This is a genomic window from Corynebacterium sp. LK14, assembly GCF_008042215.1.
Classification (GTDB): domain Bacteria; phylum Actinomycetota; class Actinomycetes; order Mycobacteriales; family Mycobacteriaceae; genus Corynebacterium; species Corynebacterium striatum.
Map to the genome: position 1 here is coordinate 1 of NZ_NOVQ01000019.1, position 185,534 is coordinate 185,534.

Annotated in this window: 155 protein-coding genes, 7 tRNA genes, 1 other RNA gene and 4 pseudogenes; 70 read left to right on the forward strand and 97 right to left on the reverse strand. The window is 58.6% G+C overall.

Annotated features, from left to right (window positions below; translation table 11 throughout):
- Positions 1-76: 76 nt before the first annotated feature.
- Positions 77-436 (forward strand): hypothetical protein, encoded by a 360-nt coding sequence (locus CHU71_RS12895; protein ID WP_187272087.1) that lies wholly within the window; start codon positions 77-79, stop codon positions 434-436.
- 340 nt (positions 437-776) lie between these two features.
- Here CHU71_RS12895 and CHU71_RS11730 read toward each other — a convergent pair whose 3' ends face one another.
- Positions 777-1,673, reverse strand: a complete 897-nt coding sequence (locus CHU71_RS11730; protein ID WP_086892162.1) for a LysR family transcriptional regulator — start codon at positions 1,671-1,673, stop codon at positions 777-779.
- Positions 1,674-1,743: 70 nt separating this feature from the next.
- On the opposite strand from CHU71_RS11730, the gene CHU71_RS11735 reads away from it, so the two are divergent.
- Positions 1,744-2,778, forward strand: a complete 1,035-nt coding sequence (locus tag CHU71_RS11735; RefSeq protein WP_086892163.1) for a YeiH family protein — start codon at positions 1,744-1,746, stop codon at positions 2,776-2,778.
- A gap of 369 nt (positions 2,779-3,147) precedes the next feature.
- Here the strand turns inward: CHU71_RS11735 and CHU71_RS11740 are convergent, their stop codons facing one another.
- Positions 3,148-3,741, reverse strand: a complete 594-nt coding sequence (locus CHU71_RS11740; RefSeq protein WP_147761167.1) for a recombinase family protein — start codon at positions 3,739-3,741, stop codon at positions 3,148-3,150.
- 501 nt (positions 3,742-4,242) lie between these two features.
- On the opposite strand from CHU71_RS11740, the gene CHU71_RS11750 reads away from it, so the two are divergent.
- From CHU71_RS11750 to CHU71_RS11760, 3 genes are all read left to right on the forward strand, one after another.
- A complete protein-coding gene (locus CHU71_RS11750; RefSeq protein ID WP_049062757.1) occupies positions 4,243-4,482 on the forward strand; it encodes a hypothetical protein in 240 nt (79 codons plus the stop codon).
- A 338-nt stretch (positions 4,483-4,820) separates the two neighbouring features.
- On the forward strand, positions 4,821-5,918 hold the full coding sequence (locus CHU71_RS11755) for a serine/threonine-protein kinase (protein WP_147761168.1): 1,098 nt from the start codon (positions 4,821-4,823) through the stop codon (positions 5,916-5,918).
- 180 nt (positions 5,919-6,098) lie between these two features.
- On the forward strand, positions 6,099-7,376 hold the full coding sequence (locus CHU71_RS11760) for an MFS transporter (RefSeq protein ID WP_147761169.1): 1,278 nt from the start codon (positions 6,099-6,101) through the stop codon (positions 7,374-7,376).
- 105 nt (positions 7,377-7,481) lie between these two features.
- Here CHU71_RS11760 and CHU71_RS11765 read toward each other — a convergent pair whose 3' ends face one another.
- A complete protein-coding gene (locus tag CHU71_RS11765) occupies positions 7,482-8,402 on the reverse strand; it encodes a hypothetical protein (protein ID WP_222709854.1) in 921 nt (306 codons plus the stop codon).
- 240 nt (positions 8,403-8,642) lie between these two features.
- Complete coding sequence (locus CHU71_RS11770) at positions 8,643-10,508, reverse strand: hypothetical protein (protein WP_147761171.1); 1,866 nt, start codon at positions 10,506-10,508, stop codon at positions 8,643-8,645.
- Positions 10,509-10,694: 186 nt separating this feature from the next.
- Between CHU71_RS11770 and CHU71_RS11775 the strand changes: the two genes are divergently transcribed.
- A complete protein-coding gene (locus CHU71_RS11775) occupies positions 10,695-11,531 on the forward strand; it encodes a serine protease (RefSeq protein ID WP_187272088.1) in 837 nt (278 codons plus the stop codon).
- A 415-nt stretch (positions 11,532-11,946) separates the two neighbouring features.
- Here CHU71_RS11775 and CHU71_RS13110 read toward each other — a convergent pair whose 3' ends face one another.
- The 3 genes and pseudogenes from CHU71_RS13110 to CHU71_RS11790 form a co-directional block, all read right to left on the reverse strand.
- Complete coding sequence (locus CHU71_RS13110) at positions 11,947-12,288, reverse strand: hypothetical protein (protein ID WP_239298785.1); 342 nt, start codon at positions 12,286-12,288, stop codon at positions 11,947-11,949.
- 208 nt (positions 12,289-12,496) lie between these two features.
- A protein-coding gene (locus CHU71_RS11785; protein ID WP_147761173.1) for an IS3 family transposase occupies positions 12,497-13,731 on the reverse strand; the annotation gives its coding sequence in 2 pieces (ribosomal slippage) (positions 12,497-13,443 and positions 13,443-13,731; 1,236 coding nt in all).
- Positions 13,732-13,797: 66 nt separating this feature from the next.
- Positions 13,798-14,192, reverse strand: a pseudogene (locus CHU71_RS11790) (transposase); the annotation flags it as partial.
- An 802-nt stretch (positions 14,193-14,994) separates the two neighbouring features.
- On the opposite strand from CHU71_RS11790, the gene CHU71_RS12900 reads away from it, so the two are divergent.
- A complete protein-coding gene (locus CHU71_RS12900) occupies positions 14,995-16,272 on the forward strand; it encodes a Fic family protein (RefSeq protein ID WP_187272089.1) in 1,278 nt (425 codons plus the stop codon).
- Positions 16,273-16,412: 140 nt separating this feature from the next.
- Here the strand turns inward: CHU71_RS12900 and CHU71_RS11820 are convergent, their stop codons facing one another.
- Complete coding sequence (locus tag CHU71_RS11820) at positions 16,413-17,573, reverse strand: RtcB family protein (RefSeq protein WP_147761175.1); 1,161 nt, start codon at positions 17,571-17,573, stop codon at positions 16,413-16,415.
- 591 nt (positions 17,574-18,164) lie between these two features.
- Positions 18,165-19,391 (reverse strand): annotated as a pseudogene (locus CHU71_RS11825) (IS3 family transposase).
- A gap of 576 nt (positions 19,392-19,967) precedes the next feature.
- Here CHU71_RS11825 and CHU71_RS11830 point away from each other — a divergent pair.
- From CHU71_RS11830 to CHU71_RS11860, 5 genes and pseudogenes are all read left to right on the forward strand, one after another.
- The gene (locus CHU71_RS11830) at positions 19,968-20,903 is read left to right on the forward strand and encodes a ThiF family adenylyltransferase (protein WP_161798068.1); all 936 of its coding nucleotides are present in this window, start codon (positions 19,968-19,970) and stop codon (positions 20,901-20,903) included.
- A 21-nt stretch (positions 20,904-20,924) separates the two neighbouring features.
- Positions 20,925-22,160: an MFS transporter gene (locus CHU71_RS11835; RefSeq protein ID WP_049166652.1), complete on the forward strand. Its 1,236-nt coding sequence runs from the start codon at positions 20,925-20,927 to the stop codon at positions 22,158-22,160.
- Between the two features lie 89 nt (positions 22,161-22,249).
- A pseudogene (locus CHU71_RS11845) lies at positions 22,250-23,486 on the forward strand (IS3 family transposase).
- A gap of 172 nt (positions 23,487-23,658) precedes the next feature.
- Positions 23,659-24,120 (forward strand): hypothetical protein, encoded by a 462-nt coding sequence (locus CHU71_RS12905; protein ID WP_166683710.1) that lies wholly within the window; start codon positions 23,659-23,661, stop codon positions 24,118-24,120.
- Positions 24,121-24,157: 37 nt separating this feature from the next.
- Positions 24,158-24,472, forward strand: coding sequence for a hypothetical protein (locus tag CHU71_RS11860; protein WP_147761177.1), 315 nt, complete (start codon positions 24,158-24,160; stop codon positions 24,470-24,472).
- Positions 24,473-24,885: 413 nt separating this feature from the next.
- Here CHU71_RS11860 and CHU71_RS11865 read toward each other — a convergent pair whose 3' ends face one another.
- A complete protein-coding gene (locus CHU71_RS11865; protein ID WP_147761257.1) occupies positions 24,886-25,194 on the reverse strand; it encodes an SDR family oxidoreductase in 309 nt (102 codons plus the stop codon).
- A 74-nt stretch (positions 25,195-25,268) separates the two neighbouring features.
- Between CHU71_RS11865 and CHU71_RS11870 the strand changes: the two genes are divergently transcribed.
- Both CHU71_RS11870 and CHU71_RS11875 read left to right on the forward strand, forming a co-directional pair.
- On the forward strand, positions 25,269-25,655 hold the full coding sequence (locus tag CHU71_RS11870) for a hypothetical protein (protein ID WP_046645680.1): 387 nt from the start codon (positions 25,269-25,271) through the stop codon (positions 25,653-25,655).
- Positions 25,656-25,710: 55 nt separating this feature from the next.
- Positions 25,711-28,965, forward strand: coding sequence for a DEAD/DEAH box helicase (locus CHU71_RS11875; RefSeq protein WP_187272090.1), 3,255 nt, complete (start codon positions 25,711-25,713; stop codon positions 28,963-28,965).
- Here CHU71_RS11875 and CHU71_RS11880 read toward each other — a convergent pair.
- Entirely contained in the window at positions 28,962-30,176 is a 1,215-nt protein-coding gene (locus CHU71_RS11880) for an ATP-binding protein (RefSeq protein ID WP_147761179.1), read from the reverse strand. The genes CHU71_RS11875 and CHU71_RS11880 overlap by 4 nt on opposite strands.
- Positions 30,177-30,331: 155 nt before the next feature.
- Here CHU71_RS11880 and CHU71_RS11885 point away from each other — a divergent pair, with 155 nt between their 5' ends.
- Positions 30,332-31,414, forward strand: a complete 1,083-nt coding sequence (locus CHU71_RS11885) for an alpha/beta hydrolase family protein (RefSeq protein ID WP_147761180.1) — start codon at positions 30,332-30,334, stop codon at positions 31,412-31,414.
- 38 nt (positions 31,415-31,452) lie between these two features.
- A complete protein-coding gene (locus CHU71_RS11890) occupies positions 31,453-31,911 on the forward strand; it encodes an S-ribosylhomocysteine lyase (protein ID WP_147761181.1) in 459 nt (152 codons plus the stop codon).
- 16 nt (positions 31,912-31,927) lie between these two features.
- Here CHU71_RS11890 and CHU71_RS11895 read toward each other — a convergent pair whose 3' ends face one another.
- The 3 genes from CHU71_RS11895 to CHU71_RS11905 form a co-directional block, all read right to left on the reverse strand.
- On the reverse strand, positions 31,928-32,839 hold the full coding sequence (locus CHU71_RS11895; RefSeq protein WP_239298795.1) for an aldo/keto reductase: 912 nt from the start codon (positions 32,837-32,839) through the stop codon (positions 31,928-31,930).
- A 120-nt stretch (positions 32,840-32,959) separates the two neighbouring features.
- Positions 32,960-33,805: a hypothetical protein gene (locus CHU71_RS11900; protein WP_147761183.1), complete on the reverse strand. Its 846-nt coding sequence runs from the start codon at positions 33,803-33,805 to the stop codon at positions 32,960-32,962.
- Between the two features lie 112 nt (positions 33,806-33,917).
- The gene (locus tag CHU71_RS11905) at positions 33,918-35,021 is read right to left on the reverse strand and encodes a UDP-N-acetylmuramate dehydrogenase (protein WP_147761184.1); all 1,104 of its coding nucleotides are present in this window, start codon (positions 35,019-35,021) and stop codon (positions 33,918-33,920) included.
- Positions 35,022-35,045: 24 nt separating this feature from the next.
- On the opposite strand from CHU71_RS11905, the gene CHU71_RS11910 reads away from it, so the two are divergent.
- Genes CHU71_RS11910 through CHU71_RS11920 form a run of 3 tightly spaced genes read left to right on the forward strand, consistent with a single transcriptional unit; the run spans position 35,046 to position 37,214 of the window.
- On the forward strand, positions 35,046-35,537 hold the full coding sequence (locus tag CHU71_RS11910) for a DUF2505 domain-containing protein (RefSeq protein ID WP_005531167.1): 492 nt from the start codon (positions 35,046-35,048) through the stop codon (positions 35,535-35,537).
- 18 nt (positions 35,538-35,555) lie between these two features.
- Entirely contained in the window at positions 35,556-36,368 is an 813-nt protein-coding gene (locus tag CHU71_RS11915; RefSeq protein ID WP_049146117.1) for a class I SAM-dependent methyltransferase, read from the forward strand.
- A gap of 51 nt (positions 36,369-36,419) precedes the next feature.
- Complete coding sequence (locus CHU71_RS11920; protein ID WP_147761185.1) at positions 36,420-37,214, forward strand: DUF2993 domain-containing protein; 795 nt, start codon at positions 36,420-36,422, stop codon at positions 37,212-37,214.
- 40 nt (positions 37,215-37,254) lie between these two features.
- Here CHU71_RS11920 and CHU71_RS11925 read toward each other — a convergent pair whose 3' ends face one another.
- The 8 genes from CHU71_RS11925 to CHU71_RS11960 form a co-directional block, all read right to left on the reverse strand.
- The gene (locus CHU71_RS11925; protein ID WP_110092688.1) at positions 37,255-37,725 is read right to left on the reverse strand and encodes a deoxyribose-phosphate aldolase; all 471 of its coding nucleotides are present in this window, start codon (positions 37,723-37,725) and stop codon (positions 37,255-37,257) included.
- Between the two features lie 2 nt (positions 37,726-37,727).
- On the reverse strand, positions 37,728-38,018 hold the full coding sequence (locus CHU71_RS11930; RefSeq protein ID WP_100088000.1) for a DUF2516 family protein: 291 nt from the start codon (positions 38,016-38,018) through the stop codon (positions 37,728-37,730).
- Between the two features lie 13 nt (positions 38,019-38,031).
- Positions 38,032-38,493, reverse strand: coding sequence for a hypothetical protein (locus tag CHU71_RS11935; RefSeq protein ID WP_100087999.1), 462 nt, complete (start codon positions 38,491-38,493; stop codon positions 38,032-38,034).
- A 21-nt stretch (positions 38,494-38,514) separates the two neighbouring features.
- On the reverse strand, positions 38,515-39,801 hold the full coding sequence (locus CHU71_RS11940) for a DUF445 domain-containing protein (protein WP_100087998.1): 1,287 nt from the start codon (positions 39,799-39,801) through the stop codon (positions 38,515-38,517).
- A gap of 102 nt (positions 39,802-39,903) precedes the next feature.
- On the reverse strand, positions 39,904-40,275 hold the full coding sequence (locus tag CHU71_RS11945; protein WP_147761186.1) for a hypothetical protein: 372 nt from the start codon (positions 40,273-40,275) through the stop codon (positions 39,904-39,906).
- A gap of 47 nt (positions 40,276-40,322) precedes the next feature.
- On the reverse strand, positions 40,323-41,072 hold the full coding sequence (locus CHU71_RS11950; RefSeq protein ID WP_046645690.1) for a succinate dehydrogenase/fumarate reductase iron-sulfur subunit: 750 nt from the start codon (positions 41,070-41,072) through the stop codon (positions 40,323-40,325).
- On the reverse strand, positions 41,072-43,087 hold the full coding sequence (locus CHU71_RS11955; protein WP_034657443.1) for a fumarate reductase/succinate dehydrogenase flavoprotein subunit: 2,016 nt from the start codon (positions 43,085-43,087) through the stop codon (positions 41,072-41,074). The genes CHU71_RS11950 and CHU71_RS11955 overlap by 1 nt, the downstream gene beginning before the upstream one ends.
- Positions 43,088-43,101: 14 nt before the next feature.
- Positions 43,102-43,857, reverse strand: coding sequence for a succinate dehydrogenase cytochrome b subunit (locus tag CHU71_RS11960; RefSeq protein WP_100087997.1), 756 nt, complete (start codon positions 43,855-43,857; stop codon positions 43,102-43,104).
- A gap of 391 nt (positions 43,858-44,248) precedes the next feature.
- On the opposite strand from CHU71_RS11960, the gene ramB reads away from it, so the two are divergent.
- Positions 44,249-45,655: an acetate metabolism transcriptional regulator RamB gene (gene ramB / locus CHU71_RS11965; protein WP_046645691.1), complete on the forward strand. Its 1,407-nt coding sequence runs from the start codon at positions 44,249-44,251 to the stop codon at positions 45,653-45,655.
- A gap of 203 nt (positions 45,656-45,858) precedes the next feature.
- Here the strand turns inward: ramB and lpdA are convergent, their stop codons facing one another.
- Positions 45,859-47,271 (reverse strand): dihydrolipoyl dehydrogenase, encoded by a 1,413-nt coding sequence (lpdA, locus tag CHU71_RS11970; protein ID WP_100087996.1) that lies wholly within the window; start codon positions 47,269-47,271, stop codon positions 45,859-45,861.
- 789 nt (positions 47,272-48,060) lie between these two features.
- Here lpdA and CHU71_RS11975 point away from each other — a divergent pair.
- From CHU71_RS11975 to rfbA, 6 genes are all read left to right on the forward strand, one after another.
- The gene (locus CHU71_RS11975) at positions 48,061-49,140 is read left to right on the forward strand and encodes an alpha/beta hydrolase family protein (RefSeq protein WP_147761187.1); all 1,080 of its coding nucleotides are present in this window, start codon (positions 48,061-48,063) and stop codon (positions 49,138-49,140) included.
- Positions 49,141-49,190: 50 nt separating this feature from the next.
- Positions 49,191-50,543, forward strand: a complete 1,353-nt coding sequence (locus tag CHU71_RS11980; RefSeq protein ID WP_147761188.1) for a M1 family metallopeptidase — start codon at positions 49,191-49,193, stop codon at positions 50,541-50,543.
- 276 nt (positions 50,544-50,819) lie between these two features.
- Positions 50,820-52,106 (forward strand): HNH endonuclease signature motif containing protein, encoded by a 1,287-nt coding sequence (locus CHU71_RS11985; protein ID WP_223197272.1) that lies wholly within the window; start codon positions 50,820-50,822, stop codon positions 52,104-52,106.
- 92 nt (positions 52,107-52,198) lie between these two features.
- A complete protein-coding gene (gene rfbB / locus CHU71_RS11990; RefSeq protein ID WP_147761190.1) occupies positions 52,199-53,206 on the forward strand; it encodes a dTDP-glucose 4,6-dehydratase in 1,008 nt (335 codons plus the stop codon).
- 9 nt (positions 53,207-53,215) lie between these two features.
- Entirely contained in the window at positions 53,216-54,559 is a 1,344-nt protein-coding gene (rfbD, locus tag CHU71_RS11995; RefSeq protein ID WP_070421005.1) for a dTDP-4-dehydrorhamnose reductase, read from the forward strand.
- Positions 54,560-54,569: 10 nt separating this feature from the next.
- On the forward strand, positions 54,570-55,436 hold the full coding sequence (gene rfbA, locus CHU71_RS12000; protein ID WP_147761191.1) for a glucose-1-phosphate thymidylyltransferase RfbA: 867 nt from the start codon (positions 54,570-54,572) through the stop codon (positions 55,434-55,436).
- On the opposite strand, the gene CHU71_RS12005 is transcribed toward rfbA, so the two are convergent.
- The 3 genes from CHU71_RS12005 to CHU71_RS12015 are packed head-to-tail and all read right to left on the reverse strand — an operon-like array spanning position 55,437 to position 58,076.
- The gene (locus tag CHU71_RS12005; RefSeq protein WP_147761192.1) at positions 55,437-56,057 is read right to left on the reverse strand and encodes an MBL fold metallo-hydrolase; all 621 of its coding nucleotides are present in this window, start codon (positions 56,055-56,057) and stop codon (positions 55,437-55,439) included.
- Positions 56,058-56,088: 31 nt separating this feature from the next.
- A complete protein-coding gene (locus CHU71_RS12010; RefSeq protein ID WP_147761193.1) occupies positions 56,089-57,204 on the reverse strand; it encodes an S-(hydroxymethyl)mycothiol dehydrogenase in 1,116 nt (371 codons plus the stop codon).
- Between the two features lie 59 nt (positions 57,205-57,263).
- Positions 57,264-58,076 carry a GDSL-type esterase/lipase family protein gene (locus CHU71_RS12015; protein ID WP_147761194.1) on the reverse strand — a complete coding sequence of 271 codons (813 nt, stop codon included), beginning with the start codon at positions 58,074-58,076 and terminating at the stop codon, positions 57,264-57,266.
- Positions 58,077-58,311: 235 nt separating this feature from the next.
- Between CHU71_RS12015 and CHU71_RS12020 the strand changes: the two genes are divergently transcribed.
- Positions 58,312-59,955 carry an AMP-binding protein gene (locus CHU71_RS12020; RefSeq protein ID WP_147761195.1) on the forward strand — a complete coding sequence of 548 codons (1,644 nt, stop codon included), beginning with the start codon at positions 58,312-58,314 and terminating at the stop codon, positions 59,953-59,955.
- 270 nt (positions 59,956-60,225) lie between these two features.
- Here CHU71_RS12020 and CHU71_RS12025 read toward each other — a convergent pair whose 3' ends face one another.
- From CHU71_RS12025 to CHU71_RS12055, 7 genes and pseudogenes are all read right to left on the reverse strand, one after another.
- Positions 60,226-61,518, reverse strand: coding sequence for an IS256 family transposase (locus CHU71_RS12025; protein ID WP_370450521.1), 1,293 nt, complete (start codon positions 61,516-61,518; stop codon positions 60,226-60,228).
- Positions 61,519-61,756: 238 nt separating this feature from the next.
- Entirely contained in the window at positions 61,757-63,868 is a 2,112-nt protein-coding gene (locus CHU71_RS12030) for a SpaA isopeptide-forming pilin-related protein (RefSeq protein WP_147761197.1), read from the reverse strand.
- Between the two features lie 315 nt (positions 63,869-64,183).
- Positions 64,184-64,444 carry an integrase core domain-containing protein gene (locus CHU71_RS12035; RefSeq protein ID WP_255456446.1) on the reverse strand — a complete coding sequence of 87 codons (261 nt, stop codon included), beginning with the start codon at positions 64,442-64,444 and terminating at the stop codon, positions 64,184-64,186.
- Positions 64,366-65,106, reverse strand: coding sequence for an IS3 family transposase (locus tag CHU71_RS13210; protein ID WP_147761199.1), 741 nt, complete (start codon positions 65,104-65,106; stop codon positions 64,366-64,368). The genes CHU71_RS12035 and CHU71_RS13210 overlap by 79 nt, the downstream gene beginning before the upstream one ends.
- Before the next feature lie 120 nt (positions 65,107-65,226).
- A pseudogene (locus CHU71_RS12045) lies at positions 65,227-65,455 on the reverse strand (hypothetical protein).
- Between the two features lie 136 nt (positions 65,456-65,591).
- Positions 65,592-65,667, reverse strand: a tRNA-Thr gene (locus CHU71_RS12050).
- A gap of 85 nt (positions 65,668-65,752) precedes the next feature.
- A complete protein-coding gene (locus tag CHU71_RS12055) occupies positions 65,753-66,991 on the reverse strand; it encodes a DNA polymerase III subunit delta' (RefSeq protein ID WP_147761200.1) in 1,239 nt (412 codons plus the stop codon).
- On the opposite strand from CHU71_RS12055, the gene CHU71_RS12060 reads away from it, so the two are divergent.
- On the forward strand, positions 66,990-68,522 hold the full coding sequence (locus CHU71_RS12060) for an adenylate/guanylate cyclase domain-containing protein (protein ID WP_147761201.1): 1,533 nt from the start codon (positions 66,990-66,992) through the stop codon (positions 68,520-68,522). The two genes, CHU71_RS12055 and CHU71_RS12060, sit on opposite strands and share 2 nt — an antisense overlap.
- Positions 68,523-68,571: 49 nt before the next feature.
- Positions 68,572-69,840, forward strand: a complete 1,269-nt coding sequence (locus tag CHU71_RS12065) for a DUF418 domain-containing protein (RefSeq protein ID WP_240927124.1) — start codon at positions 68,572-68,574, stop codon at positions 69,838-69,840.
- Here the strand turns inward: CHU71_RS12065 and CHU71_RS12070 are convergent.
- Together CHU71_RS12070 and topA are read right to left on the reverse strand one after the other, a co-directional pair.
- Positions 69,788-70,447, reverse strand: a complete 660-nt coding sequence (locus CHU71_RS12070; RefSeq protein ID WP_147761202.1) for a hypothetical protein — start codon at positions 70,445-70,447, stop codon at positions 69,788-69,790. The genes CHU71_RS12065 and CHU71_RS12070 overlap by 53 nt on opposite strands.
- Positions 70,448-70,449: 2 nt before the next feature.
- Positions 70,450-73,392: a type I DNA topoisomerase gene (topA, locus tag CHU71_RS12075; protein ID WP_147761203.1), complete on the reverse strand. Its 2,943-nt coding sequence runs from the start codon at positions 73,390-73,392 to the stop codon at positions 70,450-70,452.
- A 279-nt stretch (positions 73,393-73,671) separates the two neighbouring features.
- On the opposite strand from topA, the gene CHU71_RS12080 reads away from it, so the two are divergent.
- On the forward strand, positions 73,672-74,301 hold the full coding sequence (locus tag CHU71_RS12080; RefSeq protein ID WP_034657454.1) for a DedA family protein: 630 nt from the start codon (positions 73,672-73,674) through the stop codon (positions 74,299-74,301).
- A gap of 36 nt (positions 74,302-74,337) precedes the next feature.
- On the opposite strand, the gene CHU71_RS12085 is transcribed toward CHU71_RS12080, so the two are convergent.
- Positions 74,338-74,541 carry a cold-shock protein gene (locus CHU71_RS12085; protein WP_147761204.1) on the reverse strand — a complete coding sequence of 68 codons (204 nt, stop codon included), beginning with the start codon at positions 74,539-74,541 and terminating at the stop codon, positions 74,338-74,340.
- 189 nt (positions 74,542-74,730) lie between these two features.
- Between CHU71_RS12085 and CHU71_RS12090 the strand changes: the two genes are divergently transcribed.
- The gene (locus tag CHU71_RS12090; protein WP_147761205.1) at positions 74,731-77,094 is read left to right on the forward strand and encodes a DEAD/DEAH box helicase; all 2,364 of its coding nucleotides are present in this window, start codon (positions 74,731-74,733) and stop codon (positions 77,092-77,094) included.
- Here CHU71_RS12090 and CHU71_RS12095 read toward each other — a convergent pair.
- The 7 genes from CHU71_RS12095 to ssd all read right to left on the reverse strand — a co-directional run bounded on the left by CHU71_RS12095 (position 77,091) and on the right by ssd (position 81,454).
- Positions 77,091-77,414: an Rv3654c family TadE-like protein gene (locus CHU71_RS12095; RefSeq protein WP_005531234.1), complete on the reverse strand. Its 324-nt coding sequence runs from the start codon at positions 77,412-77,414 to the stop codon at positions 77,091-77,093. The two genes, CHU71_RS12090 and CHU71_RS12095, sit on opposite strands and share 4 nt — an antisense overlap.
- Entirely contained in the window at positions 77,411-77,728 is a 318-nt protein-coding gene (locus CHU71_RS12100; protein ID WP_005531236.1) for a hypothetical protein, read from the reverse strand. The genes CHU71_RS12095 and CHU71_RS12100 overlap by 4 nt, the downstream gene beginning before the upstream one ends.
- 3 nt (positions 77,729-77,731) lie before the next feature.
- Positions 77,732-77,923 (reverse strand): DUF4244 domain-containing protein, encoded by a 192-nt coding sequence (locus CHU71_RS12105; RefSeq protein WP_005531238.1) that lies wholly within the window; start codon positions 77,921-77,923, stop codon positions 77,732-77,734.
- A gap of 66 nt (positions 77,924-77,989) precedes the next feature.
- Positions 77,990-78,520, reverse strand: coding sequence for a type II secretion system F family protein (locus CHU71_RS12110; protein ID WP_049147255.1), 531 nt, complete (start codon positions 78,518-78,520; stop codon positions 77,990-77,992).
- A complete protein-coding gene (locus tag CHU71_RS12115) occupies positions 78,517-79,290 on the reverse strand; it encodes a type II secretion system F family protein (RefSeq protein ID WP_147761206.1) in 774 nt (257 codons plus the stop codon). The genes CHU71_RS12110 and CHU71_RS12115 overlap by 4 nt, the downstream gene beginning before the upstream one ends.
- On the reverse strand, positions 79,287-80,432 hold the full coding sequence (locus CHU71_RS12120; protein WP_147761207.1) for a TadA family conjugal transfer-associated ATPase: 1,146 nt from the start codon (positions 80,430-80,432) through the stop codon (positions 79,287-79,289). Before CHU71_RS12120 ends, CHU71_RS12115 begins: the two co-directional genes overlap by 4 nt.
- Positions 80,429-81,454 carry a septum site-determining protein Ssd gene (gene ssd, locus CHU71_RS12125; protein WP_147761208.1) on the reverse strand — a complete coding sequence of 342 codons (1,026 nt, stop codon included), beginning with the start codon at positions 81,452-81,454 and terminating at the stop codon, positions 80,429-80,431. The genes CHU71_RS12120 and ssd overlap by 4 nt, the downstream gene beginning before the upstream one ends.
- A gap of 433 nt (positions 81,455-81,887) precedes the next feature.
- On the opposite strand from ssd, the gene CHU71_RS12130 reads away from it, so the two are divergent.
- Entirely contained in the window at positions 81,888-82,775 is an 888-nt protein-coding gene (locus CHU71_RS12130) for an HAD family phosphatase (RefSeq protein ID WP_147761209.1), read from the forward strand.
- Here the strand turns inward: CHU71_RS12130 and CHU71_RS12135 are convergent.
- The gene (locus CHU71_RS12135) at positions 82,772-83,485 is read right to left on the reverse strand and encodes an oxidoreductase (protein WP_147761210.1); all 714 of its coding nucleotides are present in this window, start codon (positions 83,483-83,485) and stop codon (positions 82,772-82,774) included. The two genes, CHU71_RS12130 and CHU71_RS12135, sit on opposite strands and share 4 nt — an antisense overlap.
- Positions 83,486-83,594: 109 nt before the next feature.
- On the opposite strand from CHU71_RS12135, the gene CHU71_RS12140 reads away from it, so the two are divergent.
- The 7 genes from CHU71_RS12140 (at position 83,595) to CHU71_RS12170 (ending at position 92,807) form a co-directional block, all read left to right on the forward strand.
- Positions 83,595-84,089 carry a phage holin family protein gene (locus CHU71_RS12140; protein ID WP_005531246.1) on the forward strand — a complete coding sequence of 165 codons (495 nt, stop codon included), beginning with the start codon at positions 83,595-83,597 and terminating at the stop codon, positions 84,087-84,089.
- Positions 84,090-84,232: 143 nt separating this feature from the next.
- On the forward strand, positions 84,233-85,168 hold the full coding sequence (locus tag CHU71_RS12145; RefSeq protein WP_147761211.1) for an alpha/beta fold hydrolase: 936 nt from the start codon (positions 84,233-84,235) through the stop codon (positions 85,166-85,168).
- A gap of 235 nt (positions 85,169-85,403) precedes the next feature.
- Positions 85,404-87,002 carry an ABC transporter substrate-binding protein gene (locus CHU71_RS12150; RefSeq protein ID WP_100086963.1) on the forward strand — a complete coding sequence of 533 codons (1,599 nt, stop codon included), beginning with the start codon at positions 85,404-85,406 and terminating at the stop codon, positions 87,000-87,002.
- 256 nt (positions 87,003-87,258) lie between these two features.
- On the forward strand, positions 87,259-88,833 hold the full coding sequence (locus CHU71_RS12155) for an ABC transporter substrate-binding protein (RefSeq protein WP_100619265.1): 1,575 nt from the start codon (positions 87,259-87,261) through the stop codon (positions 88,831-88,833).
- A gap of 395 nt (positions 88,834-89,228) precedes the next feature.
- A complete protein-coding gene (locus CHU71_RS12160; protein WP_005531255.1) occupies positions 89,229-90,155 on the forward strand; it encodes an ABC transporter permease in 927 nt (308 codons plus the stop codon).
- Positions 90,148-91,107 (forward strand): ABC transporter permease, encoded by a 960-nt coding sequence (locus CHU71_RS12165; RefSeq protein ID WP_005531257.1) that lies wholly within the window; start codon positions 90,148-90,150, stop codon positions 91,105-91,107. The genes CHU71_RS12160 and CHU71_RS12165 overlap by 8 nt, the downstream gene beginning before the upstream one ends.
- On the forward strand, positions 91,107-92,807 hold the full coding sequence (locus tag CHU71_RS12170) for an ABC transporter ATP-binding protein (protein WP_147761212.1): 1,701 nt from the start codon (positions 91,107-91,109) through the stop codon (positions 92,805-92,807). Before CHU71_RS12165 ends, CHU71_RS12170 begins: the two co-directional genes overlap by 1 nt.
- Positions 92,808-92,931: 124 nt before the next feature.
- Here the strand turns inward: CHU71_RS12170 and CHU71_RS12175 are convergent, their stop codons facing one another.
- From CHU71_RS12175 to nth, 4 genes are all read right to left on the reverse strand, one after another.
- Entirely contained in the window at positions 92,932-94,128 is a 1,197-nt protein-coding gene (locus CHU71_RS12175) for a MarP family serine protease (protein WP_005531261.1), read from the reverse strand.
- A 67-nt stretch (positions 94,129-94,195) separates the two neighbouring features.
- Positions 94,196-94,891, reverse strand: a complete 696-nt coding sequence (locus CHU71_RS12180; protein ID WP_147761213.1) for a CoA pyrophosphatase — start codon at positions 94,889-94,891, stop codon at positions 94,196-94,198.
- Positions 94,888-95,475, reverse strand: a complete 588-nt coding sequence (locus tag CHU71_RS12185) for a TlpA disulfide reductase family protein (protein ID WP_236593624.1) — start codon at positions 95,473-95,475, stop codon at positions 94,888-94,890. The genes CHU71_RS12180 and CHU71_RS12185 overlap by 4 nt, the downstream gene beginning before the upstream one ends.
- Positions 95,476-95,485: 10 nt before the next feature.
- Positions 95,486-96,166 (reverse strand): endonuclease III, encoded by a 681-nt coding sequence (gene nth, locus CHU71_RS12190; protein ID WP_147761215.1) that lies wholly within the window; start codon positions 96,164-96,166, stop codon positions 95,486-95,488.
- Positions 96,167-96,504: 338 nt separating this feature from the next.
- On the opposite strand from nth, the gene glxR reads away from it, so the two are divergent.
- Positions 96,505-97,188: a CRP-like cAMP-activated global transcriptional regulator GlxR gene (gene glxR / locus CHU71_RS12195; protein WP_046645713.1), complete on the forward strand. Its 684-nt coding sequence runs from the start codon at positions 96,505-96,507 to the stop codon at positions 97,186-97,188.
- Between the two features lie 66 nt (positions 97,189-97,254).
- Here glxR and CHU71_RS12200 read toward each other — a convergent pair whose 3' ends face one another.
- From CHU71_RS12200 to CHU71_RS12215, 4 genes are read right to left on the reverse strand one after another with little or no spacing between them, the layout of a single operon-like run.
- On the reverse strand, positions 97,255-98,067 hold the full coding sequence (locus CHU71_RS12200; RefSeq protein WP_046645714.1) for an MBL fold metallo-hydrolase: 813 nt from the start codon (positions 98,065-98,067) through the stop codon (positions 97,255-97,257).
- A 19-nt stretch (positions 98,068-98,086) separates the two neighbouring features.
- A complete protein-coding gene (locus tag CHU71_RS12205) occupies positions 98,087-98,545 on the reverse strand; it encodes a RidA family protein (RefSeq protein WP_147761216.1) in 459 nt (152 codons plus the stop codon).
- The gene (locus tag CHU71_RS12210) at positions 98,545-98,703 is read right to left on the reverse strand and encodes a DUF4177 domain-containing protein (protein ID WP_187272093.1); all 159 of its coding nucleotides are present in this window, start codon (positions 98,701-98,703) and stop codon (positions 98,545-98,547) included. The genes CHU71_RS12205 and CHU71_RS12210 overlap by 1 nt, the downstream gene beginning before the upstream one ends.
- Before the next feature lie 59 nt (positions 98,704-98,762).
- Positions 98,763-99,086: a WhiB family transcriptional regulator gene (locus CHU71_RS12215; protein WP_034657256.1), complete on the reverse strand. Its 324-nt coding sequence runs from the start codon at positions 99,084-99,086 to the stop codon at positions 98,763-98,765.
- Between the two features lie 225 nt (positions 99,087-99,311).
- On the opposite strand from CHU71_RS12215, the gene CHU71_RS12220 reads away from it, so the two are divergent.
- Positions 99,312-101,753: a transglycosylase domain-containing protein gene (locus CHU71_RS12220; protein WP_187272094.1), complete on the forward strand. Its 2,442-nt coding sequence runs from the start codon at positions 99,312-99,314 to the stop codon at positions 101,751-101,753.
- Between the two features lie 72 nt (positions 101,754-101,825).
- On the opposite strand, the gene CHU71_RS12225 is transcribed toward CHU71_RS12220, so the two are convergent.
- Positions 101,826-102,290 carry a GatB/YqeY domain-containing protein gene (locus CHU71_RS12225; RefSeq protein WP_147761219.1) on the reverse strand — a complete coding sequence of 155 codons (465 nt, stop codon included), beginning with the start codon at positions 102,288-102,290 and terminating at the stop codon, positions 101,826-101,828.
- A gap of 33 nt (positions 102,291-102,323) precedes the next feature.
- Here CHU71_RS12225 and CHU71_RS12230 point away from each other — a divergent pair, with 33 nt between their 5' ends.
- Entirely contained in the window at positions 102,324-103,211 is an 888-nt protein-coding gene (locus CHU71_RS12230) for a metallophosphoesterase (RefSeq protein WP_147761220.1), read from the forward strand.
- A 76-nt stretch (positions 103,212-103,287) separates the two neighbouring features.
- Positions 103,288-103,364: transfer RNA gene (locus CHU71_RS12235), tRNA-Pro, on the forward strand.
- A 433-nt stretch (positions 103,365-103,797) separates the two neighbouring features.
- Here the strand turns inward: CHU71_RS12235 and CHU71_RS12240 are convergent.
- Together CHU71_RS12240 and CHU71_RS12245 are read right to left on the reverse strand one after the other, a co-directional pair.
- Positions 103,798-105,225, reverse strand: coding sequence for a hypothetical protein (locus tag CHU71_RS12240; RefSeq protein ID WP_147761221.1), 1,428 nt, complete (start codon positions 105,223-105,225; stop codon positions 103,798-103,800).
- A 336-nt stretch (positions 105,226-105,561) separates the two neighbouring features.
- Positions 105,562-107,109 (reverse strand): catalase, encoded by a 1,548-nt coding sequence (locus tag CHU71_RS12245; RefSeq protein ID WP_147761222.1) that lies wholly within the window; start codon positions 107,107-107,109, stop codon positions 105,562-105,564.
- A 156-nt stretch (positions 107,110-107,265) separates the two neighbouring features.
- On the opposite strand from CHU71_RS12245, the gene CHU71_RS12250 reads away from it, so the two are divergent.
- The 3 genes from CHU71_RS12250 (at position 107,266) to CHU71_RS12260 (ending at position 111,084) form a co-directional block, all read left to right on the forward strand.
- Positions 107,266-107,832, forward strand: coding sequence for an RNA polymerase sigma factor (locus CHU71_RS12250; protein ID WP_049064492.1), 567 nt, complete (start codon positions 107,266-107,268; stop codon positions 107,830-107,832).
- Between the two features lie 376 nt (positions 107,833-108,208).
- Positions 108,209-109,531 carry a membrane protein gene (locus CHU71_RS12255; protein ID WP_046645721.1) on the forward strand — a complete coding sequence of 441 codons (1,323 nt, stop codon included), beginning with the start codon at positions 108,209-108,211 and terminating at the stop codon, positions 109,529-109,531.
- Between the two features lie 233 nt (positions 109,532-109,764).
- The gene (locus CHU71_RS12260; RefSeq protein ID WP_147761223.1) at positions 109,765-111,084 is read left to right on the forward strand and encodes a hypothetical protein; all 1,320 of its coding nucleotides are present in this window, start codon (positions 109,765-109,767) and stop codon (positions 111,082-111,084) included.
- 97 nt (positions 111,085-111,181) lie between these two features.
- Here the strand turns inward: CHU71_RS12260 and CHU71_RS12265 are convergent, their stop codons facing one another.
- Both CHU71_RS12265 and CHU71_RS12270 read right to left on the reverse strand, forming a co-directional pair.
- The gene (locus CHU71_RS12265) at positions 111,182-112,219 is read right to left on the reverse strand and encodes an aspartate-semialdehyde dehydrogenase (protein WP_147761224.1); all 1,038 of its coding nucleotides are present in this window, start codon (positions 112,217-112,219) and stop codon (positions 111,182-111,184) included.
- A gap of 29 nt (positions 112,220-112,248) precedes the next feature.
- Complete coding sequence (locus CHU71_RS12270) at positions 112,249-113,514, reverse strand: aspartate kinase (protein WP_100086956.1); 1,266 nt, start codon at positions 113,512-113,514, stop codon at positions 112,249-112,251.
- 301 nt (positions 113,515-113,815) lie between these two features.
- Here CHU71_RS12270 and CHU71_RS12275 point away from each other — a divergent pair, with 301 nt between their 5' ends.
- On the forward strand, positions 113,816-114,673 hold the full coding sequence (locus tag CHU71_RS12275; protein WP_147761225.1) for a DMT family transporter: 858 nt from the start codon (positions 113,816-113,818) through the stop codon (positions 114,671-114,673).
- Between the two features lie 42 nt (positions 114,674-114,715).
- On the opposite strand, the gene CHU71_RS12280 is transcribed toward CHU71_RS12275, so the two are convergent.
- A complete protein-coding gene (locus CHU71_RS12280; protein WP_147761226.1) occupies positions 114,716-115,882 on the reverse strand; it encodes a mannosyltransferase family protein in 1,167 nt (388 codons plus the stop codon).
- Positions 115,883-116,222: 340 nt separating this feature from the next.
- On the opposite strand from CHU71_RS12280, the gene leuA reads away from it, so the two are divergent.
- The 6 genes from leuA to CHU71_RS12310 all read left to right on the forward strand — a co-directional run bounded on the left by leuA (position 116,223) and on the right by CHU71_RS12310 (position 124,607).
- Positions 116,223-118,040: a 2-isopropylmalate synthase gene (leuA, locus tag CHU71_RS12285; RefSeq protein WP_046645726.1), complete on the forward strand. Its 1,818-nt coding sequence runs from the start codon at positions 116,223-116,225 to the stop codon at positions 118,038-118,040.
- A gap of 79 nt (positions 118,041-118,119) precedes the next feature.
- Positions 118,120-119,001: a hypothetical protein gene (locus tag CHU71_RS12290; protein WP_147761227.1), complete on the forward strand. Its 882-nt coding sequence runs from the start codon at positions 118,120-118,122 to the stop codon at positions 118,999-119,001.
- Between the two features lie 275 nt (positions 119,002-119,276).
- The gene (locus CHU71_RS12295; RefSeq protein ID WP_147761228.1) at positions 119,277-120,878 is read left to right on the forward strand and encodes a hypothetical protein; all 1,602 of its coding nucleotides are present in this window, start codon (positions 119,277-119,279) and stop codon (positions 120,876-120,878) included.
- A gap of 56 nt (positions 120,879-120,934) precedes the next feature.
- Positions 120,935-122,503, forward strand: coding sequence for an exonuclease domain-containing protein (locus tag CHU71_RS12300; RefSeq protein ID WP_147761229.1), 1,569 nt, complete (start codon positions 120,935-120,937; stop codon positions 122,501-122,503).
- A 45-nt stretch (positions 122,504-122,548) separates the two neighbouring features.
- On the forward strand, positions 122,549-123,835 hold the full coding sequence (locus CHU71_RS12305) for a MurT ligase domain-containing protein (RefSeq protein ID WP_086892256.1): 1,287 nt from the start codon (positions 122,549-122,551) through the stop codon (positions 123,833-123,835).
- Complete coding sequence (locus CHU71_RS12310; protein WP_005530354.1) at positions 123,828-124,607, forward strand: type 1 glutamine amidotransferase; 780 nt, start codon at positions 123,828-123,830, stop codon at positions 124,605-124,607. The genes CHU71_RS12305 and CHU71_RS12310 overlap by 8 nt, the downstream gene beginning before the upstream one ends.
- A 124-nt stretch (positions 124,608-124,731) precedes the next feature.
- Here CHU71_RS12310 and recR read toward each other — a convergent pair whose 3' ends face one another.
- From recR to ffs, 6 genes are all read right to left on the reverse strand, one after another.
- Positions 124,732-125,388 (reverse strand): recombination mediator RecR, encoded by a 657-nt coding sequence (recR, locus tag CHU71_RS12315; RefSeq protein WP_005530356.1) that lies wholly within the window; start codon positions 125,386-125,388, stop codon positions 124,732-124,734.
- 98 nt (positions 125,389-125,486) lie between these two features.
- On the reverse strand, positions 125,487-125,837 hold the full coding sequence (locus CHU71_RS12320) for a YbaB/EbfC family nucleoid-associated protein (RefSeq protein ID WP_147761230.1): 351 nt from the start codon (positions 125,835-125,837) through the stop codon (positions 125,487-125,489).
- A gap of 64 nt (positions 125,838-125,901) precedes the next feature.
- The gene (locus CHU71_RS12325; protein ID WP_147761231.1) at positions 125,902-128,508 is read right to left on the reverse strand and encodes a DNA polymerase III subunit gamma and tau; all 2,607 of its coding nucleotides are present in this window, start codon (positions 128,506-128,508) and stop codon (positions 125,902-125,904) included.
- A gap of 56 nt (positions 128,509-128,564) precedes the next feature.
- A complete protein-coding gene (locus CHU71_RS12330) occupies positions 128,565-128,927 on the reverse strand; it encodes a suppressor of fused domain protein (protein WP_220182252.1) in 363 nt (120 codons plus the stop codon).
- Between the two features lie 183 nt (positions 128,928-129,110).
- Complete coding sequence (locus CHU71_RS12335) at positions 129,111-130,382, reverse strand: aminotransferase class I/II-fold pyridoxal phosphate-dependent enzyme (RefSeq protein ID WP_147761233.1); 1,272 nt, start codon at positions 130,380-130,382, stop codon at positions 129,111-129,113.
- A 100-nt stretch (positions 130,383-130,482) separates the two neighbouring features.
- An RNA gene (gene ffs / locus CHU71_RS12340) (signal recognition particle sRNA small type) lies at positions 130,483-130,579 on the reverse strand.
- A 184-nt stretch (positions 130,580-130,763) separates the two neighbouring features.
- Between ffs and CHU71_RS12345 the strand changes: the two genes are divergently transcribed.
- From CHU71_RS12345 to CHU71_RS12350, 3 genes are all read left to right on the forward strand, one after another.
- Positions 130,764-130,852: transfer RNA gene (locus CHU71_RS12345), tRNA-Ser, on the forward strand.
- 158 nt (positions 130,853-131,010) lie between these two features.
- On the forward strand, positions 131,011-131,172 hold the full coding sequence (locus CHU71_RS12910; protein WP_187272095.1) for a hypothetical protein: 162 nt from the start codon (positions 131,011-131,013) through the stop codon (positions 131,170-131,172).
- A 24-nt stretch (positions 131,173-131,196) separates the two neighbouring features.
- Positions 131,197-131,285, forward strand: a tRNA-Ser gene (locus CHU71_RS12350).
- A gap of 83 nt (positions 131,286-131,368) precedes the next feature.
- On the opposite strand, the gene CHU71_RS12355 is transcribed toward CHU71_RS12350, so the two are convergent.
- The 3 genes from CHU71_RS12355 to CHU71_RS12365 are packed head-to-tail and all read right to left on the reverse strand — an operon-like array spanning position 131,369 to position 136,536.
- Complete coding sequence (locus CHU71_RS12355; protein WP_147761234.1) at positions 131,369-131,893, reverse strand: methylated-DNA--[protein]-cysteine S-methyltransferase; 525 nt, start codon at positions 131,891-131,893, stop codon at positions 131,369-131,371.
- 21 nt (positions 131,894-131,914) lie between these two features.
- Positions 131,915-133,963, reverse strand: a complete 2,049-nt coding sequence (locus CHU71_RS12360; RefSeq protein ID WP_147761235.1) for a YhgE/Pip domain-containing protein — start codon at positions 133,961-133,963, stop codon at positions 131,915-131,917.
- Positions 133,963-136,536 carry a YhgE/Pip domain-containing protein gene (locus tag CHU71_RS12365; RefSeq protein ID WP_347004678.1) on the reverse strand — a complete coding sequence of 858 codons (2,574 nt, stop codon included), beginning with the start codon at positions 136,534-136,536 and terminating at the stop codon, positions 133,963-133,965. The genes CHU71_RS12360 and CHU71_RS12365 overlap by 1 nt, the downstream gene beginning before the upstream one ends.
- Before the next feature lie 483 nt (positions 136,537-137,019).
- Here CHU71_RS12365 and CHU71_RS12370 point away from each other — a divergent pair, with 483 nt between their 5' ends.
- Positions 137,020-139,011, forward strand: coding sequence for an acyltransferase family protein (locus CHU71_RS12370; protein ID WP_147761237.1), 1,992 nt, complete (start codon positions 137,020-137,022; stop codon positions 139,009-139,011).
- A gap of 21 nt (positions 139,012-139,032) precedes the next feature.
- Here the strand turns inward: CHU71_RS12370 and CHU71_RS12375 are convergent, their stop codons facing one another.
- From CHU71_RS12375 to gluQRS, 3 genes are all read right to left on the reverse strand, one after another.
- Positions 139,033-139,365, reverse strand: a complete 333-nt coding sequence (locus tag CHU71_RS12375; RefSeq protein WP_110333662.1) for a hypothetical protein — start codon at positions 139,363-139,365, stop codon at positions 139,033-139,035.
- 44 nt (positions 139,366-139,409) lie between these two features.
- Positions 139,410-140,966: a sodium:proton antiporter gene (locus tag CHU71_RS12380; RefSeq protein WP_110333663.1), complete on the reverse strand. Its 1,557-nt coding sequence runs from the start codon at positions 140,964-140,966 to the stop codon at positions 139,410-139,412.
- A 62-nt stretch (positions 140,967-141,028) separates the two neighbouring features.
- Positions 141,029-141,961 (reverse strand): tRNA glutamyl-Q(34) synthetase GluQRS, encoded by a 933-nt coding sequence (gluQRS, locus tag CHU71_RS12385; RefSeq protein WP_147761238.1) that lies wholly within the window; start codon positions 141,959-141,961, stop codon positions 141,029-141,031.
- Between the two features lie 52 nt (positions 141,962-142,013).
- Between gluQRS and CHU71_RS12390 the strand changes: the two genes are divergently transcribed.
- The gene (locus tag CHU71_RS12390; RefSeq protein ID WP_110333664.1) at positions 142,014-143,450 is read left to right on the forward strand and encodes a hypothetical protein; all 1,437 of its coding nucleotides are present in this window, start codon (positions 142,014-142,016) and stop codon (positions 143,448-143,450) included.
- A 54-nt stretch (positions 143,451-143,504) separates the two neighbouring features.
- On the opposite strand, the gene CHU71_RS12395 is transcribed toward CHU71_RS12390, so the two are convergent.
- The 9 genes from CHU71_RS12395 to CHU71_RS13115 form a co-directional block, all read right to left on the reverse strand.
- The gene (locus CHU71_RS12395; RefSeq protein WP_005530374.1) at positions 143,505-144,032 is read right to left on the reverse strand and encodes a hypothetical protein; all 528 of its coding nucleotides are present in this window, start codon (positions 144,030-144,032) and stop codon (positions 143,505-143,507) included.
- Positions 144,029-145,042, reverse strand: coding sequence for a hypothetical protein (locus CHU71_RS12400; protein WP_147761239.1), 1,014 nt, complete (start codon positions 145,040-145,042; stop codon positions 144,029-144,031). Before CHU71_RS12400 ends, CHU71_RS12395 begins: the two co-directional genes overlap by 4 nt.
- Positions 145,042-146,001, reverse strand: a complete 960-nt coding sequence (locus CHU71_RS12405) for a hypothetical protein (protein ID WP_046645739.1) — start codon at positions 145,999-146,001, stop codon at positions 145,042-145,044. The genes CHU71_RS12400 and CHU71_RS12405 overlap by 1 nt, the downstream gene beginning before the upstream one ends.
- Positions 145,994-147,592: a hypothetical protein gene (locus tag CHU71_RS12410; RefSeq protein WP_147761240.1), complete on the reverse strand. Its 1,599-nt coding sequence runs from the start codon at positions 147,590-147,592 to the stop codon at positions 145,994-145,996. Before CHU71_RS12410 ends, CHU71_RS12405 begins: the two co-directional genes overlap by 8 nt.
- Complete coding sequence (locus CHU71_RS12415; RefSeq protein WP_046645740.1) at positions 147,592-149,832, reverse strand: hypothetical protein; 2,241 nt, start codon at positions 149,830-149,832, stop codon at positions 147,592-147,594. Before CHU71_RS12415 ends, CHU71_RS12410 begins: the two co-directional genes overlap by 1 nt.
- Positions 149,833-149,844: 12 nt before the next feature.
- On the reverse strand, positions 149,845-152,712 hold the full coding sequence (locus tag CHU71_RS12420; RefSeq protein ID WP_147761241.1) for a hypothetical protein: 2,868 nt from the start codon (positions 152,710-152,712) through the stop codon (positions 149,845-149,847).
- A complete protein-coding gene (locus CHU71_RS12425) occupies positions 152,712-156,392 on the reverse strand; it encodes a tubulin-like doman-containing protein (protein WP_147761242.1) in 3,681 nt (1,226 codons plus the stop codon). The genes CHU71_RS12420 and CHU71_RS12425 overlap by 1 nt, the downstream gene beginning before the upstream one ends.
- Positions 156,393-156,464: 72 nt before the next feature.
- Positions 156,465-159,287, reverse strand: a complete 2,823-nt coding sequence (locus CHU71_RS12430) for a vWA domain-containing protein (protein ID WP_147761243.1) — start codon at positions 159,285-159,287, stop codon at positions 156,465-156,467.
- Positions 159,287-159,880, reverse strand: coding sequence for a hypothetical protein (locus CHU71_RS13115; RefSeq protein WP_255456447.1), 594 nt, complete (start codon positions 159,878-159,880; stop codon positions 159,287-159,289). The genes CHU71_RS12430 and CHU71_RS13115 overlap by 1 nt, the downstream gene beginning before the upstream one ends.
- 295 nt (positions 159,881-160,175) lie before the next feature.
- Between CHU71_RS13115 and CHU71_RS12440 the strand changes: the two genes are divergently transcribed.
- Entirely contained in the window at positions 160,176-160,874 is a 699-nt protein-coding gene (locus CHU71_RS12440; protein WP_147761244.1) for a queuosine precursor transporter, read from the forward strand.
- Positions 160,875-161,054: 180 nt separating this feature from the next.
- Here CHU71_RS12440 and tgt read toward each other — a convergent pair whose 3' ends face one another.
- The 6 genes from tgt to CHU71_RS12470 form a co-directional block, all read right to left on the reverse strand.
- On the reverse strand, positions 161,055-162,347 hold the full coding sequence (tgt, locus tag CHU71_RS12445) for a tRNA guanosine(34) transglycosylase Tgt (protein ID WP_147761245.1): 1,293 nt from the start codon (positions 162,345-162,347) through the stop codon (positions 161,055-161,057).
- Positions 162,348-162,352: 5 nt separating this feature from the next.
- Positions 162,353-164,755, reverse strand: a complete 2,403-nt coding sequence (locus CHU71_RS12450; RefSeq protein WP_147761246.1) for an MMPL family transporter — start codon at positions 164,753-164,755, stop codon at positions 162,353-162,355.
- Positions 164,756-164,865: 110 nt separating this feature from the next.
- Positions 164,866-164,956 (reverse strand) — tRNA-Ser (locus CHU71_RS12455).
- Between the two features lie 48 nt (positions 164,957-165,004).
- Positions 165,005-165,205, reverse strand: coding sequence for a CsbD family protein (locus CHU71_RS12460; protein WP_005530396.1), 201 nt, complete (start codon positions 165,203-165,205; stop codon positions 165,005-165,007).
- 42 nt (positions 165,206-165,247) lie between these two features.
- On the reverse strand, positions 165,248-165,679 hold the full coding sequence (locus CHU71_RS12465) for a nucleoside deaminase (RefSeq protein WP_049145561.1): 432 nt from the start codon (positions 165,677-165,679) through the stop codon (positions 165,248-165,250).
- Between the two features lie 31 nt (positions 165,680-165,710).
- A complete protein-coding gene (locus CHU71_RS12470; RefSeq protein ID WP_005530399.1) occupies positions 165,711-166,190 on the reverse strand; it encodes a tRNA adenosine deaminase-associated protein in 480 nt (159 codons plus the stop codon).
- 39 nt (positions 166,191-166,229) lie between these two features.
- On the opposite strand from CHU71_RS12470, the gene CHU71_RS12475 reads away from it, so the two are divergent.
- Positions 166,230-167,258, forward strand: coding sequence for a prephenate dehydrogenase (locus CHU71_RS12475; protein WP_147761247.1), 1,029 nt, complete (start codon positions 166,230-166,232; stop codon positions 167,256-167,258).
- Positions 167,259-167,267: 9 nt separating this feature from the next.
- Here CHU71_RS12475 and CHU71_RS12480 read toward each other — a convergent pair whose 3' ends face one another.
- On the reverse strand, positions 167,268-167,456 hold the full coding sequence (locus tag CHU71_RS12480; protein WP_005530402.1) for a hypothetical protein: 189 nt from the start codon (positions 167,454-167,456) through the stop codon (positions 167,268-167,270).
- Between the two features lie 320 nt (positions 167,457-167,776).
- Here CHU71_RS12480 and CHU71_RS12485 point away from each other — a divergent pair, with 320 nt between their 5' ends.
- The gene (locus CHU71_RS12485; protein WP_255456448.1) at positions 167,777-168,538 is read left to right on the forward strand and encodes an endonuclease domain-containing protein; all 762 of its coding nucleotides are present in this window, start codon (positions 167,777-167,779) and stop codon (positions 168,536-168,538) included.
- A gap of 266 nt (positions 168,539-168,804) precedes the next feature.
- Here the strand turns inward: CHU71_RS12485 and CHU71_RS12490 are convergent.
- From CHU71_RS12490 to CHU71_RS12510, 5 genes are all read right to left on the reverse strand, one after another.
- Positions 168,805-168,877: transfer RNA gene (locus CHU71_RS12490), tRNA-Arg, on the reverse strand.
- Between the two features lie 141 nt (positions 168,878-169,018).
- The gene (locus CHU71_RS12495) at positions 169,019-170,593 is read right to left on the reverse strand and encodes a DASS family sodium-coupled anion symporter (RefSeq protein WP_147761249.1); all 1,575 of its coding nucleotides are present in this window, start codon (positions 170,591-170,593) and stop codon (positions 169,019-169,021) included.
- A gap of 197 nt (positions 170,594-170,790) precedes the next feature.
- On the reverse strand, positions 170,791-171,120 hold the full coding sequence (locus tag CHU71_RS12500) for a DUF202 domain-containing protein (RefSeq protein WP_147761250.1): 330 nt from the start codon (positions 171,118-171,120) through the stop codon (positions 170,791-170,793).
- Entirely contained in the window at positions 171,121-171,489 is a 369-nt protein-coding gene (locus CHU71_RS12505) for a YidH family protein (protein WP_147761251.1), read from the reverse strand.
- A gap of 16 nt (positions 171,490-171,505) precedes the next feature.
- Complete coding sequence (locus CHU71_RS12510) at positions 171,506-171,898, reverse strand: MmcQ/YjbR family DNA-binding protein (RefSeq protein WP_061920044.1); 393 nt, start codon at positions 171,896-171,898, stop codon at positions 171,506-171,508.
- A gap of 132 nt (positions 171,899-172,030) precedes the next feature.
- Here CHU71_RS12510 and CHU71_RS12515 point away from each other — a divergent pair, with 132 nt between their 5' ends.
- Genes CHU71_RS12515 through CHU71_RS12535 form a run of 5 tightly spaced genes read left to right on the forward strand, consistent with a single transcriptional unit; the run spans position 172,031 to position 175,477 of the window.
- Positions 172,031-172,642 carry a DUF4178 domain-containing protein gene (locus tag CHU71_RS12515; protein ID WP_061920042.1) on the forward strand — a complete coding sequence of 204 codons (612 nt, stop codon included), beginning with the start codon at positions 172,031-172,033 and terminating at the stop codon, positions 172,640-172,642.
- A 6-nt stretch (positions 172,643-172,648) separates the two neighbouring features.
- Positions 172,649-173,131, forward strand: coding sequence for a DUF2617 family protein (locus CHU71_RS12520; protein ID WP_061920040.1), 483 nt, complete (start codon positions 172,649-172,651; stop codon positions 173,129-173,131).
- Positions 173,128-173,517 carry a DUF4247 domain-containing protein gene (locus CHU71_RS12525; protein WP_005530417.1) on the forward strand — a complete coding sequence of 130 codons (390 nt, stop codon included), beginning with the start codon at positions 173,128-173,130 and terminating at the stop codon, positions 173,515-173,517. Before CHU71_RS12520 ends, CHU71_RS12525 begins: the two co-directional genes overlap by 4 nt.
- 14 nt (positions 173,518-173,531) lie before the next feature.
- On the forward strand, positions 173,532-173,930 hold the full coding sequence (locus CHU71_RS12530; protein ID WP_061920035.1) for a DUF350 domain-containing protein: 399 nt from the start codon (positions 173,532-173,534) through the stop codon (positions 173,928-173,930).
- Entirely contained in the window at positions 173,918-175,477 is a 1,560-nt protein-coding gene (locus CHU71_RS12535; protein WP_147761252.1) for a polyamine aminopropyltransferase, read from the forward strand. The genes CHU71_RS12530 and CHU71_RS12535 overlap by 13 nt, the downstream gene beginning before the upstream one ends.
- Before the next feature lie 5 nt (positions 175,478-175,482).
- Here CHU71_RS12535 and CHU71_RS12540 read toward each other — a convergent pair whose 3' ends face one another.
- A complete protein-coding gene (locus tag CHU71_RS12540) occupies positions 175,483-176,181 on the reverse strand; it encodes a TrkA family potassium uptake protein (protein ID WP_179294263.1) in 699 nt (232 codons plus the stop codon).
- The gene (locus tag CHU71_RS12545; RefSeq protein WP_244080949.1) at positions 176,174-177,475 is read right to left on the reverse strand and encodes a TrkH family potassium uptake protein; all 1,302 of its coding nucleotides are present in this window, start codon (positions 177,473-177,475) and stop codon (positions 176,174-176,176) included. The genes CHU71_RS12540 and CHU71_RS12545 overlap by 8 nt, the downstream gene beginning before the upstream one ends.
- A 175-nt stretch (positions 177,476-177,650) precedes the next feature.
- On the opposite strand from CHU71_RS12545, the gene CHU71_RS12550 reads away from it, so the two are divergent.
- Both CHU71_RS12550 and CHU71_RS12555 read left to right on the forward strand, forming a co-directional pair.
- Positions 177,651-179,057 carry an NAD-dependent succinate-semialdehyde dehydrogenase gene (locus CHU71_RS12550; RefSeq protein WP_147761253.1) on the forward strand — a complete coding sequence of 469 codons (1,407 nt, stop codon included), beginning with the start codon at positions 177,651-177,653 and terminating at the stop codon, positions 179,055-179,057.
- A 592-nt stretch (positions 179,058-179,649) separates the two neighbouring features.
- Positions 179,650-180,408 carry a response regulator transcription factor gene (locus CHU71_RS12555; protein WP_255456449.1) on the forward strand — a complete coding sequence of 253 codons (759 nt, stop codon included), beginning with the start codon at positions 179,650-179,652 and terminating at the stop codon, positions 180,406-180,408.
- A 23-nt stretch (positions 180,409-180,431) separates the two neighbouring features.
- Here CHU71_RS12555 and CHU71_RS12560 read toward each other — a convergent pair.
- Both CHU71_RS12560 and CHU71_RS12565 read right to left on the reverse strand, forming a co-directional pair.
- A tRNA-Ser gene (locus CHU71_RS12560) sits at positions 180,432-180,523 on the reverse strand.
- Between the two features lie 74 nt (positions 180,524-180,597).
- Positions 180,598-181,743: a CdaR family transcriptional regulator gene (locus CHU71_RS12565; protein WP_147761254.1), complete on the reverse strand. Its 1,146-nt coding sequence runs from the start codon at positions 181,741-181,743 to the stop codon at positions 180,598-180,600.
- A gap of 96 nt (positions 181,744-181,839) precedes the next feature.
- Here CHU71_RS12565 and CHU71_RS12570 point away from each other — a divergent pair, with 96 nt between their 5' ends.
- Both CHU71_RS12570 and hisC read left to right on the forward strand, forming a co-directional pair.
- The gene (locus tag CHU71_RS12570) at positions 181,840-183,531 is read left to right on the forward strand and encodes an alpha-keto acid decarboxylase family protein (protein ID WP_147761255.1); all 1,692 of its coding nucleotides are present in this window, start codon (positions 181,840-181,842) and stop codon (positions 183,529-183,531) included.
- A gap of 10 nt (positions 183,532-183,541) precedes the next feature.
- Positions 183,542-184,594 (forward strand): histidinol-phosphate transaminase, encoded by a 1,053-nt coding sequence (gene hisC / locus CHU71_RS12575; protein WP_070518313.1) that lies wholly within the window; start codon positions 183,542-183,544, stop codon positions 184,592-184,594.
- 102 nt (positions 184,595-184,696) lie between these two features.
- On the opposite strand, the gene CHU71_RS12580 is transcribed toward hisC, so the two are convergent.
- Positions 184,697-185,086, reverse strand: coding sequence for a hypothetical protein (locus CHU71_RS12580; RefSeq protein WP_062042731.1), 390 nt, complete (start codon positions 185,084-185,086; stop codon positions 184,697-184,699).
- Between the two features lie 95 nt (positions 185,087-185,181).
- Entirely contained in the window at positions 185,182-185,361 is a 180-nt protein-coding gene (locus tag CHU71_RS12585; protein WP_061920021.1) for a hypothetical protein, read from the reverse strand.
- Positions 185,362-185,534 lie beyond the last annotated feature (173 nt).

The following is a 185,534-nucleotide window of genomic DNA, read 5'->3' on the forward strand; positions in this document are numbered from 1 at the left end:
CAACCTTCTAGCCCCCAATGACTTCGAAGCACTCACATCAGCTACACTGACCCAAGCAGCATAGCTAACCCCCGACGTGTCTACTTTCCGGGGGTCAGGCCCCTTTGAAGATGACGACTTCACGATTTACGGTCTTGCCCTTGACGATCCGCTTACAGTTGATGAGGAACTACTGCGCTACCGCGTTTGCCTGCTATGTAGCGAGCTGTCCCTTGAACAAGAGAACCAGGGCGAGCTCGGGATGATGCGAATTCCATCACATCATGTTTTGATTGTAGAGGTGGACCACACGCGTGAGGCTATCGCGCAAATGTGGGAGAAGATGCCTTTGATACTTGCCGAGCAGGAAGTGTCTCAAACAGGTTTTGTCGCCGAGCGGTTTAAAAGGTCGAAAGTCGCTGCAGGGAAAAGTGAATTCCTTATACAGCTGCCTTAACCTCCATCGATTGGTAATCCTTTTCCTCTACGACATGCGGAAAGGTGCGAGTTAACGCGGCAAACTCGTGCTCAGACGAGAGTAAAGCACATGGCCGAGGAACCATGCGGATTCAAGAAGGTGCTGCCTTGCCGAATTCTCAGCCGGTCCGGGTTATTTACAACTCTCTACCCCGTATTTAATTCATGGCTTGCGGGTAAGAGGCCGACGATGTTGAGCCGGAAGGGTTGGCATGTCAGACCGCCCAAGGCACGGGCACTGCTTGGGGCTCGGGACTACAGGGGGAGCATCTTGTACGGATGCTGATGACTTCTTCGAAGACGGGACTTGCTGCCACCGGCTACGGTTTGGCAGCGGCCACAGCGACCAGTTCGGCCGCGACTCCTGTCAATCGTCGAGGTCCTGACCAGACGGCCGTCAGGGGGCGGCTGATCCCTTGACCCTCAAAGGGAACGCGCAACAGGTCCCCGCTCTCGAGCTGGCTACGAAGGGCGAGTTCGCTCAGGACAGCAGGACCCGCCCCGGAAGCAACAGCAACGCGCACCGCGGCGTTGCTGGCAAGCACCTGCATCGGCTCGACAGTGACGACCCCAGCCAACACCTCTTGCAACGCCTCGCGGGTACCTGAGCCAGGCTCCCTGACAACCAAGGGGGTTTCCGCCAGCTCTTGCAAACCGATCCTGCTCGTACGGTTCGCCCATTCATGGTTGGGAGCGACAACTACCAGCAACTCATCCTCTTGGACGACCCGGGCATTCAACCGCATGGGAACGTTCGGGGTCTCAACGAAACCCAGTTGAAGAATGCCCCTTTGCACTTCTTGGAGAACCTGCGCCGAATTCAGCACCTGCACCTCAATGCGGACCGGCGGCAATCGACGTTTCAACTCTGTCAGCCAGACCGGTAGCAGGGTTTCTGCGATGGTCATGCTGGCCCCCACACGAAGTTCCAACGTTTCGTTGCTGCGGCTGGACCGTGACCAATCGTTGAAGCGTTGCCCGGCATCAAGTAGTTCACGGGCTTGAACAGCCAGCAACAACCCCAGTGCCGTCGGTTCCGAACCGCGGGGGCTGCGCTCAAGCAAAGCCGTTTTCATCCCCGCCTCCAGCTCCGCGATGGCTCGGCTTGCGTTGGGCTGCGCCATCCCCACTTTCCGTGCGCCTGCCCCCACGCTGCCTTCGTCCACCACGGCAACGAAGAGTTCCAGTACTTGAAGGTTCGGCCAAGCTTCGCTCATATCAAAAGCATATACCTTGATGCGAAATTGCCGTCTAGCGGGCTGACGGGGATCAGTGAAGTATGGAAGTATGTCAACGCAAATACAACAGACAGATCCCATAACAACCCGCCGCGGCTCCTACGCACTGAAAAAATATTCCCCCGGGTTGCTTTTGTGTGCGGTCGCTGTGGCAATCGCGATGACCGTTAACGTCTTCCTTCCCGGTGTCAGCCCACTGATCGTCGCGATCGTGCTCGGCATCGCCCTGACCAACGTGGTTCGCCTACCCGAGTCCACGGCACCGGGACTGACGCTGGCTTCCAAGAAGCTGCTCCGATTGGGAATCGTCTTCCTGGGCCTGCAACTGGTGCTCTCAGACATTGTCTCCCTCGGTGCGCCCATGCTCGTGGTCATCGTGTGCATCGTGGCCGGAGGCATTTTCGGAACCATCCTGATCGGGCGGCTGATGAAGATGCGTTCCGCCCAGGTTCTGCTCATAGCATGTGGTTTCTCTATTTGCGGCGCCGCCGCTGTGGCCGGAGTCGAAGGGTCCACCGACTCAGACGAAGAGGACGTGGTCACCGCCGTGGCCTTGGTGGTCATCTTCGGCACACTCATGATTCCGGCGATTCCCTTGCTCGGCCAGCTGCTGGGCATGGAGCCTGAACTCAACGGCATGTGGGCCGGTGGCTCCATCCACGAGATCGCTCAGGTTGTCGCCGCCGGAGAAATAATCGGCGGCGGGGCGCTGGCTGTCGCCGTCATCGTCAAACTCGCCCGCGTCCTGCTGCTCGCCCCGATCGTCGCGATTTTGAGCATTCGCCAACGCCGGTCAGGAAACGTCAAACCCGATGAAAAGCGTCCTGCGATCGTCCCACTGTTCATCATTGGCTTCCTGGTCATGATCGTGCTCCGTTCCACACTGGACCTGCCCGAGGGCCTCATCCACGCAGGAAGCCTCGCGCAAACGGCTTTGTTGTCCGCCGCAATGTTTGGACTGGGATGTGGGGTGAAGATCCGCAACCTCATCCGGGTCGGAGCCCGACCCTTCATCCTGGCCGCAGCCTCAACCATTCTCGTCACAGGCATCGCACTTGCAGGCATCGAACTCGTCCACCTCTGATAGGGAACCACATCCTGCAGTCTCCGCCCAAGCTGATACCTCGTCCGCCCACCACATGACCTTTTAGGAAGGAACCTGACTTGACATTTCTCACCGGTCCAGCTCCGATTATCGTCGGCGTCGACAGCTCCGATTCTTCAAGGTGGGGGCGCCCTTTCTCTTTATTCGGTGAACGTTGCCCAGGCGGAGAAAGTGCAGGTAAAACCACACGCTAGCGAGACCTGGGGGCGTGCCTTCGCCAGCCCTTGTAAAAGCCGCCCACGAGGGGAAATGTGCGTAAGGCTACCTGTAGGCGTGCCTGGAACCGTAAATGTCCTGCCATGTGGCAAGCGCCGTGGGGTGTATATTCACCCGCCCCCATCGCCGCATCTATGCGTTCTTCAACGCCCGGTACACCGTAGGGCGGGTGACTCCGAATTCCCGTGCCAAGGCTGCTTTCGACTCCCCTGCCGAAACGCGCCGCTTAATCTCCGCTACCTGGCCCGGGGTAAGAGCGGGCTTGCGGCCTTTGTACTTGCCGGCCTTTTTCGCCAACGCAATCCCCTCCGCCTGGCGCTCACGAATAATGGCCCGCTCAAACTCCGCAAAGCTGCCGAGGATACCCAGCATTAAATCCGCACGCGGATCGGACGTGTCTTTCGCAAACGCGAGGTTCTCATGCAGGAAAGTAACAGTCACACCCTTGCCGGTGAGTTCATCAACAATGCCGCGCAGATCTGTAAGCGAACGGGCGAGACGGTCAATCGACGAGACAACTAACTCGTCACCGTCGCGCACATACGCCATACACTCGACAAGCCCAGGACGCGCAGTCTTAGTGCGGCCGGAAATCTTATCTTCAAAGAACCGGTCAATCCTGCCGGAAGCGTTGAGTAGTTCTTTCTGGCGCTGATTATTCCGCTCCACTGTCGAGACGCGGATATAGCCCACCCGCTGCCCGTGCGAACCGGAGTCATTGCCCATTAGTCTTCGCTCCGCGAAGGGTTAAAGGCGGCATTCTCTTGTTCTATGACCGCATCACGATACGACTCGATTGCATTCGAGAGAGCGTATAGCTGAATGCCGTCGAGACCATCAGCGTCAGCAAGCAAGGATTGTACAATCCTGCTCAACGCCTGCTGCCCCGACGACAACCCACCATGCAGATTTTTCACCCGCGCCAACGCGGGCACAGAGTCAATATGACTTTCAATATGGAAACCGTCAGACGATAACACCACACTCACCACTTTCTGTAAACATAAGGCCTAGACCCCACTAGACACGTGTAAAACAATACTTGGAACGGCCCTATTTTACAGGAAACATTCTGCCACACACCGGCGTAACAATAGGGTGTAATCAAATTTACAGAGCAAACTTTCATGCAAAACTATTGACAGCAGACACAGTCACCCCTAGTATGTGACGTACGTCGCAAATAGAGACGTACGGCACACCTTACAGCTTTCGAAAGGATCTACCATGCCTGCCGTTATGGACATTAAGTTTATTGAACGCATGAAGGGAGACATGTCACTCGTTTCCCAGTTCTACGACGACCCCGCTGCCACACTAGGAGAAGCCGGTGTCTCTGAAGAATTTTCAAACGCCGTACTTCGGCGTGATGGAAAGGCACTTCTAGCAATGGGATGGGGGTCCGAGGAGATGGAAGTGGCATTCTCTGGTCGACACACGAGCAATCAATTCTATTGCAGCAAGTAGATGCCATGCCAGACCTGAACTCCCTAGACTATTTCAACCAGTCGAACCCTATTAGGAATGAGGACATACCCCTTCCTATGCGGAAACACTGGGAGAAAATTTCAGGTCACGGCTTATCAGGCGCGGAACTTGATTCTGTATTTTGGGCTGAATTTTATGAATTCATAGCACTTGCATACAGAAATGAGTTCCGCCCACCCGTCTCTAAATGGGCAATGACTTTCAATGCACTTGGTTTTCGCAATCCAGGAACCCTGGCCACCACGTTTCACAATTGTTACTCCGTGCTAAAAGCAAACCAAAAGCTGGAAAAGTTATGAGGTTTAGGACGCGAGACGATGCAAACACTGAAAATTTCCGATAAGAATAGCGATGCCTGGGAACAACACTATTTCGCCCCAGAAGCAGACCCTGTCTGTGGGTACAAAATACATGTGAACCTAACAGAGCACCAATTTCAAGCCGGAAAGACCCTTCTAGTGGAGGAATACTCAAAAAGAAGGGTTGATTTCAAAGTCTGCAATACTCAAAGTTTTTGTGAACGACTAAATAGCGGCAACTATGGTGTCACTCAAATCGGGAAGGCGGCAACAGTTTACGTCGCCACACCCGAGAGACTCAGTAGCGAAGCGCAATTTCTTCAAGCTATGCTTGCCGAATTCAGCGGCCCTTGTCCCCCAACAGATCTCCGTATCCCCAACAGCGGCATTCTTAGCTATAGATGGGAGGCGAGGAATGAACCCCAAGCCCGCGAAATCTGCAGTGGTGTACCGCTTCCCGTCTTTGATCCGATTGGAGGCTTATCCGCCGTCGGAAATCCTTTCCTCGAACTCAAAAAGGCAGGGATAGACCTAATTATCACTCGGTGCCTTCGCCAGAGCTCCAAAGGTGCTGTTTACGAAGGGATCGCCAAGGGGGTTCGGGTGAAGTCCCCAGCAACCTTTCGACCAGTAATTCTAAAGGAATTTAGAAAATACGCATCCAAGTCACACTTAGGACACGATGCTTGGGACATAGGGCGAAGCGAAATAAAGTCATATAAGCAACTAAGACCGCTTCACGTAACACCGCAGCTCTTCTGGGAAGGAACGTCTAACGAGTCAATATATCTCCTATTAGAATCACCTGCCGGGTTTGTGCCTCTTCAAGAATTCGCTAAGAATCTAAGCACAGAATGCCTCGACATCATCTGTTCAAGGGTAGAGTCCCTTATCAAAACCATCGCAAACTCAGACGTACGGTGGATAGACGTATCTCCCTCGAACATTCTCATCAACAACAAACTAGAGATTAAAGCCATAGATTTCGAAATCATTAGTGATGAACGAGGGACCACCTATTATGGTCTCCATCCAGTTCTTAAAGAGCAAGCGCCTACCCCAAGAGAATTAGTATGCTTATTGCGGAGAAGTCTAGAGGCACTGATCCGAGATTAATGGCATAGTACCTGGAGCACATCATGTTCACATTACTGCATCAATAAATCCCATTTGACACACCGCAAGTTGCGGCGGGTCAAGAATTTGACCCGTGAGAATTGCCCATTTCGGAAATCCGATGCTGGGTTCATGCTGCGTGCATGAGCTTTCAGTCGCGGTTGTCAAACATTGAGAGACATGATGCAGGATCATAAGACTTCTGATCAAAAATTTTGGACCATCGTACGCAAGAATCATCCTGACTATCTACGTTGGTTCTTCGCCGATACAGCAAGCGCCTTGGGGGCATCCCTCGTGGCCATCCCTATTTCACTTGCGAGCTACCACGTCACTGGAAGCCTAAGTCAAGCGGGAGTGATTGGAGCCGCAAGTTCGGCCGGCTCGATGATCATGACGATCCCGGCCGGCATGATCATTGATCGTTTCAACAAAAAGAAGTTACTTCTCTTCTACGGGCTGAGCCAAATTGCTATTTGGTCAACCTTCTCGCTGCTACTTTACTTGAGCAAATTCACTTTCATACTTTTGTTCTTCTTTAGCCTGTTTTCAGGAATGATTACAGGCGCGTTCGGAGGTCTAACCAACGCCATTTTGAGATTCATCATTCCCGAGAATTTGCTTGTCCAAGCGCAAGGCCGTAACCAAACTCGCGACAACATTATCTGGATGGTCGGACTACCTTTAGGAGGCTTTCTCTACGGTCTAGCCCCGGTTATTCCCTTTGTTGTACAAACTTTGTCTGGGTTGGGTCCGCTTTATGCTTCAAGAACTTTCAGTATGGACCTGGGTAAGTCAAACAGCGAGCAACGGTATTCGTTTAAAGAGTTCTGGTCCGATAGCAAATATTCTTTGACTTGGATTTGGAAATATCCGATGCTTCGAACAATTTTCAGCATCGATATCTTCTCCAACTTCGCCAACTTTTTCCTCATCGCGTCCATTGACCTATGGCTGGCATACCTCAAAGTTGATGGTTGGATAATCGGCCTCACCTCAACCATGTTTACCATTGGAATGATTGTTGGAGGACTTCTTCAAGACCGCCTCATCAAGCAATTGCCAGGAAGAAACATCATCCGAGCAACTATGCTTTGGGAACTACTGTGGTATCTGTTGCTTCTCGTATTTTCCCAGTATTGGGCACTCATCGCAGTCGCAGCATTTTTCATCGTAGTTCCATCCATTGCGTGCAACTCATACTCCGGAGGACTACTTGCGTTATCAGCACCTCCCGAAAAAATAGGAAAATGCTCGGCAGGAGCGCGTCTGATGATGGGATTGCTACCAATCATCGCTTCCGCCAGCGCGGGTACATTTCTCGCCGCAATTGGTTTTCAGGCAAGCATGGCGCTATGCGCTCTGTGCTCGGTTATCTCCTGTTTGATAGCGACAAGTTCAGTCCTGCGCACACTACCTAAAGCATCCGAGTTCAATTTACTCCCCGTATGCGAGTAAGTCCCAAGGTCATCTACCAAAGACTCAAACACAGATGGGCCTAACCCCCGACGTGTCTACTTTCCGGGGGTCAGGCCCAGCCGAAGAATAAAGGTCTTCTAGACGTTATTCCGTCCGTTTATCGAAAGGGTAAATAGACATCGGAATTGTGTATGCGCCATGTACAGTACGATCTTGCATAAGCTGGCTAAGCTTCGCGATATGCGTGCCATCCTTATCCGCAACTGGGTCTTTGAATGAAAAAGAATGTACGCGAAGCTCCTCAGCACCGTCAATCGGCTGAGTCACGATATGTACATTTCCGCCGTCGATCGTTGCAGATACAGGACGGCGATCTGCGCCGATTAGCGGTTCAGTTTCTTTAACTTCCTGATGCTCGAGATCAACTGCCACAATCGTTCCTCGACTTGTAAAGTACGACACGCTTCCTTCTTCGTAGCGAGATGACCTATTTACGCCTGGTATCGGCAGCCCTTCGATCCTTCCTTCATGCTTCAAAATTGGTTTTTCATTCGGGCTGCCAACCGAGACAACATCCGCACCGCCAATATCGTCAGGCAATGAAATATATGATTTTTCTTTCCCACACCCAAGAGCAGAGAAGTATTCGGATGCGACTGTTCCGGCAGGCGTATCAAGGCGAGATTCAGACAACAACCCGTCGACTCCCATACGCACAAGCGTTAAACCGCTTCCGTCATCTTCATCACGTTCTATCCAGACAGCTTTTTCATCAGTACAAGCCCTTAACGCGACTGGTCTCCTATCGCGAGTTACCGTGCTTGTAGATTCCTTAGTTGCGAGCACTATGCGGCTCGCATACGGACTATCACTCGTGCTTTCATTAAAAACAAATACTGCTGTTTTATTGTCCACAGAACCAGCAGAAGTTGTTTGGGTTGGTAGGCCTAAACCTTCGAGTGGTTTCTCAGATTGCTTGCGAAAATCTGAATCGAAGACAACCAATTGATCCTTATCTGGAGCCACATACCCTTCACCAAGTCTTTCCATCGAAGGGTTATACACCGATGCAAGTTCAGCGAGAGAGCCTACCTCGTCAGTGCTCGTTCCAAAAACATGATTGTGATTGCTTGCGGAAGGAGTCGCAGAGACAGCTCTAGCGATCCCGCCCCATTCCCAGGTAGCAAAAGACTTCGATGTCTGTGAACGCTCTTGCGCACACGAAGAAACGACAAGTGCACAGACGCCTAGAGCACAAAACGCTACGAGTTTTCGAAGTAGTGTTATGAGCATTATGCTTTCTAATTAGTATTCGTAGGTATTGTGAGACTTCAGGATGTCAAAAGGCATAACAGCTGGCTGATAAGGCTCATAGGGGAATTCTTCACCGATATCAAGACCGCCACCAGAAGCTTTCTTATATGCAGCCCATATCAGTTGTGAGCAATTGTACGTATCTTGCTCTAGCGGCCCAATACGAGTTGCGAAAAACTTTTTATTGTAGCCTTTTCCTTCCCGAGCCTGTTTTTCGGCAAAGGCTACGGCAGCCGATCGAGTGTCATCATCAGTATTAACGCGCAAGAGTCGCGGAGCGCATACGCCTTCTCGGGTACTCCCCAAGAGCCTCTGAACGCCTTTTTCAGGATTAACAGCCTCTACCGTCTCAATTTCTTCCGCAGTGGCACCTTCCTTGACGAAAATGCCATTATGTCCATGGTTATAAGTATAAGTAGTAGCCACAGAGTAGAACACGTCTCCGGCGAGAGTATCCGAATTTCCAGGTGGAACATAGTTGCAACCTGCAGCTTCATTGTCACTGTTCGATTGCAGGGCAGGAGTGTCAATTAGCGCTGCAAGCAGATTGGATCGATTAAATTCAAGTGACTTAAGAGAATGCGTTAAAAGGTTTCCGAATCCTGTTTTACTATCGATCCCGTGATCTGCAAAGTCTTTCATTAGCACATCAAACATTGCTTGCGTCTCTTGGTCATCTAGCCCAAAGTTTTTCGCCAAACTAGCGATGGTCTCATTAAAGGATGCTATTTCGCCTCGCTCAAAGCGCTGACGTACATGCCACTCTCCATCGTTTTCCTGCTGCGCTACAGGATATCCATAGCTACTTCTTTCGTATCCAGCTTTAGCCCACTTAGACAAGATCGGCTCATAAACAGAATGCGCTCCTGTTTTTGGTGTCCAGTAGATCATTCCGTGTTCGAAGACGTTGTAGCGTCCGACGCCGTCTGGGGTGGTGAGTTCGTCGCTAATCGGGTAGCCGAGTTTACTGTTTTGGGCGCCCATGGATTGCCATTTGTCGTAGATGGCACCTTGGATGCTGGCCTGCGAAGGGCGAATTGGAGAGTTATGGGTATAGACGTGACCGCCTTGGAAGTCTTGTTTAAACCACTGGTTTCCTAAAGCCATATCGCTGGTAGTGGGGTACCCAAGGAAGCCCTTTTCCCAGCCATGGCGTTTCCAGACTTTTGCTGCTGGGAGACTAACTGTATGTGCTCCGGTTTTGGGGTGCCAGTAGATATATCCATTGACAAACTCAGAACGCTTTCCTATTCCGTCTGGATTGGTGAGCTCATTAGACTTTGGCAGAAGAAGGAAGCTGGTTGGGCCGCCTACCTTATCGTATTTTTCTTTAATTAAACCGCATACTTCAAAGGTGGAAGGCCAGTACACTTTACACCCTGGCCGGGCATTCAGCGTTGGGGTATCGGGGTTGGTAAGTTGTGCTTCTCGTATTTCTGCCTTGTCGGCTTCGTTCTTGTCGATACCGGCAGGAATTTCTTCTCTGTCGGAGCGCATTTGACCAGGAATAACTTCACTGTTGGGATTAGTAGTTGGATGCCATTCTTTCAGCCCTTGTGGGTTGAGCTCGTCATTTGTGGCTTGGTTGACTTCATATCCTTCTGCCCCTGGAGGGGTGGGGATTCCCCACTGAGCAAATGGACCATCGACTACTTGCGGCGAAGTCGTATCACGGTGATCAGAGGGGTAAAAATCGTTGTCGGCAGACGGCGTTTCAGATGCTTGAATTTTTGATTGTTGTTCATCGCGAATCGATGATCCCAGAAGTGACGATTGCGCGACTGCAATACCGGGAGTGGCACTGATTAATAAGCTTGCTGAGACGAAAGCAAGGAGTTTGCGTGAGAGAGCTTTCATGGCGGTCCTTAGATGAGAGTGAAACAAGGAGTTGTTCTACTAGGTCAGCTTATAGCCTGGTGGCAGGCTACGCTGGTTAAGTGAAAAAATTCTCCTTTCTAATCTCGTGGGGTACCGATGAAAATAGTTAAACTCGGTCTTTGTTCTCTAGCCTGCGCATTTACTGCGCTAGGGGCTTGCTCTTCGGTGGCTGTCGCTGCAGATAATGACTTCGCTTCATTGCAGGCAAGCAGTACTGTGCCGGTGAATGATAATCGTATTGCGGCTTTGTGGTCGGTAACTCCAAGTTTGGATGACTCACAGCAACAACGTGTTCGGCGTGATTGCACGGCAAGCTATGTAGGGGACAATTTCTGGTTGACCGCGCATCACTGTGTGTCTAATTCACCTTTTATGGATGGTTTTCTCCGCCAATCAGATGGTGAAGTAGCAGGTATCGCTGCTATCTATACCAAGTCTTCTACTGAAGATGTTGCGCTTATTAAAGTCGGTGACGGAATCAATGCCGATTCCTTTACCGTGGCCACAGAGCCGTTGAAGATCGGGGATCACGCCGTACTTACTGGTTATGGTCAACCCCATGACTATGCTTCTTCGGCGGCAACAGTCATTTCCGAAAAAGTAGACTCCTTGAACTTTGGAAACGTTACGTATACCGATCTGCTCAAAGGGAAATCGTCAACGCTTTCACGCTCCTGTGGTGGAGATTCGGGAGCACCTATCTACAAAAACAACACTCTCTACGCAGTACACACTGCCGGCGGATTTAACCCAGAATGCATCGATGGAAAAGATAGGCCCATGTGGCATACAAACCTCCCTCCGAGGGCCCACTGGGTGCATGAAACCATCCATTCTAACGTGGGACTTTCCCCTCAAGAAAAAGTTAAAGCAGAAAACGGTCTTAAGTATGCTCCTCCTGTAGCTCATCCGCCCGTTGAGCCCCATGTCCCAGATACTCATAAAGAAACACGAAAGAGCTCTTCTGCAATGTCCTCGCTATCAAGCTCGAGTCATTTTTAAAACATCAATGATCGTATATAGATTCCAAATTTCGGGCTTATTCCTGATTTTGTCATAGCCCAAGGCTATCCTCCCCCTGGTTGAGGGAGACCCAGAAAATAGGAAAGAGTCCCTAGGTACTCACCACGACACCTAGGGACTCTTACTGCACCAGAAAAGCGGTGCTTTTATCTATCTATAAGGCCCACCATAATTCGAAGAGATTTCGGTGGGGCGGTTGCGTCCCCTATCCCGGATTAGCTGCCGATGACAAAGTCGACATCGTAGAGTTCAAGCTCCAGTAACTCGAACGAGCTCAAAGCGTGCTTGCTTTCTGTAGAAGCAGTAAAAACTACCGCAAAAGGCTGGGGCAATCCATGGCGAACGGTGCAGATGGTGGCGCTTGGGTGTGCCCTAGAAATACAAACGGATGTGCTTAGAGATCCCAAACGTTTTCAGCGTGACGCAACTGGTGAATACTGGTGTACCTTTGCCTATTTACAAAGGCAGACCCTTTTCCCGCGCGGTCATTCTGGAGGGGTTTCTCGAGGGTTACATGATCGGGATCACCAGCCCGAGACAGGATAAATACTTGGTACTTACCCGGTGCCCATCCATTTTTGAGACCAGAAGCCATCACCTTGCCCAATTTTTTGTCTTCCTTTTTCTCACTTAGCTTAAGGCGATCCGCTTCTGCCTCATTCCAAAGGACATTGTCATAACGGGCCTTGATACATGGCACATCAACCCCAATTTCTCGCCCCTCATAGAAAGCCATGTGACTTACTTCTTGAAAAAAGCGTCCAGGCTGGCATATGTACGCGTTAAGCGGACCGTCATCAAGCTTTGCCTGTGCAGAGGGGACAACAACGGTATCCAACGGGGATATTGGTTTTTTAATACCCATGTCGCGCGTCCGGTCTACCGTTCTCATCCAGTCCGCGGCATCTTTGTTTATCATCTCTGAAGTGCCCCGGGTTTTGTTCCTAGGCTTGTGCCTTGTTTTCCATTATTTCTCGACTGGGGTGGTGTTCCCAAAAATCGGCTTCTACTTCAGCCGGCGTGCGGTAGCCCAGGCTCTGGTGGAGCCTTGACTCGTTCCACCAATTCACCCATTCAAACGTGGCAATCTCAACATCAACCACGTCGGTCCACAACCTGGTATGAATCAGCTCGTTTTTGTAGGAACCGTTGACGTTTTCAGCCAGTGCATTGTCATAAGAGTCACCAACAGTACCGGTCGACGCGATAATTCCATGCTCAGCAAGACGCTCATTGTAGATAATGCTCACATATTGCGAGCCGTGATCCGAGTGGTGAACTAGACCGGTGGTCTTCTTGGCGCACACAATGGCTTGATTGAGCGCTTGCAACGGCAACGCTTCGGTGCGCATCGAGTCAGACAACGCCCAGCCGACGATCCTCCGGGAGAACACATCAGTCACGAAGGCGGCGTACACAAACCCTTTTCTGGTGCGCACATAGGTAATGTCTGCCACCCATAGCCGATTAGGCCCACAGGCTTGAAACTCACGACCCACCAAGTCGGGGCGAGTGTCGGGTCCCTTGGGCTTATATGTCGTCACGGGAGACCGGCCTTTACCTTTGCCAGAAACCCCTGCAAGGCGCATCAAACGCGCGGTCTGTTCACGTCCAATGTCGATTCCTTCACGGCGCAGCGCGTGCCACATTTTGCGAATCCCGTAGACACCGTAGTTTTGTTTATGAACTTCGGTAATGCGCTCTACTAGGGCGGCGTCGCGAAGGCTACGGACACTTAATCCTCGAGCCTTAGATTGGCGGTACCCACGAAAGGTAAGGAAGCCGCCAACACGGTGTGTGTTTAACGTCGTGCAGATGAACTCGACGGTGAAATGATTCCGGTGTTTATCGATGAACTGGATCATTTCCGACGTTTTGGGTCGAGTTCCGATGCGAAAAAAGCCGACGCGGCCTTTAACAGCTCGTTGGTGTCGCGAAGTTCTTGATTCTCACGCCGAAGCTTGGCTACCTCTGCCACGAGGTCTTCGGGCAACGGCTCGGCAATACGACCGTCGCGGCGAGCAGCTTGTGTCCACTGCCGAGCAGTATGCCATGACACGCCCAGCTTCGGAGCCACTGCCTGGCACGCAGCCTGCATCGACATGTTCTCCGCCAGGATGCGATCCTCCACCAAGCGAACGACGCGGTCCTTCGCATCCTGATCAAATTTTCTTGGCATGTTCCAGATTTTCCCATCTACTCAAACGGAACAAAACCTGGGACACTTCATTTCGCGGGTGTTGACCCATTTGTAGAACGAGGAGCGATTGAGCTTTAACACGTGGCACATCCGCTTGACCGAGTACTCGGTTCGGTGGTCATAGACAAACTGGAAGCGGATCACCAGCGTGTCTCTTCGGCAAAATATTTGGCAGCCTTGCGCAGAATATCTCGTTCTTCGCGTAGTTTAGAGACTTCTTTTTCTAGCTGGCGGATTCGCTCAGAATCAGTCGTCGCCTGGGCCTTGTCGCGCATGGTCTTCGTGCGGGCACGTTTGCCGGTGCCGTACTGCTGAAGCCAGGAGAAAAGCGAGGAACGATTGACTCCAAGCTCTGTTGAAGCCGCGTGGAGTGAGAGGTCCTCATTGTTTTCGTAGAGGGCCACAGCATCACGTTTGAACTGTTCGGAGTACCTAGGCATGGTGGTAGATTACCTTTCTTCCCAACCCAACCGGGCTGGATATCAGGTGTCCACCAAACAGGGGTCAGGTCCGAGACCGTGCCGGTGGTTCAACACCGATATCCAACGTTAGCTGGGCATTTGTACCAAGGAAATCTTCGGCCTGGTCGACAAGATGATCCAACGACAAGTCATTGTGGGCGGTACCAAAGTGTTTGAGGACCTCGATCCTGCCGGCCCTATAACGCACGACCTGAACACTTACGCCCCCTGAGGCGGTCCGCGCGTATTTGATGTAGGCCACAGAAGAAGTCTACCACGGCCTTAGTCCGCGAAAACGCCCTTCCAGCACAACATAAACCCAGGCCACAGCGCTAGGGCTCAGAAAACACCGAATTTGTTGTGAAAGTCAGGATATTTGCAGCTCAACTGGGCAAGACCACGATCAAGGTCCACCACAGACAAACCTTGGATAAGCACAACAAGGCTTACTTGGCGTAAATGCCGGTTTCCTCTCTCCGGCCTCAAATTCCACTGCCTTTCACATCAGCAGCGCTTCGGCTTCTCGGAGCCCTCCTGTTCCAAGTCTCGTGCCGACCGCAAAGAAGAATATTCTTTAGCAATCGGTCGTCCCCGTTTTCGCCAGACTTCGAGGCTATATCCGGCTTCCGCCTCGTCTGCAAAGCAGTGACTCACGATAAGAGTTATCTGGCCCATTGCGCTCGCAGTCCACCGGGATAACGGCTATCCCGGTAAACTAAGATATCGATCTACCGGGATAAGCCTTATCCCCAATGCCCCAAGCGCATGAGAGGAGTCAGCTGTGGCAGAGACAGTCGAATTGGAATGGATCCCCGCTGATGGCAGCGGTCTTTCTCGACGCGCCAAGCAAGGCGGGAAGTATTATGCTTTCGTTCCCGATCCCCTCGCAGGCATGTCGTTGAAGCTGCCGTCCGAGCTCTCGCGACGTATCGTTCGCATCGAGCGGGAGATTCACAATCTCGGGATGAGAGACAATACCCACTCCCTTGAAGAAGTTGCGCGACTCCTGCTCCGATCTGAGGCCGTCGCCTCCTCCCGGATCGAAGGAATCGCTCCCAACTCCGACAAAGTGGCCATGGCGATCCTCGCGCGTGAATCAGATGCCGAAATTCGGGGGTTCAAAGAATCCGCAACAGCTGTCGCCCGCAATGTCGCCATCCTCGACACCATCAATGCAGACTTGGCTTACAAAGACGAGCTGGTCCTGGATGACATTGTTGCAATGCAGACAGCGCTCGTTGCAGAAAAGCCTTTGCAAGGAGTACGTACTACTCAAAACTGGATTGGTGGGTCTGACTATCACCCCATCGATGCGGCTTTTGTCCCCCCGCCTCCTGTACAAGTCCCAGGACTCCTCGACGATCTCATTGAATACTTCAACGGGGCAGACCACGCCGCGCTCGTTCAAGCAGCACTCGTTCATGCACAGTTCGAGACCATCCACCCATTCCCGGATGGGAATGGACGCGTGGGGCGAGCTATGATTCACGCGCTTTTGCAGCGCAGAGGGCTCACCGATGCTGCAGTTCTCCCCATCAGTATGGTTCTAGCAACGCTCGGTGACCGTTACGTCGACGGACTCACGAAATTCCGCGAGGGTGACGTGCTGGCATGGATCTCTTTCTTCGTCGAGGCAGCACAAGTCGCCACCACCAAAGCAGCTGAACTTGCGGATAGCGTCGCCGCCTTAGAAGCAGAATGGATGGACAAGGTCAATCACCACCGCACTGCGCAAGGAAGCAAGCGCGCATTGAAATCGAATTCGACGGAGTTCCAACTGCTCAAGAAGCTTCCTGCCATGCCTTTGGTCACGGTGTCCATCGTGAAGTCCGAGCTGGGGATTTCATCGACAAGCACGGCCCGAGATGCTCTCGATTCACTCACCGACGCTGGCATTCTGCGTAAGAAAGTCATCGGTGCGGGCGGGCTTCTCGGTTACTTCGCTGACGATGTTTTCATGTTGGTCGACGATGCTGAACGCCAACTCGCCTCGACGCAGTTTAATACTCGGCTTTCACCTCCGACCGGCCGAGCGGTTCCAGCCCTTCGCGATAAATAAGCAGTAACCAATAGTGGTCACGCACTTCGTTTCCTAACATAAGGCAAAGCGTCGTGCTGGTGCGACGCTGCAGGAGGAGGGGGCGTCGGAAAGCTCACAAGGGACCGTCACTAAAAGTGCCGGCCCCATCATGGCGCAGGTTAGGTGCCTTTAACGTTGAGTATCTGGCGCAGGGTGTGCTTGACCTCGACGAGCTGGGCGGCATCGGCCATCACGCGGTCGATGTCCTTGTAGGCGTCCGGAATCTCATCGACGAACTCGGCGCCGGGACGGTAGACGATGCCTTCCATGCGTGCGGCAAGGTCCGTCTCGGTGAAGCGGGCCTTGGCCTGGGTGCGAGACATAACGCGACCTGCGCCGTGCGGCGCGGACTTGAGTCCCGGCGCGTAGCCCTTGCCTTCCACGACGTAGCTGGCGGTGCCCATCGAGCCGGGGATGAGACCGCGGTCGCCCTCATCCGCCTTGATGGCGCCCTTGCGCGTGAGCCACACGTTCTTACCGTAGTGGTTCTCGCGCTGGGTGTAGTTGTGGTGGCAGTTGATGCGCTCGAGCTCGAGGTTCTCGCGATCCGCGCCGGCCCAGGTGGCGACGCAGTCGAGGAAGCGGTCCATCATCTCATCGCGATTGAGCAGCGCAAAGTGCTGTGCCCAGTGGAGATCCGCAATGTAGAAGTCGAACTCTTCCGTACCCTCGACGAGGTAGGCCAGGTCCTTGTCCGCGAGCTGGATCCAGTGCTTCTCGCAGTGGCGCTGCGCGGCCTTGATGTGCTTCTGCGCAATCTTGTTACCCACGCCGCGCGAGCCGGAGTGCAGGAACAGCCAGACGCGGTCTTCTTCGTCGAGGCAGAGCTCGATGAAGTGGTTGCCGCCGCCCAAGCTGCCCAGCTGCTGACGCCAGTGCTTCGAATGGCTGAGATCCACGCCGGTGTCCTGGGCCAGCTGCGCGAGCTCGCGCGTGCGGGCCTCAGTGCGCGGGTCCATGATCCAGCCGTTGTAGTTTCCGGGCGAGAGTGGAATGGAGTCTTCGACCGCGGTGCGCAGGTCCTCGAGAGCGAAGTCCTGGATATCCGCGCGTGTGAGGTGGGTCCGCACGGCAATCATGCCGCAACCGATGTCCACGCCGACGGCCGCCGGGATGACGGCACGCAGCGTGCCGAAGACGGTGCCGACCGAGGAGCCCTTGCCAAAGTGGGCATCAGGCATGAGCGCCACGTGTGGGTAGACGAAGGGCAGGTCAGCGACGAGTTGTGCCTGCGCCACCGTCTTGTTTTCAACAATGGAGGCGAAGTTGTGCAGGCGCATAAAAGAGCCTTTCTCTGCGTTTGCGTAACGCAGTTCGTGAGAAAGGGCCTGCTTTGGCGGCTGACTTATAGGTTTGCGCGCGGGTCGCGCGGCTGGCACCAACGTCCGGGATAAGCAGGGCCGCTTTCCCGGGAAATGGTCAAGTCAGCCTGTTAGAAGAGTTGCTTAAAGAAGCGTCCGAGCGGCTGATTGTTATAGGTCATCGTCGCGGTTCGCCTCCTTTGCGCTTTCTTGTTCTTCTTTCGGGCTGTTAGTGCTGCGTATGAGCCTACACGATGTACGCGATTTCTACATGCGATTGATGATGCAAGAAAATTCACCCAGCCACGAAAACCTGACACCGTCCATTCAACCGCATTCGCTGCCTGCTCATTTGTTCGTCCGTCTGGCGGGTGTCGTGCGCCGTGATAAGCTTCATTTAATCGTTCAGCCCGCCTCGACCTAGTCGAGAGTGGGCTGGATCTTTATCTGGGTTATGCAGCAAGATTGCGCTGGGTAAAACCGACGTCGTGGTCGCCGGCGGCATCGACGACGTGCAGGGCGAGTCCCTCCAAGGCGGGTTGAAGCGTCCTGGGTTTTGTTCCGTTTCTTTTACGGCCCTGTGTTGATGGGCTGGGTGAGATAGTACTCGGTTTCTACTTCCTGTGGGGTAGCGTAGTCCAAAGCTTCATGAAGCCGCTTGGTGTTCCACCAATGCACCCACCGCAAGGTGGCCAATTCGACTTCTCCGACCGACGTCCACGGGCCCCAGGCATGAATCAGTTCAGCCTTGTAGAGACCATTGACTGTTTCGGCTAGAGCATTGTCATAAGAATCGCCGACTGTTCCCACACTCGGACGGATTCCGGATTCCGCTAGCGCAGCGGAATACTTCAGTGACACATACTGGCTGCCCCGATCACTATGGTGAATTAACTGGTTTCCATGGATTCGCCCTGCAGTCGTTAACGCATGCTCCAAAGCCTCCATGGGCAGCGCATCGGTACACATCGTCGAGCGTGTAGCAACACCAACAATTTTTCGGCTGAATACATCCACGACAAACGCGGTATAGGCGAATCCTGACAGGGTGCGAACGTAGGTAATGTCGGCAACCCACAACCTGCCTGGTGCCTGCGCACGGAAGTTTCGGCACACAAGGTCCAGGCGATGATCCGGTGCCTTCGGGCTAATCGTTGTCACTGGGGTTCGCCCACGTCGGCGGCCGGAAACACCTGCGAGTTTCATCAGTCGTGCAGTCTTATCGCGACCAATATGAAAGCCTTCACGGTTCATCGCGTACCACATTTTGCGGATGCCGTAGACCGAGAAATTCTGCTCATGCACACGCTGTATCTCTGGGATAAGCAGGCTATCGCTTAAGGCCCTTGCGCTGGGAACACGAGTGGTCGCCTTGCGGTAGCCGCGTGAAGTAATGAATCCACGATCTGCTTGTTTAAGGACTCGGCAGATGGCCTCGACCCCAAACTGATCTTTATACGTGTCGATGTAGGAGATCATTTGGTCGTGGGTCGGTCGAGTTCCGCTGCGAAAAAAGCCGAAGCAGTCTTAAGAATCCCGTTTGCTCGTTTCAGTTCGCGGTTTTCACGACGCAGACGCCCCAAGCTCTTCTTCCATTGTTTCGCCGCCTGAAGCGTCAGAGTCATCACGTACTGAAGCGCTGTCACGGTACCAAGCCCGCAACGTGTGGTGAGATACTCCAAGGAGCTCACCGACCTCCGTATAGGCGCGTTGCAGTGAGCAAGACTCCAGGCGGACCATTTCGATGATCTGATGGACCGCCTTCTCCTTGAACTCGACGGAATACTTTCTAGGCATAGTTCAATCCTTCCTTAGCTGAGGTAGGAACTAAACCCAGGACGCTTCATTTTAACGTCATAACACTAACACCAAAACACCACTCAATCACCGCAATCATTGGGCAAGTTGGCCATAGTCAAAGCTGTGACCCTGGAAATTCGAAAGACGTCACAGCAACAAACCACCACCCCAGACAACCTTCACATGAGATGCCTTTTAAACATTATAAAATATGTCATACGTTCACCCCTTAGAGATTTAAATTATATTTTTCATTGACTATGCTTTGGATCACTGCTACCTTTTCTGTAACTTCACTCATGAAAGGAGGAGGCCAATGTCATTCGATTTTGAAGTGATTTCCACCCAGAATCTGATGGAAGCCCACCGCGTTGGACAGGCATAAAACATCAGACAACCACGGGGACCTGAATACATTCGGGCCCCCTTTTTACTTTAGGGAGAACAATGTCCTTGATATCATTCCGGACCGCCCATGAAGTTAGGCCTCTAGGGGATGGCAGGTCAGTTGTTGGATCAAACACGGCAGGAATCGGCCACTATGTCCAGGATCCAGACCACCATCTCCAAAAATTGAATAAAATTTTGAACGGCACCCTAAATCAGCAAGAAGCTACCGAACAGATCGCTAAGCAAACGGGAATTTCTCCCTTTAATGCACATACTCTGCTGGAGAAGCTAATCCAGCTAGGACACATTGAGGCCATTTCTCAACCCAACTTAACCCCAGAACAACAGACTCGTTTTTCTCGCAGTACTGCTCTCTACTCATGGCTAGGCGGATTTGGGAAATTTGATCGATGGGCTCCTCAAGAAATTATCTGCTCGTCGAGCATTTGCATTTTAGGGGCCGGAGGCATTGGATCTAGCATCGCGTTACAGATGGTCGCAAGTGGAATAGGAAAAATAACTCTCGTTGATTTTGACACTGTCGAGTTGTCCAACCTGAATCGACAAATTGCTTATTCGGAAAAATCTATCGGCAAATTAAAGACTGATGAACTCAAAAATAGGATTAGAGAGTTAAATAGCGATTGCTCAGTACGTACGATCGAGCGAAAAATTGAAGGAGTAGAGGAATTAATTCCCATTTTCAAGGAAGTAGATCTAGTTATAAGAGCAATCGACAACCCACCCGAATCGGCATATTGGGTATCAGAAGCCGCAATAGCCACCAAAAAGCCCTGGATTGACTGCAGCTACGCCGGGCCGATGGCGGTTTGTGCGACTTTTGTCCCCGGAACGACAGGGTGCTACCGATGCCTTCGAGAAAGTGAAAAACAACGGCTGCAACAGAATAATACTTCTGGACTCTACGAGGAAACCCCTGTTGGAATTAACGCTGCGATAGCACCTATCGTGTCAATAGCCAGTGCATTGGCTTCACTCGAAGCCTTAAGGTTCTTAGTCTCAAGAACCAACTTATCTATGGGCAAAGTTCTACATCAAAACCTTGCAGACTATTCAAATCAATATTCCATTGATTTCCCCTCGTCTTGCCAACATTAGCCTTCATGAAAGGACTAAGAAATGGCCACCTTAATGAGTATTCCTGGCTATCGCCGCTTAGTCGGAACAATGGCGTTCAACCAAACTGGTTATGCAATGGCTTCAGTAATAGTTCCACTATTGATTTTTGACATAAGCAAAAACGCCACACTGGCAGGATCAGTATCAGCTTTTGGAACAGGTTCGCTTATTCTTTTGAGCCTGTTTGCCGGTGCATTAACAGATAAGTTTCATCCCTCAGTAGTGCTAAAACGAGTTACTCTCGCTCAAACGATCATTTGGATCAGCATTGCTCTCATGCTCTCCTTTAGTGATCTTCCGTTACTCCCCATAGTTTTATGCATCGTTCTCGCTTCCGCGCTCTCTGCATTCGACGCACCAAGCGAACAAAGTCTCATCAAGCAGATGGTCCCTACAAGCGATCTAGGTACAGCAAATGCTATCGCGCATGGACGTGAATCCACTGCGGAAGTTTTCGGCGGACCGAGCGCCGGACTTCTTTACGGTTTAAACCCCCACTTAGCTCTTTTTGTCCAGGGAGCATTCCATGCCATCGCCTGCGCTCTCGTTCCTCGAAAGCCTAATTCAGCGTCAGCAAATCTGCTACCCGAAGAACACGACACAAATGTTTCTGTTCTAAAGTCCTCGACTGATGGGTTCCGTTTTGTATTTAGCCACACAGGGCTGCGCGCAATCACTCTCGTGGCAGCCGTTGCCAACATTCCAATGTCAGCTTTTATCTTGGTGCTGATTTTTTCATACCGCGCTACAGGAGAATCTGCATTCATTATCGGTTTGATTTCAGCATCTTTTGGATCCGGTGTCATCGTAGGTTCTTTTTTGGCCAGCAAGCTAGCAGAGGTTGTACCACTAGGAAAACTTGGCACTATAGCTTTACTTACCTTCACAATAAGCCTTATTGTGCTTACCACACTACATAGCAATACGGTCGCCACCATCATTGCTTTGTTTATCGCGGGTCTACCCCTAGCGTCTTTTAATACTGCAATTGGGGCTTTTACTGCCGCCATTACCCCTGACTACCGAATGGGCGCAGTAACCACAGCTTCTACCATTCCTGGAATATTTCTCATGCCATTCGGAGCATTTCTCGCTGGCTTTGGATTTGAGCACTGGGGGGCTTCAACAACACTCGGACTCATTTCAACAATCGCGCTCATTGCCACCATGATGACGCTAACCTCAGCGGTTCGCGGAATACCATTGCTATCTCAACTCGACGAAGTTCAATCCTGATAGTTCCACTCTGCACTGTAATGCTCTTAAAATAAGGATTGAAGTGTCCCAGGTTTTGTTCCGTTTGAGTAGATGGGAAAATCTGGAACATGCCAAGAAAATTTGATCAGGATGCGAAGGACCGCGTCGTTCGCTTGGTGGAGGATCGCATCCTGGCGGAGAGAATTTCGACGCAGGAAGCATGCAAGATCGTGGCACCAAAGCTGGGCGTCTCGTGGCACACAGCGAGGCAATGGACGCAGGCCGCTCGACGCGAGGGACGTGTTGTGGAATCAATGCCCGAGGACCTTGCTGCAGAGAACGCACGGTTACGTCGAGAAAATCACCAGCTGCGCGACACCAACGAGTTGTTGAAAGCCGCTTCGGCTTTTTTCGCATCCGAACTCGACTGAGAAACGTTAAGAAATGATCCGGTTCATTGATGAGTATCGGAATCGTTTCTCAGTCGAGTTCATCTGCCAGACGTTAAACACGCATCGCGAAGGCGGTTTTTTTAGCTCGCGTGGGTACCGCCAATCCAAGGCCCGGGGCTTAAGCGCCCGCGCTCTTCGCGACGCTGCCCTTGTAGAGCATATTCGCGACGTTCACGCTGAAAATTACGGTGTTTACGGGGTGCGGAAAATGTGGCATGCTCTTCGCCGTGAAGGAATTGATATCGGGCGTGAACAAACCGCTCGGTTGATGCGCCTGGCCGGTATTTCTGGCAAAGGCAAAGGCAGATCACCTATCACAACCCGAAGAGCTAACGTGCCTGATCTGCGCCCGGACTTGGTCGAGCGTGAATTCAAAGCTCAGGGTCCAAATAAGCTGTGGGTGGCCGACATTACGTATGTGCGCACGAAGAAAGGCTTTGTGTACGCCGCGTTTGTCACCGACGTTTACTCCCGCCGGATCGTTGGGTGGGCGTTATCAGACTCAATGCGGACTGAAGCACTGCCGCTGCAAGCTCTCAACCAAGCGATCGTGTGTGCTGAGGAAACAACAGGTCTCATTCACCATTCGGATCACGGGTCCCAGTACGTCAGCGTGGTCTACAACGAGCGACTAGCCCAGCACGGTATTGCCGCTTCCACTGGGACGGTTGGCGACTCCTACGACAATGCTCTTGCTGAAAACGTAAACGGCTCCTACAAGAACGAGCTAATCCATACTCGCAGGTGGGATGATGTTGTCGAGGTAGAAATCGCGACGTTCGAGTGGGTGTCATGGTGGAACGAGACAAGGCTCCACCAAAGCTTGGGATACCGAACCCCGGTTGAGGTGGAAACCGATTTTTGGAAGCAGACCCCGCCACAGGAAATAATAACGATCAAGGCAAATGCCTAGGAACAAAACTCGGGGCACTTCATATTCCACATTTGCCGATTTCTATCAGATAGGTATTACTGCGGCGAAAGGCTACCGACCGCGGTACAAGGCGAATGTTGAAAAGGCCGTGGATATTGCCCAGCAATGGTGCGTAGAATACCTCGACGACCAGTAGTTCTACAGTTTCGACATGCTCAATAAAGCACTCGAGGACCAAAGCGATTTCATCAACGATCGCCGTCCCTACCGCGGGCAGGATATCTCTCGTCGCCAGTTGTTTGAAGACCATGAGCAACAGCTGCTGCGCCCGTTGCCCGACCGGCGGTGGTCGTGGTCGCGGTGGAAGAAGTCCAAGGTCGCAATGAACTACCACATCCGGATCGCCAATCACTGGTATTCAGTGCCGTGGAAGCTAATGGAAACTGGTGCGGCCCAGGACACAGTGGTCCGGGTGCCCCAATCAATACTCTCGACTCTCTCTGCCAAAAGCATGATAAATGCTATGGTTCGCGAGGATACTTCGCTTGCTCATGCGACAGGGAGCTGGTTCAAGGAATTCGTAAAAACCGGGGCAAATTCAATGGAATCGGAGAAAACGCGATGGCCCTTGCTATTGCTACATATTTCAATTCCGCCCCGTGCAATCCATTAGCATAGTGGGTCCCCAACGGTCCAGGAAGGAGAAAGAAATGAACAGGCACAAAAGCAACAAGAGCCTAAAGTTAAGTAAACTTCTCTCAGCTTTACTCTCAACAACTGCGATTGCGTTCCCGTATCTTTTTCCTTCCATTTTTCCGGAAGGGACCATGCCGTACTTCATCATTACCGTACCCATAGGTGTAGCAGCTGGAGCCCTTGCATACAAAAGCCAATCGTGGTTGCTTGTTGCATTTTCTATTCTTGCCGGATTATCCCCTCTACTGTTCGCTTGGATAATTTGGGTTGTTATCAAGATCATATATTTTGTCACGGGCGGGCGCTTACCCAGCGCTGAATGGCTCTAAAGATTTCAGAGCCGCAGCACACCCTCGGCAAACAAAATATGCATGAAATTTCCAGATCCCGCGCCCCTACTGCGGTGCGGGCTTTCCGCAGCTTTAACCGTAAAGGTGTCAAAGTGAACTGCTCCCCATAATCCGGACTGAAAAATCAGAAACCAGATTGTGGGGAGTTTTTCTATGCATCCAGCAGCAAGTTGAGCCAGGCTCAGCGTGAACAAGCAGTGGAACTATTTGAGCAGGGCTATGGCGCTAGAGCGGTCTCTAATCCTCTCGTCTCATACGCTTCGCTAGGTCTATCCTCCCCGGACGCGGCTGCCCTACTTTCGCCCTCATCACCAAGCTCTGGCGAACAGCACATGTCATGTCAGCGCACCTAAGTTTTCCAACGATCATTTCACGGATAGTCGACCTGCGGTTTAGTGGAAGACCATGCCGCCGTCGACGATGATGGTCTGGCCGGTGATGTAGTCAGAGTCAGGACCAGCGAGGAATCCGATGCTCTTGGCGACGTCCTCGGATTCGAAGAGGCGCCCCAAGGAGATGTCCTTGGTGAACTGCTCCCAGCCCCACTCGGCGGGCTTGCCAGCGTTTTCTGCGAGCTCCTCGGCCAGTCCCTTCATGATCAGAGTACGCACGATGCCCGGCGCGATTCGGGCGGCGGCACGCGAGGGGGCATCGGCAGCGCTGACGGCGCATACGGAATGCTCGGATTCGGCGCAGCACACGCAACGTACGCGCAGATGAAGGTCCTCTTTCGAATCCCACAACGCCGCAGCAGGGGCGCCAGTATGATGAGAGAATGTCTGCTCTCACTTGCTCGGCACGGCTCGCCCAGGCCGCCGCCGCCTCATTCCTTGCCCTCGCGGCGCTCGCCCCGACTACGGCGTCCGCTCAAGAAGCTACACCGCTGCCTGCACTGTCCTCGACAAGCCTCACCGAGGTCATCGACTCCTATGCGGGCGCGTCCATGTTTATCAATATCAATGCCGGCTATCGGGTCATTCATCCCACGAGTCCCGCCGAGGAGCAGCTCATCCGCTGCATGGATTCGGTACCCAGCAGCTCGCGGGACCGCTGGAGCACGGCCGGCATGATGAGCAGTTATGCCGCGGGCTGGTGGTGCATTTTGAGCAACCCGCAGCTCTCTCTAGCGTTAGATAGGCACATCGCTCGCCCCATGAATTAGCAGCGCTTTCGCCGTCAGCGACCTCGTGTCGGCACCCTCCCGTAGCATGTGCGGTATGAGGACCGAGACACTCAATAACTTCGTAGACCCGCGGGTCGTCCAGCGCGGGGTTGCGCTGGCCACGCAGAATGCCGCGCGCATCGAGTCCGTCGAGGCTGCCCGAGGCGAGGGCGCCAAGGTGTCGGGCTATTGCACCGGGTCGCGTGGGGACGAGTACTTCGTCACGGTCGACTACACGCTGGGCACCGACGGTGTGGTCACGGCATTTAACTCGTGGTGCGCGTGCCCATATGGCGAGCGGTGCAAGCATGCGGTGGCGCTGGCGCTCAAGCACCACCTTGACTATCGCGAGATAGGCAAGCGCGAGCCGTTGGGCGCGTTCGGCGAGTTTGTTGACCACCTTGTGGAGCGCACGGACAGCTTCCGCGAAACACAGGAGGTGCTCAGCGAAGTACTGGGGTGGGAACGGCGCCGCCGGCCTGTACGACGCGAGCCGACGTGGCAGGAATTGTTAGAGGAATACCTGCCTGTGGAATCCGCAGAGTCCTCGGCCGCCACGCCAGTCGCGGTGGTCTTCGAGACCGACTTTGACGTTGTGGGGGATCATGCGGTGCTGCGCAACCTCAGCGTCACCGGCGGCCGACCGCGTAAAAACGGACGCGGGTGGGTGAGCTCTGACATGACGCTGACTAAGCTGCAGAACGGCACCGGTCATCCCGTCGCAGAACGAGACCGCGACCGACTCATTGAAATTCTTTCCGAGGCTGGTTCTTACGACATTCATAGCCAGCCTCAGTCATTGCGGAGTCTCCGCAGTCCCAAGTTCTTTGCGCTTCTCGACGAAGCCCAGGAGCACGGCATCGAGCTCACCACGGCAGACGGAGGGCTCGTCATCCTCCATGAAGAGCCGCTCACCCCAACCGTGTACGTCACCGAGAATGATGAGGGGCTGCGCATGGACGCCGCGATCGTAGAGTCCGGCGACCATCCCCCACTCATTCTGGGATATGAGGCGCGCGGTGCGGCATGGTTCGATGATGACGGGTACCTGAACCTGGGACGCTTCCGGCACCGCGCACCAGCGGAATGGCAGCGCCTACGGGAAGCCCGCCGCCCCATCACGGTGCCGCCGGAGGGCCGCGCCGAATTCGAAGAGAAGTTCCTGCCGCGACTGCGTGCAACCGGGTGGAGCAGTCCGGACGAGTCGTTTGTGCCCACGCCACCGGCACCGCCCGTGGTGCGGGCGTTTGTCACGGCCACGGCCCACCTGTTGCGCGGGGCCGTCGAGTTCCGCTTCGCCTACTCCAACGGGCGCACGTACGCGCTGGGGACGGAAGCGGACCCGACGCGCAACGGGGAATCGGAAAGCGAGCTGCTGGCGGGCCTGGAAGGCTTCAACCTCACGGACCGCGAGATGATCGGCGCAGAACTCATGGAATTCCTGCATGAGACGCTGCCGCAGCTGGAAGCCGCGGATGTCGATGCACGGTTGTCGCCCGGCGCGCGGGAGCTCCTCGGGCTGGAGGCGGCCGAGTCCATCGATCTCCACGCGGGACTCAAGGGCCAGGACAAGGACTGGCTCGACTTGTCGATGGAAGTCCGTGTCGACGGGCAGGGCGTGCCGCTCGCGGAGGTCATCCGAGCGCTGCGTTCGCAGGCGCGCATCCTCATCGTGAACGGGCACTACGCACACCTCGACTCCCCGCAGTTCGATAAGTTCGCGCAGCTCCTCGAGGACGCGCAGGGGCTTTCCGACGCCCGCCGCAACGCCGTCCGCGTGCCGAAGACGCGCGTGGACTGGTGGGAGCAGCTGGGCGAGCTCGACGCGCTCCAGGTCGATGAGCGCGCGTGGCTCGACAAGGTCGTGGCAGCAGCGCACACGGAGCTGCCCTCGTTCGACGTGCCGGCTGCGTTGGACGCGACGCTGCGCCCATACCAGGAAGACGGTTTCCGCTGGCTGGCAAGCCTGCGGCGGCGTGGATTCGGCGGCGTGTTGGCTGACGACATGGGCTTGGGCAAGACCATCCAGATTTTGTCGATGATCCTCGATTCTGGCGCCGGTCCCTGGTTGGTCGTGGCGCCGACGTCCGTGGTTTCCAACTGGAAGGCCGAGGCCGCGAAATTCGCGCCGTCACTGCGGGTGGCGGTGGTGGAAGCGACGGTGAAACGACGCCAGGATTCTCTGGCATCTCTGACGGAGTCTGCGGATGTGCTCGTCACCTCGTATACGCTTCTGCGTCTCGAGGCATCCGAGTACCAGGCATTGGGCGTGGCGGGCGTGGTTCTCGACGAGGCACAGAACGTGAAGAACCCGACATCCAAGATCTACGCAGCGGTGCGCGACCTGCAGGCGCCGGTGCTCTACGCGGTGACGGGTACACCGATTGAGAACTCGCTCAAAGACGCATGGAGCCAATTCTCCCTCGCCGCGCCCGGTTTGTTGGGGAGCTTCCAGCAGTTCCGTGAACGTTTCGAAAAGCCCATCGCAGGCAACGACACAGAGCTGTCCAAGACGCGCATGGCGGAGCTGCGCCGCCGCGTCGAGCCGTTCCTGCTGCGTCGGCGCAAAGCTGACGTCGCGCTCGACCTGCCGCCCATCCAAGAGCAGGTCGTGCCGGTGGAGCTCGCGCCCGCGCACCGCAACCTGTACGACGTGCACCTCGCCCGCGAGCGCCAGCGCGTGCTTCACCTGCTCACCGAGGATCCCGAGTCCAACCGCGTCGAGGTGCTCGCCGCGCTCACCCGTCTGCGCCAGCTCGCGATTTCGCCGACGCTCGTGGAACCCGAGTCCGGTGCACCCAGCTCCAAGCTCGACGCGATGACGGGGCTCCTGCGCGACATCCTAGCCGAGGAACACCGCGTACTCATCTTCAGTCAGTTCACGAGCTACCTCGCGGAGATTCGTGCCCGCCTCGAGGCCGAGGGAGTCTCCTTCTCCTACCTCGACGGCGGCACGCGCGACCGCGACGCCGCGATCCGCGCGTTCACGGAAGGTAACACGCAGGTCTTCCTCATTAGCTTGAAGGCCGGCGGCGTGGGCCTCAACCTCACGCAGGCGGACTACGTCATCGTCGCTGACCCATGGTGGAATCCGGCAGCGGAGGCCCAGGCCATCGACCGCGCCCACCGCATTGGCCAGACGCAGCCCGTCACGGTCTATCGGCTGGTCTCCGCGAACACCATCGAGGACAAGGTCGTCGCCCTCCAGGACACCAAGCGCGCGCTGTCCAGCGCCTTCCTCGAGCCCACCGGTTCCGCGACCGGCGGGGCAGCGCTCGATGCAGCGGCGATTAGGGACCTGCTGGCCTAACGCAACGGGGCGCCGTCGAGGAAATCAGCGGCATGGAGATGTACTACCTCTCCAGTGTTCAGAGGCATTGCATCGAATGTGAGGAGAATGCAATGGCTGCCAGCGGGCAGGCCACGGAAGGAAGACAGCTCCCGATGCAGCGTCTTATCATCCAAGGCCGTGAGCGCGACCTGCACATAATAGCGTTCCTTATCCCGCGTCACCACGAAGTCGACTTCTCCCTGCGGCGCATTTCCAACTGCAACCGAGAACCCCCGCCGAAGCAGCTCGAGATAGACCATATTTTCCAGATCGTGCCCGGCATTCGACGAGTTCGCTCCAAGTAACACGTCACGCAGTCCTGGGTCGACAAAATAATACTTGGCACCGCCTTTGAGATGTGCTTTCCCACGGACATCAAAGCGGTCACAGCGATAGAGCATGTGCGCATCGATCAAAAGACCGAGGTACCGCTCCACCGTTGGTTGCGTCGTTTTTGCGCCCGCAGATGTCAGGTAATTGGCAATCTTGTGTGCCGACAGCTGCGAGCCCACATTATCGAATACGAATCTCGCGACCCTCATGAAGATGTCAGGATCTTTAATTGCACCTCGCAGTGCAATGTCGCGCGCGAAAATAGAGTCGAAAATGGCGTTGTTGATCTCCGGTCGGATTTTCGGAGATCCTGCTTGCGCCGCGGCTGGCAACGTACCGCGCATCCATTCCGCGTAACGAGCCGAAGGCTGAGAAGGAGCTTCCGGAGCGAAAGAGGAGTACTCATGAAGCGAAAGAGGAAACATCTCCAGCTGTATATAACGCCCAGCTAGGTATGTAAGTCCCTCGCCCACGAACATGGAAGCATTCGAACCCGTCACCGTGATGGTGAGATTCTCGTGAAGCCGCAGCGAGTTAATAACCTGTGACCAATCGTCGAGCTCCTGAACCTCATCCACATGAAGATGCGTCGCCCCCGTTGCTGCAATTCGTGCCGTCATTTCCTCGTGAAACCGCTGGGCTTCACGAAGCCCCAGAGTGGAAAAATCCTCAAAGTTGACAGAAACGACCTTTTCAGAACCAACGTGTTGCTTATAAAGCTCCAGTAGAGACGACTTTCCCGAACGTCGCACACCACTTATTACTCTCACCATACCCTTAGTCGCCGGATCCGCGTCCCAATCCACCAATGTCTGCAGGTAGTCCTTGCGGGTGCGAAGTTCATGTGCGCGAGTCATGACTTAAAGTTTAGTTCAGATTTTCACCAATGGCGACAACAATTTAAAGTTAACTTTAGTTTTCTTCCCATTCCGGATGGAATTTAAAGTTAACTTTGGTAATGTTGCTATGCTGCCATTAGGAAAGAACCCCGCCACCGGCTACATTCGTTGCCATGCCTCTTACTTTCTCCCGCGCGGCTGCAGCCTGCGCTACTGTGCTCCTTGCTGCGTCGACCGCCGCCCCGGCGCTCGCACAGTCCTCGAACTTCGCGCCTTCGGAAGTCCTGTCTGGACTCGCCCCGGGATTTGAGCCTTCGCAATTCCCGCAAGGCTCCTCAACGGTGCTGCCCAAGGTGGACGGTACAAATGTCCCGACCACGGATGGCTCGGGCGCGCGCTTGGTCGAGACCCGACACATCGAAAAGAACGTCTACCAAATCGACATCTACTCGCCGTCGATGGACCGCGTCATCACGAATTACTACTTGAAGCCTTCTGTTGACGGACCGCGCCCGACGGTCTACCTCATGCAGGGCTCCGAGGGTGGCGAGTTCGGCTCCACCTGGTACACCCAGACCAACTATGAGGACTTCTTTGCGGACAAGCCGGTCAACGTTGTCTCCGCCGTCGGTGGCCGGGGCTCCCAGTTCGCGGACTGGCGCCGCACGGACAAGGAATTCGGCATGAACAAGTGGGTGACGTACTACTCGCAGGAGCTTCCCTACGTCATGGAGCATGAGTTCCACGGCGACGGACGCTCCGCCATCGCGGGCTTGTCCATGTCGGGCTCGGCGGCGCTCAACATCGCGGCAAAGTCGAACGGTAAATTCTCCGCCGCTCTGGGTTTCTCGCCGTACCCGGCGCCATCGTCCGTCATCGGCCGAGCGTTTAACACGGTCATGACCGCGCGCCTGGGCGGCGACCTCGTTAACGCCTTCGGCTGGTCGGATGACCCGGCGTGGGATGACAACGATCCGTCCGCGCACCCGGAGCGCCTGCGCGGCATCAAGGTGTGGGTGACCACCGGAAACGGCACGCCCATGACAAAGGATCCGTACGACGTCGACGACTTCCAGGAGATGCTCGCCGAGACAGTCTCGCGCCCCATGACGGATCAGTTCGTGGCCAAGGCCCGCGCCGCCGGCGTGGACATCACCTACGCACGCGAGAACTACGGCTCGCACTCTTATGAGTTCTTCGAGCATCAACTGCCGAAGGCGTGGTCGCAGGCCATCGCCCCGGGACTGGGACTTTAAATCGGGCTTCGCGGAAGTCGAACGATAGACTCGATCCCATGACAAAGAGCAACGTGGAATCCTTTGAACTCGACCACCGCCTGGTCAAGGCCCCGTACGTACGCGTGGCCAAACGCGAGCGCCTCAGCGACGACGTGGAGATCATCAAGTATGACCTGCGTTTTTGCCAGCCCAACGAGGAGCACCTAGAGATGCCTACGGTGCACTCCATTGAGCACATGATGGCCAACTTTATGCGTGACTACACGGATAAGCTCATCGGCTTCGCACCGATGGGCTGCCAGACCGGCTTCTACGCCATTACGTACAACATGGAGCAGGACGAGCTGCTCAACGCACTCGAGCACGGTCTCAACGATATCCTCAACGCCACCGAGGTTCCGGCCGCCAACGAACGCCAGTGCGGCTGGGGCGCCAGCCACTGTCTTGAGGGCGCACAGGCCGCTGCCCGCGAGTACCTCGCGCACAAGGACGAGTGGCTCGAGGCTATGGCTTAATCTTTATCCGCGGGCCTTATCTACGGCCCTTATCCACGAAGCCTTCGTGCAGTTGCGTCAACCGCGCGCCCTGCACGGGCTTTCGGCTTAGTACCTCGTCAATGGCCTCGCACTCCTGCGCGCTCAGCGCAGTGACTGCGAGGTTTTCTTTGATCCGTGCGAGGTTCGTCGAACCGGCAATCGGCACCACGTCCTTGGACAGCAACCAGCCCAGCGCTATCTCGGAAACGTTGCGGCCGGGCACTGCTGCCGCCACCTCCTGCGCCAGCTGCTTGTTGGCCGCGAAGTTCGCAGAGTGCAAACGCGGCGAGGAAGAATCATCATCTGGCTCGCTGCGGCCTGCCAAAAGCCCCTTCGCCAGCGGTGAATAGGCCATAAACTCCGCGCCCAACTCGCGGGCTAGCGGGATGATTTCTTCTTCTACGTCGCGGCTAAAGATGGAGTATTCATACTCCAGATACTTCACCGGGCAGACCTTGTGCGCGCGACGAATGGTCTCCGGGCTTGCCTCGCACAGCCCGAAAGCGGCCACGTCACCTGCATCGATAAGTTCTTTTACTGTGCCCGCTACGTCCTCAATGGGCACGTCTTGGTCCACGCGGTGCTGCATATACACGTCCAAGCGCTCCCGTTTTAGCCGGCGTAACGAACCATGGGCGCTCGCGCGAATAACCTCCGGGCGCGAGTTCAAAGCGCCGGTGGGCTTTCCTTCCTTAATCTCCCATCCGAACTTGGTGAGGACGCGGGCGCGGTTGCCCAGGGCGTCGCCAAGCATTTCTTCGCCCGTGAAGGGCCCCTGGATTTCAGAGGTGTCGAAAAGCTCTACGCCTGCCTCCGCCGCGCCACGCAGGACATCGACCATCTCGGCGCGACGCGGGGAATTGGGATAGGAGTGCGGAGTCATTGAGGTACAGCCAAGCGCGATCATGGACACCACCGTAGCTGCTTCCCTCGTGTGCGTGTACCTCCCTGTGTAAATAGCCCCCTTAAACCGGCCCGATTTCCTGCGCTAAATACACACAGAAGTACGGTGCCTAGAGCACAGCACTCACCACCGCGCGTTCTCGTAGCGGAAATAGTAATGCCACTTCCACGCTGGCGGCAGAAACTGCCCTCCCCCGCAGGCCACGGCGATAACCTGGTCGACGGCAACCTGCAGATGATGCTCAATCATCCCCGCCGTGAAATGCAGCGGCTTCCACCCGCGCTGCACCGCGTCGTTGAGCTTCTGGCGGTCCAGCTCGAAACGCTGGATGCGCTCACCTTTGTGGTACTCGTAACCATCTATCTCGATTGCGACCTTCTCCTTGGCCAGCACGATATCCCAGTAATACGGCCCGATGCGTTGGTTGTTGGCCACTGTGAGGCAGGCATCGGCAAGGGCTTGGGTGAGAAGACGCTCGTATTTGCTATCACTGCCGATGACGCTACGCTGCATAATCCGCCGCGTGCGCGCGGGAAAGCGCTGAAAATCCTCCTTATAAAAGGCCAGCCGTTGGTGGCCATCCTTGCCGTTACAGAAGCGCTCCAAGAACTCGATGGCTTTGTCTTCTTCCACAACCTCTAGCGCTTGCAGCGGATTGCACGCGTTTAGGCCGTTGACCATATATGGGCCCTTGGGGGTGGCGCGCCGCGTGGTGAAATACTCACAGGTGCGAGCGTGACGTGCCGCCATGAGCTGCAGCGGAAACTCCAGCTTGCGCTCGGTATAAGCGGCCATGGCCGAGCCTCCATCCAGCACGGTGCCGGGATAGCGCTCGTTCAAAATCCCCGCGAGTTCGCGCGGGGTGGGTTGGCGCGGCAACGCCAGGCCCGGCGTGATGCGCACGGCTTTGCCCTTCGCCACGAGGCGATCGATAGTGCGCGAGTGTTTCCCCCGAATTGGTTGCAGCATCCTCTACTCCCCCCAAGTGTGCGTGCTCCCCCAAGCATGCGGATACCTCTCAATGTAAATAGGCCCGTCAATTCGCGCAATTGGGAGGCCTATTTACACACAGCGGTACGTTCTAGATGGATACCCCAATCCAGACCGGCTCCGGCACGAGCTCCACGCCGAAGCGCTTGGCGACGCCCGCGCGGATCTCGCGGGCCAGCGCCACCACATCGGCAGCCGTCGCGGTCCCGCGGTTGGTCAGCGCGAGAGTGTGCTTCGTGGACAAGGTAGCTGGACCAGCACCTGGGTAGCCCTTTGCGAACCCGGCGCGCTCGATGAGCCAGGCGGCCGAGAGCTTTATTTCCTCGCCGTCCGAGCCTGCGTGGACTGCGTGGCGCGGCATGCGGTCTGCGTCCTCGGCGCCGCGTTCGGTGCGCACGATTTCCTGGATGCTATCGGCAACCGCAGAGTCCACGATGGGGTTGGTGAAGAAGGAGCCTGCGGACCAGGTGTCGTGGTCGGCGTCGTCAAGCACCATGCCCTTGGACCGACGCAGCGAAAGGACCTGCTCGCGGACCTCAGCCACGGGCCGGCGCTCGCCTGGGGTCTGCGTGAGCTGGCCAAAGCGCAACGGCTTGGACAGGCCATCGGTGGTCAGCTGCAGCTCGATGGCCAGCACCACGCCGCGGCCGGTGAACTTCAGGTTGGAGTAGCGATACGCCAGCTCCAGCGCCGCGGCGGGCACCCAGGAGGCCTCGCCGGTCGCGCGATCGTAGAGGTAGACCTGCGTGAGGACGTCGGAGGTCTCGGCACCATACGCGCCCACGTTCTGGACGGGAACGGCACCGGCGTCGCCCGGAATGCCGGACAGGCACTCGATGCCGCCCAGGCCGCATTCCACGGTCATCGAAACGACGTCGTCCCAAGTAGCGCCTGCATCCGCGCGGACCAAACCGCTGGCCACGGAGACGTCGATGTCATCGAAGTCGAGGCGCACCACAACCTGCTCAAGCTCGCCCTCTGCGACCACGAGGTTTGAGCCGCCCCCCACAACGAGGTACGGGACTTCCTCGAGCACGCGCAGCGCCGCCACTGCAGCCTCCGCGGTCTCGCAGTGCACCGTGGCCCGCGGCGAGCCGCCAATGCGCAGGGTGGTCAGGTCCTTGAAAGTGGTCTCATGTTCCACCGTCACGCCCGTGATCTCTTGCAGCTTCTGGGTCATAAATTCATCAAGCACGTCTACCAAGGTAGTCTGTAAAGCATGTCAACCCGTAGCGAAAACACCGTAACGATCAATCAGCCCATCGAAAAGGTTCACCAGGCGTTGCTCACGCAGGGTTACTGGGAGCACATTGTTGCTAACCTTTCTCCGGATCCGGGCCAGGTTCATGATTTCACCAACAACGTAGCCATCCTCTTCGAGGTGCTGCCAACCACCCTGCTGCCTGAAGCTGTCCGCGCCATGGTTTCCCAGGACCTCAAGGTCAAGCGCGTCGTCACCATCGGTGACCTCAACGGCAACGCTGCCGACGTCAAGTACACCGCTGACGTCAAGGGCACCCCTGTTGACTTCGGCGGCGACATCGCCCTGACCGGCGAGGGTGATACCACCACCCTGTCCTACGTCAACGAGATCTCCGTGAAGATCCCGATGATGGGCGCTGCCATCGAGCCGAAGGTTGCCGATGCCCTAGGTGAGCTCTTCAATAACGAGGGCAAGTTGACCGAGCAGTGGATCGCTGACAACCTCTAAACGCTACTTTTAACAGAAATGGCCGATCACGCACATAACCTGCGCGCAAGCGCGAGTGCGGGTCGGCCTTTCGGCGTTATTACCCGCGGCACCACCAATCAAAACAGGCTTCGTCGCTGCGACAGGTGGGTCGCCGCGCACCCCGCCATCACGGCTTTGCTGCGGTCCGTGGAGGAGCCGCTGGCTCTCGACGTCGGCTATGGCGCGTCCCATTTCACCACCGTGGAGTGGGCGGGCTGGCTGCGCCGGGTGAATCCGCGCGTGCAGGTGACCGGCCTGGAGATTGCGCCGGAGCGCGTGCTACCGCCGCGCGACGGCGTGACGTTCGAGCTGGGTGGATTCGAACTGGCGGGCTATCGTCCGCAGCTCGTTCGCGCGTTCAACGTGTTGCGCCAGTACGACGTCGCCCAGGTTCCGGAAGCCTGGCACGAGGTTACCTCGCGCTTGGCCCCGGGCGGATTCTTCATCGAGGGCACCTGCGATGAGCTGGGTCGGCTTTCTACCTGGATTCTGTTAAACGCGGACGGGCCGCAGTCTCTGACGCTCTCATGGGACCCGTTTGCTGTGGAGAAGCCTTCGGATTTGGCCGAGCGCCTGCCCAAGGCGCTCATCCACTGCAATGTGCCAGGCGAGCCCATCCACGACCTTCTCAAGGAGGCTGACCGCGCCTGGGAGTACTCGGCGGGCTGGGCGCCGCATGGACCACGCGTGCGATGGCGCATGGCGCACCAATCGCTTATCGACGCCGGGCTTCCCCTCCACCCGATCCGGCGCCGACTTCGCGACAATGTTTTGAGCGTTGACTGGGAAGTCGTTGCGCCGAAGCTGTGAAGGCCCCACCCGCATTGGCTATCTGCCGCCACATGAGTAACACTAGTAGGCATGGCTAAAAAGAAGACTTCACTAGCATGGAAAATCCTCATCGGGGTGCTCGTCACATTCCTCATTCTCGTGTTGGTGGCGGAATTCGGCCTGCGCTGGTTCATGGGAAACCAGATGAAAGACCAATTCGTGCAGGCAGCCAAGGACGAAGGCGTTGAGACTCAGGAGGAGCCGGACGTCAGCTTCGGCGCTACCCCGCTGGTGATTGGCATGCTGCGCGGCAAGCTTTCTGAGATGAACATGACCACGCCGTCCACGCTGAAGATCGAGGGCACCGAGATCAAGGGCCAGCCGGCCACCAATATCCACATCGAGGACATGACGCTCTCTGATGACCCGGTAGCCGGCTCGTTGCGTGCTTCGACCAAGGTTCCGGACGATTTCCTGCTGGCCACCTTCCAGAAGGCCATCGCGGAGAAGTCAGGTAGCGATCAGATAGCGAACCTAGCGGTCTCTGACATCACGGCTAACGACGCTGATAACGTCCTCAACGTCGAGTTCGCTAATGGCTTGGCCAACCTGGCGCTGGAGCCTGTCGCACGCGACGGAGGCCTGTCCATCGAAGCAAAGAACGCTTCCCTGCTCGGCTTTGAGTTGCCGCAGGAGGCTACCGGGGCCATCTCCTCCGCCTTGCAGGAGGGCATGAAGGACCAGTTCATTGGCGAGGGGCTTAGCGTCGAAGCAGTTGACGTGGCAGACGGTGAGCTGGAAATGACCATCGTGGGCAAAGACGTTCCGATGAGCAAGCTGGGCGCTGTGACCGCGGGCGGCCAGAGCGCCCCTGCGCGGGGATAGCGAATCCGCGGCCTAGGCGGTAGGCCACACGAGAGCCGGCCTAAGCGGTAGGCCACACGAGAGCCGGCAGTACACCTGCCGGCTCTCGTGCTATCTGGGTTTCGACTTCAGCGAGGTGTTCCTGCGTGGCATAGATGAGCTTGTCAAAGCCCGCCTGGGCTGCCGCGCGTGCCGCGGCGGCCGCATGCTCGCTAGATGGGACGATGAGCCCCAATGCGACTGGCTGCGGGCAGGCCTCGCGCACGGTGATGAGATCGGTGAGGAGGGCGGTGGCGTCGCCAAGCAATGCGTCAACCGCAACCCACACCTCCGCCGCACCGGATTGCACCGCAAGGCGCGCCTCGGAGGCCTTGATGAGGCTGTGGTGGCGGCCGGTGGGATAGCCCGCCACGGTGGCTACGTGCGGCGCCTGTGCAGCGGCGAGCACGTGCGTGGGCGAGACGAGAAGGGCGCTGTCATACTGCGCCGCTTCGCGTACGTCTGCGATTGTTGCTTCAAGCAGGTTGCGCATTTTTAATAGCTGTAGTCGCCATTGATAATGGCCTTGAGCTGGGGGCGGACATCAAACCAGTACACACCGGTCACCACGGCGCCGATCCACTCGATGAACGGCAAGTGCAGGTTCATCGCCACTGCGGAGCCCACCAGCAGGCCCACCCACGTCCACTTGCCCTGGCGGTCTCCGGCACGGAATGCGTCTTCGCGGGTCGTGGCGGCCAGGACGGCGCCCACGATCGCGAAGATTGAAACGGCCATGAAGATCCAGTGCTCCATGTTTGCGAGAATATAAAATGCAGTGTTCATACGTTAGGACAGTCTAGCTGGCGGAACCGAAGGGGTTGGAATTGTCGTCGTCGACGACCTCACCTTCGACGATGCTCTCATCCTGCGGGGCCTGCGGCGCAGTCTCGGCAGCCTTGTTTGGGGTGGCGCGCTTTTCCTTCGCATTGGAGATAGCCTCGGTCACGCCCTCGCGGCCTTCTTCAAAGGCGGCGGTGACGTCCTGACGGGCGCGCGCGAAGGACTCGGATTCGAAGGTCTCATTTGCGGCGCTAACGACGGTCTCGCCCAGCTCGCGGACGGTTTCGGTCACCTTGTCGATGAAAGACTTCTCCCCCTCTGCGGCCCCTGGGACGTCGGCTGCGCGGGCGACGCGCTCGGCTTTCGCTTGCTGTGCCTGCTGCTGGCGCTCCTCCTTGAACCGGTTGCCAAAGTTCTTTGCCACCTCAGCGCTGGAGGCACCGGCGGTTTTCAGTGATTCGAGGAATGAGTTGTCCATGGTGTTCTCCTTCTAAGGCCCTTAGGCTCCAAAAACTAGATGGTTGACGGTATAGATAACCAATCCTGCCAGCGTTCCCACGACCGTGCCATTGAGGCGGATGAATTGCAGGTCTTTTCCTACCAAAAGCTCAATGTTTTCGGAGGCTTCCGTGGCGTCCCAGCGCTTGATGGTCTCTGGGATGATGCTGATGATGTCGCCGGCGAAGTTCTCGGCGGCCCAGCGCGCGGCCTTGTCCACGATGTCATTGGCCTGCTGCAAAAACTTCGGGTCCGTTTGCACGCGCGTGCCGAAACGCTGGGCTTCGGTGGCGATCTTCGTGCGCAAGAAGGACTCGGGATCCGCCGCCTGCTTGGCGACGCCGCTCCTAAAGGCCTCCCACGCCGCCCCCGGCATGGCTTGGACCTGCTCGGAGTTCATCATCTCTTGCTTGATGCCTTCGACGCGAGCGACCATCTCGGGATCGTCTTGGAGCTTCTGCGCGAACAGAGCGAGGTTTCGGCGGATAGCTTGGCGCACATCGTGGTTCTTGTCGTACTTGACCTCGGAGGCCCACTCAACGATGGCCACATAGACCTTGTCGCCTGCCATGCCGCGGGCAAAACGAGGCAGCCAGGCGGGCATCTTTTCATCGACGAGCTCGATGACGGCATCCTCCATGGTCAGTACTTTGCCATGGGCCCAGTCGATGAGGTCGTCGACAAGCGGCTCTGCTTTGCCATCGGCGATGTAGCCCTCGAGCAAACGCCCGACCGGCGGACCCCATTCGGGCTCCATCATGCGGTCGAGGATCTGGGTGCGGATGAGTTCCTCGGCCTCGGCGTGGTCAAAGCTGTTGACGGCGCGGGAGGCCATTTCTGCGGCCTTGTGCGCGGCGAGCTCCGCATTGCGCGGCTGGGATAGCCAGGCGCCGGCCTTCTCAGGGATGTTGTTCTCCGAGATCTTCGCCGAGAGCGCATCCGGGGTGAGGAACTGTTCCTCTACGAAGGTACTCAGTGCCTCGCCTACCTGGTCCTTCTTCCTGGGAATCAGCGCGGTGTGCGGGATCGGGATGCCCATGGGGTAGCGGAAGATGGCGGTTACCGCGAACCAGTCCGCGAGACCGCCGACCATGCCAGCCTCGGCGCCCGCGCGCACATAGCCCACCCACGTCGGGGCGTCGGGGTTGTGGTGCTGCCACCAGGAGCACGCGAAGAAGATGACTGCGGCGAGGATAAGCAGGCCGGTGACGCCCCACTGGTACTTGCGCAGGGTGCGGCGGCGCTCGGCGACGTCGGCTGGGTTGGGGCCTGGGACGGCGATGGTCATTGGTACTCCTTGGTCGAACCTAGAGACTAACCCTGTTATGTCCCTAGAGACTAACGAAGCCCCCGCACCACGAGGGCTGCGGGGGCGTCCGATGCACAGAAACTAGTTGATACGACCGGTCTCAGAACGATACTGACGGTAGTAACGACGACCGTAGTGGATGAGACCAACGCAAGCGACAGCCATGACGACGAGCAGGACAGCACCGACGATGATGGACATCTTGGAGCTCTCCTGGCCCGCGCCGTACGGGAAGGCATCAGCGCCGAGGCCCCAAATCAGGGTGCCGGCTGCCGGCAGCAGAGAAAGGACCAGGCCCATGCCGACCCAGGTGGAGGTGCGCAGCAAAGAAGAGTGCGGTGCGCCGAAGGATACTGGGTCGTATCCCTCAATGTAAGAGTCCTGGATCTTGCCGGAGAACTCCGGGTAGGTCTCACTTGCGTGATCAGCAACTGCATGGGTGTTGTCGCTCATAGCTGAAACTTTCTCTCGTTCCTGTTATTCCTGTGAATAACTATATCTTAGTCGTCCTTGCCGCGGAAAGCAGCACGTGCACGTTCGCGGGTAACTGCGGACACGGCGGTCAGTGGGACGCCTGCCGGGCAGACGTCAGCGCACTCACCGTAAAGGGAGCAGTGACCGAAGTTCTGCTCAAGGTCGTCGACCATGTTGCGGGCGCGGCGGCCACGCTCTTCCTTGCCCAGCGGCATGAGGGAGAGGTGAACCAGCTTGGCACCCGTGAACAGGTGTGCTGCACCGTTCGGGCAGGATGCCACACAGGCACCGCAGCCGATGCAGGCAGCGTGGTCGAGGGAGTACTCAGCAGTCTCGTGGTTGAGGTGCAGAGTATCTGCGTCCGGTGCGGTACCGGCGTCCATGGATACGTAGCCACCCTGCTCCATGACGTGGTCCAGCTTGGAGCGGTCCACGATCATGTCCTTGATGACGGGGTATGCAGCGGAGCGGAATGGCTCCAGCTTGATGGTGTCGCCATCCTTGAACTGGAACAGGCGCTGCTGGCAGGCCGGGGTGTTCTGGCCAGGGCCGTGCGGACGGCCGTTAACCAGCAGGCCACAGGTACCACAGATGCCCTCACGGCAGTCAGAGGCGAATGCGAAAGGCTCGTTGCCGGCCTCGATCAGACCATCATTGACGTGGTCCAGCAGCTCCAGGATGGACATCTGCTCGGCGGCGTCAGCGACCTGAATGGTCTCGAACTTGCCTTCTTGCGTCGGTCCGGCTTGACGCCAGATCTCAAGTGTCAGTTTCATTACTTGTAGTTCCTTGTCATCAGCGGGATCGAATCAAAGTACAGAGGCTCTGCGTGGCGGATGAATTCGCCAGCGTTTGCACCCGGCTCCCAGGCGGAAACGAAGCACCAGTTCTCATCATCACGCTCAGCCTCGCCATCCTCAGAGAGGTGGTCGTCGCGGAAGTGCGCACCACAGGACTCATCGCGGTCCAGAGCGTCAACACACATGAGCTCGCCGAGGTCGATGTAGTCAGCAACGCGCAGACCGTACTCGAGAACCTGGTTCATGTCGTTGGCGTTGCCGGTGATGCGGACGTTTGCCCAGAACTCCTCGCGCAGCGCGCGAACCTTGTCGATAGCAACCTTAAGGTCCTCGACGTTACGGGAAACGCCGCAGCCCCAGTACAGAATCTCGCCAAGCTGGCGGTGGTAGTAAGCCGGGCCGTGCGGGTTCTCGCCGCGAACGCTCATGAGGCGGTCGATGCGGGACTGTGCGCGTGCAATAGCCTGTGCTGCCTCTGCGGAATCCTCAGCCAGCTTGGCCTCACCGAGGTGGTGGGCCAAGTAGTTCGGGATGGTGAACGGCAGGGTGAACCAGCCGTCGACGGATGCGGACAGCAAGGAGTTAGCGCCCAGGCGGTTCGCACCGTGGTAGGTCCAAGAGCACTCACCGGCGGCGAACAGGCCGTCGATAGCGGTCATCTCGTTGAAGTCGGTCCACAGGCCACCCATAGTGAAGTGGCAGGTCGGTGCGATACGCATTGGAGTCTCGTATGCGGACTCGCCGATTGCCTCTTCGTACATCTCGATGAGGTTGGAGTAACGCTCACGGATCTTGTCCTTGCCGAGGCGCTGGATAGCGTCACGGAAGTCCAGGTAAACGGAGTTGTGCAGCGGTCCGACGCCGAGGCCCTTGTTGATCTGCTGAGAGATCGCACGGGAAGCAACGTCACGCGGAACCAGGTTGCCGAAGGCCGGGTAGCGACGCTCCAAGAAGTAGTCGCGCTCCTCCTCCGGAATGTCGTTGGCGGGGCGGTCGTCGCCTTCCTTGATCGGGGACCAGATGCGGCCGTCGTTACGCAGGGACTCAGACATCAGAATGGTCTTGGACTGCCACTCAGAGTTGACCGGAAGACCCGTCGGGTGGAACTGGATGAATGCCGGGGAAGCAAGGTATGCACCCTGCTCGTAGGCACGCATCATGGCGCCAGCGTTGGAGTTCTTGGCCAGCGTAGACATGTGGTAGACGTTGCCGTAACCGCCGGTACCGAGGATAACTGCGTGGCCGGTGAAGGCCTTCAGCTCGCCGGTGATGAGGTTACGGGTGACGATGCCACCTGCCCGCTTCACACCATTGTCGTTGTAGGTGATGATGTCCTGCATGTCATGGTGAGCAAAGAGCTCCACGTTGCCCAGACCGATCTGGCGGTACAGCGCCGAGGTGGTGGACAGCTGCAGCTGCTGACCTGTTTGACCACGGGTGTAGTACGTACGGGAGACCTGCACACCACCGAAGGAGCGGGTAGCCAGGGTGCCGCCGTACTCACGGGCGAACGGCGCACCAATGGCGTTCATGTGGTCGATAACGCGGACGGACTCGTAAGCCAGGCGCCAGCAGTCGGACTCGCGGCAACGGTAGTCGCCGCCCTTCACGGTGTCCTTGGTGTGGCGGTAAGCGGAGTCGTTGTCCACCTTCTTGTGGCGGGAAGAGTTAACGCCACCCTGTGCAGCAATGGAGTGCGCACGACGTGGGGAGTCATGGTAGGTGAAGACCTTGACGTTGTAGCCCAGCTCGCCGAGGGCGGCAGCTGCGGAACCGGCCGCCAGACCGGTACCAACAACAACGATCTCGAACTTGCGGCGGTTCAGCGGGGAGACCAGCTCCATGTGGTCTTTCTGGTAGCTCCACATGTCCTTCATTGGGACGCCGTGTGGCTCGTGGGACTCCAGAATTCGGCCAGCGGTGACGCCAGGAACAATCGACGTCGGGTGCGAGAACGTTGGGTGTTCGCGCTTGAGTTCAGTGTTAGACATATTCAAAAGCTCCTTTAGCTGACCCAACCCAGGGCAATGGACAGCGGCATAACGATGTTTGCGATGCAAACGACTGCCGGAATGACATAGGCCAGGATCACGAAGACCTGACGCCACTTTGCACCGGTGATACCCAGGTCAGAAGCAGCCAGACGGATGCCGTGGGTCAGATGCAGGAACAGGCAGCACATTGCCAGCACGTAGAAGATGGTGACAGGCCAGCGGCTGAAGGTGGCAATCATGTTTGCCTTAACCTCACCGTGGACGAATGCCTCAGGGGCAACCGGCTGCACGCCCATCGTCAGATCCAGCAGGTGGAAGATGATGAACAGCAGCAGGACAGCGCCGGTGACCAGCATGGTCTTGGTGGCAAAGGAATCCAGGCCACCCATGAGATTGGTGCGCTTGAACTTACCGCGGGACTGCTTAGAACGGGCAGTCAGGGCAAATGCGCCGTAGATGTGGGCGATAACGCAGGCGAGAAGGACGATGCGGATGATCCACAGCATGTGGCCATGCGGAATCAGCGGCTCGCCGAGTCCACGCAGGAATTCGCCGTAGATGTCCAGCGCCTCATCGCCGTCGTGAGCCGGCAAGTAAAGCTTCAGGTTGCCGGCCATGTGGCCAACAACGAAGAGCGCAAAGAACAGGCCCGTAACGGCCATGGTGAGCTTCAGTGCCCAGGTGGGAACGGAAGGCTTGGTACGAATTGCTTCATTAGTGATACGGCCGTGAGCGAGCGCTTCACGGTCAGGATTTTTTACAGACATGACACCTCCATAGTCGCTTTTACCTTACGCAGCCTTATTCGCTGGCAACTAGTCAATTTGGGCCTTCTTTAGCCCGCCAAAGTGCCACTAAGCATTCCGTAGAAATTTCTTTAGGTAAGGATCGCCTAAAAACTAACTTTCGAAAAGCCGTTTACCTTGCATGCTGCCCTTTACGCAATACGGACGTTGCGAAATTCCCAGCAATTTATGAGGTTGATCACAGGCGACGATTCAAGTGACAGGGTTACCCCTTTAGGTGTCAAACTTTCGCAGGAGTCACACCACCCACACCCCACGCAAAATACCCCCAGTCGCAGGGTCGTTAAGAAGCTTCACACAAACTTTGCAAAAATCCTGTTACGACCGGGCCTGCGCCGGTAACCTTTCTCACATGAGCAAGACATACGTGGGTTCGCGCCTTCGCCAACTGCGGCGCGAAAGGGACCTTAGCCAAGCTTCCCTAGCAGCTACACTAGGCCTTTCGGCCAGCTACGTGAATCAAATCGAACACGATGTTCGCCCATTAACGGTACCTGTCTTACTCCGAATAACGGAAGTCTTCGGTGTCGACGCCACGTTCTTCTCACGCGACGACGATTCACGCCTCCTCGCGGAAATCCAAGACGTAATTCAAGACAAGGAGCTCTGCCCCTCCCCCGTTGAGCTCCAGGAGCTCTCTGAATTGGTCTATAACCACCCCACGGTGGCACGAACCCTCGTGGACATCCACCGTCGCTATCGCAATGTGCGCGACAAGCTCTCACTGGCTACCGATAGCCGGCGCACTGCTGGCACCCAAGCCTTATCCATGCCGCACGACGAAGTCCGCGACTTCTTCTACGCTCGCCAGAACTATCTTGACGAGCTTGATCTACACGCCGAGGCCCTTGCCTCCAAGCTCAACGTTTCCCAGTTCCGCATCCGTGACACAGAGGCCGCCCTAGCCGCGCGCCTCAACGAAAAGCACGGGGTGGAGATCCTCACCACACCCCAGATGGACGGAACGCTGCACCGCTTTGATTCCGAAGAGGGAACGTTCCGTCTCGCCAGCCGCCTTACTGAAGGCCAGCGTGCATTCCGTATGGCGGCGGAACTAGGGTTCCTAGAAGCCGGCTCGCTTATCGACGCCCTCGTCGACGAAGAGCCCTTCACCTCAGAGGCCTCACGTAACTTGGCTAAGCGCGGCATCGCCAGCTACTTCGCAGCGGCCACCATCCTGCCATACACGACTATCCATGCAGAGGCCGAGCAATCTGGATACGACCTTGAGTACTTGTGCCAGGTCTTCGGCGTGGGCTACGAGACGGTTGCGTCTCGTCTTTCCACCCTCCAGCGCCCAAACAAGCGAGGCATTCCTTTTACTTTTGTGCGCGTTGACCGTGCGGGAAACATGTCCAAGCGCCAATCGGCCACGGGCGTTCACTTTTCCAACTCTGGCGGCACCTGCCCGTTGTGGAATATTTACGAGACCTTCTCTAAACCCGGCGTAATCTCCCGCCAAGTGGCCCAGATGCCCGATGGCCGTAATTACTTGTGGATCTCTCGTTCGGTGCAGCATCACCAGGGCCGCTATGGCGATACGAATAAGCTCTTCGCTATTGGCTTAGGATGCGAAGCTCGCCACGCAGACCGCACGGTGTACGCCGAGGGGCTTGATTTAGGCGACCTCTCTGCAGCAACACCAATTGGCAATGGCTGCCGAACCTGCCCGCGTGCGAACTGCGCACAGCGCGCTTTCCCTGCTATCAACGAGACGCTAAATATCGACGCCCACCGCTCTTCCGTAGCCCCCTACTAAGCACGCGACATCCCGGGCTTGCGGCGCCGCGCTTCGCTGCCGGAACGCAAATACCCAGCCCTGAAAGACAAGACCCCGTGGTCGTACAAGCATCCCGTTTGTTCTCGCGGGATCGCCACCAGCAGGTCTGTGTTTCCAGGGCTGGGTATTTGCCAGAAGATGCAGAAAAGGCCCCCTCGCGGGGGCCTTAACGCAAAAAGCGCTTAGAGGTTAATCATGTGGCCGCCGATGCCCTCGGCAGCTTCCTTCATGGCCTCAGAAAGCGTCGGGTGGGTGTGGATGTTGCGTCCGATTTCCTCTGCGGTGAGGTCGAAACGCTGTGCCAGCGTGAGCTCCGGCAGGAGCTCGGAGACGTTGGAACCAACCATGTGGCCACCGATGAGTTCGCCGTACTCGCCATCAGCGATGAGCTTGACGAAGCCGGCGGTCTCGTTGAGACCAGCAGCCTTACCGTTTGCGGAGAACGGGAAGGTAGCGACCTTGATCTCGCGGTCAGCAAACTTCTCACGTGCCTGCTCCTCGGTGTAGCCGAAGGAAGCAACCTGCGGGTTGCAGAAGGTAGCACGTGGCATGTTCATGTAGTCACCCAGCAGCTGGGTCTCAGCACCCGCGATGACCTCAGCGGCAACAACGCCCTGTGCCTCAGCCACGTGTGCGAGCTGCAGCTTCGCGGTGACGTCGCCAATAGCGTAGATGCCCGGAACGTTGGTGCGCATGTAGTCGTCGATCGCGATTGCACCGCGCTCGGTGAGCTCAACACCGGTGTTCTCCAAGCCGAAGCCCTCCACGCGAGGTGCGAAACCGATGGAGACCATGCAGCGGTCAACGGTCAGGGTATCGGTCTTGGAGCCGTCCTTGGACTCGACCTCAACGGTGACGTTGTCACCGTTGTCCTTGATGGAGGTGGTCTTGAAGCCGGTCAGCAGCTTCACACCAAGCTTCTTGTACTGCTTAGCAATCTCCTTGGAGACGTCCTTGTCCTCGTTCGGCAGAACGCGGTCCATGAACTCGACGATGGTGACGTCCACGCCGTAGTTAGCCAGGACGTATGCGAACTCCATGCCGATTGCGCCGGCACCCACGATGACCATGGACTTCGGAGCGTCGTCCTTCAAGATCTGCTCCTCAAAGGAAACGATGTTGCCGCCGATTTCGACGCCCGGGAGGGAGCGAACGACGGAGCCGGTTGCGATGATGCAGTTGTCGAAGGTGACGGTCTTACCCTTGTCATCACCCTCTGTGATTTCAATGGTCTTTGCGTCCTTGAAGGAGCCAAGGCCGTTGATCTCGGTGATCTTGTTCTTCTTCATCAGGTAGTGGACACCTTTGACGATGCCCTCAGAGACCTTGCGGGAGCGCTTGTGAGCAACACCGAAGTCGAAGGAGACATCACCAGAGATGCCGAAAGCCTTAGCCTCATGGTTGAAGGTGTGTGCAACCTCGGCGTTCTTCAACAACGCCTTGGACGGGATGCAGCCAACGTTGAGGCAGACGCCTCCCCAGTACTGCTTCTCAATGACAGCAACCTTCTTACCGAGCTGGGCTGCGCGGATGGCGGACACGTAGCCGCCGGGGCCCGCGCCGAGTACTACAACGTCATAATGTTCATTAGTCACGCATATAAGAATACGTAACTTCGTGCGCTGTGTCTCTCTCCCCCCGCGATTGTGTGCATGGGCGAGAGATGGGGGCGTCGGCAAGCATGTGCTCCCCACCAACGATGAGCAAAAAAGAACCCGCCTTCGGACCTATATAGGCACCGTGGCGGGGGCAGCGTTGGCTAATTTAGAACAGACCCATGGCCAATGCCGCGTTGGAGGACATGGAGGAACCAGCGTGGATCCATCCACCGAGGACGTTGTTGATCATGACGAGAAGGGTATCAAAAGCGTTCATTGAGCTTCACTTTCTATTGTTTCTGGCTGATTTAGGTGCAGGCCACACGCCAAAGGGGTGGGCCGCAGACCGGGTTGCACATATATTAACGGGCTTTCATGCGACGTCGTTACGTGCCACATGGTTTCCGACGCAGAAGATTATGACACAAAAACCACCCCCACACCACTGCTAACTTCAATAACTTCACGAAAGTCCTATGATCATTGCCCACCATCATCGACAGGCAAACCCCGAAAGTCACTACAAGACACTGCCACCTAGCAATTTGTGCAGCTTAGCCAGCCTTGACCAACACGCTGCACAAAAGACATTCCCCCAAGCCGCCGTTTTGAAACAGTAAAATTCATCGGAAATTGTTAACGAATACGAAGCGGTCGCCGATATCCCAGTCACCGAATGGCTTACTGAACTGAGATTGTTTACCCCTACTGGCTCCGCACGGTAGACCAGACAGCATGAACACAGTAAGCTCTCCTTGTCACTCTTCAGATGTTGGAAAGAAGCCAATGAAGCGAATTAGCACTATCATCGCAGCAGCAGCCATCGCTGCTGGCGCTCTCACTGCACCTGCCGCAGGTGCTGCAACCCTCACCCCACAGCAGGTAGCTGGCGAGACCACCCTCTCGGAGGTCTCCGATCTACAGGTCACCCCAGAGGTAGAAGCAACCAAGTGGTTCCAGAAGTACAAGGACGATGCACGCGTCCTGAAGCTCCAGGCCACCTCCCCTGCTATGAACGGCCGCGTTGTTCCTTTGGCAGTGATCCGTGCGAAGGACGCTAACCGCCCAACCATCTACCTGCTCAATGGCGCAGGTTCCGCTGAGCAGGATTCTGACTGGCTAAACCTGTCCCAGGCCGTTGACTTCTACTCCCAGAAAAACGTCAACGTCGTCGTTCCGCAGGCCGGCGCTTTCTCCTACTACACCGACTGGGAGCAGGAGCCGAACGGCAGCTACCTCTCAGGCCCGCAGAAGTGGGAGACCTTCCTGACCAAGGAGCTGCCGACCGCCCTCGAGGGCCGCCTGCAGGCTTCCAACAAGCGCGCCGTTGCGGGTATGTCCATGTCCGCAACCTCCTCCCTCCTCTTCGCTCAGCACAACCAGGGCTTCTACGATGCAGTAGGCTCCTTCGCTGGCTGTGCCGCTACCTCCACCCCGCTGGAGCACCAGTTCCTGCGCCTTACCGTTAACCGTGGCGGCGCTGAGCCGGAGCAGATGTGGGGCCAAATGGGCTCCGAGAACAACCGTTACAACGATGCCCTGCTCAACTCCGAGAAGCTGCGCGGCACCACTCTCTACGTTTCCTCCGCAACCGGTCTCGCTGGTGAGACCGACACCTCTTCTTACTACACCGCGCAGGGTATGAACCCAGCCGTTGCACTCATGGGCTCTGCCCAGCTGCAGGTCGAGGGCGGCATCATTGAGGCTGCAGTCAACCACTGCACCCACAATCTGAAGGCAAAGCTGGACAAGCAGCAGATTCCTGCAACCTTCAACTTCCGCAACGTCGGCACCCACTCTTGGCCGGGCTGGCGCGAAGACATTGAGAAGTCCTGGCCGGTATTTGAGGCAGCACTTAACTCCTAGGCTTTCTCGAATAGGGCTTTAGACCTTAAGGGCGGTAGGATCGCAGCATTATGAAGCTGCTTTCCACCGCCCTTTCGCATGTCGCCTCAACCGCTGGTCAACTCTCCGAGTACCACGACGAGTACACCGGTATTGCGTTTAATTTAGGCTTCGAGGTGCTCCACTACGACTTGGACCTCACCTACCGCGTGGAGCCCAACATGCTACAGGGCGTGGCGGTGCTGCACATGCGTGCACTTGACGACGTCGACAAGCTCACGCTTGATCTTGGTGGCGCCATGGTGGCACGCCGTATCACGGCTAAAAATGCACCACGCGTAGCGAAGTTCCGGCAATCCACCAGCAAGTTGCGCATCAGCTTCGCGGAGACCGTGGAGGAAGGCAGCGAGTTTGAGCTCCACATCCGCTACGGCGGCTCCCCGCGCCCGATTCGCACCCCATGGGGCGAGCTGGGGTGGGAGGAGACCGAGTCAGGATCCCTGGTGGCTAGCCAGCCCAACGGCGCTCCCAGCTGGTTCCCGTGCGATGACACCCCGAGCGAGAAGGCCACCTACGATATTCGGATTACCGCAGACGATCCGTTCCGTGTTATTTCTAACGGCAAATTGGTCTCCCGCAAGCAGGCCAGCGGTTCCACAACGACCTGGCATTACCGCACCGAGCACCCCATGGCCACTTACCTCGCCACGGTGCAGGTCGGTGAATTCGTGGAGATTGATTTGGGCAAGCACGTTCGCGCATGGGCCCCGGCGCAGCTCAAAGAGGCGGTCAAGCGCGAATTCGCACAGCAACACGAAATGTTGAAGTTCTACGCCGATTGCTTTGGCAGTTACCCATTCGACGAATACCAGGTCGTCATTACCGAGGACGAGCTAGAGATTCCACTGGAGGCCCAGGGGCTTTCCATTTTCGGCTCGAACCATGTCTCGGCTACCTTTGAGCGCCTCATCGCTCACGAACTTTCCCATCAATGGTTTGGTAATTCGGTGGGGCTTAGGGAATGGAAAGACATTTGGCTTAATGAGGGCTTTGCCTGCTACTGCGAGTGGCTGTGGATGGAGCACGCGCACGACCAGCCTGCGCATGATTCGGCGCGTTCCCACTACAACGTCTTGGCACGCAAAAAGCAGGACCTTAAGCTTTCCAATCCCGGCACACGCGACATGTTCGATGACCGCGTATACAAACGTGGGGCCCTCACGGTTCACGCTTTACGCCGCCTGCTTGGCGACGTCGCCTTCTTCCGCGCCGTCCGCTCCTATGTAAAGGCCAGCCAGCATAACGTCGTTAGTCCAGCGAATCTCATTGAACGCCTACACGCAGAGAGCGAGGATCCGGCTGCCGTGGACGCGCTGCTTGAGCAGTGGCTGGATCACACGGCGCTACCCAAATTCCCCGCATAGCTCGTCACATAACTGTCTACCCTTACCGAGTGTTTAATTCGAAAAGTTTTTCTACTTCCCTATTGACACCCCTTTAGGATTCGATATAATAGAACATGTAATCGAATACGGGGATTCGAGAGGGGGACGGACACAATGCAAGACAAGCATGAGGCAATAATTTCCACAATCAATAGCATTACGAGCTCGCTAACTTCACTGCGAGAGCTCTTGAAGGATCCCTCTGATGTCTACTTTGGGCGCCCCCACCCTGCTTTTGAGCATCTCGAAACCGTAATGAGTAAGAAGACCACCGTGGATGCGGCATTCGCGTTCATTGCCGCGCGCGATGATGCTGGGCGCGTGGTGGGGTCGAGCAAGCCAGAAGACTACCTCACGGCGAGACTGGGGCTCACTTACGCCGAAGCTCAGTCACGGATAAAGACGGGGCAATCACTTTTTGCGCCGCTTGCTGAGGTCTCCCCTTCTGAATCTGCACCGTCTGAAACGCTGCCAGTGGGCGAGGAAGCTAGCGATGAAGAGCGCAAGCGAGAAGAGGCTGCTCGCGAGCGTGCTCGGCGGGAGCGCGCGGCAGCCGAAAAGCGGCGCCGGCAGATGCTCGAGGAAGATGCCGCGCGCGAAAAGACCATCGCGCTCATTGAGCGCGAATTGGAACACCTCACTGAGGGCGCGACGCCTGGGCCACAAGAATTGCGCCAACAAGCCTTGGAGAAGTCCCGCGAGCTTTCCCATACGGCGTTGCGGGATTGGCTGCGCAACGCTATCCGTCAGGCCAACAAATCGGTTTCGGATGTGGATGCGGTCTTTAAGAAGCGCCGCTTGCGCATTTCGCAGCCAGATGCCGACGGAGGCGTGTTCATCAGCGGCTATGTCGATGCTGCTACTGCGGCGATGCTCAAGGCTGCTTTCGCACCAGCCCGCCATCAGGGCGGACCAAATGTCCCCGCCGAGGAAGACTCGCGCACTTATTCGCAGCGCATGGCGGATCAGCTGGCGGCAATAGTGCACGACTACTTGGAGTCGAAGCAGCACACTAACGGCGGAGTAGGTTCCCTGCTCATCACCACCACGTTGAGCGAGTTGGAGGAGATGGATTCTTCCACGAGGTTCGCCACCAACACAGGAGTGGAGCTTTCCCCGCTCGACCTGTTGCGCATAGGAGCTGCATCGCATGACTTTATCTGCGCAGTAGATGACAAAGGTTTCCCGCTGGAACTTGGCCGCTGCAAGCGCAGCGCAAGCCTCTATCAACGGATTGCTTTGGCGGCATCAGAGCTGGTGTGCTCGCGGCCGGGATGTGATAAGCCCTGGGTCGAATGCGATGTCCACCATATTCATGCTTGGGCAGCCGGTGGGACCACGGACTTACGGAACTTAACGCTCCAATGCAGAGGTCATCATGTTGATAACAATGACCAACGGGACGGGGCCAGAAATATGGGTCATGCGGAACGATGCCCCAAAACAGGAAGAGTGGGTTATCGCCCCGCAGGTTCGGGGCAGATCTTTCTCAATGACAGTCCGGCTGCGCAAAAAGCTCCAGCGCGCAAACTCAGTGCCTAACCGCAGGACAAGTGTGCCTTGCGGGAGGGCCACGCTGGCGTTTTGCTCCGAAGCTGAGGAAGGATAAGTGCGGTGGCCTAAACTTGGTAGCCATGCACAGAATGCTCGTCACAGGTGGCGCCGGATTCATCGGCGCAAACTTCGTTCGTCTCGTAGCTAAGGAGCGGCCGGAGGTGGAAATCACGGTCCTCGACAAGCTCACTTACGCCGGCAATCGCGCGAACCTTGAGGGAGTCGAGGCACGGCTAGTGGTCGGTGATATCGCTGACGCCGTGTTGGTAGACGAGCTAGTGGCGCAGTCGGACGTAGTCGTTCACTTCGCCGCTGAGTCGCACAATGACAACTCGCTGCGGGACCCTTCCCCCTTCATTCAGACCAATGTGGTGGGAACGTTCACACTGATCGAGGCGTGCCGCAAGCATGACGTGCGATTCCACCACGTGTCCACCGATGAGGTTTTCGGCGACCTTGAAATCGGCGCCGACACGAAGTTCACGGAGTCCACTCCGTACAACCCTTCCTCACCGTACTCGGCCTCCAAGGCCGGCTCGGACCATCTCGTGCGTGCCTGGGTGCGCAGCTTCGGTCTGCGGGCGACCATCTCCAACTGCTCCAATAACTATGGCCCGTACCAGCACGTGGAGAAATTCATTCCGCGGCAGATCACCAACTTATTGGATGATCAGCCCGCAAAGCTTTATGGCACCGGCGAGCAAGTGCGCGATTGGATTCACGTCGATGATCACAACGCAGCAGTGCTGGCGATTTTGGATCGTGGCGAAATCGGTGAAACCTACAACATCGGTGCCGACCAGAAAGACATCAACAACAAAGAAGTCATCGAAGTGATCTGCCAGATCATGGGAGCTACCGACAAAACTGGTAAGGCCCACTACGAGCACGTGGCAGATAGGCCGGGTCACGACCAACGCTATGCCATGGACGCCTCGAAACTGCGCCGCGATCTCGGCTGGGTCCCGCGCTACACGGACCTCCGCGTGGGGCTTGAGCAAACAATCACGTGGTACCACGACAATGAGCAGTGGTGGCGTCCGGTGAAGGGCGACGTCGAGAAGCACTACGCACAGCAAGGACAATAAGAGGCAATCATGCAGATCAAGAAGACAGCCATTGAAGGCCTGCTCATCGTGGAGCTGGATGTGCACAGCGACAACCGTGGCTGGTTCAAAGAAAATTGGCAGCGCGCCAAGATGCTGGATGCCGGGCTGCCGGACTTTCAGCCGGTGCAGAACAACGTTTCTTTCAACGCCACGAGGGGTGTGACTCGCGGCCTCCACGCCGAACCATGGGACAAGCTGGTGAGCGTCGCCCATGGCAAAGTTTTTGGCGCGTGGTGCGACGTGCGCGAGGGTTCTCCGACCTACGGCGAGCTGGTCACCCACGAAATTGGGCCGGAGACCGCCGTCTTTGTGCCCTGGGGCGTGGCCAACGGTTTCCAGGCGCTGGAGGAAACCGCCTATTCCTACCTCGTCAATGACCACTGGTCACCGGATGCGGAGTACACGTTCGTGAATCTGGACATGGTGGATTGGCCGCTCGAACCCACGGAGATCTCTGACAAAGACCGGGCTCACCCACGCCTTGCCGACGTCACCCCCATGGCCCCGCGCAAAGTATTGGTCACCGGTGCAAACGGTCAACTGGGGCGCGCGCTGCGCCAAGTGTTGCCCCACGCTGAGTTCTGTGCACGCGAGGACTTCGACATCTGCAACCCACCTGAGCGCCATTGGCGGCACTACTCCACAATCATTAACTGCGCTGCCTACAACGACGTCAATGGGGCCGAGTCCGACCGCGCCCGCGCCTGGGAAGTCAACGCCCTAGCGCCCGCGAAGCTCGCGCGCATCGCCGTGGAGAACAACCTGACCTTGGTGCATGTCTCGAGCGACTACATCTTCGACGGTTCCCAGAAAATCCACACCGAGGAGGAAACACCCAGCCCGTTGAGCCTGTATGGGGCGTCGAAGGCGGCAGGTGAGGCGTCGGCAAGCGTGGCGCCAAAGCACTACATCGTGCGTACCTCCTGGGTCTTTGGGGACGGCAATAACTTCGTCAAGACCATGGCGCGGCTTGCCAAACAGGGCGTGGAACCGAAGGTGATCCATGACCAGCACGGGCGGCCGACCTTCGCCGAGGACCTAGCCAAGGGCATCGCTCACCTGCTCAAGGTGCAGGCACCCTACGGCATCTACAACATATCCTCCGGGGGCGACAGCGTAGGCCGCGACGAAATCGCGATGGCCACGTTCATCGGGCTCGGCCACGACCCTTCCGAGGTCCACCCGGTCAGCACCGAGGAATACGGCGATGAGCCCGCGCGGCGTCCGCTGGAGTCCACGCTGGATTTGTCCAAGATTGAGGCCACCGGCTTTAGCCCTATGAACTGGCGCGCGGCGATTGCGCTGTACCTCGCGCTCTACTCGCTGGATTAAGGTTGAATGCATGAAAGGCATCATCCTCGCTGGCGGTTCAGGCACGCGCCTCTACCCCATCACCAAGGGCATCTCGAAGCAGCTCATGCCGATCTACGACAAGCCCATGGTCTATTACCCGCTGAGCACTCTCATCCAGGCGGGCATTCGGGAGATCCTCATCATCACCACGCCGGAGGATTCGGCATCCTTTGAACGCCTGCTTGGCGACGGCTCCCAGCTCGGCCTCATGCTCTCCTACGCGGTACAGCCACGGCCCGAGGGCCTGGCGCAGGCTTTCCTCATCGCGGAGGACTTCATCGGGGATGACTCGGTGGCCTTGGTACTGGGCGATAACATCTTCGAAGGCCACGGCTTTGCCACCGCGCTGGGGCAGTGCCGCAATCCGGAGGGCGGCATCATCTTCGCCTACGAGGTTTCTGATCCGCAGCGCTATGGCGTGGTGGACTTCGACGCCGACGGCAATGCGCTCTCGATTGAGGAGAAGCCGGAAAGGCCCAAGTCCAACCATGCGGTGGTGGGCCTATATTTCTACGATAACTCCGTTGTTGAGATCGCCAGGTCTATCGAGCCCAGCGCCCGCGGGGAGCTAGAAATCACTGCGGTCAACGAGGAATACCTGCGGCGCGGGCAGCTGCGCGTGCAGCGCATGCAGCGCGGCGACGTGTGGCTGGATACCGGCACCGTGGACTCCATGAGCGAGGCCTCCGCCTACGTCGAGGTCATGCAAAAGCGCACCGGCACGGTGATTGGTTCACCCGAGGTGGCGGCCTACCACGAGGGTTTCATCTCCCGGCAGGCCTTGGCCGCGCTCGCCGATCCACTCATGAAATCAGGCTATGGCGCCTATCTGGTGGACGCAGCGAGCGAGGGCTAACTAATAGCCGCGGGCCACGTACTCGTCGATGCGGGCAGCCTCTGCCCCTACCGTGGTTTCATCGCCGTGACCTGGCAGGACACGAGTCTCCGGGGGCAGGTGGAACACGACGTTACGCAGCGACTCGATGATGACGTCGAAGTCGGAGTACTTGCGGCCGGTAGCACCGGGCCCGCCATTGAAGAGGGTGTCTCCGGAGAGTAGAACGCCGTCGGATGGCAGGTGTAAGACCACACAGCCCGGGGAGTGGCCTGGGGTGTGGAACACCGTGATGTCCTCGCCGCTGACCTGGAACTGCTGGTTATCCGCCAGCGGGGTGAAAGGCGCACCGCCGTTGGACTCCTCCCATAGCATCTCATCGTCGGGGTGGAGATAAACCTCGGCTCTAAAGCGCTCGGCGGCCGCGGGCGCGAGGTCACAGTGGTCATTGTGGGCGTGCGTGAGGAGGATGCCCTTGACGGGGCGGTCGCCAACAATGTCGGCCACTGCGTCGAGGTCGTGGGAAGGGTCCACCACGTAAACGCCGGAGGCGTCGCCGATGACGTAGACGTTATTATCCACGTCCCACTCCCCGCCGTCGAGGCGAAACTTACCCGAGGTCACTACCTTATCGATCTGCATCTTTGCTCCTTCTTGGTTGCACCCTAGCGGTTTACGCGAACTCTACGACAGAACGCAGAACCTTGCCGGACTTCATGGTGGTGAAGGCTTCCTCGACGTCGTCAAGCGCAATGCGCTCCGAAACGAACTTGTCCAGCGGGAACTGCCCATTGCGGTGCAAGGAGACGTAGGCCGGGAAGTCGCGCTCCGGGAGGCAATCACCGTACCACGCCGGCTTGATGGAACCCCCGCGGCCGTACAGGTCGATGGCTGGGATATCCACGTGATCGCTAAGGTTAGGAACGCCCACCATGACCATGCGGCCGGCGTGATCGCGGGAGTAGAAAGCCTGGCGCCAGGTCGGCTGAATGCCCACTGCATCGATGGTGACGTCGGTGCCGAAGCCCTCGGTGAGGTTGCGGACGGCCTCGACGACCTCGTCCTCGCTCAAATCCTTGGTGTTGATGGTGTCGGTGGCGCCGAACTCGCGGGCGGTTTCCAGCTTGGATTCGTCAATGTCCACCGCGATGATCTTCGCAGCACCTGCCAGCTTGGCTCCTGCGATGGCCGCAGTGCCCACGCCGCCGCAGCCGAATACGGCGACGGACTCGCCCAGCTGAATGTCGGCGGTATTAACCGCAGCGCCCAGGCCTGCCATGATGCCGCAGCCCAGCAGGCCAGCGGCGGCAGGATCCTCGTCTGGATCCACCTTGGTGCACTGACCCTCGTGAACCAGGGTCTTCTCCGCGAAGGACCCGATGCCGAGCGCTGGGGTCAGCTCCGTGCCGGCGTCCTGGTCGCCTTCGGCCAGACGCATCTTCGCGGAAGCATTATGGGTGTTAAAGCAGTACTTCGGCTCACCCTTCTTGCAGGCGCGGCACTCGCCGCACACGGCGCGCCAGTTCAGGATGACGAAGTCACCGACCTCCACGTGGGTTACGTCGGAGCCCACGCGCTCGACGACGCCCGCAGCCTCATGGCCAAGCAGGAACGGGAAGGCATCTTCGATGTCGCCGTCGCGGTAGGCCAGGTCGGTGTGACACACACCGCAGGCCTGAACTTTTACGATGACGTCGTTTGCGCCCGGCTCGGGCACGACGATGTCAACGGTCTCTACTGGTGCGCCCTTGGAACGGGCGATTACTGCTTTAACGGTTATTTCGCTCATGCGGCCGAGCCTACACAGATTTTCAACAAAACCGCACTAATGAAAATGTCTTTCAGAATCTAGGATGCGGCAATAACGTTTGCCGCATGCTCGTGACCGCGCTGGTTGATGTGCAGCGGCAGATTGCCGTCGCCGGCAGTAAAGTCCACAAGACCAGCCCACATGCGCTGATCCGCGTTCGCACACATGCCGTTATTACGGGAAGAAGGCTTCATGTCGAGAAATTCGACACCCGTACGGGACGCAAGGTCAACCTGCATCCACTGGGCTGCGTTCTCCCAGCCTTCCACCTGCGGAAGGTAGGTGCGATCCGCCGGAGTTGGGCCAACGTGCAGCAAGCAGTAGCTCCCCGCGGAACCAATGGTCGGATAGCCCACAATCTGAATACGCGCGTTCGGCGCAGCAGCACGAATGCGGTTAATCAAAGGTGCATTCGCATCAACAAAGCGGCGACGCAGCTCGCCCTGGCTCATTCCCGGGTTGTTGTAGGTGTCATTGAAACCGGTGGCGTAGAGAACTCGACGCGTCTCACCGCTGAGCGCTCCCGTCTGGATAGCGCGATCCACCTGGGAGAACATCTGCGGCCCAGGAGAGAAGGAAACGGCGCCGGAACAGGAGAAATCCGCGACCGGCAGGCCCAGCTTCGCACCAGTGCGCTTTGCAAAGTTATTGGACTGCGGGCAATTCACACCACCAGCACTTTGAGAGCTCAAACGCGCCTGCAGGTAGGCCCCCGCATCAGGGTCTGCCAAAACGGAGTCACCGAAAGCCACCAAGTTACGCTCAGCCGCAACCGCCTGCGGCACCTGGCCAACCCCAACTGCAACAAACATAGCGGCGGCGACAGCAGCCACTTTCTTCTTCAGCTTCATTAGATTCCTCTCGAAATTTGTCGCGCATTATCCTAGCGCAACCTGGACGCTCGTCCAGTTGACCGCCAGGAATCCGGATATTCAGAAAATGTGTTTAGAATCAAAAGTATCCTACGCTACTTTAGGGCAACTTCTGTAACACTAGCAACATTTGCCCCCTTCAGAGCAACGGTTAGCCTCGAAAATACGATAGAGAAGCGAATAGCTCTCCAAATTATTTTGAAAATAGGTTTATATGTCTTTCAATTTTTCCGATTTAGCTTTCAATGCTGCGGCGATCAGCCGCTTTGTCCCCGAACTCTTCAAGTCCGGAATCATTACCCACCACGACGGAATCACTCCCCTGATCAAGGCAGGACCAATCCTGACCCGCTACCGCTTCACCACGGCGCGCGAGCTCGAGCAGGGCTACATCACCTGTCCAGATCGCATTGCGCTTATCGATGACGACGGCGCCCTCACCTACCGCCAGCTGCGCAATAACGCGCAGACCCTCGCCAAGCACTTGCGCGCGCTCGACCTGCCGGAGATCCGCCTTGGCGTCATGGCTCGCAACGGCCGCGGCATCATTATCCCGCTCGGCGCCAAAGGCTACGCGGGTGCCCACATCTTCCTGCTCAACGTGGGTTCCTCTCCGGAACAGCTAGCCGGTTGCATCGAAGAAAACAACATCAACGTCCTCGCTATCGATGACGAATTCATCGACCGTCTCGATCCGGCCTATTACGAGAAGCTCGAGGTCATCATCAGCCACGACTCGGGCGCGGAACATTATGGATTGCGCACGCTAAGCGACGTCGTCAAGCACCCCGAGGCCGTCTCCCAGGTCCGCCTGGACAAGTACCCCAAGCATGGCCACATCGTGCTGATGTCTTCCGGCACCACCGGCATCCCGAAGGGCATCATGCGCCCAGAGCCGACCCTGCCGGTCGTGCTTGCCTCCATCGTGGGCAACATCCCGTGGCGCGCAAACCAGAAGGTGCAGATGACGGCGTCCATCTTCCACACTTGGGGTTGGGCCTGCGTCAACATCGCGCTGGGTCTGCGCAACACCATCGTGACCCGCCGCGACTTTGACCCGGAGCTCGCACTCGACGATATCGAACGCTACAAGCTCGACGGTCTACTCTCCTCGCCGGTCTTCTTCCGCCGCATGGTCGAGGTTGACCCGGAGAAGCGTTATGAAACTTCTTCGCTAAAGTTCATCGCTTCTGCAGGCCACGCGCTCACGCCGCAGATTGTGGAGGAAACTAACGAGCGCTTCGGACCCATTCTGTGCAACGTATACGGCTCCACGGAGCTCGCGCTCGCCTCCACGGCGACGATGGAAGAAGTGGCCAAGGACCCGACCACCGGCGGCAAGGTGGCTTCGGGCACGAAGCTGCGCATCCTCGACGAGGAGGGCATCGAGGTGCCGCGCGGCGAGGTCGGCGAGATTTACCTGACCAACTCCACCGCGTTGATTGGCTACACCAACCCGAAGATCAAGCTAAACAAGATTGACGGGCTGATTTCCATCGGCGACTTGGGCTACATCGACGAGCAGGGTTACCTGCACGTAGTAGGTCGCGCCGACGACATGATTATCGTCGGCGGCGAGAACGTTCACCCGCAGTCGGTCACTGAGATTCTGGAAGCGATGCCGGGCATCCACGAGGTGCACGCCGGCGGCGTGGAGGACGAGAAGACCTTCCAGCGCATCGCGGTGTGGGCTGTGACCACCAAGGATTCGCTGGGCAAGTCCGTGACGGCGGAAACCATCCGCGAATGGGTGCGCGAGAACCTGGCGGACCACTCCGTGCCGCGCGATGTCCACTTCCTGGACAAACTTCCGCGCAACGCTACGGGCAAGGTGGTGCCGCGCCTGCTGCAGAGCTAGGCCGCCCGTCTTCCGCATTTGCCCAGGCCTGGGCACCCAGACCTTGAGGTCGCGTTCGCACGCGCTTGACGAGAGACTGCGGGCCTTTTTGTGAGACCTCGTGTAGCGCGAGTCATATACTGGTTTGTAGGGCTAATTAGAATAAGGGGATACGGACATTTTTAGGAATGTTCAGAGTAGCAGTTCGCGTATGCGTTGATTGGTGCTTAATCCTTCGAACTCAAGCGTGATTATATGGAGGGTGTCAGTCCGTTTGTGTACGGGATTGATTTACAAGTATGCGGCGAACCTGTCGGGGTAGGCCACGGATAGCTGATTGATTGCCTGCTTCCAGTTGCTGGTCTTGCTGCCTTCGATAGGTTGCTTGGCTGAAGCAGAAGCTTTGGCTCCTTCTTTAGCGCGGCGGGCAGCACGACGGTCCTCGATGTTATAGATCATCAACCACAGCGTCTTCACTGCCGCTGAATCCGACGGGAATTGAACGCGGTTTCGTGTTGCTTTCCGCAGCTGACTGTTCATCGATTCGACGGAATTGGTGGTGTAGATAACCTTCTTTGCCGCTGGCGGGAACTGCAGGAACGGAATGAACCTGTCCCACGCTTCGCGCCAGACTTTCACTGATTGCGGATACTTCTGGCCAAGCTCGCTGGCCTCAAACTCATCGAGCGCACGTCGAGCTTCATTCTCGTTGACAGCGGTATAGATGCCTCGTAGATGCTTCGAGACCTCTTTCCGGTCGCCGTAGGCTACCGACCTGTTAGCGGCACGAATCAGATGCACCACGCAGGTTTGGACCATGGACTCCGGCCAGGTTGCCTGGATTGCTTCGGGAAAACCTTTCAGTCCGTCACAACAGACAATAGAAACATCGTTGACACCGCGGTTGGCGATTTCTGCGCACACCTGCGACCAGAATGCTGCACCTTCATTGGTAGCTACCCACAAGCCCAAGATGTGCTTGATGCCTTCCATGTCCACACCAACAGCCATGTAGACCGCCTTGATGACGACGCGTCCGTTGTCACGGACTTTTACACGTAGGGCATCAAAGAAGATGACTGGATAGAACTCGTCGAGTTGCCTGGTCTGCCACGCGGTGACTTCCTCTAAGACCGCATCGGTGACCGCGCTAATGGTATCTGGCGGCAAGTTCACGCCGATGGTGGTAGCCAGATGATGTTCGATGTCACGCACGGTCGTTCCGCCCGTATACAAACTAATGACCATGTCATCGAGGTCGGTAAGTCTGCGGCTGCCCTTGGGAACCATACGCGGCATATAGGTGCCTGCTCGATCTCGAGGGACACTGATATTAACTGGTCCGTATGCCGAGTCCACGGTTTTGGGATAGGAGCCGTTACGGCTGTTGGATTGGCCGGCAGCTTCTTTAGCAGCCCGGTCGCCATTGGCGTAGCCCAGGTGTACATCCATTTCCGCGCTGAGCCCACTGTTAATCGTGGCCTGCAGCAAGCCACGCACCAGCTTGTTGGCGTCGGCGGTTGATTCACCCAGCTCCTGGATCAGCTTGGCGGTTTCCGGGTTCTCCGTCAGCCGGCGGCTGATATTGGCGACGCGCTCAGCGTCACCATGTGTCTTCGGGGACTTAGGCAGTCATTGTTGCGCACTCTCCTTCGTGATTGAAGATTAAACCTCAGACACAAAGCTTCCGACACCCTCCATGTCTTTTGCTACTTAACCCCACGAAAAAGTGAAGTGCAGGGCAGTGACGCATATTTGCGCATCACTGACCTGCGCTTCAACAACTTGGACCGCTTTCAGTAAGCGAGCCAAGCTTTAGGGTTTAGCTCCTCTTACGGCGAGAAACTAGGACGACGCCACCAGCAATCAGCATACCGGCCAGCAGCGTAAGAGTGCCCACCTGAACGCCTGTTGTTGCCAAACCTTTCTTACCAGCCTGCGGCTTGGACGGCGCCGGAGCCTCAGAGGCAGAAGACGTAACCGGGTTCACAGGCGTGCCTGCAGTGGTTTCCTCGGTCTTCTTAGCCTCGGTGATAGCAGTCGACTTGCCACCATCAGCAGTACCGCCCTTCTTACCAGCCTTCGGCTTGGACGGCGCCGAAGCCCCAGAAGTAGGAGACGTGCCCGGGTCCACAGGCGTGCTTTCAGTGGTCTTCTCGGTCTTCTTAGCCTCGTCGATAACAGTCAGCTTGCCACCATCAGCAGTAGCAACCTTCTCACCATCAACCGTTTGCTGCACATCAGTCGTAGTCACCTTGCCATCAGCATCAACACTGAACGCGATATCAGAAACCACCTTAAAGCCCTCAGGCGCAACAGTTTCCTTAAACACATAGTCACCAGCAGCAAGCTGAATCGTCTTCGACTCACCCTCAACCGAAGTCCAGGACACTAGCTTCTTACCATCAGCACCAGCAGACCAAACCTCAATCTGAGCCCCAGCAATCTCCTTACCAGCAACATCAGTCTTAGAAATCACCACATCAGAAGACTTAGGAGCCACAGCCTCGTCGATAACAGTCAGCTTGCCACCATCAGCAGTAGCAACCTTCTCACCATCAACCGTTTGCTGCACATCAGTCGTAGTCACCTTGCCATCAGCATCAACACTGAACGCGATATCAGAAACCACCTTAAAGCCCTCAGGCGCAACAGTTTCCTTAAACACATAGTCACCAGCAGCAAGCTGAATCGTCTTCGACTCACCCTCAACCGAAGTCCAGGACACTAGCTTCTTACCATCAGCACCAGCAGACCAAACCTCAATCTGAGCCCCAGCAATCTCCTTACCAGCAACATCAGTCTTAGAAATCACCACATCAGAAGACTTAGGAGCCACAGCCTCGTTGAAGATCTTAACTGTGCCATCCTTGAAGACCACCGAATCGCCTTGAGTATTAACAGTTACGCTGCCGTCTTTGGCAACAACAACCTGCGCGATCGGGAAGCTCGGCTTGTTAATAGGCTTGTAGTTTTGGGGTGCTTGGAGTTCCTTCAGCAGATAGTCACCGGGCGACATCTTAATTTCCTTCGCCGCATCCTTACTACTAACCCAATCGAAATCCCCTGCTTTCCCATTAATAGTGGAGCTATTGAACTGGGGTTGCAACTTCAGCTTCGCTCCAGCAACAAACTCCTTCGTATCTTTATCTAACTTCTCAAAGTTAACTTTAAACTCGCCATCTCCTGGCTCGTTAGGATTATTCGGCTCCGGTGAGATCGGCTTATCGTTCTCGTCAAAAAACTGGCTGCTCAACAGGTTTTGCCACTGCGTATATCCGGCCGGCGGATTAACGTTGTCGGTAGGTACGTAAACATTTAGCTTAGAACCCTTAGGAACTTGCTTTAGCTCGAATTTCGTACCAAAAGTCAAGGTCTCGGACTGGCTTTGGCCAATCATAACCTTGTAAGCCTTGAGTGCGTCTCCACTCAATTGATGCGCAGCGTCGTAACCGTCAGTCAAATGCCAAATCGCATTCTGCGTAGCATCTCGCAACTGTTCTTTAGTCAGATCGCCCTTCTTAATGGCTCCCGTAGCGTCATTGGGATAACCAACCCACATCAAAGCCAAAAGCTTTTGCGTAAGCTCCTCACCTTGTTTTTCAGTGAAAGCTCCCAGATCGGATGGGTCATCAGACTTCTTGAACTGCGGAAGTCCGTCTGCTCCCTCTTTCCCCAGCGCCGTGGGATAAGCACGATGAAGGTTCATGCAATAGGCAGGCTCCCAGTCCTCTCCTTGCTGTGGCCGCACCTGAAAATGATTAGAGCCCGGCGCAGTCATTGAACCTTCAAAAACTTGCTTATCATCCTGCGCCCACGACACTACCGCAGTGCACAGCACCATGACTAAAACCACGAACAGCGCAAAAAATGCGCTACCGCTGTTCAGCCTTTTCAAAACGCTACCCTGCGGCAGCGTTCGATGGAAATCCATCTTTCCCCTTTCTTAAGTTATTAATCTAAGAACACCGAAGCTAATGCTTCCTCACAAAGAGAAAACAGGCGTATTAACTTGGACCCCGCTTAGGGGCGAAAACACCCAAACTCAGTCCTAATGCCAAGGATAGAAAGCCTCAATATTCAAAATAGTCTATCCCACTAAGCTATCTAACCTAACGCTTAGATTTATCTGTGTAACATCCCACATACCTGACCAGCAAACCCGCACTGTGCGATACCATGGTCCGCTCATTCACCCGACTCCGCCAAAGCGAAAACAGGAGATTTTGAAGTGTCCTGGGTTTTGTTCCTAGGCATGTGCCTTGATTTCGATTATTTCTTGACTGGGGTGGTGTTCCCAAAACTCGGCTTCAAATTCAACCGGCATGCGATAGTCCAAGCTCTGGTGGAGCCGTGATTCGGTCCACCAGTTGTCCCACTCGAACGTGGCGATTTCCACGTCGACGACATCGGCCCATGTTCGCCCATGAATCAGCTCATTTTTGTAGGAGCCGTTGACGTTCTCAGCCAAAGCATTGTCATAGGAAACACCAACAGTGGCGGTAAACACAGTACTTCCGTACTCAGCCAGGCGCTCGTTTTAGACCACGGTTCACATATTTCGAGCCGTGGTCTAAATGGTGAACCAAGCCCGTTGTTTCCTTGGCACACATGGTCGCCTGGTTGCGCGTCTGCAGCTGCAAAGGCTTCGGCGCGCATCGAAAGCCGACAGCGCCCACCCGACAATCTTCCAGGAGTACACATCAGTGACGAAAGCTGTTTACACGAACCCTTTCCTGGTGCGCACGTAGGTAATGTCCGCCACCCACAGCCGATGAGGGCAAGGGGCCTAAATTCCCGATTTACCAAGTCTGGGTGAAGATCCGGGCCTGTGGGCTTACGCGTCGTAATTGGTGCCCCACCTTTTCCCTTGCCGGACAGACCAGCGCTGCGCATCAGCCGGGCTGTGTGCTCGCGGCCAATGTCAACGCCCTGGCGGCGCAGCACGCGCCACATCTTCCGCACGCCGTAGACGCTGTGATTTTCAGCGTGAACGTCGCGAATATGCTCTACAAGGGCAGCGTCGCGAAGAGCGCGGGCGCTTAAGCCCCGGGCCTTGGATTGGCGGTGTCCACGCGAGCTAAGAAAACCGCCTTCGCGATGCGTGTTTAACGTCTGGCAGATGAACTCGACGCAGAAACGATTCCGATGCTCATCAACGAACCGGATCATTTCTTAACGTTTCTCAGTCGAGTTCGGATGCGAAAAAGCCGAAGCGGCCTTCAATAACTCATTGGTGTCCCGCAGCTGGCGATTTTCTCGACGCAACCGTGCGTTTCTGCAGCAAGGTCCTCAGGCATTGATTCCACAACACGCACTTCGCGTCGAGCGGGCTTGCGTCCATTGCCTCGCTGCGTGCCACAACGCGCCCAGCTTTGCTGCCACGATCTTGCATGCTTCCTGAGTCGAAATGCTCTCCACCAGAATGCGATCTTCTACCAAGCGGACGACTCGGTCCTTCGCCTCCTGGTCAAACTTCTTCGGCATGTTCCAAATTTTCCCATCTACTGAAACGGGACAAAACCTGGGGCGCTTCAGTCCCCGACGCCCCGATCCCCACCTGCAGTTCTGGGCATTCAGGCCTGGGTGTTTGCAGTATTCAAGAGCCGAAAACCGTCAAACCCACCGCCTGCTCACGGCAAGTGGTGGGGTTTTAGTGGAGCCGCTTGTGAGAATCGAACTCACGACCTTTTCATTACGAGTGAAATGCTCTACCGACTGAGCTAAAGCGGCGCACTGCATATGCAGCAAAAGGGATTCTATCGCAGTGCTGGCGGGTTCCGGAAATCGCGTACGGAGCGGCGTCGGAAAGCAGGCTCTAGCGGGCCAAACGCAACCGCCCCACCATGCCGTCGAAGGCCACTTGGGGGTTGGCGTTCTGCAGAAGTTGTTCACGGCAGGTGCGAATCGCGGACTGCGCCGCGAGCAGACCGTCCTCGCTCACGCGCTCGGCCAGTTCGCCTGCCAATCCAGCGAAATCCGGGTGCGTCATCTCCACTTGGGCACCGACCTTGAGCATGAGGGCATCGCGGTAGATTCCCGCTAGATCGATGAGCGCCATGTCCAAGCCGTCCGTAATCCGGCGCTTAGCGCGCTTCTTGTGCAAATCCTTGAGTTCCTTGAGTGCCGACTTGGCGTCGCGCTGCGCCCGGGCCGCACCTTTACCTTTGGCACCCACACCAAAGGACTGCTCCAGCTTGGCCAGCTCCGCCGCATCCTGCTCGGCGCGGGAATTCTTGGCGTCGGTCTCCACGAACTTCAGCAATGCCGTTACTGCTTGGAAAGCCTGCGACCCGCGGTAGACCTCCTCAGCCAGGTTGATGGCCATGGCGCGACGCTTCTGCACGCCGGGATCCTGCACCAAGTGACGCGCGCGGCCCACGTGGCGCAGGCTGGTCACGGCAGCCAGGCGGGCGTCGTGCTCGCTGGCGCCCTCGGCGGTGAGCTGCTTGACGATGCCGTCGACGCTCGGTGCCGAGATATAAAGGTGGCGGCAGCGTGATCGCAGGGTCTGGGAAAAGTCCTGCGGGTCCTCCGACGGGGCGACCATGATGATGACGGTGCGCTCCGGCGGCTCCTCAACAGTCTTGAGAAGCGCGTTGGCAGCCTCGTTGCGGAAGCGATCGGCCTTATTGAAGATGACCACGCGCCACGGCGCCACGCTGGGAAGGCTCGCGGCGCGGCCGATCACCTCGCGGGCCTCGCCCACGGTGATGAATTGTTCTTGGGGGTCCACGTAGACCAAGTCGGTGTGTTTTTGTTGCTCGAGTACGCCGCGGCAGGCCTCGCACTGGCCGCAGCCGGGGTCCCCATTTTCGTCAGCGCTAGTACACATCAACGCGGCCGCGAAGCAGAGCGCAGCCAGAGACCTTCCAGCACCCGGCGGGCCCGTGAACAGCCACGAGTGGCTCATGGCACGCGGGTCCCCCTCCCCGCGGGCTGCCCGCGCGGCGGCCAGGATTGTGTGGGCCACCGCCGGGGTATCTGCCAATCGTTGCGCAACGCTTCCGGTATTCACTCGCCCTAGCCTACTGGGATAACTAAAGTAATAAATCATGAACAGACTACTGCGTGGCGCCCGCTGGCTTATGGGCACCCAATGGCCGATGTACGCCACGCTCGTTCTGGGATCTAACATCGTCGGCGCCATCGCGATTATGACCTTCGTGGTCTTCTTCCTGCCGATGCCGGAAATCAAGGACTTCACCTCCGACGTGCCCCACCTCGAGCTCGTCGGCGCCCTATACGTGACCTTCGCTGTGGTGATCGGCATCGCGGTTACCCTGCTGCTTTTCCGTCCGGTGCTGGATTGGCAGCGCAATCCCGACGCCCATGATCCCAACATGGTGCGCAACCTCGTGCTACGCATCCCGGTTTACCAAGCCGCGGTGGCGGCCTTGGTGTGGGTCATCGGCATCATCCTCGCCGTAGTTATCGCCTCGCAGTCCTCGGGCCGTTTGGGTCTGGTGGTCGGTGTGTCCACCACCTTGGCGGGACTGCTGGTGGTCCTGCTGACCTACCTGCAAGCCGAGCGTCTGGTGCGCCCAGTAGCCGCACAGGCCGTGGCCCGCCGCTTCGAGGACTCCACGCTGGAGCCGCCCATCAAGTACCGCCTCATCTTCACCTGGGTGATGACGTCGGGCATTCCCTTGATCGGAATCGTGCTCGTTCTGCTGGGCCAGCGCGCGGGACTGTTTACCGATAACTCCACCGACATCATGCCCGCGGTAATCGCCCTTGCGCTGACCGCCCTGGGAACTGGTTTTACCGGTACCATCTTCGCGATGATGAGCGTGGTTGACCCCATCCTGGAGCTACAGGATGCCATCAACCGCGTGCGCCGCGGCGAAAATGATGTGCAGGTCGATATTTATGACGGATCCGAGTTGGGCGTGCTGCAGGCAGGTTTTAATGAGATGATGCGCGGCCTGCGCGAGCGTCAACGCCTGCGCGATATCTTTGGCCGCTACGTGGGCACGGAGGTGGCCCAGCGCGCGCTGGAGGAACGCCCCGAGCTGGGCGGCGAGGACCGCAAGGTAGCCGTTCTTTTCATCGACGTCATCGGCTCCACCACCTTCGCGGTCAACCACACCCCGGAGGAGGTCGTCGAAGAGCTCAACAAGTTCTTCGAGCACGTAGTCGAAGTGGTACACCGCAACAAGGGCATCATCAACAAGTTCCAGGGCGATGCCGCGCTGGCCATATTTGGTGCTCCGCTTAACGTCTACGACGCTAACTCCATGGCGCTGCAGGCGGCGCGCGAGCTGCGTCAGGAGCTGCGTGGCTTGGAGCTGCAGGCAGGCATCGGCGTCGCGGCGGGTCACGTGGTGGCCGGCCACATCGGCGGCGCAGATCGCTTCGAGTACACCGTCATCGGTGACGCAGTAAACGAGGCGGCGCGCCTGACCGAGCTGGCCAAGGACACCCCGGGCCAAGTGCTGACTAACTCCGCCACGCTGCGCGGTGCCAACGAGGCTGAACAGGCGCGTTGGACCATGATGAAGTCCATTGAGCTGCGCGGACGACGCCGCATGACGCGACTGGCACGCCCTATCCGCCCCACGCTTGCTGAGCGCGCGGAGCAATAGCAGCATAGTAACCGAGAAGAAATTTCATAAGACCTGTAACATGCGGCCCATGACCTCCGCAGTGTCTCAGTCTCGACCTCGCATGATCGTGCCCGACGTAGCTCGTGGCATGGCTCTTCTCGGCATCGCCCTAGCCAACGTCTGCACTGGGTGGATTACCACCGCCCATCCAGACGGCCAGTACTTCGGCGGCATCGATTCCGGCAACGTGTGGGATAAGGTAACCGTGCTCTTTACCGCGATGTTCGCGCATAACCGCGGCTTGCCGATGTTCTCCACGCTCCTGGGCTTCGGTATTGGGCTTATCACCCTGAGCCTTTGGCGCCGCGGCTTCCCGCTCGGCCAGGCGCGCATGGTCATCATCAAGCGCTACGGCTTCCTGGCCCTTTTCGGCATTATCCACCTGGTGTTCATCTTCAATGGCGACATCATGTTTTTCTACGGCTGCTGCGCTTTGGTCATCAGCATGTTTATTACCCTGCACGATAAAACCCTCAAGAAGATCGCTTATACCCTGCTGACCATCATTGCGGTTCTTGGAATCGGTGCGTTTGTGTTTACGCTTTTGGTTCCGGAATTAGGCATGAATTACGTCATCTTTTCCGAGCTTCCCCAATCCTATGGGAAGTGGGTGCTGGATGGATTATTGATGCTGTTGGGGCAGGCTGTTAGCGCCGGGCCGTTCATGCTCATGTACGGACCCATCATGTTGGTGGGCTTTACGTGGGCGCGCCAGGGCACGCTTGCCGACGTCGCGTCTCACCGCACCGAGCTGCGCATCTGGGCGGGCATTGCAGCAGTGATCATCTTGGGCGTGGGCCTGCCGTGGGGCCTTGCTGCTATCGGCGTGCTCCCCGCGGAAGCCGAGGGGGCCTTCTATCTTCTCAACACCTTCGTCGGCGTGATTACCGGCCCGGGCATCTTGGCGATGCTCGCGCTGGTGCTAGAGAAGGTGCAGACACTGCCCTGGTGGCTGTGGCCATTTAGTGCGCTGGGTAAGCGCTCGATGAGCGGCTACATCATGCAGTCGATCATCTTCTTCACGGTGATTTTCCCGTTCACCTTAAACATCGGCTCCCAGTTCTATGCCTCCGGCTTGGCCTTGTTGGCGGTGGGCAACTGGCTGCTCACTCTGCTGCTGGCCTGCCTTCTCGAATACTTTGGCAAGCCGGGCCCATTCGAGTGGCTGCATCGCCGAATTTCTTATGGCAAGACGATGCGGCCAGAACTAAAAAGGCAGCCGCCTAGCGGCATTGAATCACCCGTCAGTGGCGCTCCAGTGCATCAACCAGAAGGAAGTGGCCAAGCACGCGGCTAGCGGCCTCGGCGGCGCCCAGCAGGCGGCTATCACGCAGCGGGTTGACGGGCAGGGTGCGTGCGAGGGTAAGCCCCTCTGAGAAGAGGATGAGGTTGGCGCCGTGGCTCGCGCCCTTCGTGGCGTCTGCACGCAAGGCTGGATCCCCTGCGAGCGCCGAAGTGGCGGCGACAGCCGCACCAGCCACGGCGGTGGCCGCGCGGTAGCGGCCCTTAGATACGGCAAGGCCGCCAGCCCACACGCCGATGCGCAGGCCCCAGCCCAGCTTGTCGTTGCGCTGCGCACGCAAAAGATACAGATAAGCCCCGTGATGCAAGGCAATGGCGGCAATGCCCAGAGCATTCGGTTCGCCGCGCTTGCAGTACTGGCCCACCGAACCGGCGGCAAGGCCACCGCGCAGCACCGGGTTCGCCGTTTGGGTGCATAGAGTAGCTATTACTGTGGCGTCGAGAAGCCGGGGCTCAAACCCGAAGATGCGCGCCCAAGCGCTGGCCTCCCCGGCAGCTAGAAAACCAAGGCGCGCGGGGTGGCCGGCGGGATCGGTGATTGCGGGATATACCGCCCGCCACAGCGCGGCGGCGCCCTCCTCAGTGCGTTGTAGGAAGTCCATCGCTACTTGCGGCTGCCTGCCTTAACCACGTTCTTAGTGCCTGGCGAAGGCTTCTTCGCCGACTTCTTGGTTGCCTTCTTCGTGGATTTCTTGGTCGATTTTTTGGTCGACTTCTTCCCAGCCTTTTTGGTGGTCTTCTTACCGCCATCCGCGGCCTCCTTGGCACGGCGCTCGGACAACAGCTCGTTGGCGCGGGCGTCGGTAAGCGTTGCTGGATCGTCGCCGCGGCGCAGCGAAGCATTCGTGGTGCCGTCGGTGACGTACGGGCCGAAGCGGCCATCCTTGACGGACATCGGCTTGCCGGAGACGTCATTGTCACCCAGCTGCTTCAGCGGCGGCTGCGCGGCGGCGCGGCCACGGCGCTTCGGCTCCGCGTAGATGCGGCGCGCCTCGTCCAAGGTGATGGAGAAGATCTGCTCTTCGTTAGCCAGCGAGCGGGAATCACTGCCCTTCTTCAGGTACGGGCCGTAGCGGCCGTTCTGCGCGGTGATGACTTCGTTGTCGGAAGGATCCACGCCCACCTCACGCGGCAGGGACAGCAGCTTGAGCGCCTCTTCCAAGGTGACAGAAGATGGCTCCATCGAGCTAAACAGCGAAGCAGTGCCCGGCTTGAGCTTTTCGTCGATGTACTCGGCGATGCGCTTTTCCTTCTGCTTTTCCGCAGTCTTGGTCTCCCAGTTCTTGGCGCGCTTGCCTTCCTCGGCGCGCTGCTTGTCTTCGGCCTCGCGCTCCTGCTTGACTACCTCGAGGGCCTCGGCCTCGGCCTTTTCGCGCTCATCGTCGCGCACCTGCTCGGTCACGTAAGGACCAAAGCGGCCTTCCTTGGCCACGACCATGCGCCCATTAGCAGGGTTCTCACCCAGCTCGCGGCCACCCTGCGGGGTGGCAAAGAGCTTCTCAGCGAGCTCTTCACCTAGCTCATCCGGGGTGGTGGTCTCAGAAAGGTTGGCGCGCTGGTACTCAGGCGTGCCGTCCTCGTTGGTGCCCACGACGCGCTCGATGTACGGGCCATAGCGGCCCACGCGCACGAAGACGTCGCGGCCTTCCGAGTCGGTGTAAAGCTTCAGCGAGTTGACCTGGCGGGCGTCGATGGCCTCGAGGTTGATGTCGATGAGCGACTTCAGACCGCCGTGGCGGGCAATCGAGTCCGCCTTCTGGTCCTTGGCTGCGGCGTTGCCGAAGTAGAAGCCATTGAGCCAGTCGGTTCCGTTCTCGGTGCCGGCGGCAATGGCATCGAGCTCGTCCTCCATGGAGGAGGTGAAGTCGTAGTCCACCAGCTCGGTGAAGTTGTTTTCCATCAGGCCGATGACCGCGAAGGCAACCCAGGACGGAACCAGGGCGTTGCCGCGGGAAAGCACGTAGCCGCGGTCCTGGATGGTCTTGATGATGGAGGCGTACGTCGACGGTCGGCCGATGCCTAGGTCTTCCATCTTCTTAACCAAGCTGGCCTCGGTGTAGCGGGCCGGCGGGTTGGTGGAGTGGCCGTCTGCCGTCACCTTGGTGACGGCGAGGTCATCGCCCTCGTCCAGGTGCGGCAGGCGGGACTCGCCGTCGGAATTCTTGGCAGCCACATCTTCGTAAGCCTTGAGGAAGCCCGGGAAGGTGATGGTGCGGCCGGTGGCGGAGAACTCCACGTCCTGTGCGCCCTCGGAGGTGGTGGCGGTGGACGCCACGGTGACCTTCATGGAGGTGCCCTTGGCGTCAGCCATCTGAGAGGCCACGGTGCGCTTCCAGATGAGCTCGTAGAGCTTGAACTCCTCCGCGTCGAGCCTGCTGGAGAGCTCGCCTGGGGTGGCGAAATTCTCGCCGGCTGGGCGGATAGCCTCGTGGGCCTCCTGGGAGTTTTTCACCTTTCGGTCGTAGATGCGCGGCGACTCAGAGACGTACTCCGAACCAAAAATGGAACTTGCGGCCCCACGCGCGGCGTTGAGCCCCTGCTTGGACAGCGAGGTCGAGTCGGTACGCATATAGGTGATGTGACCGTTTTCGTAGAGACGCTGCGCGATACGCATGGTGCGCTCGGAGGTGTAGTGCAGGCGACGGCCTGCCTCCTGCTGCAGCGTCGAAGTCATGAACGGCGCATAAGGCTTGCGGGTATATGGCTTGTGCTCGACGCTGGAAACGTCGAAGGTGGCGCCCTGGAGGGCGTCGGCAAGCGCGTGCGCCTGCGACTGCTTGACGACGACCACCTCATCACTCTTGAGCTGGCCCCTATCGTCGAAGTCACGACCCAAGGCAACGCGCTTGCCGTCGATGGCGGTCAGGCGGGCGTCGAACTCCTCCTTAACATTGCCCTGCGTCTGCAGGGAAGCGGTCAGGTCCCAATACTCAGCAGAGATGAACGCCATGCGCTCACGCTCGCGCTCGACGATGACGCGGGTAGCAACGGACTGCACGCGGCCGGCGGACAGGCGCGGCATGACCTTCTTCCACAGAACCGGGGACACCTCGTAACCGTAGAGGCGGTCGAGGATGCGGCGGGTTTCCTGGGCATCAATGAGGTTCTCGTCGAGCTCACGGGTGTTTTCTGCCGCCTCCAAGATGGCGGACTTGGTGATCTCGTTGAAGACCATTCGGCGCACAGGGACCTTGGGCTTGAGAACCTCGAGCAGGTGCCAAGCAATGGCTTCGCCCTCGCGGTCCGGGTCTGTTGCGAGGTAGAGCTGATCGCACTGCTTCAGCTTGGCCTTGAGGTCTGCGACCTTCTTCTTTTTCTCCTGGCTGATGACGTACAGCGGGGTGAAGTTGTCCTCAGGGTTCACGCCGAGGCGGGCCCAGGATTCCTTCTTGTACTTCGCAGGGACGTCAGCAGCGCCGCGTGGAAGATCGCGGATGTGCCCCACGGAGGCTTCAACAATGTATTTGTCGCCTAGGTAGGGCTGGATCTTCTTAGCCTTGGTCGCTGACTCGACGATGACCAGGGTTTTCCCGGCTGCTTCTGCCACTCGACTTCATCCCTTTCGATGACGCGATATCATGTCGCTGTTTCAAACCCTTTTTAGCGCTTCAGGATCGCGCATAATAAAAGGCAATTGAGCAATAGCGTACACAGTTCTTTTTCTCTGTATTTATTAGGGCAGCTGCGCTGCCTTGTTTAAGCGCGGTTATACTGGTCGCTTTACAGCCAGCTGTAGCTTTGGGGGCCACGTTTCCTGACAGCGCCTCAGCACAGGGCACAGTAAAAGGCACACTAACACGAACAGCACGCCCGATGGGGAGGAATGATGGTTGCATCCGTCACCGCATGGATCGAAATGGTCATGCTCACCCAATGGGTATACCCGCTGGTGGGAAGCCTGATCTTCCTAGACTGTTTCTTCCCCGTCCTGCCCTCTGAAATCCCACTCAATATGGTGGGTGCTTGGTCCGCGTCGCAGGGGTACCCGCACGTCCCCACTATGTTCTTCGTCGCATTGGTGGCAGCCATTCTGGGCGATAATCTCTGTTTCCTTCTGGGAACCCGCTTAATGGCCTTGGTCAACCGCGTCCAAAAGGGCTCCAAAGCCTACGAGGGCCTAGCGTGGGTCAAGCGCAACATGCGCCGCGGCGGTGGCGCCGCAATCATCATTGCCCGCTTCATTCCCTCAGCGCGACTATTCATGACCATTCTGTTGGGTTCGATGCGCTATCCGTGGCCGCTGTTTTTCTTCTTCGACACCATAGGCGTCTCCATCTGGGCTGCCCAAGCGCTAGCCATTGGTTATGTGGGAGGTATGGCCTTCTCCGATTCGCCGGCGCTCGCGATGGTGGTCAGTATTATCGCCGCAATCATCATCGGCTTTGGCCTACAGAAGGTTCAAAACGCTCTGCTGGAGTGGTGGGATACCCGCCGCGGATACGCAGAAACCCCCTAGGAAAATCATTCCTAAGGGGTTGCGCGAATTAAAGTTTTAGAGAGCAGTCACGTTCTGTGCCTGCAGGCCCTTCTGCCCCTCAGCTACCTCGAAAGAGACATTCTGGTTCTCTTCGAGGGTACGGAAGCCGTTGCCCTGAATCTCGGAGTAGTGAACGAAGATGTCGCCGGAGCCATCTTCCATCTCGATGAAGCCGTAGCCCTTTTCTGCGTTGAAGAACTTGACGGTACCTTGTGCCATGGTGTTAAACCTTCTATGTGAGTGTCCACTCGGTGTGGACGAAAAATTGGATTGTGGAAAACAAATCTTCGCCAGCACTAACAAAAAGAAAAACACTGAGCCAAGAATTCATCGGCCTGCCTCCCAGTGTGGCACGTTTTTTCAGTAGGCGATAGTTTGACGCAAAAGATTTTCGGGAAAGGGGGTAGCGTGACCAACCCTCTTGGCGAAGAACTCGTCGAGCTCCTGCAGCGACGCTACGACGGATCCACATGCACTTTCACCACCACCCTGCCGGCGAAACCGGCCAGCTATGCGCCGTGGCCCGAATGGGTTCTCCCTGGGCTGCGCGCCTTCCTTGAGGGCCGTGACGTGCACAAGCTCTACTCCCATCAGGTCGCGGTAGCCGAGCACGCCTGGCAGGGAAATGACGTCGTGGTGGCCACAGGCACGTCTTCGGGCAAGTCCTTGGGATACCTGCTTCCCATCCTCACTGCGTTGGCAAGTGACCCTACTGCGTGCGCGTTGTATCTCACCCCCACAAAGGCGCTGGGCTCGGACCAGCTGCACTCCGTTTTGCAGATGTGCAGGGAGGTCGAGGAGCTGCGCGGGATGGTTGCCGCGCCTTACGACGGCGATACTCCCACCGAGGCGCGCGCCGGAATCAGGGATGACGCGCGGTTCATTTTCTCCAACCCAGACATGATTCATATGTCGATGCTGGCCTCCCACCAGCGCTGGGCACGCTTCCTGCGGCATCTGCGCTTCATTGTGATCGACGAGTGCCACTCCTACCGCGGGGTCTTCGGCGCGAACGTGGCGTTGGTGTTGCGCCGCCTATTAAGGCTGTGCGATCACTACGGAGCGCGCCCAGTGGTCATTTCTGCCTCCGCCACAATGAAGGACCCGGCCATCCATGCGCAGCGTTTGACGGGGCGTAAAACCCGCGAGGTGACCGAGGACGGTGCGCCGACGGGCGCGCGAACGGTGGCGTTGTGGGAGCCGGGCTTCATTGAAGGCGCTGAAGGCGAAAACGGCGCCCCGGTTCGCCGCGCCGCGACCACGGAAGCTGCCGGAATGATGGCGACCTTCGTGGCAGAGGGCGCGCGCACCTTGACTTTCGTGCGTTCCCGGCGCGCCGCGGAGGTAGTGGCGCTGCGCACGGCGGAAGACCTTTCGGGCGCGTTGGGCCGGCCGGATTTCGCCCGCCGCATCGCTGCGTATCGCGCGGGCTACCTGGCAGAAGACAGGCGCAAGTTGGAAAAGGCCCTCGATTCCGGTGAGTTGTTGGGCGTGGCGACGACTTCGGCGCTGGAGCTAGGTATCGATGTGGGCGGATTGGATGCCGTCATCACCGCGGGGTTTCCGGGCACGGTGGCAAGTTTTTGGCAGCAAGCAGGCCGCGCGGGCAGGCGCGGGCAAGGCTCCGTGGTGGTGTTGGTGGCACGCGACGAGCCGATGGATACCTACCTGGTGCACCACCCTGACGCGCTGCTGGGCAAGCCAGTTGAGACGAGCGTGTTCAACCCGGCGAATCCCTATATCCTGTTCGGGCACGTCTACTGCGCGGCCGTCGAGAAGCCGCTCCAGGATGCGGAAATCGAGCAGCTCGGGGCGCACGACGTGGTGCATGCTCTGGCGGAGCGGGGGCTGCTGCGCCGCCGCGACCGCGGATGGTTCGCCGCGCCGATTCCGGCTGGGGAGGAGCTCACGCCGGAGACTGCCCACGCGGCGGTGTCGCTGCGCGGTGGTTCGGGCGAAGAGGTCATGATCGTGGATGCTTCTGACGGGCGTTTGCTCGGCACAATCGACGCCACACGCGCCGCCAGCCAGGTCCATCCCGGCGCGGTGTATCTACACCAGGGCGAGAGCTACGTCATCGAGGAGCTGCACTTCGCCGACTACCTGGCGCTGGCTAAGCCGGACACCCCGGAGTACACCACGACCCCGCGCTCGACCACGGATATTCGAATCGTGCGCGAGGCCGACGAACTGGTGAACTACGCGCCGGGGCTGTGGGTAGCCAACGTCGAGGTAGAGGTCATCGACCAAGTGACGGGTTATCAGGTGCGTTTGCCTGATGGCACGGTGGGCGATGACATTGCCCTGGAGATGCCGCAACAGCGCCTGCATACCCGCGCGGTGGCGTACACCATCGATCCGCTGGTACTTGCAGCGATGGGCGTCACCGCAGCGGATACGCCTGGCACCTTGCACGCGGCGGAGCACGCCGCCATCGGTCTGCTGCCGCTGATTGCAACGTGTGACCGGTGGGATATCGGCGGCGTCTCTACCGCGCAGCATGCGGACACGGGCTTGCCCACGGTGTTTGTGTACGACGGTCACCCCGGCGGCGCCGGCTTTGCCGACGAGGGCTTCCGCCGCTTCCCCGAGTGGATAGCCACCACCTACGAGACGGTGGTCTCCTGCCCGTGCGAGTCGGGCTGCCCGTCCTGCGTGCAGTCACCGAAGTGCGGCAACGGCAACAACCCGCTGGACAAGGCAGGCGCCATCAAGCTGTTGGGCGCGCTGGTGACGATGACGCAATCAGGGCCCATGCCTGCCGACGCTTAGACAGGCCCGGCCCGCGCCACCGCCTCCACCCGCCGTACGGCAACGGTGACGATGACGTCGCGTTCGACCACTCGGCACTCCCGCAGCGTCGATTCGTTGTGCGCGGCCGTCTCCCGCGCCTGGGCGCACGCGTCCCTGCCCCGGGCGTGGTCCCAAGCAGCCGCCACGGCAGCCATGTCCGCCGCAACCTGCGCTTCGTGGCGCGCAGCCACCCGCCCCGCTACGGCGGTGACGCCGAGCAAGAGGGACACGATGGCCACGATGATACCCGCATTGGCCACGGTGGCATAGCCAGCATCGGAGTTATGCCAGCGGTTCATCGCGTGGACCCGATCTCAGCAGGGAACACAGCACGCGCCTTCATCGACCCGAGCGGGGCCGGCACCGTGGCTTGTGCGGTCACGAGCCCGCCATGCTCAGCAACGTCGACGCTTGCCCCGTCACTCGAGAAGGGCTCCCCGATGGCATGTGCACGGGCGGCTGCCCCAGCGGCGTCGACAGCCGCGAGGTGTGCCGCCATCGTTGCCACCCCGGCGACTGCGCCCGCGGCCACGATGACCAGCGAACTTAACCCCAGAGCCGCCTCGATGGTGACCGAGCCCGTGTCATTACGCAGGATGCGGATGAGTTGCATAGCCTAGCGCGGAGTATTGGAGAGCGCGTCGGTGATGATGGATTCGATGGCGTCGGGAACCTGTCCGCCATTGATGACTGCATAAAGTACCGCAGCCAGCGCCGCAGCAGCGAGTGAGCCCATGGCGTATTCGATCGTCGACATACCCTCGTCGTTGCCTAAGACGGCTTTCATGCGAGTAGCTAGAACTTTCATATTTTTCTCCTTTGTAGTGCTGGTTTCTGTAGTTGATGTGTGAGATTCGTATTAGTGGATAGGTTTCTAAAGCAGCTGGGTCCCCAGGCTGATAATCACGGGCACGAGCCCCAAGACGATGAACGCTGGCAGAAAGCACACGGCTAGCGGAACCGCGATGAATACCCCGGCGCGCTCAGCGCGTGCCACAGCATTCGCGGCGGCCTCCGCGCGCAGCGTCTCCACCAGGCGGTGACAGCCCGCGGCAATCGCGGCGCCGGATTCACCCGAGAGATCAAGCAGACCCGCCAGATCCGCCAACTGCGGTTGTTCACGCAGGACCGCGATGGCCGAAGACATCGGCGCACCAACCCCCAGCAGCGCGGCAGCTTCCTGCCACGCGGGGCAGGCGCTTGTCGACGCCACCCCAGCCAACGCATCGCGCACCGACAGGCCCGCCTCCACGCACACCGCGAAGAGCTCGAGGTCAGCCGCAACATCAAGAGGCGCTGGCTGCTGCCGCGGACCATCGCGTGGCGTCTTTGGCCGCACGAGACGACGCAGCGGCGGGGCCGTGGGAATAAGAAGCGCTAGGGCCAGACAAAGCAAGGTCATCATGCCGCAGCCCTCCGCAGGATGTAGCGCGACCAGGCAAAGCCTGCACAGGCAAGGGCCACACCGACGTCGAGAAGCAGGCCCCCTAATCCCCCGCCTAACAGGAACGATAATGAATCCGCTCCCATCGCCCCTCCCATCGCGATGCCGGCCAACGGCAAACAGGCCAGGATAAGCGCGGTGGCCTGCGGGCCCTGCAGCGAAGACTCCGTGGATTTGGCGTGGCGGCGCGCGGCATCGAGCTGGGCCTGGGCCTGCTCGATAAGTTCTGCGAGCGCGACCCCGTGCGCCGTCGACATGCGTATGACGTGGCCAAGGCGCACTACCGCTGGGTCCGTGGCCTCCACGAGCGGGGCGTGAATATGCCCACCGTGAGCAGCCAATCCAGCCGCAGTTTGAAGCGGCAGCCGCACCGCCGCGGGGCATTCTGCAGGTACCGAGTTCACACCGCGTTGCAGCGCACCCGCCGTGGTGGCACCCGCCCTGAGATCCGCGGCAACCGTGCCGAGGAAGGTAGCCAGATGTTCCCGACCGCGCCGGGCTTGGCGGGCTTGATTGACGTCGCGGATGTACCAGACCGCACAGGCCACAACGAACAACACGGCCACTGCGACACTGACACGCCCGAATACGTAGCAGCCGAGCACCCCGCAGAAGACCACCGGAACCACAAGTAGCCCGGCAGGGCGAGTCCGCGCGTTGCCTGGTTGCAGCCGGCGAGCTGCCGGAGGCTGCATCACAAGGGCCGCTCCCGCTAGGAGTAAAAAGGTCATGGCGCAACCCCCAAGCGCTCAGCGAAGTCCCCGTAACCGGGCCCCTTGCCGGTATCGATGCTCCAGATAAGCTCGGGCACCACGGGGTTTCCTTCGAGCAGCCCGATGTGCGCCAGGCACCGGCCCTCTGGCCGCCGTTCCATCGCAAGCACCACGTGTACCGCCGCCGCCAGCTGCGAGTGCAGTGCGTCGCGGTCCAGGCCGCCGAGCCCGGCGAGGGCCTCCATGCGCGCTGGTACCTCCCAAACCGAGTTCGCGTGTAGGGTCCCAGCACCGCCGTCGTGGCCGGTGTTGAGCGCGGCAAGCAAGTCCACAACTTCCGCTCCGCGAATTTCTCCCACCACGATGCGGTCGGGGCGCATGCGCAGCGATTGCTGCAGGAGCCGCGCCATCGTGATTTCACCGCGGCCTTCCGCGTTAGCGCGCCGCGCCACCAGCGTCACCACGTGCGGATGCAAAGGCGCAAGCTCCGCGGTGTCCTCAATCACGAGGATGCGCTCAGAGTCTGGCACCGTACCCAGCATCGCTGAGAGCAAGGTAGTCTTGCCCGCTCCCGTTCCGCCAATGACCAGGAAGGAAGCGTGGCGTTCCACAATCGCCCGCAGCAGGGGCTCGACCTCTGCTGCGATGCTGCCGCTTGCCACCAGTTGGTCAAGGCTCGTTTGTGCTTGGCGGAGCACGCGCAAGCTAATGCAGGTGCCGCCCGCAGAAGGCGGGGCAAGCAGCGCGTGCAGGCGCAGGGCTGTGCCATCGGGCCGCGCGAGCCTTCCATCGGCGAAAGGCTGTGCGTCATCGAGGCGCACACCCGCCACCGACGCGAGGCGGGTGGCAAGCTGGCGTACCTCGGCGTCGCTGGCAAAGCTGACGGGCACCGGCTCCAAGCCGCTGCCACGGTCGATGAAGCAACTGCGTGGACCGTTGACCACAACGTCGCTCAGCCCCGGCTGCGCCAGAATCGGTTCCAGCACCCCGAGCCCAAGCGAGTCATGGCGCAGGCGGCGCAAAAGGTCGAGAACATCACCATCACTGATGACGCCTGCCTCGGTGCGGATACGCCGCGCCAGTGCCGTGGTGTCGGCCACGAGCTCCGGCTCGGCAGCCACAATTCCGCGCAGCTTATCCAGGAGGCTGGTGTTACTCATGAAAGCACCTCGTCGATCACTCGCTGGGCAGCTGCGCGCAACGGGCGCGGTATGCTGCGCAAACCGCCTGTCTCCACGGCCTTGGTCAACCCGCGCACAGTGGGAATCTCCGCAATCGGGTCGCAGTGCACGATGTTCGCAATATCCTCCGGCTCAAGCCCCGACCACTGCCGATGCCGAACCACAACGCTGCACGCCATCTGCTGCGCACGCAGCCCCCCAACCAGCTGTGCACACGCCGCGGCAGAGCGCACCTCAGCAGCACAGACGATGATCACGTGTTCACAGACTTGCGGGATATCGCCCGGCGCGGCATCAAAGACAGCACCTTGTGGGTGCAACGCAGCTGCTTGGAAGATGGCCTCGCGCCGCGCTGGCTTGAGGGTCGCTACCTGCGCATGTGCGCTTCGCGACGCCGCCAGCACCCCCAGGTTTCCGTGCCGCGGCACCGCTCGATGCAGGTCCGTGGCGTTTACGGCGCCACTTCCCGATGCAAGATCCGGCCACCTTGCCCCTGGTTCCTCCTCGATACCAGCGAGAAGATCGAGCCCACCGGAGTAAGGAGCGGCGTCGACAAGCAGCCCTGCTCCCGCCTCCACCGCGAGCGCATAGGCAAAGGTAGATGTGCCCACTCCCCCGGCTGCGCCAACCACTGCGAGCGCGAAAGATCCGCCGCTTTGCTCACGTGGGCTCACCTGATCCGCAAGCGCACTCAAGAGCTGCTTCGACTCAGCAGGCACGATGAAGGCTTCGGCGCTGCGGCATTTCATCGCGGCCTCGTAGTCAATGGGGCCGGGGTCGGCCACAACGAAGAAAACCGGGGCAACGCTGTATTTGGCCACGAGAGCCGCGGTGAGCTTGTCTGCGATGACAACGCTGGCCTTGGGCAGGTGCCGCGGAAAGTCGCGTGGGTCTTCCACCGTGGTGACGTGCACGCTGGTAGCAGCGGCTGCTGCAAGAACCTCGGCGCGCAACGCGGAATCTCCCACGGCGATGGCGATGGTGACGTCTTGTGAACTCATGCCTTAAGCCTGCGGGTGACATAGCCGCTGTTTCTAGAGGCAATTTTCTCGCTGTGGATAACGCACCTATTGGAAACGCGTTGTAGCGATGCAGCGTGACGTGTCAGCAAATATGTGTGGAGAAACAGCCGTTTTGTACTTTCCTTTGCCTTGACCTTCGCGTGCACAAACAGGGCGGAAATAGATGATGACCCGCGCCTCGGGGGGGTGTGCGCGGGTCATCGGTAACCCGGCATCGGGGGGGGTGAGCCGGGGCAGGCCGCACAGTATATCGGGGCCTTGCACCGCTCATTATGGCATGGAAGCGGGCCATTGACAACAGCAACCACGGCGCAAGGCACCCAAGGCCCCAGACCAAATGCCGCACGAGAGAAATCACAAAGTTCCGCCAACCTTGCCGCCACCGCGTAACACCCTTAACATTGGTCACAGTATGATTCTCGATCCCCACCGTGCTGAAGCTATCGGCACGGAAGCCGCCCCCACCGCTGCCGATTCCCCCGTGCCCAGCGGTGATTCCCGCGTGGCTGCTTTCTTCGATCTGGATAAAACCATTATCGCCACTTCCTCCGCATTCGCCTTCGGCAAGGAGTTCATGCACAACGGACTCATCACGCCGTCGGAAGCCCTGCAAATGTCGATTGCAAAAGCGGGCTACATGTTTGCAGGCCAATCCAGCGAACAGATGGACGCCACCCGCGACCAGTTAGCAGCAATGGTCGCAGGTTGGTCGGTGGATGAGGTCCACAACATCGTGGCTGAGACGATGCACAACGTGGTCACCCCGGCCATTTATGCCGAGGCCCGCGAGCTCATCACGTTCCATCAATCGGCGGGCCACGAGGTGGTCATCATCTCAGCTTCCGCATCAGCGCTGGTGCGCCCCATCGCCAAGGAGCTCGGCATCACGCGCGTGGCAGCCACCGAGCTAGAAGAAAGCGACGGCCGCTTTACCGGGGAAATCCTCTTCTATTGCAAAGGGCCTGCCAAGGCGCAATCAATAAGTGACATCGCGGAGAAACTGGGCGTCGATCTCGGCGAGTCCTATGCATACTCCGATTCGGCCACAGACATCCCGATGCTCGCAATGGTGGGCCACCCCGTTGCGGTCAATCCTGACCGACACATGAAAAAGCACGCCTTGGAACAAGGCTGGGACATCCGCACTTTCAAGGACCCGGTCCCCCTCTTTACGATGCCCGGCGCGAAGGAGGTAGGCATCGGTTCCGCGGTGGTGGCCGGAATCGCAGCAGTTGTGGCGGCTGGCCTGTGGCTGTCACAGCGCCCCTCGGCCTTCTGGGAACCCAAGAACAGCGCCTAGGCCGACCGCGCGATGCCGTCCGCTTCTTCCCCGCCCGCAATCCACGCCTTAAGCAGAAACTCCAAGGTTTTGCCAGGCTGCTCCGGATAAGCGCTGATGGCTTCCCAATACTCATCGCGGTGGCGGTTGTAGTAGGTTTCGGGGACCGCAAAGCCACGCGGGTCGAAGCCACTGTAAATCGCCGCGATGCGGGCGACAACCATGCCGATGAGGTGACTGCGCGAGCCGAAGACGTCGTAAGCAGCGAGCTCCGCATGTAACACCACTGGGAGCAACCGGTCAAAAATCATTCCGCTACCACTGCTGATGAGACGCGCCAAGGCTTGGACACGCGCGGCGCCCGACGCCGCCGGAATGCCCGTTCCGCCCGCCGCAACGTCGAGTCGCGCGAGAACCTGGAGCGGCGAGCGCGCAAAGGTGCGCACAGTAGTCGATTGCACCTCGGGCGCCAGCACCGAGTAGGTACTAATAGCGTTTGCAAGGGGCCCGTCGGCCGCATCTTCGGGCTGCAAATTCGGGGAGATATTTAGGCCTTCGACGAACACCGCAGCCCGTGCACCGCGCATCGCGGACTCTGCGGAAATAACATCGAATTTCCGTAAACCCGCCGGGCGGCGATGTGCGCGAGAAATTTTCTGAACCGCTTGCGCAGCCGCATTTTCCACCCCAGGTAATGCAAAGAGCGGGGCCAACGGGTCATTTTCTGCCATATCCTCTAGGATAGACGTGTGCGGCCTCTGCGATTCCTCACACACGCAGTTGTCAGGTTTCACTACTATGGCCACTACAGATTTAGACAAACGCTAGGAGTTACTAACCGTGAGCAACGACGGACTATTCACTGACGGATCGGACCAATTCGCACCGAAGGTCAATGCTATCCCGCTCAGCGATGCAGATACCTCGAGGCCCGGTGAGGTATCCGTGGGACAGCTGGTCTCCAACGCTACCGAGCAGATGTCTCAGCTCGTCCGCTCCGAGGTTGAGCTCGCCAAGACCGAGCTTGCTCAATCCGCCAAGAAGGGCGGCATCGGTGCCGGCATGTTCGGCGTCGCTGGCACCATCGCGCTGTACAGCTCTTTCTTCTTTTTCTTCTTTCTTGCGGAGCTGCTCGACCTCTGGCTCGATCGCTGGGCAGCGTTCCTGATCGTCTTCCTCATCATGCTGGTTCTCGCAGCCATCGTGGGCTTTATCGGCTTCAAGAACATCAAGAAGGTTAAGGCACCTGAGAAGACCATCCAGTCCACCAAGGAACTCAAGAAGTTAGTCCCAGGCAAGGCAACCAAGTCCGTTGAACGCGGCCTGTACACCTAAAACCATTTAGCAGCACTTTCCAACTTCGCTTGTCTCCGCCCGAGGCTGATCTTCTCCGCCCGAGGCTGAATCTCTCCGCCCGAGCCCTCTAGCTCGGGCGGATTTAGCTTTTATAAGGCAAGGAAAGAAAGGAAACCGTTCCCATGGCCCAGACTCCTGCGCCATTGCCCCCTTCAGTAGTTGAGCTCGAAGGCCCCTTCACGCACGAGTTTGTGCACACCCGTGGCATCAGGCTGCATGCAGCGACCGCTGGGTCACCGAGCGATCCGCTCGTCCTCCTCCTGCATAGCTCCTTCGGCGGGTGGTTCGATTTCAAGGACGTCATCGCCCCCATTGCTGAGCAAGGCTTCCACGTCGCTGCCCTCGATATGCGCGGTTTCGGAATGTCGGACAAGCCCCCAGTGGAGGTAGGCCAGGACATTCGCGCGATGGTCGGTGACATCACGGGCGCCATCCAGGCATTGGGCCACGATTCCGCATACCTAGTCGGTGCAGATTCCGGTGGCGCGATTGCATGGGCCGTGGCCTGCGAACGCCCCGAACGTACTTTGGGACTAGTCTCTGTTTCCGCTTCCCACCCCGTCGATCTGCGCCGCGCCATGGCCGCCCGCCCATGGGACTTCGGGTGGCTGCTACTGCGCGCAGTCCTATGCCGCCTAGCAGGCCCCATCCGCCGGCATAACCCCTTAATGCGTCCCTCCACTTATGAAAAGGAGCTGACCCTCAACACGGATTCAAAGTTCCCAGCTGAGCGCCGGGGCGACGTCGCCAAGCTGCGCATTCAAGCCTCGCAGATAGGAAACGTCCGCCGTGGAATCCTGTGGAACCACCGCATGCGCACCGCCGTGCCACCGTTAAGTTGGATCGACTCGAAGGTCGAAGCGCCGGTTTTGTACCTGCATCCCAAGCAACAACTGTGGCGCCCACTCGTGCGCCGCGCTGAGAAACGCACGGCAAGCGCGTTCCGGAACGCCACCATCGCTCAGACCAAGAACCTGCCCCACATTGAGTCGCCCGAAGCCTTCGCAACGATGGTCAGCGAATGGCTCAACTCGCATGATTGGGAATGTGCGAAATAAGTAACAGTTAATCTATCCCGAGCGCCACCCCACACAGGGGGTGGCTTTTTCTTTATTATTAAGCCTAAAATCCCAGTTCACGGGATACTAACTAGCGACTTATAGTTTTTATCACATGTTTATAAATTACAAACTCTTGAATGTGTGCGTGAACACAAGGTAACTTCATTTCAAACCTAAAAGGTTCGCAAATGTTCATCCAATGCTCTACGCAATTCGGAGGTCTCTCCCCCTTATGACGATCAAAAAGACGCTTGCTGTCGTATCGGCAGCTTCCGTAGCCCTTACCCTCGCGGCATGTGGCAGCGACAGCAACGACAGCGCCGCAGGTGGATCCGCTAGCGGCGACAACCTAATCACCGCTTGGGGCAGCGAGCCACAAAACCCGCTGATTCCTGCAAACACCAATGAGACCGGCGGCGGCCGCATCGTTGACTCCATCTACTCCGGCCTCGTGTACTACGACTCTGAGGGCAAGGCTCAAAACGAAATCGCCGAGTCCATCGAGCCCAACGATGACAACACCGAGTTCACCATCAAGCTCAAGGAGACCAACTTCTCCGACGGCTCCCCGGTTACCTCAAAGAACTTCGTTGACGCTTGGAACTACGCCGTAGCAAACGACCAGCTCAACGCATCCTTCTTCGACAACATCAAGGGCTACAAGGAAGGCGTCAAGGAGCTCGAGGGCCTCAAGGTCGTCGACGATCTTACTTTCACTGTCACCCTAACCAACCCAGAGCAGGACTTCCCGGCTCAGCTCGGCTACTCCGCGTTCTACCCGCTGCACGAGTCTGCTTTCGAGGACATGGACGCCTTCGGCCAGAACCCAATCGGCAACGGCCCATACAAGCTCTCCGAGTGGAACCACAACCAGGACGCAACCGTCGTTCCTAACGAGGAATACAAGGGTGGCCAGAAGGTTGCCAACGACGGCGTGAAGTTCGTCTTCTACACCGACAACGACGCCGCTTACGCTGATCTACTCTCCGGCAACCTGGATCTCCTAGACTCCGTTCCGGACTCCGCTTTCGACGTCTACGAGGCTGACCTCGGCGACCGTGCAGTCAACCAGCCTTACGCTGGCTTCCAGTCCTTCACCATCGGCGAGAACCTCGAGCACTTCTCCGGTGAAGAGGGCAAGCTGCGCCGCCAGGCCATCTCCTACGCAATCAACCGCGAGGAGATCACCGAGACCATCTTCAAGGGCACTCGCACTCCTGCCAAGGACTTCACCTCCCCAGTTCTCCCGGGTTACTCCGAGGACATCAAGGGCAACGAAGTCGTGAAGTACGACCCAGAGAAGGCTAAGAAGCTGTGGGCTGAGGCTGACAAGATCAACAAGTGGGCTTCCCCATCCTTCGAGATTGCCTACAACTCTGACGGTGGCCACAAGAGCTGGGTTGATGCAGTGTCCAACTCCATCAAGAACACCCTGGGCATCGAGGCCGTTGGCGCTCCTTACCCAGACTTCAAGTCCCTGCGTGACGAGGTAACCAACCGCACCATCAAGACCGCTTTCCGTACCGGTTGGCAGGCAGACTACCCATCCCTGGGCAACTTCCTTGCTCCGCTGTACCAGACCGGCGGTTCCTCGAACGACGGTGACTACACCAACGAAGAGTTCGACAAGCTGCTCGTTGAGGCTGCAAAGTCCTCCTCCCAGGAAGAGGCCGCTAAGAAGTACAACGAGGCTCAGTCGCTGCTGTTCGAAGATCTCCCAGCCATCCCACTGTGGTACCCGAACGCCACTGGTGGCTTCTCCGAGGCTGTAAGCAACGCTTCCTTCAACTGGAAGGGCGTCCCGGTCTACTACGAGATCACCAAGAACTAAGTTCTGCGTTAAGCTTTAGACTCGCGCAACGCAAAGCTCCGTCTCCTGTCTGGGAGACGGAGCTTTTTGTTCGCTTGGCGACGCCCCCTTAGCTTCGCCATTTCCTGAGCCTTATTCATAAAATATGCACGGTTTTCCGCCGTTGCATGCTCGGAAGCAAGAATAACTTTCATCCCGCTAATTTTTGGATCTTCTATGCAGTGCTTCTAGTCTAAATGCGATGTTTCCCTACGCACCGCGTGAAAGGTACAACTGCATGAATCTCAAGAAGACTCTCGCTTTCCTAGCCGTAGCCACGGCCTCGGTTTCCCTGGCTGCTTGCGGCTCCTCCGACAACGGCGGTTCCTCTGACGGAATCGTCTTGGCCAACGGAGCGGAGCCGCAGAACCCGCTAATCCCGGCAAACACCAACGAAAATGGTGGCGGACGCCTAACCAAGCTGATCTATGCCGGCTTGGTCTACTACGACAACGCCGGCAAGACCCACATGGACGTCGCCGAGTCCATCGAGCCCAACAAGGACAACACTGTCTTCACAGTCAAGCTCAAGGACACCAAGTTCTCCGATGGCTCGCCGGTCACTTCGAAGGACTTCGTCGATACGTGGAACTACGCCGTTGAGAAGAACTTCAACAACGCGTACTTCTTCGAAATGATCAAGGGCTACAAAGAGGGCGCTAAGTCCATGGAGGGACTGAAGGTCATCGATGACTCCACCTTCACCATCGAGCTGGCCGCACCCGACGCCGACTTCGTCAGCCGCCTGGGCTACGACGCCTACTTCCCGATGCACGAGTCCGCCTTCGCCGACATCGATGGTTATGGCGAGAACCCAATCGGCAACGGCCCATACATGCTGGATTCCTGGAACCACAACGTTGACGCCACAGTGGTCAAGAACCCGGAGTACACCGGCGAGCGCACAGCTCAGAACGAAGGTGTGAAGTTCACCTTCTACGCCCAAGGCGACGCCGCCTACGCTGACCTGCTCTCCGGCAACCTCGACGTATTGGATGCCATCCCAGACTCCGCATTCTCCACTTACGAGCAGGAGCTCGCCGGCCGTTCTACTTCCGACGCCTCCGCCCGCCAGGTTGCTTTGACCCTTAACGAAAACCTCGACCATTTCTCTGGTGAAGAGGGCAAGCTGCGCCGCCAGGCCATCTCCCACGCCATCAACCGCGACGAGATCACCGAGGTCATCTACAAGGGCACCGCAACCGCAGCCAAGGACTTCACCTCGCCGGCGATTCCGAACTACAACGACTCCATCAAGGGCTCCGACGTGCTCAACTACGATCCCGCCAAGGCGAAGGAGCTGTGGGACAAGGCGGACAAGATCAGCAAGTTCGAAGGGACGCTGCCGATTTCCTACAACGCTGACGGCAACAACAAGGCTTGGGTCGACGCCGTGGCAAACTCCATCAAGAACGCTCTGGGCATCGAGTCCGTGGGTAATCCGTACCCTGACTTCAAGTCCTTCCGTGACGAAGTTAAGAACCGCACCGCTAAGGGCGCAACCCGATCCAGCTGGTCCGCCGACTACCCGGCCACCAGCGCCTTTATCGGCCCTCTGTACGGCACCGGCGCCGGCAACAACGATGCCGACTACTCCAACCCAGAGCTCGACTCCCTCATCGACAAGGCAGCGTCCAGCTCCCCCGAAGAGGCCGTAAAGGTTAACGAGCAAATCCAGCAGATCCTTTTCGAGGATCTGCCCGCCGTCCCGCTGTGGTACCCGAACACCACGATCGGTTGGTCCGAGTCCGTCAACAACGTCGCGGTCAGCTGGAACGGCACTATCCCGTTCTGGGAGATTTCTAAGGCCTAGCCTTTCCGTAGCAGCATCGCCCAATATAGGGTGAGCCTGCTCACCACTTAGAGCAAAGGGCACCCCCATCTGTCGTTTCAAGGACAGAGAGGGTGCCCCCTATTTTTACCCCCATGAATAAATTGAAAATGCCTGCATATTCCACATTTACGCGGCTACCAGCGGCTAAAATATACCAACCTGCCAACCACTAGAAACCACACTTTTCTGTGATGCGCACAGATTCAGAGATTACTCATTGAGCGAGATCACAAACTAGGATTCCCTGTAGCCACGACAGGCAAACTCTCAAGACACGCGTAGCAGCCTCTGCCACAACCCTTACCCAGGGTCGCGACCTTCTCGATCGCGCGGCGTCGGCAAGCGCATGCTCACAACTAGTAAAGGACAACACTATGTTGCGCTATATCGGGCGACGAGTGCTCCAGATGATTCCGGTGTTCTTCGGAGCCACCCTCCTCATCTACGCACTTGTCTTCTTGATGCCCGGCGATCCGGTCGAAGCCCTGGGCGGCGACCGCGGTCTCACCGAGGCAGCTCGCGCTAGGATCGAGGCCGAATACAACCTCGACAAGCCGTTTATTGTCCAGTACCTGCTCTACATCAAGGGCATTTTCATGCTGGACTTCGGAACCACCTTCTCCGGAATCCCCGTCACCGAAGTTATGGCCAATGCTTTCCCAGTTACGGTGAAGCTCACGCTCATGGCCATTGTCTTTGAAACAGTCTTCGGCATCCTGTTCGGCGTCATCGCCGGCATGCGCCGCGGAGGAATCTTCGATTCCACCGTCCTGGTCGCTTCCCTGCTCGTCATCGCAGTGCCTTCCTTCGTCATCGGCTTTGTCTTCCAGTACCTCGTGGGTATTAAATGGCAGCTCCTTCCGGTGACGGTGGGCGCGAAGGCCAGCTTTGAGTCGCTCCTCATGCCAGCAATGGTGCTGGGTGCGCTCTCCTTGGCATATGTCATCCGCCTGACCCGCCAGTCTGTTGCTGAGAACCTCCGCGCAGACTACGTGCGTACCGCCCGCGCAAAGGGCCTTTCCAGTGGTGCCGTCACCCGTCGCCACGTCCTGCGCAACTCCCTGATTCCAGTGGCTACCTTCATCGGTGCCGACATCGGCTCCCTGATGACCGGCGCCATCGTTACCGAGGGCATCTTCGGCATCAACGGCGTTGGCGGAACCATGTACCAGGCCATCCTGCGTGGTGAGCCGACCACCATCGTTTCCTTCACCACGGTCTTGGTGATCATCTACATCATCGCCAACCTGCTGGTTGACCTCCTCTACGCAGTACTCGACCCGAGGATCCGTTATGCCTAATTTCGAAAAGACTACTCAGTACCCTGGCCAAGAGCACTACGTCAACGAGGTCGACGAAACCGGTCTCGGCGCTGTCGACGCCGTCAAGGACGAGTCTGCTCCTTCTTCCCAATGGGGCGAGGCATGGCGCTACCTGCGCCGCCGCCCGCTCTTCTGGGTTGCGGCCACCATGATCGTTATCGCAGTCCTGCTGGCGCTGTTCCCAGGTCTGTTCACCAACACCGATCCACGCATGTGCGAGCTGTCTAAGTCGCTCGCTCCTGCCGAGTCCGGTCACCCCTTCGGATTTAACCGCCAGGGTTGCGACATCTATGCGCGCGTCATCTATGGCGCACGTGCCTCTGTAACCGTAGGCGTGCTGACCACGATTCTCGTGGTCATCATCGGCGCCCTAGTGGGCGCCGTAGCCGGCTTCTTCGGTGGATGGATTGACTCCGTTCTCTCCCGCATCACCGACATCTTCTTCGCTATTCCGCTGGTTCTGGCGGCAATCGTTGTTATGCAGATGTTCAAGGAGCACCGCACCATCATCACGGTGGTCTTGGTCCTTGGTCTGTTCGGCTGGGTCTCCATCGCCCGTATTACGCGTGGCGCCGTGGTCTCCATCAAGAACGAGGAATACGTGCAGTCCGCGCGCTCTATCGGCGCGTCGAACATCCACATCCTCTTCAGCCACATCCTGCCGAACGCTGCAGCGCCGATTATTTCCTACGCCACCGTGGCGCTGGGTACCTACATCGTCGCCGAGGCAACCCTGTCCTTCCTGGGCATCGGCCTGCCGTCCACGTTCGTCTCCTGGGGCGGAGACATCTCTGACGCACAGGCTTCCCTGCGTGTTAATCCGGCCGTCCTGTTCTACCCGGCAGGCGCCCTGGGCCTGACCGTTCTGAGCTTCATCATGATGGGTGACGTCGTTCGCGACGCCCTCGACCCGAAGGCAAGGAATCGCTAATGAATAAGCCGCTACTTGAAATGAAGGACGTCCACATCTCCTTCGAGACCTCCACCGGTACCGTCGAGGCAGTTCGTGGCGTCAACCTGAGCATCTACCCAGGCCAATCCGTGGCAATCGTGGGCGAGTCCGGCTCCGGTAAGTCCACCACCGCTATGTCCATCCTGGGCCTTCTACCGGGCACCGGCAAGGTCACCAAGGGTCAGATCCTCTTCGAGGGCGAGGACATCACCCACTACAACAACAAGCAGTTCGAGGCCCTCCGCGGCAACAAGATCGGCTTGGTCCCGCAAGATCCAATGTCCAACCTGAACCCAGTGTGGCGTATTGGCACCCAGGTTGAGGAATCCCTCAAGGCCAACAACGTGATTGAGGGCTCCGAGCGCGGGAAGCGCGTGGTGGAGATCCTTGAGGAAGCTGGGCTTCCCGACGCCGAGCGTCGCGCCAAGCAGTACCCGCACGAGTTCTCCGGTGGTATGCGCCAGCGCGCGCTCATCGGTATCGGCCTGGCCGCTCGCCCGAAGCTTCTTATCGCCGACGAGCCGACCTCGGCACTCGACGTGACCGTGCAGAAGACCATCCTGGACCACCTCGAGCACCTCACCGAGTCCCTCGGCAACGCGGTTCTGTTCATCACCCACGACTTGGGCCTCGCGGCAGAGCGTGCTGAGCACCTCATCGTTATGCACCGCGGCCGCATCGTGGAATCTGGCCCCTCGCGAGACATCCTGCGCGACCCTGAGCACCCCTACACCCGCCGTCTGGTCACCGCGGCTCCTTCCCTCGCTTCCTCCCGCATCCGTGCGGCCCAAGAAGCCGGAATCGAGACCGAGGAGCTCAAGGCCGGCACTGCAAGCCACGCTGCCAACATTGAGGAAGAAACCGTCATCTCCGTACGCAACCTGACCAAGGAATTTGATATTCGTGGTCAGCGCGGCGAGAAGAAGCTGCTTAAGGCAGTTGACGATGTATCCTTCGACATCCGCCGCGGCACCACCATGGCGCTCGTGGGCGAGTCCGGTTCGGGTAAGTCCACCGTGGCCAACATGGTCCTGGGCCTGCTGGAGCCAACCTCCGGCACCATCGAGTTCGAAGGCAAAGACACTTCCAAGCTCTCCAAGAAAGAACTGTTCAACCTGCGCCGCAAGATGCAGGTCGTCTTCCAGAACCCGTATGGCTCCCTGGACCCGATGTACTCCATCTTCAAGTGCATCGAAGAGCCGCTGGCTCTGCACAAGGTGGGAAGCCGTAAGGAGCGTGAGGCCCGCGTGGCTGAGCTGCTCGACATGGTGGCCATGCCGCGTTCTGCGATGCGCCGCTACCCGAACGAGCTCTCCGGCGGTCAGCGCCAGCGTATCGCCATCGCCCGCGCCTTGGCGCTGCGCCCAGAGGTCATCGTCCTCGACGAGGCAGTCTCCGCACTGGACGTTCTGGTGCAGAACCAGATCATCCAGCTGCTGGCCGAGCTGCAGTCTGAGCTAAAGCTGTCTTACCTCTTCATCACGCACGATCTGGCAGTTGTCCGCCAGACGGCCGATGACATTGTGGTTATGAAGAAGGGCCAAGTCATGGAGGCAGGCACCTCCGATTCCATCTTCAACAACCCACAAGAGGAATACACCCGCAACCTCATCAACTCGGTTCCGGGCATGCACCTCGAGATCGGCACTGGCTCCAACCTCGGATTGGCCAAGGAGTAACACCTCCCCCCCTCGGTGCACCACAGCACACCGCAGGCCGTCACAAAGGCCCTGCTTATTCTTCCCCCTCAGGAATGCGATAAGCAGGGTCTTTCTCTATGGCGCAGATTGGGGCTTAGGGCTTCTAGCCAGCCACGCAGTTGCCGGTATCTACGGGCCGACTCAGCTGGGTGATGTCGCCGATGTGCTTGTTTACCTCGTCAGCGGTCAGTGCGTAGCCGGTCTCCGAGTCTTCGACGGAAGCACCAAACACAACGCCGAGGACTTGGCCATCGGTATTGACCAGCGGCCCGCCCGAGTTGCCCTGGCGGATGCTGCCGCGGACCGTGTAAGCATCGCGCTCCACGCGACCCTTGGAATAAATATCAGGTCCGGCAATGGTGATGCGTTCGCGCACGCGTGCCATCCCTGCCTCGAAGGGGCCGGAGTGCGGGAAGCCCATGACCATAGTGTCGTCACCAGTATCAGCTGGAGTCGGCGCCCAATCGAGCGGGCTGATGCCCAGATTGTCGCTGTGCAAGACGGCGATATCCACATTGGGGTTGTAATAGACCACCTCTGCTTGGCGCAGGCCAAGGACCGTATCCAGATGGACCTTCTCGGTACCGGCAACTACGTGCGCGTTAGTGATCACGTAGTCATCGGCTGCTACGAAGCCGGAACCCATGAGGCGGCGGGAGCAGACCTCGGCGTCGCCAAGCACGTGAATGACCGAAGGTCGCAGGCGTTCCACCAGAGCAGGGTCATTAACGTCCTGTGCTGGGGCCGCCACCTCGACGGCCCTGCCGGAATCCTGCCACGGCGAAACCAGCGGCGGCAGTCCTGACTCGTTGAGTACGGCCGCAACGCCATTGGGCAACGACGCCAACTGCGTTGGTGCAGCCCCATTGAGCACGCTCAAAATATGTGATTCCCGCAAGGCACGGCCTGGCGCGCCGCCCACGTTCGAAGCCAAAGGCAAGGAGATCAGCCAAATAACGAAGACCGCGGCAACGGCCTGAAATCCCGCGCCGATGAAAGAATCCACCCGCTGTTTCTTGCGGGTGCGCATCCTATCGCGCAAACGGGCACCGATACTCGCACCGATTAGCTGACCAATGCCCACCATCATGATGAGCACACCGATGGCGAGTAGAAAACGCAAGGCAGCCTGGTCTGTCAGCCGTATGGCGAATTGCGCCAACACGGTACCCAACACAACGCCGGCTACGATGCCAACAAATGACAAGACAGCAGAAATCGCGCCCTGGCGCCAGCCCGCCCAGAGGGCAAGCAAAACTGCCACCACGATGAGGATGTCTAATACGAGGGTCAGGGTCACGGGGCAAAGGTTCTTTCTTCGGTAAACGCGCGGCCCACTTAGAGCACAAACGCGAAGGCCATTTTAGCTAGGTCATCTTCTCATTATTTCGCGAACGCTTGAGTGCGCCGTGCAGATCATGCACCGAATTGTTATCCCATTCGCTCTCCCAGCCGGCGTGCTCCAAGATGGCGGAGAGAATCCCCCCAGTAAAACCCCAGATCAAATAGTCGTTGGCGCGGAATGCGGGCCCCTTCCACAGGCCAAAGCCCACCATCAGGCGATTAGCGGGTTCCGCCAGTTCGCGCAGCGGAAAGGTGAATACATCGTCGGTTTCATCGGGGCTCGCCGCCCACACCTTTCCAGGAGTGTGCCAAAAGGCGGTCACGGGGCTTACCGGGTTGCCGGTGGCTCGAATCTGCAACTGGTCCCATTGCTCCAGCGGCGTGACCGTGGAGCTATCCAGGCCGGTTTCCTCCCACGCTTCGCGCAAGGCAACGTCGACAAGCGTGGCGTCCTCGGGATCGCGGCGCCCACCTGGGAAAGCGATTTGTCCGGAATGCGAGCGCAGCGACGGCGAACGGTGCGTCAGCAACACCTCGCCATCGTCGAAGGACGTGCCCTTAAACAGCACCAACACCGCAGCCTCCTTGCGCACCGGCGGCAGGTCCTTCACGAACTTCGTAGCGTGACGATTACCTATGCGCTCCTGCACCGCCGCTACATCCACCCCCATGGCAGGGCGTAGCCACTGCGGCGCCAAGTCTGGGTTCAGCCTACTCATGCCAGGGCCTCCTCCACTGCTTTCTCAATGTCTGCGGTGGACTCGAAGGGCTTTATGTACTGCTTCTTCACCTCGCCCTTGTACACAACGAGCGTAATGGGAATAACACCTGGGAGCCCAAGCTGGCCAGCAAATTTATTGGAATCATCTTGGTAACTCGGCAGGTCAATACCAATGTCCTGGAGGAAAGCGGCGCCATTCGCAGCGTTGCTATCCGCGTGGACTCCCACCACGTCCCAGTCGGGATGCACCGTGGCTACTTCCTGCATGTACGGCAGTTCCGCACGGCACGGCTCACACCACCAGGCCCAGACATTGACCACTTGCACGTCCTTAGCAGCACCTTGTGCCTGCGCGCCCAAACATTCGAGGTCCACGTCCACTACTGTGCCCTCCGGACACGCTGGGCGCTTGACGACGTCTCCCTCCCCCACCTGCGCAGACGCACTCGCCGGGGCATCGACGCCGCGTTCAGGCTCCTGCCCGCCACTGCCAAGCAGGTTGCGCGCACCAACGAAAGCCAGCACGGCGACGACGATGGCCGCGATGACTGAACCGACGATGTACGAGGTGAGCTTATTCATGCCGTTCAGCCTACTTCCCGCCTCGGACATCGGGCTTCCTCATGCCTTGAGCTGCTAAAACTCCGGTTGGGCACAGCTTCCGCACCACGCATACTTCACACTCCGGCTTGCGTGAATGGCACACGCGGCGCCCGTGGAAGATGATGCGATGGGAAAACATCGTCCATTCCTCTTCCGGCAGGAGTTCAGCGATGTCTTTTTCAATCTTGAGCGGAGTCTTGCTCTGGCTTAGCCCCATCCGCTGCATAAGCCGGCCGAAATGAGTGTCCACGGTCAAGCCTGGGAGCCCAAAGGCGTTACCGCGCACTACAAGTGCCGTCTTGCGTCCCACGCCAGGCAGCTCCGTGAGCTCCTTGATGCCCTGCGGAACCTCACCTCCATAATCGGCCATGAGTTTCTCCCCGATGCCAATAAGATGCCCAGCTTTAGCGCGCTGAAATCCCAACGGCCGGAGAATAGCCTCCAAGTCGCTTCGCGACGCCGCGGCATAGTGCGCCGCATCCGGGTACTTGGCAAAGAGCTCGGGAGTTACCTGATTGACGCGCGCATCAGTGCATTGCGCTGACAACACCGTGGCCACGAGAAGCTCAAGCGGGTTGGAGAAGTCCAGCTCGCACTCAGCATCCGGGTATTCTCGGGCGAGCAGCTCATTGATGCGCGGAGCTCGACTTACAGGCGATGAGTCAAACATTCTCTTGAGCTTAGTAGGATACTGATTATGGTTTCATTGATCGTCGTTGTGCCTCTAGCCCTCGCACTGTTTGCGATCCTCATGGAGAAGCTGGAGTCAAAGGTCTTCGGGGACTGATAATTTTCCCCGCATCCTTTACTGACCTCCATAGAAGTGTGACAATTTTTCACAGGGTTAGATAAAGTGACAAATTACACTGTAGGATGAGATTCGTTGCATAAGGGGCGCGCGCCTGTCTCGCTAGAAAACTTCTGGTTTTTCGATACACACGCGTCAGATGCTCGGAAAGACTCCGGGCATTTCTTCACCACTACCCCGCCAACTTCAAGGAGTAAAACGTGGAAGGCGTACAGGACATTCTTTCTCGGGCTGGTATTTTCCAAGGCGTTGATCCCGTCGCAGTACAGAACCTCATTGAGCAGATGGAAACCGTACGTTTCCCTCGTGGAACCACCATCTTTGATGAGGGCGAGCCAGGTGATCGTCTCTACATCATCACCTCGGGCAAGATTAAGCTTGCCCGCCACGCGCCGGACGGCCGCGAGAACCTCCTGACTGTGATGGGCCCGTCTGACATGTTCGGCGAGCTGTCCATCTTCGATCCGGGTCCTCGTACCTCTTCCGCAGTCTGTGTGACCGAGGTCCAGGCCGCAACCATGAACTCCGAGATGCTCAAGCAGTGGGTCTCTGATCACCCTGCTATTGCACAGCAGCTCCTGCGCGTTCTGGCCCGCCGTCTGCGCCGCACCAACGCTAACCTCGCGGACCTCATCTTCACCGATGTTCCGGGCCGCGTTGCCAAGACTCTGCTGCAGCTGGCTAACCGCTTCGGTGTTCAGGAGGGCGGCGCCCTCCGCGTGAACCACGACCTCACCCAAGAAGAAATCGCCCAGCTCGTTGGTGCTTCCCGTGAGACCGTAAACAAGGCGCTCGCCACCTTCGCACACCGTGGCTGGATTCGCCTCGAGGGCAAGTCCGTCCTCATCGTGGACACCGAGCACCTGGCAAAGCGCGCTCGCTAAAGCCTAAAGCCATAAATAAAGCTCCTGGGAATCACTTCCGATTCCCAGGAGCTTTACTCTTAATTCCTATTTCTGGTCAGCCAGATACTTCAGCGCAGTACGGGTGGACTGCTCTGCGGCATGGCGCAGAACTGGGTCAACGTCGTCATACATCTCATCCACCAGAGTCTTCAGGTCAACGTCCTCGCCCAAGCGTGCGTAGACTTCCTTAATCTGCTCAAGGCGGTGGTGGCGGCGGTCAATGTACTTGCGTGCGACCTGCGAAACATCGTCCAAATCAGGGCCGTGGCCCGGCATCAAAGTGATGTCCTTGCCGCGCTCTTCCAGCATGTCCAAAGTCTTAAGGTACTCCGCCAAGTCACCATCCGTCTCAGACAGCAGGACGGTGTGACGGCCAGCGATGGTATCGCCCGTGAGGATACCCTCGAGCTGGGAATCCTTAGCCACGCCAGACCAAACAAAGAACGAGGTCGAATCAGCGGTGTGGCCTGGGGTGTGGACAACCTCCAACTGCGGGGTGATGCCGTCAACGGTGATAATTTCGCCGTCGACAAGCGCTTCTGCCCCATTGCAGTAGTTCGGGTCAAAAGCTCGAATTGGCGCGCCGGTAAGCTGGCGCAAACGCTGCGCTCCAGACGCATGGTCGTCATGACGGTGAGTAACAAGAATCAACGCCACTTCACCCGCCTTCGCGGTGACGACGTTGAGGTGACCTTCGTCCTCCGGACCTGGGTCAACGACGATTGCCTTTGAATCTTCGTTAGCACGAACGATCCACGTATTAGTTCCCTCGAGAGCCGTGTAGCTAGGGTTGTCGCACAAGACAACGCCTACGGACGGGGTTACGGGACGCAATTGGCTGTATGCAGGATGCTCCATGATTATTAAGCCTATCCGATCACTTAGAAAGTTCCACGATAACTTCCACCTCAACGGGGGAATCCTTCGGAAGTACAGCCACGCCCACTGCAGAACGCGCGTGCGTGCCCGCCTCGCCGAAAACCTCCCTGATGAAATCGGAAGCACCATTAATAACTGCAGCCTGCTCAACAAAGCCGGGTGCAGAAGAAACGAAACCCACGACCTTAACTACGCGGGAGACACTATCGAGTCCAACAAGAGAGTCGATCGCTGCGAGAGCATTAAGAGCGGCGGTGCGTGCATAGCCCTGTGCGTCTTCGATCGAGACGTCCGCACCCACTTTGCCCGTGGCTGGCAGAACGCCCTCAACAACGGGCAGTTGCCCGGACGTCCATACTTGGTCGCCTACGCGAATAGCCGGAACATAAGATGCAAGTGGCTTCGCAACCTCCGGGAGAGAGTATCCAAGTTTGGCGAGTCGCGAAAGATGACTCATTACTGTTCCACCTCACGCTTGAAGTAAGCCACAAGGTTCTCTGGATTCATACCAGGAGTGATAGTGACAAGCTCCCAGCCGTCTTCACCCCAGGAATCCAGAATCTGCTTGGTCGCGTGAGTTAGTACTGGCGCGGTAGCGTATTCCCATTTAGTCATAGACCATATACTACCGGTTTAACAGCCAAAATGACGCGTAAATAACGCTCTAGGTTTCCCTAGATTCCGATGAGTTCGCCGCCCTCAGCCAAGTAGTGCGCCCAGCTGGTAATGTGCGGATTCTTGCGCAGGAGTGCACGGCGCTGACGCTCCGTCAGACCGCCCCACACCCCGAATTCAACACGGTTGTCTAGCGCATCTGCGCGGCATTCATTAAGCACTGGGCAGTGGCGACAAATGACCGCGGCCTTACGCTGCTCGGCACCACGCACGAAGAGTGCATCTGGGTCACCGTTGCGACACTTAGCTTGAGTTACCCATTCACCACGCTCGGTTGCACTTACTGACTTGGCTGGACCCGTCACCTTCAGGCTTACGGTCATGGCTGGGTAGCTCCTTCCTCTACTACCTATCCCGCTAATCTTGCGAACAATTTTGACGAAATACCATACGCGCGGCATATCGCTCGCAGTATGATGTTTCATCAGGCGGAATATTATGTAACAACGGTAAGTGTATTCACACGCGTTAGCACTTGTCTAACACGTCACACTTTAGGGGGGGTCTGCTATTCCCCGCTCACAGTTTCACCACGTAGGGTGTTCAACGTGACTGTCATCAAATCCTTGGCAAAAATTGCCCTCTCCACGGTCCTCGCGGGAGTTCTCATCGCCGTAGTGATTGCCCCCTTTGCGGGGCTTTCTGGCGTGGCGGTTGCCCGTACCAACGACACCATGCAGTCCGACTTACAGGATCTCACTGCTGGTGACGCCCCGGGCGTAACCAGCATTCTGGATGCCAAAGGCAACAGCCTCGCCTACCTTTTCGAGCAACGCCGTCACCCGGTGAGCTCCGACAAGATTTCCGATCCCATGAAGAAAGCCATCGTGGCCATCGAGGATCGTCGCTTCTACGAGCACGAAGGCGTGGACTTCCAGGGCAACTTTCGCGCGCTGTGGAGCAACCTAGCAGCAGGCGGAGTCTCCCAAGGCGCATCCACGCTTAACCAGCAGTACGTCAAGAACTATCTCTTGCTGGTCAACGCCAAGACCGATGAAGAGCGCACCGCGGCAACCGAGCAGTCCATTGCCCGTAAGCTGCGCGAGATGCGCATGGCGACCGACCTCGATGCGGAGTTGGACAAGGACGAGATCCTCACCAACTATCTAAACCTCGTCCCCTTTGGCAACCACTCCTACGGTGTAGAAGCCGCAGCACGCACATACTTTGGCAACCATGCCTCTGAGCTCACGGTGCCCCAAGCGGCGATGCTAGCCGGAATGGTCCAGTCCTCCGAGTATCTGAACCCTTATACCAACGAGCAGGAAGTCATTAACCGCCGCAACTTGGTCCTCCAGTCGATGGTGGATAATGGCGCTCTCGAACAGGCCGAAGCTGATGAGTACAGCAAGCAGGACTTGGGCGTGCTCGATAGCCCTTCCCTCCTCCCCAACGGCTGCATCAGCGCAGAAGACCGCGGCTTCTTCTGCGACTACGTCATCGAATATCTAGAGAGCAAGGGAATTTCCCGCGAGCAGCTCACACGCGGTGGATACACCATCAAGACCACTCTCGATCCTGATGTCCAAGACCAGGCTCTCAACGCAGTGCGATCCCAGACAGACCCTAAGACCCCGGGTGTCGCTGAGGTCATGAACGTAGTCAAGCCCAGCACGTCCACTCGCGAAGTGCTCGCTATGGTCTCTTCTCGCAAGTACGGTTTGAACCTCGACAACTACGAGACCATGCTCCCGCAGACCCACTCATTGGTGGGCAACGGTGCCGGCTCGGTCTTCAAGGTCTTCACCGCGGCAGCCGCGTTGGAATCTGGCTACGGCCTCAAGAACCAGCTCGACGTCCCCACTCGCTATGAAGCAGAGGGACTCGGCTCCGGCGGCGCGGCAGGCTGCCCGGCTAATCGCTACTGCGTTGAGAACGCAGGCAACTATGCCGCAACCATGACGATGCAAGATGCGCTGGCGTATTCACCGAATACCACCTTCATCAAGCTCATCGAACAGGTGGGCGTGGAGCACGTGGTGGATATGTCAGTTAAGCTCGGTCTGCGCTCTTACGACGATAAGGGCAGCTACGACGAAGAGACGTCGATCGCTCAGCACATCAAGGAATCCAACCTTGGCTCCTACACCCTCGGCCCTACCGCAGTGAATCCGCTTGAGCTTTCCAATGTGGGCGCTACGTTGGCCTCAGAAGGCATGTGGTGCGAGCCCAACCCCATCAAGCAGATCACGGACAAAGACGGCAATGAGGTCTACCTCAAGGTGCCGAATTGTGAGCGCGCGCTGAACAAGAACATCGCTAACGCATTGGCCAACAACATGACAGCGGACACCATCAAGGGCACGGCTTCTGCTTCCGCCAAGATGATGGGCTTTAGTGGCCAGGCAGCCGCCAAGACGGGAACCACCGAGTCCAACCAATCCTCCGCATTCTTGGGATTCAACTCCGGAATCGCTGCGGCTCCCTACATCTACAATGACGGAACCACCACGACTTCACTGTGCACCAGCCCAGTCCGCCAGTGTGGTTATGGCGACCTCTTCGGCGGCCTCGAGCCTGCCCGCACCTTCTATTCCATGGCTTCATCCGTCGCAGCCGCGGCCTCAGGCACGGTCCCCGATTACGACAAGGCCTATGACGACGGCAAAGTCAACTCCCTCCTCGATGGCCTCCGCGGCAAGTCTGAGAGCGAGGCTCGCTCCAAGCTCGAATCCGAGGGCTACCAAGTCAAGGTTTCGCAGGTCCAGGGCAACGGGGTTCCCTACCGCCGCGTGGTCCGCGCCATTACGGGTCCAGACGGGCTAAAGAAGGGCTCGGAAATCACGCTGCAGCTTTCCGACGGCACTTCTTCCGCACCACCGCCTTCCTCTAACGGTGGTGGCCGAGGCGCAGAGACCGATCAAACCAGTGGCGATCAGCATGCCCCGGATCCTTTCGGTAACCAGCGGCAAGGCAATCCCCCGCCGCTCATTCGCCAGGAGGACATCGACGCCATTGCCGACAGCGTGCGCGACCTCTTCGGCCTCTAGGCACACGCGCATTGAAAATCCCGCCGTCTCCTCTGCTTAGTGCAGGAAGACGGCGGGATTTCTTTTTGCGTCTTAGGCGAGCTTGGCCTTGACTGCGCTGGATAGGCGCTTGCCGTCGGCGCGGCCAGCAGCCTTGGCGGTGGCAACCTTCATGACGTTGCCCATCTGCTTGATGGTGACAGCCTCGCCGGAGTCTGCCTCGACCTCGGCGATGGCCTCGCTGACGAGGGCGTCGAGGGCGGCATCGTCAAGCTGCTCCGGCTGGTACGCCTCGAAGAAGGGGACCTCGACAAGCTCGGCGTCCGCCAGCTCCTGGCGGCCATTTTCTGCATAAACCTCGGCGGACTCGCGACGCTTCTTGATCTCGCGGGAGATTACCTTAAGTACGTCCTCGTCGGTGAGCTCGTGGCGGGAACCGTTGGTTTCCTCGGCCTGGATGGCGGCGAGGAGCGAACGGATGGCGCTGGTGCGCTCCTTCTCACGGGCCTTCATGGCGGTCTTCAGATCTGCACGAATGGTTTCTTTAAGCTGGCTCATGTTCTTCAATCTACGCCAGGTAGGCTGTGTGGGGTGAAGATACTCCCGATTATCGGTGGCATTGCTGCCGCCGGCCTAGGCACCCTGGCGTGGGGTTACACCGAACTGACCAAGTTTGAGCTGAAGGAATACACGCTCCCGCTACTCCCAAAGGGGACGCTGCGTGGGAAAGAAGAATTCCGCATCCTGCACATCTCGGATCTGCACATGATTCCGGGGCAAGAAAAGAAGATTGAATGGGTCTCAGGCCTTGATTCCTTGGACCCAGACCTGGTGGTGAACACAGGCGACAATCTCTCCGACCAAGGTGGCGTACCGGATACTCTCCGTGCGCTCGGCCCGCTGCTGAGCCGCCCGGGCTTGTTTGTCTTTGGTACTAACGACTACTGGGCACCGCGCCCGGTCAACCCGTTTAAGTACTTGTTTGGAAAGAAACGCGAGCCCTCCTATGTTGACTTGCCATGGAAGGGCATGCGTGCGGCGTTTATTGAGCACGGCTGGCACGACGCCAACCAGGCCCGCGTGGAGTTCAAGGTCGGCGATGTAAAGCTGGCGGTGGCTGGTGTTGATGATCCGCACCACGACCTGGATGATTACTCCGAGATTGCCGGCACACCGAACGAGGACGCTGACCTGGCATTGGCGCTGCTGCATGCTCCGGAGCCGCGCGTGCTGGAGAAGTTTGAGGCTGATGGCTACCAGCTTTCACTGTCTGGCCATACGCATGGCGGGCAGATTTGTTTGCCAGGTTCGCATGCTCTGGTAACCAACTGCGGCATTGACCGTGCACGCGTCCAGGGCCTCCACGACTTCGGCAGAATGAAAATGCACGTTTCCAACGGCCTGGGCACCTCGAAGTTTGCGCCAGTGCGGATATTCTGCCGCCCCTCGGCGACCCTGCTGCGTATCACCGAACGCTAGGTGGCGCTCAGCTGGCGTTTTGTGGTTGACGCTCAGGCTGCGTTAAAGTATTCGGGTACCGATTAAAGCGGTTTTCCGGGATATGGCGCAGCTTGGTAGCGCGCTTCGTTCGGGACGAAGAGGTCGCAGGTTCAAATCCTGTTATCCCGACCATCAGCCTGGCTAGGTTTCTAGCCGGGCTTTTTCTTTTGCGCTTGGACTGCGGGCTTGGACTCCCGGATCTGCATAACTGACAACGAAGCACGCCCGTAGGCAAGAAATGACACCCTCGTTGTCAACTACGCAGATCGGCCACAGATCCGAGTGGACGCAACCGCATCCCAGCGAACGAAAAGCCCTCAGAAAGCAATAAAACGGGAAACGACGCGGCGCCCCTACAGCAGCCGCGTCGCCCCTATTCCCTATCACTCACAACGGATTGGAGAAACCGTTTGCCTACCCCCTAAGTAGGCATTGTGAGCAATTTTACCCTAGCACTGATTCTTCATGGAACGTTAACCAAACCAAGACATTCACAGAAATCTCTGCACCAATACCTATTTGGACTACATTTTCATAGACCAAAAGGGTTCGACACCTGGGACTTTTAGATTTCAGAATTTTCAGTTGGGCGCTTCATAACACCTAATGAGAATGCCGAAGCTACACCAAGTACCCCCAACGCCGTCCACAGCAGCATGTGGTCACCACCGTTACCCGCCACGGTCAGAGCCGAGGTAGTCCAATGCAGCGGAAGCAGGCCCATAACAACCTTCCAGGCTCCTCCCACCACAGCTGCCGCCACAGCGGACTTCCAGAACCAGCCCACCGCAGCAATCTGTGCCAGACCAAGCACAACTGCCAGGCCCGCGCCCACCTTGCCAAAGTAGCGCAGCAGGGCCGTCGTCAGCCCCGCCGACGCAAGGCTCGTCACCACTGCGGCTAGGCCAACCCACAGCGCGGCCTCACCAGTCGGACCCGTAGCCAGCAGGAAGAACATTATCTCCGCTAAAACTGCCAACACCACTACTCCACCGAACAACGGCAACCACGGACTGCGACCCGAGCACACCACAAAAGCCCCCAGACAAGCGCCACCCAGCGTCAGCACTACCGCAATCAACATGGCCACCACGGGGCTTAGCAGCCGCGCGTCTTGGACTCCGCCCGTCGGCGCAGGCAGCGCGCGCTGCACCTCTTGTACTTTCGAGTGGTTCTGCTTTGCCATCCCGTCGACCTTTTTCGCGCCATCATCAAGCTGCTTTACGCCGCTCAGCGCCTCATCGACCTTGGCATCGAGCTGCTTCGTACCATCGTTGAGCTGCTTTGCGCCTTCGACAGCCTTGTATACACCGTCGTGGTAGCCATAGCCGTTTACAGCCAACTGGTTGGAAATCTCACGCGAGCCCTCCTTCAGCCTGGTCAGCTGATCCGTTAGATTCTGATCCAGCTGGAAGTTGTTTACTTGGACACGCAGGTCAGCCAGCTGCGACTTGATATTGCGCGCCTCTGCGGAGTTATTGCCTTCTAGATCCTTAACGGTGCCATCGATGGCCTGTAACAGCTGGCCTTGCACCACCTTTAGCCCCACAATCTGGTCCACCGCAGCACCCACACCGTTTGCCACTTCCGTCGCGCCGTTGCCAAGCTGTGCCGTGCCGGATTGCAATTGAACCAAGCCGTCGTAAAGCTCCTGCGAGCCGGAGCTCAGCTTGTCGACGCCCCCTCCAAGTCCGTCCGCCCCCTCCTTCAGCTTGCCAGTTCCTGTCGCGAGCTGGCCGGTACCGGACTTAAGGAAGCCGGCTTGGGCTTGGGCTTCGCTGGCGGCGCGGGCGGCGTCGCTAAGCGCTGCGGAATCAGCGTTAGCGACAGAGGGCGCCCCCGTGCCCTCACTCGACCAGGCACGGGCCGGATCCCAACCCGTGACGCCAGCAATAGCCGCGCCCGCCAGTAACGGCAGAATGAGGAGTATGCACAACAGGATTCCCCGCGTGCGGGAGGGGCGGGAAGTCGATTCAGCGAGACGCGAGTTCATCCTTTCAAAATATCGCCACCACCACGGCAAACAACGCAGGCGCGCCGTTTTAAGCCAGGGCAAAGATACAGAATTCCCAAAACTTCAGCCCACTGATTCTCCCACTAGCCGTACTTCTTCCTCTCACCGCTTGCTCCCCCAAAGACACTGCAGAAGGTGAGCCGCAGTTCGCTGCCGCCGAATCCAACACGGCCGCAAAAGAAACCGCCACTAGCGAGACCACTAGTAGCGGCATGCAGGGCCCCTGCTATGACGTCGAAGGCATGAAATCACGAGGCCTGAGCGACACTATGGCAGTGCACGCTCAGGCCTGTGATTAGGAGGTTGTATTACATGCTAGTTCTTCTCAGCGAAGAGCTCACGAACGCGCTTTTCTAGGCGTGGGGAAACTGCGCCCCAGTAGGCGTAGACGCGCTCCTCAGTCTCTGGGGAAACACCAGCCATTGCATTGGTGATGTTGTCCGCCAGGCGCTCCTTCTCGTCATCGTTGTAGACGTTCTCATACAAGTCAGTTGCCTGAACCGCATCGGAGTCTTCAGCGTGGTGCACGTACGGCGCACGGACAAGGTCCAAGCCAGCTGGGTCCGGGTTCACGTAGAGGTCCGGAGCGGTGACGGTCTCCTGCACCGAGCGGTCGTTGACGTCGCCATCCAGGTAGCCGCCGCCCTTTGCGTGGCGGTTCGGGGAATAGACAGGATCCTCAGGAGCGTTGAAGAGGAACTGCATGTTGCCCTCATGCTCGTAAGTGTTGACCTTGTCTGCGTTGAGCGGCTGGTTTACAGGCAGCTGCTTGTAGTTCGGCCCGATGCGGTAGCGCTGCTGGTCAGCGTAAGCAAAGACGCGAGCCTGCAGCATCTTGTCCGGCGAAAGGCCGATGCCGGGAACGAGGTTGGATGGATCCAGAGCAACCTGCTCGATTTGGGCGAAGAAGTTACGCGGGTTGCGGTTGAGCACGAAGTATCCAACGTCAACCAGCGGGTAATCCTTCTTGGACCAAACCTTGGTGAGGTCAAACGGATTGAAGCGGTATTCAACTGCCTCAGCGAGCGGCATGATCTGCACCTTAACGTCCCAGATTGGGTAGTCGCCTTTTTCGATAGCGTTGTAGAGATCCTCGCGGTGGTAGTCGGCGTTCTTGCCGGCCATCTCACCTGCCTCCGCGTCGGTGAAGTTTTCCACGCCCTGGCGGGTCTTGAAGTGGTATTTAACCCAGAAAGCGTCGCCTTCCTCGTTGACCCACTGGAAGGTGTGGGAACCGTAACCGTTCTGGTGGCGGGTGGTCTTCGGGGTACCACGGTCACCCATCAAGTAGGTGACCTGGTGGGTGGACTCTGGGTTGCGGGTCCAGAAGTCCCACTGCATATCCGCGTCACGCAGGCCGTTGACACCAAGGCGCTTCTGGGAGTGAATAAAGTCGGGGAACTTCATGCCATCGCGCAGGAAGAAGACCGGGGTGTTGTTACCGACGATGTCGTAGTTTCCATCCTCGGTGTAGAAGCGCAGGGCAAAGCCATGCACATCGCGCCAGGTATCCGGGGAGCCCTGCTCACCAGCAACGGTGGAGAAACGGCCCATCATCGGGGTGACGGTGCCAGGCTGGAAGAGCTTTGCCTTGGTGTACTTGGAAACATCGTTGGTGATATGCAACTCACCGAAGGCACCATGCCCCTTAGCATGCGGCGTGCGCTCTGGCACGCGCTCGCGGTTGAAGTGGGCGAGCTTTTCGATCAGATGGATGTCATTGAGAACAACAGGGCCATTCTGGCCGGCAGTAATGCTGGTGTTCTCGGTCGCAATCGGCTGACCGGAGGGGCTGGTGGTGTTTGGGCCGCCCGCTGGGCGCTGACCCTTGTTGAGCACCTTGTCAGCTTCGGAGTTAGTCATGGAAAGCCTCCTAAAAAAAATAGTTGATAATTGGGGTAGATTATCAATCACGGACAAGTAATAGTCTACCCCATTTAATAGGTTGATGCAACAGAAATGTCCAAATTGATAAGTATTGACAGCAAAGCCTGATTCAACTGCCATACTGGTAAGTTTATGGTGGTGAAACACCACTCCGAACATGACGACGCACGCGTCACCGACCTTGCCCTCAGGGCTGGTCGTGGCGACCGCGCCGCGCTAACGGAGTTCATCAAATCCACGCAGGACGACGTGTGGCGGCTACTCGCCCACCTAGGTGGCCCGGAAATCGCCGATGACCTCACACAAGAGACCTATTTGCGGGTCATTGGTGCCCTCCCCCGCTTTGCTGCGCGTTCGTCGGCACGCACCTGGCTCCTGTCCCTGGCACGGCGGGTCTGGGTGGACAACATCCGGCACGACATGGCTCGCCCGCGCAAGTCCGCCACGGAGTATGAGGACGCGGCGGCCCAGGCCCCAGCAATCGAGAATTCAGGCACGTGGAGCGATTGGATCGACGCACGTGCGCTTATCGACGCCCTCCCTGCCGACCGCCGCGAAGCCCTCATCCTCACCCAGGTCTTGGGCTACACCTACGAAGAAGCAGCCAAGATCGCCGGCGTGCGCGTCGGCACGATTCGCTCGCGCGTGGCTCGCGCTCGCAAGGACCTTATTGAAGGAACCGATCCTTCCACAGACTAATAGCCTGCGGTCACAAGGTGAACACACGTAGACGGTGGCCGCTGCCTACCACCTACGAGAAGGGCTGCACGCACAACGGTGCCTGTTACTTAACCACCGCTGGAGCTTCACAGGATTCCCAAGTGCAAGGAAATCGTTATCTACTAGTTATCAGCACCGCGATATAGCCATAAAGCCTGCGCTTTTGGGACTGAATACTGAACGGATTTCATAATTTTTCACGAAATGACCACTATTTGGCTGACAGTTCCCGGGCAAACGAAAGTACCCTGGTTAAAGACACACGTGACAAATCGACAGTCGACCCGACCCCGCGCGCGATAAGACGCGCGCATTTCTTTTGCTCGGCGCGTGTGGGAATGCGAGAAATCTCCTCATGCTGAAACGTGCATTGGCTATCTCCATGGCGTTTATCGGCGTCATTGTTGGCGCTGGCTTTGCATCCGGCCAGGAAGCGATGCAGTACTTCGTAGCCTTTGGAAACCAAGGATTCTGGGGCGTCGCCTTAGCCGCAGGTTTGATGCTCATCACGGGTATCGCCATTTTACAGTTGGGCTCCTATTTCCAAGCCTCAGAGCACACCGCAGTGTATGACAAAATCTCGGGACCGATTACATCCAAGATTCTCGACTGGTCCACCATTGCGACTCTTTTCTCCATCGGCTTCGTTATGTTTGCTGGTGGCGGCTCAACCATCAGTCAGCAGTTCCCCGAGGTCAAGCTGTGGATCGGCGCGACCATCATGTTGGTGCTGGTTCTTCTCGTGGGCTTACTTGACGTCGACCGAGTCACTACCGTCATCGGTACCATCACGCCGTTCGTCATCTTTTTCATTGTGTTGGCCACCGGCTACACCATCGCGACTGCTGACGTTGACTTCGCGCAGCTCAATGACTTTGCCGTCAACAACGTCGACACCAGCCTTTCTCACTGGTGGCTTTCTGCACTGAACTACACCGGCCTGAACGTTATGTGTGCTGTGTCCATGTCCATCGTCATTGGCGGCAACATCCTTGATAACCGCGCAGTAGGAATTGGCGGCTTTATTGGCGGCATCATCTACCTCATCCTGCTCACCCTTTTGGTTGTCTCCTTGTTCATGGTGGCGCCGCAGGTCAATGGTCAGGATCTACCGGTGCTTGCACTCATCAACACTCTTAATCCGTCGCTCGGTTACATCATGACGTTCGTTATTTACGGCATGGTATTCAACACCGCGATCGGAATGTTCTATGCGCTGGGCAAGCGACTGACCCGCAAGAAGCCAAAGCTCTTCTACCCTGTTTATGCCGCTTCCTGTGTAATCGGCTTTATTTTGTCTTTCATTGGTTTCCAGTCCCTGGTCAGCAATGTCTACCCAGTCCTGGGTTACTTGGGATTGCTCATGATCGCTGTGATGGTGTTCAAATGGATCACCAATCGTGACAAAATCACGTCGGAGAGCAAGCGCCGTCATCGTGCGCACATCTTGGTCCAGCGCAAGCTAGACCCGCGTCAACGATTCACCAAGAAGAATCAGAAGGAGCTCGCAAAGCTCGCGGCCGCTTCCAATATGAAGACCGACGAGTTTGAGGACGCCATCGCCGAAGAAATCCACGAGGAGCTCGAGGCAGATGAAGAGCTCGAATACGACCGTGAAGATCCTGATCCTTCAGTTGTCTTCGTCGAGCACACCAAGCCGGAAGTTCCACGAGACTAATACAAAGCTCTCTCCTCTTCCTGCTTAAGCAGACCTTTCCAAGGCGTATGAGTTGGCCTAACCCAGCTCATACGCCTAATGTTGTACAACGCACACGTGATAAATCGAACGTCGAATCGGTATTGCGCCACCATGGCAGCAAACGCCTCGCACACAAACTGCACGCCTGCAAAATGATGAGCGCGGACTTACCCTCCCGGCGCGTGTGAGATAGCGAGACTCCCCCACACCTTATGTTTAAACGCGCAGTGGCCATCTCTATGGCCTTCATTGGCGTTATGGTCGGCGCTGGTTTTGCCTCCGGCCAGGAAGCCATGCAATATTTTGTTTCCTTCGGCACGCTTGGATTGTGGGGGATGGCGCTGTCCGCCGCCCTCATGATCGTTGCTGGCATCGCCTTCCTACAGCTTGGATCCTATTTCCAGGCTTCGGAGCATACCGCCGTCTACTCCCAAATCACCGGGCCGATCACCTCGAAAATCCTTGACTGGGCCACCATTATCACGCTTTTTGCGGTGGGCTTTGTCATGTTCGCCGGCGGCGGCGCCAACCTCGCCCAACAATTCCCTTCCCTGGCAACGTGGGTGGGCGCCTTGATCATGCTGGTGTTGGTGCTCATCACGGGGCTTCTCGACGTCGATAAAGTCACCGCTGTCTTAGGCCTTATCACGCCTTTTATCATCGTCTTCATCGGCTTCGTCACTATCTACAGCTTGGTAACGAACCAGACGACCTTGGAAGAAGCAAACAACTACGCCATCCACAACGTAGATCCCGCAATTGCTAATCCGTGGATCGCCGCCCTTAATTACACCGGCCTAACCGCTATTTGCACCGTTTCGATGGCCATTGTGATTGGTGGAAACTTCCTAGACAACAAAACCGTCGGCCTAGGCGGTGTTATTGGTGGCGCTATTTTCCTGTTCATGCTGGCGTTGCTGGTCTGCGCCCTATTCTTTGCCGCACCGCAGGTAAATGGCCAGGCAATGCCTGTCCTAGCGTTGATTAACACCATCCACCCCGCTCTGGGTTACGCAATGACCTTTGTCATTTACGGCATGGTTTTCAACACCGCAGTGGGCATGTTCTACGCGCTGGCTAAACGCCTGACGCGCGGCCATGAGAAGCGCTTTTACCCCGTTTACCTCATTACCTGCCTCATTGGCTTTGCGCTGTCCTTCGCTGATTTCAAGGAGCTCGTCGGACTGATTTATCCAATTCTCGGCTACGGCGGCTTGGTGGTCATTGCCACCATGCTCTTTGGCTGGGTTAAAAACCGCGGCAAGATGGTAAAGGAATCAGACCGCCGCACGCGTGCTTGTACGCTGGTCCAGCGCCGCCTTGATCCGCGTGAGCACTTTACCAAGAAGAATGAAAAGGAACTGCGCACCTTGGCCACGGCCTCCAACATGGAAACTGCGGAGTTTGTCGATGCCGTCGAAGAAGAAATCCACGAAGATCTCGAGGCAGATGAAGAGCTCGAATACGACCGTGAAGATCCTGATCCTTCCGTGGTCTTCGTCGAGCACACCAAGCCGGAAGTCCCAAAGTAAGAATCCGAAGTAAATAACTAAAAAGGAGCTTGTACATCCGTTTATTGGATGTACAAGCTCCTTTCTGTGTTTTATGGCTTTGTTTTAGGTCCGCGCGCTAGACCAACAGCTCGGCAATCTGAATTGTGTTCAAAGCTGCGCCCTTGCGCAGATTATCGCCGGAGACAACCAGCACGAGGCCCTTGTTATCATCCACGGACTGATCCTGGCGGATGCGGCCCACCAGGGACTCATCGATACCTGCAGCAGCAAGCGGAGTCGGAACGTCGACGACCTTGACACCGGGGGCGTCGGCAAGCAGGCGGCGTGCCTCGTCCGGGGTGATTGCCTTGTCGAACTCCGCATGGATGGTCAGGGTGTGGCCGGTAAATACCGGGATGCGAACGCAGGTGCCAGCAACCTTGAGCTCAGGAATACCCAGGATCTTACGCGACTCGTTGCGCAGCTTCTGCTCCTCATCGGTTTCCTCAGAGCCATCATCAACCAAGTTGCCAGCAAAAGGCAGCGCGTTGAAGGCAATCGGAGCAACGTATGGGCCAAGCTCTTCCTCAGAGACCTCCAGAACAGAGCCATCATGGACGAGCTCTACGTTGCGATCTCCAATCTCGGCGGCCTGCTTGGCCAAGGCCTCAACGCCAGCCAAGCCAGAGCCAGAAACTGCCTGATAAGAAGACACGTGCAAACGGTTCAGGTCAGCAGCATCGTGCAAGACCTTAAGAACCGGCATTGCCGCCATGGTGGTGCAGTTCGGGTTAGCAATGATGCCCTTCGGCGGATTCTTTGCCTCCTCCGGGTTTACCTCAGACACGATGAGCGGGACCTCAGGATCCTTGCGGAATGCAGAAGAGTTATCCACCACAGTTGCACCAGCAGCGGCGAAGACCGGGGACCACTCGCGCGAGGTAGCGCCACCGGCGGAAAACAGAGCAATGTCTACGTCAGCAATGGAGGCCTCAGTGACCTGGGAGAGATCCTCAACCACGATCTTTTCACCACGGAACTCCAGCTCCTGGCCAGCAGAGCGCGGTGACGCGAAGAAGCGCACCTTATCCGCAGGGAAGTTTCGCTCTTCAAGGATGGAGCGCATTACGCGTCCTACCTGGCCGGTAGCTCCTACGACTGCAATGGTGGTCATGAAAATTTCCTTCTTTCCCTGAAATGTTTTTAGCGGCCCGTACCAGCGTAGACGGTAGCTTCTTCTTCGCCCCCCAGCTGGAACTTCTCGTGCAATGCCACAGCCGCCTTATTGAGGTCAGTCTCGCGGACGAGCACGGAGATGCGGATCTCGGATGTGGAGATAAGCTCCATGTTGACGTCGGCGTCACGCAGCGCTTCGGTGAAGTCTGCGGTAACACCCGGGTGAGACTTCATGCCTGCACCGACTAAGGAAACCTTGCCCACTTGGTCGTCGTAAAGCACGTTTGCCCAGTGACCCTCGTTCTTGAGCTTGGTCAAGATCTCCATCGCGCGCGGGCCATCGGCACGCGGGCAGGTGAAGGTGATGTCGGTGGTGCCGGACTCCAGGGAAGAGACATTCTGCAGGACCATGTCGATGTTGATCTCGGCCTCGGCGATGGCGCGGAACACCGTCGCTGCCTCACCCGGGCGGTCCGGGATGCCCAAGACGGTAACCTTGGCTTCAGAGTTATCGGTCGCGATGCCAGTGAGTACTGCTTCTTCCACAGGGATATCCTCCATTGAACCGGCGATCAAGGTGCCGGGGTCGTTTGAATAAGACGAGCGAACTCGCAGGGGTACGTTGAATGCACGGGCGTATTCCACGCTACGCAGGACAAGAATCTTGGAGCCGACGGCCGCCATCTCCAACATCTCTTCGAAGGAGAGCTTCTCCAGCTTCTGTGCATCCGGCACAATGCGTGGGTCCGCGGTATAGACACCATCGACGTCAGAGTAGATCTCACAGACATCGGCTTGCAGCGCCGCTGCGAGGGCCACGGCGGTGGTGTCGGAGCCGCCGCGACCCAAGGTGGTAACGTCGCGGCTTTCCTTATTAACGCCCTGGAAACCAGCGACGATACAAATCTTGCCTTGATCCAGAGCCTCAGTAATGCGGCCCGGCGTGACGTCCACGATGCGCGCGTTGCCGTGGCGCTCAGTGGTAAGCACGCCGGCTTGGGAGCCTGTAAAGGACTGGGCCTCCGCGCCAAAGGACTCTACGGCCATGGCCACCAAAGCGTTGGAAATGCGCTCACCCGCAGTCAGGAGCATGTCCATCTCGCGCTGCGGCGGCACTGGGTTTACTTGGGCTGCCAGATCCAGCAGCTCATCGGTGGTGTCCCCCATGGCGGAGCAGACAACAACCACGTCGTTGCCCGCCTTCTTGGTAGCCACAATGCGCTCGGCGACAGCACGGATGCGCTCCGCGGTTTCGAGGGATGAGCCTCCGTATTTTTGAACGATCAGGGCCACGTTGGGATATCCACCTTTCACTGTGCGTTTCCCGCGACAGGCTATAGCCACAGGGCCGATAAGCCCTGCTATACCTGTCGTGCATTAGTCAGTTGTCCATGCTACCCCGGCGAGGTACTTTCTTTCACAATATGTGAAGGGGATCAAAGTGTTTTTATTCACCAATCATGCATTGCGCCGTATTTTTAGCGCCGCTCCGCCACCATAACGCAGCAACCCCGCAGCTGCCCGCAAATACGGAAATCACTGCACACGCCTGAATCATTCGTTATATTCACGGCGCCTTGAGTACGGTGGTGGGGTGTTAAGCAATCTCTTGGCGGTCTTGTTCGCCCTCGCCTCGGCCCTCACCGTGGCGTGGGGAACCGTCATCCGCCACCGGATCGCTCTCGAAGCGTCAAGTTCCGTCATGCGCACAGCCATGGGCAACCCCTTATGGTGGGTCGGCACCCTAGCAGCAGTGGTGGCCTATGGTCTGCAAATCATCGCCCTAGGATTCGGAACCCTGCTGGTGGTCCAGCCCATTTTGGTGCTTTCCCTCATGTTCACGCTCCCCCTTTCCGCCTGGTACTCCAAGCGTGCGCTGTCATTTCACGAGACCTTCTGGTGTGCGGCGCTGACAATCGCTGTGGGCGTCTTGGTGGTCTACGGCCGCCCCACTGCCGGCAATCCCCGTCCCTCCCTCAATGAATGGTGGCCGCCGCTTGTGTGTGGTGCCGCTGGTTTGGCCCTTTTAGGCCTGTTCGCCTGGCGCTACCGTGCCCGGCGTGCGCTCGCCCTGGGAACAGCCTGCGGCGCGCTCTATGGCTACGTCGCACTCTTGTCCAAGTCCGTGGTGGACATTTTCACCAACGATGGGCTGTGGCAGCTCGCGCAATCGTGGCAGCTATACGGCCTCGTCTTTCTGGCTGGAACAGGCACGGTATTACAACAGTATTCTTTCCATGCCGGCCCGCTCGCGCAGTCGCTTCCTGCCATGACCATCATGGAGCCCATCATCGCCTTCAGCTTGGGTTATGTAGTGCTCGGCGAGGAATTCCAAGTAGATTCCATCACGGGCTGGTCCGTGATGGCCGCCGCCTTGGCCGTCATGATTCTAGCAACGTTCGTCCTCTCTCGGCGGCCAGTGGGACGTGCCCAAGTGCAGGCCGATAATTAGCTCGGCCCGGCCAGCGCGTTATAAATCGCCCCTTCAAAACTGCTAAATCGCCCAGTCAAAAACAGCCAGCATGTGCGCCGAGAACCAGGCGCCACCAAGCACCACTGCGCCCATTACAAAAGCCATCTGACGGGAGCTTTCCCACTTACTCATTTCGATTGTCCACGGAATAAAGAGCACGGCAGCCGGAAGCAGAAGGCGTGGGCGCGAGTGCATGATTCCGTCCGAGAGCAGCACGTTAGCTATGAGCGCTGCCGAAAAGAGCCACACCGGCAGCGGAAGCTTGCGCCAGGCAAGCACCAACAGAATGGGAGCGCCAACGATGACCGAGGTAGATAGCAGAAATCCTGCGTGATCCGCGGTCATCAGCGTGGATTTAACCCATTCAAAGGTGGCCACGCCGAAGTCGAACTGTGAATTCCAGTGTTCTTTCTGAATTCCAAAATATCCACCGGCGGCAGCTAGGTAGTGGTTGGCCATCGTGAGATAACCCAGCAGCGGCAACGCCGAGGCCACCAGCGCCACCCACGCCTTCCATTCCCGTGCGCCCCACAACAGCACAATCACGCCGAAGACCAAGATCACGTCCGCCGAGGTCAGACGAACGGCAGACAGCGCAAAAACCAAAAGTCCCGCGAGCAGCCATTTCCGGTCAATGAGCGCAACGAGCGCCCACATTGTCAGCGCGCCAAACAGCGCCTCCGTGTACGGCATCGCGAAGACGATGGACATCGGCGCTGAGGTCACCGCGATTGCTGCGGCCACGCGTGCCTTGAAGTCCGCACCCATGCGCTGCGCGATTGCCATAACACCTGCGGCCATAACCACGGTAAACACAAAATTCAGGAGGATAGCGGCGATGGGTTCCGAAAATCCCAGGAAACTGACGAGCTTAATGAGTAAAGGAAAACCCGGAAAGAAGGCCATCGTCGTTTCATAAACGTTGCCCTCGGTCGCAATATCGGCGTTGAAGTAGCCGGCGCGTGCAATTTCTGTGTAATATACGGCGTCCCATTTATTGAGCAGGCCCCACAAATTATCATCGTTGGCCTTGGCAAACATAGCGAGCACAGCAATGCGCAGGATGTTTCCTAGGACGCCCACGCCCAGGGCCGCGATCCAATCGCGCTGACGCTCGTGCTTGACGACGTCGCCAAGCGCATTGCTTTCCGCTTCCTCACCGAGACCTGTTTTGCTCGCGTTCTCCACAATGGATAATGCTATAGGTTAAGCGCCCGCCGCCGGCAATATGCTGCATTAGGCTGGACGAATCTTCCAGATTTCGCATTCTCCTCCCCCAAGCCACACCCTCATTTGTCTCACCCCATGGGAACACTTGCCACGGAATGGGAAGCACGTTAGTGTGATCCACATGACTACGCGGCTGATCCTCCTCCTTATTTGCCGCGGCGGGAATTAGGCCTTGATAATCTTGCGGCCAGCGTCCCGTCGCGGTGTTCAGTGATGCGCATTCAGCCGCCATTGCCACAGCTGGCCGTGAGACACAGCTTCCACAAACCTTTCAAAACCTTCAAGGACCTTATAAAACATGTCTCCCAACGATTCCTTCATTTCTGCACCTCGCGAGATCAGCACTCCCAACGGCCCATTCGGTAAGAACCAGCCCGCATGGAACAAGCAGCGCGGCTCCTCGATGCCGGTTAACCGTTACCTGAGCTTCGCCGAAGAGGTCGAGGATATCCAGCTGCCGGATCGCACCTGGCCTGACAAGAAGATCATCTCCGCTCCGCAGTGGTGCGCTGTGGACCTGCGCGACGGCAACCAGGCGCTGATCGATCCAATGAGTCCGCAGCGCAAGCACCGCATGTTCGACCTGCTGGTCAAGATGGGCTACAAGGAAATCGAGGTAGGTTTTCCTTCCGCATCTCAGACGGACTTCAACTTCGTGCGCGAGATCATCGAGCAGAACAAGATCCCTGAAGACGTCACCATCCAGGTTCTGGTTCAGGCCCGTGAGCACCTGATTCGCCGCACCTTTGAGGCTTGCGAAGGCGCCAAGAACGTCATCGTTCACTTCTACAACTCCACCTCCAAGCTGCAGCGCCGCGTGGTCTTCCGCAAGGACCGCCCGGCCATCAAGAAGCTGGCTACCGATGCCGCCGCGCTCATCAAGGAGATCGCCAAGGACTACCCAGACACCAACTGGCGCTGGGAGTACTCTCCTGAGTCCTTCACCGGCACTGAGCTGGACTTCGCCGTCGAGGTATGCGACGCCGTCGTAGACATCATGGAGGCCACCCCGGAGCACCCGATGATCATCAACCTGCCTTCCACAGTGGAAATGATCACCCCGAACGTCTACGCCGACTCCATCGAGTGGATGCACCGCAACTTTGCCAAGCGCGACTCCATCATCCTGTCCCTGCACCCGCACAACGACCGTGGCGAGGGCATCGCCGCAGCCGAGCTGGGCTACCTGGCGGGCGCCGACCGCATCGAAGGCTGCCTGTTCGGTAACGGCGAGCGTACCGGCAACGTGGACCTCATCACCTTGGGCCTGAATATGCTGACGCAGGGCGTCGATCCGCAGATCGATTTCACCGACCTGCCCGCCATCCGCGAGACCGTGGAATACTGCAACCAGCTGCGCGTTCCTGAGCGCCACCCCTATGGCGGCGAGCTGGTCTTCACCGCTTTCTCCGGTTCCCACCAGGACGCCATCAACAAGGGTCTGGATGCACTGGCCAACGAGGTTCGCCCTGGCGCCAACAACACCGAGGTCTCCTGGGACGAGCTGCGCGAGACCGTCTGGGAGGTTCCTTACCTGCCCATCGACCCGAAGGACGTCGGCCGCGACTACCAGGCTGTTATTCGCGTGAACTCGCAGTCGGGCAAGGGCGGCGTTGCCTACATCATGAAGACGGATCACGGCATCAACATGCCGCGCGCCATGCAGGCGGAGTTCTCCGCTGTGGTACAGGAGGTTACCGATACCGAAGGCGGCGAGGTCAACTCCAAGAACATGTGGGACATCTTCGCCACCGAGTTCCTGGACCGCGAAGCACCGCTGGCGCACAAGACCTTCCTGATCGATAACTCGCCTAACGACGACTCGGAGGCAAAGGTCACGGCAACCGTCGAGTACAACGGCTCCGAACATGTCATCTCCGGCCACGGCAACGGCCCGATTGCGGCCTACGCCAACGCTCTGGAGCACCTCGGCATCGACTTCGAGGTCATCGAGTATTCCCAGCAGTCCCGTACCGCTGGTGACGACGCTGAAGCAGCTTGTTACATCGCTGCCGATGTCAACGGCACCCAAGTGTGGGGCGCGGGCATCGCAGGCTCAACCACTCGAGCCTCTATCTTCGCCATCAACTCTGCGGTCAACCGCGCACTGAACTAGCCGCATCTGCACACCCCTCCCCGACTGCGCGCCTAGGCCAAAGACCCGCGGATACGGTTTAGGTGGTAGAAGTCGAAACATGACTTCTCCCCTGTATCCCATCCCGCACCTTGGCCTAGGCGCAGTTCAGTCGCTTCCCGTTTGGGATGCCGCTACCGCGCCCTCCGATCCTGAGAAGCAACTCGTTTCCCTCACGCGTCTGACTAACGGCGGGTGGGATGTCATGTCCGGCGAAGAGAAGCTGGGCTCGATCGCTGCCCGCGATGCTGCAGAGTATCCAGAAATTGAGCTGCTTTTCGACGCCGGCCTAACCCCCGCCGTCACTTTTCGCCACGGTACCCAGCCCGCCATCCTTCTACCGCGGCCAGGCCTATGTTTGCCCGCCAATAACCCGCCGAGTTCCCCGTGGGCAATACTGAATTATGCCCCCGCTATAAGCGTTCACGACATTCCAGACGACGTGGATATTCCGCACTACGGCCGCATCCACCTTCTTGTCACCCTGCGAACCACCGAATCCGATCCCCACAGCATCAGCGCATACCTAGGGCCGCAATTCATCGCAACGCTAGACGACGCCCCCGCATACCTTTCTGCGATCATCACAGAAAATGCCGCAGATGGGCTGACCACACTAGCGCATGCTTACCACTACCCCCGCCAAAACGGGCGCGTGCTTAACATTTACGCCTCTAACGCCGTATCCCAAGAATCGCGGGAGGGAACGGGCCAGGAACGTCTTTTAGCAGAACGGACCGCCACCACTAGCGTTGCCGCCGAGACTTTCGAGACGGCCAGTTTTAAAGCCATCACCGATACAGACCTTTCCCGCATCGATCGACTCCCCAGCACAAAAGGTGATGCATCACCCACGCCGGGCAGTCCTAAACTCTGGCTCATTCTTATTATTTTGACTGTCGTTGCATTAATTTTGTCAACTGTATATATGGCTGCCCACTAAACATTATTCGTTAGGCGTAATATGCTTCCCCCACTCGCAAAGCGTCAATAGTCCCAGCTAAAGGCCAGCTTATACGTTTGAAAATTATTCATTTTCGAAGTAAGATTTTCTACAGATTATTAACCTATGCGGGCATTTTAATGGATAGTGTTAGTGAAGCTGTCACCGGCAACCCCACCCCAATGCTTGCCGGTGATTGCAGTATTTGAATACTTAGTTTTATTGAACCCCGACTTTTTGGCTCAGCCGGTACCCCTATAAGAAGGCGAATATTGATGAAGTCGACCAACTACATGGTCCCCGACCATGGTTTTGGCAATGTCAATAACATTCCCATTCAAGAAGTAAACCCTGACTTCTTGGTGGACCTTATGGAAAAAACGGGCACCGATCAACCAGAAATCAAGGTCAATTTGAGCGGTTCCTCCAAAGAAGGCTTCAGGGTCCGCTATCAGGACACCACGATCGGCCACCTCGAAAAGAGCGACGTCAGCGCTTATACCGAGCTGGACTGGATCATTGATTCTGGCCTGCATCCACACGTCACCGCTCGCATCGCGATGGTCGAAATGGACGGCGAACAGTGGTCTTCCTTTGACGTTCAGCTCCCAGCCCCGGGCCTATGCGTGCCTGCAAATAACCCCCCAGCTGAGCGGTGGGCCTTGCTGCCGGGTTCAACCCCTGCAACCATCACTAATTTTCAACCAAAAATGGACGTGCTCCCCGAGGGAGCCGAGCACTTCCTCGTCACGCTCCATGCCCGCCGTTTCCTTGGCCGCCGCGCTGTAGCTGTTCTCGTCGACGGAGTACAAATTGCCTCTCTGGACCGCGAAGATGCCCGTCGCCTTGCAAACACGGTGCTGGAGTATCAGCAAAACGGCCTCCTTGCAGTCGCTCACGCCTACTACTGCATGGAGGAATCCAAGCCGAGCTTGGTTGTTTATGCCGATGCTGAGGATAAAGCTAATCGCGCAGTCGTAGCTGGCACCCTCACCGCAGCGTCAATGGGCCTTTCTGCTGTTACAGCTGCACGTGCAGAGGCAGCAGAGCACGCAAACATCCACTTCTTCGGGTCCACCAACAATCAAGTTGCAGCCCTAATGACTTCCAAAACTGCTTCTACGGCTCTCATGGGCAGCAACATTGGTTTGAAGCTGGTGGCGGCTGCAAGTACCGCGGTCATTGTTGGTGGCGGGGCAACCTTTGCAGCTTCCATGTTCTCTGTAGACAAGCAGAAACACGAGGAAACAGCTGCATTACAGGGAGAATCCTTCGACGATTCCTCCTTCCAAGACGAAGTCACACCGTCCCGCAATACTTTGGGCAATAAGTCCCATTCCAGCTCATCCGTTGCTACAGCTCCTGGCACCGAAAGCCGAGGCAGATTCCGCACTATTGAAGAGGACTCTGACTCCGCTTCCAACAAAAATGGGCACCGAAACGTAGCTACGCGCATCCAGGCGAAGGCGATTGAACCGACGCCTGAGCCTGCAAACGAAGACGTACCGCAGGTCACTGAAACTTCTGTAGTTCTATCTACACCTCGTACTACTGCGCCCCGCAAGTCAGAGACCACCGGCCCGGCACCTTCGGTTGAGGTTACAACCGCACCCCCAAGCACTGTGTATACCAAGGAGCGCGCAGTCGACCATCCGTCCACCACCGACGCCCCTACTACGAGCCGCGAACCAAGCACTCCGCAGCCGCCTACGCCCGAGATCGTCCCGTCGACCACGCCGCAAACCACGCCACCGACGAGCAAGCCGCAAACCACGCCACCGTCGACCAAGCAGCCAGAACCTACGCAGCCCTCAAGCCCGGCCACACCGACTAGGCAGGTTACAACGACGGTAATAACTATCATCATCCGCCCCTGAGTCACACACTCGCCCGTTGAGCGGTTTCGCGCGGTCTAGGTACTACACTGATAAGAATGAGCATGACCCCCGGCCCTGATTCAGCCCCCGCGCCTTCTCCGGCTGCGCTGGCCACTGGCCACCCCCGCACTCCCGGCCGGGCTTCCGCTCCGAAACCCGGCCCCAAGCCGCAAGCACAACCGCCTAAGCCTGGGCCGCAGGCACAAAACTCCGCGGCCCGCACCCCTGCTTCCACTGAGCAAGAGCCAGCGCAAAACGACCGCGAGCCCAGCACGCAAGAAATCGCGCAAGCCGAGGCTGTGGCCGCACATCCTTTCGTCGCGCTCACCGTCCAGACCACAGGAATTCACCCCTCCACGGCTCGGCTCGTTGCAATCGACGCCCTAACCTTCAACGCGCAAGGCGAAGTCGGCCAGGAATTCCATGCTGTTGTCAACCCTGACATAGACCCCGGTCCGCGCCACCTTCATGGCCTGACTCCCGAAGAGGTCGCTGGAGGCCAAGCCTTCTCCCGCCTTCTCAAGCCCTTGGACCAGCTTATCGACGGCCGCACGCTCATCGTCCACGACACCCCCTTCACTTGGGGCTTCATCGTGTCCGAGGCCCGCCGCGCCATGATGGCAGCGGCCCGCCAGAATCGCTCGCGCAATCGCAATCGCAACAAGGGACGCCGTCGCCGTCAAAAGGTCGGACACGTTCCCACCCCGGTCACCATCGTGGATACTCTCGCCACCGCGCGCCGACAGGGGGTATGGGAGAACGACATTAGGCTGGCGGCCGTCGCCAAGCGCAGCGGACTCGATGTACCACCACCCACCGCAACTACGCAGCGCGCGCAGCGCAGCGAGGCTGAGACCTCCCGTGAGGCTACGCAACTGCTGTACCGCCTCTACCGCCTCCAAGCAGGCAAGACGCTGAGTACGTACGCACCTGACGAACTGCGCGCGGACCGCTTTGGGCTGCAGCGCTCACACGTGCGCGTCGACGCCGCGGAAGCTCCGCGGCAGCACCATAACCCGGGCAAGTACCAGCCGGGCAAGGAGCTGCGCCGTGGCATGGAGATCGTGGTCGCCCCGGAAATCTTGGAAGATCCGGACACCATCATTTCTGCGCTTGGCCGTGAGGAGCTCAACTACTCGGAAAAGCTGACCCGTGAGACTTCCTTGGTGGTTTGCAACGTAACCACTGACCTGGTGGGCAAACCGATGCACGCGCACCGCAAGGACATCCCCCTGATGTCTGACACGGCCTTCCTCGCCGCACTCGAACGCATCGAGGAGGCCCAGGAGCCGGAGCCAAAGAAGGAGCAGTCGAGCCGACACGCACACGTTCCGAACAGCAACAATCGCCGTTCGAGCAACGCTAACCGACGCCGCTCCCGCCGCAAGTCTTCCTCCGCAACAGGCAAGCCAGCCAATCCCAATGCACAAGTTGCTGAGAACAAGCAGGATGCTGCGCACAGCACGCAACACAACCCACAGAACAAACCGCAGAACAAGTCCGGCTCTGGAAATGGCAACAAGCGACGTCGCCGCCGCGGCGGACGAGGCGGACGCGGACGCCGCGGAGGGAACAACTCTGCGGGGAATAACTCTGCAAAGAATCAAAACTCCGGACAAAACTAGGCGCGCGAGTCCCGTCCGGTGCGCTGACGCGACTACCCTAAGGGCATGAGTTTTAACCTTTCTGGCACGTTGCAGTCTCTGCGTACCAACGCCGCCACTACCGCCGCCAAGCTGGCCACCACCGCCTCCCGCGCCACCGGCCGCGGAGCAGGCGGAATGATTGGTGGCCTCGTTGCCGGCGCTATTGACCCACAGATCATGGCCCACCTCGGTGGCGACCGCCCCGCAGTCCTGGTTACTGGCACCAACGGCAAGTCCACCACTACCCGCATGCTCGCCGCCGCCGTGCGTGCTGAGCACACCGTGGCCACCAACGACGGTGGCGACAACATGGATGCCGGAATCATCTCTGCATTGCTGGCCGGTAAAAACGCCAGCCGCCTCGTCCTCGAGGTCGACGAGCTGCACGTTCCGCATGTGGCGGACAAGCTCAACCCGCAGGCTTTGGTGCTGCTGAATCTCTCCCGCGACCAGCTGGACCGCGTGGGCGAGATTAACAAGATTGAACGCGCCCTGCGCGGCGCGGTTGAGGCGCACCCGGACATGCTCATCATCGCTAACTGCGACGACGTCCTCATGACCTCCGTGGCATACGACGCCAAGAACGTCATCTGGGTGTCCGCTGGTGCCGGCTGGCTCGGCGAGTCCGTGACCTGCCCACGCACCGGCGGCCACATCATTCGCGACGGTGAGGATTGGCGTGCCGTCAAGCCGCTTGCCGACGGCCGCGAATTCCGCCGCCCCACTCCCACCTGGTCCGTGGACCAAGCTGGACTCCACACTCCGCAAGGTGATCGTGCATTGAACCTCGCGCTGCCTGGCCGCGCCAATCGCGGCAACGCCGCACAGGCCATCGCTGCTGCCGTGGAGGGATTCGGCGTGGACCTCGACAAGGCGCTTTCCGCCACCGAGTCCGTTGCCGACGTCGCCGGCCGCTACTCCACCATCACCCTTGGTAACCAGGAGATTCGCCTGCTTTTGGCTAAGAACCCGGCCGGCTGGCAAGAGGCGCTGTCCATGGTGGACCGCACCGCCGAAGGCCTCGTCATCGCCACCAATGGCCACGTCGCTGACGGCATCGACATGTCCTGGCTGTGGGACGTGAAGTTCGAGGACTTTGCGAAGCTGGCAGTCAAAGCTTCCGGCGAGCGCGGCACCGATCTGGCTGTGCGCTTGGTTTATGCCGATATCTCGCACGAGCTCATCCGCGATCCGCTGGAAGCCATCAAGGCCTGCCCTCCGGGACGCATCGAGGTTCTGGCTAACTACACCGCTTTCCGCGACTTAAAGAAGGCGCTTGAGCGCGAAGCAAAGGAGACCACCAATGACTAAGCTGCAGATCGGCCTCATCCTGCCGGATGTTCTGGGCACCTACGGCGACGATGGCAATGCTCTAGTCCTGCGTCAGCGCGCCCGCATGCGCGGCCTCGAGGCGGACATCATCCCGATCAAGCTGGGCGAGCCAGTGCCGGATTCCCTCGACGTCTACACCCTTGGTGGCGGCGAGGACGTGGCACAGATTCTCGCTGCTGAGCACCTCATCGCAGACGGTGGCCTCACGCGTGCGGCCAACGCAGGCCGCCCAATCATCGCCATTTGCGCAGGCCTACAGGTTCTCGGTGAGTCCTTCCGCGCCTCCGGCCGCATTATCGACGGCGTGGGGCTTATCGACGCCACCACCGCTTCCATGGCCGAACGCGCCATCGGCGAGGTCTCCTCTGAGCCCACCCGCGCTGGCATCACTGCGGAACTCACCGAGCCTCTCACCGGTTTTGAGAACCACATGGGCGCGACCATCCTGGGCCCGGCTGCGCAGCCGCTGGGCAAGCTCACCCGCGGACAGGGTAATGCCGACACTGCCGCTACCGCGGACCTTGCCGATGCCTCCGAGCAGCGCACAGCCGAAGGCGCCGTTCAGGGCAGCGTCATCGCTACTTACATGCACGGACCAGCACTAGCCCGCAACCCGCAGCTCGCTGACCTGCTGCTGGCCAAGGCTCAGGGCATCGCTTTGGCGGATCTCGAGCCCCTCGACATCCCAGCCGTGTCACAGCTGCGCACCGAGCGCTTCAACGCGTCGAAGCCGCCGCGCTCGCAGCTCTAGTCTCGCAACTGCGGGCGCTCAGCTGGCGCTCGCGGCTTGCCTTAGCCGCCCTAAATGCCAAATCGTCGCCATTTTCGCGCAACTTAGCGCCACAATTCGGCAATTAGGGCGGCTGCTAAGACAGCTACACCGTCAAACGACCCGACAGCGCGCGGGACAGCGTCAGTTCATCCACGAACTCAAGGTCGCCACCCAGCGGCATGCCGGATGCGAGGCGGGTGATCTTTAGGTCAGGGAAGTCTCGCAGCAAGCGGACCAGGTATGCCGCGGTGGCCTCGCCTTCCGTGTTCGGATCGGTTGCGAGGATGACCTCTTTAATCTCCGGCGTCGTGTCATACAACGGCGCGTCCGGGGTGGAATCCGCCAGCTCGCGGTCCGGCAGCACACCGCCGATGCGCTGCAACAACGCAGAAATATTAAGGTCTTTCGGGCCGACGTTGGCCAGCGGATCCAAAGCACCGCCCAGCACGTGATAGCGGCCGTTGTACTCGCCAGTTCGCTCGATGACCTGGATGTCCTTAGGCTCTTCCACAACACAAATAGTGGATGCATCGCGCTGCGAGTTCACGCAGATGCGGCACACCTCTTCGCGGGAGATATTGCAGCAAATGCGGCAGAAGGTCACGCCGTCGCGCACCGCACCGAGCGCGTTTTGCAGGCGGTCGACGTCCTCCGGATCCATGTGCAGCACGTGAAAAGCGATTCGCTGCGCCGACTTTGGGCCCACGCCAGGCAGGCGTGAAAACTCGTCGATGAGATCCTGCAGAGGTCCTTCGAACACGATTCTCCCTAATAATTAACGACAAAAGGCCGCCGCCCCGAACCGGGACAACGACCTTTTAGTTTAACGTGCGACTACTGATTGCCGCCGAAGACATCCTAGAAAGACAATCCGTCAAAGCCCTGCTGGCCCTGGCCCATGCCCTGGGACAGCGGGCCAATCTTTTCTTGAGCCAGCTTGCCAGCGGCAGCGTGTGCCTCCTTGAAGGCGCCGATAACGAGGTCCTGGAGGGTGTCAACGTCCTCAGGGTCCACAACGGACTTATCGATCTGGAGGTCAACGAGCTCAGCACCACCAGTCATAACGACCTTAACCAGGCCATTGCCAGCGGTTCCCTCAACCTGCGCGGCGAGGATTTCTTCCTGTGCCTTCTGCAGCTCAGCCTGCACGCGGGCAGCCTGTGCGAGCAAGTCGTTCATGTCATTTGCCTGGGACATTGGGTCAGTCATGGAAAGTCCTTTCAAAAGTAAGTTCTCTAAGTTTTCGCTACCCGCCAAGTGTACAGATGCACGCCTACAAGCGCCGTGCTCCGAGTTCCTTGGCAAGCAGCTCCATCGCCACCTCAGTTGAACTGCGATGATCCATCTCGCCGACGTTTTGCGCTTCCTCCATCATCTCGCGCTCTTCGTCATCGCGTGAGTAGGCCTGTTGCGGTGGTTGCGCAGTGCTTGCCGACGCCCCCATCTCCTGGTTCTGCTGCCCCAGCCCCGGTTGACTGGGCTGCGGGTCAGCTGGATAGTACTCCTCTGGTGGTGCCTCAAAATCGTCTTCCGGCGCTGGTTCGGGCGGCAGCGGTACACCGTTGCCGAAGTGCGGAACTTTGTTGAATTCCTCGTCACGCTTCTGTGCCACCTGGGAGGCCTGCGCGATTCGCGAACGCCAGTCACCACCCTGCTGGGATGACTGTTGTGCCGGCTTCGCCGCTTGCTGACGCGGGGCCTGCGGCTGCGCAGGCGGAGTAGCTTGCGGTGCAGGTTGATGCGCGCTTGCCGCCGCTGTGGCCGCCGCCGCAGCCTCCGATGCCGCAGCCGGTGTCGCTGGCCCGGGGCTCTCTTCGCGAGCAGGCTCGTTGTTCTGCGTGCCGATAGGTCGCGGTGCTCCCCACGGATCATCAGATGCAAACGCAGAAGCGTTCGGAGAAGCGTTATCGGCAGCGCTTGCCACCTCAGCTCCTCCAGTCTCCGGAGCCGCAGGCTGTGGCCGTTCCGGCTGCACCGCCTGAGATGCGCTGGCAGACTGCTCCGATTGCTGCTCGGGTTCAGCCTGCGGACTAGGCCTCTCAGACTCCTGTTCTGGCTCAGCGGACTCGCGCTGTTGCTGGTTTGGGTTCCACGTTGGCTGCTGCCGCGGAGTGCTTTCGCTAAAGCCTGCTGCCTTCGGGTTGGTGCCGATGATGCAGTTGACCTTGATGTCACGGCGCAGCTCTTCCTTAAGAACTGCCACGATCGCATCGTTGTTGGACGGCGAATTGATTCGCTCCGCAAGGGCACCCGTGGTGTGTCCCAGAATCAATGTGTCATCACGGAAGCCAAGCACGCGCGCCTCAGCGAGCATGATCTCTGCAACCTTGTTGCGACGCCCCACGGCCGCGCGAAGGTTCGACCACTGCGAACGCACTTGCTCCGCGACATCAACTGCATGTTCCTGCGCTGGTTCCTGAACAGACTGCTGTGCCGGTTCCTTGGCTGACTCCGGAGCAGACTCCTGTGCAGGTTGAGTCTCGGTTCGCTGCTGAGGCGCCTGTTCGGCGCGCTCGGCTGGCTGTTGCTCGGACTGCTGCGGCTGAGCCTGCGGCACCTGGGCCTGCTGCTGTTGTTGCTGCGCCTGGCGGTTGCGACGGGCAGCGATAATGGCGGCAGCTGCGGCTGCTGGGTCTTGGGCTTGGGCAGTAGCGGGTGCAGGTTGGTTGGAAGCTGCGGTATTTGCGTGGCTGACAGCAGGCGTTCCAGCGGAGGCACCTTGCGGTGAGCCAGCAGGCATACCCGTGGGCAGCGCAGCCGGCTGGCCAGCCGCGGCTGCTGCCGGAGCCGAGCCCACGAGTAAGTGAGCGCAAAGAATCTCCAGCAGGAGGCGCGGCGAAGTCGCTCCTCGCAACGAAGAGATACGGCTGTTTACGGTCTCAGCCAGGTAGGCCAGCTGCGCTCCGGTGAAACGCCGTGCTTGGGCAAGGAGGATCTCGCCGCGATCGGTTGGAGCGGAGACCAACCCGGCTTCCAAAGCACCCGGAACGGCCTGCAGGATCATCAAGTCGCGCAGACGATCGAGCAGATCAATGGCAAAACGGCGAGGTTCGTGGCCGGCTTCGATGACATCGTCGACAAGCGTGAACAAACCCGCCTTGTCCTGGTTAGCCAGCGCCTCAATCGTGTTGTCAAGAAGACCGAGATCGGTCACGCCCAGCAGGGGACGGGCGACGTCGTAAGTGAGTCCGTCAGGACCCGCACCCGCGAGCAGCTGGTCCAAAATGGACAGCGTGTCACGCGGGGAACCACCGCCGGCCTGAATGACCATGGGGTACACAGTGTCATCCACGTGCACGCCCTCAGCAGCCACGGTGCGCTCCAGCAAGCCCTTCATCGCGGGCGGGGTCAGCAGGCGGAACGGGTAGTGGTGGGTACGCGAACGGATGGTGCCGATGATCTTCTCCGGCTCCGTGGTGGCGAAGATGAAGATGACGTGCTCTGGTGGCTCTTCAACCACCTTGAGCAGAGCATTCGCACCCGAGGCGGAAATCATGTGGGCCTCGTCGATGATGAAGATGCGATACCGCGACTCCGCCGGCGCGTAGTAGGCGCGGTCGCGCAGCTCACGCATGTCCTCAACACCGTTGTGTGACGCCGCGTCGAGCTCCGTCACATCGAGATTGCCCGGGCCGCCCGGGGCCAGGGACACACAAGAATCGCACACTCCGCACGGCGTGGACGTCGGCCCCTGCTCGCAGTTGAGCGAACGGGCCATGATGCGCGCAGAAGAGGTTTTACCGCAACCGCGCGGACCGGAAAAGAGGTAAGCATGGTTGATTCGCCCTGCGTCGAGGGCAGCGGATAAAGGCGTGGTGACCTGCTCTTGGCCGACCACTTCCGCGAAAGTTGCTGGACGATATTTCCGGTATAGAGCCACGGTTAGTCAGTCTACATTCTGCCGCGGACACTCTCCCCCGCTGCGGGCGGAACAAGCTAACCGGCGCGCTTCCAATCCAGGATGTCCACGCCTTGCTCGGCGACTGCTTCCTGCAGCTTGGCGACGCCTTCTTCCACCGCGTACGCATACTCCGAGTCGGTAAGCATGAGCAGTTGGCACACCAGCGTCAAGCGACCTTCTTCGGGCAGCTGCGGGACCTGCCCGCCCCACAGATAAGGAGCGATGAGCAGGCCATGGTGCACGCTCAGCGAATCTTCGGCGAGGACCTCCGGCAGCATCACGCCTGGCTGCGCGGGCAAAAGGCCCTTGGCCTTGGTGAGTTTGTCCGCGGCCGCGACGACTGCCGCAGCCACCTCCGGCTGGGTGGCGCGCGCTACGGTCAACAGCTCGCAGCGCACGTCGACCCCCTGCTCCGCATGCTTAAGCCCGGTGTCGACGTCGCCGAAGGTGGTGGTGACGGCGAGGGACTGGGCGTCGTCAAGCGCGGCTAAACCGAGCCTGCGCCCCTCGACGTTCTTGAACTCAAGCTGGGCGGGGATGGCCTGGTCAAGCCAATAAGCAGTCTCGTCGGAATTGATGGCCTAAGCCCCCAGCTTCTCCAGAGCGGCGAGCAGGACGCAGGTAGCGACGCCGTCCATCGCAGCCTCAACCTCTTCCTGCGGAGGCAGGGACGGAGCGAGGCGGATATTGCGGTCATTCGGGTCCTCGCCGTACGGGAACGCGGAACCGGCCTTGGTGAGGACGATGCCGGCGTCCTTGGCTAGCTCCCAGACGCGGGTAGCGGTGCCGTCAATGACGTCGAGGGAGATGAAGTAGCCGCCCTTTGGATCGGTCCACTTGGCAATCTCGTACTCGCCGAGGCGGGACTCAAGGATGCGCAGGACCGCATTGAACTTCGACGCCAGCAGCGCTGCGTGGCGGCGCATGACCGCGCGAACGCCCTCTGCAGAGCCGAAGAACTGGTGGTGTGCCAGCTGGTTGATCTTGTTCGGGCCGATGCCGCGGATCTTGGCGTGGGAGAGGTACCAGTCAAGGTTCTCGCGGGAGGAGGCGAAGAAGGCGACGCCTGCGCCGGCGAAGGTGATTTTGGAGGTCGAGGACATGGCCCAGAAGCGGTTCGGGTTGCCGGCCTCTGCGGCAATGTCGAGAATCGGCAGGATCTCTGGGAATTCGTCGGTGAGGGTGTGAACGGCGTAAGCGTTATCCCACACGATGCGGAAGTCAGCAGCGGCGGTCTCCATGGAGGCCAGCTCCTTGGCTACTTCTGCGGAGATGGTGACGCCGGTTGGGTTGCCGAACATCGGGACGGTCCACAGGCCCTTGACCTGTGGGTCCTTGACCAGTTCCTTGATGGCGTTGACGTCAGGGCCGTCTTCTAGCATCGGCACAGAGATGAGCTCAAAGCCAAAGTGCTCGGTGATTGCGAAGTGGCGGTCGTAGCCCGGAACCGGGCAGATCCACTTGATGTTTTCTTCCTGCGACCACGGGCGCTCGGAGTCGTTGGTGCCGAAGGCGAAGGCCCATGAGATGAGGTCGAACATGATGTTCAGGGAGGAAGAGTCACCGGCCATCAGCAGGTCTGGGTTGGTGTTGGTCAGCTTGCCCCACAGCTCGCGAAGCTCTTTGATGCCCTCGAGGTTTCCGTAGTTGCGCAGGTCATTGCCCGCTGCGTCGGTGTAGTTGCCGGCGCCCGGCAACTCAAGAAGGTCGTTGGACAGGCTCAGCTGGGTCTTGGCTGGCTTGCCACGGGTCAGATCGAGCTTCAGGCCCTTGGCCTTGAGCTCCTCGTAGTCCTTACGGACCTGTGTTGCGAGGTCATCGAGTTCGGACTTTTCGAGATTGAGCAGCGACATTCCTGTCTACCTTCCGGGTTAGTTGCGGGTAGTTGCGAATATATGTCAACCAATACTAACGCTTGCGTGCAGCTTTTGTAATGTTTATCACCCAGAAAACTTGAAAGGGACCCCGCGCACCCGTCAGAGCCTCCTGACCCTTGCTGCATTCCTGCCCTGGGGGAGTTCAGAGGATGGACGCCACGCGGAATCCTGCCGATAAGCCTAGCGCGCTAGCCACGCTCGCGGCAAACCGTTATTCTTTCCGTCGCTGCGGCCCCGCTCCTCCCACCACTATGGCCACTGTTACGGCTACTCCACTAACGCCGAACGCAGACCGGCCTACCCGGCGTGCGGTGTACGAATTTTTCCTTTGGGCCTGCTCGTGTAGAGTCTTCCAACGGAGGATTCGACTAGCGGCCTATGTCACACGCCTGGAACGCGTGCGGGAGTCACATCCCTCAGGGGTTCAAATCCCCTATCCTCCGCCACAGGTCCCAGCTCTTCGGAGTTGGGACCATTTACGTTTTCTTGAGTCCGGCGGCGTGGAAGGGCCAAATGGTGAGGTACAGATGGTGAGTTCGCCATTCAACAGCCCCAGCAGTTAACAGCACCCCCATCCGTAAAGGGTCGACCTCACCATTTGGACGTGACCTCACCATTTGGACACTGGGCTCGCACGGATTGCACTCAGGCCGCAGGATTCATGCTCAGCCCGAATGGTTTGCGCTCGGCTCGCGTGGCTCGCGGGCGGCCCACGCAATTTGAGGGCCACCTTTCCGCTATTGACCTGCGGATTTTGCCGCTCTAGACATGGCTGATAATGTTTTCCAACGGAGGATTCGACTAGCGGCCTATGTCACACGCCTGGAACGCGTGCGGGAGTCACATCCCTCAGGGGTTCAAATCCCCTATCCTCCGCCACAGGTCCCAGCTCTTCGGAGCTGGGACCATTTTTTCGTTTTCAGCAGCCAGAAGCTGCAGCGCTAACAGGGCGAAGGCGAAGGTCAGAACTCCAGCGCACCGTTTTCCAAGCGCAGCAGCAACTCCTTTGCGGCCACGCCGCCACGGTAGCCACCGAGGCTGCCGTCGCTGCGCAGCACCCGGTGGCACGGCACGATGATCGGCACCGGGTTGCGGGCGCAGGCGCTGCCCACGGCGCGGACGGCCTTGGGGTTTGCGGCGGCATCGGCAAGCTGGGCATAAGTGGAGGTCGCGCCGTATGGAATGTCCGACAGGAGTCTTTGCACGCACTGACGGAAGCCCGAGGTGAGGGCCGCATCAATGGGCACACTGAAGGTGCGGCGCGCGCCTGCGAAGTACTCGTCTAGCTGTGCGGCAGCAAGAGTCAGTTCTGGGCTGGTGCCCTTGGACACCGGGCCGATCTTGTCATTAAGACGTGCCAGCACTTCCGCGGAGTCTTCGCATGCGAAGGCCAGATAGACCACACCCCGCTCAGTCGCCGCCACGAGGAGTTCGCCCACAGGCGAGTCGACGTAGCGATAGGTAACTGAGCGGGGTGTAGGTGCCATGCCGGCGATTCTAATGCGGTATTACATCAGCTTGGTCTTTGCCAACTCCGCATTGAGGTTGGTGGTGTAGGCGTTGAGCGGTTTGTGGAGCACGATGCCAAGGAAGAGCATTGGGATAATAAAGAGGAGCAAGACCAGCAGCGAGAGCCAGTAATCCGCGTGGTAGACGCCAGCAATAGCGGCGCGGAAAGCGCGAATCGTGTACGTCGCCGGCAACCACGGGCTAATGTTTTGGAACCACTCCGGCAGGAGCTGCAGCGGGTAGGCGCCACCCGCACTAGAGACCTGGATGACGAGCAAGAGCACGCCGAGCGCCTTGCCGGCGTTGGCGAAGGAAACCACGAACGTATAGATGATCATCATGAACACGCTCGAAGAAACCCAGGCTGCGAGCCACAGCAAGAACGGGTGTGCGGGTTCTAGCTGCACGAAGAAGATAAGGCCCAGGGAGAGCAGCGTGGACTGCAGGAAGCCGATCATCGCGAAGATTCCAAAGCGGCCAAAGAAGCGCTGCACCACAGAATATGACTTATCAGTGACATCCGTGCGCAAAGTGACCGCCGTCAGCAGCGCCCCCACCCACAGCGCCAGAGTGGTGTACAGCGGCGCCATGCCAGCGCCGAATGCTGCGACTGGGTAGACCGGTTGACGGTCAACCGCAACCGGCGAGGCGATGAAGCCGGCTAACGCGTCCGGGTTGGAGCCCACCAGTTTGGCCAGCTTGGAGAAGTCGCCTGTCTTGCGGGCATTGCCCAGCTCATCTTTGAGCTCACCGAAGCGCTCGCCATCACTGTCGAGCTCCGAGGCCAACGTAGTAAGGGCATCGCGCGCGCCAGTCAGAGTCTCGGTATCGAGGCTGATGCCGGATCCCTGCGTACCAATGTCTTGACCAACTCGCTGTAAGGAGGACTGCAACTGCCCCACCGAGGTGCGCAGTTGGGAGTTGCGGCTTCTCTCAATTGCCTCCTTGGCACGGTCGATGGCAGAGAAGTCCGGTTTCTCGGTGCCCGGCGCGTTGGCTGCGGCGACCAGGCGAGAATGCACCGCTTCCTGTGCGGCAATCGCCTCATCCAAGTTGCTGGTCAGCTGGGCAGCCTCCGCAGGCAGCACCGGCTTAACGTCGGTGTTGATACGGTCGCGCAGCCCCTTGTAGGCATCAATCTGGCCCTGGACCTGCCCCGCCAGGGTGTTGAGCGTTGCTTGCATCGAGGCTCGCGAGGTGGAGGCGGAATCATAAAGGGCATCGATACGCTGGCGGACGACGTCGTAGCTGTCCGCGGTCTGCGAGAGCGCGGCGTCGAGTGATTCGGTCGAAAGGTTCAGCTCGCCGCTCGGCGCATCAAGCGAAGGACGCGGGGCATTCGCAATGCGCTGCGCGCTTTCAACCAGTGGCACCGAAGAGTCCACGAGGCTGGCCATAGAGCGCGCCGTGCGCGCACCGGTGTGCAGCTGCGCCTCAATGCCGTCGGCGCGAGTCTCGATACGCTTGAGGGCCGCTTGCGTATCGCCTTGGTTGAGGTAGTCGTCGAGGGAGGAAATGAGGCCGAGGGAGACGTCGCCAAGCGTGTGCGTAAAGGACTCCGCAATTTGGGAGGAAACACCCTCCGCACCCTGGTTGGTGATCTTCGGCGCCAGCGCGTTCTTCTTCTCGTTGGTGTACAGCGAAATCTCAGTCGGCTTGGCGCCTTCCGCGTAGAAGGTCATCATGTCCGAGCTAAAGTGCTCCGGCAGAACGATGGCGGCGTAGTATTCGCCGGACTTAGTTCCGTCTAGTGCATTCTCCGGATCAGTAATGATCCAGTCCAGCTTGTCGTTGGCGCGCAGCTGCGAGAGCACCTGCTCGCCCACGTTCAACGGAACGGGGAAGATATCGCTCTTGTAGCCGGTATCCTCGCTGGCCACAGCGACCTTGAGCTGACCGGTGTTGGAGAAGGGATCCCAGCTGGCCAGCACGTTGAACCAAGTAAACAGCAACGGAATGACCACGAGGCCAAAGAGGATGACGGCAGCCATCACGTTCTTGGTTGCGCGACGGAGATCGTCGAGGAAGATTTCACCAATCTTTTCCATTACTCCTCCTCCTCAACAGAAACGGAAGCGGCAGCCGTTGCCGAATGCACGCCCTCGCCACGTGCGGCGACAGAATACTGCAGCTCTTCCTCGTCCAGATCCACGAGCTCCGCAGACTGTGCCAAGCTCTGCCGCAGGTACTCAAGCGTGACCGCGATAGCCAAAATCACCAGGCACCACAGCGTCCAAATGCCCAGCAGGAACGGCTTCTGCGAAGGAACCAACGCGGCGATGATCCCCAGCACCACCATGCCCACAAAGCCCACCACGGCGGCAATGCGAATCCAGTGCTGATAGTCGTGTTTGCGTTTTTCCAAGTCGGCCACGAACTCTTCCTTGCCCTGCAACGCCTTGATGACGTCGGCGAAGCGGTAGCCATCGCCGACAATCTGCACGTTTTCCGCCGCGATGAGATCCGTCTTGGCCAACTCGCGGTTAAACAGCAAGTTGAAGTGCGCGAAGCTGCGACGGCCGATAAGACCCAGGATGAAGGAGGTCACGAACATGAGCGCGAGCACCGCCATGAACTTCCAGTAGTGCAGCCCATAGAAGCCACCGATGGTCTCACGCATTGCGTCGATGCCGTAGGAGAACGGCAAAAGCGGATAAATCGCACGGAAGAAGGTCGGCATCAGCTCAATCGGGTACAAGCCGGAGGCACCAGGGATCTGCACAGTGACGAGTACCACGGCGAGACCCCGGCCCACGTGGCCCAGCGCCGTCGATAGCGCATAGATGATGCTGAGATAGGCCAAAGAGATCAGCATGCCGGTAGCCACGAAGCCCACCGGGCTCACGGTCTGCACGCCGATGGCGAGGTCGCCCACGGTTACGATGACGGCCTGCACCAGAACCAGCAAGGCCATCAGCATGAAGCGGCCAAGGTAGGCCTGTCCCACGGTCAGGCGCTTGAAGCCCTCGAGGTCCACCTCCACGCGGATGATGACCATGAGCACGAAGGCGCCAATCCACAGGGAGAGGTTGGTAAACAGCGCGGCCATCGCGGAACCATAGGAGCCCACTGGGTAGACGGGCTCACTCTTGACCTCGACTGGATCGGCAAAGAAGTTGCCGATTTCCTCGGAGTTCAGGCCGGTAATGGTCTGCAACTCCTTGGTTCGTGAGGTCGCGGTGATGGCTCGCACGTCATCGCGCGCGCCCTCCACGCCTTCCTCAAGGGAAGCCAGGTCGGCGTCAAAGGACCTCACCGCTTCCTGGGTGGCGCCGAGCTGCTTGGCGACGCCGTCGACCAAGCGTTGCGCTTCCTTCATCGTTGCTTTCTGGGTCTCCAGCGTGGCCGAGAATCCACCCACCTTGGAGCTCAAGTTGCTCATTGCGCGGTTGAGCTCGGGCACGGACTTGTCCACAGCATCCGACAGCGTCTGCGAGGTCTGCTTTGTGTCCTGTGCGGCCTGGTTGACCGCGTCCGCGGTGGACTTGATGGACTTGGCTGTTTCATTGCTGTCATTGCTGAGTGCCTGTAGGTTGCCCAACAGCTGCTTGTTCGCGGCGTTGCCATCTTCCAGGGTGGAGATGGCGTCGTTCAGTGGGCCCGCTACCGAAGGGGAAATCGCGGGCGAGTTCACAATGCCGCGCAGTTGCTTGATGGACTCGTCGCCGGCAGAGATGGCGTCGTTAGTCTGCTGGGTTGCAGAGTTGAAGCGCGAATTAGCTTGGTCCAGCCGTGCGGTGATGTCAGCGACCGATTCCTGGGCACGGGAAGTACCTTCCGCCAGGCCAGTCGCGCCCTCCACAAAGGCTGAGGTTAGCGAGTCAGTGTAGCCGGTGACGTTACCTTGAGCATCGGAGATAATGCCCTGGACGTCCCCCAGCGCAGCCTGCGCATCCGTCATTGCCTGCTCGACGTCGCTTAGCGTCTGCTTGGCGCCCGACATAGAGGACTGGGCGCTGCCGAGCTTATCGCCTACTCGCTGCAGATCGCTGCGTGCCGATTCAATATTGTTAGCGGCCTTATCGAAGGCGCCCTCAGAGCGCTGGCGAGACTGCTGAATCTTGTTCTGGAATTTATTTCCCTCGTCGCGCACGTTGGAGGCCGCGGCCTCGGCTACCTGTTCCTTGAACGCAGAGGTGATTTGCTTATCCAGGCTCGATGCAGCGGTATCGGTGATCTTTGGGGCGATCGCGCTGGCTTTTTCGTTTACACGATACTCCAGGGCCGGCTGGGTATATTGCCCGTTAAGCGCGCCCAGCAGCTCCGAGCTGAAGTCGGAGGGGATGGTGATGGTGGCGTAGGTATCGCCGCGTTCGAGCGATCTCTCTGCAGCTTCTGCGTCGAAGAACTGCCAGCCCAGCTGATGGTTCTCGCGGAGCTGTTCTGTTACTTGTTTTCCTACGTCGATACGGCCCGTGACCTCAGAAAATCCGCCCTTGTCCTCATTGACAACGGCGACCTTGATGTTTTCGGTTGCTCCGTACGGGTCCCAAAAAGCTGCAATGTTCACCCACGAGTAGAGGGCAGGTGTGATGACCACGCCGATGAGGATGATCCATGCCTTTTTAGTGCGACCGAGACGGGCAATGTCTCGAGTAAAAATCTGCCAAGCGTAACGCACTAAGAACACACTACTCAGCTTTAGACAATCGGGTTAACCAGCGGCTTTATATTTCAAGGCGCGGATGAAATTTACTTCAAAAATTATTTACGCGGGAGTGATTTTGTTCAATTTCCCTAAGTTTCTACCGGCTCCCGCCGCTCGGACTTCCCCGTCAAGCATCATTCCCATTTACCAAGCTCCTAGCCATAAACGGAGTGTAGACTATCACTTCCGGCGCGCAAGCTTGCAGAGGGGCGCAACGAAAATCTCGTAAGCTTACACCCTCCACTCATCACCCTCGCCAATTTTTGTGAAATGCAGCACATACCGTGCGCAATACCCACCATGCCCTAGTGCTCGGCGTACCGAACACGCTGCGCCCCTCCATGCGACGGGGAATATTCCGCACAAACACCAAAATGCCCAAGCAGGGGTTTAAAGTAGTGAGGTCTCACAATCCACCCCACCCTTAACTTTGTCCCCCTCGGAGGAGAATTCCGGATGCCAAGACCGGTCGATTCACACACGTCATATGTCCCCGCTATTGACGGGCTGCGCACTGTCGCCGTACTCGGTGTTCTGGCTTATCACTTGAATCCTGCTTGGTTGCCCGGCGGTTACTTGGGCGTCGGCATGTTCTTCACGCTTTCTGGCTACCTGATTACCGCCAACCTCATGCGCAGCCACCTGCGCGGCAAGGGCCTGGGCCTGCCAACCTTCTGGTTGCGCCGCTTCCGCCGCCTGGTCCCTGCGGTTGTGCTCATGCTGGCTGTGGTGCTGCTACTGACTATCTTCTTCGATCGCGCGAAACTCAGCGAGACCGGCGGGCACGCACTTAGCGCGCTGTTTTACGTCAACAACTGGCATGTCATCCTGGAAGGACAGTCCTACTTCGACCGCTTCACCGGCCACGCGCCGCTCGACCACATGTGGTCCCTGTCCGTGGAGGAACAGTTCTACCTCTTCTGGCCGCTGGTACTGTTCGTGCTGCTCAAGCTCACGCGCGGCAAGCGCAAACCGCTGGTTGCGGCCACACTCGTCCTCGCCGCGGTCTCTTTCGGCTGGATGGCTTTCCTATTCAACACCGGCGCTGACGCCACCCGCGTCTACGAAGGCACCGATACTCGTGCCGGCGGCATCCTCTTCGGCGCCGCACTGGCCATCGCGCTAACCAAGGACAAAGGCTATCGCATCCCGCCGCGCGCCCTGACCATTCCGTGCGCGCTGCTGGGCGCGGTGGGTATCGGCTTCCTCTACTGGTGGCTGACCGACTACTCCCCGCACCTCTACAACTGGGGCCTGCTTGCGCTATCTGTTGCCAGCGTGGCCGTGATCACCGCGGCCTTGGATCAGCGCACACTCTTCTCCAAGTTCTTTGGCCTCGCGCCGCTGCGCTGGATCGGTGAGCGCTCCTACGGCATCTACCTCTGGCACCTGCCCGCTATCGTGTTCATCCCGGAATGGTCGGTGGCGCACCCCATCCTGGTCACCGTCGTAGCCATCGCGCTGGCAGCAATTTCCTGGTCCCTAGTGGAGGACCCGATTCGCCGCAACGGTGTGTTTGCTCCCATCAAAAACTGGTGGGCTGAGCGCAAGGCTCTGGGCACGCCACGCATTGCCCTAGCCGTGCCAGCCACGGTGCTGGCGGCAGTGGTCGCTATGGGCATTCCGGCCGCATGGAACGACACCCTAGGTAAGGAGCAGCCAGCTGGTTCGCAGCAGATGGGCCTGAAGGTCGGCGGTAACGGCCCTGCTAACAAGGCACCCGATGCGGCGGCGCCGGAAGAGGCGGCGTCGTCAAGCGCGGATCCTAGCTTCGCCGCCCCGGATCCTTCCCAAGCAGGCAAGACGCGCTGCACCACCGTCATTCACGTAGGTGACTCGACGTCAATCGGCATGTTCTCCGACGACTACATCTCCGATCCTTCGCTCAATGCCCAGGTAACCTACCAAAACGTCGGCGCTCAAGAAGTCGTCGCAGACGTCACCGGCGCCCGCTCCACCGTTGAGGCCCTCGAGGGAGATCCAACCATCCTCGACTCCGTCAACCAGCTGCTGGGCCAGGGCTACGGCGCGGAATCCTGTTGGGTCATCGGCGCTGGCGTGAACGACGCCGCCAACCGTGCCGTGGGCGGTTCCGGCGAGGAAGACTGGCGCGTGGACCAGATCATGCAGGTGCTTGGCGACGCCCCCGTGATGTGGCCGACTGCCAAGACCAACCTGGATTCCGGTGCTTACGCCAACGCCAACATGGCGCCTTTCAACGAGGCCCTGCTGCGCGCACGCGACCGCTACCCCAACCTGGTGGTTTATGACTGGGCCTCTGACGTGCACACTGAGTGGTTCCTGTCGGGCGACGACGTACACTACTCCACCGAAGGCAACGAGAAGCGCGCCGAGTACTTTGCCAAGGCAATCGCGCTGGCATTCCCTGCTGACGGCTCCAAGCCGGACAATCAGATCGTGGCCGTGGACTCTCAGCCCACGCACTAAGAAGCTTCTTAAAAGCGCTCGTTAGAAGGCCGGTGGCTCGTAGCCATCGGCCTTTAACCATTCAATATGAGGTGGGGTGTTGTGGCCCCACTCGTTACGAGTCCACAAAAATGCCTCTTCGACTTCGGCCTCAGAGTATTCGCCGTCGCGCAGATACTGCTTGAAACCGTTGGGGCCGGGCTCTTTAATCCACAGCCAAATGTAGTCCAACACCGTATGGTCCCCGAGCAGATCCTGCAGGGACTCCGGCAGGTACTCACGTTCAGTGCGTACGCGGGATTCCAAGTCGTGATCAAAAAAGTCGTACAAGTAGTCCATGCTGTCTTCTAGCTGGGCATACTCAAATGCGTTCATGTGTGTTGCTCCTGTACGAGGCGATGTGGTTCCGGCTGCCCAGCCTAGTGAGTCTTGGTTCCGAGGGTCATACGGTCGACTTCTTCGAGCACCTCATCCACGATCATGGGGTTAAAGTTGCGGTCGCGACGCAGGCGCAGCAGCTCCTGCTGCGCACCAGCCAGTGCTACCCGGCGCGCCGCAATGGCGACGTCGCGGGCCTGAATGGCCTTCTGCATACGCGTACTAGCGTCATCGCCGTCTTCGTCTTCACCAAGGCGTTCCTCGAACCACTGCGAGATATTTGCTGCGATCTCTGGATCCAATTCCTGGTACTTCTTCCGCAAGGACTGGATTCCGGCTCTACGCGCACGGCTGGTGATTTCGGTGCGCATCTTGTCCGACGCCGCCTGCGAGTACGTGGTGAGATCCAACTGCTTCATGAGCCATGGCAGCAGCAGACCTGGAATCACCATGGTCATCACGAGCACGGTCAGCGCGATGACAGAAAGCTCATCGCTGTAGGCGATGGCATCGCTAGGAATGGACAAGACCAAGGCCAGCGTGACCAGCCCGCGCATGCCGGACCAGGTCATGAGGAGGACCTCCTGCAGGCGCAGCGGGGCAAGGCGGGGTTTGCCGCGCTTCTTGTTGATCAGGTAGAAGACCCACATCCACAGCAGGCGCACAACGAAGGCAACCAAGGAGAGCAAGATGCCGACGATGACGGAGTGACCCAGGTTGGCGCCTGCCTCGTGTACCGCAGTGTTTACCGTCATGCCGATGAGGCCGAAGGCCACGCCGGTAAAGAGCAGCTCGATGGTCTCCCAGAAGGACTGGCCGGAGAGCCTATCCTCGGCCTGGATGGGCGCGCGCGAGTGCAGCTCAACTGCGGCAATCACCACAGCAATGACGCCTGAAGCATGGAGTTCTTCCGCAACAACATAGACAGCGAAGGGAATCACCCAGGTCAGCGCATTGCGGGCCACGACCTCGTGCACTCTGGCAATGAAGATGGAGGCAAGGCGGCCGCTTCCCCAGCCCAGGATTGCTGCGACGACTGCGGAATAGAGGAAGCTCGTGACCGCGTCTGCCCAGGACATGTTCGAGCCATCGGTGACTGCCACGAGCGCGAGGTGGAAAGCGACAATCGACGCCGCGTCATTAAAGAGGCCTTCAGTCTGCAGCGTGGAAATGATACGACGCGGAATGCCTGCGGGCTCGGCGACTGCCTCCACTGCAACTGGGTCGGGTGGGGCAATAGCGGCGCCGATGAGGATCGCTCCAGCAAGAGAGATGCCCGGCAGGAAAGCATATGCGGTCATGCCTACTGCCATGGTGGTTGCCACCACGAGAAGGACGGAAAGGCTAAGAATTGTCATCCACTGTTCCCGGATAACTCCCCAGGAGGTCCTCCTCGCCAGCGCCCACAGCAGCGGCGGCAGGAACACCGGAAGAATCAGTTCAGTGGGAATCGCGAAGTCAGGCAGCCGCGGGATGAACATCGATAAGGCGGCAAGGATAGAAAGGAGCGCTGGCCACGGCAGACCGAGTTTGTCACCTACTGCTACAACGATCACGGTCAACAACATCAAACCGATTAGGACCAGTAGCACTTCCACTCAAATCACTCCGAACACGACCGCATAATTTAGTTACTTCTTTAACAATAGACCGCCCTTTATTAATGAATCGAAGAGTTGATCCAGATATAGGGCTCAGTCCCCACTGAGCTGGGATCGAACTGGTCTAGGAGCTCTGCCGCACTGCGTGTCTTATAGCCTAGGGATTCGGCCATGTGCGCCACGACGTCGCTTGGGCTCTGCTCTTCGAGCAGCTGCCGCAACGTCACCGCCCCATCCCTCTTTGAAAGGCGCTTGCCTTCCTCGTTCAAAACGAGCGGAACGTGGACGAACTCGGGTGCCGGTTGCCCCAGCAAGGAGGCCAAGTACGCCTGCCGCGGCGCAGAGCTCAACAAGTCATCACCGCGCACGACTTGATCGACGCCTTGATAAATGTCATCGACCACTACCGCCAGGTTATAAGCCCAGTCCGTATCTGGGTTAGCAACGTCGGCCACCAGCCCGCCGCGGCGCAGGATGAAGTCATCCACGTCTCCGGTGTAATCCCCATGCAATGCGTCATGGATGGTGAACTCGGAGACCTCTGCGGCAAGCCGCAAGGAAGGCACGCGCCCTGCGGCCGCGAGCTCAGCGCGCTTGACTTCTTTCTCTGCGGGCGTGAGATTGCGGCACGTCCCAGGGTATTGCCCGGAGATGGCGTGCGGGGCGCGCGAGGCTTCCTGAATGTCCTTGCGGGAGCAGAAGCACTCGTAGTGCGGAAGCTGGCGCAGAGCCTCGGCGTAGGCGGCATAGCGGTCCTGTTGGCGGATGACTTCGCCATCCCAATCGATGCCAAGAGCCTGTAGATCTTCCAGCTGGCGCTGCGCCGACTCCTCCGATGAGCGTTGGGTGTCAACGTCCTCGATTCGGACCACAAAGCGCCTACCTGTAGAACGGGCAAACAGCCAAGCCAACAGGGCGGTGCGCAGGTTTCCAAAATGGAGATCCCCAGAGGGGCTCGGGGCGTAGCGCCCCGCGGGGGTGTCGGTTTTCATGGACTCTAGTGTACGAGCGAAAATTGTCTCGTCCTGCACTAAAATCTGTCCCATGCCTACCGACGTGACATTCCCTCTCCTCGATGCCGAGCGCGCAGCAGCACTGTTGGATTCGGCAAAATTGTTCTCTCCCGAAGATGGCTTCCCCGCTTCCGAGTTTGAAGAGATAACAGCAGGTATCGACCGAGTTATTGTGGATGGTCGCTTCACCGGCGCAGTTGAAGACGCACAGCCTGCCGCCGATCTCCTAGAAGCGCATAGCTTGCTTGTCGCCTCCCTACTCGATGATTCCGAGCCGACTGACTCAACCAATGGCCTACTCATCGCTGGCATCGGCATCCTAACGGGTAAGCCTGATCTAGCAAGCCGCGGCTACGCCCTCTTGGCCGATGAGTTCATGAAACTCGAGGAGTTTGAGAACGCCCGCGCCTTCGGGGAAAAGGCCGCATTTGCAGGCAACAGCTCCATTCTCACCGAGCTCAACGAACTCGAGAAACGCAAGGCCACCGAGCAAGCTGAAAGAGAAGCCGAGGAAACAGCCGCCGCTCAGGCGGCAGCAGCGCCTGAAACTAACATCCACCCAGTTGCTACCCCGAACGAAACGGCAGACTCTGATGAGGCTGGGGCGCAGAGCATCGCACAAATTTTGGCTGGCCTGCGCACGCGACTCGACGCCGCCAAGTCTGGCGATGCCCAGTCACACGCGTCCGAGTTCGTCGCTATCAACCATGCGGTCCTAAATTCTGCCTTTGCTGGCCCCTTGCAGGTCACAGCCCCCACCACAAGCCTCGATTCCAGCGCAAACACGGAGCTAAAAGAGGCACTGACTATTCTCCTCGAATCCGCAGTTGGCGCGTTGTGGGCTTCCACTTCGGATGAAGCCCGCGAAGTCGTCGCTGAGGAGTCTTACAAGATCCTGCGCCGCAACCACAAGCGGCGGGAATACCTCGAACTCCCCATCGCCATGTTGGCTCGCTTCTACGAAGATGCAGCCCGCAATATCACGGACCCCTCCGGAATAATCCGCGCCCAGTTCTACGCCGATGCCGCCCAAGAACACGCCCGTGACGGCAACGAAGAACGCGAGCTGGAGATGCTACTCAAGCAAGTAGTTCTTGGTCTCATGCAGTCTGACCTTAGTGAAGCGCACGATATCCTCGCCTCCCGCTACGTCAGTGCTCTCAAGCACACGGGGCTTTCCGTAGCCGCTAAGTGGACCGTGCTGTTTTCTGAGACGCTGCGCACTGAGGCAAACAACCTGTACAAGTCCACACAGATCCTGATGGACTTCCTCGAGCGGCACCCAGTGGAGCTAGCCCAAACCCCCGCCGACTTCAATGGCCTCGGCGAGGTCGCCGAGCTCTTGGGAGATCGTTATGCCCTCGCCAACGACGCGGATAGTGCACGCCAGCGCTACCACTTTGCCTACAACCTCTTCTCCGCCGCCGGAAATGACGACGCCATGGCATCCCTGGCCAAGAAGGCCTAGCGGCAAGCCATCTCCGCATACCACACTGCGCACATGCTGTTCGCTTACAAGCGCCTAGCTTATGAAGCCAAACCATTCCTTATTGCTTGGCAGCCACAGCAGCACAATGGCCACGATTGCGGCCAAGGAAATAGGCCATACGTGCGGTAACACAATCATGAGCACGACCAGCGCTAGGACCGCAGAAAGCCAAATGCGCGCTTTATGCTGCGCATGCAACACGTAGACGCTCAGAACGCACAACGCAACCACGACGATGGAAAGCACAACACCCAGCTCAGTAGCCAGTCGCTCGATGCGATTCAGGGATTCCGACACCCGCTCCGAAGCCACGAGCTCGAAGACGTAGTACACAATGTAGGAGGAGATGCCGAGGACGATGAGCGCGGCAATCTGCAGCGTCCACGGCGCGCGCCACGCGCTCATGTCTGCGGCCTTGCGCTTTACCTGCTCCTGCTCGGCTACCTGCCCAAAGCGGTAGTCGCTGAAGGGCGCAGCCGGCGCCCCAAACCCCTGGTTACTCTGCCCTCCTTGTGGCGGATAACCGAACTGTTGATTGCCCCGCGGGCTGCCGAAAGTCACTGCACATCATCCTTAAACACACCGCGGCTGCTGAGCATCCAACGTAGAGGATCAAGAACACGGAACGGCGCGATGCCGCTACGCGCCAGCTGCCGGCCAGTTGGCGCCTCGCCCAATGCAGAGACCGCAAAGTACTGGCGTCCATTCTGGCTGATGTTGTTGACCATATTGATGAGGTCGTTGGCCTTAAGGAAGCGCAGCAGCGAGTCAACTTCGTAGCTCAAGATGGTGGCATCATCGAAGTAGAAGTTCCAACCGGTGTCACGACGGAACGCGGCACCAGTGTTGCCCATGATTTTGGCCCACTGCGTATTCGGGTTCTGCTCGAGCTTCTGGATCGTGTCGAACTTAGAAATCGTCACCGCCAGCGGTGGTGGGGAGTCCTCGCCCATGAGGGTGATGAGGTTCTCCAGCACGCGGGTTGGTTCCGCACCCAGCTCGCCGAAGTCAGGAACCAAACCGTGCAGGTAGTCACGGATCTCTCGCTCGCGGAGCGGGTCGAAGAGGAAAATCACGAGGTCCGCGTATTTGAAGAAGGACAGCGCCTCACGGTCATCCTCACGCTCCGGCAAGTTCTCCAAGTCCTCACCTGCGACATCGCGGAACACAAGGTAATTCGTGCGCATCGTGCCTTCAGGATCTGGCCACTGGCCAAGATCGAAGATAAGCGGGTCACGCTGATACGCGTCCGTAGCCACCGCGCTCGGAGTTGGGTCCATGCTCTTCATTTCGTGGAAGAGCGGCTGCTCGTACTTTTCCTGGAAGCGCTGCTCCGTGGACTGATCCGCTGCGAATACGGAATGGTTGTGCTTATGCGCCAGCTGCTTGAGCTGCTTGACCATAACGGCGGTATACAGAGACTTTCCGGAGTTACGAGCACCTGCCATGGCCACGCAATGGGTCACGGATTCGGTCCAGTTGGGCAACAACTCACGGTTGTTATACGGGCTGACGGTAGCGCCTTCTTCCAGTGGACGGAACGTCCACGGACATGCTGCCAAGCTAGCCATTAGTACTCCTCCTTGAGCATCTCGGCGACCTGATCTGACAGGCGTGCCAGGTCCTGGTTGAACTCGCTCCCCTGCTTTTCAACGGCCTCGGCGTCAATAACAACGAAGGCCACCGCGTGGTCCCCTGCAGTTACCTTGGCAAGTTCGACCTCTTGCTTAGCGATCGGGCTGACGACGATAACCACCGAAGGAATATCGCCTTTCAGCATCTGTGCCGTTGGACTATCAGTGACGTAGATAAACAGTGAGGAATTCGCAGAGAGATCCTCGCTGCGCCAACGGCGTTGACCCACGCGGTCAGCACCGGCTTCGATGACGCCACGGATGAAGCTGCGCAATTCGCTCACCACGTGCTGGTCAGTGCGCTCACGACCATCGGTTGCGATGAAGCCACTGAAGGAATCAGCGAGGGCATTGATGTACTTAGCCACCAGATCGAGCGCCGCATTGTTGACGTTGACCTGCATGGACGAGGAACTGTCGATGATTGCCGTGGCATTCTTCAGCTCGGCGTCGTTCACCGCAGCACGGCGCATCTTGGAACGAACCTCACGCGCGGAGTCGGTAATACCCACGCCTTCAGAAGAGCCGAAGGCATCAAGGCGGAGGCGTCCACTTTCAGCGGTGAGCTCAGCCAGGCGTTCCGAGCTGTCCTCAGCACCATCGATAAGCACGCGCGGAAAGCTGACGGTGTCCTCGCCATTGGAAATGTTCAAGCGGATTTCGGTGCGCTGGCCGTAGGTTGCCGCCCCGGACGGCTTCACCTGAATCGTTGCGCGTTCCGTGATGTTGTGGATGATGTAGTACATCTTGTCGATGCGACTAAAATCCGCACCTTCACCAATGATCTCCAGCTCAATCCTCGCGCCACCTGCACCAATCTCGAAGGCTTCGACACGAATGCTGTCATTCATAGAAATGGAGCGGGAATCTCCATCCTTCAAAGTGTATTTAGCCATAGTCTTCTACCTTCCGTTGGCTTTGGACGTTGCGAGCAATCTCTTCAGCAATTTCCTTGATGAAGCGACCCGGATCGCTTTGGGAATCGATACCCATTCTGCACCGGTCTAATTTGATGACCCCGGTAAATCGCTCAACCACGAGAGCACGCGCTTGCGCGATTGTGTCGTCGTCGAGACCTCGCAAGATTTCGCAAACGAGGAGCTTATAAGGCGATTCGAATAGCTGGACCCAGGAGGCAATTGCCGCAGCCAAGGCGAGGGTGTAGTAACCCTCTGGGTAACAGGAGCGATCCAGAATCGCGAGGTGAATAGCACGGCCACGGTTGGCATTCAGGTACTTCAGCCACCACGCCGGATCGTAGTTATATAGGTGCTCGATTTCTTGCTTAGTCAGCGGCGGCACCCATGCATTGGGGCGCGGAGCTGCGCTTGGCGACGCCCGGTGTTCCACCCGTGGGTGCACCGGCGCCGGGTTCACTGGCGCTGTGGACTCTGGGGTCTCTGGCGCCGGATTGACCGGCGCAGGAGCAGCAGAGACGTCAGCAAAAGGATTGGAGCTCGTTGCGTTATAGGCACCGAGTGGCTGCTGTTCTGCGAATCCCGTCGGCTGCGGTGGCCGCGGAGCCTCTGGCAGGAATGGTGAAGCTTCGGCAGCCGGAGCTTGTGGCTCGCCAAAAGGGCGCGGCTGCTCCGCCACCGTGCTTTGTTGCGGCTGCACGGCAGAGTCGTCATAGGCGCTGATATCGGGCAGGGACTCGCCCAGAACAAAGACGACCGGGTTACCTGGGATAGCACCGGCTTTAACCATCTCCATCAGGCGTAGCTTTTCACTTTCCGGGACGACGACCATGGTCGAAGTGCCCAGCGGCAGCTCAGCGATACCCGCTGGCTTTTCAAACGTGGAGTACCCGAAGCCCTGCTCGCCGACCTCGCGGGCGGTTGCGGCAATCCACAATGCCGCCTGATTTTCTGGTGCAACGAGTACCACTAGTGATTTCTTCTTGGAAGAAAGTACCTGCGCCATGGCACTGACCAAACGTGCGTTGTAGCCGGCGTCCGGATTGGGGGTCACGGACTTAAATGGCGCCGGAAGAGTGGCAGGTTTTTGGAATTCGCCAGCCAGAAAGTCGTCGATAAGTGCATCAATAGCCAGCGGGCCCTTGCGCACGATCTTCTCCGGGATTTGTACCTTGTCCACCTCGAAGATGGAGAAAGGAGTGGGCACGTCCGGGGAGAACAGTACCTGGGCTGGCGCCGGCGGAATTCCGCCGTCCGTCACGCAGGTGTACGTGAACACATTTCCACCGCGTCCCGTGGCATCGATTCCCGCCGGAACGGAGACCATGGTGACCCACTTCTCGCCTTCCTCAGTCAGCGTGAATACAGCGGTACGGTGCACCAGCTCTGCACGCTCCTGCGCGGACGGAAAGTCAGGGATGCGAATGCCAGTGTTCAGCGTGGTCGGGACATAAGTGATGAGCTCTTGGAGCTCTTCTGGCGAGATATCGCCAACCTTGGAGCCCACTCCCCAACCTCCGGCACGGCCGTTTCCGCGAGAAAAGGACGCGTAACTAAATGCGCCGCCCATTACTGCTGCCCCTTCTGATAGTCGTTGAAATCAACCGGTTGCTGGTTAAAAGCACTCGCCGGGAAGAACAAGCGGCTAGCCACGTTGCGCTCCACCACGACGGCCTTGTCATTCGCCTTGAATTCGGAATTGAACTCCGACGAGTCGAATCCACTCTGGTTGAAGGAATTAAACACGTCGTTGCTTCCCATCCCAAAGGAGTCGAATCCGCTGTCCATCGAATTGAAACCATCAACCGCGAACAAGCGCAGGTAGCCACCGCGCAGCGTGCGCTCATCGAGCTCCACAACAAAGTCAGGGTTCTGGAACGTGCTTTGTCCCAGTCCCTGGCTTGTGTACGTCGCCGTATTGGTGCCGGAGATTTTCAGCGGGTAACCATCCTCAGCGTAAAGCGGAAGGCGCTCTGGGTTGTAGACAACCTGGCAAGAAAATGGGCGCTTGTCGCCGCTGTCCAAGCTCGAGAGGTAAACACCAACTTGGCGAGTCGGGAAGTCATACAGGATGTCATACGTGACTGTCCGAAGTCCCGCGTATTCCAGAATGCGCTCCTCAGCCTCGGTACGCTCGCCTGCGTACATCGCGTAAGGACGCAGACGCACGCGGTCACTGTGGCGCTCCAGGTTCAAGCGGATGCCGCCCTGCAGCTCGTAGTCTTCCTCACGCACCGTGCTCGTGCCGCTGTTGGTGGTAACTTCCACCATGGTTGCGCCCAGTGGCCAGTTGAAGGAGATGAGCTGGCTGTCCACACGCTCAATGAGGCGGACCTCATTCTCTGCGATGGGCAGGACGCGCTGCAGAACCTTTGACTCGCCCACCCAAGCATCAGCTTCGTTGAAGTTCACCGGGGTGATGTACACCTCGTACCAATCCGGGGGCCACGCCACCGTGGTGTTTTGCGGCGAATCCGGTTGAGCAACGCCGCGCGTCTCAGTCACGGCGTCGGCAAACGCGTTCTCCACGTAGGACTTATCGATGGCCTTGGTACGCAGCTCCGGCAGCGGCGCATGCGGCGTGAGATAGATCTTGACCTCGCCGGTCTTTGGCGAGCGCCAATCGATGTCGATATTGTCATGACCTTCGACCGTGACACGCTCGCACCGAGTAATGGTCATCTTCTCGAGCTCACTGGCCAGCTTCACACGGTGCTGGACCGCGGCTTCATTAACGCTCGTCAACGTGTTGCTGCGGAACTGCGCCTGCCCCAGCAAAGACACGACCATGGTCTGGCCGGCTTCCTGGACGCGGATCGTAGCCTTGCGTCCACTGGCCTCAATGTCCTGCTCAAAGCGTGGGGAAAGCTTGTCACGCTCGTTGTCTTTGCACGCATACACGACGGCGCCCTCATGGCCATCGAGCAAATCCCAAGAGACCTGAATCGCGCCTTTGATGGTGGTGACCTTGACGTTGACCGGCGGGTAGATCACCGCGGTCTCGCCCATGAACACCGGTTGCGCACTGATGATCTCCCCAAGGTCTTTGCCCTTGTACGCCCACACCGAATAGTGTCGCAGGCCCGACTCGCCTGGGTTATGGTCACGGTATGCGAAGCCCTCAGTGATCATGAGAGTCTCGCCCGCCTCTGGCGACTCGATCATCTCTTTGTCATCAGCTACCACTCGATAGAGAACCATTTCTCCTGGCTGGCACTCCAGCGGCTCCCACCAGATACGCACGGGGTGGCGCGCATCGGAGCTCTCCTCCACCGACGGTTCGTAGCCGTACGCTTCTTCCTCCGGTATGTCCGACTGGGGCTGTGCAGCGGGAATCTCAATCTCGTAGTGCATCTCTGGGGCAACCCAGCCCGCAGCCTGGCGGCCTTTATAGGGCACTTTAAATGCAGATGCAGGGAGATTGGTGTAATCATCCTCGTTAACTTGGGTGCGAGAATCCTTTGCCGCTTCCAGTTTTGCCAACTCTGCTGCCCAGTCAAACACTTTTTTGGGCTTCTGTGGCTGAGGTGATTCGTTGTGGGGGCTCATATCTTTGATCTCCGAAGTCTCGGACTGGATAAAGTTTCCGGTAACCTCCGCCTGTGGCTCCGGGTTGAGGTTGCGCGCAAAAAGCTCTGGATGCTCCACGCTCTCACCGCTGAACACTGCTGCGATTTGCTCAGCGAACTGAGCAAACTCAGGCGACAATGCGTTACGTACGTCGTCGACAGTGACGCTGCGCATCGCGTGCAAAGGCATCAGCTGTGACAGCGGAATATCCGTGATCTTTGCTGGCTGGGATTGCGTCATCTTTCTTCGCTCCTAGAACGTATCGTCCAGATCATCGAGCGATGGTGGCTGCTGCGATTGACCGAAACCAAAAGGATTTGCGGTATTGCTGGTCTCATTTCCAAAGCTGTATCCAGGCTGAACCTGAGAAGCATTATTGAAAGAATCGATGTGATCAGTGTCATCGAGATCGCTCAGCGCATCCTCGAAGAACGCTGATGGCACCGCTTCCTCCAGCCGCTCTTCCTTCGGCACCAGGTACTTGAAATCCGTGATACGGCCGAACTGGACCACAGTGAGAGAACGGGAGAGCTGGCTGGTCAGCTCCGTATTGCTGTCCACCTCAATAGTGCGCGTGTAGTCAGGGTCAATCTCGGTGTAGCCTGCCGAAGCACCCAGGGTGGTCAGGGCCTCGTTGCTGAAGGCCTGCATTGCCCCCTTCTCTTGGCTCATACCCGCCAGGAACTGCTCTGTGGACTGCGTCTGACGACGATTCTCATCCAAGAAGGTCACCGAAGACAGGTAGTGCTGCAGCCTGCCAGCCATCCGCGGATTCGTAATCACGTTGTGCCAGACCTGCGGCTTCTCATCACGGGAAGCCATGAATGGGTGATCTAGGTGGCGTGAGATGAGGTCGAGCTGGGTGTTAGAGTTTTCGCCGCGCATGCCCCACATAGCGCTGAGCTGTACCGAGCCTTGGCCTACTTGATTGCGCTCAAAGACAGAGTTCATGTAATCGACGAGCGAACGCAGGGACTTGTGCGCCCAGTCATGTGAATAAACCTGGGAGCGAATCTCCTCAGCCATGCGGTTGGTTTCATCTTCCGAGACCTGCGCTTGGCCGATTCGCGCGTTATCCGGCAAGCCAGACTCTGGGGTACGCAGGTGATCACTCGTGGTGGAGTTAAGCCCGAACGGTGCATAGATGGCACGTCCAAGGATTGCGGACCAGCTGAGGAACTGGCTGTAAGCGTTGAGGATGCGGTCGACGTCTGCAGCTGCTGACACGATGTTGCGCGCGGCAATCTCCTGGTTCTGGCGGTTGAGCTTTTGCCTTTGCACGTAATCGTAGATTTCGCGCTGTGCCTTGGTGAACATCAGCCACGTCAATAAAAGGAAGAGGATGATCGAAAGGAGCACACCAAAGGTGGTCCAACGCCAATCGAGAGTGAGCATGCCATCCCAGATCTTCACGTCTGGGTTGTAATTGGCCAAGCACATGTAGAACAGCACGACCAGAACAAGAGTCAGGATGCCCCACGACGCACGCAGCTTGTTCGTGAGTCGTCGATTTTCATCGTTAAAGTCGCGCACAGCAAAGCCTTTTTCTTCCTCGCGCAGCCTGCGTGCTTCCGTTTCGTAGAAATCAACGCGCTGGCGAGCGACACCAAGACGCTGTGCCAAGCCAGTACCGACCTTCCAGGCGAAGCTGTTTTGGTTCTGATTGCGCCACGCAGCGAATTCCTGCTTCTTGCGGTTGACTTCCGTGTTCTGCGTGACCTGGCTGGTCCAGTCCAGATCTGCTGCGAACTTCTCAGCCGCAATCGGGTCGAATGGGGCCACCTTAGCCTCGGACTCGTTGTTGTAGCCCACGGTGCGGTGCATCAGCGGATGGAAACCAAGGAAGGAGTTGCTCATGTCTGGCACGGACTGCTGCCCATACTGCACGATCAGGACTTCCTGTTGGCTGCCCTTCTGCGGTGTGAAGTTGGCGTCTTCTTTCCACTGACCATCAACCAAACCAAGGGCGAAGTCGTGGTAGGCCTCCCACATACCAGACAGCTGCGGCACCTGGCCGATGTCGAATTGCACCTTCTGCGCCTCAGCCAGGGTGCGCTGGTTCTTCTGCTGCATCTGCTGAATAGACACAGCATTGCCCTTACCAGAGTGGCCATCCAGAACGACTTCCATGTTGGAATTCTGGCCATAGAGTAGGTTCTGAAGGAAGCCCGCGGTGGCACTGTTGACCGTGCCACGGTGGCTGTTGACCCAATCCTGCGGCTTGCCGATGACCGTGGCCCAGTACAGGCGCAGGTTATCGCGCAGGGCAGCCCATGCGCTGACCTTCTGCGTCTTAGGCGACTCCAACGGGATTTCAGGGGACAGCAGCGAACTCCCGTGCATCGCGAAAAGCGTGTCGGAGTAGTACTGAGTCAGCCTCGCTGGATCAGTGACGCGCTCGGCATGGCTGTTGTTGCGCAGCTGCGGGCGCGGTAAGGGGCGGTTCGGATTGAACACGCGATCCTTGACCGCGTTCTCAACCGCGCTGGCGTCGATGGTGCGGTGAAATGCACGCACCAAACGGAAGTTCTCGCGGTTGCCCGTCTCCATGAGGCGGCCGGTGTCTGGATCAAACACCGCAGCCTGCGGCATTCCGCGCCAGAGGCCGAAGATAGATGCCACAGCAGGCGCAGCAAACTGGGCCAGTTCAAAGCCATCCTCAGTACGCGGAATCGGGCGAATACGCGTCGACGAAGGAGTGCCGCCCTCTTCCGGGGAGAGCACCAGGTTCTCCCACACCTGCAAGGGCTCGATGTGAACGTTGCGCAATGGCAACGCCGAAAGCAGGAGGCGCACTCGCTGGTTGGATGCCTGCACGATGCGGGAATCTACCGCGGCAGCCCACTGCGACAACGCCTCTGGTTGCAGGGGTTGCGCCTCATCCATCGAATCGAGAACCACCAGAAGGATGTCTCCTTCGTGGCGATGCAGGGCGTCGTCAAGCGTGGAAATGCGTGGAGTGCCCTCCGCATCGAAAGAGCGCACTACTGCAGCTGACGTGGGGTGGGTGTAGTCCACCCACATGAAGTTATCCAGCAAGCCCACTGCACGCAGGTCGAAAAGGCGGGAACGAATCTCATCGGCCGTGGCGCCGTGTCCAAAGAACAGTACGTTAGTCATTAGAAGGTGTCATCCAAGTCGGTGAGGTTGAATTCAGGCTCAAAGCGCGGGGTCTGGCTGGAAAAATCCCGGCTCGCGGGAGCCTCAAAAGTATCGGGCGTTTCAGCGACAGTCTTTGCCTGGCCCAGCAAATCGCGGATACGCTGCGCCATGACGACGACGTCCGGTGCAAGGTCGCGGTAGTACGGCGTAGCGGAGGCGACATCGCGGCGGCGAATGTTTGCAAATGGTTTGTCATCCATGCCTTGGCCCGGCAGAGAATTCATTCCACCCGGAATGAAGTGATCGGCGCCGCGGACGAACTTATCGAGCTCCGCAACGAAGGATTCATAACGATCCTGGATGCCGAGGCCGACGGCGTCGCGGCGACCCGGCACCTTGCCATCGCGCAGGAACTTAGCCAGACGGTGGACCAGTGGGTGCGTGGACGCACCGGAGTGCGCGAAGTCCTTGCCATTGTCGTAGAGACCACGCAGCAGCTGGTACGGGTACAAGGAAGAGGCAAAGCCGTATTCGCCATTCTTTTGTACCTTCGCGTACGCGATGAAGATGGATTCTAAGACAGAAGACATCCAGTCGGATTTCTTGACCATACGACGCGGGGAAATCAGCATCGGGTTCGGGAAAGGAACCCAACCATTGACGCCATCTGGGGTGTCATCGAAGATGTGCGCCGCGGCCTTGTCGGTGTCCTGATCGGAGATGTAGATGCGGCCGGTGATGCGGCCAATGATCCAACCTGCCACCATGGCCTGACGCTCCGTCTCGGTGATCGGCAGAGCGGCAGCTAGCGGGCGTGTGCGGCGCTCAGACCAATAAGAGCCATCGAAGTTTTCTTGCTTGTCGATGTCCTCGGCGATGTAGCCAAACATGGAAGAAAATACGATCGGTGAGTAGTTCGGGTAGGAACCAAAGATTTCGATGTGCTGGACCTGCTCAGACATGTTGAGCGAGTTGCGCAGCGCTACCTGGGATGGCTCATCGATGGAAGACGTGCTCAGGATGCTGCTCAGGCGTGGGACAATGCCAGTCTCTTCGTTCCCCAGCGCTTCGAACGGAATGTCCGAGAAAGAGTAGGTGTACTGGACGTCCTTGCCGTGGATGCGCTGAACCATGTCGCTGGACACGGCAGCCAACGGGCGGGCGTAGCTCAGCGCCATCTGGAAGGCACTGACGAAGCGATCGATGCGCTGGCTATGCTCAACCTCGTTGATATCTGGGGTAAGCGTCAGGTAGCTGCGCAGATCCACTGAGTTGAACTTGTGGAACTCGTAGTCGCGGCGGTTGATCCAATCGCGAGCACGTCCCAGCAGGTCCGCCGGGCGGATACGTGCACGGTACTGGGCGCGCTGCGACTCACGAACCTCGCCAGTCTGTGGGTGACGGGACAGGTACTTGGAAACCCAGCCGGCACGGTTGCTGTACTCATCGTTAGTGCGCTTTTGCGGTGCCAAGGTGTTATTCGGAGCCTTGTTGGCATCCAGGGAATCCCACTCACCGCGAATAACCGCGCGGACCGCAAACGGATAAGCCTGGTCATAGTGCTGAACGTGGGAAGTGGCGTGCTGGCCCTGAATGGTGCGCAACATCTGGTCCTGGTAATCGGTGATAAACGCGTTGACGTCGGTCAACATGATTTCGTTTTCCGCGCCCTTGAAGCGCGACTCGACAACCTCGTCGATTTCTTCCGGCCATGCGTTGACCTCGTTGGTGCGAACGTCAGCCAGCTTGTTGGTTTCCGGACGCGACTGTGCAGCCTTCTCCAAGACCTCGTGGACATCCTTCAGCTCGCGCTTGAGGTGGAAGAGATTCTCATCCGCGTAGTCCTGCAGAACATCTTTCAGGAAGTGCGCCATCGCCATGAGGAAGTAGTCGTAGAACTGCTTGTGATAAAGGCCCAACAGGCCATTAACGATGGGGGCTGGGTCCGTCATTTGGCCCTTGCCGGTCAGCGGACTCAGAATCGGCTCGGAGCCTTGCGGCAAAGCCAGAACGTTGGTGCCGATGCTGAGGAAGCGATTAGACAACTCGTTCAGCTGCGGCATCAGACGGTCGCCGCTAGTGAGGGCGTCGCTGAGTCGGTCCAAAACCTCGCGGACGTAAGGAACACCGACTGCAGCAAGTTCGCTTTCAACGGTCTCAAGAACCCTGTCAGAGAAGAAGTTTGCATAGCGGTACGCGGTGTCATACGCGGACTGCTGGAGCAGACCAGAGATGTACTGCTGGTTTTGTGGGTCGTTCAGGTTCTGGATGAGCTCGCCACGCCACTCGTCTACCTTGCGGCCCTCGCCGATAGGAATGAAGTTACGCAGGTTGCGCACTGCGTTTTCCGCGGCGGGCTGGGCCATCATATTGAAATTGGCCATCAGCCAGTTCCAGGTAGTGTTGATATCAATCGGTGCGCCCGTTGCCCAGTTAGGGTCCAGAGTCATCTCCTGGAAGCGAGCAGGTAGACGCTCATCGAGGCGCTTAGCAATTTGTATCTCGCCAGCTTCCGGATTGGCCTTGTCAAGGTGGCCGTTGAGCAAGCGGTCGAAAGAACTACGGGCCAGGCGCTGTGCGGAATACTCAGCGAAGCGGTCACGGCCCATGGAAATCTGTGCGTAGCCCAGAGAGCCCCAAGGCAAGCGTGCCCACGGCGTACCGCCCTGGGACTGATCACGGTCCCAACCGAAGAAACGGCGGCCGCCGTCACCGGATGGGGTGTTGGTCAGTGCGTAGGAAACCAGGTTGTCAGAGGCACGGGTCGAGGCCATCAAGCCGGCCAGCGCACGGCCAAGGCCACGATAGACGGACATCGCGGAGCCATCGCCGAAGCGGGAGCCGGTTGTGCCCATCTTGGAACCGATTGGGAAAATACGGCCGAATGTCGGACCGTCCGGCGGGGTGCCCATGTCGAAGGCCTCGAAGATGGCGCGGTCATGCGCGGTGGAGTTGCCCATCTGGGAAGCCACAACCTCGCCGAACATCGCCAGGGAATTCGGCCACGCACCGGCCATGTCCTCTGCCTTGTTGTCGGAGAAGATCTCCGGGGTGTACATGAAGACCAGCGTGCTGGTCGGATCGAGATTCTTGATGGTGGTCAGAACGCGGCAGACATCCAGGAACATCGAAGCGCCTGCGCCGCCTGCCATGGAGGAAACAACCAGCACAACCGGCGCGGAGGAACCAGTATCGGTGCGCTTCTTCGACTGCTTGTAATTGAGCTCGTTGAGCTCCTGGATAGCTTCCTGGGTAAACATCTCAGACACCGCCGCGTTCAATGCGTTGCGGATGTCCTTCAGGTGGCGCAGGGTCAGGATGCGGCCGATGGCGCGGTACTGGCCGGCGCCGTCGGCAAGCTTCGTGTCATTCGATTGCGGCGTACGCGAAGCCCACGTGGCGATCTCGCCCAGCTTGCCGGAGCGGCCCAGCGTTTCAGAGATACCCGCGTCGAACTGGTTGTAACGCTGGCGTGAACCGATGCCGACGTACTGGCCACCGCTCTGGGTAACGTTCGGCAGCTTCTGCGGGCCAGCCTCCTCTTCGAGGGGCACATCGATGTTCACAAACTGCCACGCCTTGGGCAGCTCGGTAATGTCTGGATCGATGGTGCGCAGCTCCGCCTTGAGCTGGTCCATGATAAAAGCCAAGGTCTTGGCGCCGGAGCCACCGCAGCCAACTACGAGGAACTTCTTCATCTGCTCTTAAAACCTTTCGGGATGTCTCTTTAAGTGTTCAACTTGTGCGTTCTGCTTGCGTTCTGGCTCGGACTAGTTGTTTCCGAAGGAAGGCCCCTGCGGCCATCCACCATTATTGCCGCTTGGTCCGTTGCCCGGCTGGCCGAAACCGCCCTGGCCGCCCGGTTGGCCAAAGCCACCTTGGCCACCTGGATGGCCGAAACCACCCTGCTGACCGAAGCCACCCTGTTGGCCTGACTGACCAAAGCCGCCCTGCTGGCCGAAGCCGCCTGGCTGGCCCGGCTGGCCAAAGCCACCCTGCTGCCCCGGGAGCTGCTGCACTGGAGCGTTAGCCCCCGGCGCGTTCTGCGGTGCCTGTGCACCTTGCTCTCCCTTCGGGCCCTTCGGAGCCTTAGGCTCCTTCGGCGCTGAGAACTGCACCTGCTCGAAGAGCACCGGTGCGGAGCGGTTAATCTCCTCGGAAAGCTCGCCGTACTTTTCGGCATGTGCCATCGTGTCGATGGTCAAGACGATCTCGCCGCGGTCCTTGTCATTCGCGTTGCCCACGAAGAACCAGTTGTTCTGAACTGCCAGCGGCAAGATGGCGCGGCCACCGGACTGCTTGCCCTTGCCGGAGATAGAGCCGTCCTTTTCAACTTCCACGTGTGCCGCGGTAAATGGGCTAAGGCCCATCTTTACCTTCGCCTCATACAGGCCCAGGTTTGCCCGGCGCGGCGCGGCGTCGACAGGCACTGCGCCCTGGAACTCGTCCTTGGAAACCGCAAACGGCTTGCCGGTATCCGTGCGGATGAGGCTCGTGCCTTCCTTCTTGACCGGAATCGTCTTCGCGAACATGCGCGGTGACTCAGGGATGCGGCCGGAGAACCACTTCATGAAGTAAAGAACTGCCAGCGGAATCAGAAGGCCCAAGAGAACCGCCAGCACGAATGCCAGGCCGAAAGCGCTCTTGCTCAAAGGCGTGGTCATCGAGCCCTTGAGCTGCAAAGGCAGCTGCGCTTCCTGGTTATCTTCCGCAGACTGCAAGCTCAGCTCTGGCTGCAAAGCCAATGCGCCGTCTTCCATATTTTCGGCAGAAAGGGTCACAGGCAACGTCGACTCTTCGCCCTTGGCCAGCTCAAGCGCGTTATCCGCGGAATCGTACTGCGAGGTTACCTTCAGCGCATCCACGCCCTTCGGCAGCGTGACCTCATCAGCGCCGAAGCTCTGCTCCGCCAGCCACACCTTACCCGGACCAGCTACCGGAACATCGATCGTGACTTCCTTTTCCGTCATCGACACCACCTGTGCCGAGCCGACGGAAGGCATGTTGACCGGGGTAATCGTCAGCGGGGTTTCACTCTTGATGGGGTTGAGCTTGGAGCCCGGCTGATTATCGACGCCCTTCGTGGTGATGTCCACGCTGGTCATCAGCTTGCCCGCGGCAACGTTTTCGACCTTGTCCAACGGGATATCCACTGCGTTGCCGTCCACGATCGGAGCGTTTTCGAGCAGCGTCACTGACTCGCCCTCTTCGGGGACGAACTCCGCGCGCAGCATGCCTTGGCCTTCGAGCTTGCGCGGCTGACCGCCGCCGTCGACAAGCTGTGCCTTAATGACTTGGTCGGAGTTGATGCCGCCGCTTAGCTTCTCACCGTTTTCGCGCTGCAGGTTGAGGTTCAGACCCGGAATCATCACCATGGATGCCTGGTACTCGCCCTCGGCGCCGCCCTCCAGCTTGTAGCCAAAGGTCCACTTGCCGGCCCAGCCTTCGCCGCCCTTCTTCATCGCGACGTCGACCATGCCCGGCAGGCGGTCATTGGTGGTGATCTCCACGTCGGCGCCGGAGACCTTCTTGGTATCCGGCTTCAGCTCTACCGTTTGCCCATCAGGGCCGGTGAGGGTCGGGATGATCTTGCCTTCTTCCACGCTGGTCTTCGGAACCGCGGACAAGCGGACCGGGTCGACCGAGTTATCCAGGAAGAAATCGAATTGCTCGGTGAAAGTGCCTTCCTTGTTCAAGCCACCGGAGGTAGGAATGAGGTTACGGAAAGCCGCGAACAATGCGGCGGGATCCTCACCGCCGTTGAAGAAAGCACCGTTCGGTTCGCCCTGGCCACAGCCCTCGCCTTCAGCCAAATCGGTGAGAAGCTCCGTCTGTTCCTTCGCATCGCGCTCCGGTACGAGGCCGACGTTGAAGAGGCGGATATTGGACTGGCGGAAGGCGGAAACCGTGGAATCCGGGGTGCACAAAATGTTGCGGGCTGCTGCGTTATCCTTGCCGGTCTCAACGCCTACGTAGGCGCCGTCGGTAAAGAAGACGATGGCCCGGCAATCGCTGCCATCATGATCGCCGAATTCCTTGAGCGCGCCCGAGTAGGCCAGTCCGTAGTCGGTTTCCAGATCGGAGGTGCGCTCCTTGTTACGGAAAGCATCAATCTCCTTGTCCAGGGCACCAGCGTTTCCGGAAACATTGGTCCAACCACCGTACTCGCCAGCCTCGGAGTAATAGCCTGAACCGAATCCGGCAAGCTTGACGTTGATATCCGCGCCGGCGTCCTTGCCTAGGTTGGCCAGCTGATTGACGATGTCCTTGGTGGCATCGACACGGAAGTGGGAGCCATCGGTGGCGGGTTCGCCTTCGTAACCGATGAGGGACTGCGACTGGTCGAGCACGAACAACAGGTCCGCGGACTTCTTGTCCGCGATACACGAGCTGAAGTCCGCGAGGTTCTTCTGCGAGGCTTCGGAGAGGCTGCTTTCGGAGGCCTGCGGAGCTTGTTCTGGTGGCGGGGCCGCTTCGGGCGCTGGTGCTTGCTCAGGCGCTGGCGCATCTTGCGCGGAAGCTCCCAAGGAACCTGCGAAACCGCACAACAATGCGGTGCTGCTGAGAGCGAGGAGACGATTTAGTTTTCGCATTAGGCGCCCATCACCTTTCCGACATAAAAAGCGATTTCCACCGCAGAGGCAACAACGAGTACGAAGCCGCTGATCATGACTAGGCGGTAGACCAGCGTCTGGCGCGTGTCCTCAATGTAGAAGCTCTCTGCTTGGCGCTTGGTGTTTTGCAGGGTGTACAGGCCAAGGAACACGAAGGCGACGATGCCTGCAAGCACCCAACCGGTAATTGCCAGTCCAAAGAAGAGGCCTTGGGTCGCAGTGGAAACCAACGGCGCGGCAATCACAACGATTGCAGACAAAATGGCGGCCACACCAGCGGCGATGAGCAAAGGCCACGGGCCCTTGGTCGGTGCGGCCGGAGTGGCTGGGCGCGAGCTGCGCGGCGCGCTGGGCTGCCCGCCCGGTGCGCCAAAGCCCTGGCTGCCTTGTGCGGGGCCAGCTGCGCCAAACGACGGCGCGGTGCCTCCTGCTTGATTCGGCGAACCGAAGTTAGGGGAACTCGGGAATCCGAAACCCGAGCCGGCGTTGTTGGGTCCGGTGTTGTACCCGCTGCCCGCTCCGGGGCGCGGACCGCCAAACTGGGGCGACGAACCAGGCGAACCAAATGTCATAATTAATGACCTTTTCTCAAATAGCGCTCCCCCGACCAAGAGCGCAGCCAGGGAAACCAAAGGGAACAAAATAGGCACAAGTGTAGCAAGCAAAAGAATGCCATATTTGAGGCCTCATTTCGCCCCTTCCTTGGGATTTGCCCTCTGCTATCTCATCGCTAGCTTGCTAAAGCTAGGTTTAACTGCAAATCTTTCGCTGGATCTACCTTGAGGATCATTCCCCAACCTCCCCCCAACATGTGGGAGCATTTTCTGGTTTCTTAGACCATAAGACGACATGGCAAGATAACTGGCCATGACAGAAAAATCGGCAACCGCAACCACTTCCAGTGGCGAGAGCATCCGATTCATCCCGGTACAGTCCACGCTGTACCCGTGGCTGGTTACGGTGTTCGTCGTTACGTTCCTCATTTCCAACATCAACGCCACAAAGGGCGTCCAGCTCGGTCCGCTTATCACCGACGGCGCCTTCTTCTTATTCCCACTGGCTTATATCGCAGGCGACGTCCTGTCCGAATGCTATGGCTTCAAGTCCACGCGGCGGGCGGTCTACATCGGATTCGTCATGGCGATTCTGGCCGCGGTGTGCTTCTATATCGCGATTTGGCTGCCAGCTGCGGATTTCTATGAGGGCCAAGAGGCTTTCGCCGCCACCTTGGGCCTTGTACCGCAAATCCTCGCCGCTTCCTTGGCAGGCTACTTGGTGGGCCAGCTGCTCAACTCCTTCACGCTGACCCGTATGAAGGCAAAGTCCGGTGAACGCGGGCTCATCGGCCGTTTGGTGGCTTCAACCGTCGTGGGCGAGTTCGGCGATACTGTGTTGTTCTGCATCATCGCCGCACCAGTCATCGGCATTTCTACATTCAGCGGCTTTCTCAATTACGTAGTGGTCGGCTTCGTGTGGAAAACCCTCATCGAGGTGGTCATGCTGCCGTTAACCACCGTCGTCATCAAGTGGGTTAAATCCCGCGAAGACTACGTTCCCAGCAGCTAAACCACAAATCCCCAGCCCTAGAAACCCAGGGCTGGAACTGCAGCTTCCTGGTGAAAAGGGCGGCGTCGGCAAGCGCGAGAAAAGCCGAACAGGAGGTCTGCAGTTCCAGCCCTGGGTATTTGCGGAAAAGAGGCGGAGGGCGCATTTGCGGAAAAGAGGCGACGGGCGCAGGGAGGTAGCTTACTTGCCGGCGTAGTAGCGGCCCATGAACTCGTCGCGGTAAGCCTCGTAGTAGCCGCCGTCGATGGAGGCGCGGATGTTGTCCACCAAGCGGATCATGAAGGTCAGGTTGTGCATGGTGCACAGCGTGCCGGCCAGGAATTCGTTGGCCTTGAGCAGGTGGTGGATGTACGCACGGGAGTAGTTCTCCGAGACGTAGCCGCCGAACTCCTCGTCGATTCCTGCAAAATCGCGCTTGAAGCGCGCACCCTTCAAGTTCAAGCGGCCATCGAGCGTGTACACGCCGCCACGGCGGCCCAGGCGGGTAGGCGCGACGCAATCGAAGGTATCGGCGCCGGCCTCAATCGCGGTGAACAGGTCATCGGGCTCAGAAATGCCCAGCAGGTGGCGCGGTTTATCCTCAGGAAGCTCGTCGCAGACCCAGCCCACGATGGTGCCCAGGTTCTCCTTCTCCAGCGCGCCGCCGATGCCAAAGCCGCCGAAACCGCGCTTGCCGTTTGCCTCGGCAGCCTGGGAAAGCTCCACCAAACCGCGGGTGGCTTGGCGGCGCAAATCCTCATATTGCGCGCCCTGCACCACGCCCCACAGGGATTGGCGTGGCTTTTGCGGGCCACGCTCCTCGGTCAGGCGGTGGTGTTCGTCCAAGCAACGCTGTGCCCAGCGATGGGTGCGCGCGACGGATTCCTCCTGGTAGGTACGGGTATCCACCAAAGTGGTCAGCTCGTCGAAGGCGAACATGATGTCGGCACCCAAACCATGCTGAATCTGCATGGAAACCTCTGGGGTAAAGCGGTGCTTCGAGCCGTCAATGACGGACTTGAAGTCCACGCCGTCTTCGTCGACCTGCGCCATGCGCTCCTTCTTGGCCGCGCGGATGTCCTTCTCGGTGAGGTTCGAGGTGTCCATGGCCAGGACCTTCTTGAAACCCACGCCAAGCGACATCACCTGGAATCCACCGGAGTCGGTGTAGGTGGGGCCATGCCAGTTTTCAAAGGCCGCGACGCCGCCAGCCTCATCCACGATGTCGTGGCCCGGCTGCAGATAAAGGTGATAAGCGTTGGACAAGATAGCCTGCGCGTCCGTCTGCCGGATCTGCTCCGGGGTCAGGGTCTTGACCGTGGCCTTGGTGGCCACGGGGATAAAGGCTGGGGTCTGAATATCCCCGTGCGGGGTGTGAATGGTGCCGCTGCGACCATGCTTGCCAGGACCGGCCTGGTCGAGGCGCGTGCGCACGTCGAAGCTCAGGTCAGTCTCTAGCTTGGGTGCAGGAAAAGGCGGCTGTTGCTCGATCATAGGGGCTAGTTTACGTGTTGCGTCGTATCAGCAGATGCGCCGCCATGCTCACGCTCCCACTCTTCTTCCAGAGCTGTGCCTTCGATGTCGAGGGAAGGCATGACCTTGTCCATCCACTTCGGCAGCCACCAAGTGGCGCGGCCCAACAGGAACATCGTGGCGGGGACGAGGGACATGCGCACGAAGAAGGCGTCGAAAAGCACGCCTGCGGCAAGTGCGAAACCGAAGATCTGAATGAACGGCAGCGGCTGGTTAATAAACGCCACGAAGACCGAAATCATGATGATGGCTGCGGCCGTGACCACGCGCGCGCCTTCGGTAAAGCCCGCGATGGTGGCCTCGTCCACGGCGTTGTACTTGGTGCCACTGCCCTGCGGGTGGCGCGAGATATGCTCGCGCATGCGGGTAACCAGGAAGACCTGATAGTCCATGGCCAGGCCGAAAGTCACGCCGATCAAGAAGATAGGCATGAAGGAAATTAGCGGACCAGGCGCCGGGACTAGGCCAAAGAGGCCGTCCTGCCACACCAGAACCGTAAGGCCGAAGGCCGCGCCCACTGAGAGCAGGAAGCCCAAGCCAGCCACCACAGGGACCAAGACCGAGCGGAAGACTAGGAAGAGCAGAAGGATGGCCAGGCCCACCACGATGGCCAGATAAGGCAGCATGGCGGCCTCCAAGCGCTCGGTGATATCTAGCTGCACGGCGGTCAGGCCAGTCATGCCGATTTCCGCGCCGGTGACCTCGCTCAGGCGCTCATTTTCCGCACGCAGTGCCGACGCCGTGCCGACGGTCGTGGGATCCGTCGGGCCGGTGGTCGGTGCAACCATGATCTGCGCCGCGGTCTGATCAGAGTTGAGGCCAACGATCTGTGCGTGCTTCACGCCGCCTACCTGGTTAAGCTGCTGGGTCGCGTACATGAAGGAGGCGAAAGTTGCCTTCTTTTGTTGGTCTTCGCCTTCTTGACCCTGAATCAGCGGCTGGAGAGCCGGCGCGTCTGGGTTGGCTTCCTCACCGTTGACGATGACCAGGAATGGACCATTGACGCCTGCGCCGAAGCCTTCGGCCAGCAGGTCCGCGGACTTGCGTTGGGTGGTATCCGGATTCGAGCTGGTATCCGCCGGCAGCGCGAGCTCCATGTTCAGCACCGGGGCGCTCAGCGCGCCAAGACCCAACACGACCACGGCCATGACCAGGCCCGGGGCCTTCTGTACCGCGCGCACCCAGCGGTTGCCCATGGTGGCGCCCTTACGGTGCTTGCCCTTCTTGTTCGGGTTGCCGGCGATGCCGGGGATTCGACCGGCAAAGGCTTTATCGCCAGCCAAGCCAAGCAGCGCCGGCACCAGGGTCAGCGCGACGAGCACCGCCATGAACACGGTGCCCGCGGCGGCCAAGCCCATGGCCGTGAGGAAGCCAATCTTGGCCACGATGAGGGCGAAGAGCGCCACGAAAACCGTGGCGCCGGCGAAGACCACGGAGGAACCTGCCGTGCCCACCGCCATGCCGGCGGCTTCGGGCCCATCCATCCGCGAGCGCTCCTGGCGGTAGCGCGACATGATGAACAGCGCATAGTCGATGCCCACGGCCAGGCCAATCATGATGGCCAGGACCGGGGTCAAGTTATTGAGCTCAATCCAGTGCGTGGCAATCATGACGCCGAGCGCGCCGAGGCCCACGCCCACGACGGCCGAGATCAGCGGCATGCCCGCCGAGACCAAAGAGCCAAAGGTGAAGATGAGGACGAGGAAGGCCACGCCCAAGCCGATGATCTCCGAGGTGGAGTTGACCTTAATCTCATCGCCAAAGCCCGCGCCGCCGGCCTCGACCGTTAGCCCCCTCTCGCGGCCCAGCTCCATCGCTGCGGTGACGACGTCCTTGTCTTCTTGCTCAACGGTGTAGGAGCTTTCCGCATCGAAGTCGAAGGTGGTGTAGGCGATAGTCTCATCCTCGTTGACCATCGCGAGGTTTTCCGCATCCTTGCGGGCGGTCTCTTCCGGCAGGCCCATCGAGGTGAATTGATCGATAACCTGCTGCTGCAAAGCCGGAGATACGTCGAGCGGGTTGCCCCAGCGTTGCTGGTCCTTGATGCCGAGCTCGTCGGTGATCTGATCGACCACCTGCTGGATCGCTTCCTTGTTTTGCGGGTCAGAAAGCTTCTGCCCCTCGGGGGCTTGGAAGACCAGGTTCACAGAAGGCGCGCTGGCCAGGTTGCCGCTTTCCGGGAAGAGCTCGGCGGCGCGGTGGGTGGCGTCAATCGCCGGCGTGCCCTTGATGGAGTACTCCGTAGTCATGGGCTTCATCAAGGCAATCGTGGCGCCCACGGCGGCCACAAAGATCACAAGCCACGCGATGATCACTTTCCACCTGTTGAGGAAGGACCAGCGCCCAAGACGGTACAAGAGTTTTGCCACAGGAGTTACCTTCTGTCTCGTTGATTAACTTCGCCCAGTCTAGCGGCCAGCCGCTGGCAGCTAAAACAAGAAAAGCCGTGGAGCAATTACTTGCCCCACGGCTTTCGCTATGGCGGTGGCGGCGGGATTTGAACCCGCGGTTGGGGGTTACCCAACATTCGCTTTCGAGGCGAACACCTTCGGCCGCTCGGACACGCCACCGTAGTCTAGGTTACGTGTTGAAGCGCGCGGCACAAAATCCCGCCGGATTTACTTGTCCTTCAGGCCGCCAATAACCTCGTTGGCCTTGTCCTTTACGCCCTCGACAGCGTCAGAGACTTTGTCCTTAGCCTGGGAAATAACCTGGTCTGCCTTGCCCTCGTTAGCAAGATCCTCGTTGTCGGTTGCGTTTCCCGCAGCTTCCTTGGCCTTGCCTACTAGGTCGTCCTTCTTGTTTTCAAAATCACCCATGATGAGCCTCCTTTGTTTGCGGTGGCCCCACCCTACACAATTTCAGCGCAGCTCGCCGAAGAAGCCGGTCAGCAGTCCGGCGCATTCTTCCTCGCACACCCCGGCGCGCACTTCGGGCACGTGCAGGGCACCGGGGGCACGCAAGACATCGACAAGCGAGCCGCACGCGCCCGTCTTCGGTTCGAAAGCACCAAAGACCACGGAAGCCACGCGGGCACCCTGGATGGCCCCGGCACACATCGCGCACGGTTCGAGGGTGACCACAATTTCGCAGCCTTCTAGGCGCCAGCCATCGCCATGCTTGGCGACGGCCGCGCGAATCGCCTCCACCTCCGCATGCGCGGTGGGATCGCCGCGCTGCTCTCGGCGGTTGACGCCGGTGGAAAGCTCGTTGCCGGCGGCGTCGTAAAGCACTGCTCCTACCGGGATATCTCCTGCCGGAGTTTGCCGTGCCACCTCGAGCGCGCGGCGCATGCGAGTCTCGGCGCGGGCCAAGCCTTGGGATTTAAGCAATGATCTCTTCGAGCTCGTCGCCGAAGCCTAAATCGCCCGCGATGCGCAGGAGCATGTCGGAGGGCCAATCTTCGTCATTGTCGATGATGTAGCCCAACTGATCTTCACTGAGCCCAAGATCAGCAAAAATATCGAAGTCACCGTCGCCATAAGGATCTGGATCCTCGTCGTCGTCATCGATTTCGGGGAAGTCAAGGTCGCGCAGCTCCAGGAAGTCGGCGGCGAAATCATCCTCGTCGGCATATGTGGCGTCAGAGATCAGCATGCGCACATCTCCCGGCACCGGGCGCACAACGACAAAGTAATCATCGTCCACACACAGCAGCGCAAAGGCCGCGCCCTCGGAGCGCAGCGCGCGCACTGCGTTTATGGAGGTGTTGATGTCCTCGAAGTCGTCATCGAACTCCCGAACCACCCATTGCCCCTCATTGCGGGCAACGGTAACTGCGAAGGAGATGTTGTCATCGCTCATACCTCGTGAGATTAGTCGTGTTGTGCCAGAATTGTCACCGTGAGTTCTCAAGACGTTCAACGACCCGTATGCATCATCGGCCTCGGCCTCATTGGTGGTTCCCTGCTGCGCGACCTCGTGGCAAGCAAACACGCAGTGTATGGCTATAATCACTCGACTTCCGGCGCCCGCAGCGCCATCAAAGCGGGCTATGACGTCACCGATGACATGCCTGCGATCCTCGCACGCGCCGAGGCTGACGACGCCCTTATCGTCATCGCTACCCCCATGAATGCGGTGGACTCGGTGCTGGATCAGATCGAAGAGCATGCGCCGAGCTGCGGCATTACCGACGTGGTTTCGGTCAAGACGGAGGTCCGCGAGCTCTTCCTGAAGCGTGGCATGGAAAGCCGTTACGTGGGCGGGCACCCGATGGCCGGTACCCAGAACTCCGGCTGGGACCACTCCCAAATTGGCCTGTTCAAGCGCTCGGCGTGGGCAATTACTTATGACTACGCGGCGGAGTGCGAAGCCCGTGGCGAGCGCATCCCTAAGAAGTGGATTGAGACCTTCTCCGATGTGGTGCGCATGACACAGATGGTGCACGCAGAGGCCGTTCCGGTGCGCGTGGCCAACCACGATGCGGCCGTGGCCCGCATTTCTCACCTGCCACACGTGCTGGCTGAGACCCTCGCCGTGGTGGGCGACAATGGCGGCATCCTCGCGCAGTCCTTGGCCGCGGGCTCCTTCAAGGACGGCACGCGTGTGGCGGGCACCACGCCTGAGCTCGTGCGTCAGATGTGTGAGACGAACGCGCCCGCGCTTGTCGACGCCCTTGATGAAGCACTGCAGCTCCTCCAGGCCGCGCGCGACTCGCTTGCTGCGGAGCAGCCTTCCATCGCAGACTTGGCTGAGACCGGCTTCCGCGCCCGTACTCGTATTGAGGCGCGCTCGGGTGCCCGCAAGGAGTCTGTCTCGCCGGTGAAGATTTCCTCCCGACCGGTACTGCGCCTACACCCGGGCGGCCCGAACTGGGTGGCGCAGCTGCGCCAGTCGGAGTCCTTGGGCGGGCGCATCGAGATTTTCTAGGCTGCGCTTTTAGTCCCGGAAGGTGTCATCGCGCTGCTTCCGGGACTTTGACTCGTCTCGGCTCAGCGCGAGAATCGGCAGGCCGAGGAGGCCGAGCGCAATTCCGACGGGCAAAAGCCATAGCATCCCCGACGCCAACCAGAGAACCGCACCGAGAATGGCGCCGGCGATGAGACAGGATGCAAGCTTCTGGTTCATGGAATCTAGGGTACGGGGGCGTCGGAAAGCATGTGCGATCGGCCTAACTGACAACGAAGCCTACAGTTTCGGGGGCGTCGCGGCTTTCGTTGGCAAATATGCAGCTTTCCGGTAGCCGGTTGCCCCACCCCTTGTTAAGCTGAACGCAGCATCAACGGGGGGAAACGATGAATGCGCTACTTGTTCGGGGGCTAAGTAGGTCCCAACTTGTCACGCGTCTGCGGCGTGGGGACATCACCAAAATTGCGCGCGGAATCTACGTGTGGGGAGCTCCGACACCGCTGGAGGTTCTGCGAGCGGTCCAAGAATACAATGCGACTGTGCTCGCTGCCGGTCGCACCGCGGCACAGCTCTATTTAGGCCATGAGCTGACGACTCCGCTGGAGCTGCGCGGGCCTGCGCGCTTGCCGACGTCTCCTTTCTACTCACTGCGCCGCACTAAGCAGAACGCCTATCGGATGATCGATGGCATCCGGGTAGCAAATCCGCTTCTCGCCATCGAGCGGCTCGACGCCGCCCTGGCGCTGGAGCTGTGCGAGGCCCTCTACTCGACGAAGGAAGGCAGGGAGGCCATCGAGCGGGACCGAGCGGAGTTTCGCCGACTGTCGGCGCACGCGCAGAAGGTGCTTACGCAAGCTGCGCTGTTTACCGACTCTTCTGCGGAGATACTAGTCATCCGCGCTTTGAAGTCGCGCGGACTGAAGGTGGAGAGCAACTATCTCATTGGGGCGTATCGGTGGGACATTGTCTTGCCGGATTACAAGATTGCGATTGAGATAAACGGTTTGCAGTTCCACTCAGCGCTCACGCCGTGGATTAGGGACCACTGGAAGAACAACGAGGCCGTCCTGCGGGGCTGGCGTACATTGCGCTATACCGGCCATTGCGTGAAATACCACCTGAACTACATCGTGGAGCAGATTTGTACTGCTAATCAGCCCGCCTGGGAGAGGCGCTACTACCGCGGAGTGCGCAGCTGGCACCGCGCGTTGGGCCCGGCGCCGTGGGAGGGAGCTCTGGAGCCGCCGCCCGAACCGGACTGGGTGAGAGACATCGACTTTTCTCAGCAGGAGCCGCAGTAAGCGGGCTGTCTGTGGCTTTCGCTGCGGCTAGGGGCTTTGGCTGCGGCTGCGGATCTGCATAACTGGATCTGCATAACTGACAACGAAGCCCTTCATCTGGCCTCCACGAGCGCTCTCGTTGGCAACTACGCAGATCCTAGGTGGCGTCCACGGGTGAAAGCCGACCGTCATTGCAAAGTAGCCGGTAAGTGGCCCTCGAAATAAAGGCACACTGCAAGACGAAGACACCCCCTAGCCTGTTTAGCAAGCTAGGGGGTTAAATTCTGTGCGCCCGGAGGGATTCGAACCCCCAACCTTCTGATCCGTAGTCAGATGCTCTATCCGTTGAGCTACGGGCGCAGTCCATTGGCGTTGAGCGCCAAGCGCTCTCTGCAACGTTGATTAACTATAGTGCCGTTGCCCAGAAGCAGCAAATCGCCAGGCCGCAATACGTTTTTACGCATTGTTAACCTGGCGCCAACTGCACTAAAACACCACCCTTTAAAGCACCAACCCAAAGACCGGCACGGCCAGCAGGTAGACCGTCAGCGTAATGAGCACACAGCCAATGAGGTTGAGGCCAACACCGCCCTTGATCATGTCGCCAATCTTGACGTAGCCAGAGCCGTACGCAATCGCGTTCGGCGGGGTCGCAACAGGGAGCATGAACGCGCAGGTAGCCGCGAGAGCAACCGGGATGGTCAGCAACAGGATGTTGATTTCCCCGTTGGCAGTCAGGCCAATGCCCACGGCCACACCGCCCATAATCGGCAAGAAGGTCGCCGCCGTTGCGGTGTTGGAGGTGATCTCCGTCAGGAAGAGGACGAGGAGGGCGACCGCCGCGATGAGCAGGATGGTCGGCAAGCCGCCCAGGCCCTTGGCCATTTCACCAATCCACAGGGAGAGACCGGAGTTGTTAAACATCGCCGACAAGGACAGGCCACCGCCGAAGAGAAGCAGCACGTCCCATGGCATCTCGTTGGCAGTCTTCCAATCCAGCAAGCGCACGCCGGTCTTAGCGTCGGCAGGGATAGCAAATAGCAGCAGGCCGGCCGCGATGCCGACGATGGCGTCGTCGTAGTTGGAGTCCTCGCCCACTAGGAACGGGACGGCAACCCAAGAAATCGCAGCACCCAAGAAGATGATCCCGGTGAGAATCTGGGGCATGGTCCACGCGCCGAGAGCCGCGATTTCCTTGTCGATGAGCTCCTTACCACCAGGAATACGGTCCATCTCCGGCTTGAAGATAGTGATCAGCATGAACCAGGCGACGAACAGGAAGATGATAGCCAGGGGCATGCCGACAATCATCCACTTGCCGAAGCCCAGCACGATGTCATGAGATTCCTTCATGTAGCCAGCCAGCAGGGCGTTCGGCGGGGTACCGATGAGCGTGCCCAGCGAGCCGATGGAAGCCGAGTAAGCAATACCCAGCATCAGGGCCGTTGCGAACTTCTTCTGGTTCTTCATGCCACCAACCGTCTCAGCAGTCAGCGCCAGCACGGAGGTACCAATCGGCAGCATGACCACTGCGGTAGCGGTATTAGAGACCCACATGGACAAAAAGCCCGTGGCCAGCATGAAGCCCAAAACCAGGCGCTTGGGCGAGGTGCCCACGATCTTCACCACGGTCAGCGCCATACGGCGGTGCAGGTTCCAGCGCTGCAGAGCCAGCGCGATGAGGAAGCCGCCCATAAAGAGAAAGATGGTCGCCGATGCATAAGGCGCACCGACCTCTTTAATCGTGCCCACACCAGCCAGCGGGAAAATAACCAGCGGGAGCAAAGCGGTCGCTGCAAGCGGAATCGCCTCGGTCATCCACCACACACCCATCAGGATGGTCACGGCCGCAACCGCGCGAATTGCCCCGTAAGTGTACTCCTCTTCTGGGTCAGCGCCGGAAGACTGCAGAACAGTCTCCACCGCATTGGATGGGAAGAGGAACCACACCAGCGCAGCCAAGGCTACGCCAAGGAAAAAGCCAATCACCATGCGGCGCCATTCGCCCTGCTTTACGCCTTGGTCGTCTTCGCCTTCTACATGTGCTGTCGATTCGTGTGTATGCGGTGTTGTCATGCAGTTCTCCCTGGATTGTCCTCGGCTTGGCGTGTGCAACGGGGGCGTTTTCGCAGCGAAAAATAAATACCCACGTTCGCGAAAACCATACAGCTTGGAGCAACGCAAAACTAGGAAATGATCTTTAGTTACCCCCACTGTTTATGAAAAACCGACTAGCCTACCCCCTCGGGTCCACTAGCCAACCTTGTAACAGTTCAGCTTTGCAAGGAAATGGCGCTACCCCCACCGAGTCCTACAATGGCCAAAAGTGCGAGCAAAGACACGGCCAAGGCAAGCCCAGCGAGAGCCGCGGCGCCGGGAAGTGGGGTGCGGGAGGCGAGGGCGGCGTCGTAAAGCGCGGCGCGTCGATGTACCCGCCAACCCAACCATGCGCACACCAGACCACCGCCCACGTAGGCCGCCAGCTGCGCGTTTGACCAGGGAATTTCACTGCGCAGCACCACCAGCGCCACCAACACGAAAGCCAAGAGCGTGCGCTGCCAGGACAGGCGCGTGCGCTCGGGCTGCAATCCGACGTCGTACATCTAAGCCATCAACTGACCTGCGAGGATGAGCGCGCCCACCACGATGACGAGCCCCACGAGCAGAGGCATCGCGACATTCGGCGGCAGGGGCTTTTGCTCACGCATCGCGCTTTCCGACGCCGCCCAATGCGCCCACGCCACCGCCGGCAATACGATGGCGACCACCAGCATGATCACGGAGATGATGAGGGTCAGCGTGCCATGAATCGGGAGGTCGAAAGCCTGCAGTGCAACGCCACCTGCGATGAAAGCGAGCGAGGTACGAATCCATGCCAAGAACGTGCGCTCGTTGGCCATGCTGAAACGCGGATCGGGCTCTGTGCCTTTTTCATAGACAAAGCGTGGGAACCGGCCATTAGATTTATCCATTGCGTCTTATACTTCCTTAACGCACTGCCTCTTGCCACCCGGCAGGGCGCTGCGCCTTAGGCAGCTTTTGCACCACCGCGGCATAAGATTCCTGGACGAGCTCCCGAACTAACTTGGGGTTTATCGAATCCCCGGGATACACGGTGTACCAGTGCCGCTTATTCATGTGATATGCAGGGCCGATGTCGGCATAACCAGCCTGCAAAGCGGAGACATCCTCCGGCGGAGCTTTGAGAATGATGGCCTTCTTTCCACCGAAGGGCTTATTCGCAGGCATGGTGGTGGCCAGCATGAACCACTTTCCGCGCACCCGCCAGGCTCGCCAGCCTTCGACGAAGGGATAGGACTCGGCGTCAATGAGTTCTTCCGCCGCATCGCTCGCAGTAGAAATAAGCTCTTTTTCGTTCATACGCCGACCTAAAATCCATCGAATTGAAAACGACAATTCCCCAGCGTAATGCGTAGGACTATCGGACGTCCAAGGCGTGGGCTAAGGTGACTGCTACAGACCTAAGCTAAGCAAAAAATTAAAGGGCCAGTCATGAACAAGATTTTCTTTCTGCTCGCCGTGGTTTTGTTAATCGCGGCCATCTACATGTTCTTTAAATCGCGCCAAGCCAAGGCGGCTAGCACGCAGGAGACGGGCGATACCTTCTCCAAGGATTACTTCGCCGAGGCCAAAGGCCAAAACGAGTTCAATCCAGAAAATCTTGGTCCGGGTGCAATCATCCGTTACGGCGCCACCGACTACGTCGTCCGCGGCACCCTGACCCTAAATGAGGGCCCTTATTACTGGTACGAGTACCTGCTCGACGGTGGAGATAACTCCTCCTGGCTGGGAGTCGAGGTCGATGAAGGCCAGCTCAATCTCACCTGGTGGACCTCCCGCAAGGGCGCCGGCGTCACGCCAGATCGCGGCACCGTGGAATTCGAGGGAGTTACATATAGTGAGGACGAGCGTGGCCATGCGCGCTACACCTCCACCGGCACCACCGGCCTGCCAGAGTCCGGCGAGATGCGCTACGTAGATTATTCCGCGGGTGACAAGCTGCTGGGCTTTGAGGGCTGGGCCAACAATGACAGCTGGGAGGTATCCACCGGCCACACCATGCTGCCGGGTGAGTTCACCGTGTACCCAGCTCCAAAGGCATAGGCCGCAGTGGAGGTTCTAGATTGCCCCAGCGCTGACGTCAGTGCCGCTGACTTGGGGCTGCGCTTAAACGGCCCGCGCCCGCAGGCGTTGAGCATGACCGTGCTTCACGGTTCCGATGGCCTGCGGCTTGAGCTGGATATCATCGGTGCTTCGCATACTGCCAGCGTTTATCGCGACGAGACGCTACTCTTCCGCGAGGAGATCTCCTGCCACTGTGAGGGTCCGCTGCCGCAGACCTACGGTGAGATGACGGGCTACGAGCTGAAGACGGACGTCGCCAAGCATGGCGCGGATGGCTTCGCCGCAGAATTTCAACGGGTATCGGGCACGGATTGGCTCTCGGCGCAATTTCCCGGGCAGGGCGAATACCACGTCACCGCCCTCAAGGGCACCGCACTCGAAGACTGCGCAGGCTTCGAGTGGGAAACGGTGCATATGTACCCTGCAGAAGAAATAATCGTGAAGACTACAAGTAGGTGGATTCCATGAACTATGACAAAGGCTGGAAATGGTCACTGGTCTTCGCCGTACTTTTCGCAGTGATTGGCGGTCTGACTTCACCCGGCGTTACTGGCGCCCCCATCAGGTCAGGCGCCTGTCAGGCAAACAATGTTCAGGCAGAGGCCAACCGCCTTGCAGCAGAGCACAAGCCGAAGGCGCGCCAATTCGATCCCGCAACGGGCACGGAGTACCTGCGCTACCGCAAGCAGATTGTCAAGGTCGAGCCCACTGGCCCGCAGAACTGTTCAGTGCGCGTGGAAAATCTCGATCACTTCCACGACGGCACCTATATCTTCTTAGGTCCCGGTTTTAGTCCCTCCTCCCCTTCCCGTTCTTCCGGCGGCTCCTCCGGGTCTTCCGGCGGCGTGAAATAGAAAGGCTTTAGTTCATGCTCGATTCAATCCTGGCCACCTTTGCTTATTTCGGTGTTGCAGCGGTACTGCTACTTGCCGGCTTCGTAGTTCTGGATCTGCTCACCCCGGGCAAGCTTTACCGCGCTGTCTTCGTTGATCATCACGTCAACGCTGCGGTCATCGCTTCCGCCCAGCAGATTGCCCTGGGAGCGGTGCTGGTTACCGCCATCGTGCACTCTTTTGACCTGCTAGAAACCGCTGTCTACGGCCTAGTCGGCATCGTGCTGCAGGCACTAGCGTTGGTCATTTTGGAGGCGCTTATCCCCGGCCGTTTCCGGGATCTGGTGGAAGATACCAAGCCCCGCGCGGGCACCTTTTGCGCGAGCGTCATCCTCATCGTCATCGGCGCAATTAATGCCGCATGTCTGACCTAAACGCTTCCCCCACCGCAGATTCCCTGGTCCGCTCGCGCGCCTGGCGGGTAGCTCTGCTTATCTCCGTCTGTATCTGCGCAGCTTCGGGCTTGGTCTACGAGCTGGCCTTGCTGACGCTGTCCACGAGCCTCAACGGCGGCGGCATCGTAGAGACCTCACTGATCGTGGCAGGCTACGTCGCCTCTTTAGGCCTGGGCGCGTTGATGGCCAAGCCATTCTTGTCGTGGCCGGCGAATTCTTTCCTCATCGTCGAAACCTTGCTCGGCCTGTGCGGCGGCGTGAGCGCCGTGGTGCTCTACATGGTCTTCGCGCTTGTCGGCCAGTCCACCCTCATTTTGGTCGTAGCGACGCTGCTCATTGGCATTTTAGTGGGTATGGAAGTGCCACTGCTTATGACGCTGATTCAGCGCGGGCGTACTTCGAATGCTGAGGATTCCGGCTCGGTGGTGGCCAACCTCAACTTCGCGGATTACGTCGGCGGCCTGCTGGGCGGTTTGGCGTGGCCATTTGTCTTGTTGCCGTGGCTGGGCATGATTCGTGGCACCGCTGCGGCCGGCTTGGTCAACCTCATCGCCGCACTCGTGGTTGCGCTACTTCTGCTGCGCACGGTGCTCGCCGGCAAGCAGCTTCTAATGCATGTCCTCGCGCTGCTGGGCGCTATCGCCTTGCTGCTTACTCTCATCATCCGCAGCGAATCCTTAGTGGTAACCGCCCGGCAATCGCTCTACGATGATCCTGTCATTTACGCCCATACCTCGGATTATCAGGACATCGTGGTGACCAAACGCGGCAAGGATTCGCGTCTCTATCTCAACGGCGGCCTGCAATATTCCTCCCGCGATGAGTATCGCTACACCGAGTCCCTGGTCTATCCTGTGCTGCCTGCCGAGCCAGGCGGGCGAGTGCTCGTCACCGGAGGCGGCGATGGCTTAGCCGCGCGCGAGCTGCTCAAAATGGACTTTAAGGTCACCCAGGTCGAGCTCGATCCCGAGGTAGTGAACGTGGCCAACACGGTCCTGCGCGAGAACAACGGGGGCGCCATGGAAGATCCACGCGTGCGGATCCTCAACGAGGACGCGTTTACCTGGTTGCGTTCGGGCGGTGATCACACGCTTTACGACGCCGTCCTCATCGATCTACCCGACCCCGACTCCGCCGCCATGGCCCGTCTTTACTCGGAAGAATTCTACTCCATGGCGCACAAGATGCTCGCTCCCGGCGGCAAGATGGTCGTGCAGGCAACCAGCGCTTTTAGTACCCCCGATGTATTCTGGCGTATCGATTCCACGCTGCGTTCCGCTGGCTGCCCCACCGTGCCTTATCACGTGCACGTGCCCACCTTTGGTGACTGGGGCTTTGTGGCCTGCGCGGAGGAAATCTCCGTGCCTAGCTACGCTCCCCCGCTGCGCTACCTCAATGATGCGACTCTTGAGGCCGCGCAATCTTTCGGTTTAGATAACCAGCCGCGCGACCTGCCGGCCTCCACGCTCGATCATCCTTATGTGGTCGATGACCTGCGCCGCGGATACCGCCAGGCAGGGGACTAAGAAGCTTAAGACCCAGCCTCGGAGAACTTCTCCAAGGCGACGGGGCTGCCGGCAATCACGATAAGATCCGTCGGGTTCAATTTCTGGCCTTTCTCAACAGGCATCCAGTGGCCATAGTCCTTGCGCACTGAGACCAGCTGCACGCGATGTTTTTCCCACGTTTTCTGCGGATCTAGTGGGGTTTGAACCAAGTGCGCGGGCGGGGTGAGCTTGGTAACGCCATAGTCCTCAGCGATTTCGGCGAAATCTTCGAACTTGCCGCCGAGCAAGTGTGCAATGCGGCGACCAGTGTCGCGTTCTGGGCGGATGACGTGGTGTACGCCCAGCTGCAGCAGGATGCGTGCATGCGCGTCGGAGTCCGCCTTCGCCCAAATGTCCTTTACGCCGAGTTCTACCAAATTTGAGGCGGTCAAAATGGAGTCCTCTAGGTGCGAGCCGATGGCCAGCACCACGCGGTCCACCTCGTCGATGCCCAGCTGGTGCAAGACCTCGGCGTCGGTTGTATCAGCTTGTACTGCCTCGGTGAGAACCGGCGAATAATCACGCACGAACTTCTCGCAATTGTCGATGCCGAGCACCTCAACGCCATGATCCATAAGTTCACGCGCCAGGGAAAAACCGAAGCGCCCCAAGCCGATGACGACCACTGCGGGGATGTCGATGGATTGCTTTTCGTGGCGCAGCGCGCCGAAGATGTTAGCCAATGAACGGCCTTTCTACTGGGTAGCGATAGTGACGAGTTACTGTGCGCGCGGCCAAAGCGGCCACCAACGTGGTCGGCCCAACGCGGCCAAGGTACATGATGAAGCACAAAATAATCTGGGAAGGCGCGGTCAGGCTGGCCGTAATACCTGTGGACAGACCAACGGTGGCGAAAGCCGAGAGCACCTCGAAGGTGATCTGGTCGGTAGAGAATTGCGGGTTCAAAACCACTAGGGTTCCAACTCCGAACATCGCCACTGCCGCACCGGCCACAGTCAGGGCGAGCGCCTGGCGCGTAATCGAATTCGGCAAACGGCGCTTACCGATGGTGGTGTCCTCACGGCCCAGGAACTCCGCCGCCATCGCCGCAACGAGCACGCAGGTGGTGGTCACTTTCACGCCGCCGGCCGTACCGGCGGAGCCGCCGCCGATGAACATCAAGATGTCCGAGGCCATCAAGGTAATGGAATGTACATGCCCGTAGTCGATGGCATTAAAGCCCGCTGTACGCGGCGAAGCACTCATGAAGAAGCTATTGAGCAGCTTGGTGCCAAACGGCATATCTGCCAGCACGCCGGACCACTCGGCCACCAAGAAAAACGTCATGCCGCCGAAGAGCAAAATGGCAGTTCCCACCAGCGTCATCCGCGCGGTAATGGACATGTGGTGCACGCGCGGCGCACGCCCTCGCAGGGCGAGCTTGATCCGGCCGCGGATACGGCGCACTATCTCCGCCAACATGGGATAGCCTAAGCCACCCACGATGAGCGCAAAGGCCACCGGCAGCAGAATCCACGCATCGGTATTAAAACCAATCATATTGTCCGAGTAAGTACTAAAACCCGCGTTGTTAAATGCCGAAATCGCGTGGAAGACACCCTCCCACATCGCGCGCAGCACCGGGACGCCATGTGCGAAATGCAGGCGTAGGGCCAAGAGGACAGCAACTACAGCCTCACAAACGAGGGTGACGAGAAAGGTAAGCAAGAGGGTACGGCGAATGCCGCCGGCTACGGGGCGGCCCTCGGCGGCCGTCGAGCGCCGCGCCTTCAAGCTGATGCGTCCGGTTAAAAGCATGCCGGACAAGGAAGCAAGCGACATGATTCCCAAGCCGCCGAGCTGGATGAGGGTGATAATTACCACTTGGCCGAAGGGAGTCCAGTACGTGCCGGTCTCTTCCACGATGAGACCAGTCAGAGAGACAGCGGAAGTCGCTGTAAAGAAAGCGTGTAAAGGAGGAGTCCACTGCGTGCCTTCGGTAGAAAATGGCAGCATCAGCAGGAATGCCCCCAGCATGATGAGCAGAAAAAAGCCCAAAGCTGTCACGCGTGCAGGGCCAAAGATGCGGCTTCGGTTCTGCGAGGATCTACGTTTCACAAATAGGGATATTAGACCTGTTAGGGCGATTTACCATTTTTATAAGTGACTAATTTTTCTTGAAGACTCGGCACATCGCGGGTACACAGGGGACATGAGTACTTTTGCACTTGAGAACCCAAACACTGGCGTCTCCGAGGAGACCTTCGACCGCATCAATGACTCTGACCGTGACGCGATCCTGGACCGCTCCACGGAAGCCTTCAAGAGCTGGTCCCGCACCTCAATCGAGGAGCGTGCAGCCATCCTCTTCCGCACTGCAGAACTCTATGAAGAAAATGCAGACAAGCTAGCCGAGCACATCGGCCGTGAGATGGGTAAGCTCACGCGCTGGGCAAAGGGCGAGATTCAAATCGTCGCTGACATCTACCGCTGGTACGCCGAGCACGCTCACGAGCTGCTCGCGCCCGAGTACTTGGCGGCCCAGGGCGCGCAAAAGACTGTTGTTAAAAAGGAGCCGCTCGGCCCGCTGCTGGGCGTTATGCCATGGAACTTCCCGTACTACCAGGTTGCCCGCTTCGCGGCGCCGAACCTTTTGCTGGGTAACACCATCGTGCTCAAGCACGCTTCCATCTGCCCGCTGTCTTCCCAGGCCTGCCAGGATCTCCTGGAAGAGGCGGGTCTACCGAAGGACGCTTTCATCAACATCTACGCTTCCGGCTCCCAGATGGATGCCTTCGTGGCGGACAAGCGCATCAAGGGCGTTTCCCTCACCGGCTCTGAAGCAGCCGGCGCTGCGGTGGCAAAGACCGCGGGTGAGAACTACAAGAAGTCCGTACTGGAGCTCGGCGGCAACGACCCATTCATCATCATCGATGACAAGAAGCTCGAGTGGACCCTCGATCAGTTCGTACCAATCCGCATGTACAACACCGGCCAGGCCTGCAACGCCCCAAAGCGCCTGATTGTGTTGGAGGATTTCTACGACCGCACCCTCGACTACCTGGTGGAGAAGATCGGCAACCTCAAGGTCGGCCCATACGACGACGAGAATGCCGACATCGGCCCACTGTCCTCCATCGGTGCCCGCGACGAAATCATCGAGCGCCTCGACAAGGCTGTTGCCGATGGCACCGCCACCGTCCGCGTGGGTGGCAAGAAGGTAGACCGCGACGGCGCCTACATGGAGCCAACGCTGCTTAGCGACGTCGATCCTTCCGCCGAGATCGCCTGCAACGAGATCTTCGGCCCAGTCGCAGTCATCTACAAGGCAAAGGACATCGACGAGGCCATCGCAATTGCCAACAACTCTGACTATGGCCTCTCTAGCTCCGTGTGGGGTTCCGACCTCGACAAGGCCTTCGAGGTGGCACAGCAGCTTAACGACGGCATGACCTTCGTCAACGAGGCTTCCGTCACCGCTGCTGGTCTCCCGTTCGGCGGCATTAACCGCTCCGGCTACGGCCGCGAGCTCGAGCGCTGGGGCGTGGGCGAGTTCGTCAACGAGCACCTCTACCGCGTCAGCGGCCAGGACGACGCGGGCCTCTCCCCGGCGATGTAAGTACACAAGCCCGCTCTTTCCGGAGCCGCACCCCCATCCTGCCAGCTCAACACTGGTGGGGCGGGGGCTCGCCTTTTACTCCTCACTGTCTAGACCTCACCACCTAGCGGCAACCACGGTGCAGCACAAGGACGCCCCTAAGACCGATAAAGAGTCAAAGCGCAGCATCCACGCAAAACATGCAAACGCTCCCAGAGGCTGTGCGATTGAACTAGCCTGCGGGAGCGTTTGAAGGTTTTAAAAGCTTTTACTTCTGCAGACCTTCAGCGATTGCGTTGAATATGCCGCCGAGGATTTCGAGAACGGTAGATGCGATTTCCATGATGGAGTCCTAACTGTGAAAGGGTCATTAACTAGTGGAATTGGGCTGTGCCTGAATCCAGTTAGGACCTTACTTCCGTTAGCGTAGGTTAGCTAGCCCTAACCACGCTTTTACCACGGAAAATTGCCCAATTTTAGCTTTATATCAGGCGAAATATACTTTCGTATCCTCCTTTGTGTAAGCCCTTTGCGCGGGGGTTTTAATTGAGCTCAATGATGGTAAAAGTAAAGTGTGCATAAATAAGAGTTTTAACTATGAAAGTAGATACCTATGGCTATTTTCCAAGTCGGCGAACCAGCATCGATGAGCACCGCTGACACTGATAGCCGCGTCGCGACGTTGATCGTTGATGACGATCCCCTCGTACGCTCGTCGCTCAAGACCTACTTCTCATGTACTTCCGACATTCACGTCGTCGCCGAGGCCAGCACCGGTGTCGAAGCCCTTTCGCTTCTCGACCAAATCGACATCGATGTCATCATCGCCGATATTCACATGCCCGAGATGGACGGAATAACGCTCTTGCGCGAGGCCAAGAAGCGGCCCACCCCACCAGCATTTGTAGCAATCACCGCTTTAGACACTGACAAAACAATGCTCGAGGTCTTAACCAACGGAGGGGCCGGCTACGTTGTAAAAAGCAGCAAGCCGGCCACAATGTATGCCGCTGTGCGCGACGCGGCAAACGGCGGCACAGCCGTTTCGCCGCACGCACTAACCCGCCTAGTTGACTACCTTCCCCAATCCGATTCCCATACAGAGGGCGATAACGACAAAGAATCCAGCGTTCTCGAGTTCAATGAGAAGTACGCCTTACTCACCGATACTGAGAAGCAAATCTTGAGCTACATCTGCGAAGGGCGCTCAAACGCAGAGATCGCCAAGTCTATGCACTACGCACAATCGACCGTTAAGAAGCAGATTTCCCACCTAATGGCTATCTTTGAGGTGAGCTCCAGGCTCAGCCTGGCAATAACCGCACTGCCCCACATCGGGGGCTTAAGCAAAAAGTCTCGAGACAGCGAGTAAACGATGTCTCGAGACTTCTCAAGTGGCGGAGACGAGAGGATTTGAACCTCCGGACCTGCGCAAGCAAGTCAACTCCTTAGCAGGGAGCCCCATTCGGCCGCTCTGGCACGTCTCCAGCGATTCGCAATGAATCTTCGCTTACTTTACCCGAGCCCCTCAACGCGTGCCAAACAGCCCCCTCACTACCGGCTAACTGCTTAAGTTATAACGGCGATTAAGCGCCGCATGCAGCTTCAATGCCACGTGCAACGCGGCGCAACGCCACCCATCATCCAAGGCCTGCGCGCCCAAAATTTCACGCACGCGGTCCAAGCGATAATGCAAGGTAGCACGGTGGATATACAAAGCAGCAGCTGTGTCACTCACGTTACGCGCGTGCTCAAAGTAGACCAGAAGGGTCTCCCAGTAGCTGTTGCGCTCGTCGTCGAGAAGCAGGCCCACATCCGGACTGAGCGCGCGCACGGTAGCGGGACTCAAGTCCCAGCCCAAAAGCGCACGCCACGCGCCTGCCAACACCCAGTCCATCGCTTCCTGCCCCGTCAGCCGCGCCACGTCCGCCATAAAGCGTGCCCGGCGCGCCGTCGGCGCACTGCCGCGCGCGCCAATCGCGGTGCCCGCCGTCAGCGCCGCACTGACTACCGCCTCAATGAGCACCTTGGTGTCCTCCGCATCGCGCGGGGATTCGATGATCACCAAGGAGTCGTGGGAGTCCATGGCCAAGAAGGGCCGGCGCCGCAGCGGGCGCGCTAGCTCAATCGCGAGCTGCATCAAGTCGCCATCCACGTCAATGCGGTGGATGAGCAGCTCCCCGTCACGCGGCAAAAAGTCGCGCTCCCGCGCCGCGGCCAGCGCGCTTTCGTCGCCCGCCAGGATGTCGCGCGCTAAGTCCCCCAGCACCTGCGCACGCGCAGCCAGCGGGGCATCGCGCTCATCCACCAGCTGCGTCAAGGTGTTCAGCTGGGGCGCAACGGAGGAAAGGGCGGCGTCGGAAAGCGCGGGCTCATCGATGATCCACACATGCCCCACCAGGTCCGCCCCACGGCGCAACGGAACAACCACGCGTGGCAGCATTCCGTAGTCCTCATTGGCGGGCAGGCGCACCGGCACCGTCGAGTCCTGAATCCCAAAGCTAAGCATCCACGGAATCGGCTCCGGCGGCGGGGTGCGGTCCAGAATCGACGCAGCGCGATGACTATCAATCGCGCCCAGCTGCGCGCTCGCCGCGATCACGTTGATGGAGGGCGTGGTCACCTCGACAGAACGCTGAAGCTCCTTGGCTACCTCGTCTGCCAAATCCTGGATGCGCGACAGGTTCGGCGCCGTGAGTTTCGACATATGTCAAAGATAGTTCTCAATATTGTCTAATGACAACAAAAATGTGACCTACGATAATCGTTTAATCAAAGAAACTTTGAACAGAAAGGACTCGCAATGCAGACTACTGTCGGCGAATTTATCCTTGATCGCTTGAAGGCCATCGGCATCACCGAAATCATCGGTGTCCCGGGCGATTTCAACTTGAGCTTCCTCGAGCAGATCGACGAAGACAAGGACATCCGTTTCGTCGGCGCCTGCAACGAGCTGAACGCAGCCTATGCCGCTGATGGCTACGCCCGCCAGCGCGGCGTCGGCTGTCTGCTCACCACCTACGGCGTGGGCGAGCTTTCTGCCCTCAACGGCATCGCGGGCGCCCGCGCTGAGCACGTCCCACTCGTTTCCATCGCCGGCGCTCCGCCGCAGTACGCCACCGAGTTCCGCTGGAACCTGCACCACACGCTTGCCGACGGCGACTTTGCCAACATGCTCGACGCCATCGCACCGTTTACCGAGGTAGCCACCCGCGTCTCCCCGATGAATGTGGTCGAGGAATTCGACCGCGCCCTGCACACCTGCCTGCGCGAGAAGCGCCCGGTGCACATCCAGATCCCTTCCGATATCACGCACCTGACCATCGAGGTCCCGGATACCCCGTTCAGCACCGAGCTGGCTACCTCCGACAAGGAGCGCCTCGAGGCTGCGGCCGATCGCGTGCTGGAGCGCCTCGCTGCTGCTACGGACCCGATCATCCTCATCGATCAGGACACTAGCCGCCACGGCTTCGCCGACAAGTTCCGCGCCATCATCGACAAGGCCCAACTGCCGTACTCCCAGCTTTCTTCCGGCAAGGCCATCCTCTCCGAGCGCGACCCGCTGTTCATCGGCACCTACAACGGCGCCGCTTCCGCCCCGGGCGTACAGGAGCGCATCGAAAACTCCGACTTCCTGGTCACCACCAATCCACGATTCATCGAGGTCAACTCCGGTTCCTTCACCCACGATCTGGAAAAGGCGCACGTGTTCAACTTCGGCGATCAGCACCTCAACGCTGACGGCGAGTACTTCGTGGGTATCAATACGCTGGAGCTTCTCGACGTCCTCGTCGAGCGCATCCCAGCCAAGGAAGCCGCCGCGGGCGAGAAGTTTGAGCTGCCTGCCTTCGAGCCAGACGAGTCAGCGCCGCTGACCCAGGAGCGCATCTGGAACCAGATGATCCACTTCCTCAAGGAAGACGACGTGGTCATCGCCGAGGCGGGTACTTCCAACATCGGCCTGGGCCCGCTGCGTATGCCGGAGGGCGTGCAGTACATCAACTCCACCATCTGGGGCTCCATCGGCTTTACCCTGCCAGCCGTGCTGGGCTCCCAGCTGGCCAACCCAGAGCGCCGCCACGTGCTCTTCATCGGCGATGGTTCCTTCCAGCTAACGGCCCAGGAGCTATCTACCATCCTGCGCCAGGAGCTCAAGCCCATCATCGTGCTGGTCAACAATGATGGCTACACCATTGAGCGCTACATCCTGGGCATGGAGCAGGAGTACAACGCCATCCAGAACTGGAACTACAACGAGCTGCCGAAGGTCTTCAAGGCAGATACCACCATGGAGTCCTACGCAGCGAAGACCGAGGGCGAGCTGGCTAAGGCGCTCGCGGACATTTCTGAGCACCCGGAGCGCGGCGCCTTCCTTGAGGTTCAGCTCGACGCTTTTGATGCGCCGAAGGGCCTGCAGGCATTCGGCCCGCTCACGGCGGAGTTTGACTACGGCCCTCGCGGTCCGCGCAACCCGGAAACCTCTTCCCAGGGCTAAGGTGGTTGCCATGATTCGATCCGATCTTTCCTCCCTGCCTGTCTATGTTCCCGGTGCCCGCAACGAGACTGCTTTGAAGCTGTCTTCCAATGAAGCCACCCAGCCTCCGCTTCCGGAGGCGCTCAAGGCCATGGAGGCCGCGGCTGGCGACGCCAATCGTTACCCCGACATGGGCGTCGTCGAGCTGCGCACTGCACTCGCAGAGCACCTTGGCCTGACGCTCGATGAGGTGGCCGTGGGAACGGGTTCTTCTGCCATCTGCCAGCAACTGGTACAAATCACCTGCCAGCCTGGCGATGAAGTGGTTTTCCCGTGGCGTTCCTTCGAGGCCTACCCGATCTTCGCCCACGTGGTTGGCGCGACGCCGGTTCCGGTCCCGCTGAACGAGGAGCACCGCGTGGACTTGCCGGCGATGGCCAAGGCCGTGACAGAAAAGACCAAGGTTATCTTCGTGTGCAATCCGAATAACCCCACCGGTTCGATTATCACTCGCGAAGAATTCGACGAGTTCCTAGCGGCCGTGCCGGATGACATCATCGTGGCATTGGACGAGGCTTACATCGAGTACAACCGCAACGACTCCCTGCCGCTGGCCACCGAGTACGTCAAGACGCACCGCAACGTCGTGGGCCTGCGCACTTTCTCCAAGGCCTACGGCCTAGCCGGAGTGCGCGTGGGATATGCCTTCGGCGACAAAGAGATCATTGAGGCGTTGAACAAGGTAGCCATCCCGTTCTCCGTGAACACGGTGGCTCAGGTAGGCGCCCTACATTCGCTGGCAGCGCAGGATTCCCTGCGTGAGCGCACCGATGAGACGGTTCGCCAGCGCGAGCGCGTCACCGAATACTTTGCCAAGTTCGGCGTCCCTGCTTCCGAGACCAACCACATCTGGTTCCCGGCAGCAAACATCACCGAGCTGGGCACCCCACAAGAAGTCGCTGCCAAGCTCGCTGAAAACGGCGTGCTGGTCCGAGCCTTCGACGAGGGCGTGCGCATCTCCATCACCACCGCCGAGGAGACCGATGTACTCCTCAAGGCGTGGGAGGCTGCTTTCGGCGCCTAAAACGACAACGCGGGTAAAAGATCACCAAAAAGGGGTTGCTACCAAGGCGGCAACCCCCTTTTTTTAGAATAAGCATCATGTTGCTGCGTGCGTTGTTGACGCCTATTCCTCGTCGTATTCGTAAGGCATCTTGTGCTTATCCGGATGCGGAACAACCATAAGCGCCATCAGTAGGCCAGCTCGGTCTTTTTCAAGGATGAATCGGCTCAATGCTGCTGCGTCCACGTCCCGAGGCAGTGGATTGCCACCAAAATTTGTTCCAATTTCACTTGATGAAGGGCTTGCAGCGTCATATATAACAAGGTCATCAAAGCTCATGACTTTTTCAATGACATCCTGAAGCTGCTCACTAGTCAATGCGTCGTCATCGTAGCCGGTATCTTGGACGACGTAGACGAGATTGACCCAATCATCATCGGCTTTAAACCAATCAATGACAGCGTCGTAGACTTCATCGGCAGTGAGAATCTTGCGCGGTTTATCGGGCAACATGGACTTTATAATTTTCGGCTCCCGAAGACACTTCAAACGGGACTCATTGATGAATGAAACACGTAAACTTAGCGTTCTTCATTTCACTATCTGTGCTAAGCGTGTTTTTCCCCTTCGCTTCTCTTTTTCACAGGTATAGCAACCGAAAGAGCGATGCCTAGCAAGGCTATGGGAACCCCAAGATTGGTAAGCTTATTTTCCCAATATAGGCCCGCTACGCACAACAAAACCCCTGCAATGAGAACGACAAGGGTAAAAACTTTAAGCAATTTCATTTCCGCATCGTCCTTACAATTTTCGTCATCAACTGAACTTAAGAATCGCCCTTTAGACTAACAATTCTTTTCCCACCAATGAGTCCTGTTTCTAAATCGGATACTTTCGTATACTCTTCTCGGATTTTGTGGTTTGACTAGATCATGTAGGTGAAAATGGGCGTGTTCCATTA

What these genes read in the sequence shown, in the direction of transcription:
- CHU71_RS11730 (WP_086892162.1), bottom strand. Translation starts at nt 1,673, where the DNA reads ATGAGCGAAGCTTGGCCGAACCTTCAAGTACTGGAACTCTTCGTTGCC.
- CHU71_RS11735 (WP_086892163.1), top strand. Translation starts at nt 1,744, where the DNA reads ATGTCAACGCAAATACAACAGACAGATCCCATAACAACCCGCCGCGGC.
- CHU71_RS11740 (WP_147761167.1), bottom strand. Translation starts at nt 3,741, where the DNA reads ATGGGCAATGACTCCGGTTCGCACGGGCAGCGGGTGGGCTATATCCGC.
- CHU71_RS11750 (WP_049062757.1), top strand. Translation starts at nt 4,243, where the DNA reads ATGCCTGCCGTTATGGACATTAAGTTTATTGAACGCATGAAGGGAGAC.
- CHU71_RS11755 (WP_147761168.1), top strand. Translation starts at nt 4,821, where the DNA reads ATGCAAACACTGAAAATTTCCGATAAGAATAGCGATGCCTGGGAACAA.
- CHU71_RS11760 (WP_147761169.1), top strand. Translation starts at nt 6,099, where the DNA reads ATGATGCAGGATCATAAGACTTCTGATCAAAAATTTTGGACCATCGTA.
- CHU71_RS11770 (WP_147761171.1), bottom strand. Translation starts at nt 10,508, where the DNA reads ATGAAAGCTCTCTCACGCAAACTCCTTGCTTTCGTCTCAGCAAGCTTA.
- CHU71_RS13110 (WP_239298785.1), bottom strand. Translation starts at nt 12,288, where the DNA reads ATGGCTTTCTATGAGGGGCGAGAAATTGGGGTTGATGTGCCATGTATC.
- CHU71_RS11820 (WP_147761175.1), bottom strand. Translation starts at nt 17,573, where the DNA reads ATGCGCCTGCACAACTTCGCCTCCATTGTTGAAAACAAGACGGTGGCG.
- CHU71_RS11835 (WP_049166652.1), top strand. Translation starts at nt 20,925, where the DNA reads ATGGCCACCTTAATGAGTATTCCTGGCTATCGCCGCTTAGTCGGAACA.
- CHU71_RS12905 (WP_166683710.1), top strand. Translation starts at nt 23,659, where the DNA reads ATGCTCAATAAAGCACTCGAGGACCAAAGCGATTTCATCAACGATCGC.
- CHU71_RS11860 (WP_147761177.1), top strand. Translation starts at nt 24,158, where the DNA reads ATGAACAGGCACAAAAGCAACAAGAGCCTAAAGTTAAGTAAACTTCTC.
- CHU71_RS11870 (WP_046645680.1), top strand. Translation starts at nt 25,269, where the DNA reads ATGTCTGCTCTCACTTGCTCGGCACGGCTCGCCCAGGCCGCCGCCGCC.
- CHU71_RS11875 (WP_187272090.1), top strand. Translation starts at nt 25,711, where the DNA reads ATGAGGACCGAGACACTCAATAACTTCGTAGACCCGCGGGTCGTCCAG.
- CHU71_RS11880 (WP_147761179.1), bottom strand. Translation starts at nt 30,176, where the DNA reads ATGACTCGCGCACATGAACTTCGCACCCGCAAGGACTACCTGCAGACA.
- CHU71_RS11885 (WP_147761180.1), top strand. Translation starts at nt 30,332, where the DNA reads ATGCCTCTTACTTTCTCCCGCGCGGCTGCAGCCTGCGCTACTGTGCTC.
- CHU71_RS11890 (WP_147761181.1), top strand. Translation starts at nt 31,453, where the DNA reads ATGACAAAGAGCAACGTGGAATCCTTTGAACTCGACCACCGCCTGGTC.
- CHU71_RS11895 (WP_239298795.1), bottom strand. Translation starts at nt 32,839, where the DNA reads ATGATCGCGCTTGGCTGTACCTCAATGACTCCGCACTCCTATCCCAAT.
- CHU71_RS11900 (WP_147761183.1), bottom strand. Translation starts at nt 33,805, where the DNA reads ATGCTGCAACCAATTCGGGGGAAACACTCGCGCACTATCGATCGCCTC.
- CHU71_RS11910 (WP_005531167.1), top strand. Translation starts at nt 35,046, where the DNA reads ATGTCAACCCGTAGCGAAAACACCGTAACGATCAATCAGCCCATCGAA.
- CHU71_RS11915 (WP_049146117.1), top strand. Translation starts at nt 35,556, where the DNA reads ATGGCCGATCACGCACATAACCTGCGCGCAAGCGCGAGTGCGGGTCGG.
- CHU71_RS11920 (WP_147761185.1), top strand. Translation starts at nt 36,420, where the DNA reads ATGGCTAAAAAGAAGACTTCACTAGCATGGAAAATCCTCATCGGGGTG.
- CHU71_RS11925 (WP_110092688.1), bottom strand. Translation starts at nt 37,725, where the DNA reads ATGCGCAACCTGCTTGAAGCAACAATCGCAGACGTACGCGAAGCGGCG.
- CHU71_RS11930 (WP_100088000.1), bottom strand. Translation starts at nt 38,018, where the DNA reads ATGAACACTGCATTTTATATTCTCGCAAACATGGAGCACTGGATCTTC.
- CHU71_RS11935 (WP_100087999.1), bottom strand. Translation starts at nt 38,493, where the DNA reads ATGGACAACTCATTCCTCGAATCACTGAAAACCGCCGGTGCCTCCAGC.
- CHU71_RS11940 (WP_100087998.1), bottom strand. Translation starts at nt 39,801, where the DNA reads ATGACCATCGCCGTCCCAGGCCCCAACCCAGCCGACGTCGCCGAGCGC.
- CHU71_RS11945 (WP_147761186.1), bottom strand. Translation starts at nt 40,275, where the DNA reads ATGAGCGACAACACCCATGCAGTTGCTGATCACGCAAGTGAGACCTAC.
- CHU71_RS11950 (WP_046645690.1), bottom strand. Translation starts at nt 41,072, where the DNA reads ATGAAACTGACACTTGAGATCTGGCGTCAAGCCGGACCGACGCAAGAA.
- CHU71_RS11955 (WP_034657443.1), bottom strand. Translation starts at nt 43,087, where the DNA reads ATGTCTAACACTGAACTCAAGCGCGAACACCCAACGTTCTCGCACCCG.
- CHU71_RS11960 (WP_100087997.1), bottom strand. Translation starts at nt 43,857, where the DNA reads ATGTCTGTAAAAAATCCTGACCGTGAAGCGCTCGCTCACGGCCGTATC.
- ramB (WP_046645691.1), top strand. Translation starts at nt 44,249, where the DNA reads ATGAGCAAGACATACGTGGGTTCGCGCCTTCGCCAACTGCGGCGCGAA.
- CHU71_RS11975 (WP_147761187.1), top strand. Translation starts at nt 48,061, where the DNA reads ATGAAGCGAATTAGCACTATCATCGCAGCAGCAGCCATCGCTGCTGGC.
- CHU71_RS11980 (WP_147761188.1), top strand. Translation starts at nt 49,191, where the DNA reads ATGAAGCTGCTTTCCACCGCCCTTTCGCATGTCGCCTCAACCGCTGGT.
- CHU71_RS11985 (WP_223197272.1), top strand. Translation starts at nt 50,820, where the DNA reads ATGAGTAAGAAGACCACCGTGGATGCGGCATTCGCGTTCATTGCCGCG.
- rfbB (WP_147761190.1), top strand. Translation starts at nt 52,199, where the DNA reads ATGCACAGAATGCTCGTCACAGGTGGCGCCGGATTCATCGGCGCAAAC.
- rfbD (WP_070421005.1), top strand. Translation starts at nt 53,216, where the DNA reads ATGCAGATCAAGAAGACAGCCATTGAAGGCCTGCTCATCGTGGAGCTG.
- rfbA (WP_147761191.1), top strand. Translation starts at nt 54,570, where the DNA reads ATGAAAGGCATCATCCTCGCTGGCGGTTCAGGCACGCGCCTCTACCCC.
- CHU71_RS12005 (WP_147761192.1), bottom strand. Translation starts at nt 56,057, where the DNA reads ATGCAGATCGATAAGGTAGTGACCTCGGGTAAGTTTCGCCTCGACGGC.
- CHU71_RS12010 (WP_147761193.1), bottom strand. Translation starts at nt 57,204, where the DNA reads ATGAGCGAAATAACCGTTAAAGCAGTAATCGCCCGTTCCAAGGGCGCA.
- CHU71_RS12015 (WP_147761194.1), bottom strand. Translation starts at nt 58,076, where the DNA reads ATGAAGCTGAAGAAGAAAGTGGCTGCTGTCGCCGCCGCTATGTTTGTT.
- CHU71_RS12020 (WP_147761195.1), top strand. Translation starts at nt 58,312, where the DNA reads ATGTCTTTCAATTTTTCCGATTTAGCTTTCAATGCTGCGGCGATCAGC.
- CHU71_RS12030 (WP_147761197.1), bottom strand. Translation starts at nt 63,868, where the DNA reads ATGGATTTCCATCGAACGCTGCCGCAGGGTAGCGTTTTGAAAAGGCTG.
- CHU71_RS13210 (WP_147761199.1), bottom strand. Translation starts at nt 65,106, where the DNA reads ATGATCCGGTTCGTTGATGAGCATCGGAATCGTTTCTGCGTCGAGTTC.
- CHU71_RS12060 (WP_147761201.1), top strand. Translation starts at nt 66,990, where the DNA reads ATGAACAGACTACTGCGTGGCGCCCGCTGGCTTATGGGCACCCAATGG.
- CHU71_RS12055 (WP_147761200.1), bottom strand. Translation starts at nt 66,991, where the DNA reads ATGATTTATTACTTTAGTTATCCCAGTAGGCTAGGGCGAGTGAATACC.
- CHU71_RS12065 (WP_240927124.1), top strand. Translation starts at nt 68,572, where the DNA reads ATGACCTCCGCAGTGTCTCAGTCTCGACCTCGCATGATCGTGCCCGAC.
- CHU71_RS12070 (WP_147761202.1), bottom strand. Translation starts at nt 70,447, where the DNA reads ATGGACTTCCTACAACGCACTGAGGAGGGCGCCGCCGCGCTGTGGCGG.
- CHU71_RS12080 (WP_034657454.1), top strand. Translation starts at nt 73,672, where the DNA reads ATGGTTGCATCCGTCACCGCATGGATCGAAATGGTCATGCTCACCCAA.
- CHU71_RS12085 (WP_147761204.1), bottom strand. Translation starts at nt 74,541, where the DNA reads ATGGCACAAGGTACCGTCAAGTTCTTCAACGCAGAAAAGGGCTACGGC.
- CHU71_RS12095 (WP_005531234.1), bottom strand. Translation starts at nt 77,414, where the DNA reads ATGAACCGCTGGCATAACTCCGATGCTGGCTATGCCACCGTGGCCAAT.
- CHU71_RS12100 (WP_005531236.1), bottom strand. Translation starts at nt 77,728, where the DNA reads ATGCAACTCATCCGCATCCTGCGTAATGACACGGGCTCGGTCACCATC.
- CHU71_RS12105 (WP_005531238.1), bottom strand. Translation starts at nt 77,923, where the DNA reads ATGAAAGTTCTAGCTACTCGCATGAAAGCCGTCTTAGGCAACGACGAG.
- CHU71_RS12110 (WP_049147255.1), bottom strand. Translation starts at nt 78,520, where the DNA reads ATGATGACCTTGCTTTGTCTGGCCCTAGCGCTTCTTATTCCCACGGCC.
- CHU71_RS12115 (WP_147761206.1), bottom strand. Translation starts at nt 79,290, where the DNA reads ATGACCTTTTTACTCCTAGCGGGAGCGGCCCTTGTGATGCAGCCTCCG.
- CHU71_RS12120 (WP_147761207.1), bottom strand. Translation starts at nt 80,432, where the DNA reads ATGAGTAACACCAGCCTCCTGGATAAGCTGCGCGGAATTGTGGCTGCC.
- ssd (WP_147761208.1), bottom strand. Translation starts at nt 81,454, where the DNA reads ATGAGTTCACAAGACGTCACCATCGCCATCGCCGTGGGAGATTCCGCG.
- CHU71_RS12130 (WP_147761209.1), top strand. Translation starts at nt 81,888, where the DNA reads ATGATTCTCGATCCCCACCGTGCTGAAGCTATCGGCACGGAAGCCGCC.
- CHU71_RS12135 (WP_147761210.1), bottom strand. Translation starts at nt 83,485, where the DNA reads ATGGCAGAAAATGACCCGTTGGCCCCGCTCTTTGCATTACCTGGGGTG.
- CHU71_RS12145 (WP_147761211.1), top strand. Translation starts at nt 84,233, where the DNA reads ATGGCCCAGACTCCTGCGCCATTGCCCCCTTCAGTAGTTGAGCTCGAA.
- CHU71_RS12150 (WP_100086963.1), top strand. Translation starts at nt 85,404, where the DNA reads ATGACGATCAAAAAGACGCTTGCTGTCGTATCGGCAGCTTCCGTAGCC.
- CHU71_RS12155 (WP_100619265.1), top strand. Translation starts at nt 87,259, where the DNA reads ATGAATCTCAAGAAGACTCTCGCTTTCCTAGCCGTAGCCACGGCCTCG.
- CHU71_RS12160 (WP_005531255.1), top strand. Translation starts at nt 89,229, where the DNA reads ATGTTGCGCTATATCGGGCGACGAGTGCTCCAGATGATTCCGGTGTTC.
- CHU71_RS12165 (WP_005531257.1), top strand. Translation starts at nt 90,148, where the DNA reads ATGCCTAATTTCGAAAAGACTACTCAGTACCCTGGCCAAGAGCACTAC.
- CHU71_RS12170 (WP_147761212.1), top strand. Translation starts at nt 91,107, where the DNA reads ATGAATAAGCCGCTACTTGAAATGAAGGACGTCCACATCTCCTTCGAG.
- CHU71_RS12180 (WP_147761213.1), bottom strand. Translation starts at nt 94,891, where the DNA reads ATGAGTAGGCTGAACCCAGACTTGGCGCCGCAGTGGCTACGCCCTGCC.
- CHU71_RS12185 (WP_236593624.1), bottom strand. Translation starts at nt 95,475, where the DNA reads ATGAATAAGCTCACCTCGTACATCGTCGGTTCAGTCATCGCGGCCATC.
- nth (WP_147761215.1), bottom strand. Translation starts at nt 96,166, where the DNA reads ATGTTTGACTCATCGCCTGTAAGTCGAGCTCCGCGCATCAATGAGCTG.
- CHU71_RS12200 (WP_046645714.1), bottom strand. Translation starts at nt 98,067, where the DNA reads ATGGAGCATCCTGCATACAGCCAATTGCGTCCCGTAACCCCGTCCGTA.
- CHU71_RS12205 (WP_147761216.1), bottom strand. Translation starts at nt 98,545, where the DNA reads ATGAGTCATCTTTCGCGACTCGCCAAACTTGGATACTCTCTCCCGGAG.
- CHU71_RS12210 (WP_187272093.1), bottom strand. Translation starts at nt 98,703, where the DNA reads ATGACTAAATGGGAATACGCTACCGCGCCAGTACTAACTCACGCGACC.
- CHU71_RS12215 (WP_034657256.1), bottom strand. Translation starts at nt 99,086, where the DNA reads ATGACCGTAAGCCTGAAGGTGACGGGTCCAGCCAAGTCAGTAAGTGCA.
- CHU71_RS12225 (WP_147761219.1), bottom strand. Translation starts at nt 102,290, where the DNA reads ATGAGCCAGCTTAAAGAAACCATTCGTGCAGATCTGAAGACCGCCATG.
- CHU71_RS12240 (WP_147761221.1), bottom strand. Translation starts at nt 105,225, where the DNA reads ATGAACTCGCGTCTCGCTGAATCGACTTCCCGCCCCTCCCGCACGCGG.
- CHU71_RS12245 (WP_147761222.1), bottom strand. Translation starts at nt 107,109, where the DNA reads ATGACTAACTCCGAAGCTGACAAGGTGCTCAACAAGGGTCAGCGCCCA.
- CHU71_RS12250 (WP_049064492.1), top strand. Translation starts at nt 107,266, where the DNA reads ATGGTGGTGAAACACCACTCCGAACATGACGACGCACGCGTCACCGAC.
- CHU71_RS12255 (WP_046645721.1), top strand. Translation starts at nt 108,209, where the DNA reads ATGCTGAAACGTGCATTGGCTATCTCCATGGCGTTTATCGGCGTCATT.
- CHU71_RS12260 (WP_147761223.1), top strand. Translation starts at nt 109,765, where the DNA reads ATGTTTAAACGCGCAGTGGCCATCTCTATGGCCTTCATTGGCGTTATG.
- CHU71_RS12265 (WP_147761224.1), bottom strand. Translation starts at nt 112,219, where the DNA reads ATGACCACCATTGCAGTCGTAGGAGCTACCGGCCAGGTAGGACGCGTA.
- leuA (WP_046645726.1), top strand. Translation starts at nt 116,223, where the DNA reads ATGTCTCCCAACGATTCCTTCATTTCTGCACCTCGCGAGATCAGCACT.
- CHU71_RS12290 (WP_147761227.1), top strand. Translation starts at nt 118,120, where the DNA reads ATGACTTCTCCCCTGTATCCCATCCCGCACCTTGGCCTAGGCGCAGTT.
- CHU71_RS12295 (WP_147761228.1), top strand. Translation starts at nt 119,277, where the DNA reads ATGAAGTCGACCAACTACATGGTCCCCGACCATGGTTTTGGCAATGTC.
- CHU71_RS12300 (WP_147761229.1), top strand. Translation starts at nt 120,935, where the DNA reads ATGAGCATGACCCCCGGCCCTGATTCAGCCCCCGCGCCTTCTCCGGCT.
- CHU71_RS12305 (WP_086892256.1), top strand. Translation starts at nt 122,549, where the DNA reads ATGAGTTTTAACCTTTCTGGCACGTTGCAGTCTCTGCGTACCAACGCC.
- CHU71_RS12310 (WP_005530354.1), top strand. Translation starts at nt 123,828, where the DNA reads ATGACTAAGCTGCAGATCGGCCTCATCCTGCCGGATGTTCTGGGCACC.
- CHU71_RS12320 (WP_147761230.1), bottom strand. Translation starts at nt 125,837, where the DNA reads ATGACTGACCCAATGTCCCAGGCAAATGACATGAACGACTTGCTCGCA.
- CHU71_RS12335 (WP_147761233.1), bottom strand. Translation starts at nt 130,382, where the DNA reads ATGTCGCTGCTCAATCTCGAAAAGTCCGAACTCGATGACCTCGCAACA.
- CHU71_RS12355 (WP_147761234.1), bottom strand. Translation starts at nt 131,893, where the DNA reads ATGGCACCTACACCCCGCTCAGTTACCTATCGCTACGTCGACTCGCCT.
- CHU71_RS12360 (WP_147761235.1), bottom strand. Translation starts at nt 133,963, where the DNA reads ATGGAAAAGATTGGTGAAATCTTCCTCGACGATCTCCGTCGCGCAACC.
- CHU71_RS12370 (WP_147761237.1), top strand. Translation starts at nt 137,020, where the DNA reads ATGCCAAGACCGGTCGATTCACACACGTCATATGTCCCCGCTATTGAC.
- CHU71_RS12375 (WP_110333662.1), bottom strand. Translation starts at nt 139,365, where the DNA reads ATGAACGCATTTGAGTATGCCCAGCTAGAAGACAGCATGGACTACTTG.
- gluQRS (WP_147761238.1), bottom strand. Translation starts at nt 141,961, where the DNA reads ATGAAAACCGACACCCCCGCGGGGCGCTACGCCCCGAGCCCCTCTGGG.
- CHU71_RS12390 (WP_110333664.1), top strand. Translation starts at nt 142,014, where the DNA reads ATGCCTACCGACGTGACATTCCCTCTCCTCGATGCCGAGCGCGCAGCA.
- CHU71_RS12400 (WP_147761239.1), bottom strand. Translation starts at nt 145,042, where the DNA reads ATGGCTAGCTTGGCAGCATGTCCGTGGACGTTCCGTCCACTGGAAGAA.
- CHU71_RS12405 (WP_046645739.1), bottom strand. Translation starts at nt 146,001, where the DNA reads ATGGCTAAATACACTTTGAAGGATGGAGATTCCCGCTCCATTTCTATG.
- CHU71_RS12410 (WP_147761240.1), bottom strand. Translation starts at nt 147,592, where the DNA reads ATGGGCGGCGCATTTAGTTACGCGTCCTTTTCTCGCGGAAACGGCCGT.
- CHU71_RS12415 (WP_046645740.1), bottom strand. Translation starts at nt 149,832, where the DNA reads ATGACGCAATCCCAGCCAGCAAAGATCACGGATATTCCGCTGTCACAG.
- CHU71_RS12420 (WP_147761241.1), bottom strand. Translation starts at nt 152,712, where the DNA reads ATGACTAACGTACTGTTCTTTGGACACGGCGCCACGGCCGATGAGATT.
- CHU71_RS12425 (WP_147761242.1), bottom strand. Translation starts at nt 156,392, where the DNA reads ATGAAGAAGTTCCTCGTAGTTGGCTGCGGTGGCTCCGGCGCCAAGACC.
- CHU71_RS12430 (WP_147761243.1), bottom strand. Translation starts at nt 159,287, where the DNA reads ATGCGAAAACTAAATCGTCTCCTCGCTCTCAGCAGCACCGCATTGTTG.
- CHU71_RS13115 (WP_255456447.1), bottom strand. Translation starts at nt 159,880, where the DNA reads ATGACATTTGGTTCGCCTGGTTCGTCGCCCCAGTTTGGCGGTCCGCGC.
- CHU71_RS12440 (WP_147761244.1), top strand. Translation starts at nt 160,176, where the DNA reads ATGACAGAAAAATCGGCAACCGCAACCACTTCCAGTGGCGAGAGCATC.
- tgt (WP_147761245.1), bottom strand. Translation starts at nt 162,347, where the DNA reads ATGATCGAGCAACAGCCGCCTTTTCCTGCACCCAAGCTAGAGACTGAC.
- CHU71_RS12460 (WP_005530396.1), bottom strand. Translation starts at nt 165,205, where the DNA reads ATGGGTGATTTTGAAAACAAGAAGGACGACCTAGTAGGCAAGGCCAAG.
- CHU71_RS12465 (WP_049145561.1), bottom strand. Translation starts at nt 165,679, where the DNA reads ATGCGCCGCGCGCTCGAGGTGGCACGGCAAACTCCGGCAGGAGATATC.
- CHU71_RS12470 (WP_005530399.1), bottom strand. Translation starts at nt 166,190, where the DNA reads ATGAGCGATGACAACATCTCCTTCGCAGTTACCGTTGCCCGCAATGAG.
- CHU71_RS12480 (WP_005530402.1), bottom strand. Translation starts at nt 167,456, where the DNA reads ATGAACCAGAAGCTTGCATCCTGTCTCATCGCCGGCGCCATTCTCGGT.
- CHU71_RS12495 (WP_147761249.1), bottom strand. Translation starts at nt 170,593, where the DNA reads ATGACAACACCGCATACACACGAATCGACAGCACATGTAGAAGGCGAA.
- CHU71_RS12500 (WP_147761250.1), bottom strand. Translation starts at nt 171,120, where the DNA reads ATGTACGACGTCGGATTGCAGCCCGAGCGCACGCGCCTGTCCTGGCAG.
- CHU71_RS12505 (WP_147761251.1), bottom strand. Translation starts at nt 171,489, where the DNA reads ATGGATAAATCTAATGGCCGGTTCCCACGCTTTGTCTATGAAAAAGGC.
- CHU71_RS12510 (WP_061920044.1), bottom strand. Translation starts at nt 171,898, where the DNA reads ATGAACGAAAAAGAGCTTATTTCTACTGCGAGCGATGCGGCGGAAGAA.
- CHU71_RS12515 (WP_061920042.1), top strand. Translation starts at nt 172,031, where the DNA reads ATGAACAAGATTTTCTTTCTGCTCGCCGTGGTTTTGTTAATCGCGGCC.
- CHU71_RS12525 (WP_005530417.1), top strand. Translation starts at nt 173,128, where the DNA reads ATGAACTATGACAAAGGCTGGAAATGGTCACTGGTCTTCGCCGTACTT.
- CHU71_RS12530 (WP_061920035.1), top strand. Translation starts at nt 173,532, where the DNA reads ATGCTCGATTCAATCCTGGCCACCTTTGCTTATTTCGGTGTTGCAGCG.
- CHU71_RS12535 (WP_147761252.1), top strand. Translation starts at nt 173,918, where the DNA reads ATGTCTGACCTAAACGCTTCCCCCACCGCAGATTCCCTGGTCCGCTCG.
- CHU71_RS12545 (WP_244080949.1), bottom strand. Translation starts at nt 177,475, where the DNA reads ATGCTGGGGGCATTCCTGCTGATGCTGCCATTTTCTACCGAAGGCACG.
- CHU71_RS12550 (WP_147761253.1), top strand. Translation starts at nt 177,651, where the DNA reads ATGAGTACTTTTGCACTTGAGAACCCAAACACTGGCGTCTCCGAGGAG.
- CHU71_RS12555 (WP_255456449.1), top strand. Translation starts at nt 179,650, where the DNA reads ATGGCTATTTTCCAAGTCGGCGAACCAGCATCGATGAGCACCGCTGAC.
- CHU71_RS12565 (WP_147761254.1), bottom strand. Translation starts at nt 181,743, where the DNA reads ATGTCGAAACTCACGGCGCCGAACCTGTCGCGCATCCAGGATTTGGCA.
- CHU71_RS12570 (WP_147761255.1), top strand. Translation starts at nt 181,840, where the DNA reads ATGCAGACTACTGTCGGCGAATTTATCCTTGATCGCTTGAAGGCCATC.
- hisC (WP_070518313.1), top strand. Translation starts at nt 183,542, where the DNA reads ATGATTCGATCCGATCTTTCCTCCCTGCCTGTCTATGTTCCCGGTGCC.
- CHU71_RS12580 (WP_062042731.1), bottom strand. Translation starts at nt 185,086, where the DNA reads ATGTTGCCCGATAAACCGCGCAAGATTCTCACTGCCGATGAAGTCTAC.
- CHU71_RS12585 (WP_061920021.1), bottom strand. Translation starts at nt 185,361, where the DNA reads ATGAAATTGCTTAAAGTTTTTACCCTTGTCGTTCTCATTGCAGGGGTT.